At 60.0% G+C, this 230,686-nt stretch carries 207 protein-coding genes, 2 tRNA genes, 8 pseudogenes and 2 riboswitches (2 of these 219 cut by a window edge); of the genes and pseudogenes, 114 read left to right on the forward strand and 103 right to left on the reverse strand.

Translation table 11 applies throughout. The features are described 5' to 3' along the window. Positions 1-414 carry the 3' portion of a rhomboid family intramembrane serine protease gene (locus tag AC1D2R_RS03645; protein ID WP_477964865.1) on the forward strand. It extends 354 nt beyond the left edge of the window, so only the last 414 of its 768 coding nucleotides appear in the window; its start codon lies off the left edge, out of view; the stop codon is at positions 412-414. 102 nt (positions 415-516) lie between these two features. After that, positions 517-951 carry a CBS domain-containing protein gene (locus tag AC1D2R_RS03650; RefSeq protein WP_477964867.1) on the forward strand — a complete coding sequence of 145 codons (435 nt, stop codon included), beginning with the start codon at positions 517-519 and terminating at the stop codon, positions 949-951. 16 nt (positions 952-967) lie between these two features. Here the strand turns inward: AC1D2R_RS03650 and AC1D2R_RS03655 are convergent, their stop codons facing one another. The 3 genes from AC1D2R_RS03655 to folE form a co-directional block, all read right to left on the reverse strand. After that, positions 968-1,936 carry a patatin-like phospholipase family protein gene (locus AC1D2R_RS03655; protein WP_477964869.1) on the reverse strand — a complete coding sequence of 323 codons (969 nt, stop codon included), beginning with the start codon at positions 1,934-1,936 and terminating at the stop codon, positions 968-970. 104 nt (positions 1,937-2,040) lie between these two features. Then, complete coding sequence (gene hisI, locus AC1D2R_RS03660; protein ID WP_477964871.1) at positions 2,041-2,502, reverse strand: phosphoribosyl-AMP cyclohydrolase; 462 nt, start codon at positions 2,500-2,502, stop codon at positions 2,041-2,043. Between the two features lie 28 nt (positions 2,503-2,530). After that, positions 2,531-3,145 (reverse strand): GTP cyclohydrolase I FolE, encoded by a 615-nt coding sequence (folE, locus tag AC1D2R_RS03665; protein WP_113000491.1) that lies wholly within the window; start codon positions 3,143-3,145, stop codon positions 2,531-2,533. 304 nt (positions 3,146-3,449) lie between these two features. Between folE and AC1D2R_RS03670 the strand changes: the two genes are divergently transcribed. The 4 genes from AC1D2R_RS03670 (at position 3,450) to thrS (ending at position 6,953) form a co-directional block, all read left to right on the forward strand. Beyond that, complete coding sequence (locus AC1D2R_RS03670; RefSeq protein ID WP_477964873.1) at positions 3,450-3,896, forward strand: iron-sulfur cluster assembly scaffold protein; 447 nt, start codon at positions 3,450-3,452, stop codon at positions 3,894-3,896. A 12-nt stretch (positions 3,897-3,908) separates the two neighbouring features. After that, on the forward strand, positions 3,909-4,310 hold the full coding sequence (gene yidD, locus AC1D2R_RS03675) for a membrane protein insertion efficiency factor YidD (protein WP_477964875.1): 402 nt from the start codon (positions 3,909-3,911) through the stop codon (positions 4,308-4,310). A gap of 64 nt (positions 4,311-4,374) precedes the next feature. Next, the gene (locus tag AC1D2R_RS03680) at positions 4,375-4,842 is read left to right on the forward strand and encodes a DUF1697 domain-containing protein (protein ID WP_477965387.1); all 468 of its coding nucleotides are present in this window, start codon (positions 4,375-4,377) and stop codon (positions 4,840-4,842) included. Positions 4,843-4,964: 122 nt separating this feature from the next. After that, positions 4,965-6,953: a threonine--tRNA ligase gene (thrS, locus tag AC1D2R_RS03685; protein WP_477964877.1), complete on the forward strand. Its 1,989-nt coding sequence runs from the start codon at positions 4,965-4,967 to the stop codon at positions 6,951-6,953. 132 nt (positions 6,954-7,085) lie between these two features. Here thrS and AC1D2R_RS03690 read toward each other — a convergent pair whose 3' ends face one another. Continuing rightward, complete coding sequence (locus AC1D2R_RS03690; RefSeq protein WP_477964879.1) at positions 7,086-8,186, reverse strand: hypothetical protein; 1,101 nt, start codon at positions 8,184-8,186, stop codon at positions 7,086-7,088. Between the two features lie 112 nt (positions 8,187-8,298). On the opposite strand from AC1D2R_RS03690, the gene AC1D2R_RS03695 reads away from it, so the two are divergent. The 3 genes from AC1D2R_RS03695 (at position 8,299) to AC1D2R_RS03705 (ending at position 10,739) form a co-directional block, all read left to right on the forward strand. Then, a complete protein-coding gene (locus tag AC1D2R_RS03695; RefSeq protein WP_477964881.1) occupies positions 8,299-8,883 on the forward strand; it encodes a nitroreductase family protein in 585 nt (194 codons plus the stop codon). After that, positions 8,883-9,485 (forward strand): flavin reductase family protein, encoded by a 603-nt coding sequence (locus AC1D2R_RS03700; protein ID WP_477964883.1) that lies wholly within the window; start codon positions 8,883-8,885, stop codon positions 9,483-9,485. The genes AC1D2R_RS03695 and AC1D2R_RS03700 overlap by 1 nt, the downstream gene beginning before the upstream one ends. 114 nt (positions 9,486-9,599) lie before the next feature. After that, entirely contained in the window at positions 9,600-10,739 is a 1,140-nt protein-coding gene (locus AC1D2R_RS03705) for a DUF2336 domain-containing protein (protein ID WP_477964885.1), read from the forward strand. On the opposite strand, the gene AC1D2R_RS03710 is transcribed toward AC1D2R_RS03705, so the two are convergent. Beyond that, positions 10,736-11,143 (reverse strand): hypothetical protein, encoded by a 408-nt coding sequence (locus tag AC1D2R_RS03710; protein ID WP_477964887.1) that lies wholly within the window; start codon positions 11,141-11,143, stop codon positions 10,736-10,738. The two genes, AC1D2R_RS03705 and AC1D2R_RS03710, sit on opposite strands and share 4 nt — an antisense overlap. 122 nt (positions 11,144-11,265) lie before the next feature. Between AC1D2R_RS03710 and AC1D2R_RS03715 the strand changes: the two genes are divergently transcribed. Further along, complete coding sequence (locus AC1D2R_RS03715; RefSeq protein WP_477964889.1) at positions 11,266-11,727, forward strand: GNAT family N-acetyltransferase; 462 nt, start codon at positions 11,266-11,268, stop codon at positions 11,725-11,727. On the opposite strand, the gene AC1D2R_RS03720 is transcribed toward AC1D2R_RS03715, so the two are convergent. Next, positions 11,728-12,918 carry an AI-2E family transporter gene (locus AC1D2R_RS03720; RefSeq protein ID WP_477964891.1) on the reverse strand — a complete coding sequence of 397 codons (1,191 nt, stop codon included), beginning with the start codon at positions 12,916-12,918 and terminating at the stop codon, positions 11,728-11,730. It lies immediately after the preceding gene. 193 nt (positions 12,919-13,111) lie between these two features. On the opposite strand from AC1D2R_RS03720, the gene AC1D2R_RS03725 reads away from it, so the two are divergent. Both AC1D2R_RS03725 and AC1D2R_RS03730 read left to right on the forward strand, forming a co-directional pair. Further along, positions 13,112-13,741 (forward strand): GntR family transcriptional regulator, encoded by a 630-nt coding sequence (locus tag AC1D2R_RS03725; protein ID WP_477964893.1) that lies wholly within the window; start codon positions 13,112-13,114, stop codon positions 13,739-13,741. 2 nt (positions 13,742-13,743) lie between these two features. Beyond that, positions 13,744-14,199, forward strand: a complete 456-nt coding sequence (locus AC1D2R_RS03730; protein WP_477964895.1) for an OsmC family protein — start codon at positions 13,744-13,746, stop codon at positions 14,197-14,199. A gap of 3 nt (positions 14,200-14,202) precedes the next feature. Here the strand turns inward: AC1D2R_RS03730 and parE are convergent, their stop codons facing one another. Next, the gene (gene parE, locus AC1D2R_RS03735; RefSeq protein ID WP_477964897.1) at positions 14,203-16,305 is read right to left on the reverse strand and encodes a DNA topoisomerase IV subunit B; all 2,103 of its coding nucleotides are present in this window, start codon (positions 16,303-16,305) and stop codon (positions 14,203-14,205) included. A gap of 218 nt (positions 16,306-16,523) precedes the next feature. On the opposite strand from parE, the gene AC1D2R_RS03740 reads away from it, so the two are divergent. The 6 genes from AC1D2R_RS03740 to AC1D2R_RS03765 all read left to right on the forward strand — a co-directional run bounded on the left by AC1D2R_RS03740 (position 16,524) and on the right by AC1D2R_RS03765 (position 21,326). Further along, positions 16,524-17,408 carry an alpha/beta hydrolase gene (locus tag AC1D2R_RS03740; RefSeq protein ID WP_477964899.1) on the forward strand — a complete coding sequence of 295 codons (885 nt, stop codon included), beginning with the start codon at positions 16,524-16,526 and terminating at the stop codon, positions 17,406-17,408. A 182-nt stretch (positions 17,409-17,590) separates the two neighbouring features. Further along, positions 17,591-18,361, forward strand: a complete 771-nt coding sequence (gene tpiA / locus AC1D2R_RS03745; RefSeq protein ID WP_477964901.1) for a triose-phosphate isomerase — start codon at positions 17,591-17,593, stop codon at positions 18,359-18,361. Positions 18,362-18,466: 105 nt separating this feature from the next. Next, a complete protein-coding gene (secG, locus tag AC1D2R_RS03750) occupies positions 18,467-18,973 on the forward strand; it encodes a preprotein translocase subunit SecG (protein ID WP_477964902.1) in 507 nt (168 codons plus the stop codon). Positions 18,974-19,157: 184 nt separating this feature from the next. Continuing rightward, positions 19,158-20,786, forward strand: coding sequence for a CTP synthase (locus AC1D2R_RS03755; RefSeq protein WP_477964904.1), 1,629 nt, complete (start codon positions 19,158-19,160; stop codon positions 20,784-20,786). Between the two features lie 137 nt (positions 20,787-20,923). Next, positions 20,924-21,175 (forward strand): SRPBCC family protein, encoded by a 252-nt coding sequence (locus AC1D2R_RS03760; RefSeq protein WP_477964906.1) that lies wholly within the window; start codon positions 20,924-20,926, stop codon positions 21,173-21,175. A gap of 1 nt (position 21,176) precedes the next feature. Next, on the forward strand, positions 21,177-21,326 hold the full coding sequence (locus tag AC1D2R_RS03765) for a hypothetical protein (RefSeq protein ID WP_477964908.1): 150 nt from the start codon (positions 21,177-21,179) through the stop codon (positions 21,324-21,326). Between the two features lie 4 nt (positions 21,327-21,330). Here the strand turns inward: AC1D2R_RS03765 and AC1D2R_RS03770 are convergent, their stop codons facing one another. Next, a complete protein-coding gene (locus AC1D2R_RS03770; RefSeq protein ID WP_477964910.1) occupies positions 21,331-22,419 on the reverse strand; it encodes a citrate synthase/methylcitrate synthase in 1,089 nt (362 codons plus the stop codon). A gap of 86 nt (positions 22,420-22,505) precedes the next feature. Here AC1D2R_RS03770 and AC1D2R_RS03775 point away from each other — a divergent pair, with 86 nt between their 5' ends. The 6 genes from AC1D2R_RS03775 (at position 22,506) to AC1D2R_RS03800 (ending at position 29,364) form a co-directional block, all read left to right on the forward strand. Then, positions 22,506-23,639, forward strand: a complete 1,134-nt coding sequence (locus tag AC1D2R_RS03775; protein WP_477964912.1) for a citrate synthase — start codon at positions 22,506-22,508, stop codon at positions 23,637-23,639. Positions 23,640-23,754: 115 nt separating this feature from the next. Further along, complete coding sequence (locus AC1D2R_RS03780) at positions 23,755-24,282, forward strand: FecR domain-containing protein (protein WP_477965389.1); 528 nt, start codon at positions 23,755-23,757, stop codon at positions 24,280-24,282. 6 nt (positions 24,283-24,288) lie between these two features. After that, complete coding sequence (locus tag AC1D2R_RS03785) at positions 24,289-26,148, forward strand: CHASE2 domain-containing protein (protein ID WP_477964914.1); 1,860 nt, start codon at positions 24,289-24,291, stop codon at positions 26,146-26,148. Between the two features lie 98 nt (positions 26,149-26,246). Then, on the forward strand, positions 26,247-28,172 hold the full coding sequence (locus AC1D2R_RS03790; protein ID WP_477964916.1) for a DEAD/DEAH box helicase: 1,926 nt from the start codon (positions 26,247-26,249) through the stop codon (positions 28,170-28,172). Between the two features lie 34 nt (positions 28,173-28,206). Next, positions 28,207-28,638: a GNAT family N-acetyltransferase gene (locus tag AC1D2R_RS03795; protein WP_477964918.1), complete on the forward strand. Its 432-nt coding sequence runs from the start codon at positions 28,207-28,209 to the stop codon at positions 28,636-28,638. 72 nt (positions 28,639-28,710) lie between these two features. Further along, positions 28,711-29,364 carry a class I SAM-dependent methyltransferase gene (locus tag AC1D2R_RS03800; RefSeq protein WP_477965391.1) on the forward strand — a complete coding sequence of 218 codons (654 nt, stop codon included), beginning with the start codon at positions 28,711-28,713 and terminating at the stop codon, positions 29,362-29,364. 5 nt (positions 29,365-29,369) lie between these two features. Here the strand turns inward: AC1D2R_RS03800 and AC1D2R_RS03805 are convergent, their stop codons facing one another. The 6 genes from AC1D2R_RS03805 to AC1D2R_RS03830 all read right to left on the reverse strand — a co-directional run bounded on the left by AC1D2R_RS03805 (position 29,370) and on the right by AC1D2R_RS03830 (position 36,199). Then, entirely contained in the window at positions 29,370-29,789 is a 420-nt protein-coding gene (locus AC1D2R_RS03805) for an ACT domain-containing protein (protein ID WP_477964920.1), read from the reverse strand. An 844-nt stretch (positions 29,790-30,633) separates the two neighbouring features. Continuing rightward, positions 30,634-31,857, reverse strand: a complete 1,224-nt coding sequence (locus AC1D2R_RS03810; RefSeq protein ID WP_477964922.1) for a molybdopterin molybdotransferase MoeA — start codon at positions 31,855-31,857, stop codon at positions 30,634-30,636. Beyond that, on the reverse strand, positions 31,854-32,354 hold the full coding sequence (gene moaC, locus AC1D2R_RS03815) for a cyclic pyranopterin monophosphate synthase MoaC (protein WP_477964924.1): 501 nt from the start codon (positions 32,352-32,354) through the stop codon (positions 31,854-31,856). The genes AC1D2R_RS03810 and moaC overlap by 4 nt, the downstream gene beginning before the upstream one ends. A 1-nt stretch (position 32,355) precedes the next feature. Beyond that, entirely contained in the window at positions 32,356-33,168 is an 813-nt protein-coding gene (gene trpC / locus AC1D2R_RS03820) for an indole-3-glycerol phosphate synthase TrpC (protein WP_477964926.1), read from the reverse strand. A 106-nt stretch (positions 33,169-33,274) separates the two neighbouring features. After that, complete coding sequence (gene trpD, locus AC1D2R_RS03825) at positions 33,275-34,291, reverse strand: anthranilate phosphoribosyltransferase (protein ID WP_477964928.1); 1,017 nt, start codon at positions 34,289-34,291, stop codon at positions 33,275-33,277. 15 nt (positions 34,292-34,306) lie between these two features. Further along, entirely contained in the window at positions 34,307-36,199 is a 1,893-nt protein-coding gene (locus AC1D2R_RS03830) for a peptidylprolyl isomerase (protein ID WP_477964930.1), read from the reverse strand. 220 nt (positions 36,200-36,419) lie between these two features. Between AC1D2R_RS03830 and AC1D2R_RS03835 the strand changes: the two genes are divergently transcribed. Further along, positions 36,420-36,701 (forward strand): hypothetical protein, encoded by a 282-nt coding sequence (locus AC1D2R_RS03835; RefSeq protein ID WP_477964932.1) that lies wholly within the window; start codon positions 36,420-36,422, stop codon positions 36,699-36,701. Positions 36,702-36,767: 66 nt separating this feature from the next. Here AC1D2R_RS03835 and AC1D2R_RS03840 read toward each other — a convergent pair. Beyond that, a pseudogene (locus AC1D2R_RS03840) lies at positions 36,768-37,018 on the reverse strand (GlsB/YeaQ/YmgE family stress response membrane protein). 689 nt (positions 37,019-37,707) lie between these two features. Here AC1D2R_RS03840 and AC1D2R_RS03845 point away from each other — a divergent pair. The 7 genes from AC1D2R_RS03845 (at position 37,708) to AC1D2R_RS03875 (ending at position 43,018) form a co-directional block, all read left to right on the forward strand. Continuing rightward, on the forward strand, positions 37,708-37,914 hold the full coding sequence (locus AC1D2R_RS03845; protein ID WP_477965393.1) for a hypothetical protein: 207 nt from the start codon (positions 37,708-37,710) through the stop codon (positions 37,912-37,914). 208 nt (positions 37,915-38,122) lie between these two features. Beyond that, positions 38,123-38,212: transfer RNA gene (locus AC1D2R_RS03850), tRNA-Ser, on the forward strand. Between the two features lie 169 nt (positions 38,213-38,381). Then, complete coding sequence (locus tag AC1D2R_RS03855) at positions 38,382-38,621, forward strand: hypothetical protein (protein WP_477964934.1); 240 nt, start codon at positions 38,382-38,384, stop codon at positions 38,619-38,621. A gap of 220 nt (positions 38,622-38,841) precedes the next feature. Beyond that, the gene (locus tag AC1D2R_RS03860) at positions 38,842-39,942 is read left to right on the forward strand and encodes a septal ring lytic transglycosylase RlpA family protein (protein ID WP_477964936.1); all 1,101 of its coding nucleotides are present in this window, start codon (positions 38,842-38,844) and stop codon (positions 39,940-39,942) included. Between the two features lie 46 nt (positions 39,943-39,988). Then, positions 39,989-41,185, forward strand: a complete 1,197-nt coding sequence (locus AC1D2R_RS03865) for a D-alanyl-D-alanine carboxypeptidase family protein (protein WP_477964938.1) — start codon at positions 39,989-39,991, stop codon at positions 41,183-41,185. Between the two features lie 131 nt (positions 41,186-41,316). After that, entirely contained in the window at positions 41,317-42,000 is a 684-nt protein-coding gene (tmk, locus tag AC1D2R_RS03870; RefSeq protein WP_477964940.1) for a dTMP kinase, read from the forward strand. Then, complete coding sequence (locus AC1D2R_RS03875) at positions 41,993-43,018, forward strand: DNA polymerase III subunit delta' (protein ID WP_477964942.1); 1,026 nt, start codon at positions 41,993-41,995, stop codon at positions 43,016-43,018. Before tmk ends, AC1D2R_RS03875 begins: the two co-directional genes overlap by 8 nt. On the opposite strand, the gene AC1D2R_RS03880 is transcribed toward AC1D2R_RS03875, so the two are convergent. After that, the gene (locus AC1D2R_RS03880; protein ID WP_477964944.1) at positions 43,019-43,816 is read right to left on the reverse strand and encodes a sulfite exporter TauE/SafE family protein; all 798 of its coding nucleotides are present in this window, start codon (positions 43,814-43,816) and stop codon (positions 43,019-43,021) included. It lies immediately after the preceding gene. Positions 43,817-44,054: 238 nt separating this feature from the next. Between AC1D2R_RS03880 and metG the strand changes: the two genes are divergently transcribed. The 3 genes from metG to AC1D2R_RS03895 are packed head-to-tail and all read left to right on the forward strand — an operon-like array spanning position 44,055 to position 47,230. After that, the gene (gene metG / locus AC1D2R_RS03885) at positions 44,055-45,605 is read left to right on the forward strand and encodes a methionine--tRNA ligase (RefSeq protein ID WP_477964946.1); all 1,551 of its coding nucleotides are present in this window, start codon (positions 44,055-44,057) and stop codon (positions 45,603-45,605) included. A 7-nt stretch (positions 45,606-45,612) separates the two neighbouring features. Continuing rightward, on the forward strand, positions 45,613-46,395 hold the full coding sequence (locus tag AC1D2R_RS03890) for a TatD family hydrolase (protein ID WP_477964948.1): 783 nt from the start codon (positions 45,613-45,615) through the stop codon (positions 46,393-46,395). 4 nt (positions 46,396-46,399) lie between these two features. After that, entirely contained in the window at positions 46,400-47,230 is an 831-nt protein-coding gene (locus AC1D2R_RS03895) for an MBL fold metallo-hydrolase (protein WP_477964950.1), read from the forward strand. Positions 47,231-47,267: 37 nt separating this feature from the next. Here the strand turns inward: AC1D2R_RS03895 and atzF are convergent, their stop codons facing one another. The 8 genes from atzF to AC1D2R_RS03935 form a co-directional block, all read right to left on the reverse strand. Further along, complete coding sequence (atzF, locus tag AC1D2R_RS03900) at positions 47,268-49,094, reverse strand: allophanate hydrolase (RefSeq protein ID WP_477964952.1); 1,827 nt, start codon at positions 49,092-49,094, stop codon at positions 47,268-47,270. Next, complete coding sequence (locus AC1D2R_RS03905; RefSeq protein ID WP_477964954.1) at positions 49,091-49,444, reverse strand: cupin domain-containing protein; 354 nt, start codon at positions 49,442-49,444, stop codon at positions 49,091-49,093. The genes atzF and AC1D2R_RS03905 overlap by 4 nt, the downstream gene beginning before the upstream one ends. After that, a complete protein-coding gene (locus AC1D2R_RS03910) occupies positions 49,437-50,105 on the reverse strand; it encodes a cysteine hydrolase family protein (RefSeq protein WP_477964956.1) in 669 nt (222 codons plus the stop codon). Before AC1D2R_RS03910 ends, AC1D2R_RS03905 begins: the two co-directional genes overlap by 8 nt. Next, on the reverse strand, positions 50,105-51,655 hold the full coding sequence (locus AC1D2R_RS03915; RefSeq protein ID WP_477964958.1) for an ABC transporter ATP-binding protein: 1,551 nt from the start codon (positions 51,653-51,655) through the stop codon (positions 50,105-50,107). Before AC1D2R_RS03915 ends, AC1D2R_RS03910 begins: the two co-directional genes overlap by 1 nt. A gap of 86 nt (positions 51,656-51,741) precedes the next feature. Further along, positions 51,742-52,443, reverse strand: coding sequence for a biuret amidohydrolase (gene biuH, locus AC1D2R_RS03920; RefSeq protein ID WP_477964960.1), 702 nt, complete (start codon positions 52,441-52,443; stop codon positions 51,742-51,744). Positions 52,444-52,546: 103 nt separating this feature from the next. Beyond that, positions 52,547-53,473: an ABC transporter permease gene (locus tag AC1D2R_RS03925; RefSeq protein WP_477964962.1), complete on the reverse strand. Its 927-nt coding sequence runs from the start codon at positions 53,471-53,473 to the stop codon at positions 52,547-52,549. Beyond that, positions 53,473-54,600 (reverse strand): ABC transporter permease, encoded by a 1,128-nt coding sequence (locus tag AC1D2R_RS03930; protein WP_477964964.1) that lies wholly within the window; start codon positions 54,598-54,600, stop codon positions 53,473-53,475. The genes AC1D2R_RS03925 and AC1D2R_RS03930 overlap by 1 nt, the downstream gene beginning before the upstream one ends. 19 nt (positions 54,601-54,619) lie before the next feature. After that, positions 54,620-55,744 carry a BMP family ABC transporter substrate-binding protein gene (locus AC1D2R_RS03935; RefSeq protein ID WP_477964966.1) on the reverse strand — a complete coding sequence of 375 codons (1,125 nt, stop codon included), beginning with the start codon at positions 55,742-55,744 and terminating at the stop codon, positions 54,620-54,622. Between the two features lie 314 nt (positions 55,745-56,058). On the opposite strand from AC1D2R_RS03935, the gene AC1D2R_RS03940 reads away from it, so the two are divergent. Beyond that, complete coding sequence (locus tag AC1D2R_RS03940) at positions 56,059-56,736, forward strand: GntR family transcriptional regulator (RefSeq protein ID WP_477964968.1); 678 nt, start codon at positions 56,059-56,061, stop codon at positions 56,734-56,736. 148 nt (positions 56,737-56,884) lie between these two features. Here the strand turns inward: AC1D2R_RS03940 and AC1D2R_RS03945 are convergent, their stop codons facing one another. Then, the gene (locus AC1D2R_RS03945) at positions 56,885-57,262 is read right to left on the reverse strand and encodes a creatininase family protein (RefSeq protein ID WP_477964970.1); all 378 of its coding nucleotides are present in this window, start codon (positions 57,260-57,262) and stop codon (positions 56,885-56,887) included. Positions 57,263-57,517: 255 nt separating this feature from the next. On the opposite strand from AC1D2R_RS03945, the pseudogene AC1D2R_RS03950 reads away from it, so the two are divergent. Continuing rightward, positions 57,518-57,988: pseudogene (locus tag AC1D2R_RS03950) on the forward strand (helix-turn-helix domain-containing protein); the annotation flags it as partial. Between the two features lie 68 nt (positions 57,989-58,056). On the opposite strand, the gene AC1D2R_RS03955 reads toward AC1D2R_RS03950, so the two are convergent. Then, positions 58,057-60,498: a PAS domain-containing protein gene (locus AC1D2R_RS03955; RefSeq protein WP_477964972.1), complete on the reverse strand. Its 2,442-nt coding sequence runs from the start codon at positions 60,496-60,498 to the stop codon at positions 58,057-58,059. 373 nt (positions 60,499-60,871) lie between these two features. Here AC1D2R_RS03955 and AC1D2R_RS03960 point away from each other — a divergent pair, with 373 nt between their 5' ends. Then, complete coding sequence (locus tag AC1D2R_RS03960; protein ID WP_477964974.1) at positions 60,872-61,651, forward strand: ABC transporter ATP-binding protein; 780 nt, start codon at positions 60,872-60,874, stop codon at positions 61,649-61,651. Between the two features lie 37 nt (positions 61,652-61,688). Here the strand turns inward: AC1D2R_RS03960 and AC1D2R_RS03965 are convergent, their stop codons facing one another. Continuing rightward, complete coding sequence (locus AC1D2R_RS03965; RefSeq protein ID WP_477964976.1) at positions 61,689-63,428, reverse strand: ABC transporter ATP-binding protein; 1,740 nt, start codon at positions 63,426-63,428, stop codon at positions 61,689-61,691. Between the two features lie 406 nt (positions 63,429-63,834). On the opposite strand from AC1D2R_RS03965, the pseudogene AC1D2R_RS03970 reads away from it, so the two are divergent. Both AC1D2R_RS03970 and AC1D2R_RS03975 read left to right on the forward strand, forming a co-directional pair. Next, a pseudogene (locus AC1D2R_RS03970) lies at positions 63,835-64,134 on the forward strand (hypothetical protein). Positions 64,135-64,195: 61 nt separating this feature from the next. Then, positions 64,196-64,624 (forward strand): DUF4864 domain-containing protein, encoded by a 429-nt coding sequence (locus AC1D2R_RS03975; protein ID WP_477964978.1) that lies wholly within the window; start codon positions 64,196-64,198, stop codon positions 64,622-64,624. Between the two features lie 30 nt (positions 64,625-64,654). On the opposite strand, the gene tgt is transcribed toward AC1D2R_RS03975, so the two are convergent. The 5 genes from tgt to coaD all read right to left on the reverse strand — a co-directional run bounded on the left by tgt (position 64,655) and on the right by coaD (position 68,573). Beyond that, the gene (gene tgt, locus AC1D2R_RS03980; RefSeq protein WP_477964980.1) at positions 64,655-65,785 is read right to left on the reverse strand and encodes a tRNA guanosine(34) transglycosylase Tgt; all 1,131 of its coding nucleotides are present in this window, start codon (positions 65,783-65,785) and stop codon (positions 64,655-64,657) included. After that, complete coding sequence (gene queA, locus AC1D2R_RS03985; RefSeq protein WP_477964982.1) at positions 65,782-66,867, reverse strand: tRNA preQ1(34) S-adenosylmethionine ribosyltransferase-isomerase QueA; 1,086 nt, start codon at positions 66,865-66,867, stop codon at positions 65,782-65,784. Before queA ends, tgt begins: the two co-directional genes overlap by 4 nt. Before the next feature lie 72 nt (positions 66,868-66,939). Continuing rightward, complete coding sequence (locus AC1D2R_RS03990) at positions 66,940-67,449, reverse strand: peptidylprolyl isomerase (RefSeq protein ID WP_477964984.1); 510 nt, start codon at positions 67,447-67,449, stop codon at positions 66,940-66,942. 26 nt (positions 67,450-67,475) lie between these two features. Then, a complete protein-coding gene (locus tag AC1D2R_RS03995) occupies positions 67,476-68,048 on the reverse strand; it encodes a peptidylprolyl isomerase (protein ID WP_477964986.1) in 573 nt (190 codons plus the stop codon). Between the two features lie 30 nt (positions 68,049-68,078). Beyond that, a complete protein-coding gene (gene coaD, locus AC1D2R_RS04000) occupies positions 68,079-68,573 on the reverse strand; it encodes a pantetheine-phosphate adenylyltransferase (protein WP_477964988.1) in 495 nt (164 codons plus the stop codon). Between the two features lie 177 nt (positions 68,574-68,750). Between coaD and AC1D2R_RS04005 the strand changes: the two genes are divergently transcribed. Both AC1D2R_RS04005 and AC1D2R_RS04010 read left to right on the forward strand, forming a co-directional pair. Beyond that, positions 68,751-68,972, forward strand: coding sequence for a hypothetical protein (locus AC1D2R_RS04005; RefSeq protein ID WP_477964990.1), 222 nt, complete (start codon positions 68,751-68,753; stop codon positions 68,970-68,972). 90 nt (positions 68,973-69,062) lie between these two features. Further along, positions 69,063-69,218, forward strand: a complete 156-nt coding sequence (locus AC1D2R_RS04010) for a hypothetical protein (protein ID WP_200959461.1) — start codon at positions 69,063-69,065, stop codon at positions 69,216-69,218. Between the two features lie 607 nt (positions 69,219-69,825). Here the strand turns inward: AC1D2R_RS04010 and AC1D2R_RS04015 are convergent. The 4 genes from AC1D2R_RS04015 to AC1D2R_RS04030 are packed head-to-tail and all read right to left on the reverse strand — an operon-like array spanning position 69,826 to position 73,879. Continuing rightward, positions 69,826-70,440: an ABC-type transport auxiliary lipoprotein family protein gene (locus AC1D2R_RS04015; protein ID WP_477964993.1), complete on the reverse strand. Its 615-nt coding sequence runs from the start codon at positions 70,438-70,440 to the stop codon at positions 69,826-69,828. Between the two features lie 16 nt (positions 70,441-70,456). Continuing rightward, complete coding sequence (locus AC1D2R_RS04020) at positions 70,457-71,827, reverse strand: MlaD family protein (protein WP_477964995.1); 1,371 nt, start codon at positions 71,825-71,827, stop codon at positions 70,457-70,459. A gap of 9 nt (positions 71,828-71,836) precedes the next feature. Further along, positions 71,837-72,685 (reverse strand): ABC transporter ATP-binding protein, encoded by an 849-nt coding sequence (locus tag AC1D2R_RS04025; RefSeq protein WP_477964997.1) that lies wholly within the window; start codon positions 72,683-72,685, stop codon positions 71,837-71,839. Positions 72,686-72,694: 9 nt separating this feature from the next. Continuing rightward, positions 72,695-73,879 (reverse strand): MlaE family lipid ABC transporter permease subunit, encoded by a 1,185-nt coding sequence (locus AC1D2R_RS04030; protein ID WP_477964999.1) that lies wholly within the window; start codon positions 73,877-73,879, stop codon positions 72,695-72,697. Positions 73,880-73,962: 83 nt separating this feature from the next. On the opposite strand from AC1D2R_RS04030, the gene dgcA reads away from it, so the two are divergent. Further along, positions 73,963-74,946: an N-acetyl-D-Glu racemase DgcA gene (dgcA, locus tag AC1D2R_RS04035; protein ID WP_477965001.1), complete on the forward strand. Its 984-nt coding sequence runs from the start codon at positions 73,963-73,965 to the stop codon at positions 74,944-74,946. Here dgcA and AC1D2R_RS04040 read toward each other — a convergent pair. Together AC1D2R_RS04040 and AC1D2R_RS04045 are read right to left on the reverse strand one after the other, a co-directional pair. Next, complete coding sequence (locus AC1D2R_RS04040) at positions 74,898-76,118, reverse strand: MFS transporter (protein WP_477965003.1); 1,221 nt, start codon at positions 76,116-76,118, stop codon at positions 74,898-74,900. The genes dgcA and AC1D2R_RS04040 overlap by 49 nt on opposite strands. Positions 76,119-76,280: 162 nt before the next feature. Beyond that, positions 76,281-77,090, reverse strand: a complete 810-nt coding sequence (locus AC1D2R_RS04045) for a UDP-2,3-diacylglucosamine diphosphatase (RefSeq protein WP_477965395.1) — start codon at positions 77,088-77,090, stop codon at positions 76,281-76,283. A gap of 246 nt (positions 77,091-77,336) precedes the next feature. Here AC1D2R_RS04045 and AC1D2R_RS04050 point away from each other — a divergent pair, with 246 nt between their 5' ends. Beyond that, positions 77,337-79,649 (forward strand): NADP-dependent malic enzyme, encoded by a 2,313-nt coding sequence (locus AC1D2R_RS04050; RefSeq protein WP_477965005.1) that lies wholly within the window; start codon positions 77,337-77,339, stop codon positions 79,647-79,649. A gap of 127 nt (positions 79,650-79,776) precedes the next feature. Further along, on the forward strand, positions 79,777-80,859 hold the full coding sequence (locus AC1D2R_RS04055) for a DUF2865 domain-containing protein (protein WP_477965397.1): 1,083 nt from the start codon (positions 79,777-79,779) through the stop codon (positions 80,857-80,859). Between the two features lie 3 nt (positions 80,860-80,862). Here the strand turns inward: AC1D2R_RS04055 and bluB are convergent, their stop codons facing one another. After that, positions 80,863-81,558, reverse strand: coding sequence for a 5,6-dimethylbenzimidazole synthase (gene bluB, locus AC1D2R_RS04060; RefSeq protein WP_477965007.1), 696 nt, complete (start codon positions 81,556-81,558; stop codon positions 80,863-80,865). 40 nt (positions 81,559-81,598) lie between these two features. Continuing rightward, positions 81,599-81,782: riboswitch (cobalamin riboswitch) on the reverse strand. Positions 81,783-81,807: 25 nt separating this feature from the next. Then, positions 81,808-82,641, reverse strand: coding sequence for a TolB family protein (locus AC1D2R_RS04065; RefSeq protein ID WP_477965009.1), 834 nt, complete (start codon positions 82,639-82,641; stop codon positions 81,808-81,810). Positions 82,642-82,896: 255 nt separating this feature from the next. On the opposite strand from AC1D2R_RS04065, the gene AC1D2R_RS04070 reads away from it, so the two are divergent. From AC1D2R_RS04070 to AC1D2R_RS04080, 3 genes are all read left to right on the forward strand, one after another. Then, positions 82,897-84,825 carry an LTA synthase family protein gene (locus AC1D2R_RS04070; RefSeq protein ID WP_477965011.1) on the forward strand — a complete coding sequence of 643 codons (1,929 nt, stop codon included), beginning with the start codon at positions 82,897-82,899 and terminating at the stop codon, positions 84,823-84,825. Positions 84,826-84,911: 86 nt separating this feature from the next. Beyond that, positions 84,912-85,436: a DUF1003 domain-containing protein gene (locus tag AC1D2R_RS04075; protein WP_477965013.1), complete on the forward strand. Its 525-nt coding sequence runs from the start codon at positions 84,912-84,914 to the stop codon at positions 85,434-85,436. Positions 85,437-85,617: 181 nt separating this feature from the next. After that, positions 85,618-86,517 carry a hypothetical protein gene (locus AC1D2R_RS04080; RefSeq protein WP_477965015.1) on the forward strand — a complete coding sequence of 300 codons (900 nt, stop codon included), beginning with the start codon at positions 85,618-85,620 and terminating at the stop codon, positions 86,515-86,517. A 123-nt stretch (positions 86,518-86,640) separates the two neighbouring features. On the opposite strand, the gene AC1D2R_RS04085 is transcribed toward AC1D2R_RS04080, so the two are convergent. The 4 genes from AC1D2R_RS04085 to rpiA all read right to left on the reverse strand — a co-directional run bounded on the left by AC1D2R_RS04085 (position 86,641) and on the right by rpiA (position 91,292). After that, a complete protein-coding gene (locus AC1D2R_RS04085) occupies positions 86,641-88,014 on the reverse strand; it encodes a class II 3-deoxy-7-phosphoheptulonate synthase (protein WP_477965017.1) in 1,374 nt (457 codons plus the stop codon). Between the two features lie 503 nt (positions 88,015-88,517). Next, positions 88,518-89,903, reverse strand: coding sequence for a glutathione-disulfide reductase (gor, locus tag AC1D2R_RS04090; RefSeq protein WP_477965019.1), 1,386 nt, complete (start codon positions 89,901-89,903; stop codon positions 88,518-88,520). A 112-nt stretch (positions 89,904-90,015) separates the two neighbouring features. Next, positions 90,016-90,576 (reverse strand): DUF2059 domain-containing protein, encoded by a 561-nt coding sequence (locus AC1D2R_RS04095; RefSeq protein WP_477965021.1) that lies wholly within the window; start codon positions 90,574-90,576, stop codon positions 90,016-90,018. A 17-nt stretch (positions 90,577-90,593) separates the two neighbouring features. After that, the gene (rpiA, locus tag AC1D2R_RS04100) at positions 90,594-91,292 is read right to left on the reverse strand and encodes a ribose-5-phosphate isomerase RpiA (RefSeq protein ID WP_477965023.1); all 699 of its coding nucleotides are present in this window, start codon (positions 91,290-91,292) and stop codon (positions 90,594-90,596) included. Positions 91,293-91,490: 198 nt separating this feature from the next. On the opposite strand from rpiA, the gene AC1D2R_RS04105 reads away from it, so the two are divergent. Together AC1D2R_RS04105 and AC1D2R_RS04110 are read left to right on the forward strand one after the other, a co-directional pair. Further along, on the forward strand, positions 91,491-92,189 hold the full coding sequence (locus tag AC1D2R_RS04105; RefSeq protein ID WP_477965399.1) for an HAD family hydrolase: 699 nt from the start codon (positions 91,491-91,493) through the stop codon (positions 92,187-92,189). 270 nt (positions 92,190-92,459) lie between these two features. Beyond that, the gene (locus AC1D2R_RS04110) at positions 92,460-92,825 is read left to right on the forward strand and encodes a hypothetical protein (RefSeq protein WP_477965025.1); all 366 of its coding nucleotides are present in this window, start codon (positions 92,460-92,462) and stop codon (positions 92,823-92,825) included. Positions 92,826-92,898: 73 nt separating this feature from the next. On the opposite strand, the gene lipB is transcribed toward AC1D2R_RS04110, so the two are convergent. Then, positions 92,899-93,618, reverse strand: a complete 720-nt coding sequence (gene lipB, locus AC1D2R_RS04115; RefSeq protein WP_477965027.1) for a lipoyl(octanoyl) transferase LipB — start codon at positions 93,616-93,618, stop codon at positions 92,899-92,901. A 176-nt stretch (positions 93,619-93,794) separates the two neighbouring features. Here lipB and AC1D2R_RS04120 point away from each other — a divergent pair. The 9 genes from AC1D2R_RS04120 (at position 93,795) to sugE (ending at position 102,255) form a co-directional block, all read left to right on the forward strand. Beyond that, a tRNA-Leu gene (locus AC1D2R_RS04120) sits at positions 93,795-93,879 on the forward strand. A 149-nt stretch (positions 93,880-94,028) separates the two neighbouring features. Further along, complete coding sequence (locus AC1D2R_RS04125; protein WP_477965029.1) at positions 94,029-94,949, forward strand: DMT family transporter; 921 nt, start codon at positions 94,029-94,031, stop codon at positions 94,947-94,949. Between the two features lie 97 nt (positions 94,950-95,046). Further along, positions 95,047-95,754, forward strand: coding sequence for a hypothetical protein (locus AC1D2R_RS04130; protein ID WP_477965031.1), 708 nt, complete (start codon positions 95,047-95,049; stop codon positions 95,752-95,754). A gap of 88 nt (positions 95,755-95,842) precedes the next feature. Next, the gene (locus AC1D2R_RS04135) at positions 95,843-97,852 is read left to right on the forward strand and encodes an acetyl-CoA carboxylase biotin carboxylase subunit (protein ID WP_477965033.1); all 2,010 of its coding nucleotides are present in this window, start codon (positions 95,843-95,845) and stop codon (positions 97,850-97,852) included. Positions 97,853-97,953: 101 nt separating this feature from the next. Next, complete coding sequence (locus tag AC1D2R_RS04140) at positions 97,954-99,222, forward strand: zinc metalloprotease (protein ID WP_477965035.1); 1,269 nt, start codon at positions 97,954-97,956, stop codon at positions 99,220-99,222. Positions 99,223-99,357: 135 nt separating this feature from the next. After that, entirely contained in the window at positions 99,358-100,485 is a 1,128-nt protein-coding gene (locus AC1D2R_RS04145) for an S-(hydroxymethyl)glutathione dehydrogenase/class III alcohol dehydrogenase (protein ID WP_477965037.1), read from the forward strand. A gap of 52 nt (positions 100,486-100,537) precedes the next feature. Then, complete coding sequence (locus AC1D2R_RS04150) at positions 100,538-100,999, forward strand: YaiI/YqxD family protein (RefSeq protein WP_477965039.1); 462 nt, start codon at positions 100,538-100,540, stop codon at positions 100,997-100,999. Between the two features lies 1 nt (position 101,000). After that, the gene (gene fghA, locus AC1D2R_RS04155) at positions 101,001-101,834 is read left to right on the forward strand and encodes an S-formylglutathione hydrolase (protein ID WP_477965041.1); all 834 of its coding nucleotides are present in this window, start codon (positions 101,001-101,003) and stop codon (positions 101,832-101,834) included. Positions 101,835-101,940: 106 nt separating this feature from the next. Beyond that, positions 101,941-102,255, forward strand: coding sequence for a quaternary ammonium compound efflux SMR transporter SugE (sugE, locus tag AC1D2R_RS04160; protein ID WP_477965043.1), 315 nt, complete (start codon positions 101,941-101,943; stop codon positions 102,253-102,255). Positions 102,256-102,295: 40 nt separating this feature from the next. Here the strand turns inward: sugE and AC1D2R_RS04165 are convergent, their stop codons facing one another. The 7 genes from AC1D2R_RS04165 to crcB form a co-directional block, all read right to left on the reverse strand. Next, a complete protein-coding gene (locus tag AC1D2R_RS04165; RefSeq protein WP_477965045.1) occupies positions 102,296-102,688 on the reverse strand; it encodes a DoxX family protein in 393 nt (130 codons plus the stop codon). Between the two features lie 125 nt (positions 102,689-102,813). Next, entirely contained in the window at positions 102,814-104,346 is a 1,533-nt protein-coding gene (locus AC1D2R_RS04170; RefSeq protein ID WP_477965047.1) for an acyl-CoA carboxylase subunit beta, read from the reverse strand. A gap of 32 nt (positions 104,347-104,378) precedes the next feature. After that, positions 104,379-104,837 carry a hypothetical protein gene (locus tag AC1D2R_RS04175; RefSeq protein ID WP_477965049.1) on the reverse strand — a complete coding sequence of 153 codons (459 nt, stop codon included), beginning with the start codon at positions 104,835-104,837 and terminating at the stop codon, positions 104,379-104,381. 70 nt (positions 104,838-104,907) lie between these two features. Further along, a complete protein-coding gene (locus AC1D2R_RS04180) occupies positions 104,908-105,693 on the reverse strand; it encodes an ATP12 family chaperone protein (RefSeq protein WP_477965051.1) in 786 nt (261 codons plus the stop codon). Between the two features lie 9 nt (positions 105,694-105,702). Continuing rightward, complete coding sequence (locus AC1D2R_RS04185) at positions 105,703-106,356, reverse strand: HAD-IA family hydrolase (RefSeq protein WP_477965053.1); 654 nt, start codon at positions 106,354-106,356, stop codon at positions 105,703-105,705. Next, positions 106,353-107,348, reverse strand: coding sequence for an RluA family pseudouridine synthase (locus AC1D2R_RS04190; protein WP_477965055.1), 996 nt, complete (start codon positions 107,346-107,348; stop codon positions 106,353-106,355). The genes AC1D2R_RS04185 and AC1D2R_RS04190 overlap by 4 nt, the downstream gene beginning before the upstream one ends. Before the next feature lie 90 nt (positions 107,349-107,438). Further along, positions 107,439-107,816, reverse strand: a complete 378-nt coding sequence (gene crcB / locus AC1D2R_RS04195) for a fluoride efflux transporter CrcB (RefSeq protein ID WP_477965057.1) — start codon at positions 107,814-107,816, stop codon at positions 107,439-107,441. A gap of 132 nt (positions 107,817-107,948) precedes the next feature. On the opposite strand from crcB, the gene AC1D2R_RS04200 reads away from it, so the two are divergent. The 6 genes and pseudogenes from AC1D2R_RS04200 (at position 107,949) to AC1D2R_RS04225 (ending at position 113,811) form a co-directional block, all read left to right on the forward strand. Continuing rightward, on the forward strand, positions 107,949-108,218 hold the full coding sequence (locus tag AC1D2R_RS04200; protein WP_477965059.1) for a hypothetical protein: 270 nt from the start codon (positions 107,949-107,951) through the stop codon (positions 108,216-108,218). A 110-nt stretch (positions 108,219-108,328) separates the two neighbouring features. Next, positions 108,329-108,421: riboswitch (glycine riboswitch) on the forward strand. Positions 108,422-108,575: 154 nt separating this feature from the next. After that, positions 108,576-109,712: a glycine cleavage system aminomethyltransferase GcvT gene (gene gcvT / locus AC1D2R_RS04205; protein ID WP_477965061.1), complete on the forward strand. Its 1,137-nt coding sequence runs from the start codon at positions 108,576-108,578 to the stop codon at positions 109,710-109,712. Positions 109,713-109,735: 23 nt separating this feature from the next. Next, a complete protein-coding gene (gene gcvH, locus AC1D2R_RS04210; protein ID WP_477965063.1) occupies positions 109,736-110,098 on the forward strand; it encodes a glycine cleavage system protein GcvH in 363 nt (120 codons plus the stop codon). Further along, complete coding sequence (gene gcvP, locus AC1D2R_RS04215; RefSeq protein ID WP_477965065.1) at positions 110,098-112,968, forward strand: aminomethyl-transferring glycine dehydrogenase; 2,871 nt, start codon at positions 110,098-110,100, stop codon at positions 112,966-112,968. The genes gcvH and gcvP overlap by 1 nt, the downstream gene beginning before the upstream one ends. Before the next feature lie 96 nt (positions 112,969-113,064). Then, positions 113,065-113,334, forward strand: a complete 270-nt coding sequence (locus tag AC1D2R_RS04220) for a DUF982 domain-containing protein (protein ID WP_477965067.1) — start codon at positions 113,065-113,067, stop codon at positions 113,332-113,334. A gap of 254 nt (positions 113,335-113,588) precedes the next feature. Next, a pseudogene (locus AC1D2R_RS04225) lies at positions 113,589-113,811 on the forward strand (flagellar basal body rod protein). Positions 113,812-113,845: 34 nt separating this feature from the next. Here AC1D2R_RS04225 and AC1D2R_RS04230 read toward each other — a convergent pair. The 8 genes from AC1D2R_RS04230 to AC1D2R_RS04265 form a co-directional block, all read right to left on the reverse strand. After that, positions 113,846-114,466 (reverse strand): LysE family translocator, encoded by a 621-nt coding sequence (locus AC1D2R_RS04230; RefSeq protein WP_477965069.1) that lies wholly within the window; start codon positions 114,464-114,466, stop codon positions 113,846-113,848. A gap of 136 nt (positions 114,467-114,602) precedes the next feature. Beyond that, on the reverse strand, positions 114,603-114,995 hold the full coding sequence (gene sufA, locus AC1D2R_RS04235; protein WP_477965071.1) for a Fe-S cluster assembly scaffold SufA: 393 nt from the start codon (positions 114,993-114,995) through the stop codon (positions 114,603-114,605). Positions 114,996-115,071: 76 nt separating this feature from the next. Beyond that, positions 115,072-115,452: an SUF system Fe-S cluster assembly protein gene (locus AC1D2R_RS04240; protein WP_057468586.1), complete on the reverse strand. Its 381-nt coding sequence runs from the start codon at positions 115,450-115,452 to the stop codon at positions 115,072-115,074. 11 nt (positions 115,453-115,463) lie between these two features. After that, positions 115,464-116,705 (reverse strand): cysteine desulfurase, encoded by a 1,242-nt coding sequence (locus AC1D2R_RS04245; protein ID WP_477965073.1) that lies wholly within the window; start codon positions 116,703-116,705, stop codon positions 115,464-115,466. 12 nt (positions 116,706-116,717) lie between these two features. Further along, positions 116,718-117,992, reverse strand: a complete 1,275-nt coding sequence (gene sufD / locus AC1D2R_RS04250) for a Fe-S cluster assembly protein SufD (RefSeq protein WP_477965075.1) — start codon at positions 117,990-117,992, stop codon at positions 116,718-116,720. Positions 117,993-118,015: 23 nt separating this feature from the next. Next, entirely contained in the window at positions 118,016-118,771 is a 756-nt protein-coding gene (gene sufC, locus AC1D2R_RS04255; RefSeq protein WP_477965077.1) for a Fe-S cluster assembly ATPase SufC, read from the reverse strand. 477 nt (positions 118,772-119,248) lie between these two features. Continuing rightward, positions 119,249-120,718 carry a Fe-S cluster assembly protein SufB gene (sufB, locus tag AC1D2R_RS04260; RefSeq protein ID WP_477965079.1) on the reverse strand — a complete coding sequence of 490 codons (1,470 nt, stop codon included), beginning with the start codon at positions 120,716-120,718 and terminating at the stop codon, positions 119,249-119,251. Between the two features lie 142 nt (positions 120,719-120,860). Continuing rightward, positions 120,861-122,024, reverse strand: coding sequence for a cysteine desulfurase family protein (locus tag AC1D2R_RS04265; RefSeq protein WP_477965081.1), 1,164 nt, complete (start codon positions 122,022-122,024; stop codon positions 120,861-120,863). A 203-nt stretch (positions 122,025-122,227) separates the two neighbouring features. Between AC1D2R_RS04265 and AC1D2R_RS04270 the strand changes: the two genes are divergently transcribed. Further along, positions 122,228-122,905, forward strand: coding sequence for an alpha/beta hydrolase (locus AC1D2R_RS04270; RefSeq protein ID WP_018902229.1), 678 nt, complete (start codon positions 122,228-122,230; stop codon positions 122,903-122,905). On the opposite strand, the gene AC1D2R_RS04275 is transcribed toward AC1D2R_RS04270, so the two are convergent. Both AC1D2R_RS04275 and AC1D2R_RS04280 read right to left on the reverse strand, forming a co-directional pair. Further along, on the reverse strand, positions 122,902-123,405 hold the full coding sequence (locus AC1D2R_RS04275) for a GNAT family N-acetyltransferase (protein WP_477965083.1): 504 nt from the start codon (positions 123,403-123,405) through the stop codon (positions 122,902-122,904). The genes AC1D2R_RS04270 and AC1D2R_RS04275 overlap by 4 nt on opposite strands. Beyond that, complete coding sequence (locus AC1D2R_RS04280; protein ID WP_477965085.1) at positions 123,405-124,523, reverse strand: anhydro-N-acetylmuramic acid kinase; 1,119 nt, start codon at positions 124,521-124,523, stop codon at positions 123,405-123,407. Before AC1D2R_RS04280 ends, AC1D2R_RS04275 begins: the two co-directional genes overlap by 1 nt. Before the next feature lie 116 nt (positions 124,524-124,639). On the opposite strand from AC1D2R_RS04280, the gene tyrS reads away from it, so the two are divergent. After that, positions 124,640-125,896 carry a tyrosine--tRNA ligase gene (tyrS, locus tag AC1D2R_RS04285; RefSeq protein ID WP_477965087.1) on the forward strand — a complete coding sequence of 419 codons (1,257 nt, stop codon included), beginning with the start codon at positions 124,640-124,642 and terminating at the stop codon, positions 125,894-125,896. Between the two features lie 49 nt (positions 125,897-125,945). Here the strand turns inward: tyrS and AC1D2R_RS04290 are convergent, their stop codons facing one another. After that, the gene (locus AC1D2R_RS04290) at positions 125,946-129,341 is read right to left on the reverse strand and encodes a YhdP family protein (protein ID WP_477965089.1); all 3,396 of its coding nucleotides are present in this window, start codon (positions 129,339-129,341) and stop codon (positions 125,946-125,948) included. A gap of 118 nt (positions 129,342-129,459) precedes the next feature. Between AC1D2R_RS04290 and AC1D2R_RS04295 the strand changes: the two genes are divergently transcribed. The 7 genes and pseudogenes from AC1D2R_RS04295 (at position 129,460) to AC1D2R_RS04325 (ending at position 135,868) form a co-directional block, all read left to right on the forward strand. Further along, positions 129,460-129,933 (forward strand): peroxiredoxin, encoded by a 474-nt coding sequence (locus AC1D2R_RS04295; RefSeq protein WP_477965091.1) that lies wholly within the window; start codon positions 129,460-129,462, stop codon positions 129,931-129,933. Beyond that, a pseudogene (locus AC1D2R_RS04300) lies at positions 129,930-130,713 on the forward strand (ferritin-like domain-containing protein). Before AC1D2R_RS04295 ends, AC1D2R_RS04300 begins: the two are co-directional and overlap by 4 nt. Positions 130,714-130,836: 123 nt before the next feature. After that, positions 130,837-132,144: a M23 family metallopeptidase gene (locus AC1D2R_RS04305; protein ID WP_477965093.1), complete on the forward strand. Its 1,308-nt coding sequence runs from the start codon at positions 130,837-130,839 to the stop codon at positions 132,142-132,144. A gap of 113 nt (positions 132,145-132,257) precedes the next feature. Further along, positions 132,258-132,737 (forward strand): hypothetical protein, encoded by a 480-nt coding sequence (locus AC1D2R_RS04310; RefSeq protein WP_477965095.1) that lies wholly within the window; start codon positions 132,258-132,260, stop codon positions 132,735-132,737. Positions 132,738-132,779: 42 nt separating this feature from the next. Further along, entirely contained in the window at positions 132,780-133,202 is a 423-nt protein-coding gene (locus tag AC1D2R_RS04315) for a GFA family protein (RefSeq protein ID WP_477965097.1), read from the forward strand. 737 nt (positions 133,203-133,939) lie between these two features. Then, entirely contained in the window at positions 133,940-135,439 is a 1,500-nt protein-coding gene (locus AC1D2R_RS04320; RefSeq protein WP_477965099.1) for a DEAD/DEAH box helicase, read from the forward strand. A 6-nt stretch (positions 135,440-135,445) separates the two neighbouring features. Continuing rightward, positions 135,446-135,868: an NUDIX domain-containing protein gene (locus AC1D2R_RS04325; protein WP_477965101.1), complete on the forward strand. Its 423-nt coding sequence runs from the start codon at positions 135,446-135,448 to the stop codon at positions 135,866-135,868. Positions 135,869-135,875: 7 nt separating this feature from the next. Here AC1D2R_RS04325 and AC1D2R_RS04330 read toward each other — a convergent pair whose 3' ends face one another. The 7 genes from AC1D2R_RS04330 to AC1D2R_RS04360 are packed head-to-tail and all read right to left on the reverse strand — an operon-like array spanning position 135,876 to position 141,571. Then, positions 135,876-136,193: a TfoX/Sxy family protein gene (locus AC1D2R_RS04330; protein WP_477965103.1), complete on the reverse strand. Its 318-nt coding sequence runs from the start codon at positions 136,191-136,193 to the stop codon at positions 135,876-135,878. A 3-nt stretch (positions 136,194-136,196) separates the two neighbouring features. Continuing rightward, a complete protein-coding gene (locus AC1D2R_RS04335; protein ID WP_477965105.1) occupies positions 136,197-137,831 on the reverse strand; it encodes an NTP transferase domain-containing protein in 1,635 nt (544 codons plus the stop codon). Then, a complete protein-coding gene (locus tag AC1D2R_RS04340) occupies positions 137,831-138,535 on the reverse strand; it encodes an XdhC family protein (RefSeq protein WP_477965107.1) in 705 nt (234 codons plus the stop codon). The genes AC1D2R_RS04335 and AC1D2R_RS04340 overlap by 1 nt, the downstream gene beginning before the upstream one ends. Then, a complete protein-coding gene (locus AC1D2R_RS04345; RefSeq protein WP_477965109.1) occupies positions 138,535-138,864 on the reverse strand; it encodes an XdhC family protein in 330 nt (109 codons plus the stop codon). Before AC1D2R_RS04345 ends, AC1D2R_RS04340 begins: the two co-directional genes overlap by 1 nt. Then, positions 138,861-140,123: a vWA domain-containing protein gene (locus AC1D2R_RS04350; RefSeq protein ID WP_477965111.1), complete on the reverse strand. Its 1,263-nt coding sequence runs from the start codon at positions 140,121-140,123 to the stop codon at positions 138,861-138,863. The genes AC1D2R_RS04345 and AC1D2R_RS04350 overlap by 4 nt, the downstream gene beginning before the upstream one ends. A 2-nt stretch (positions 140,124-140,125) precedes the next feature. Further along, a complete protein-coding gene (locus tag AC1D2R_RS04355; protein WP_477965113.1) occupies positions 140,126-141,055 on the reverse strand; it encodes an AAA family ATPase in 930 nt (309 codons plus the stop codon). A 21-nt stretch (positions 141,056-141,076) separates the two neighbouring features. Then, a complete protein-coding gene (locus AC1D2R_RS04360; RefSeq protein WP_477965115.1) occupies positions 141,077-141,571 on the reverse strand; it encodes a flavin reductase in 495 nt (164 codons plus the stop codon). A 170-nt stretch (positions 141,572-141,741) separates the two neighbouring features. Between AC1D2R_RS04360 and AC1D2R_RS04365 the strand changes: the two genes are divergently transcribed. The 4 genes from AC1D2R_RS04365 (at position 141,742) to purB (ending at position 145,422) form a co-directional block, all read left to right on the forward strand. Beyond that, positions 141,742-142,824, forward strand: coding sequence for an ABC transporter substrate-binding protein (locus AC1D2R_RS04365; protein WP_477965117.1), 1,083 nt, complete (start codon positions 141,742-141,744; stop codon positions 142,822-142,824). Positions 142,825-142,861: 37 nt separating this feature from the next. Next, positions 142,862-143,539 carry a ribulose-phosphate 3-epimerase gene (gene rpe, locus AC1D2R_RS04370; protein ID WP_477965119.1) on the forward strand — a complete coding sequence of 226 codons (678 nt, stop codon included), beginning with the start codon at positions 142,862-142,864 and terminating at the stop codon, positions 143,537-143,539. A gap of 19 nt (positions 143,540-143,558) precedes the next feature. Next, a complete protein-coding gene (locus tag AC1D2R_RS04375; protein WP_477965121.1) occupies positions 143,559-144,050 on the forward strand; it encodes a hypothetical protein in 492 nt (163 codons plus the stop codon). A gap of 64 nt (positions 144,051-144,114) precedes the next feature. Next, positions 144,115-145,422, forward strand: a complete 1,308-nt coding sequence (purB, locus tag AC1D2R_RS04380) for an adenylosuccinate lyase (protein ID WP_477965123.1) — start codon at positions 144,115-144,117, stop codon at positions 145,420-145,422. Between the two features lie 23 nt (positions 145,423-145,445). On the opposite strand, the gene AC1D2R_RS04385 is transcribed toward purB, so the two are convergent. The 3 genes from AC1D2R_RS04385 to AC1D2R_RS04395 form a co-directional block, all read right to left on the reverse strand. Beyond that, positions 145,446-145,682, reverse strand: coding sequence for a hypothetical protein (locus AC1D2R_RS04385; protein WP_477965125.1), 237 nt, complete (start codon positions 145,680-145,682; stop codon positions 145,446-145,448). A 2-nt stretch (positions 145,683-145,684) separates the two neighbouring features. Then, on the reverse strand, positions 145,685-145,897 hold the full coding sequence (locus AC1D2R_RS04390) for a low affinity iron permease family protein (protein WP_477965127.1): 213 nt from the start codon (positions 145,895-145,897) through the stop codon (positions 145,685-145,687). 108 nt (positions 145,898-146,005) lie between these two features. Then, positions 146,006-146,809, reverse strand: coding sequence for a DUF2189 domain-containing protein (locus AC1D2R_RS04395; protein WP_477965129.1), 804 nt, complete (start codon positions 146,807-146,809; stop codon positions 146,006-146,008). Between the two features lie 158 nt (positions 146,810-146,967). On the opposite strand from AC1D2R_RS04395, the gene AC1D2R_RS04400 reads away from it, so the two are divergent. Further along, positions 146,968-147,522, forward strand: a complete 555-nt coding sequence (locus AC1D2R_RS04400; RefSeq protein WP_477965131.1) for an RBBP9/YdeN family alpha/beta hydrolase — start codon at positions 146,968-146,970, stop codon at positions 147,520-147,522. Positions 147,523-148,069: 547 nt separating this feature from the next. On the opposite strand, the pseudogene AC1D2R_RS04405 reads toward AC1D2R_RS04400, so the two are convergent. Next, positions 148,070-148,270 (reverse strand): annotated as a pseudogene (locus tag AC1D2R_RS04405) (CsbD family protein). 302 nt (positions 148,271-148,572) lie between these two features. Between AC1D2R_RS04405 and AC1D2R_RS04410 the strand changes: the two are divergent. The 7 genes from AC1D2R_RS04410 (at position 148,573) to AC1D2R_RS04440 (ending at position 157,373) form a co-directional block, all read left to right on the forward strand. Then, positions 148,573-149,553: an SDR family oxidoreductase gene (locus AC1D2R_RS04410; protein ID WP_477965133.1), complete on the forward strand. Its 981-nt coding sequence runs from the start codon at positions 148,573-148,575 to the stop codon at positions 149,551-149,553. Between the two features lie 335 nt (positions 149,554-149,888). Further along, positions 149,889-151,322, forward strand: coding sequence for an FAD-binding oxidoreductase (locus AC1D2R_RS04415; RefSeq protein ID WP_477965135.1), 1,434 nt, complete (start codon positions 149,889-149,891; stop codon positions 151,320-151,322). 1,171 nt (positions 151,323-152,493) lie between these two features. Then, complete coding sequence (locus AC1D2R_RS04420) at positions 152,494-154,731, forward strand: putative bifunctional diguanylate cyclase/phosphodiesterase (RefSeq protein ID WP_477965401.1); 2,238 nt, start codon at positions 152,494-152,496, stop codon at positions 154,729-154,731. Between the two features lie 227 nt (positions 154,732-154,958). Beyond that, positions 154,959-155,723, forward strand: coding sequence for a phosphoribosylaminoimidazolesuccinocarboxamide synthase (gene purC, locus AC1D2R_RS04425; RefSeq protein ID WP_037061342.1), 765 nt, complete (start codon positions 154,959-154,961; stop codon positions 155,721-155,723). 32 nt (positions 155,724-155,755) lie between these two features. After that, positions 155,756-155,998, forward strand: coding sequence for a phosphoribosylformylglycinamidine synthase subunit PurS (gene purS / locus AC1D2R_RS04430; RefSeq protein WP_477965137.1), 243 nt, complete (start codon positions 155,756-155,758; stop codon positions 155,996-155,998). 256 nt (positions 155,999-156,254) lie between these two features. After that, positions 156,255-156,926: a phosphoribosylformylglycinamidine synthase subunit PurQ gene (purQ, locus tag AC1D2R_RS04435; protein ID WP_477965139.1), complete on the forward strand. Its 672-nt coding sequence runs from the start codon at positions 156,255-156,257 to the stop codon at positions 156,924-156,926. Positions 156,927-156,974: 48 nt separating this feature from the next. After that, complete coding sequence (locus AC1D2R_RS04440) at positions 156,975-157,373, forward strand: hypothetical protein (protein ID WP_477965141.1); 399 nt, start codon at positions 156,975-156,977, stop codon at positions 157,371-157,373. On the opposite strand, the gene AC1D2R_RS04445 is transcribed toward AC1D2R_RS04440, so the two are convergent. Then, entirely contained in the window at positions 157,374-157,631 is a 258-nt protein-coding gene (locus tag AC1D2R_RS04445; protein WP_477965143.1) for a DUF1127 domain-containing protein, read from the reverse strand. A gap of 79 nt (positions 157,632-157,710) precedes the next feature. On the opposite strand from AC1D2R_RS04445, the gene AC1D2R_RS04450 reads away from it, so the two are divergent. From AC1D2R_RS04450 to AC1D2R_RS04475, 6 genes are all read left to right on the forward strand, one after another. Further along, on the forward strand, positions 157,711-159,129 hold the full coding sequence (locus AC1D2R_RS04450; protein ID WP_477965145.1) for an aminotransferase-like domain-containing protein: 1,419 nt from the start codon (positions 157,711-157,713) through the stop codon (positions 159,127-159,129). 415 nt (positions 159,130-159,544) lie between these two features. Continuing rightward, positions 159,545-161,779, forward strand: a complete 2,235-nt coding sequence (gene purL / locus AC1D2R_RS04455) for a phosphoribosylformylglycinamidine synthase subunit PurL (protein WP_477965147.1) — start codon at positions 159,545-159,547, stop codon at positions 161,777-161,779. A 19-nt stretch (positions 161,780-161,798) separates the two neighbouring features. Further along, positions 161,799-162,032 (forward strand): BolA/IbaG family iron-sulfur metabolism protein, encoded by a 234-nt coding sequence (locus AC1D2R_RS04460; RefSeq protein ID WP_037061327.1) that lies wholly within the window; start codon positions 161,799-161,801, stop codon positions 162,030-162,032. A gap of 323 nt (positions 162,033-162,355) precedes the next feature. Further along, positions 162,356-162,691: a Grx4 family monothiol glutaredoxin gene (grxD, locus tag AC1D2R_RS04465; RefSeq protein WP_477965149.1), complete on the forward strand. Its 336-nt coding sequence runs from the start codon at positions 162,356-162,358 to the stop codon at positions 162,689-162,691. A gap of 142 nt (positions 162,692-162,833) precedes the next feature. Continuing rightward, positions 162,834-164,039, forward strand: a complete 1,206-nt coding sequence (locus AC1D2R_RS04470) for a multidrug effflux MFS transporter (RefSeq protein WP_477965151.1) — start codon at positions 162,834-162,836, stop codon at positions 164,037-164,039. Between the two features lie 35 nt (positions 164,040-164,074). Beyond that, positions 164,075-165,355 (forward strand): multidrug effflux MFS transporter, encoded by a 1,281-nt coding sequence (locus AC1D2R_RS04475; RefSeq protein WP_477965153.1) that lies wholly within the window; start codon positions 164,075-164,077, stop codon positions 165,353-165,355. A 180-nt stretch (positions 165,356-165,535) separates the two neighbouring features. On the opposite strand, the gene AC1D2R_RS04480 is transcribed toward AC1D2R_RS04475, so the two are convergent. The 11 genes from AC1D2R_RS04480 to AC1D2R_RS04530 form a co-directional block, all read right to left on the reverse strand. Continuing rightward, positions 165,536-166,360, reverse strand: a complete 825-nt coding sequence (locus AC1D2R_RS04480) for an inositol monophosphatase family protein (RefSeq protein ID WP_477965155.1) — start codon at positions 166,358-166,360, stop codon at positions 165,536-165,538. A 30-nt stretch (positions 166,361-166,390) separates the two neighbouring features. Beyond that, positions 166,391-167,275: a tRNA 2-thiocytidine(32) synthetase TtcA gene (gene ttcA / locus AC1D2R_RS04485; RefSeq protein WP_477965157.1), complete on the reverse strand. Its 885-nt coding sequence runs from the start codon at positions 167,273-167,275 to the stop codon at positions 166,391-166,393. Positions 167,276-167,333: 58 nt separating this feature from the next. Beyond that, the gene (locus AC1D2R_RS04490) at positions 167,334-168,263 is read right to left on the reverse strand and encodes a glutaminase (RefSeq protein ID WP_477965159.1); all 930 of its coding nucleotides are present in this window, start codon (positions 168,261-168,263) and stop codon (positions 167,334-167,336) included. 166 nt (positions 168,264-168,429) lie between these two features. Then, positions 168,430-169,047 (reverse strand): 30S ribosomal protein S4, encoded by a 618-nt coding sequence (rpsD, locus tag AC1D2R_RS04495; protein WP_037061313.1) that lies wholly within the window; start codon positions 169,045-169,047, stop codon positions 168,430-168,432. 254 nt (positions 169,048-169,301) lie between these two features. Continuing rightward, a complete protein-coding gene (phoA, locus tag AC1D2R_RS04500; RefSeq protein ID WP_477965161.1) occupies positions 169,302-170,759 on the reverse strand; it encodes an alkaline phosphatase in 1,458 nt (485 codons plus the stop codon). Positions 170,760-170,930: 171 nt separating this feature from the next. Further along, positions 170,931-172,445 (reverse strand): helicase HerA domain-containing protein, encoded by a 1,515-nt coding sequence (locus AC1D2R_RS04505; protein WP_477965163.1) that lies wholly within the window; start codon positions 172,443-172,445, stop codon positions 170,931-170,933. A gap of 105 nt (positions 172,446-172,550) precedes the next feature. Continuing rightward, the gene (locus AC1D2R_RS04510; protein WP_477965165.1) at positions 172,551-173,729 is read right to left on the reverse strand and encodes an MFS transporter; all 1,179 of its coding nucleotides are present in this window, start codon (positions 173,727-173,729) and stop codon (positions 172,551-172,553) included. A 147-nt stretch (positions 173,730-173,876) separates the two neighbouring features. After that, positions 173,877-174,680, reverse strand: coding sequence for a glutamate racemase (murI, locus tag AC1D2R_RS04515; RefSeq protein ID WP_477965167.1), 804 nt, complete (start codon positions 174,678-174,680; stop codon positions 173,877-173,879). Continuing rightward, positions 174,661-175,491: an RNA methyltransferase gene (locus AC1D2R_RS04520; RefSeq protein ID WP_477965169.1), complete on the reverse strand. Its 831-nt coding sequence runs from the start codon at positions 175,489-175,491 to the stop codon at positions 174,661-174,663. The genes murI and AC1D2R_RS04520 overlap by 20 nt, the downstream gene beginning before the upstream one ends. A 59-nt stretch (positions 175,492-175,550) precedes the next feature. Beyond that, positions 175,551-177,518 (reverse strand): FUSC family protein, encoded by a 1,968-nt coding sequence (locus tag AC1D2R_RS04525; protein ID WP_477965171.1) that lies wholly within the window; start codon positions 177,516-177,518, stop codon positions 175,551-175,553. 86 nt (positions 177,519-177,604) lie between these two features. Beyond that, a complete protein-coding gene (locus tag AC1D2R_RS04530; protein ID WP_477965173.1) occupies positions 177,605-178,135 on the reverse strand; it encodes a hypothetical protein in 531 nt (176 codons plus the stop codon). Positions 178,136-178,322: 187 nt separating this feature from the next. Here AC1D2R_RS04530 and AC1D2R_RS04535 point away from each other — a divergent pair, with 187 nt between their 5' ends. From AC1D2R_RS04535 to AC1D2R_RS04545, 3 genes are all read left to right on the forward strand, one after another. Further along, a complete protein-coding gene (locus AC1D2R_RS04535; RefSeq protein WP_477965175.1) occupies positions 178,323-179,534 on the forward strand; it encodes an NADP-dependent isocitrate dehydrogenase in 1,212 nt (403 codons plus the stop codon). A gap of 79 nt (positions 179,535-179,613) precedes the next feature. Then, on the forward strand, positions 179,614-180,060 hold the full coding sequence (locus tag AC1D2R_RS04540; RefSeq protein ID WP_477965177.1) for an N-acetyltransferase family protein: 447 nt from the start codon (positions 179,614-179,616) through the stop codon (positions 180,058-180,060). Between the two features lie 107 nt (positions 180,061-180,167). Beyond that, positions 180,168-180,797 carry a glutathione S-transferase family protein gene (locus AC1D2R_RS04545; RefSeq protein WP_477965179.1) on the forward strand — a complete coding sequence of 210 codons (630 nt, stop codon included), beginning with the start codon at positions 180,168-180,170 and terminating at the stop codon, positions 180,795-180,797. A gap of 3 nt (positions 180,798-180,800) precedes the next feature. Here AC1D2R_RS04545 and AC1D2R_RS04550 read toward each other — a convergent pair. From AC1D2R_RS04550 to recA, 3 genes and pseudogenes are all read right to left on the reverse strand, one after another. After that, positions 180,801-181,650, reverse strand: a pseudogene (locus AC1D2R_RS04550) (AraC family transcriptional regulator). A gap of 131 nt (positions 181,651-181,781) precedes the next feature. Next, complete coding sequence (gene alaS, locus AC1D2R_RS04555) at positions 181,782-184,442, reverse strand: alanine--tRNA ligase (RefSeq protein WP_477965181.1); 2,661 nt, start codon at positions 184,440-184,442, stop codon at positions 181,782-181,784. Positions 184,443-184,596: 154 nt separating this feature from the next. Then, positions 184,597-185,676 (reverse strand): recombinase RecA, encoded by a 1,080-nt coding sequence (recA, locus tag AC1D2R_RS04560; protein ID WP_477965183.1) that lies wholly within the window; start codon positions 185,674-185,676, stop codon positions 184,597-184,599. A gap of 240 nt (positions 185,677-185,916) precedes the next feature. Between recA and AC1D2R_RS04565 the strand changes: the two genes are divergently transcribed. Together AC1D2R_RS04565 and AC1D2R_RS04570 are read left to right on the forward strand one after the other, a co-directional pair. Then, complete coding sequence (locus AC1D2R_RS04565; RefSeq protein ID WP_477965185.1) at positions 185,917-186,861, forward strand: carbohydrate kinase family protein; 945 nt, start codon at positions 185,917-185,919, stop codon at positions 186,859-186,861. A gap of 29 nt (positions 186,862-186,890) precedes the next feature. Further along, positions 186,891-187,817, forward strand: a complete 927-nt coding sequence (locus tag AC1D2R_RS04570) for a pseudouridine-5'-phosphate glycosidase (RefSeq protein WP_477965187.1) — start codon at positions 186,891-186,893, stop codon at positions 187,815-187,817. Positions 187,818-187,846: 29 nt separating this feature from the next. Here AC1D2R_RS04570 and cckA read toward each other — a convergent pair whose 3' ends face one another. Further along, positions 187,847-190,444 (reverse strand): cell cycle histidine kinase CckA, encoded by a 2,598-nt coding sequence (gene cckA / locus AC1D2R_RS04575; protein ID WP_477965189.1) that lies wholly within the window; start codon positions 190,442-190,444, stop codon positions 187,847-187,849. 286 nt (positions 190,445-190,730) lie between these two features. On the opposite strand from cckA, the gene AC1D2R_RS04580 reads away from it, so the two are divergent. Then, a complete protein-coding gene (locus AC1D2R_RS04580; protein WP_477965191.1) occupies positions 190,731-191,693 on the forward strand; it encodes a flagellar biosynthetic protein FliO in 963 nt (320 codons plus the stop codon). A 91-nt stretch (positions 191,694-191,784) separates the two neighbouring features. On the opposite strand, the gene dksA is transcribed toward AC1D2R_RS04580, so the two are convergent. Continuing rightward, positions 191,785-192,204, reverse strand: coding sequence for an RNA polymerase-binding protein DksA (gene dksA / locus AC1D2R_RS04585; protein WP_057468524.1), 420 nt, complete (start codon positions 192,202-192,204; stop codon positions 191,785-191,787). A 274-nt stretch (positions 192,205-192,478) separates the two neighbouring features. On the opposite strand from dksA, the gene AC1D2R_RS04590 reads away from it, so the two are divergent. The 4 genes from AC1D2R_RS04590 (at position 192,479) to AC1D2R_RS04605 (ending at position 196,366) form a co-directional block, all read left to right on the forward strand. After that, entirely contained in the window at positions 192,479-192,976 is a 498-nt protein-coding gene (locus AC1D2R_RS04590) for a SixA phosphatase family protein (protein WP_477965193.1), read from the forward strand. Between the two features lie 76 nt (positions 192,977-193,052). Next, entirely contained in the window at positions 193,053-194,528 is a 1,476-nt protein-coding gene (locus AC1D2R_RS04595) for a YcjX family GTP-binding protein (RefSeq protein ID WP_477965195.1), read from the forward strand. Further along, complete coding sequence (locus tag AC1D2R_RS04600; protein WP_477965197.1) at positions 194,525-195,610, forward strand: YcjF family protein; 1,086 nt, start codon at positions 194,525-194,527, stop codon at positions 195,608-195,610. The genes AC1D2R_RS04595 and AC1D2R_RS04600 overlap by 4 nt, the downstream gene beginning before the upstream one ends. A gap of 204 nt (positions 195,611-195,814) precedes the next feature. Then, complete coding sequence (locus tag AC1D2R_RS04605) at positions 195,815-196,366, forward strand: hypothetical protein (protein ID WP_477965199.1); 552 nt, start codon at positions 195,815-195,817, stop codon at positions 196,364-196,366. 53 nt (positions 196,367-196,419) lie between these two features. Here the strand turns inward: AC1D2R_RS04605 and folK are convergent, their stop codons facing one another. Genes folK through folP form a run of 3 tightly spaced genes read right to left on the reverse strand, consistent with a single transcriptional unit; the run spans position 196,420 to position 198,165 of the window. Then, positions 196,420-196,935 (reverse strand): 2-amino-4-hydroxy-6-hydroxymethyldihydropteridine diphosphokinase, encoded by a 516-nt coding sequence (gene folK, locus AC1D2R_RS04610; protein WP_477965201.1) that lies wholly within the window; start codon positions 196,933-196,935, stop codon positions 196,420-196,422. Next, positions 196,928-197,296 carry a dihydroneopterin aldolase gene (gene folB, locus AC1D2R_RS04615; protein ID WP_477965203.1) on the reverse strand — a complete coding sequence of 123 codons (369 nt, stop codon included), beginning with the start codon at positions 197,294-197,296 and terminating at the stop codon, positions 196,928-196,930. The genes folK and folB overlap by 8 nt, the downstream gene beginning before the upstream one ends. Further along, complete coding sequence (gene folP / locus AC1D2R_RS04620) at positions 197,293-198,165, reverse strand: dihydropteroate synthase (protein WP_477965205.1); 873 nt, start codon at positions 198,163-198,165, stop codon at positions 197,293-197,295. Before folP ends, folB begins: the two co-directional genes overlap by 4 nt. Before the next feature lie 92 nt (positions 198,166-198,257). Here folP and AC1D2R_RS04625 point away from each other — a divergent pair, with 92 nt between their 5' ends. Further along, a complete protein-coding gene (locus tag AC1D2R_RS04625) occupies positions 198,258-198,884 on the forward strand; it encodes a DUF922 domain-containing Zn-dependent protease (RefSeq protein WP_477965207.1) in 627 nt (208 codons plus the stop codon). Positions 198,885-199,169: 285 nt separating this feature from the next. Here AC1D2R_RS04625 and AC1D2R_RS04630 read toward each other — a convergent pair whose 3' ends face one another. Then, positions 199,170-199,490 (reverse strand): 2Fe-2S iron-sulfur cluster-binding protein, encoded by a 321-nt coding sequence (locus AC1D2R_RS04630; protein WP_037128298.1) that lies wholly within the window; start codon positions 199,488-199,490, stop codon positions 199,170-199,172. A gap of 206 nt (positions 199,491-199,696) precedes the next feature. Next, positions 199,697-200,065 carry an Hpt domain-containing protein gene (locus AC1D2R_RS04635; protein WP_477965209.1) on the reverse strand — a complete coding sequence of 123 codons (369 nt, stop codon included), beginning with the start codon at positions 200,063-200,065 and terminating at the stop codon, positions 199,697-199,699. A gap of 461 nt (positions 200,066-200,526) precedes the next feature. Here AC1D2R_RS04635 and AC1D2R_RS04640 point away from each other — a divergent pair, with 461 nt between their 5' ends. Continuing rightward, positions 200,527-206,910, forward strand: a complete 6,384-nt coding sequence (locus tag AC1D2R_RS04640; RefSeq protein WP_477965211.1) for an apolipoprotein A-IV repeat region-like domain-containing protein — start codon at positions 200,527-200,529, stop codon at positions 206,908-206,910. Positions 206,911-207,408: 498 nt separating this feature from the next. Here AC1D2R_RS04640 and gyrA read toward each other — a convergent pair whose 3' ends face one another. Next, positions 207,409-210,216 carry a DNA gyrase subunit A gene (gyrA, locus tag AC1D2R_RS04645; RefSeq protein ID WP_477965212.1) on the reverse strand — a complete coding sequence of 936 codons (2,808 nt, stop codon included), beginning with the start codon at positions 210,214-210,216 and terminating at the stop codon, positions 207,409-207,411. 225 nt (positions 210,217-210,441) lie between these two features. On the opposite strand from gyrA, the gene AC1D2R_RS04650 reads away from it, so the two are divergent. Continuing rightward, entirely contained in the window at positions 210,442-211,083 is a 642-nt protein-coding gene (locus AC1D2R_RS04650) for a MarC family protein (protein ID WP_477965213.1), read from the forward strand. Between the two features lie 64 nt (positions 211,084-211,147). On the opposite strand, the gene AC1D2R_RS04655 is transcribed toward AC1D2R_RS04650, so the two are convergent. Next, positions 211,148-211,684 carry a single-stranded DNA-binding protein gene (locus AC1D2R_RS04655; RefSeq protein ID WP_477965214.1) on the reverse strand — a complete coding sequence of 179 codons (537 nt, stop codon included), beginning with the start codon at positions 211,682-211,684 and terminating at the stop codon, positions 211,148-211,150. A gap of 252 nt (positions 211,685-211,936) precedes the next feature. Between AC1D2R_RS04655 and uvrA the strand changes: the two genes are divergently transcribed. Both uvrA and AC1D2R_RS04665 read left to right on the forward strand, forming a co-directional pair. Further along, positions 211,937-214,861: an excinuclease ABC subunit UvrA gene (uvrA, locus tag AC1D2R_RS04660; protein WP_477965217.1), complete on the forward strand. Its 2,925-nt coding sequence runs from the start codon at positions 211,937-211,939 to the stop codon at positions 214,859-214,861. A gap of 265 nt (positions 214,862-215,126) precedes the next feature. After that, entirely contained in the window at positions 215,127-215,951 is an 825-nt protein-coding gene (locus AC1D2R_RS04665) for a DUF72 domain-containing protein (RefSeq protein ID WP_477965219.1), read from the forward strand. Here AC1D2R_RS04665 and AC1D2R_RS04670 read toward each other — a convergent pair. Continuing rightward, positions 215,940-217,415 (reverse strand): NAD(P)H-hydrate dehydratase, encoded by a 1,476-nt coding sequence (locus AC1D2R_RS04670; protein WP_477965221.1) that lies wholly within the window; start codon positions 217,413-217,415, stop codon positions 215,940-215,942. The genes AC1D2R_RS04665 and AC1D2R_RS04670 overlap by 12 nt on opposite strands. A 342-nt stretch (positions 217,416-217,757) precedes the next feature. Between AC1D2R_RS04670 and AC1D2R_RS04675 the strand changes: the two genes are divergently transcribed. From AC1D2R_RS04675 to hspQ, 3 genes are all read left to right on the forward strand, one after another. Continuing rightward, a complete protein-coding gene (locus AC1D2R_RS04675; RefSeq protein ID WP_018900556.1) occupies positions 217,758-218,096 on the forward strand; it encodes a P-II family nitrogen regulator in 339 nt (112 codons plus the stop codon). Positions 218,097-218,133: 37 nt separating this feature from the next. Next, the gene (gene glnA / locus AC1D2R_RS04680; RefSeq protein ID WP_477965223.1) at positions 218,134-219,543 is read left to right on the forward strand and encodes a type I glutamate--ammonia ligase; all 1,410 of its coding nucleotides are present in this window, start codon (positions 218,134-218,136) and stop codon (positions 219,541-219,543) included. A gap of 161 nt (positions 219,544-219,704) precedes the next feature. Next, the gene (gene hspQ / locus AC1D2R_RS04685) at positions 219,705-220,034 is read left to right on the forward strand and encodes a heat shock protein HspQ (protein ID WP_037061240.1); all 330 of its coding nucleotides are present in this window, start codon (positions 219,705-219,707) and stop codon (positions 220,032-220,034) included. Between the two features lie 120 nt (positions 220,035-220,154). On the opposite strand, the gene AC1D2R_RS04690 is transcribed toward hspQ, so the two are convergent. Continuing rightward, positions 220,155-220,802 (reverse strand): invasion associated locus B family protein, encoded by a 648-nt coding sequence (locus tag AC1D2R_RS04690; RefSeq protein WP_477965225.1) that lies wholly within the window; start codon positions 220,800-220,802, stop codon positions 220,155-220,157. Between the two features lie 269 nt (positions 220,803-221,071). On the opposite strand from AC1D2R_RS04690, the gene AC1D2R_RS04695 reads away from it, so the two are divergent. Both AC1D2R_RS04695 and AC1D2R_RS04700 read left to right on the forward strand, forming a co-directional pair. Then, positions 221,072-222,877 carry an extracellular solute-binding protein gene (locus AC1D2R_RS04695; RefSeq protein WP_477965227.1) on the forward strand — a complete coding sequence of 602 codons (1,806 nt, stop codon included), beginning with the start codon at positions 221,072-221,074 and terminating at the stop codon, positions 222,875-222,877. Between the two features lie 85 nt (positions 222,878-222,962). Then, entirely contained in the window at positions 222,963-223,634 is a 672-nt protein-coding gene (locus AC1D2R_RS04700; protein WP_477965229.1) for a DsbA family oxidoreductase, read from the forward strand. Positions 223,635-223,640: 6 nt separating this feature from the next. Here AC1D2R_RS04700 and mfd read toward each other — a convergent pair whose 3' ends face one another. Together mfd and AC1D2R_RS04710 are read right to left on the reverse strand one after the other, a co-directional pair. Further along, complete coding sequence (gene mfd, locus AC1D2R_RS04705) at positions 223,641-227,147, reverse strand: transcription-repair coupling factor (RefSeq protein WP_477965231.1); 3,507 nt, start codon at positions 227,145-227,147, stop codon at positions 223,641-223,643. Continuing rightward, positions 227,144-227,461: an FAD assembly factor SdhE gene (locus AC1D2R_RS04710; protein WP_477965233.1), complete on the reverse strand. Its 318-nt coding sequence runs from the start codon at positions 227,459-227,461 to the stop codon at positions 227,144-227,146. Before AC1D2R_RS04710 ends, mfd begins: the two co-directional genes overlap by 4 nt. 92 nt (positions 227,462-227,553) lie before the next feature. Here AC1D2R_RS04710 and recG point away from each other — a divergent pair, with 92 nt between their 5' ends. Then, on the forward strand, positions 227,554-229,659 hold the full coding sequence (recG, locus tag AC1D2R_RS04715) for an ATP-dependent DNA helicase RecG (RefSeq protein ID WP_477965235.1): 2,106 nt from the start codon (positions 227,554-227,556) through the stop codon (positions 229,657-229,659). 28 nt (positions 229,660-229,687) lie between these two features. On the opposite strand, the pseudogene AC1D2R_RS04720 reads toward recG, so the two are convergent. Beyond that, positions 229,688-230,180, reverse strand: a pseudogene (locus AC1D2R_RS04720) (esterase-like activity of phytase family protein); the annotation flags it as partial. A gap of 421 nt (positions 230,181-230,601) precedes the next feature. Between AC1D2R_RS04720 and napE the strand changes: the two are divergent. Beyond that, positions 230,602-230,686, forward strand: the 5' end (the start) of a protein-coding gene (gene napE, locus AC1D2R_RS04725; protein WP_477965237.1) for a periplasmic nitrate reductase, NapE protein. 107 nt of this gene lie beyond the right edge of the window; the window shows 85 of its 192 coding nt (coding positions 1-85); the start codon lies at positions 230,602-230,604; its stop codon lies off the right edge, out of view.

Genomic DNA, 230,686 nt, shown 5'->3' on the forward strand with positions numbered 1-230,686 from the left:
CTGTTCTGGGTGTTGTCGGCGATCACCTCCGCGGCGCTTCATGCCGGCTTGAATTGGGGCGATACGACGGTGCTGATCGGAGCCTCGGGCGTTATTTCGGGCCTAATGGGGGCCGCCTGCCGCTTTGCGTTCCCGTCGGAACGGCGCGTGCCAAGGCCCGCTCACCTCAATCCGAGGCTTTCGATCCCGCAGGCGTTTCACAGCCGCACGGTCGTGATGTTCATGCTGTTCTGGTTCGTCGGCAATATTCTGATTGCAGTTGGCGTTCCGCTGATGGGCAACGGCTCCCAGCCGATCGCCTGGGATGCGCATATAGGCGGCTTCGTTTTCGGCTTTTTCCTCTTCGATCTTTTCGACCGGCACCCGCCCGAGAGACCGGAGACGCCGCAGGAATCGGATATGTTGCAATCCTGATGATTGAAGTGCACCATTCGAACTGATCCGCGTTGGGAGGAGAGACCGTCGTGGATGCCTGTGATCAGCTGAAGTATTTCGCTTTCGACATAGGAGGTTAAAATGTCCAATACAGTCAAAGCCATACTCGATGGAAAAGGAAGGGATGTCGTCACTGCCGGACCGCACACAACTGTTTCCGAAGCGGCTGTGATTCTCAGCAAGAAGAAGATCGGCGCCATCGTCATCGTCGGGATGGAGAACAAGATCTCGGGAATTTTTACGGAGCGTGACGTCGTCCATGCCGTCGCCAAGGCGGGCGCAGCGTGTCTGGATCAGCCGGTTGCCTCGCTGATGACCTCGAAGGTCTATCGCTGCAACGAAGGCACGACGGTCAACGAGCTGATGGAACTGATGACCAGCCGTCGCTTCCGCCACGTGCCTGTCGAAGCAAACGGCAAGCTGGGCGGCATCATCTCGATCGGTGACGTCGTCAAGACGCGCATCGCTGAGGTCGAACGCGAGGCCGAGGAAATCAAGGCTTACATCGCAGGTTGAAAATAACGCCGGCTCGTTAGCCGGAGCCGGCGAACAACTCCTGCATCCGCTTCAGTTCCGGAAGCCTCATCTTGGCTTCCTCGTAGCCGCGCTCAATGGCTTCGCCGGCGCGGTGAAATTCCGAAAGACCGATGTCGCCGAGGCGTGGCTGGAGCGAAACATCCGGCGGATCGCCGGCAAGTCGCGCCCGCGCAATCCTGTCCTGGATGATGTTGAACGCCTGCACCATTACGCCTGTCATTCCGAGCTTTGCGTAAGGCGCGTGTTCCTGTTTCTGGACCTCCGAAGGCGTCAGGCTGGCGTTGTGCCGGACGACGGCGGAACGGCCGTAGATATCATAGTTGAGATTGACGGCGACGACGAGCGGTTGCTCGTAGGCGCGGCAGACCGAGACCGGAACCGGGTTGACGAGCGCCCCATCGACCAGCGTACGGTGGTTGCTGCGGATCGGCTCGAAGATGCCAGGCAGCGCATAGGATGCGCGCAGCGCCGTGATTAGGGAGCCGTTTGCGATCCACACCTCATGCCCGGTGTTCACCTCAGCTGCAACGGCGACGAATGGACGGTCGAGATCCTCGACGTTTAAGCCTTCCAGATGCTCCTGCATGCGCTTCGTCAGCCGCATGCCGCCGAACAGGCCGCTGCCGCCGATCGTCAGGTCGAGGAGGCTGGCGATACGGCGCATCGTCAGCGAACGGGCAAAGCTCTCAAGTTCGTCAAGCTTGCCGGCGAGATAGCAGCCGCCGACCAGCGCGCCGATCGACGTGCCGGCCACCATGCCGATCTCGATCCCCGCCTCATCCAGCGCGCGTAGCACGCCGATATGTGCCCAACCGCGCGCTGCGCCACCGCCGAGGGCAAGCGCAAGCTTTGGAAATTTGGGTGCGGGGGGAGGAGGTAGAGGTTTCATGTCAGGGGATGAAGGGGTACCAGAGTCTGAAATGCCCGTCTCGGAGCTTTGACGGTTCAAACTCCAGGTCAACATGGCTTTCTCCCTCCTGGCGGAACACTCAGGTGCCGATATTAGTGTCCCGTTTCCCTTTCAAATTGGTATATGGCCGTTGTTGCCGGTTCAAAAAGACACAAGTTTCAGCTTTTTGGATCTTTTCCGTAAACTTCATGCGGATCGAACTGCATTTCGTCATCCGCGATCTCCAGCATCGGCTTCCCCTCTTCGAGATTGATGGTTCGGTAGAAGCAGGAGCGACGGCCGGTGTGACAGGTGGCGTCGTGTCCGGCGACCTCAACCTTGAGCCAGATCGCATCCTGGTCGCAGTCCGTGCGGATTTCCTTGACTGTCTGAATGTTTCCAGACGTTTCACCCTTGATCCAGAGCTTGCCACGCGAGCGACTGAAATAGTGGGCCTTCTTGGTCTGGATTGTCAGCGCCAGCGCTTGTGCGTTCATGTGCGCCACCATCAGCAACTCGCCGTCATGCACATCCGTCACGATCGCGGTGATAAGGCCGCGATCGTCAAAGCGAGGCGTGAAATCGCCGGCATCCTCGAGTTCGGATTTGTCGTCGGAGGGTGCATTGAATGCAAAGGGCATATCGCGGCTTTCTTAAGCGAAGCCGGGATCAGCGGCTCCGCACCATGGTCATGAAACGGGCTTGGTCAGCCGGCTCAGTTTTAAACGTTCCAGTAAAGGTTGTCGTCAATGTGGTCGAACCTTGCTTTTGCACGCCGCGCATTGCCATGCACATATGTTCGGCCTCGATCAGCACCGCAACGCCGCGTGGCGCCAGCGTGTCGTCGATCGCTCTCGCGATCTGAGCGGTCATGGTTTCCTGTGTCTGCAGGCGGCGACCGTAGATTTCGACGACGCGGGCAATCTTGGAAAGCCCGAGCACCTTGCCGTCCGGCATGTAGGCGACATGCGCCTTGCCGATGATCGGCACCATGTGGTGCTCACAATGAGAGAAGAAGGGAATATCCCTGACGAGGACCATGTCGTCATAGCCGGCGACCTCTTCGAAGGTGCGGCCGAGAACATCCTCCGCGTCCATGTCGTAGCCGGCGAAGAGTTCGCGATACGACTTGGCAACGCGTGCCGGCGTGTCGAGAAGACCTTCGCGTGACGGGTCGTCGCCTGCCCAGCGAAGCAGGGTGCGAACGGCGTCTTCCGCTTCCTTCTGGCTCGGGCGGCCGGAATCGAGCGCGGTTTGCGGAAAATTCTTTACGATGGCGTCCATATGCAACTGTCTCCTGATCCGCACCGCGGATCGTATCTCGGACTGGCCGCTGGCAATCCCATTTACGGGAATTGTGCACCTTTGGCAGGCTCCGGGGCTTTCAGGCCTTGATTTGCGGCCCTTCCGGCACGGTTTCCCAATCAAACTTACACGAGGCCATTGCATTTTTATGGCCTGCGAACGACATACATATAGGATAACGGCCTCTCTATGTAAGTCTCCCAGCACGACACGCTGTGTTTTTGTTTGTGCTACAATGGCCGCTGAGACGCCAATCCGCATATATTCTGGAGCGGAATCTACGATGGACGATATCTATAACAGCAAAATCCTCGAATTTGCCGGCAATATTCCGCTTATCGGCACTTTGCAGGATGCAGACGCAAGCGCGCAGGCGCACTCCAAGCTCTGCGGCTCCAAAGTAAGGATCTGGCTCAAGATGGATTGCGATACGGTCACCGCCTTCGCCCAGGACGTAAAGGCCTGCGCGCTCGGGCAGGCGTCCTCCTCGATCATGGCGCGTAATGTCATCGGCGCCACCTCGGACGAATTGCGCAAAGCGCGTGAAGATATGCTCGCAATGCTCAAGGCGGACGGCGAGGGGCCGCAGGGGCGGTTCGAAGACATGCGCTATTTGCGCCCTGTCAAGGATTATAAGGCGCGCCACGCCTCCACAATGCTGACCTTCGACGCCGTCGTCGATGCCATCGGGCAGATCGAAGCCAGGCGTACCGAAACCGTCGAGGCTTGAGCGGCGCGAGCGATGTGCGAATTCTGTTCCATACACTACGACGACGAACACGACGAGGGCGGTGCTGCCGAGTCGCCCCGGCACAATCCTCTCCGGCGGTCGCGCAACTACTCCGGACCTTTTCGCAAGACGCCGGATCGACTGCTGGGCATGGGCATCATTAGAACCTATCAGCTGATACTTTCGGGCTTTGTCGGCAATTCCTGCCGGCACATTCCAACCTGCTCCGAATACGGATATGAAGCCATCGCGCGTCACGGTCTCTGGGGCGGAGGATGGATGACGCTGTTCCGCGTCGGCCGCTGCGGACCGGGCGGCACCAGCGGGCTCGATCCTGTGCCCGAGCACCTCGGCGAGCGCTTTCACTGGTGGACGCCATGGCGCTACCTTGCGCTTGGGCGCAAGGTAGGTTGACGGCGTGCCAATCTACGTAGCGCTCCTGCACAGCATCGTTCTGGCGCCCGGTCGCCGCGTGGTCATGGCCGACTTTCGCGACATGGCGGAGCGGATTGGATACCGCAATCCCCGAACACTGGTCTCGACGGGCAACCTAATCTTCGAGGCGCACTATGCGCCGGTCGGGAAAATAGAGGCGAAACTCGAAGCCGCTTTCAAGGCAAAATTCGGCAAGCCAGTGGATATCATCGTTCGCAGGGGCGCAGAGTGGCTTGATCTTGCCCGGGCCAACCCGTTTCCGGACGGCGAGGGCAGCCAGGTCATCGTGCGCGTGATGCGAAATCCGCTCGGCAGCGCGGCGCTCGATGCGCTTCGGAAATACGCCGATCCGAATCAGCGACTGGCGATAATCCGGGGCGATCTCTGGGTCGATTTTGCCGGCAAGCCGAGCGAATGGAAGCTGCTCTCCGCGCTGACGACCAAACGCATGGGCGTTGGCACGTTGCGCAACTGGAACACGGTTCGCGGGCTTGCAGAAATGCTCGGCTGAGCCGTCTTTTTCTTTACTAGAGCACCAAATCTGGCTATCAGGCGGCGGCGCATTCGTACGGACGAAGCGCTTCAATGCAACCACCCGCATTCGTTGGCGGGACTGGACAAGGAGAATTCGAAATGTCCCAATCCGTTTCCCTGACATTTCCCGATGGTTCCCAGCGCAGCTACGATGCCGGCGCAACGGGCAGGGATGTCGCTGAGTCCATTTCCAAGTCGCTCGCCAAGAAGGCCGTCGCCATTGCGATCGACGGCACCGTGCGCGACCTTGCCGACCCTGTCACATCAGGAAAGATAGAGATCATCACTCGCACGGACAGCCGCGCGCTGGAGCTTATCCGGCATGACGCAGCCCACGTGATGGCCGAAGCCGTGCAGGAACTTTGGCCGGGCACGCAGGTCACGATCGGCCCGGTGATCGAGAACGGATTCTATTACGACTTCGCCAAAAACGAGCCCTTCACTCCCGACGATCTTCCCAAGATCGAAAAGAAGATGAAGGAAATCATCGCCCGCAACACGCCGTTCACCAAGCAGGTATGGTCGCGCGAGAAAGCGAAGGAAGTCTTTGCAGCCAAGGGCGAGCAGTACAAGGTCGAGCTCGTCGATGCGATCCCGGATGGCCAGGATCTGAAGATCTACTATCAGGGCGACTGGTTCGACCTTTGCCGCGGTCCGCACATGGCCTCGACTGGCCAGATCGGCACGGCCTTCAAGCTGATGAAGGTTGCCGGTGCCTACTGGCGTGGCGACAGCAACAACCCGATGCTGACCCGTATCTACGGCACCGCTTTCGCCGAACAGGCAGACCTCGACAGCTACCTGCACATCCTCGCCGAAGCCGAGAAGCGCGACCACCGCCGACTCGGCCGCGAAATGGACCTGTTCCATTTCCAGGAAGAGGGCCCAGGCGTCGTCTTCTGGCACGGAAAGGGTTGGCGCATGTTCCAGACGCTGACATCCTACATGCGTCGCCGCCTCGCCGGCGACTACCAGGAAGTCAACGCGCCGCAGGTGCTCGACAAGTCGCTCTGGGAGACCTCCGGCCACTGGGGCTGGTACCGCGACAACATGTTCAAGGTCACGGTCGCCGGCGACGACACCGATGACGACCGGGTCTTCGCGCTGAAGCCGATGAACTGCCCCGGTCACGTGCAGATCTTCAAGCACGGCCTGAAGTCCTATCGCGAGCTGCCGATTCGCCTTGCCGAATTCGGCACAGTCCACCGCTATGAGCCGTCGGGGGCTCTGCACGGACTGATGCGCGTGCGCGGCTTCACGCAGGACGACGCGCATATCTTCTGCACCGACGAGCAGATGGCCGCCGAATGCCTGAAGATCAACGACCTCATCCTCTCGGTCTACGAAGATTTCGGTTTCAAGGAGATTGTCGTCAAGCTTTCGACCCGTCCCGACAAGCGCGTCGGCTCCGACGTCCTCTGGGATCGCGCCGAAAGCGTGATGATGGACGTGTTGACGCAGATCGAGGCGCAGTCCGGCGGACGCATCAAGACCGGCATCCTTCCGGGCGAAGGCGCGTTCTATGGGCCGAAGTTCGAATATACGCTGAAGGATGCGATCGGCCGCGACTGGCAGTGCGGCACCACGCAGGTCGATTTCAACCTGCCGGAACGCTTCGGTGCCTTCTACATCGACAGCAATTCCGAAAAGACGCAGCCTGTCATGATCCACCGTGCCATCTGCGGCTCGATGGAACGATTCCTCGGCATCCTGATCGAGAACTTCGCCGGGCATTTGCCGCTCTGGGTTTCCCCGCAGCAGATCGTCGTCGCAACGATCACCTCGGAAGCCGACGGCTATGGCGCCGAAGTTGCTGAAGTGCTGCGCGACGCCGGCCTCAACGTCGAGACCGACTTCCGAAACGAGAAGATCAACTACAAGGTCCGCGAACATTCGGTCACGAAGGTTCCGGTGATCATCGTCTGCGGCAAGAAGGAAGCTGAGGAGCGCACGGTCAATATCCGTCGTCTTGGCAGCCAGGAACAGACCTCGATGTCGCTCGACGAGGCGATTGCGAGCATGTCGCTCGAAGCAACGCCGCCGGACTTGCGCCGCAAGGCCGAGGCGCGCAGGGCGAAGGCTGCCTGAGGCAGCACGTCATATGCCAGAAACAAAAGCGCCCGGTCCTAGCGGCCGGGCGTTTCCTATTGATGACCACGACTGCAAGGCTGATGCTGAGGGGTTGGGACAGCACGGGCGGCCTGGCCGCGCGTCCCTTCCTCAGTCGGAGTCTTCGCTGTTCGGCGTACCGCCTTGGAGTTGATCATAGGAGGGAAGGGGTGCCTGCTGCTGCGGTTGGCCAGCCTGGGCTTGGCCCTGCTGCTCTGGCGGAATCTGCTGTATCGTCGCCGCCGCGGCCGTTGGCTGCTCCGGCTGCGCGTCCTTCATCAGAACCTCGACGTCGGTATTCTTGCCTGCCTCGACCTTGAAGTCGCGCTGGTAGATCTTGTCCTTGTTGCGGGCGACCGCGGAGTATTCGCCTTCGGCAAGCACCATCGTCGGGAATGCGCTCACGCTTTCGCCGACACTGTCGCCCGCCGCCGTCAGGATCGACCACGCCGTATCGGCAATCGCTTCGCCGCCTTGTTCGGAAACGAGCTTGAAGGTGATCTGCGCAGCCTTATGCTGGATCGTCGCTTCGGTCAGCTTCCCGGCCTCGACCTGAATATCGGCCCGGACGGAGGCATTGGTTTCGCCGTACTCCGACACGACGTGGTAGGTGCCCGCGTTCAACCGGACCACCGTGTTGGGCGGCACGTCGGCCATCACCAGTCCGCGCTCGCCATCGTCGCGCACGTCGGCCGAGTAGATGGAGAAGCTGAGCTGGTCGGGGCGAATTCGGACGTCGGAGCCTGAGACGGCGTTGAGCAGGAGGCCGCCGGCTTCCAACACCATCGTCTGCTTGTCGACCTGACCGCTCTCGGGAACTGTCAGCTTGCGGGTAACGCCTGCGCGGCCGAAGGAAACGTTGACGAAATAGTCGCCGGCGGCGAGCTGGAAGTCAGCCGAGCCGCCCTGAGAACTGGCAATCAGCGGCAGCTTGCCGTCGTTTCCTGCAATCGGGCTGAACACGTACCAGGACAGCCCGTCCTGAACGGCGTCGCCATTTGCGGTGAGCTTCGCCTCCAGCGAGACCGCGTGCAGCTTCGAGCCTTCAGGCGCGGTTCCCGGCGCGATGAAGGCGTTGAGTTTCGGCATCTTTGCCGTGGTGTCGAGCTGGTTGAAATCGTTGAAGGCGTCCTGTGCTCCGGCGCCCAGGGGCATCACGGTGACCAACACCACGGCAAGACTCAAGCGCGCGAAAGGCAAAATGCCGGGCATGTATTTGTGAACCAATTGACATCTGAAATCACAGAGGCCACTTCAAGACCAACGCGATGGCAAATTCAAGACCCATCCCCCACACTGCGGCGAAAATGAAAGATTCTTCCCTATGAGATCCGATATCAAGCTGATCGACTACCTCGGCGTGCGCCGCTCCATCCCCGCCTTTCAGATGTCCGAGCCGGGTCCCGAAAAGGTTGAAATTGAAGAAATTCTGCGCCTTGCCTCCCGCGTGCCCGACCACGGGAAACTTGCGCCCTGGCGCTTCATCGTCTATCGAGGAGAAGAACGCGCCCGTATCAGCGAGGAGCTTTTGAAACTCGCGCTCGCGGCAAAGCCGGAGCTCTCCGATGACATGGTTCAGGTGGAGCGCACCCGCTTCACGCGTGCGCCCGTCGTTGTCGCCGTTGTCAGCAAGGCCGGACCGCACATCAAGATCCCCGAGTGGGAGCAGCTCATGTCCGCCGGTGCTGTCTGCCTCAACATCATCTTCGCGGCGAATGCCCATGGCTGGGTCGCCAATTGGCTCACGGAGTGGTTCGCCTACGACGAGCGCGCCTATCCAGTACTCGGTGTCCAGCCGGAGGAAAAAGTTGCCGGGTTCATTCACATCGGCTCGACTGCCGTGCCTGCCGTCGAGCGTCCACGTCCGGAGCTGACTCAGACCGTCAGCTGGGTCGGTGGAGACGACTGATGTTCTACACCACCGATACAAACCGGCATGGCCTGGCGCACGACCCCTTCAAGGCGATTGTCTCGCCACGCCCGATCGGCTGGATCGGCAGCAGGGGAAGCGACGGTTCGCTTAACCTTGCGCCGTACTCGTTCTTCAACGCCGTCTCCGATCGGCCCAAGCTGGTGATGTTTTCCTCCAGCGGGCGCAAGCACAGCCAGCGCAATGCGGCCGAAACCGGCGAGTTCACCTGCAATTTCGTCAGCCGGAACCTTGTGGAGCAGATGAATATCTCTTCGGCGGCTGTGCCCTACGGCGTTGACGAATTCGCGTTGTCCGGCCTGACGGCGAAGAGTGGGGAGCTCGTGGCCGCGCCCTACGTCGCTGAAGCCTTCGCCGTGCTGGAATGCAAGGTCACCGATATTCTGGAGCCGAAATCGCTCTCTGGAGAGCCCTCCGAGAATGTTATGGTTTTCGGCGAGGTCGTCGGCATCCATATCGACGAGGCGATCGTTCACAACGGTCGTCTGGACATGGCGCTTGCGCGGCCCGTGGCACGCCTGGGCTACATGGACTACAGCGACAGCAGCGCGGTCTTCGAAGTGTTCAGGCCGCAGGTTTGATTTCCCGCCTCGGGAGTTAATGAACATGGTGAACCAATCATAAACTTTTTGCCGCTACCGTAATCTTCAACGATTGGAGTGCGATGGAGTCGCGCTCGAGCATTGGGGTTGGCGGTGATCGTAGAAGCATTTCTTCGTTGGGTGGAGACCGCCAAGGCCGGGGATCGGGCGCGGGCGGCAAATGCCCTCGGCCGAGCCTATCTGCAGTCGGAAATGTCTCTCGACGAACGCAAGGCCGCCGAGATGGCGATGACCTTTCTGCTCGATGATCCGTCGCCAAAAGTTCGTCTGGCTCTTGCCGAGGCAATCGCCTGGTCTCCGGATGCGCCGCGCGCCATCATGCTCTCGTTGGCTGGAGACCAGCCTGAAATTGCCTGCCACGCCGTGACCTGTTCACCGCTTCTGTCGGACGCCGATCTGGTCGATCTGGCCGCCCGCGGTAGCTCGCTGACGCGCATGCTGATTGCTGCGCGCGCTGCAATCTCGCGCCCTGTCTCGGCTGCGTTGGCGGAAATAGGCGAGGAAGAAGAAGTTCTTTGCCTTCTGGAAAACGAGGGAGCGGCCATCGCTCCATGCTCGCTAAAGCGCGTTGCGGAACGGCTCGGCTGCTGCTGCGATATTCGCAACCTGTTGCTCGACCGTCACGATCTGCCTGCCGACGCGCGCCAGCTGCTGACACAGCACGTGAGCAACGCCCTGATCAATCTGCCTCTGGCGCAAGCTGCGATCGGCACAGGTCGCCTGCAGCGCATTGCACGCGAAGCGACTGAGGCTGCGATCGTCTCGATTGCGGGAGAGATTGCGCCGAGGGAGGTTTCCGACTTGGTAGAGCATCTCCGCATCAGTGGCCGGCTGACACCATCGTTCCTGATGCATACGCTTTGCTCCGGCAAGGTGGAGTTCTTCGCCGGTGCCGTCGTCAATCTCACCGGTTGCGACGAACGTCGTGTCCGCTCGATCTTGGCGACAGGACGCACGCACGCCGTGCGCGCGCTCTACGAATCCGCCGGCCTTGCCCGCGAGATCAGCGTTGTCTTCGTCGAGGCGACGCTCCTCTGGCGCGAGGCGTCGAGAAAGACATCCGGGACGGTGCTCGCCAATGTCTGCGGCCGTCTTCTCGACACTTTCCGCCACCGCGATAGCGCCCATGCTGCGGTTCAGGAGCTTCTCGAGATGGTCGAGAAGCTCCATGTCGCCGAACAGCGCCAGTCCGCGCGGGGCTATGCGCAGACGACCTCGCTCGCTGCGGCCTAGTGGCCGAGACGCTTGACGACCCAGGAGTAGCTTCCGGATACGAAATGGACCGGCGTTGCGAGCGCCGACTTCATTGCGTTTCCTGATGGCAGATGTTCACGCACCCGTGCGGCCATCCGATCGGCAACACCCGAAACGCCACCCTCCGCTTCCGTTTGAACGGGAGTCGCCGGAACGGACGCTGCGATTTTCGGCTGCTCCGGAGCAGAGGCGAGCTTTGGCGGCTCGCAGACGGCGATCACCGTCGGGTAGCTGATGCTCGTATAGGGCCTCAGTTGTTTTTCGGACTCGGCGTTGCACATCGCGACACTGTCCCAGTGCTTGTCGACTGTGGCGACGTAGTTGCACTGCGTGACCGAGTCGTTGCATCCGAGAATGGTCATGGCGATAAGCACCGCTTGCATATTCTTGCCTTTGCAATATTGAATTGCCCTCTTAGAGAACGCAATTTCAACCGAAAGAAGGCTGTCTGCATGAACTTGGCTCATGCGGGCGTGGGTTTTTTCGAACGCTGCAGGAAAACGCCTTGTCTGTCTCAATTGCGCTGGAAACGCCGCGCCAGGAAGGCGTCATTCGCCTGCTCGACTTGTCTGATGCCTATGCGCAGTCGCTCTATCCGCCAGAAAGTAACCACCTCGTCGATCTTTCGACCCTTGAGAAACCCGGCGTGAGCTTCTTCGTCGCGCGAAATGATGGCGAAGTTATTGTCGGCTGCTGCGCGCTGGTTGAGGCAGGAGACGGCACGGCCGAGATCAAACGGATGTTCGTCGATCCGCAGGCACGGGGCCTGAACGTCGCGAGCAAGCTGATGACTGCGCTTGAAGCGCGCGCGTTGGACAAGAAGCTGGTTGCCGTCCAGTTGGAGACCGGCATCTACCAGCCCGAGGCAATCGGCCTCTATCGCAAGTATGGCTATGTCGAAATCGAGCCGTTCGGCAGCTATCTGCCCGATCCGCTCAGCATGTTTATGGAAAAGCGGATGAGTTGATCAGCCTTCCGCCGCGCGCTGGGTTGGCGGAGCCTGCTCGTCGATCATGACTTGCGGGCCGATCTCGCCTTTCTCCGCGTGGCGCACCTCGTGCATCCACTCGCGCCAGATGGCGACAAGCAGGGCCATGAGCACCGGGCCGATGAACAGCCCGAGGAAACCCATGGTTTTAACGCCGCCGATCAGACCGAAGAACGTGGGCAGGAAGGGGAGCTTGATCGGACCGCCGACAAGTTTCGGACGCAGCGTCTTGTCGACGATGAACAGCTCGACCGTTCCCCATATGAACAGACTGATACCTGCCACGTGGGAGCCGCTGGCAAGCAGGTAGACGGAGACGAGCGTGAACGACAGCGGCGCGCCGCCCGGTATCAGCGCCATGATGCCCGTCAGCACGCCAAGCGTTACGGGCGAAGGCACGCCCGCGATCCAGTAGGCGACGCCAAGTACGATACCCTCGCCGATCGCGATCAACGTCATGCCCATAACCGTCGAGCTGATCGTTGCCGGCACGACTCGAGAAATCCGCTCCCAGCGGTTGGGCAGAATGCGCTCGCCGAGCATGTCGATCTGGCCGGAGAAGGACGCACCGTCGCGATAGACGAAGAAAAGTGCGATCAGCATGAACAGCAGCGTCAGCAGCAGATGGAAGGCTCCCCCGCCCGCCGCCAGAAGAGCACGATAGATGCTGCCGATATTGGCGCCGCTGATCGCTTGAATGAACTCGCCCATTGTGCCGGGGCTGCCGATATACTTGCTCCAGAGTTCGTCGAGGTACGGACCGGCCAAGGGCAAGGCGACGATCCATTGCGGCGTCGGCGCGCCGAATCGGTTGGCGTGGATGAGCCAGGCGACCCAATCGCGCACTTCTCCCGTGGTGTAGCTCACCGCGAGCACAATCGGGATGATGAGAAACGTGACGATCAGCACGATCGCGATCGTCGCCGCGATCGTCGTATTGCCGCCGACGCGATTGAGGAGCTGCCGGTAGAGCGGCCAGCTGGCGAAGCCGATCACGAGTGCCGCAAGCACCGGTACGGCGAAGCCGTAGAAGAAATAGACGCCGGCCGCGACGACAAGGATCAGGAGCCACCGTGCAGCCGAGATCGACGGGATCAAGGGCGTGCGCGCAGGAGTGGATGGACCGAGCCATCGCGACTCTCTCTGGGCGTTGTTGTGCGGAAGGCTCACGTCGTTTTTTTCCCCTTTTTATTGTCTAAGGATATGGGCCATGCATCTCGCGGGTGCAAGCGTCTAGGCTGATTTATACTAGGACCTGCCGGCTGCGAGACACTACGCTCGATAACCCCGCTTTCCGCAATCAATATGACAAAAACCCTTCTACATTGTTGCTTAATCAGATTTTTGCGACTAGTTTGGATCCATGGATACAAATGACATCGCTTTTGTGCTTCGGCATGAAATCGAGGGCGGGACGCTGCCGCCGGGTGCCGTTCTCAAGCAGGAACTGCTTGCGGAGCGCTTCGGCGTCAGCCGCCAACCTGTACGCCAGGCGCTAGACAGGTTGCTGGCCTCTGGGCTGCTTGATCGGCGTCCCGACCGAAGCCTTGCCGTCGCGGGGTTGAGCGAGGGACAGGCGCGCGAACTTGCGGAGATACGAGCATCGCTCGAGCGGACAGCGCTGCGCGCGTCGCTGGCAGCATTGACGGACAGCGATTTGCGCAAGGCGCGACGCTTGAACGAGGATCTTGTCGAGGAAGACGATCCACTGACACTGGAAGAGCTCGATATCGGCTTTCACCGCGTACTCTACGGACGATGCGGCAATGCCCGGCTTCTAGGCATGATAGAGGACCTGCGCCGCGAGTCGCGCCGCGCCTATGCGCGACAGCCGAAAGGCTCCGACGAGCGGGTCATCCTTCATGCCGAGCACGGCGCCATCATCGATGCCTGCGCGCGACGCGATACGGAGGCGGCTCTACGCGCACTGTCGCACCATCTTCAGCTGACCACGGCGCGCCTGACGCGCCATGAAATGACCTACGGAGAATGACAATGACGACGTTTTCCGCACAGGTCGCATGGGAGCGCGCTGAGGGCAGCTTCACCGACGGGCGCTACAGCCGCGGCCATAGCTGGACGTTCGACGGCGGACTGACCATTCCGGCCTCCGCCTCGCCGCATAACGTGGCGCTACCTTTTGCGGTGGCCGAAAACGTCGACCCGGAGGAAGCCTACGTTGCCGCGCTGTCGAGCTGCCACATGCTGTTCTATCTCTGGATCGCGTCGAAGAAGCGTATCGGTATCGAAAGTTACGTCGACGACGCGATGGGCGTCATGGAGACGGTCGATGGCAAGACCCTGGTAAGCCGCGTCGAGCTGAAGCCCCGTGTTGTCTATTCAGGCGAGGCACCCACCAGGAAGGCCGAGGAGCAGATGCACAATCAGGCGCACGAACTCTGCTTCCTCGCCAATTCTGTGAAAACCGTAATCGAAGTTCGGCTCGGCTGATCGTCAGATATCGAGATTCTCGGCAAAGGCGGCGCGATCCTGGATGAACCGGAAGCGGGCTTCAGGCTTCGTACCCATGAGGTCGTCGACCGCCGTGCGCGTGCCCTCGAAATCCACCTCGTCGATCAGCACGCGCAGGAGTGTGCGCTTGCGCGGATCCATCGTGGTTTCCTTGAGCTGCGCGGGCAGCATTTCACCGAGGCCTTTGAAGCGGCTGATCTCGACCTTGGTTTTGCTCTTGAATTCCGTCTCCATCAGCTCTTGCCGATGAACGTCGTCACGCGCGTAGGCGGATTTGGCGCCCTGCGTGATCTTGTAGAGCGGCGGCACGGCAAGGAATAGGTGCCCCCCGCGCACGAGCTCGGGCATCTCCTGGTAGAAGAAGGTGATGAGTAGCGAGGCGATGTGGGCGCCGTCGACGTCGGCATCGGTCATGACGATGACACGCTCGTAGCGAAGGTCTTCCTCACGATACTTCGAACGTGTGCCGCAGCCGAGTGCCTGGATGAGATCGGCAAGCTGCTGATTGGCGCCGAGCTTTTCGCGGCCGGCGCTGGCGACGTTGAGGATCTTGCCGCGCAGCGGAAGAATGGCCTGGTTGGCACGATTGCGCGCCTGCTTGGCCGATCCGCCTGCCGAGTCGCCTTCGACGATGAAGAGTTCGGCGCCTTGTGCAGTGTTCTGCGAGCAGTCGGCAAGCTTGCCCGGCAGGCGCAGCTTGCGCACAGCGGTCTTGCGGTTGACTTCCTTTTCCTTGCGGCGGCGCAAGCGCTCTTCGGCGCGCTCGATAACCCAGTCGAGTAGCTTCGCCGCTTCGTTGGGATTGTCCGCAAGGTAGTGGTCGAAAGGGTCGCGCAACGCGTTTTCGACGATGCGCTGGGCTTCAACCGTTGCCAGTCTGTCCTTGGTCTGGCCGACGAACTCGGGCTCGCGGATGAAGACCGAGAGCATGCCGACGGCGGAGATCATCACATCGTCGGTACTGATCTGAGCCGCGCGTTTGTTCTGCGTCAGCTCGGCGTAGTTTTTGAGGCCCTTGGTCAGCGCGATGCGCAGGCCCGCTTCGTGGGTGCCACCTTCGGGCGTCGGAATGGTGTTGCAATAGGAATGGACCTGCGGATCGCCGCCATACCAGGTGATCGCCCATTCGAGCGAACCGTGGCCACTGGTCTTTTCCGTCTTGCCTGCGAAGATTTCGCGGGTGACGGTGAATTCCTTGCCCATCGTCGCCTGCAGATAATCCTTCAGGCCGCCCGGAAAGTGGAAGACGGCCTTGTCGGGAATGTCGGAGCCGGGGGGGAGAACGCCTTCCTCGCAGCTCCAGCGGATCTCGACGCCGCCGAAGAGGTAAGCCTTCGAGCGCGCCATGCGGAACACGCGGCCCGCATCGAACTTGGCATGGTCGCCGAAGATCTGCGGATCGGGGTGGAAGCGGGTGCGCGTGCCGCGCCGGTTATGGACGTCGCCCAGTTCTTCCAGTCCGCCCAGCGGCAGGCCGCGGGAGAAGCGCTGCCGATAGAGCTTGCGGTTGCGCGCAACCTCGACTTCCAGCACGTCAGAGAGCGCATTGACGACCGAGATGCCCACGCCGTGCAGGCCGCCGGAAGTTTCGTAGGCTTTGCCGTCAAACTTGCCGCCGGCATGCAGCTTGGTCATGATGACTTCGAGCGTCGACTTTCCGGGAACCTGCGGATGGTTCTCGACCGGGATGCCGCGGCCGTTGTCGCTGACCGTCAGGTAGCCTTCGAGATCGAGATAGACCTCGATAAAATTGGCGTGGCCGGCGACCGCTTCGTCCATCGAGTTGTCGATGACTTCGGCAAACAGGTGGTGCAGTGCCTTCTCGTCGGTGCCGCCGATATACATGCCGGGACGCATGCGCACCGGCTCGAGGCCTTCCAGAACGCGAATGGAGGAGGCTCCGTAGTCCTCGGAAGTCGAACTCGCCGGTGCCGGGCGTGACATCGCCGCGGGAGCAGAACCATGGGCGGGATCCGGCGGCGGTGCCTCCGATGCCGGCTTTGCAGCCGGCTCCGTCGCCTTCGGGGCATCCTCCTGCTTTGCTGTCAGGGGTAATCCGGAAAAGAGGTCGTTGCTATCGTCCATGGGGCCGTTCAGATCTTTATCCTGTCATGGGCAAGCTGCTTACGCCTGGGCCTGACCCAAAATCACCGCATTTGATGTCACGTTTGCGAATCAGGCAGATTGTGCCAGAAAGTACCTCGATACGCGACGCCGCCTCATTCGGCGGACTTTCTCAGGAAATGGTTTGCGTTGAAGGGGGCGGAATGGCAAGCGGCCATAGGCCCCAGGGAACCACGCACATGCGAATGTCCACAAGTCATTGCACCACTATCGCCGCAATTGCGGCCTTTTTCATGGTGGCGACCGCCGAAGGCCGGACGGCCGACCTTCTGCCGCCCTACAAGGACGATCTGTTTTCCACACAGAAGGTTCTTCAGACCGGTGACGACGGCGCTCTCGATGTCATCGAATACGACGAGATGCGCGATATCAACGGCCGCGACCAGATCCCCGAAAAACGCGCCCAGCAGAAATTCGTGTCGCTCGGCGTGCGCAAAGTCCAGGCGGACGAAACCCTCTCGCTCGACGGCTACAGGCTCGATGTCACCAGGGTGGGACAGGCTGCGGGAGCGGCTTTCACGGTTATCTTCATCCACGGGCGAAACGGCGACCGGCGCCTCGGCGCCAACGACTACACCTTCGGCGGTAATTTCAACCGGCTGAAGAACCTGGTTGCCGGCAATGGCGGGGTCTACTACTCGCCGACAGTCAAGACGTTCGACAGCGAAGGTGTCGCTGCGATCGCCGGTCTGATCCGCTACTCCAGCCAGCAATCCCCCGGCAAGCCGGTGATACTGGCATGCGCCTCGATGGGCAGTCAGGTCTGCTGGGGCGTCAGCCGCGACCGACGCAGTGTCGAGCGACTGAAGGGCATGGTGATCATGAGCGGCGTCAGCGATCCAGATTTCATCCTGAGCGCCTTCTACAAGGCGAGGTTGCCGCTGTGGTTCGTCCACGGCAGCCGTGACCCAGTCTATGCGGCGGCCGCCCAGCTGACGATGTACGAGAAGCTTCACAAGACCGGCTATCCTGCACGTTTCACTCTTTACCAGGCCGGCAATCACGGAACCCCGATCCGCATGATCGACTGGCGTCGGGCTCTGAACTGGCTGGTTGCGTCCTGAACCAGACGGGGGCAGGGGTGTTTTTTTCCCCGGGCGACCAGACTTTAGGCAATGCCGCACCGCAATTTTAAGCATTTGCGCGGCAAATCGCCCTTATTTCCCTTACGTAAGGGTCCAAAACCTTTTCATTCCCGTGGGCTTTTGCTAAGGCCGCTGAATACGGAGAAATTGGGAAGGCTGGCATGACCCCTGACGTGCGCCCGCTTGTGGCGGGAAACTGGAAAATGAATGGCACGCGTGCCTCCCTCGACCAGATCAAAGCGATTGCCGAGGGCGTCCACGGCCCCCTTTCCGCTAAGGTTGAGGCGTTGATTTGCCCGCCGGCAACGCTGCTCTATGTCGCCACAGCGCTCTGCACGGATAGCCCGCTTGCCATCGGCGCGCAGGATTGCCACCAGAACCCGTCGGGTGCGCACACTGGTGATATTTCCGCAGAGATGATCGCTGATTGCTTCGGCACCCACGTCATCGTCGGCCATTCCGAGCGCCGCACCGACCACGCCGAAACCGACCATCTCGTCCGCGCCAAGGCGGAAGCCGCGTTTGCGGCAGAGCTAACCGCCATCATCTGCCTCGGCGAGACTGCGGATGAACGCAAGGCGGGTCAGACCCTCGATGTCATCAAGCGCCAGCTGTCCGCCTCAGTTCCCGAAAGCGCCACACCTGAAAACACAGTTATCGCCTACGAACCCGTCTGGGCGATCGGGACCGGCGTCACACCGACCGTGCAAGACGTCGAGAAGGCTCACGCCTTCATGCGTTCGGAACTGCTTGCCCGCTTCGGCGAGAATGGCAAGAAGATCCGCATTCTCTACGGCGGCTCCGTTAAGCCGAGCAACGCCAAGGAGCTTATGGGCGTCGCGAATGTCGACGGCGCATTGATCGGCGGCGCGAGCTTGAAAGCCGCGGATTTCCTCGCCATCTACGGCGCATACGAAGCGCTGCTTGCTTAGAGCCGTGTATATTCCGCGCCGAAGGGCTTGGAATAGCGGATTACCTCATGTAAAGAGCGCCAGAATTTTACTTTATGCCTGCTTTGCGCGGGCAGGACTGGACCCATGCAGACCGTATTGATTGTCATTCATCTCATGATCGTGCTGGCGCTTGTCGGCGTCGTGCTCATTCAGCGCTCGGAAGGGGGCGGTCTCGGTGTGGGCGGCGGTTCGGGCTTCATGTCGGCCCGCGGCACGGCCAATGCGCTGACCCGCACGACCGCGATCCTTGCGACGCTTTTCTTCATCACCTCGCTCGGTCTCGGCATTCTCAACCGTTACGAGGCGCGTCCGACCGATATTTTGAACCGCATTCCGGCAACGGGCGGTGCTGGTAACGGTATTCTTGATTCGCTCGGCGGCCAGAACGGCGCCGCTGCTCCGGCACAGGCGCCCGCCCAGCGGGGCAACGGCGTTCCGACCGGCGGCGACGCGCCTGCGGCTCCCGCAGCAAGCGCTCCCGCTGTGACGGCTCCGGCAGCACCCGCCACCCAGACTGCTCCGGCGGTACCGCAGGCGATGTCGCCGGCGGCTCCGGCCCAGGCACCCGCGACCGTCCCCAGCGGGCAGTAAGCGGCAGAAAACATAAACCGCCGGCAGGCCTTCGGGTCTGCCGGTTTTCTTTTGTTCAGATTTCGCCACACAGCACGCGCGTCGACGATGCAAGAAGAATGCTGTGAAAACTAAAGCCCTAAAATTCAGGAAATGAATTTTAGGGCTGGTGGAATCGTTTTTGAAAAGGTATCCGGTGGCTCCCATGGCGCGATACGTATTCATCACTGGCGGCGTGGTTTCCTCTCTCGGTAAAGGAATTGCGGCCGCGGCTCTCGGAGCGTTGCTGCAGTCCCGTGGTTACCGGGTTCGGCTTCGCAAACTCGACCCCTATCTGAACGTGGATCCGGGCACTATGAGCCCGACCCAGCACGGCGAAGTCTTCGTCACCGACGACGGTGCCGAAACCGATCTTGATCTTGGCCACTACGAGCGCTTTACCGGACGCTCGGCGACCAAGACCGACAACATCACCACCGGCCGCATCTACAAGAACATCATCGACAAAGAACGCCGCGGCGACTACCTCGGCGCAACGGTCCAGGTCATTCCGCACGTCACTAACGAGATCAAGGATTTCGTGGTCGAAGGCAATGACGACTATGATTTTGTCATCTGCGAGATCGGCGGCACGGTCGGCGACATCGAGGCGATGCCGTTTATGGAAGCGATCCGCCAGCTCGGCAACGATTTGCCGCGCGGCGCCGCGATCTACGTTCATCTGACGCTGATGCCCTACATTCCGGCAGCCGGTGAACTGAAGACCAAGCCGACGCAGCACTCGGTCAAGGAACTGCAGGCGCTGGGCATCCACCCGGACATCCTGCTCGTTCGCGCCGATCGCGAAATTCCGGAAGCCGAGCGCCGCAAGCTTTCGCTCTTTTGCAACGTACGCCCGTCCGCCGTCATCCAGGCGCTTGACGTCGCCAACATCTACGACGTGCCGATCGCCTACCACAAGGAAGGGCTCGACAACGAAGTTCTGGCCGCCTTCGGCATCGAGCCGGCGCCGAAGCCCCGTCTCGACCAGTGGGAAGAGGTGTGCAACCGCATCCGCACGCCGGAAGGCGAGGTCACGATCGCGATCGTCGGCAAGTACACCGGACTCAAGGATGCCTACAAGTCGCTGATCGAAGCGCTGCACCACGGCGGAATCGCCAACCGTGTCAAGGTCAACCTCGAGTGGATCGAATCGGAAGTCTTCGAAAAGGAAGACCCAGCGCCGTACCTTGAGAAGGTGCACGGCATCCTGGTTCCGGGCGGCTTTGGCGAGCGCGGATCGGAAGGGAAGATCCATGCGGCGCGCTTCGCGCGTGAACGCAAGGTACCGTATTTCGGTATCTGTTTCGGCATGCAGATGGCGGTTATCGAGGCCGCCCGCAACTTGGCCGGCGTCGAGACCGCGTCATCGACGGAGTTCGGCTCGACCAAGGAACCGGTTGTTGGCCTGATGACGGAATGGATCAAGGGCAACGCGCTCGAGAAGCGCAATGCGTCCGGCGACCTCGGCGGCACGATGCGCCTCGGCGCCTACAAGGCGGCCTTGAAGAAGGGCACCAAGATTTCCGAGATCTACGGCTCGACCGATATCTCCGAGCGCCATCGCCACCGCTACGAAGTCAACGTCGACTACAAGGATCGGCTGGAAAACTGCGGCCTCGTCTTCTCCGGCATGTCTCCGGACGGTGTGCTGCCGGAAACCGTCGAATATCCGGACCATCCGTGGTTCATCGGCGTCCAGTACCACCCGGAACTGAAGAGCCGTCCGCTCGATCCGCATCCGCTGTTCGCCAGCTTCATCGAAGCTGCAACCGAGCAGAGCCGGCTGGTCTGAGCAGGTAGGAGTTCGATCTGGCAACAATTCGCCCCGCAGCAACGCGCTGCGGGGGGCTTTTTCGGATCGTTTGGCGCCCGACTGCAACTCGGTTGCCGCAGGCTTGATAATCCGCGCCCTTGGGCTAGGTTGGTGGCATGGACCATGCTCGCTGCTGCAGGACGGTTCCGAAGACGCTCCGCTCCGCGCGAGACGATCAACGCAGCGTTCCTCGATCCGCAGGCCGTCGCAACCTTGTCAAGGCGTTCGAGCCTCACGTAGGCGGCCGTTTCAGCATGTCGCCCGTCTATCCGGCGGGCGACCACGAGCAGGGCAAAACAACAGACGGCACCGTTACTTTCAAGGGACGAATTGCAATGCTGGTGGCGGATGAACTAGTCGCCTGGTGAAATGACGGTCCCCACCAGACTCTCGCCAGTCGCCGGCGGCACCGATGTCACCCCGGCCTGCGACAACTTTCCGCCCGACATTCGGCTCGAAGACAACGAAGCCGGATGTCGCTTGACGCTGGAACAGCTCGCCGCCTTCGTGAATGGCTGAGAGACTATGCCGCCTCGGGCAGTGGCCCGACATAGACCGATCGTGGCCGGATAAGCCGGCCATTGAGCGCCTGTTCCCGGGCATGTGCAATCCAGCCGACGGTTCGGCCGATCGCAAATACCCCGGTGAAGGCTTCGCGCGGAAAGCCCAGCGCATCCAGCAGCAGCGCCGTGTAGAACTCGACATTGACATCGAGCGGCCTGTCCGGCTTTCGCTCCCTGAGGATCGCGATGGCGGCGCGCTCCACGGTTTCTGCGAGCGCAATGCGGCCGCTGTCGACCTGGCCGGTGGCGATCAGCGGCTGTAGCGCGCCCTTCAGCGCATCGGCGCGCGGATCGCGCACTCGGTAGATTCGATGGCCGAAGCCCATCAGCCGCTCGCCGCGGTCGAGCGCACTCGCGAGCCAGGCACGCGCATTCGCCTCGCAGCCGATTTCGTCGAACATGTCGAGCACCGGGCCAGGCGCGCCGCCATGCAGCGGCCCCTTGAGCGCGCTGATCGCCGCGACGACAGACGAGGTGAGGCCGGCCCGCGTCGAGGCAATGACGCGCGAAGCGAAAGTCGAGGCGTTGAGGCCGTGGTCCGAAATCGTCACCAGGTAGGCGTCGAGCGTCGCCGTCTGCTCTGCGCTCGGTACTCGCCCGGTCAGCATGCGAAGGATGTCGGCAGCCTGGGTCAGGGACGGATCGGGCTCCAGGGCTTGGCTGCCCGCCTGCAGCCGCAGGATAGCGGGCAGAAAGACCGCCGGCGCTGCCAGCAGCCGCAGCGCCGTCTCGAAATCCTCGCCGTCCGCCAACCGGGCGATCAGCGCCCGCACCGCATCGACCGGCGGCAGCGCCAGCAAGGCCGCATCGGCGGCAGCGACATGAGCGAAAACATGGCGTCGCGTGTGGCCCAGCCTTGATCTCAACTGGTCGCCGTCGAAATGCTTTTCGGTCAGTCCGTCGAGCAGGAGTGCTGCAACGCTCTCGTAGGTCTCCGTCAAGACCAAATGATCGAGCGATACGCCGCGGATGATCAGCCGCCCCGCTTCCCCGTCCACATCAGAGAGCTGTGTTTCCGCCGCAATGACATCTTCCAATCCGTTCTTCATCGTTGTTTCTCCTTTACACCATAAAGGATCGGACCTAGTTTGATTGACGTCAATCTTGATGAAATCGATCAATGTATGAGGGGCAGATGTCCTGGCTGACGGCTGAGAAGGCGCTTGAGAAACTTGGAACAAAGCCGCAGACGCTCTACGCCAATGTCAGCCGGGGCCGCATTCGCGCCAAGGCCGACCCGACCGATCCGCGCCGCAGCCTCTACAATGCCGCCGACGTCACCCGTCTGGCCGACCGGCATGCTGGGCGGCGAAAGGCAGAATCGGTGGCCGCCGAAACGATCCAGTGGGGCGACCCCGTGCTGCCTTCGGCGATCTCCACGATCGTAGAGGGTCGACTGTATTACCGGGGCCGCGATGCCGCCGCCTGGGCGGAGCATGCCACGCTGGAGGAGACGGCTGCGCTGCTGTGGGATTCGGCACCGATTGCGGTCAGTCCCACGGCGGCATCCGACATTCGGCCGTCGGTCGCGCGTGCATTCATCCTGCTTGCCGAGCGCGTGAGCAGCGATCTGCCGACGGTTGGACGCTCGCAAAACGCCTTGAAGATCGAGGCACAGAGCGTGCTGTCGACGGTTGCAGCGGCACTCGCTCCGCCGTCGGCGGACCTGTTGCTGCACGAACGCCTGGCGGCAGGCTGGGGCAGGGCAAAGGAGGCGGACTGCATCCGCCGCGCCCTCGTGCTACTTGCCGATCATGAGCTCAACGCATCCACCTTTGCCACCCGCGTCACTGCCTCCTCGGGCGCAACACTGTCCGCATCCGTGCTGTCGGGCGTCGCAACGCTGACCGGCCCGCTGCACGGCGGCGCATGGCAGAGCGTCGTCTCGCTTGTCGATAACGCCCGCACGCATGGCCCGGCCGCGGCAATCAGGCGAGCACTGGCGCAGGGAACGCCGCTGGGCGCGTTCGGCCATCCGCTTTATCCGGACGGAGATATCCGCGCAAAGGCGCTCCTGGCGCAATTCCCATTGCCCGCCCCGTATGCCGATTTGGCCACTCTCGGGGAGGAGATGGTTGGAGATAAGCCAAATATTGACTTCGCCCTCAGCGCCATGGCCTGCTGCTGCGGCCTTCCGGACGATGCACCGCTTGTGATGTTCGCCCTGGCGCGTTCGATCGGCTGGCTTGCGCACGCAATGGAGCAGGTCGAAAGCGGGCACCTGATCCGTCCAAGGGCGCGCTACACCGGGTTGCCGATCCAAGCGTAGGACACCTTGATCCTAGCGCACAGCAATGCATGATTTTAGCATGCGCTGCGATTCAATCCGAGTATTATGGCCAGCGCCGGCCAGCGCCGGTGTCGTGACGGGGGCGTTGATGCGGATCGATACGTGGTTTCCTTTTGCTTTTTCAGCAGCGCTTGCTGCAGCGATGCTGTTTTCGCCAGGCGCCGCGTCCGCGCAGTCGGGCGGATGCACGATGGAGCCCGTGGGGGGCACGTCGCGCCAGATCATGCGCTGTGCCGATGGCGTTACCATCACGGCCGAGGGCGGCGCGCGTTTCAATCTCATTGACCGCAATCGCGATGGCCGCCCGGATGCCGTGTCGCTGCGCAACAAGGCCGTGCTGGTCGATGTTGACGGGGCAAGGCGTACTGAGGGCTTTCAGGTGCTGACACCGCAGGCGATCGCCGCCGTTCGTGGAACCCGCTGGGCCGTCGACGTGAAGAATGGCACAACGGCCGTCTTTGTCGTTCGCGGCCGTGTTGCCGTTGGCCGGCTCGCGTCGCGACAGACGGTGATCCTGACGGTGGGTGAGGGCGTTGACGTAACGGCAGGCAGCGGGCAGCTGACGGTCCGCCGTTGGTCGCCGGCGCGGGCGGCAGCCCTGCTCGCCCGGCTCGGCCAGTAGTCGCCCATGCAGGCCAGGAGGCTTCTGATTACGACAGCGCTGATTGTCGCCGCCGTCTGGGGCGGCTCGCTCGGCTACATGCATCTTGGAGGCACGGCCGGCTTCCTCGACCGCATTGAGGCGTCGCTGACCGACCTCCGAAGCCTGGCTCTCGGTACAAGGACGCCGCCGCCGATTGTCAGCATCGTCGCTATCGACAACCGCACTGCTGCGGCCAGCGGCTATCCGCTGAGCCGCGCAACGCTTGCCCGCCTGATCGACTCGATCTCCACGTTGAAGCCAAAGGTCGTGGCGCTCGATCTGCTTTTGGTCGATCCGGGGCCGGAGGATGGGGATGCCGCACTTGCCGCTGCGCTGAGACAGGTTCCATCGGTCATCGCCGCCGCTGGAGTCTTTCCAGAAAGTACTCAGTCGGTGACACGCGACGACAACGATCCGTTGGCGGCGATCCCGCTTGCAAGCCAGATGCTGCTGCCGCTTGCCCGCTTCGCCGATGCCGCCGCAACCGGTGTCGTCAACGTGTCCACCGATCAGACAGGAACGCCGCGCTATGTTCCGCTCATCTCCCGCGGTGCGCATCGCGTCGATCAGTCCTTTCCGCTGCGCGCCGCATCGCTTGCTCTGGGGATCAATCCGGCTTTCTCACCCGCCGGGCTGTCGCTTGGCGACCGTCACCTGCCGACCGATGGCGGGCAGCGGCTGCCGCTCACTTTCTACGGTCCGCACGGCACGATCCCGACCTACAGCGCCGCTGATGCGCTTGACGGCAAACTGCCTGCCAAGGCCGTGGAGGGACGGGTCGTCGTCATCGGTTCAACCGTAACCGGCGGCGGGGACGTATTCCCGACGCCGTTCGATCCTGTTTTGCCGGGCGTGGAGGTGATGTCCACAGCGATCACGCAACTGATCGCCGGCGACGGTCTAGTCAGGGACCACGCTGTCCGCTTGCTCGATGCCACTGCTGCCTTTGCCCTGCCGCCGCTGCTGATCAGCCTTCTCGCATGGCGCCGCAGCGCGTTCGGCTACGCCACCATTGCCGCAGTTGCGCTGGTCTGGGTGATGCTCAATCTGCTCGCGTTTGCCCACGGATACTGGTTCAGTGCCGCATTGCCGATTGCCGCGACCTTGCCGCCCGTGCTTCTTTTCGGTGCGATGGAGCTGTGGTTCGACCGCATTCGCGCCACTCGGTATGCAGCGGAAAGCGACCTGCTGCAGCGTATCGAGGCGCCCGGGCTCGGCGAATGGCTGGCGCGCGATCCGAACTTTCTGCGGGAGCCGGTTCGCCAAGACGTAGCCGTCGTCTTCGTCGACCTGTCGGGATTCACGGGGTTGAGCGAAGCGATCGGCGTGACAAATGTCCGCGAGGTTCTGAGCGGCTTCTTCGAATTGTTGGACGACGAGGCGCGCGCCCATGGCGGCGCGATCACGAGCTTCATGGGCGACGGCGCGATGATTCTCTTCGGCCTGCCGCAGGCCTCAGGTGACGATGCAGCACGGGCTGCCGCCTGCGCGGTCGGGCTTTGCAGGCGCATGCGCGGCTGGCTTTCTGTCCATCCGGTGCTCGCGGGCCGGACGATCGGCTTCAAGGTCGGCGCCCATTGCGGACCGGTCGTCGCCTCGCGCCTCGGCACCGGCGCCCGCCAGCAGATTACCGCGACCGGCGATACCGTGAACGTCGCAAGCCGGCTGATGGAGGTGGCGGCGGCGCGCCACGTCGAGTTGGCGCTGAGCGCGGCGCTGATGCTGGCGGCGGGTGCTGACGCCGCGCCCCTTCACTCGGGCCGGCTTGAAGGTCCGGAGCTGGCGGCAATCCGTGGAAGAGCCGAAAGTGTCGATGTCTGGCTGTGGCAAGGACATCCGCTTTGACATTTGCTGCCTGACGAAGTAGGAACAGCGCAACTTTTCAACCGGCAAGCTCCGGCCACGGCGTGCGATACGCCTGAAAATTCCGAAAGACAGACAAGATGACAGATTTCAGCGGCGTCGCTCCGGCGATCGCCAAGGCGTTGGTCAAGCGCGGTTACACCGACCTGACCCCAGTTCAAAAATCCATGCTCGACCCGGCGCTCGCCGCTTCGGATGCGCTCGTTTCGGCCCAGACCGGCTCCGGCAAGACCGTTGCCTTTGGTCTGGCGCTGGCACCGACGCTGCTCGAAGGCCAGGAGCGCTTCGAGCCGGCCGCCGAACCGCTCGCCCTGGTGATTGCTCCCACGCGCGAACTGGCGCTGCAGGTCAAGCGCGAGCTGGAGTGGCTTTATGAAATGACCGGCGCCGTGATCGTCAGCTGCGTCGGCGGCATGGATATCCGCAGCGAGCGCCGTTTGCTCGAGCGTGGCGCCCATATCGTCGTCGGCACGCCGGGCCGTCTCTGCGACCACATCCGCCGCAGGGCGCTCGACATGTCGGGCCTGAAGGCGGTCGTGCTCGATGAGGCCGACGAAATGCTCGACCTAGGTTTCCGCGAAGACCTCGAGTTCATTCTCCAAGCCTCGCCCGATGACCGCCGCACGCTGATGTTCTCCGCAACGGTCCCAGCGGCCATCGCAAAGCTCGCCAAGAGCTACCAGAAGAACGCTGTGCGCGTTGCCACGACGGCTGAAGAAAAGCAGCATGTCGATATCGAATATCGTGCCTTGGCCGTCGCCCCGAGCGACCGCGAGAATGCGATCATCAACGTCCTTCGCTACTACGAAGCGACCAACGCGATCGTCTTCTGCTCGACCCGCGCCGCCGTCAACCACCTGACGGCCCGCTTCCACAACCGCAATTTCAACGTCGTTGCCCTGTCGGGCGAACTGACGCAGAACGAGCGCACCCACGCGCTTCAGGCGATGCGCGACGGTCGTGCACGCGTCTGCATCGCAACCGACGTCGCCGCCCGCGGTATCGACCTTCCGGGCCTCGATCTCGTCATCCATGCCGATCTGCCGACCAATCCCGACACCCTGCTTCACCGCAGCGGCCGTACCGGTCGCGCCGGGCGCAAGGGCATCAGCGCACTGATCGTGCCGCTCAATGCCCGCCGCAAGGCCGAGCGTCTGCTCGACAACGCCGGTATCTCGGCTGCCTGGGCGCGCCCGCCGTCCGCCGAAGAGGTTACCGCGCGTGACGAGGAGCGCCTGTTGGCCGATCCGATTTTCGCGGAAGCACCCCGCGAAGAAGAACAGGATCTGGTCAAGCGCCTTCTCGCCGCCCATGGGGCCGAGAAGCTTGCGACCGCCTTCGTCAACCTCTACCGCTCCAACCAGTCCGCGCCAGAGGACCTGATCGAGGTTTCCGTCCAGGATACCCCGCGCAAGCGTCGCGACAACGCCGACGGCCCGCGCGAGCCGAGCGAGAAGGGACCGCGCGACGACTTCGGTTCGAGCGTCTGGTTCTCCATTTCCGTAGGGCGCAAGCAGAATGCCGAGCCGCGCTGGCTGATCCCGATGCTTTGCCGCAACGGCAACGTCACTAAGCGCGAAATCGGCGCGATCAAGATGCAGCAGGACGAAACTTTCGTTGAGATCGCGGCCGACAGCGCCGAAGCGTTCCTGCAGTCGATCGGCCCGAACAAAGCACTGGAGCGCGGCATCCGCGTCACCCAGCTGAACGGCACGCCTGACTTCAACAAGTCTGCGCCGTCCAAGCCCTACGCCGCCAAGAAGTCCTTCGACGACCGCCGCGGCGATCGCCCGAATGACGGCTTCAAGAAGGGCCAGCGCAGCGATGCGGCTCCGGCCGCTGGCGAGCGCGACGAACGCCGCGAGAGCAAGCCCTGGGCCAAGAAGGCTGGCAAGTTCGAAGGCCAGCCCAAATTTGAGGGCAAGCCTAAGTTCGAGGGTAAGCCCAAGTTCGAGGGTAAGCCCGGCAACGGTCCGAAGCCGAAGTTCGCGAAGAAGAAGGGCTGAGTTTTAGCAAGCCGAAGACGGCAAGGAGGATGCGATGGCAGATGCAGTGGTTCTGACGGTTCCGGTCTTCAGTACCCTTTGCAACGAAGCCTTCAAGCTCCGACGTGCCGTCTTCATCGTCGAGCAGAAGGTGCCGGCCGACGAGGAGTTCGACAGCGATGACATCGCCGCGCACCATGTCGTCGCATTGAGGGATGGCGAGGTTTGCGGCACCCTGCGTGTCATCCATACGAACGAGCACGTGAAGATCGGCCGCGTCGCCGTCGATATGGGCGCGCGTGGCCATGGCATTGCCAGTGCGATGCTTGACCACGCGATGAACACACACCGCGCCGCACGCGACAACCGCTTCTATCTGGCCGCCCAGAGCGACAAGGTGGCACTCTATGAACGCTTCGGGTTCAATGCCTTTGGCGACGAGTTTCTCGATGGCGGAATGCCGCATCTGGCGATGAAGAACTATTGATCGGGGCGGGCCTTGGGCAAGGGGACGACACGTCAGCATCACCACCCGGGCGACGGCCGCGCCGCGAGCAGCCTGTCGTCCATCGCGGATATCAGGGCATTCATCGCCGAAAATCTGCATCTTCGACCCGCACCGACGCTGCCGGACATCGTCACCTACATCGCCCACTCGGCAAGTCGCCTGTCGCGTCTCGGTGCGGGCAATTCCGGCGGGCTGCCACCCTACTGGGCCTATAGTTGGGCCGGCGGTACGGTGCTTGCCCACCACTTGTTCAACAATCCTGGATGCATTCGCGGCCGGCGCGTGGTTGATCTCGGCGCCGGCTCGGGAATCGTTGCGATAGCGGCTGCGAAGTGCGGCGCTGCGAGCGTCCTCGCCGCCGATATCGACCCACGTGCGATCGCGGCAATCGGGCTCAATGCCGAGGCCAACGTCGTCACCGTCGATGCGCGGCACGCCGATCTTCTTTCTTCAGCGCCGCCTGACGTGGACATCATTCTCGCCGGCGACGTCTTCTACGAGCAAAGCCTCGCGGGAAGGATGCTCGGCTATCTCAGCGATTGCCGGACCGCGGGTATCGACGTCCTGATCGGCGATCCCCGCAGAACTCCGTTGCCGCAGGAAAGGCTGCGGCTCCTGGCCGAGTATCCGGTGCCTGATTTCGGCGAAGGCTCGAGCGGCGAGGCAACGCTCGCCGGCATCTTCACCATAGACCGTGCGGACTGAATGCGTCAGGCGCAGGCAGCCATCTGCAACGCCTTCAAGATCTCCATCGCCGGATCGGCCTTGTCCGACGGAACGAAGACATGGTCATGGTGATAGGCAGCGACCATGTTGCAGGCAATGCCCGCCCGGCTCAGAGCCGAAGCCACCGCAGCGGTAAGGCCGACACCCTCCAGCGACGAGAAGACTTCGAGAACGATGTGGCGCATCGGCACGGCGCAGTCGAAGCCGAACGCCTCGGCATCGTTGCGGCAAAGAACCAGCGACACACCTTCAGCCTCGCGGAACCATGCCAGCGCCACCGTATTCGCGCGTGCAGCAAGCTGTATATCGCCAGTAGTGCAGAAGATGAATTCCCCCGCTGCAAGGACAGGCGTCATGCCTGCGAGCATGCCCTTCGTATCGCGAACTGTCTGCTGCGTCGCCATCTCTCGATCTCCATGACACCGGTGCCGAAACCTAGCATGAACTCCGACGGATGAGGCGATTGTCGACGCAACATTGGATGCGGGACGAGAGGAGACGGGGCAGGACAGGACAGGACAGGACAGGACAGGTGTCCTAATATTCCTCCAGCTTCATCTTCCCTCCTTTGCTTGTCACAGGAAACCATTCAGGACAAGTCCGCGCCGTGACTACGCCTTGGCGTAGTGAAGAGTTTTACGCACCAAAGAAAGAAAAGTCGGCGACTTAGGCGAAATCCTCTGCCCTGTTCTCCGATTGCACGGCCCGCGATTCTCCCCTCATTCCTGAGGAATGGAGGGGTCTCGGAACGAGGGATGATAACGCGGCGGCGAATCTGCAACATCAGCCACTTAGGCGAAATCCCATCCTCAATTGTCCCCGTTCCCCAAACCCGTGCCTACAATCACCGCGTCCCGTCATCGGATACACCGTAAGGCGTTGCGGCGAGGTGGGCTGGCGCTGGGTGCGGGAGACCGACGAATGCTCTCTCATCCGGGTTCTCAGAACATGGTCTCCCTCCGAAGACGGTGGCCAGAGCGAATGCCTTGCCGAGTTGAGCGACGGATGTGCCCGTGCGGCACCCGAGTTCCCCAGGGGAAGCGCAAGCTTCTCCCCCGGCGAAGTTGAGAAGGGAATGCAGGGGGACCGGAGTTGCGCGAAAAAAACGCCGAACGGGCGCTGGGAACTACGCGACAATTTCCAGCGCCCCGTCCGAGCAAGCATGCATGGTCAAACCACGGTGATAGAGCCGCGTGGTTCCTTGGCGTGTCCACTACCGCGGGACGCGACGATCGACGATATACGGTGTCAGCCGATCAGGTCGGGCCGCAGCAGCATGACGGGGCAGGGGCTGCCGGCAGGCAGCTCCGGTACATGCGGCGGCCGCACGATCAGGCAATCGGCCTGTGCGAAGATCTTCATCATCGAGGAATCCTGCTTACCGAAGGGTTCGGCCAGCAGCGTGCCGGAAGAGGACGTCAGCAGCCGTGCCCGCACATAGTCCTGGCGCTGATCGTTGGCCTTGAGGGTGACGGATGTATTCGCGATCGCGTCCCGCTTCACCGGCGGCAGCGAGGCCAGCTTGCGGATCAACGGTTCGAGGAACAGGATGCCACAAACGAGGCTGGATACCGGATTTCCGGGAAGCCCCAGCACATGCGTTTCGTCGAGGCTGCCGACCATCAGCGGCTTGCCGGGGCGCATGGCAATGCGCCAGAAATAGAGCCTCATGCCGGCGGCAAGAAGCGTTGCCTGCACGAGGTCGTGATCACCAACCGACGCCCCGCCGAGCGTGACGATGACATCGGCCCTCGCCTGCCGGGCACGCTGGACAGCCGCGGTGATTGCCGCCGCGTCGTCGGGTACGATGCCGAGATCCAGCACCTCGGCACCGGCTTTGCGGGCAAGCGCTGCAATGCCGAAGGTGCTGGATGCGATGATCTGCGCCGGCGCCGGCGTGCTGCCTGGGGGCAGGAGCTCGTCGCCTGTGGCCACCAGCGCCACCAGCGGCTTCCGCAAAACGATGAGCGCTGCATGGTTCATGCCGGCGGCAACGGTCAGGCGCGAAAAATCGAGGACCGTTCCGGCCGCAAACACGGCTTCCCCCTCGACGAAATCCTGACCTTCCGGCCGGATGTGTTGGCCCTGGCGCACCGGAAACGTGGTGCGGATACCGCCTTCGATTGTCCCCGCGTCTTCCTGAAGCAATACACTGTCGGCACCTGATGGAACGGGGGCGCCGGTAAAAATGCGAACAGTCTCGCCCCTGCCCACCATACCATCGAACGCATGGCCCGCAGCGGAGGTCCCGATGAGTTTCAGCTCTGCTCCAGGCTCCGGAGCATCCTCCCGCCGAAGCGCATACCCGTCCATGGCGGAAGCGTCGAAAGGAGGTTGCGTCAGGCGCGCCGTGAGATCGATGGCGAGAACCCGGCCGTCCGCGTCGGCAAGCGAGACAGTTTCGGAAGAATCGACCGGTTTCGCCTGCGAAAGCAGGCGTTCCTTTGCGTCGGCCACCGGCAGCAGGCTCATCTGGAATGCTCCGGGTGGTGGAAATTACCGGACTTGCCGCCGGATTTCGCGAGCAGCCTTATGCCGCCGATCTCCATGGCCTTGTCGGCCGCCTTGGCCATGTCGTACACGGTGAGGCATGCGACCGAAACGGCGGTCAACGCCTCCATTTCGACACCGGTCTTGCCGGTCAGCTTCGCGGTCGCGGTGATGCGCAGCCCGGGAAGGGCGGGATCCTCGACGATGTCGACGGACACCTTGGTGAGCATCAACGGATGGCAGAGCGGAATGAGGTTGCTGGTCTGCTTGGCTGCCATGATGCCGGCAAGGCGGGCCGTGCCGATGACGTCGCCCTTCTTTGCATTGCCTTTGCGGATCAGCGTTAGCGTCTCGGGCTCCATCTTCACATGGCCTACGGCTGTCGCGATGCGGACCGTATCGGCCTTGTCGCCGACATCGACCATGTGCGCCTCTCCCGACGCGCCGATATGGGTGAGTCCGGCCTTGCCGCCGCTCATGTCACTCGGCCGCCAGTGCGGCGTCGCCGAAGAGCAGTGCTCGTGTCGCCGCCGCTACATCGTCCTTGCGCATCAGGCTTTCGCCGACGAGGAACGTGTTGATGCCGAAGGCTTCGAGGCGCTTGCAATCGTCATGGGTGAAGACACCGCTTTCGCCGACCAGCAGCCGGTCGTCGGGGACCATGGCAGAGAGCTGCTCGCTGACCGTGAGGCTGACCTCGAAGGTGCGCAGATTGCGGTTGTTGATGCCGATGAGTGGCGACGAGAGCTTCAGTGCCCGTTCCATCTCCTCCGCGTCGTGCACTTCGACAAGCACGTCCATGCCGAGGCCGAAGGCCTCGTCCTGCAGGCGCTCGGCATCGCTGTCGGATAGCGATGCCATGATTAGAAGAATGCAATCGGCACCCCAGGCGCGGGCTTCGTGCACCTGATAGGTCTCAAACATGAAATCCTTGCGTAGTGCCGGCAATGTGCACGCTGCGCGCGCTGCAGTCAGAAACTCCGGCGCACCCTGGAAGCTCGGCGTATCGGTCAGTACCGAGAGGCAGGCTGCGCCACCGAGCTCATAGGCCTTTGCCAGCGACGGCGGTTCGAAATCCGGACGAATCAGTCCCTTCGACGGACTTGCCTTCTTGATCTCGGCGATCAGGCCGTACTGGCCGGCATCACGCTTGGCGACCAGCGACCTGTAGAAACCACGTGGCGAAGATTGATCGGCCTGCATGGCCTTGAGATCGGCAAGCAACACTTTTGCCTTCGCCGCAGCGATCTCTTCGCGCTTGTAGAGTTCGATCTTCTGCAAAATGTCGGTCATGGCTGTATCCTAGAGCAATTTCAGCAAAAGTGCGTAGCGGTTTTGCTGGAATTGCGCAAAAGCAAAACGATAGAGCGTTTTCGCGTTTCAAAGAAACGGAAATGCTCTAGTCGATATCGTTCGACACGGCGACGAGTTTGTCGAGCGCCGAGGCCGTCGCACCGCTGTCGAGCGATACTGTGGCGAGCCGCATACCGTCGCGGAGCGTCTCGGCCTTGCCGGCAATCACCAGTGAGGCAGCGGCATTGGCAAGAGCGATATCGCGATAGGCATTCTTTGCGCCGCTCAGCACGTCGCGCAATGCTGCCGCGTTGACGACGCCGTCGCCGCCCTTGATAGCGTCGAGCTGGCAGGGTTCGACACCGAAATCGGCCGGAGACAGCTCGAACGTTCTGATCTTGCCGCCTTCGAGCGCCGCAACGCTGGTGCTTCCCGTTGTCGTGATCTCGTCAAGTCCGTTGCCGTGAACGACCCAAACGCTTTCGGAACCGAGATCGCGCATCACTTCGGCGATCGGCACCACCCACTGCGGTGCGAAAACGCCAAGCAACTGGCGGCGTACGCCCGCTGGATTGGACAGTGGGCCGAGCAGATTGAAGATCGTACGCGTGCCGAGCTCGACGCGGGAGGGACCGACGTGGCGCATGGCAGAGTGGTGCTGCTGGGCAAACATGAAGCCGACACCGGCCTCGCGAATGCAGCGCGAGATGATCGCAGGGGTTACGTCAAGCTTAACGCCGAGCGCAGCAAGACTATCTGCCGCGCCGGATTTCGAGCTCAGCGCACGGTTCCCGTGCTTGGCGACCGGAACCCCTACGCCGGCGACGATGAGAGCCGCCAGCGTCGAAATGTTGTAGGTGCCGCTCGCGTCGCCGCCGGTGCCGACGATGTCAATGGCATCCACCGGTGCGTCTACCGTGAGCATCTTCGAGCGCATCGTGGTCACCGCCCCGACGATCTCGTCGACGGTCTCGCCGCGAACGCGTAGCGCCATCAGGAAGCCGCCGATCTGCGAAGGTGTTGCCTGACCGGACATCAGAATGTCGAAGGCCTGACGGGCCTCCTCACGGGTCAGGGGCTCGCGGCTTGCAGCCTTGGCCAGAAGCGGCTTCAGATCGGTCATACGGTTTCGCTCTCCTTAGCGGACGGCTGCCTGTTCGGCGAGCGGCTGGTTGATCGACGCGCCATACTGCGTCTGCAGCAGGTTCACCATCTGGTCGAGGATATCATCACCTGCAGCGTTCGCCATCGCAGTGATCTGCTGGTCCTGGTTGTTCAGCACGTCGCCTGTTGGCTCCGTGTTGACTTCCGTCACCTTGAGCAGGATCTGCGTCGTCGCGTCTGCACCGATGGCATTGGCGACGGTACCGACCGGGCCGGAGAAGGCGGCGGTGACACCGGCGCTGCCGAGAACGGCGTCATCCATTCCGCGCGCAATACCGCTCTTGTTTTCGATGGTCAGGCCGAGCGGGCCGGCAATATCAGCAAGCGACGTGCCCTTCTGCGCCTGCTGCTTCAGCTCCTCGGCTTTCTTGGCGAGTTCCGCCTTCTGCTGTTCAGCCGTCCAGTCCGCAACCGCCTTGTCGTGGACTTCGCTCAGCGGACGGTCGCGCTCCGGCGTCACGTCGCGGACATCGAACCACAGGTAGCCATCTGTGCCGATCGACAGTGAAGGCACGTCGGCGCCGGCTTCGGCCCGGAACGCGGCGGCGAGTACCTGCTGCTTGGCTGAGATGTCCTTTACCTCGTTGCCGCTCTTGTCGAGACCGGTCGCATCCACGGCGTCGATGACGACGGCCCTCAGCTTCAGCTGCGTCGCGATTTGTTCGAGCGTCGAGCCGGAGCTGCGCAGGTCTTCGATCTGATCGTGCACGTTGATCAGTTCCTGCGAGGCATTGGAGACTGCCAGCTGCTTGCGGATCTCTTCTTTGACCTCGTCGAGGGTCTTGGTGCTCTCAGGCTTGATGTTGCTGATACGCAGGATCACCGGCCCGAACGTGCCGTCGACGACGGGCGTCGTCCCGGCATTCTTGCCCACGCCAAAGGCGGCGTCCGCGACGGCTTGGTCGGGGACCTTGTCCTTGGCGAATTCGCCAAGGAATACGTCGCTTGCCGTCTTGCCCTGGTCAGTCACCAGTTGGTCGAACGTGGTGCCGGTCTTCATCGCGTTCGCCGCAGCGTTGGCCAGGTCCTTGTTCTGGAAGGTCAGCTGTTCGATCGTTCGGGTCTCCGGCGTCCGGAAGCTATCCTTGCGCTTCTCGAAATCTTCGCGGATCTGATCGTCCGTGACGGAGGCAACGTCGGCAATATCGTCCGGCTGAAGCTTGAGGTACGCGACCTTGCGATATTCAGGCGCGCGAAAGCGCGGCTTTGCGCCTTCGAACCACTTGGAAAGAACGTCGTCTGCCGGCGCCTTGATCGGCTCGATGTTGGCATTGGTCAGAATGAGGTAGTCGATGCCACGGCTTTCCTGACGGTAGAGCTTCAGCGCATCCACGAGCGTCTTAGGCGCCGCAAAGCCATTCGACACCGCATCGACGATCTGGCTGCGGATGGCGACCTTGCTGCGTTCCTTGATATAATCGTCCTCGCGGATACCGGCATTGCGCAGCCTTGATGTGAAAAGCGCGCGGTCGAACTGGCCATTGACGGCCTTGAATGCGGGATCGTCGCCGATCAGCTGTGCAAGACGATCCTGCGAAAGTCCGAGGTTCATGTCGTCTGCCAACTGGTCCAGCGAAGCGCCGGCAACGAGCTGTGCAAGAACCTGCTGCTCAACGCCGAATGCGCGGGCCTGTTCGGGCGTCAGACGCATGCCGAACTGCTGGCTGAGATTGGCCACCTGGCGCTGATAGGCGAGGCGGAACTCGTTCACATCAACATGTTGATCACCGACTGTCACGACCGTGGTGCTATTGCTGCCGGTCAGCAGGGAATGAGAAACACCCCATATGCCGAAGGAGGCGACCAGGAGCAGCATGAGGAGCTTGGCAACCCAAGTCTGGGCAGCTCTTCGCAGAATATCGAACATGGAAACGCAAACCTCGCATTCTATTCGCCCGTTCGCGGGCTAAGGCATTCGACGTTCCTTAGAGCAAAGCTGTCAGGAAATGAAGGGTTATCGCGCGAAAACATCTGCGCTATACCGGCCTGCGTTTCGCAGCCTTTCCGCGCAACAAAAGATGCCGCACCTCGGAACCTTTCGCGGGGTCATTTCGTTGAACTGCATGCCGAAAAAACAGGAGCAGACTATGGCCGATATGAAAACCGCCTCCGCCCAGTCCACAGCCGCGCGCATGAAGGCGGACGTTGCAGCAGACGATCTTTCCGCACAGGTCGCAGCGTTGCGCGACGACCTTGCACGCTTGTCCGAAAGCGTTGTTGCGCTCGGGCAGGGCGCCAAGAGCGCTGTTGCCGACGAAGCGTCGGTCATGACGGAACGTGTGCGTGACAAGGTACGCGAGGAACCATTGTTCGCACTCGCAGTTACCGCCGGGGTCGCCTATTTATTCGGATTGATGAGCCGCAGGTAAGCGGTGGCATCACCTTGATAAGGGTCGGGCGCCAAGCTGCCTGGCCCTTTCGTTTTTGATCACAGTTCACCTACGTATCACTCGTCCCGCCGCGATGAGAATGCAGGACCCCGCAAAAGCCAGCTATGAGATAGCCGAGCCAGTCGCCGGGGACGACGCCGAACCCTGACAGAACGGTGTTGGCGACGATCGCCCCGACGATACCGAGCAGTATATTCATAAGCAAGCCCATGTCGCTGTTCATGAACTTCTCCGCCATCCAACCGGCAAAGCCGCCGATGATGATGGCCGCAATCCATGACGCCCGCGCTTTCCATGGCTATACTTTTTCGAGGAAACGAATGAACTACGCCGAAGATGAAACGACTGAATTCCGATATGATCAGGGGTCAGACGACGCGTGCAAGGTCGTCCGGCAAAGGCACTCCCCACCCAAAGCAGATCGTCCTTCATCAATTCCCGCACGAAAAATAGATAGGCAACACCGCCGATCCCGCAAGCGTGACGGGTAAGAATATCGGTGCAGGTGGATTAAGCGGTCGCTGCGATAAAACGTCGCAGGCAGGCGACGCGCCAAGCGCCATCAGAACCCGACAAAACACAACCTCTGGAAGATTCCGATGAAAAGACTCGACGCCATGTCGAGTAGGTCCGTCAGCTCGCCAAGCCGCGGGCGAGATGCGACCAATGCCCAGTTGTCGCAATCCAGCACCGAAAGCTCAATGGCTGAATCCAAGCGTATGACATATTATGGTTTGCAAACATCATGGTAGATCGAAAATGGCTCCATCGGGACGACCTTCCGGCGATTGCAGGCGACGATGATTCAACGTGCTGGACCCGCTTCCTTCTCGTAGCATCGGGTGCGAACGAAACGGCGACTGCCTTCCGTGGAGTGTCGTCAAAATACCGCAGCGGCTGCCGAAACCTATCTTTCTTTCAGCAATCGCTTGCTCAACCTCTAATCTATGTCATGCTAGGCTCTTGAAAATGAGGGGTACCAATGATGATCAATCTTCAGTCGGTTCAGGGCGAGGTTGCCCACGATCAACGCTTGCTCGATTGCCGGGCGGATGTGGAACCTGCACTTCTTCAAATCATCCATGAGGCGAAGCAGAAAGGCTGGGCGCCTGCTGAAGTGGCGATGGCAATCGCCGACGCGGCTGACGACTACATTCTGCTTTTGGCGAACCGCAAGACGACGTCGCATTGAGATGGCGTCCTGTCGCTCAGTGGCAGGTCGGACAGGCTTGAGCGTCCATATTTATCCGTCAGAGAACGCGATCGGTGTATGCACCCCGTCGCGCCGGTTGACGATGCGAGCGTAGTGGCTATAAAGCCTCACGAACTAGATCTGCCATTCAATCTGCATGCGGTGCTTCAAGTGGGCGGTGTGCGGAGCGGGATCGGATCGACGTGATGGAAGAGTGTCCGAGTGGTTTAAGGAACCGGTCTTGAAAACCGGCGTGCGGGAGACCGTACCGTGGGTTCGAATCCCACCTCTTCCGCCAAATTCATATAAAACTAGATGCCCGGGTTGAATTTATTGGGTGACGCCATGAACGCGGCTGGCTCTGTGAGCATCAGGCGGCTAGGCTGAATGACCGGCACGGGCAACGACCACCCAGGAGTGCGGGATTGCCGCGATCTTTCATTGCAGTTTACAGCTAAGGGACTCCCGTGAACAGCATTCCTGATCTCGTAGCGTCGGCCACGACAGTTCACGATCGATATCGCGCCGGTCGCATGGAACGCGAAACGGTTCGAGAGTGGGCAACGAGGCTGGGTGCCTATCCTGCTCCGCACGGCGACCGTGTACGGGAGGCGGCCGAGTGGTTCCGTATCAACAACATCGAACCCGTCTCGGATGAGATGAGGCTGGAAGATCTCGAGCGACTTGCGGCAATCTTCTCCATCTGACCGACGAAGGCTGTCGCCCCGGCGGCGGAGGGTCTCGAAAGCTACATTAGTGATCTATTAACCATATTAATTAGAATTGTTGCTATCTCGCCGAAAGTTTTCGCAAAATAGCCACGAAAGCGGCATGATTAAAGTCTCGTTAGGTTGATCGCATTAGGGGTGTTTTGCCCATGGGGGCGGATTTCTTAACCATAATGGTCTTGAGCGCGGCGTGGGATATATGAGACGAGACTTCGGGGCGGCGTCATTCGCAACGGGAATGCGATGGGTGGGGCTATCGCTGGTCTGTGCGACGGTTACGGCTTGCGGCACTGCACCCTCCGCCCCGGCGAAACGAACTCACGGCAAGGAATACTTCTCCGAGAAGGAATACGGCGTCAAGGCGAGCCCTCGCGTTGCGAGCGGGGACAATATTCCGAAGGGTGGAGGTCGCTATCTCGTCGGCAATCCTTATGTGGTCAAGGGTAAGTGGTACTATCCCAAGGAAGACTTCTCTTACAACAAGGTGGGTATGGCTTCCTGGTACGGCTCGGCCTTTCACGGCCGCCTGACGGCCAACGGTGAAGTCTACGATCAGATGCACCTTTCTGCTGCGCACCCCACCTTTCCGCTGCCGAGCTATGCCCGCGTGACTAATGTCGAGACCGGCTCGTCCGTCATCGTTCGCGTCAACGACCGCGGACCGTATCATGAGGGGCGTCTGATCGATCTGTCGAACAAAACGGCTGACATGCTGGATCTGCAACACAGCGGCACCGGCAAGGTGCGAGTCCAGTATGTCGGCCGCGCCCGCATGGACGGACACGACATGCCCTACCTGATGGCCTCCTACGTGCCGAAGGGCAGCCGTATTCCGGGCATCAATCCCGGCGGTGGTCAGATTGCGAGCGGCGTCATGGTCGCATCCAACAGCAAGCGCATTACGGCCGACGAGATCCAGAGCTTCGGTGGCTTTACGCCGCCGCAGCCCGAAAACGTGCCGGTTCCCATGTCTGCGACATCCTATGCCGGCCCGACGCCGAGCGCCCAGTACAATGCAGCGCCGGTCCCGCGGCCAATGCCGTCGCAGTCATCTGGTGCCGTCGTGCAACCGTTCGACCAGATGGTCGTCCTTCCTGAAATTGGCCCGCGCCCCTACGAGCGTCCCTATGGATGGCAGCAGGGAGGTTCGCTCGCCATGGGTTACCAGGAAGACGTCGTGAAGACGGTCACCGTCGATCTTGCCTTTGATGCTGTTATGGTGCGCAACGACGGCCTGACCGAAGAGTCCATCCTCGCTTCGTTCAAGCGTCAGGGACCCACAGAACCCGCGATGAAGTGATATGCTTCGATGATTATTCCAGGGGTCTGGTCGACGAGGGTTTTGGATGTTGAAACGTGTGCTTTGCCTCACTGGCTGTCTGCTGTCGTTCTCGACAGGAGCTATCGGGGCTGTGGCCGAGTCCAATCCCGGTTTTGTGACCAAGGCTGCCCAGGCCTACATGATCGAAGCGTCGACCGGCACGGTGTTGCTGGCGAAGAATGAGAACCAGACTTTCTCACCGGCATCCCTCGCCAAGCTGATGACGGTGGAGCTTGTCTTCGACGCGTTGACGAAGGGCCAGGTTTCGCTCGATACACAGTATCCCGTGTCTGAGTATGCCTGGCGAACAGGCGGCGCCCCGTCGCGCGCGGCAACTATGTTCGCGGCGCTCAAGTCGAGCGTGCGGGTCGAGGATCTTGTCAAGGGCATCGCCATTCAGGGGGCCAACGACAGCTGCATCATCTTGGCAGAGGGGATGAGCGGCGGCGAGCCTGCGTTTGCCGAGGCGATGACGCGCCGTGCAAGAATACTCGGCATGCAACGGTCGATCTTTGGCAATTCAACCGGGCTTCCTGACGGCAAGAGCAAGACGACCGCCTTCGACATGGTGACGCTTGCCGTGCAATTGCAGCAGGCTTATCCTGACTTTTATCCCTACTTCGCTCTGCCCGATTTCGAGTGGAACAAGATTTTCCAGCGCAATCGTAATCCCTTGCTCGGCTTCGGCCTGGGCGTTGACGGCCTGGCGACCGGCTTTGCCGAAGGCGAGGGCTATTCGATCGTGGTTTCCGCCGAGCGCAATGGTCGTCGGCTATTCATGACGCTCGGCGGTATAGCCTCCGACAAGGAGCGCGCCGAGGAGGCAAAGCGGGTCCTCGAATGGGGGCTGGGCGCGTTCGAGATCCGGCAGCTGTTCGCCGACAAAGAGGTGGTCGGCACGGCGAGGGTTTACGGCGGCGCGTCGCGCAGTATCGATCTCATCGCCAAGAGCGCCGTAAGCGTTTACATCCCGGTCAACAATCCCGATCGGCTCGCCGCACGGATCGTCTATCACTGGCCTATGACCGCGCCCGTAGCGGCCGATCGCGAAGCAGGCACGCTGCGCATATATGCGGGCGCACGGCTGCTTCGCGAAGTTCCGCTGTACACCAAGGACGCCGTCGAGGCGGGTTCGTTGAGCAGCCGTGCGGTCGATGCGCTGCTGGAGCTCGGCGAGTCGCTTCTCTTTTCCTGGTTGTGGGACAAGCCCGAGCCCACGTGATCGCCATATTCGCTGTTCACTGTGAGGCGAACCACCACCGAGTTGGCGGCGGGGCGGTTCCGCTCACGTTGATCTTCCGCTAGATATACGACAGTGGCGCAGCGCGGGCGTCGAAATGCAGGAACTTGTCATTGTCATCCGGTACTGGATTGCTTGTTACATTTGAGGGCGGTGAAGGCGCGGGAAAATCGACCCAGATTCGTCGCCTCGCGGAAGCTCTGCGTTCGGGAGGCTATGACGTGCTTCTGACGCGTGAGCCTGGTGGATCGCCCGGTGCGGAAGCGGTGCGTCACGTGCTTCTGTCGGGTGCTGCAGAGTCTTTCGGCACGAGGATGGAAGCGATCCTCTTTGCTGCGGCCCGTAACGATCACGTTGAGGAAGTCATTCGGCCGGCACTCAATGACGGCAAAGTGGTGCTTTGCGACCGTTTCATGGATTCTTCCCGTGTCTATCAAGGCGTGACGGGAAACCTGCAGGCGGAATTCATCGAGACGCTGCAACGTGTAGCAGTCGATGGCGTCGTTCCGGACTGCACGCTCATTCTCGATCTGCCGGCGCGGGCCGGGTTGGCGCGTGCACAAAAGCGTGGAGCCGCGGGCGACGTGCTCCCGGATCGGTTCGAGAAGGAGGAGTTGGATACGCACGAGAAGCGCCGCGAAGCTTTTCTCGACATCGCAGCCAGAGAGCCCGAGCGTTGCCATGTCGTCGATGCGTTGCAGACGGAAGAGGCCATCGCCGGCGAGATCCTCGCGATTGTAGAACAGCGGCTGGCGGTACGAAACACGCGGAATATGGCGGAAGCAGCCCATGAGTGACGAACGGCCTGGTCTCCTCGACGGCGCCATCTGGCCGCCGGAAAACCTGAAACTCTTTGGACATGAGGATGCGGAAGCGTTTCTGGCGCAATCGTACCGCTCGGGTAGGGGGCATCATGCTGTATTGATCGAGGGTCCGCCGGGGATCGGGAAAGCGACGCTCGCTTTCCGCTTCGCGAACCATGTGCTCTCCCACTCGGATCCAGAAGCTGCGCCCGAGGCGATCGCTGATCCCGATCCGAACTCGCCTGTGAGCCGTCAGATTGCCTCGGGTGCCTCGCATAATTTGCTCTATCTCGCACGCCCGGTCGATGAGAGGACCGGGAAGGTCAAATCGGCTATTACAGTCGACGAAGTCCGGCGTGCAGGCCGCTTTTTTTCGCAGACATCGGGCACCGGAAACTGGCGTATCGTCATCATCGATCCCGCCGACGATATGAACCGCAGCGCGGCGAATGCCATTCTGAAGATTCTGGAAGAGCCGCCGAAGCGAGCGCTGTTTCTTCTGATCTCGCATGCCCCGGGCAAGCTGTTGCCGACGATCCGCTCTCGTTGCCTGCCGCTGAAGCTCGCGCCTCTGGGCGATGAAGCCCTCTGTAATGCATTGGCGAACCTCGGCATCGACGCCGGTGATGGAGACCTGCTCGCAACCGCCAACGGCAGTGTCGGCGAGGCATTGAAGCTCGTGAACTACGGCGGCGTGGAGATCATTGCCGCCTACAACGACGTCCTGACGTCGCAGGGACCGTCAGCACGCAAGGCGATGCACCGGCTGGCTGACGCGATCTCCGGCAAGGATAGCGAAACGATCTTCGAGTTCTTCACCAACCATGTAGGTGATGATCTGATTCAGAAGGCTCGCGCGGCGGCCATGGCGGGGCAGGTGGCGGCGGCCGAGAGGCTCTCACGCCTCCATTCGGACATTGTAGAACGGCTGACGGTGTCCGACGCGTACAATCTCGATCGTAAGCAGACAGTTCTGAGTATACTCGGCGAGATCAAGGAGCCGGGTCCCTGATCATCCGGCCAGTAGTTTCCAGGCAACGACGGCAAGCGTGGCGGCGAGCACGAGGCGGATCGTCCGCTCGTGCAGCTTCGGCGCCAGCAGGCTGCCGGCAATGATTCCGGGGATCGATCCGACGAGTAGGGCCAACAGGATTCCCCAGTCGATTTCTCCGATCATCCAATAACCCATGCCGCCGATCAGCGTGAGCGGGACCGCGTGCACAATATCGGAGCCGACGATTTCACGAACGTCAAGGCGTGGGTAAAGGATCAAGAGAACAGTCACCCCGAGAGCGCCGGCGCCGACCGACGTGAGGGTTACCAGAACGCCGAGCGCCAAGCCAAGCAGCGTCGTCAGGATGGCGATCGCTGCGGGCCGCATCGGGCGGCGGTCGCCCATCCTGCGCTGGACCAGCGCGAGCACCTGCCGGCGAAACACCAGCATGAAAGCTGTCATGACCAAAAGCCAGGCAAGAGCTGTCGTAATCGTGTGGGCAACTTCGACGCCTTTGCGGTCTACCCCTGCAATCAGCCAGAGCATAAGCAGAGCGGCCGGAACACTGCCGGCGGCAAGGCAGCCGACGATGCGCCAGTTGATCCGGCCATGCATGCCGTGAACCGCGGTTCCGGCAGACTTGGTTACCGCGGCGTAAAGCAGGTCGGTGCCGACTGCCGTCGCAGGGTGAATTCCGAACAGGAGAACCAGCAATGGCGTCATAAGTGAGCCGCCCCCGACCCCGGTGATGCCGACGAGCGCGCCGACAAGTAGTCCCGAAAGCGAGTAGAGGGGACTAAAGCTGGATAGGGTCAAGCCGACGGCCTCGGGCTTTGGCGTGAAACGCCGCTGCGGGGTGCTTGAAATGTCACGTTGCTGTCGCCCTGTCTTGTCGTCTTCCTGCCTAGAGCGCGGCAAAAAGGGAGTCAAGCTCACGCCGGTGGCCGTCTCGGAATCCCCGATGGTTTCCAAACTTAGTGTTTCGCTTCGCCGTCACATGCGTTAAGGAGCGGCAGTTGAATTCTATAGAGTAAGCCGGACAAGAATGGCCGCCATGACAGACAAGACACCGTACTATATCACCACCGCGATTTCCTACCCGAACGGCAAGCCACATATCGGCCATGCCTACGAATTGATCGCGACGGATGCGATGGCGCGCTATCAGCGCCTCGACGGCAAGGATGTCTTCTTTCTGACGGGAACCGATGAACACGGCCAGAAGATGCAGCAGACGGCGCGTGCCGAAGGCATTCACCCGCAGGAGCTTGCCGATCGCAACTCGGGCGAATTCCAGGCGATGGCCAAGTTGCTGAACGCCTCGAACGACGACTTTATCCGCACGACGCAGGAGCGACACCACGAGACCTCGCGGGACATCTGGAACCTGATGGCCGAGAACGGCGACATCTACAAGGATTCCTACGCCGGCTGGTACTCGGTTCGCGACGAAGCATATTATCAGGAAAACGAGACGGAGCTGCGCGCCGACGGTGTGCGCCACGGACCGCAGGGTACGCCGGTTGAGTGGGTGGAAGAGGCGAGCTACTTCTTCAAGCTTTCCGAATACCAGGACAAGCTGCTTGCGCTCTATGAAGCCAACCCCGATTTCATCGGTCCGGCCGAGCGCCGCAACGAGGTGATCTCCTTCGTCAAGTCAGGGCTCAAGGATCTCTCGATTTCGCGCACGACCTTCGATTGGGGCATCAAGGTTCCGAACGACCCCTCGCATGTCATGTATGTGTGGGTCGATGCGCTGACCAACTACATCACCGCAACCGGCTATATCGAGGACAAGAACGGCCCCAGGGCAAAGTACTGGCCGGCGGACGTTCACATCATCGGCAAGGACATCATCCGCTTCCACGCCGTCTATTGGCCCGCCTTCCTGATGTCGGCGAAGCTGCCTCTGCCCAAGCGCGTCTTCGCGCATGGCTTCCTGCTCAACAAGGGCGAGAAGATGTCGAAGTCTCTCGGCAACGTCGTTGACCCGGTCAATTTGGTGAACCACTTTGGACTCGACCAGGTCCGCTACTTCTTCTTGCGCGAAGTCTCATTCGGCCAGGACGGCAGCTACAGCGAAGAGGCGATCGGCACCCGCATCAATTCCGACCTTGCCAATGGCATCGGCAACCTCGCCAGCCGCTCGCTGTCGATGATCGTCAAGAACTGCGACGGCAAGATCCCCGAATGCGGCCCGCTGGCAGACGAGGACAAGGCCATGCTGGCGCAGGCCGACGCACTTCTTGCCTCGACCCGGGACGACATGAAGAAGCAGCTGATCCATCGCGCCCTCGCGTCGATCATCGCACTCGTGTCCGAGACCGACCGCTACTTTGCCGGCCAGGAGCCGTGGGCATTGAAGAAGACCGATCCGGCGCGGATGGGCACCGTGCTCTATGTGACGGCGGAAGTCGTACGCCAGCTCGCGATCCTGCTTCAGCCCTTCGTGCCTGGATCGGCAGACAAGCTGCTCGATCTCGTCGCGGCCCCGGCAGACAAGCGCGACTTCGCCGCACTCGGAGAGGCTGGTCGCCTTGTGCCGGGTACGCCGCTCGAAGCGCCGAAGCCGGTCTTCCCGCGTTACGTTGCGCCGGAAGCGTGAGGCTGTCATGCTGATCGACACACATTGCCATCTGGATTTCGCCGATTTCGAGGAGGAGCGCGACGAGATCGTCAAGCGCGCCCACGATTCAGGTGTGAAGCAGATGGTGACGATCTCGACCCGTGTCCGCAAGCTCGACGGATTGCTCGCGATCACTGAGAAGTACCCGTCTGTCTTTTGTTCGGTCGGCACTCATCCGAACAGCGCCAATGAAGAGCTGGATATTCAGACAGACGATCTCGTTCGTCTCGCAAGCGCCCATGAGAAGATCGTCGCGATCGGCGAAGCGGGCCTCGACTATTTCTACGACACGCAGACGCCGGAGGACCAAAAGACCGGGTTCCGGCGTCATATCGCAGCCGCCCGCCAAACCCAGCTTCCTCTGGTCATTCACAGCCGCAGCGCCGACGAGGACATGGCTGCGATCCTGACCGAGGAGACGGGGAAGGGCGCCTTTCCCTTCATTCTGCATTGCTTCTCTGCAGGGCCGGAACTTGCAAGGACCGGAGTCGAACTCGGTGGCTATATTTCCTTTTCCGGAATCGTGACCTTCCCGAAGTCGGAGGAATTGCGCGACATCGCAAAGACGGTCCCGCACGACCGGCTGCTGGTCGAGACGGACGCGCCGTATCTTGCGCCGAAACGCTGGCGCGGCAAGCGCAACGAGCCGTCATATGTCGTCAACACCGCCGAGGTGTTGGCCGAGACGATCGGCCTCAGCTATGCCGAAACTGCGCGCATAACGACGGACAACGCATTCCGCATTTTTTCAAAGATGCCAAGGATCTGAGGGCGTGGGCTACCGGCGGCGTTTCACCATCCTCGGTTGCTCGTCCTCGCCCGGCGTGCCGCGCATCACAGGTGATTGGGGTGCCTGCAATCCGGCAAACCCGAAGAACCGCCGGACCCGCGCATCCTTCATGGTGCAGCAGTATGACGACAACGGCGGCGTCACTACCGTCGTCATCGACACCGGCCCGGATTTCCGCGAGCAGATGATCGCCGGCCGCGTCAAGTACGTCGATGCGGTCCTCTATACCCACGCGCATGCCGACCACATTCACGGACTGGACGACCTGCGCGGATATTACTTCGGCTCTGAGCAGCGCGTTCCGATTTACGCCACTGAGATCACGATGGACCGTATCCGGCAGGGATTTTCCTATTGCATGGAAACGCCGCCCGGCAGCAACTATCCGCCGATCGTAGAAGCCAAGATCATCGAGAGCATTGACGTGCCGTTGCATATCAGCGGTGCCGGCGGCGCTATTTCATTTTGCCCGCACGCTCAACAGCATGGCGACATCATCTCGCTTGGATTCCGCATCGGCGATGTCGCTTATTGCAGTGATATCAGTGACTTTCCGCCGGAGACCGTCGCAAAGCTTGAGGGGCTTGATGTCCTCATCATCGATGCCCTGCAGTACCGCTATCACCCGAGCCATCTGTCGCTGGAGCAATCATTGGACTGGATCGAGCGCCTGAAACCGAAACGGGCGATCCTGACGCACATGCATACGCCCCTGGACTACGACACCGTCATGGCCGAGACGCCGGAACATGTCGTCCCGGCTTACGACCAGATGAGTTTCGACGTCGAACTGGCCGAACTCGAGTGCGCATAGGATTCACCCAGCGCGCTTTCGTGCTCAGGGCGTTTGCTCACCCGGCGCTTCGCCGGCGCAGTTCCCGTTCGGCGGCGACATAATTGCGCCAGCCGCCGTATCCGGTGATGTCGGTTGCACCCGCGATGGCCGCCGCTTCGACCAGAAAACCCTTTGCGGATGTCCCGTCGGATAAGGAGATCGTGCCGATTCCGAGCGGCGAGGGGATTGCCGCGACAAACGCCCCAAAGGCCGCAGGAGTCAACCGCCAGACCTCGATATCGATTTCAGAGCCCTTGCCAGCATCGACGCGAATGAGACCCGGCTTGGCCGGGATCTGTCCGGCGAGTGCATAGAGACGATAGGCATCCGATGTGCGGGCTTCTCGTGAAAACCGGGCATCAAGATCGCGCAGCTGTCCGTTCAATTGCATCCCCGAAAGGTGAGCGCCGACCACTACGAGGTCGATCAGGCCTTCGTTGCCTGCGACGACCGCTTTTGCCGCCGGCGGCAGCGGCCAGCCGGTGGCGCCGAGCGTGACGCCGGCCGTTTGGTGGATGTCGCGGGCGACCGCCGCCGTCAGGCCGTCTCGACCTGATACCGCGAGGAAGGTGATACTGGCCGGCAGGCCGTCGGCGCGCCTTCCTGTCGGAACCGCAATGCCGCACATGTCGAGCAAGTTGACGAAGTTCGTGTAGGTGCCGAGCCGCGAATTCTCTCGGATCGGCTCTGCCGCGAGATTGTCGAGCGTATAGTGTGTCGGCGCGGTTGGCACGCAGAACAGATCGACGGAGGCGATCAGCGGTTCCAGCTTTCGCTTGAGCGCTTGCAGGGCATAGAACCCCTTGAACGCCTCAACCGCGGAAAGCGTCCTGGCAGAGCCATAGATCTTCCGCGTAACGGGGTGGAAGATCTCCTCTTTCTCATCGAAGAAATCCTTCACTGCGGCATAGCGCTCCGCCACCCAGGCGCCCTCATAGAGCAGATTGGCAACCTCGTAGAAATCGCCGAACGGCACCTCCACCAGCCGATGGCCAAGGCGCGTGAGTGTCGCCAGCGCATCGTTGTAGGCGGCCTCCATGATCGTGTCGCCGAAGAACTGGCGATCCTCTTTGGCAGGTATGCCGATAGCAAGCATCGGCGGCAATGGATTGTAGCCGGTTGCAGGGATGGCTTTCGAGTAGGGATCGTCGCGATCGTGTCTGGCCGCGACGCCGAAGACCCGCCAGACGTCGTCAACCGTGGTTGCGAAGACGGAGACGCAATCGAGCGTCCGGCAGGCAGGCACGACGCCGGTGGTCGAAAATGCGCCGACGCTCGGCTTTAGGCCGACGATGTTGTTGAGCCCGGCCGGTATGCGGCCGGAGCCGGCGGTGTCTGTTCCGAGCGCGAAGCTGACGATGCCTTGCGCCGTCGCAACGGCAGAGCCGGAACTCGAGCCACCGGGGACCAGCGTCGGATCGATCGCATTGCGCGGGATCGGATAGGGTGAGCGGACGCCAACCAGTCCTGTCGCAAACTGGTCGAGATTGGTCTTGCCGATGACCATCGCGCCGGCTTGCCTCAGCAGCCGGACCACGGTCGCATCGCTGGTAGGAAGATAGGCATATTCCGGGCAGGCGGCCGTCGTCGGCATGCCCGCGACATCAATGTTGTCTTTCACGGCGAAGGGAATGCCCCAGAGCGGCTTTGCGGCAGGATCGAACGCGCCCAGCGCCTCGGACTGGGCGGCCAATGCCTGGCGGTCGGCGATGTGCAGAAAGATCCCCGGGTCGCTAACCTCGGCGATACGCGCGAAGATGTGGTCGATGATCTCCACGGTCGTGCCGCCGTTTCCGTAGAATGCGTGCAGCGATGCGATATCGAAAGCCGGTCCGCCGGTCATGCTCTTTCCTCTTCGAGAAGTCTTACGGGTCGATCCCACTGGATCAGCACCACACAGCCGGTGTCGCTCCAGACGGAGTGCTCGGTTCCGGCTGCGTTGACGACATAGGTGCCCTTGCCGTAGTTGCCGGCCTCGTCCGACTGCGTGCCTTCCAGGACAAGGATCGTTTCGAGCCCCTCGTGGCGATGGCGCGGCACGGCTGCGCCCGCCTCGTACTTCAACAGGGCAACCCCCGGCTGGTCGCCTTCGAACGGCTGGATCCAGTGGATGGTGACATCCTCCCGGAACGGTCCGAACGGCACCTCCTTCCAGCCGCCCGATGTGAGCAGTTCGCGCGTCGTCTCAGGCATGGCCGATGACCTCCAGAATATCGTCGACATGCGCCGTCCAGCCGACGATCCCGCCCTGGGCACGGATCATGGCGATGGCGGCGTCCTTGAACTCAGGAAAGTAGCTCTCTGTCGCCTCCTCGGCGAGCAGGCATTCGTAGCCGCGATCGTTCGCCTCGCGCATCGTCGTCTGCACGCAGACTTCGGTTGTGACGCCGGCAAACACCAGCTGGCTTATGCCCTTCTGCTTGAGGACGTCGCCTAGCTCTGTCGCGTAGAACGCGCCCTTGCCTGGCTTTTCGATGACGATTTCGCCGTCGATAGGCGCAACCTCAGGTAAAATCGCCGTGCCCGGCTCGCCGGCGATCAGGATGCGCCCCATCGGCCCCTCGTCACCGATCCGCAGGCTTGGTTTGCCGCGATTGCGCTTTGCCGGTGGCAGGTCCGAGAGGTCGGGCCGGTGGCACTCCATCGTGTGGATCACAGGCAGCCCGGCATCGCGAAATCCCTTGATCAGCCGTTTGACGACAGGCACGATCTTCGTGATCCGGTCGACATCGTTGCCGAGGCTGGCGCCGAAGCCGCCCGGCTCCGCAAAATCGCGCTGCATGTCGATGACCACGAGCCCCAGCTGGTCGCATTTTACCGGGAAGGCGAAAGGTCGGGCTTTGATTTCAGCCATCAGTGGTGTCCTGCCATATGCGCGCCGATGATCGAAATGTCGGCTGCCAGCGCCGGCGTTTCATAGACGAGCTTGCCATCGGATATGACCACGATGGGGTCGGACATCTCCAGCAGTTCGTCAAGGTCTTCCGAAAGCAGCAGTACGGCGGCACCTGAATTGCGCGCTCTCATAATGCGGGCCCGGATTTCCGCCACCGCCGAGAAGTCGAGGCCGAAGCAAGGATTGGATACAATCAGCAGATCGACTTCACCGGTCAGTTCGCGCGCCAGAACGGCCCGCTGCACGTTACCGCCGGAAAGGGCGGCGATCGGTGAGGACGAGGAGGCGGCTTTCACCTTGAAATCGGCAATCAGGTCCGTTGCCCGCTTCTTCATCTTACTCGTGCTCAGCCAGATCGCATCCTTGCCGTTCGCAGTGAGGTCGAAGGTGCGGAAGGCGAGGTTTTCGCTAACCGTCATGCGCGGCGCACAGGCGTTTTGCAGCGGCTCTTCAGGGATGAAGCGGACGTGGTTCTTGCGGGTCTCGTGACGCGTCGCGCCATACGCTCCGCCGTTGACCGTCACGGTGCCGGCATGCTTCGGGCGTTGGCCAGCGAGGATCTCGGTGAGTTCCTTCTGACCGTTGCCGGATATGCCTGCGATGCCGACGATCTCGCCGGACCGGACGGTAAGGTTCTCGATCTCGATCGTTTTCAGTCCGGAGCGATCTGCCGCCTTCACCCGTTCCACTCTGAGCACGGGCTTGGCGGCCTGGGAGACCGGCACGCGAGTATCGAGTTCGGCAAGTTTCACGTCGCCGATCATCATGGAGGCCATCTCGGAGGTCGATAGTTCGCCCACGTTCCCGCCGCCCACCAGCTTGCCGCGCCGCAAGATCGAGACAGCATCGGCGAATTTGGTAACCTCATGGAATTTGTGCGAGATCATCAGCACGGTCAGCTCGCCGCGCTCGGTCATGCTGCGCACCAGCCCCAGCATTTCATCCGCCTCGGCGGGTGTCAGCACCGATGTTGGCTCGTCCAGCACAAGGAAGCTGCGGCCGAGATAGAGCTGCTTGACGATCTCAAGCTTCTGCTTCTCGCCTGCGGCGAGCTCGCTCACCGGGCGGTCGAGCGGGATCTTGAAGGGCATGCGCTCCATGAAGGCGGCAAGATCCTTGCGCTCCCTAGCCCAGTTGATGACGACCGGCACCGCGGGACGGCTGATGACGAGGTTTTCCGCACCCGTCAACGACGGCACCAGCGTGAAATGCTGGTAGACCATGCCGAGCCCATAGGCGGCGGCGTCTTTTGGCGAGGAAACCGCCACCTCGCGACCGTCCACTGACAGCGAGCCGGAGGTCTGGTGATAGAAACCCATGATGCATTTCACCAGCGTTGACTTGCCGGCCCCGTTCTCGCCAAGCAGCGCATGGAAGGTGCCGGCAGGTATATCGACCGAGACACGGTCGAGCGCGGTGAAGCTACCAAACCGCATGGTCATGTCGAGCGTCTGGATTCCCACGGCCCTTCCGGCCTGGGGAAGGGGCGTGTCGCGTACGATGCTCACTTCACTTTTCCTTTCCAACAATGATGGCGACTGAAGCGCAGGGGGTAGGCGCTGGTTCCAGGCAGCGCGGTCGCGCAACGAGGGCATCAGGGAAGCGCCTCGATGAGAGCCGTGGAATCGGAAACGGAGCCGAAGACGCCTCCCTGCATCTTGACCATCTTGATGGCCGCGAGGTGATTGCCGTAGTCGGTCGCGCCACAGCAGTCTTCGAGAAGCAGGCATTCGAAGCCACGGTCGTTCGCTTCGCGCATCGTGGTCGAGACGCAGACATCGGTGGTGATGCCGGTCAGGATGATATTCTCGATGCGCTTTTGGTTCAGGATCAGCTCCAGGTCGGTGGCGCAAAAGGATCCCTTGGCGGGCTTGTCGATGATCACTTCACCCTCGAGCGGATAGAGTTCTGGAATGATGTCCCAGCCCGGCTCGCCGCGAACCAGAATGCGGCCACAAGGACCGGCATCGCCTATGCCTGCGCCGATGCGTTGCGAGCGCCAGCGCTTGTTGGCAGGCAGGTCGGCGAGGTCGGGGCGGTGTCCCTCGCGGGTGTGGATGACGTGGTACCCCTTGGCGCGCATCGCCGCGAGTACAGTCTTGATCGGTTCGATCGGCGCTTGCACCAGGGTAAGGTCATAGCCCATGTGATCGACATAGCCGCCCTTGCCGCAGAAATCCGTCTGCATGTCAATGATGATGAGCGCCGTGTTCTCCGGCCGCAAGGCGCCGTTGTAGGGCCAGGGGTAGGGGTCGGCGTTGACATAGTGCCCTTTAGTTTCGACCATCGCGTCCATCGTCAGTCTCCTATTCTGCCGCAAGTTTGAATGCTTCGCCATGGCGCTGGCCGGCGTGTTGGATCGGGCCGGAGTAGTCAAGATCACTCATGAGCGGATCTCTCTATTTCGTAAGTGACAATGCGCCCGGCGCGCCAGCCAGCGCGCGGGTGGGCGAGGAGGTGGCGATGAGAATGGCAAGCGTCAGCACGTAGGGCGCCGCGTAGAAGAGGTAGTATCCCTGCGTGACGTCGACGGATTGGAGCGCCGGGCCAAGCGCGCCGGTGCCGCCGAACAGCAGGGCGGCGAGGAAGCAGCCGATGGGATTCCATCGGGCAAAGATCACCAGTGCTACGGCCATCAGACCCTGGCCGGATGAGATACCTTCGTTCCAGGAGCCCGGATAGTAGAGCGAGAGATAAGCCCCGCCCACGGCGGCCAGCGAGCCGCCGACGGCGGTGGCAAGCAGGCGAACGCGATCCGGATTGATGCCCATGGCGCGTGCCGCATCGGTGCTGTCGCCCACGACGCGCAGCACGAGGCCGATCCGGGTGTTCTTGAAGGCCCACCACAGCGCAAAAGCGAGGAGGGCACCCAGGATGAAGAGCACGTTGATGTTGAGCGCTGCCTGGATTTGCGGCAGGCCGGACCATGAGCCGAGCGGAATCGACGGCAGATGCGGCGCCACCGGCTTGATGAAGGGTTTGCCGAGGAAGAAGGCGAGGCCGAGCCCGAACTGCATCATGGCGATACCGATCGCGATATCGTTGACCTTTGGCCATTTGCATATCCAGCCGTGGAGCAAGCCGAAGATTGCGCCGGTTCCCATTGCCGCCAGCACGCCGAGCCAGGCCGACCCGCTCATGACGGCAACGGCGTATGCCGTCATCGCGCCAAAGACGAGCGTGCCTTCGAGGCCGAGATTGATGCGGCCGGAACGCTCGGTAATGGTCTCACCGAGGCTGACGAAGATGAAGGGGGTGGAGACGCGGATCGCGCCTGCGAAAATGGCGAGTGGAACGCCCCAGATGCCGATGCCGGTTTCTTCCATCATGCGCTCCTTTTCCAAAGGTCGGGATTGAAGATCTTGAAGCGACCGTAGAAGGTCTCGCAGAAGAGGATGACGATGAAGAGCGTGCCCTGCAGCACCAGAACGGTTGCGTCAGGCAGGGCCATGCGGCGCTGGATAAGCCCACCGGAGGCATCGATGCCGCCGAGAAGGATCGAAACGGGAATGATCGCCAGCGGGTTGTGCCGCGCCAGGAATGCAACGAGGATGCCCGTATAGCCGTAGCCTGCGGCGAGCGACGCATTGGCGCTGCCCTGAACTGCGGCGACCTCGATCATCCCCGCCAGCCCCGCGAAGCTGCCTGCAATCGCCGTGAAGCCAACGATCAGGCGGCCGACCGGCAGACCCTGGATCTGTGCGGCGCGAACATTGCCGCCGGAGATGCGGGCGGCAAAGCCGTAGCTCGTCACCTCGATCAGGATCCAGGAGAGGATGCAGGCGACGACGCCGATGGCGAGCCCCCAGTGCACGTCCATTCCGGGCATCTTGCCCAGCATGTACTCGGCTGGCAGCGGCGTCGTCGACGGCTTGTTCAAGCTGGCCGGATCGCGAAGCGGTCCCTCGACGAACTGGTTCATCAGCGCGATCGCGATATAGGCGAGCAGAAGCGAAGAGATGGTTTCGTTGACGCCGCGATAGTGGCGGAGGAATCCGGAAAGCCCGATCCAGATGCCGCCGACGACCATGGCGGCTGCCGCCATCAGGATCAGGACGAGAAGGGCGGGAAGCGTTCCGACGAAGGGCAGGGCGATGGCAGCGGCCGCGACGCCGCCGAGCACCACGGCACCTTCGCCGCCGATGATGACGAGCCCGAGACGGGCCGGCAGCGCAACGCAAAGGGCAGTGAGGAGGAGCGGCGCAGAGCGGCTGAGGCTGTTCTGGACGGAGAACCAGCTGCCGAAGCCGCCCGTGTACATCAGTTGGAAGAGGACGGTCGGCGCCTTGCCGACCGTCATGATGAAGAGGGAGAATAGCGCCAGCCCGATCAAGATCGCGCCGAAACTGATAGCAATGGGTTCCGCTCGTCGCGCCAGCCACTCCAGCATCGGCCGGACCAGCGACCGCTCTGGAGCGATGGAAATTGCGGGGTTGTTCGCCTCGACTGTCATGACGCATCTCCCTTGTGGCTTAAGCCGTGGATCCGACGACGCCTTCTACAAGGTAGTCCATGCTCTCGAGCTCGATCGCGTCTTCCGCATAAGCCTTGCCGGCAGCGACGATGACGTTGCCCTTGCTGTCCTTCATTGGTCCCTTGAAGACCGAGAACTTGCCGGTCATCATCTCGGATTGGGTCGCCTCGAACTTGGTCCGGGATTCGGCCGAGACGCCGGGACCGAGCGCGCTCATCTTGACGAAGCCATCCTTTAGTCCGCCGCGCACGAAGTTCCCGAGTTTTTCGCCCGCCTGTGCCTTCTTGACGAAGTCGGAGTAGACGTTGCCCCAGGCCCATTCCGCGCCTGTGAGGTATTTCTCAGGTGCCAGCGGGCTCTGGTTGGCGTGATAGCCGCAAACGAAGGCGCCACGGCCGGCGGCCGTCTCGACAACCACCTTGGGGCTGTCGACGTGGCAGGTGATGACATCGGCGCCCTGATCGATCAGCGCGTTGGTGGCTTCTGCTTCCTTGACCGCCAGCGACCACTCTCCAGTGAAGATCACCTGGCAGGTGATCGAGGGGTCGATTGAGCGTGCGCCGAGGAGGAAGGAGTTGATGTTCTGCAGAACCTGAGGGATCGGTTTGGCCGCGACAAAACCGATCTTTTTGCTCTTCGACGCATAGCCGGCCGCAATCCCGTTCAGATACTGGCCCTGGCCGATGTAACCGAAGTAGGAGCCGGTGTTCATCGGGTTCTTGCCCTCCTGCCAGAGGCCGCCGCAATGGCGGAACCGGATGTCGGGATACTTCGCTGCCATTGCCAGCATATGCGGGTCAAAATAGCCGAACGACGTCGGGAAGATCAGTGTCGCGCCGTCAAGATTGATCATCGACTCCATGGTCTTCTGGACATCGACCGTTTCCGGCACGTTTTCTTCCTCCACGACGGTGACGCCTGATATCGCCTTGAGGGTGGCAGCACCTTCGGCATGTGCCTGGTTATAGCCATAGTCGTCCTTCGGGCCGACGTAGATAAAACCGACCGTCAGCGCAGTTTGCGCGAAAACACGGCTCGGCAGAAGTCCGGCTGTCATGGCGAGCGCACCGAAAGCGGAAGCTTGGAGGAAGTTGCGACGGTTCATGGAAAGGAGTTTGGTCATTGGGATGCTCCTTGCGGCGAAGGCCGATTTGAAAAGATGTTGCAAAAAAGTGTATGCAATGGACATGCCAGATTCTAAGTAATTGACTTGTTTATTAAAAAATAATTGGCATCGCGGCTCTGTGTAAACTGCATGCAGTTATATGTGCTGTTTGATTAAAAAATAATCGATGATTAAATAAAGAACATCACTGTCGATGATGAGGTGCGATGGCAGGTGTACAAGCAGTCATAAACCATTATCGAAGCCAAATTATTTGACTTCGGGCGTACGTGCATGCATCTGTATGCAGTCGAGAAGAGCAGATTGTACACGTGAAGCAGATCAGACGCAGGCAAGTGATCAGGGCCGGGACCACCGTCGAGCAGATGGTGCGAGCCATAGCGGACATGATCGTGACTGGCATTCTTTTGCCGGGTGAGAAGCTGGACGAGATTTCTCTCGCCACACGCTTCGATGTGTCGCGAACGCCGGTCCGCGAAGCTCTTCGCGAGCTTGGCGCCATGGGGTTGGTTGAGCGCGAACCGAACCGTAGTGCCGTCGTTGCTAACGTGACCGAGGCCTACCTTCATTCGATGTTCGAAGCGATGTCGGAGCTGGAAGCCATATGTGCGCGCCTTTCGGCGGAACGTATGACGGTCGACGAAAGGCGAGCGCTGGAGCTTGATCACCGGGCATCGGCGAAGCTTGTACACGCCGGCGCGGATGAGGACTATGCCGCACACAACACTGACTTCCATACGCGGATTTATCGCGGCGCCCACAACGACCACATCTATGAACTGGTGACGCAAACCCGGGCTCGCCTGGCGCCCTTCCGTCGTGCGCAATTCAGGCTGCCCGGACGTCTGGCAAAGTCCTATGACGAACACGACGGGATAGTCACCGCCATCATGCGCGGTGATACCGCAGCGGCCAGCCAGGCTGCTTACTCGCACGTTACAATCGTCAGTGATGCAAGTATCGTCTTTGCGTCGCCTAAGGACGATTGATGTTGCCACTATAACTTAGAAAAATCTCGCATCATATTGCAATATATAAGTATTATAGTCGAATTACATTCGATCCGCCGACTGTCCGCAGGCCGTTTCGAAATTACAGTCCTGGTTTGGTCGTGCCATCTGGCCGCATCGCTGCTTGTCACGTCAGGACAACTCGGTATCGGCTCTGGTAGCGTACACGCAATTCTCGCTCGACGATGCCGGCCTCCGCGACCTTTGCGCCGATCGCCGTCCAGACAGGGATCAGCAGCTCCGCGCCGAGCGAAAGTGTTCCAGCACCGTAGACATGCTCGTTGGCCTTGCCGATTTCCTGCGTCGGCCGCACGAGGATGTCAAGTCCTGCCGCTGATGGCGGAGCTCCGCCAGCATGCCATTGATCGCCACCGTCGGTTGCGAAAGGCAGATGCGGTCCATGCTGCTCGGTGGGACGCAATCGGCGAACTCGCGATCGTCGTGTCGGCCGCCAGTCCGGCAAAATCCTGGGTATTGAGCTCGTTCCAGAAAAGGGCGTCAGCAATAGCCGTGTTCCTCGTCATACGGTATTTTCACCCTGACAAAGGAATATCGCGACATCCGAAAAGCCCTAGTTTTTGTCCGTGCCGCTGCCTTTCTGAGGCCGGTGATCTATGGTTTCGGCCGATTAGCATGAGGTTTTTGTTCCATAATCTATCTTATGCGATCTTCTGGTGTAGCCGCAAAGTTAGAATGTCCTGTTTCTGCAAAGTTGGAATGTCACACTCCCCGGGTCTGAAGGATGCCTGGGAGATTGCGGATGGGATTGATTGCGATGAGCGAGCGCGATCTGCAGCGGATCGAGATTTTATCGAAGGTGGTCGGCGGTCGCATGACGACAGTGTCGGCGGCGCATGTGCTTGACCTGAGTACGCGTCAGGTGCGCCGGCTGTTGGAGCGGATCCGCTGTGGCGGTGCGGCGTCGATCCGGCACCAGGCGATCGGCCGGCCGTCGAACAACCGGATCAGCGATGGTGTTCGCGATTACGCGGTGACGCTGGTTCGCGAACGCTATGCGGATTTCGGGCCAACCTTGGCAGCCGAGAAGCTTGCCGAGCGCGATGGGCTGACGGTGTCGCGCGAGACGTTGCGGCAATGGATGTCGGAGGCCGGCCTTTGGTTGTCGCGCAAGCAGCGCCGGACGTTTCATCAACCGCGATTGCGGCGTGAGGCCTATGGCGAGCTGCTACAGATAGACGGCTCCGAGCATCGCTGGTTCGAAGGTCGCGGCGATCGGATAGCAACGGGGCGTCACGTGCCCGCCTTTTGCCCCGGCACCGAGTCCGAACGCGGTTCATACTATTGCGGGCCGTCCAGCACTGTTCTGACTTTCCTTGCGAGCTGATCGAGGCTGAATGGCTTCTGCAACAGGTTCGTTCCTGGATCAAGGATGCCATTGTGGACGACGGCGTTTCGGGTATATCCGGTCGCATAGATCACCCGTATTCCCGGTATATGCCGCCGCGCGAGTTCGGCGAGTTTTCGACCGTTCATCTCGGGCATGACGATATCGGTCAGCAGCAGATCGAACGTCCTTCCGTTCTCCAACAGTTTTAGTGCCTCCTGACCGCCTGCGGCACTCGTGACTTCATACCCCAGGTCAATCAACGCCTCCTCCGTGAATTTTCGGACGCGTTCTTCGTCCTCGACGAGGAGAATGGTCTCAGCGCCGCCTCGCGGCATTTCGTGTTGGATACTCCTGGCGTGATCGACGGCCGCGGCATCGCCGTAGAGACGCGGCAGGTAGATTTTGATGGTCGTGCCGACGCCCAATTCCGAATAGATCTTGATGTGTCCGCCCGTCTGGCGCACAAAGCCGAACACTTGGCTCAGTCCAAGACCGGTTCCCTTCCCGACCCCCTTCGTCGTAAAAAACGGATCAAAGGCTTTCGCCGCGATCTCACTGCTCATGCCGGTGCCGGTGTCGCTGATGGCGATCATCACGTATTGCCCCGTCGTAAGGTCATATTCGCGGCCATAAGCCTCATCAACGTGCGTGTTTGCGGTTTCAATCGTGAGTTTACCGCCGTCTGGCATGGCGTCGCGCGCATTCACAGCCAGGTTGAGCATTGCGTTCTCGAGCTGCGCAACGTCCGCCTGCGCCTTCCAAAGGCCCGCCGCGAGGACGGTTTCAACGCGGATATGTTCTCCAAGTGTGCGGGTCAGAAGCTCGCTCATTCCCACAAGCATCCTGTTGCCGTCGACAGCCTCCGGCGATAGCGGCTGCTGACGGGAGAAAGCAAGCAGGCGCTGCGTGAGCGAAGCCGCCCGCTGCGCGCCTTCCATCGCTCCCGACACGAAGCGCTCGAGATCGGTTTCACCGCGTTCCAGCCTTCGTTTAAGAAGGTTGAGGCCGCCCATGATGACCGCCAGATTGTTGTTGAAATCATGAGCAATCCCGCCGGTCAGCTGACCGATTGCTTCCATCTTCTGCGACTGGCGAAGCTGCGCCTCGGCTTTCATGAGATCAGCCGTTCGGTCATCGACCTGCCGCTCGAGTGAAACCGTCAACTGTCTGAGCTCTGTCTCGGCGCGCCGCCGCTCCACCGCCTGGCGCGTTCGCTCGGCCACTTCCCGGATGAAACGAAGCTCCTCGGGCAACCATTCGCGTGCCGTCGCATTGTTGATGAACAGCATTGCGACGAGTCCGTTGCGCTCTCTGATCGGAATATTGACGATCGACAGCGCGCTGACCTCGCGCAGAGCCTGAATGTTGCCTTGTGTCCGACTGTCCCTTTCCGCATCTGCAAACACGACGGTCTCACCCTGCTTGAGGTCATCGATAAACGTTCCATAATCGCGCAGGCGGACGGTCCCGCGCAACGACTTTACGCCGTCTGCAGTCCAATCCTTGGCTATTGTGACCGTCTCGGTATCAAGGTCGATCGTACCGTAACCTGCCCGGCTGGCCTCCAGCAGCATGCCGAGCATACGGGCGGCCGCGAAAGCGATCTCGTCAGGGTTGTCGAGTTGCCTGATTTGCTCCTGCAGTTCGATAACGGCAGATTGCTGGATCTCGGCGGTTTTCATTTCGTGAATATCGGTACAGCTTCCATACCACCTTGTAATCTCGCCCTCAGCGTCGACAACAGCGTGCGCCCTGCCGATGACCCACCGGTAGTTTCCCGATCGGTGCCTTAGACGATATTCGACCTGATACGGCTCTCCGGTCGCAAGGCTGAATTTCCAGCTGTCCCATGCCCTCCCCTGATCGTCCGGATGAAACATCCCGTTCCATGCCTCGCCGTCAGTGGAGCCATCGGGAACGCCCGTGTATTCATACCATCGATCGTTGTAGTAATCGTGATAACCGTCCGGACGCGTCGACCAGATCATCTGGTCGATGGAGTTGGTAATAGCCTTCAACCGCTCTTCGCTTTCGCGCAGACGCCGCTCGTAGCTGGTCCGATCCGTGGTCTCTTCGACGATGCAGATGACGCCAGCGACCGCGCCGTCGTCCTCATGAACTGCTGAATACGAAATATTGAAGGTGACAGTTTCCGGATGGCCGTGGCGCGTGATGGAAAATGGCCGATCCTTCGCCAGGACCGGTTCTCCCTGCTCGCGAACCTGATCGAGCAGCGGCTTCAGATCGTCCCAAAGCTCAGCCCAATTCTCTTCTGCCGGACGTCCGAATGCGCGGGGATGCTTATCGCCGATTGTCGGCATGTAGGTATCGTTGTAGAGAGCGACGTACCCCTCGCCCCAGAACATGACGATCTGAACCGGGGCGTTGATCATCAGGTCGAACGCTGCACGAAGCGTGGGGCTCCATCCTGCAGGATCCCCGAGTGGGGATCGAGTCCAGTCGGCCGTATGGAGGAGAGTCCGGATGGCACTTGAGGGAGGCGTTTGGCTAAGCGGCATCGGCTCGACTTGAATGATTGTGACTGAATGGTTGACCCATCAGCAAGGGACAGGGCGACAACGCGACTATGTGGGGCAATGCTCCGAGAAGGAAAGAGGCCCCGCCGTTCATCGAACCTTATTCCCGCCAGCCACAGGGAGCGACTGCCGCATCCCATATAAGTTGACAAAACAGGTAAACTTTTGCAGGACCATTTGGCAATCCATTTTCCGAAAATTGACCCAGATGCCAACCGGAGATGCCCAGATGTTCCCACCATTCCTGACGATGTCACAGATACACTACGGTGCCGGAAAGAAACCCATTCTCTCCGGCATCGATCTGACGCTGGACACAGGGCGAATCTATGGGCTCATCGGCCAGAATGGTTCCGGCAAGAGCACTCTCCTGAAGATCATCGCGCGCCAGATCGAACCGACAGCGGGAATCGTTGTTGTGCAGGGAGAAGCCGCCTCCAAGTGGGGCGGGAGAGCGTTTGCGCGCCAGGTGGCCTATATGCCCCAATTCACGCCGGCGACGGATGGCATGACCGTGCGCGAGCTTGTTGCGCTCGGCCGTTTTCCCTGGCACGGCACACTCGGACGCTTTACGCAGGCGGATCGTGACATGGTTGACGAAGCCATCCGGCGAACCGACCTTGAAAAGTTCGCTGACCGCCTTGTCGCAAATATGTCGGGCGGCGAGCGACAGCGGGCTTGGATCGCGATGATGCTGGCGCAGAATGCGCGCTGCCTGCTGCTGGACGAGCCGACCTCAGCACTGGACCTCGCGCATCAGGCGGGGGTACTCTCGCTCCTGCGGGAGCTTGGCCATGAGCGAGGCCTGACTATCGTGGTCGTCCTTCACGATATCAACCTGGCATCGCGATACTGCGATGAAATCGTTGCGCTGGAAGGTGGCTTGATTTCAGCCCGCGGGAGGCCGAAAGATATCGTACAGGCCGATGTGCTGCAGTCTGTCTTCGGCGTCGCGATGGGTGTGTTCCCGCACCCGGTCAGCCAAGAACCGGTCAGTTATCTGCTATAGGCTCCGGTGGCCCTGCCTCTTATCGTCGTCCATTGCTCTATGCGGACGCTTTGGTATGCTGCGCAAGGTGCAGCCGTCTATAGGGTCCCGCCTGGCGCACCAGCTCGCCATGGCTGCCCTGCTCCACGACGTTGCCACCGTCGATGACGCAGATCCGGTCCGCGTCGGTAATCGTTGCGAGGCGGTGAGCAATGACCAATGTCGTACGGCCTTGCGAGAGCTCGGCAAGTGACTGCTGGATTGCACGCTCGGTCTCGGTGTCAAGTGCCGACGTCGCCTCGTCGAGAATCAAGATCGGCGGGTCCTTCAAGAAAATCCGGGCGATCGCAAGACGCTGCTTCTGGCCGCCCGACAGCTTGACGCCGCGCTCACCGACGATCGTGTCCATGCCGTCAGGCAGCGCTGCAATCACATCTTCCAGACGGGCGCGACGCGCCGCTTCGATAATATCCGCCTCGGTGGCCTCAAGCCTGCCGTAAGCGATGTTTTCGCGCATCGTGCCGGCAAACAGGAAGACGTCTTGCTGCACGATGCCGATCCCGGATCGTAGCGATGCGAGCGTCATGTCGCGGACATCGACACCATCAATGGAAATGCTGCCGCCCGTGACGTCGTAGAAACGTGGAAGAAGCGAGCACACGGTGGTCTTCCCGGCGCCGGAAGGCCCGACAAAGGCGATGGTCTCGCCAGGCGCGATGATCAGGTTTAGGCCCTGCAGGATCGGCTTGCCGGGCTGATACTCGAAGGAAACGTCACGGTAGGTGATTTCGCCCCTTAACCGCGGCATCACCCGGGCACCCGGCCCGTCTGCGATGTCAGCGCTTGTATCAAGGAAAGCGCTGTAGCGTTGGAAGCCGGCGACGCCTTTGGGGTAGGTCTCGATGACCGAGTTGATCTTGTCGATCGGTCGGAAGAAGACGCCGACAAGCAGCAGAAAGCCGACGAAGCCACCGGCAGACAGCTCGCCCTTGGTGACGTACCAGGCGCCCGCCAGCATGACGACGACCTGCACGAAGCGCATGGAAAGATACGACAGCGATGTCGAGGCCGCCATTGCCCAGTAAGCCTGCAGCTTGGTTGCCAGATAGCTCGCATTATTGGCGGCAAACAGTCTGCGTTCGTGGTCCTCGTTGGCAAATGCCTGAACGACGCGGATGCCGCCGACCGTCTCTTCGATTCGGGCGTTGAAATCGGCGACCCGGCCATAGAGCGAATGCCAGGTCGTTGTCATCCGCCGCCCGTAACGTGTTGTCACCCAAGCGGTAACAGGCACGATCAGGGCGGTCAGAATGGCGAGAGGCGGATGCACCCAGAACATCAGGAGGAAGGCGCCGATCAGTGTCATGATGGCGATGAATACGTCTTCGGGACCATGATGGGCGATTTCACCGATCTCCTCGAGATCTTTCGTCAGCCGCGCCACGAGATGGCCGGTCTTCTGGTTGTCGAAATAGGAAAATGACAGCTTCTGCAGATGGTCGAACGCCTTGGCCCGCATCTCCGTTTCGATCTTCAGCCCCAGCATATGACCCCAGTAGGTGACGATCACCTGCAGGCAGGCGTTGACGACGTAGATCGCGAGGAGCCCAAAGGCAGCCAGCGTGATCAGAGCGAGCTGCCCCGTCGGCAGCAACCGGTCGATAAACAGGGTGACCGCGACCGGAAACGCCAGTTCCAGCAGGCCGGCGGTGACCGCACTGCCGAAGTCGAGAACGAACAATCCCCTGTGCGGGCGATAATAGCCAGCGAAACGCTTCAGCAGCGATGAGCTACTCATCCTCGATCCTTTCAGGAATCCATATCGCCGATATGATCCGATCTATCCGGGCCGCTCGTGCATGGACGATAGAAAATTCGGCAGGCGATTGAAAAACACCGGGTCGAGTTTCATTCGCATCAAAGGTTTGAACCGATATCCAAATCTTGGGCGCTAAAGTCAAGTTACATTCTCGTGGACTTTCCACGCGAGGTGCGAGGGGATCAACCTCGGACGAGCGGCCTCATGATATCCTCATTTGCGACATCGTTGCCATCCAGAGAGAACGAAGGCAGCCGTGATCTACTTCGAACGCCAGTACCGTAACGTTTAGATTGCTTCCCTTTTGGGAACAACAGTTTGCAGAAATGCTTTCATCGCACAGGATCTGGATTCTGACGTAGCGTAATGCCATCTCGCATCCAAAATCTCTAGGATTGCTTATATTGTCCATTTTGCCGCCGCGTTCCTGACGAACGGCATGCCTCGTTTCGTCGGCGTCTGCGTCTGCTCTTTCCCTCGCCGCTCGCCGTTTCGACCGCGGCAAAGCTGACTTCACAAGGTCAACGTTGTATGGGGATGGATCAACTTCCTTATCGCGTTCTTGCTCTTTGCCAATATTTGCCCGCTCTATATCGGCACACCGGGAGATACGATCTTTGTCGCAGCCGGAGTCCTCGTGACCGGGTTGCTGCTGGCTCGGATGTTTGGACGAGCCGGCGTCTGATCCGAAGTCTTTCCTTGCGCGTAAAAAGCCCTACACTCCTTGATGAATTGGAGCTACGCCCATGCGCGCTTTACTCGCAGTTCTTATCCTGTGTACTGCTTGCCTTGTGTCCATGTCGATCGCCCGTGCCGAAGATCCGATCGACACCACGCGCACGATGATCGATGAGCAGATCCAGGCATTCCTGCATGACGATGCGGGCGCCGCTTATGCCTACGCTGCGCCAGGACTTAAGGCGCTCTATCCCGACAAGGATGTCTTCTTTGCAATGGTCAAGAAGAGTTATCAGCCGGTCTATCATCCCGGAAACTATGCGTTTGGACGCAGCCGGTCGATCGACAACGGTGCGATGATCTATCATGAGGTACTGATCAGCGGACGCGACGGCAAGGACTGGACCGCGATTTACCAGATTACGCGCCAACCCGACAGCAGCTACAAGATCAGCGGTGTCCAGATCGTACCGAACACTGACAGCAAGGGGATCTGAGCGGACTCCTGAGGTCGGACGCGCCCCGGCTCAGACCGGCTCGAGGTCTCCCCTCGCCCATTCCTCTTGCGTTTCCGCCATGAAATCGGCGAAGCGGTCTTCCGAGATCGCCTTGCGGATTCCCTGCATCAGTTCCTGGTAGTAGGCCAGGTTGTTCCAGGAGAGCAGCATGCCGCCGAGCGCTTCGTTGGAACGGACGAGATGGTGCAGATAGGCGCGCGAATAGTCTCGGGACGCCACGCAGCTCGACTGCTCATCGAGCGGGCGCATGTCTTCCGCGTGGCGGGCATTGCGGATGTTGACCTTGCCGCGGCGTGTAAACGCCAAACCATGCCGGCCGGAACGGGTCGGCATCACGCAGTCGAACATGTCGACGCCGCGGGCGACCGACTTCAGAATATCATCCGGCGTACCCACGCCCATGAGATAGCGCGGTTTCTCTGTTGGCAGGACAGGAAGCGTCTCTTCGAGCATCTTCAGCATCACCGCCTGCGGCTCGCCGACTGCCAGTCCGCCAACCGCGTAGCCCTTGAGGTCGAGCTCGGTCAACGCCTCGGCGGAGCGGACGCGGAGTGCCGGAATATCGCCACCCTGAACGATGCCAAACATCGCCTTGCCCGGCTGCTTGCCGAAGGCGACCTTGCAGCGCTCGGCCCAGCGCAAGGACATCTCCATCGCGCGTTCGATCTCTCGCGGTTCGGCCGGAAGCGCCACGCACTCGTCGAGCTGCATCTGAATGTCGGAATCGAGAAGACCTTGGATCTCAATCGAGCGTTCCGGCGACATATGGTGCAGGCTGCCGTCGACATGCGACTTGAACGTCACGCCCTGCTCGTCGAGCTTGCGCAGGCCGGACAGCGACATGACCTGAAAGCCGCCGGAATCGGTCAAGATCGGGTGGTCCCAACGGATCAGCTTGTGCAACCCGCCAAGCCTGGCAACGCGCTCGGCCGTCGGGCGCAGCATCAGGTGGTAGGTGTTGCCCAGGATGATGTCGGCACCGCTTTCGCGGACTTGGTCGAGGTACATCGCCTTGACCGTACCGACCGTCCCGACCGGCATAAAGGCAGGCGTGCGGATCTTCCCGCGCGGCATGGAAACTTCGCCGAGACGCGCCCCGGCGTCAGTCGTCTTGAGGGTGAACTGGAAGTTCTCGGTCATTTGTCTTTCCGGAATAGAAGGCTTGCGTCCCCGTAGGAATAGAAGCGGTAGCCCGTGGAAATGGCATGGCTATAAGCCGCGTGCATGGTCTCGAAGCCGGCAAAGGCCGAAACCAGCATGAACAGCGTGGAACGTGGTAGGTGGAAATTCGTCATCAACATATCGACCGCCTTGAAGCGGTAGCCGGGCGTGATGAAGATACCCGTTGCGCCGGCCCACCCTTGGATTTCGCCGGTGTCCAGCGCCGCGCTCTCGATCAGCCTGAGCGAGGTCGTGCCAACGCAGATGATCCTCCCGCCTCTCGCTTTCACGGCATTCAGCTTCGCCGCGATCTCGCCGCTGACATAGCCGCTTTCCAGGTGCATCTTGTGATCGTCGGTATCGTCGGTCTTGACAGGCAGAAAGGTTCCGGCACCGACATGCAGAGTCACGAAGTGCTTTTCTATGCCGGCTTTGTCCAGCGCCTCGAACAGCTGCGGCGTGAAATGCAGCCCGGCTGTGGGGGCGGCGACGGCGCCCTCTTCGCGCGCGTAGATAGTCTGGTAGTCCGCCCGATCGCGCTCGTCTTCGGCGCGCTTCGCCGCGATATACGGCGGTAGAGGGATGTGCCCGACCGAATGGATGGCTTCGTCGAGTGCAGGACCCGAAAGGTCGAAGGCGAGCGTCACCTCGCCGCCATCGCCCTTCTCCTCGACTGTGCATTCCAGCTTACCGAGAATGCAGCTCGAGCCGTCGTGACCGAAGGATATACGGTCACCGATCTTGATGCGCTTGCCGGGCCTGGCAAAAGCTTTCCAGCGGCTGGCACCGACACGCATATGCAGCGTCGCAGAGACTTGCTGTCCGCCAGCGCCTCCGCGATGGCGGATACCTTCGAGTTGCGCGGGAATGACCTTAGTATCGTTGAAAACAAGCGCGTCCCCTGCTCGTAGAAACAACGGAAGATCGCCCACGTGGTGGTCGGTCAGAACCGTTTCCGACGCAGGGTTGACGGAGAGCAGGCGCGCGCTGTCGCGCGGCTCGGCAGGCCGCAGCGCAATCCGTTCATCCGGTAGATCGAAATCAAAAAGGTCAACGCGCATAAGGGCAGTTCCAGGAAAGCGAAACCCGCCCCGCGCCATTGGCGCAAGGGCGGGTTCCAGCAGAAATCACAATCACACGTCGGCGGCAACCCGCATCGAGACGATCGAATCCGGATCCGTGACCGGCTCGCCCTTCTTGATCTTGTCGACGTTGTCCATGCCTTCGATGACCTGGCCCCAAACGGAGTACTGCTTGTTCAGCCACGGAGAATCGGTGAAGCAAATGAAGAACTGCGAGTTGGCCGAGTTCGGGTTCTGCGAACGCGCCATCGAGCACGTACCTCTCACGTGGCTGATCGCCGAGAATTCGGCCTTGAGGTCAGGCTTTTCAGAACCACCCATGCCCGCACGGCCCGGATTGAAACTTTCGCCACCCTTCTTGCCGAACTTAACGTCGCCGGTCTGCGCCATGAAGTCGTTGATGACGCGATGGAAGACGACGCCATCATAGGCCTTCTCGCGAGCGAGTTCCTTGATGCGGGCGACGTGTTCCGGTGCCACTTCCGGCAGCAGCTGGATGACAACCTTGCCCTTGGTGGTTTCCAGGATGATGGTGTTTTCGGGATCCTTGATCTCGGCCATTCTTCTTCTCCTACTTGTCTTGAAACTTACTTTTTACCGACGGTGACCTTGACCATCCGGTCGGGATCGGTGACTTCGCCGTTCTGGCCCTCGCCGCGCTTGATCTTGTCGACATTCTCCATGCCGGATACGACCTTGCCGACAACCGTGTACTGGCCGTTCAGGAAGGCGCCGTCAGCGAACATGATGAAGAACTGCGAATTGGCGGAGTTCGGATCCTGCGAGCGGGCCATGCCGACCGTGCCGCGCACGAACGGCGTCTTGGAGAACTCAGCCGGAATATTCGGCATATCGGAGCCGCCGGTGCCGGCCAGGCTCGGATCGAAGCCCTTTTCCATGTTGCCGTACTGGACGTCGCCGGTCTGCGCCATAAAGCCCTCGATCACGCGGTGGAATGAGACGTTGTCATACGCGCCCCTCTTTGCGAGCGCTTCGATCTGGGCAACGTGCTTCGGCGCAACGTCAGGGGCCAATTGGATAACAACCGGACCATTCTTCAGCTGGATGGTCAGCGTGTGATCGCCCGACTGCGCAAATGCGTCGCCGGCAAACGAGGCTAGGTAAAGCACACCTGCAAATGCGAGATAGAAGAGTTTCATGTGAGGCTCCGTTGCGGCGAAATCAGACGCCTAGGATTTGCGCTTGGATTGAAGGGCTTTCAAGACGGCGGCCGGCACAAAAGCACTGACATCGCCTCCCATCGCCGCGATTTGGCGGACCAATGTGGCGGTTATGGGCCGCGAGGCAGTGCCAGCCGGCAGAAAGACGGTCTGGATATCCGGGGCCATCTGCCGATTCATACCCGCCATCTGCATTTCGTAGTCGAGATCGGTGCCGTCGCGAAGACCGCGGATCAACAGGATCGCCCCATGCCCGCGCGCCGCATCGACGACGAGATTGTCGAAGGAAACGACCGAGATATCCCCTGCCCTTGCAGGCAGCGTTTCAGTAAGCGACTTTCGGATCAGGTCGGCTTTTTCCTCAAAAGAGAAAAGCGGCATCTTTCCCGGGTGGATGCCGATAGCGACAATCACCTTGGACGCGACGTTCAGCGCCTGGACGAGCACGTCCACATGTCCGTTCGTGATTGGGTCGAAGGACCCGGGATAAAAAGCTGTCGTCATAACCCGGCCGTTTGTTTCGACGCCTTTTGTCACGGATAAAGGCTTCCCGCAAGTCATTTGCCCACGACTGAACGGCGGATGAATGGAGCATTCAAGGGCGCTTCAGCCGCCATGGATATATCTGCGAAGCGTCAACCCCGCCGATGCCTTCTGGTTTCGGTTCCTCGCGGAACTCCCATGCTGATCATTCTTGTCGCCTCTGCCGTTGCTGTTTCGCTGGCCGCCGAGTTTTTCTATGCCTGCGTGCAGGAAATCCGTGAAGCGTCCTGGGTGCGTTCGGACATTAGGGAGCACTATGCCATCGTCCGCGCAACCGGCAGGGTGGCATTTAAACCGATTAAAGAGTCTGAACGCCAGATGAACGGGGCATTCAAAGATGCTTCAGATCGGCGTTGGTAAACGACATTGCACTGTCAAACGGAACCATTTCCAAACGGATGCGTTCTCTCAACCGAAGCGTAATGCGATACGCGCCACAAGGAAGATATTATGCCAAACAAGATTACCATGATTAATGCAGTCTGGATGGTAATGATGACCGGTATGCTTGCAGCCACTGTCGCGCTTTACGATCAGAAAGTTGATGCGTCCAAGGTATATGGTCCTTATGCGTCGGCTCGCGCCGCTGTCATGAGCCAATACTAAGGGGCGTGAACGCAAAATCCTGGAGGATTGCTCATGTTCACGATCTTGACTCTGCTTACTGCCCTTATCAGCATCATGTTTATCGTATCTGTGGCATCCACTATCGCAGCTCTTCGCCGCGAAAATGAAGATATTAAGAAATTCAACGGGAAGCACAGTCTGTTTTAGGCCTACGGCGTTTTCGACCGGCGACGCGCTGCTCCTATTTGAGACACCTCGTGGGACGAGACCGCGCGCTTAATCGCAATTCGTCGTACAATAGTCACGTCGACGGTTCCAATTGCCATATGCCGTTGCCAATCGCATATTGGGACAAGGTGCTGGGACAAAGGATCGGTTCCCCGCATTGTTTTTCAAACACAGACCATGATGATCGTCGCGCGGTGCACCGGCTGCCTTAGCAGGCAGATGATGGCGACTGGTTCGTCTTCCTCAACTACGACGAACACCGGGTCTTCGAATAACCGCCGCGCCATTCCTCATCGGAAAGATCCTGGTCTTGGGCTCGTGCGCAGGGCGGGCGGCTCGAGCCGCATACCCCGAAACACGTCCACGTCGTCAGGGCCAAGGACCTGGATGTTCCACATTTATCGATGTCGTCCCTCAGTCAGATCGACTTCAGTGTCCAGTCAACGATCTGGCTGCTGACGGTCGCGAAGGCGCGGTCGAGCGCCTTGATGAAACCGTCGTTCGATCCGCCGGCGGCCGGCACGGCCTGCCTGAACACCTTCTGCGCACGGACGGAACCGTTCCGGTCGTTTAGGATTTTCGCGGAAATCTCCACCACCGCCTGACTACCTTTGCCGGTGTCGATTTCGAAGGCGCGGATATCGGTCACGACTTGATAGTCGATCGCAAGTCCTTGTCCCGGAATACCCACGCCGCCGAGCTTGCCGGAATTCTCGTATGCCTCGACAAGCTTGGCCTGCACCATGCGCGGAAGCTTGTCGCTCCACTGGGCCTTGGAGAGATACTGGATTTCCGACGACGACACACGAATGACGATCTGTTCGCTGTCGAGAGCCTTCAGCGCCGTGGGCTGCTGCACGAGGATCTGCCGGCTCTTCGCGGAAGGTCCATCGCCGCTGACGGATGCCGACAGGTCGAAGGTATCGTTCTTGGCTGATGTCCCGCATCCCGCCAGTGCAACCGCCAGCAGAGGCAGCACGATCGCGGTTTTGGACAGCCACGAACGACGCACCAACAAATCCGATACAGCCATATGCCGAGTTCCCATGTTAACGCCGCGTCCGGCCGTCGAATTGCTTTACGGTGTCGCCGCCGAAGATCAGCCGCTGTGGATCACGATCGAAATTGCTGATCGCGTCGTTGAGATTCTGCACGGTCGACCGTGTGTCGTTGATCAACGACTGCACATCGCGCAGACCGCCGCTGGAGAATTTCTGCAGATTGTCAGCGATCGGTCCAATGCGCGCGTTGAGATTGTCGGCGACCTTCTTGAACGAATCGAGGGTGCTTCGCGCCTGGGTGAAGAGCGACTGGGTGCTGTCGGACCCCAGCAAGGTATCCAGCTTGGCAAGGATGCCGTCGACACGCGTCGAAGCGGCGTTGAGTTTGTTCGCCATTTGAGTCACGTTCTGGATCGTCTGGTCGATCTCTTTCTGATGGGCGGATACGGTATTGGCTACATCCTTGATCGAGGCGACAGCAACGCGCGCATCCTTGGTAGCCTGCGCGATGTCGTCCACTGAGCCCTTGACCTTTGCCGGGTCGATCTGCGCGACGAGGGTATCGACCTTGTCGAGCGTTGCCTGTGCTTTCTTGCCGAAGTCGTTGTAGGTCGTCGCCGTTTCCTGGATTTTCTGGACGGCGCCCTTCAGGTCGCCCGAAGCGGCGGCAACGTTGTTGCTGATGGTCTCCGCGTTCGCCAGGATGTGGTCGATCTTCTTGGCGTCGACGGCCTTGACGAGTGCCTCGACCGCCTCAAGCGTCGAGTCCACACGACCTGACACCTTGCGCACGGTCTCGGAAAGCTGGCCGACGCTCTGCAGGAAGGAGTCGATGTTGTCGGAATTCTTCGCCAACGCATCGGAGAAGGTCTCGGCATTCTGCAATGTCTTCGTGAGCGGACCGCGCGCGTCCTTCACAAAACCCTGGATCTGCCCAACGGCGTCGTTTGCGCGGTCGAGGATCTTGTCGGCTGTTGCAAGCAGATTGGTGACGCTCGACTGATCGGCGACAATTACCGCACGTTTACCGCTATCTATCGCCTCCTGCAGGATATTCTTCTCGCCCACCTTGCCACCGGAAAGCTCGATGTAGGCTGCGCCGGTGAGACCTTGAATCTCCAGAATCGCTTTCGTCGACGGGTAAATCGGGGCATCCACCCTGACTTCCGTGAATGCCAGCGAGAACTGGGGGTCGTCGGCATCGATGGACAGCGATTGCACGGAGCCCACCTGAATGCCGTTGAATCGGACGGGCGAGCCGACGCTCAGCCCGTTGGCCGAGCCGGGGATCCGCACGATCAGCTCCGCCATCGGCCCGCCGCGCCCGTATTCGGCCATCCAGTAGACGAAGCCGAACGCGGCTGCGATGACGAGCACCGTGAAAAAGCCGACAATCGTGTAGTTCGCTTTGGTTTCCATCTTATCCGCTCACTTCCCGCGGCTATCTTGCGCCGGCCTGTCGTGGGCGGCGGCATGGCTGTTCTGCGGCACGATCGAACGCGCCCGCTTGCCCTTGAAATACGCCTGAACCCACGGATCGTCGTAGGCCAGCATGTTTTCGATCGTCCCCTCCACCATGACGCGCTTCTTTCCGAGTACCGCAATTCGGTCGCACACGGAAAACAGGCTGTCTAGATCGTGTGTCACCATGTAGACGGTGAGGCCGAGTGTATCGCGAAGCCTTGCGATCAATTCGTCAAATTCGGCGGCACCGATGGGATCGAGACCGGACGTCGGTTCGTCGAGGAACACCAGCTCGGGATCCAATGCCAGAGCACGGGCAAGTGCGGCGCGCTTGATCATGCCGCCCGAAAGCTCCGACGGATACTTGTCGGCCGCATCCGCAGCAAGGCCGACAAGCCGTATCTTCAGGTGGGCGAGCTCGTCCATCAGGGATACCGGCAGATCGAGATATTCGCGCATCGGTACCTGAATGTTCTCCTTCACAGTCAGCGAAGAAAACAGCGCGCCCTGCTGGAAAAGAACCCCGAGACGCATGTCGAGCGCATTGCGTTGCGGCTCGTCCAGTTCGTCGAAATCCTGGCCGAGAATCTTGATGTGGCCGGACCGACGGGGCAGCAATCGAAGCACGGTGCGCATCAGAACCGATTTGCCGGTGCCGGATGCACCGACGAAACCAAGGATCTCGCCGCGATAGATATCTAGGTTCAGATTGTCGAGCACGATCTTTGACCCGAAGCCGACGGTGACGTCGCGCGCGGATAGCACGATATCCCGCCCTCCTTCACCTCTGGTCTCGGTCTGTTGTCCGTCCACGTACAATCCTTAGAAATTGATAGCCGCATAGAACATGGCAAAAAGCCCGTCCATGAGGATGACGACGAAGATCGCCTTCACAACCGCCGACGTCACATGTTGGCCGAGCGACTCGGCACTGCCACCCACCTTTAAGCCCTCCACGGCCGCAACGATACCAATAACCAGCGCCATGAAAGGCGCCTTTATCATTCCGGACAGCACCGTCGAGAGCGTGATCGCCTCATGAAGCCGTGAAATGAAGTTCGCAAAGGTGATGCCGGAATAGCCCCAGGCCACGACCGCGGCACCAAACAGCGAGGCGAAATTGGCAAGAACCGTTAGAAGCGGAAGCGCGACGGTCAGCGCGACAAGGCGCGGAAAGATCAGCACACCCACCGGGTTGAGCCCCATGACCTTCAGCGCGTCGACTTCCTCGCGCATCTTCATGGAGCCGATCTCGGCTGTGATGGCGCTTCCCGAACGGCCAGCGATCATGATAGCGGTCAACAGCACGCCGATTTCGCGCAGCTGGAGAATTCCGACGAGATCGACGACGAAGACCTCGGCGCCGAAATAGCGCAGCTGGAATGCCCCCTGCTGCGCGATAATGGCGCCGATCAGAAACGACATCAAAAGGATGATCGGAACGGCGCGAACGCCCATGTGATCGATCTGATTCACGATAGATGCGGGCGAAACACCGCTGCCGCGCCCGAATTTCATCTGTGCGCCACGCACCGCCGAGCCAAGGATGTACATCGCCGCAGCGAGATTGTCCCACAGATCGTACATAATTTTGCCGATGGGGCCGAAGATCCGCTCGCGCACAGACAATTCCGGCTTTTGGTCAGGCTCCGGCGTCTCCTGTTCCTCGGAAAAAGCGGCTAGCATCTCGTCGATGTGCGGATTGCTTCCCTCGAATCGCACGGTTCCGCCGGCATCTTCGACTTGCTTCCTCAGCCGACACAGCAACCAGACGCCGGCGGTATCGATGGCAGAAATGCGCGACAGATCCAGCGTAAGCTCGCCCGTGGTGCGAGCCGAGAGTTGATCGAATTCCCGCAGAATAAAATGAATGTTGGCGCTGCGCCAGCTTCCTTCAAGATGAACACGCGCATCCGAACCATTTGCTTGGTCGTCCACATGCAGTGAGGCGGCGTTGCGGTTCTCTGACTTCAAAATGCTTGTGTCTTTCAAGGCATACGGCGACATTGCCGACTCGCGAACTGCGGTTCGCCGCTCGCAGCCAATATACGCAAGCCACATCAAATTTCCATGCGCGCAGGATTGCAAATATGCCACGGTCACTCGAAATTCTAACCGACTCCTTCCCGATCGCCGGCGCGTTTACGATCGCCCGTGGCACAAAAACCTCGGCGGAGGTGATCGTCTGCGTTATCAGCGAGCGAGACGCTGTCGGCAGGGGGGAGTGCGTCCCATACGGTCGCTACGGCGAAACCATAGAAAGCGTCGCCAATCAGATCGAAGCCGCAAGGCCGCTGGTCGAGGGCGGTCTCACTCGCGCTGAGCTTCAGCGGGCGATGCCGCCAGGAGCCGCGCGAAATGCGGTCGACTGCGCACTCTGGGATCTGGGGGCCAAGCTGACGGGAACGCCGGTCGCAGCGCGGCTTGGTCTGCATGCGCCGCAGCCGCTGACGACCGCCTTCACCATTTCGCTCGGGGAGTCGGGCGAAATGGCCGCGCAGGCGCGGGCGAACGCGACGCGCGCACTGCTCAAGGTCAAGGTCGGCACAGGCGACGACGAGACCCGGATTCGCGCCGTGCGGGCAGCTGCCCCCGACGCGGCTATCATCCTGGACGCCAACGAAGGCTGGACCGAAAACACGTTGGTTCATCACCTACGCGTCGCGGCAGAAACGGGCATCGCCCTCGTCGAACAACCTCTGCCGGCGGGCAAGGATGAGCTGCTCGCCGATATCGAGCGACCGATCCTCGTCTGCGCCGACGAGAGCGTCCATCATGCGGGCGATCTCGCCAGCCTTCGGGATCGTTACGATGCAATCAATATCAAGCTCGACAAGACGGGCGGGCTCACCGAAGCACTGGCGATGAAATTCGAGGCCCAACGTCTCGGATTCCGGATCATGTTGGGCTGCATGGTGGGCACCTCGCTTGCCATGGCACCGGCGGTCTTGCTTGCTCAAGGCGTGGACTTCGTGGACCTCGACGGTCCGTTGCTTCTCGCGCGCGACCGTGAGCCTGGACTGCGCTACGCCGCTTCTCTTGTCTGGCCTCCCGAACCGGCCCTCTGGGGCTGAAGATAGTAGGCGACGATGACGAGTCCGAGGCCCAATAGAGCAACGAGCGCCATCACGTAGTAGCTCGCAAGTCCCAGCGAAGCGTAGATATAGCCGGACGCGATGGTCATCAGTGCGAGGAAGATGCCGTTGTAGAAGAAATACGCGCCCTGGGCCGAGGATTCCTGCGTTTCCTGCACCGAGGCGACGATCCGCCGCTGCACGCCGGTATGAACGAAGGCGTAGCTGAACGCGTGGAGGCATTGCAGCACGAAAAAGCCCAGGAACCCCCAATGCATGGGAAACAGGATCCAACGGCAGACGCTCACGCCAGCCCCCAAGCGGATCAGCGTCCAGGCATCGAATCTGCGGCTCAATCGCTTCGACAGAAAGAAGACAGTAACTTCGGCGGCAACGCCGGCGCTCCACAGTACGGCGATCTCAGCTCCCGAAAAGCCCAGATCGCGCCAATAAATCGAGCCGAACGTATAGACCACGGCGTGACTTGCCTGCTGGATGGCAACGCCGATCAGAAGGACGAGCAGATGTGGCTGCCGCAGCGAACTGCCCGTAGCCGAAGGAATGTCGACGGGCGTGCCACGCCGCCGAGTCGGGCCGATGCGGGGACAATACACGGCCATGACCATCGTCATGACAAATCCGAATATCATCACCGGCAGGACCATCTGCCCGCCCCAGCGACCGATCAGTTGCCCGCCGGCCAGAGTCGAGACGATGAATGCCACCGACCCCCAGACGCGCATCGAGCCATAGTCGAGGCCCCAACGCCGGACGCCCGAGATGACGATGGACTCGACCACAGGGACATAGGGGGAGAATGTTGCCCCCTGGACGGTATAGACAATCATGACAGGCCAGAACGTGCTCGTCCAGTAAAGCGCGATTGCGGTCAGCAGCGAAAGGCCGCCCGAAAACAGAAGAACGTCCGCCCTCTCCTTCATACGGTCCGCGTACATGGCGACGATGGGCGCGACCAGCACGCGCACGACCATCGGGACCGCCAGGATGATGCCGATTTCATGGTCGTCGAATTTGTGAAGCACGAGCCAGACCGGAAAGAACGGCAGGGCAACGCCGTTCACAAGTAGCGGCGCACAGTACGATAGTGCACTCAGCAATCGGAAGTGCGCAGGCGCGCCCTCGGCTGCAGGGGCTTTTTGGGCGGGAATCATCGGTCGAACCTGAGGGAAACTAGACGCTGCCTAACACGTCAACCCAAGGGCGACCATGCCGAGAAATGGCCTTCCCAAACCGTTTTCAAAAATAAACCTGGCCTGTCGCGATAAGGCAACGGCATAGTGGCCGCGAACACCCAAACGCGACAGACAAACCCATCACGCGGCCTGCTGGTCCAGCTCCCGTTTCTCGTGATGTTCGATTGCCAAAGGAGTTGGTTCCACGTCACCGATCTTGCTCCATTCGATCAGTTCGAAGGTGCCGTCCTCGTGTTCGACAATCGCCGTGCAGCTCTCCACCCAATCGCCGGTGTTGATGTAGCGGATGCCGTCCATATCTTCCATGACGGCGTGATGGATGTGCCCGCAGATTACGCCATCGGCGCCATGCTTGCGTGCTTCATCGGCAACGACCCGCTGGAATTCGCCGATGAAGTTCACGGCGTGTTTCACTTGAAGCTTCGCCCATGCCGAGAATGACCAGTAGGGCATGCCGAGGCGGCGGCGCACCGCGGCGAGCCCGACATTGATCATGATCGCCATGTCGTAGGCCCAGTCGCCCAGGTAGGCGAGCAGGCGCGCATTGCGGACGACGACGTCGAATTCGTCGCCATGCAGAACAAGGTATTTCTTGCCGTCGGCCGCGTCATGAATCATGCGTTCGGCGACTTCGATTCCGCCGAAATGCATGCCGGGGAAGTCACGGAGGAATTCGTCGTGATTGCCGGGTATATAGACGACGCGAGTTCCCTTGCGCGCCTTGCGCAGCAGCTTCTGAATCACGTCGTTGCATTCTTGTGGCCAGTACCAGCTGCGTTTAAGGCGCCAACCGTCGACGATGTCGCCGACGAGGAAGATCGTATCGGCGTCGTGATGCTTGAGAAAATCCAGAAGGAAGTCAGCCTTCGCGGCCTTTGAGCCGAGATGCACGTCGGAGATAAAGAGCGTACGGAAGTGGCGGGTATCCATATTGTCCTTCACAAGCATCCTGCCCGTGTCCCATTGTTCATCTAGCCCCTGAAAACCAGACTCGTGTTTCAGGATGATGACATTGGCGCGTTTGGCTGGATTTCGGCCGCAATGCCCGGCGTTCACAGCTTGGGTCCACAATAGCGCTGTTTTCGCGAGAGAACCGAAATTCTGACTGTTCCCGCGTTTTTATTGATGTATTGAAGGCGCACCAACGACAGCATATGCGGCAGCCCGGAGGCGATGATGGATCATCACGACAAGTCCAAGACGGAAAACAACATGGCAGGTGGAAGCCTCGACGAGCAGGCGCTCTTTTTTCACCGCTATCCCCGTCCGGGCAAGCTCGAGATCCAGGCCACCAAGCCGCTCGGCAACCAGCGCGACCTCGCTCTCGCCTATTCGCCGGGCGTGGCCGCACCCTGTCTCGCCATCCGCGACAATCCGGAGACGGCTGCCGACTATACTTCGCGCGCCAACCTCGTTGCCGTAATTTCCAACGGCACCGCGGTTCTGGGCCTTGGCAATATCGGCCCGCTTGCCTCCAAGCCTGTCATGGAAGGCAAGGCCGTCCTGTTCAAGAAATTTGCCAATATCGATGTGTTCGACATCGAGGTGGACGCCACGACAGTCGAACAGATGGTGTCGACGGTCGCTTCCCTGGAGCCGACCTTCGGGGGCATCAACCTGGAAGACATCAAGGCGCCGGAATGCTTCGAGATTGAGCGCCGCCTTCGCGAAAAGATGAAGATCCCGGTCTTCCACGACGACCAGCACGGCACGGCCATCATCGTTGCGGCTGCAATCCTGAATGGCCTCGAGCTCGCCAACAAGAAGATCGAGGAGGTTAAGATCGTCGCCTCGGGCGCCGGGGCGGCCGCCCTCGCCTGCCTCAATCTTCTCGTCACGCTCGGTGCCAAACGCGAACACATCTGGGTCCATGATATCGAGGGCCTCGTTTATGAGGGCCGCGTCGAACTGATGGACGAATGGAAGTGCGTCTACGCACAGAAGAGCGACACACGCACGCTGGCAGAAAACATCGGTGGCGCGGACGTCTTCCTCGGCCTCTCGGCCGCCGGCGTGCTGAAGCCGGAACTGCTGGCGCAGATGGCCGAAAAACCACTGATCATGGCGCTTGCCAACCCGACGCCTGAAATCATGCCGGACCTCGCCCGCGCAGCGCGCCCGGATGCGATGATCTGCACCGGCCGGTCGGATTTCCCCAACCAGGTCAACAATGTCCTCTGCTTCCCCTATATCTTCCGCGGCGCACTGGATTGCGGCGCTGTGACGATCAACGAGGAAATGAAGATGGCGGCCGTTCGCGCCATCGCGGCACTCGCCCGCGAGGAGCCGTCCGACGTCGCTGCTCGCGCCTATTCCGGCGAAACGCCGGTCTTCGGGTCGAACTATCTCATCCCCTCGCCGTTCGATCCGCGCCTCATCCTGCGTATCGCACCGGCCGTCGCCAAGGCAGCGGCCGAAAGCGGCGTTGCGGTGCGACCCATCACCGATTTCGATTCCTATCTCGATCAGCTGAACCGCTTTGTCTTCCGTTCCGGCTTCGTCATGAAGCCTATCTTCGCCGCAGCGAAAAATGCCGAGCGCAAGCGCGTGATCTTCTCCGAAGGAGAAGACGAACGTGTGCTGCGCGCGGCACAGGTCCTACTGGAAGAAGGGATTGCCGAACCGATCCTCATCGGCCGCCCACAAGTTATCGAAACCCGCCTGCAGCGCTACGGACTTCGCATCCGGCCGCTGTTGGATTTCGATGTCATCAACCCGGAAGACGATCCGCGCTTCCGCGAATATGTCGACCTTTACTTCTCGTTGGTCGGCCGCCGTGGCGTCATCCCCGAGGCCGCGCGCACGATCGTTCGTACCAATACGACGGTCATCGGCGCGTTGGCCCTCAAGCGCGGCGAAGCCGACGCGCTGATATGCGGTCTGGAAGGCCGGTACGAGAAGCACCTGCGCGACGTTCGCCAGATCATCGGCAAACGGAAGGACGTCCGTGACTTTTCGGCCCTTAGCCTGCTGATCTCGCAGCGTGGGGCCACCTTCTTCACCGACACCTACGTGACCTTCAACCCCACCACCGAGGAGATTGCCGAGTCCGCGATCCTGGCGGCAGAGGAAATCAGACGGTTCGGGATTACGCCGCGCGCCGCGCTCGTCTCGCATTCGAATTTCGGCTCGCGGGAATCCGAAAGCGCGACGAAGATGCGTGCCGCGTTGCAGCTGGTTCGCGATAGCGCGCCCGAGCTGGAAGTCGATGGCGAAATGCACGGCGAAAGCGCGATCTCCGAGGCGTTGCGCAAGCGTGTTATGCCTGACACGACCCTGCACGACGAAGCCAACCTGCTGGTATTTCCAAACCTCGATGCCGCCAACATCACGTTGGGCGTCGTCAAGTCTATGACCGATGGTCTGCATGTCGGTCCGATCCTGCTCGGCGCGGCGATGCCGGCCCATATCCTGGCGCCCTCGGTCACCTCCCGAGGAGTGGTGAATATGGCAGCGCTCGCCGTCGTGGAGGCTTCTCAGCCGGCTTGAGTTGGCAGAAATCGGGAAGTGCGTTAGGATTTCAACGGCAGCTTGTTAAGATAGACAGGTTATTGGGAATAAGATGGCGGACAACCGCCACGATCCACTGGTATTTGCTCATCCACGGGACGATGCCTTGACGCGCTGGAATTTGCCTTTTGCGTTCCTGATTGCCCTTTCGACACCGGCTTATGCGCAAGTCGCGCCGATCTGTGGTGAGCTGCGGGCGCGTCTTGCTGACCTGCCGCTGGTGATAGGAACCACGCCGGAGGTCCGCAAGTATGCCAGCGCCATCGCCGAGCAGAACCTCGAGCTTCGAAAAGTTAGAAGCGATCTGCGGCGCAATGGATGCAGCGCCGGCAGTATGGTGACAATCGGCGGCGACAACGCCGAATATTGTAGCGAGCTTGAGCAGGCGGAAGCCAAGATGGTCGATAACATCAGCGACCTGCAGCAGCGCCGCGACGAGCTGCGGGCGCAGAGCGAAGATACCCGCACCCGCAACGAACTGATCGCGGCCCTCGACGCCAACAGTTGCAATGCGGAGCCGTCGTTCTCCGACGATCCCGAATATGCACCGGCCCCGAGTATCGACGATCAGGCGATGCGTAGCGACACGTTCATACCGCTCGGCGGCGGCCAGGGCCGGAGGTCTTACGCGGCGCCCGGGATGCAACCCCTCTCGCATCTCAACACGGTTTGCGTGCGCACCTGCGATGGAGGCTTCTTCCCGCTTAGCTCCAACGCGACCTCCATGGACTTCGCTCGCGACGCCGACACTTGCGCGAAAATGTGTCCGGGAGTCGATACGGAGCTTTTCTATCACGATGTCTCCGTTGGGGAGACGTCGGACATGATCTCCACGGCGACGGGCACGCCCTATAGCGCGATGCCGAACGCCTTTGCCTACAAGAACCGCAAGCCTGGAGAAAAATCGTCCTGTAGTTGCGACCTCCCCGCTTACTATGAACGAATGCGAAAGAACCAGAACGCGGCCACCGAAGTGCCCCGGAAGGGTTCGATCACCACTATAGAGACCAGGAAGCAGGAGGCGCCTGCAATAGTGGCGCCTGCCCCGCAATCGCAGGTGCCCGACCGACCCTATGATCCGCAAAGCGGCAAGGTGCGCCAGATCGGACCGCAATTCCTGGCCGGCGATCGGGGGGAAATCGACCTCAAGAACCCGGCGACCCCAGGCGCTCAACCGCAGCAGCGGTAGCGGCTATTTGAATTCCTCGCCATTGCCCCACCGATCGGCAAAGATCAACTCCGCGACTGGCGTTCGCTGTCGCCACCCTTTGACGGCGAGTTCAGGCTCCTCGTAGAGCTGGTCAACATAGCCGACACAGAGCCACGCAACGATCTCGACCCGCTCGGGCACGCCGAGAATCTGCTTGAGGTCGGCTTCGTGGAAGATGCTCACCCAGCCGACGCCGATCCCTTCCGCTCGCGCGGCCAGCCAGAGATTTTGTACCGCGCAGACCGTCGAATAGGAATCCATCCGCGGATTGTGCGTCCGTCCAAGCACGACGTCGCCGCAGCGATCTGGATCGCAGGTGATGCAGATTCCAAGCGGAGCGCTGCGGATGCCTTCCAGCTTCAGCGATCGATAGGCCTGTTGCCGTTCGCCGGCAAACATCTCGGCGGCCTCCAGATTGGCGCGGTTGAAGGCATCCCACACGGCAGACTTTACGTCCCGGTCGCGCACGAGTATGAAGTTCCACGGTTGCATGAAGCCGACGGACGGTGCGTGGTGCGCCGCTCGCAGAAGGCGCTTGATGACTTCGTCCGGAATAATGTCAGGCAAAAACTCCGAGCGAACGTCCCTTCGCGTCTCAATTGCCTTGTAGACCGCCATGCGTTCGTCCGCAGAGAAGGCCGCAGCTCTCGGTAGAGAGCCAGAATGGTCTGGTCGCATCGTCAATCCCCAACAACACAACCGCCCGCCGTCCACGCGGTCAGTCTATGATTGTCGGGCCGGTCTTCTGACTTGGCGTCATCCGTGTGCCGCGCCTTCCCGGCACGGAGCCAGTGGCATTTGAGCGGCAAACGTCAGCCTTACAGCGTTGGGCACGTTCCGGCCTTGCACCGAATTCCCGATTCTCCCGCGATCACGCGGGCACCTGACGAGTAACCTATGTCGCGAAACGTCGCCGAACGCAATCGATCAGGCGGATACCGGGAAATATCTGACATAAGCGAACTCGTAACCGTTTGGTGACCAGTTGGGCACATTGATCGTTCCCTGCCCGCCAAAGAGTTCGAACAGTGTCGTCAGATTGCCACCATCCATATCCATGAGCCGCAGCCTGACATTCAGGTCGCGCGGATGGTCGAAAACGTGAGGATCATAGGAAAGGATCAGCACCTTGTCATTGCCGGGCGACGGATGGGCGAACCAGTTGCCGTAGTCGTCTTGCGTGATCTGCTCGAGCCCCGTCCCATCCGGATGAATGCGCCAGATCTGCATGATACCGGTGCGGCTGGAATTGAAGTAGATCCACTTGCCGTCAAAGGAATAGTCCGGCCCGTCGTTACGGCCCTCTCCATGGGTGAGACGCTTCTCTGCGCCCCCGCTGAACGGGATCGTGTAAATGTCGAAGATGTCGTCGCGGATGCCGCAATAGGCCAGTTCCTGACCGTCAGGTGACCAGCCATGCCAATAGGACGGAAGGTTCGTTGTAACCAGGCGGGGAATACCGCCGCCCACAGGCAGAACGTAGATCGCCGACTTTCCGAATTCAGTCTTGTCGGAAATGACGATCTGTGACCCATCTGGAGAGATGCCGTGATCGTTGTTGCATGCGATGGCAAAGCCGGTATCGACCTTCTCGACGCTGCCTGAACCGTCGAGTGGGAGACGGTGAAGAAGCCCGTCCCCGTTCAGCAGGAGGTAGGTGCCGTCGGGTGAAAAATTCGGAGCTTCGACAAGTTGATCGGTTTGCCAGACGATCCGGGGCAGGCCAGTCCGAACATTAAAGATCTCCACGGAACTGCGCACGCAACGCCTCCTCAAACTCAAATCAAACTCAGGCTTGAACTACTCCACCGCCTGCCCTCGCGCAAGGACATGTCTCGGCGGATATTTCTGCCTCCGCCCGATTCGGCCCGTCGAAAGCAGCGTCAACGATGCAAAAATTTCGAGCACAATTTGATCAGAAAAGTCATATATGCCGGAAACCTAATCGGTTCATCTAGCGTTCATGACCCAGATGTGACAGTTCGGTGAAGGTTTGATGACACTGGAGTTTCACCGTTGATCGCGCAAGTCCTGAGGTCCGAAGCGGCAATGCGCGTCGCGTCGTTTTACACTCGTGTCGGCGCAAGCGGTCGCCCGACCGCCTTGCGCGGTGGGATCAGCATTGCGATTTCGGCATTGATAGCCCTTGCGGCTACCATCGCAGTCGAATCAATCGCACGTGGCGGTGTTGCCGACGTCCGCGAGTTCGTGACGTCAACGGCTCGTCCCGGTATCACGACTGTGGTGATGCTGACGGTGCTGATGCTGTCGCTGGACGCGGTGTTCAGTCGGCGGTTTCTTTCCGTGCTGATCGTTCTACCGGGGGTGCTCGTACCAGCCTTCGTGTCCAATCAGAAGCAGCATTATCTCTCGGATCCACTCTATCCCTCGGATGTGCTTTTCGGGCGGCAAATCATGGAATTACTGCCCGTCATGGTCCGAGACCGTCCGTTTTCGGCCGTGGCGCTTGCCGTCGGTATCCTGCTTTCGGTCACCGGGATCGTGCTGGCCTGGCGTTTTGCGTGGCGCCACTTCCCGAAGTTGTCGAGCAAGAGCCGCACGAGAAGCCTTTGCCTTGGCCTGCCGATTATCGCGGCCTTCGCCTCTCTGATGGATTACTCCCAGTATTCGTGGATCCGCGATCGTCTGCAGGTCGTACCGATGATGTGGGACCAGAAGGAAAACTATCGTAGCAACGGCTTTATCCTCGCCTTCATCTTCAACATTCCGATGGCCGACGTTGCTGTTCCCGCCGGCTTCGGTGCGCAAGCTCTCGACGCTATTCCCGCCCGCAATTACGGCTATCTGAGTGGCCCGCGTGAAAAGCCCGACGTCATCATGCTGATGAGCGAATCCTTCTGGGATCCGACGCGGCTGAAGACGCTGAAGCTGTCGGAAGATCCGCTGCCGAATATCCGCGCAGCCCAATCCGGCTATGTCTTTTCGCCGGAGTTCGGTGGCATGACGGCCAATGTCGAATTCGAGGCACTGACTGGCTTCTCGAATGCGTTTCTTCCGTACGGCAGCATTCCCTATCAGCAGTACGTCCGCACCGATCTACCATCGCTTGCGACCTTCTTTCGGGGCGAAGGCTATGCGGCGCGTGCGCTGCATCCTTTCAGCGGGTGGTTCTGGAACCGAAACGAGGTCTACAAGGATTTCGGCTTCGAGGAGTTTCGTAGCGAAGAGACTATGCCGGCGATGGAAAAGCGCGGCATCTTCGCCTCCGACGATTCCCTGATGAAGGAGATCATGCAGGAGGCGGATGGGATGGATCGCCCCTTCTTCTTCTTCGCGGTCACCTTGCAGGGACACGGTCCGTACGAAGCCAACCGCTATAGCAAGAACACGATCGATATTCTGGGTAATCTGACGGATGCCGACCGCGCCACGCTGGCCACCTATACCCAGGGGGTCAAGGAGGCCGACGATAGCTTCAAGATGCTTGTGGATTGGGCAGAGAAGCGCGAGCGTGAGACCATCATCGTGCTTTGGGGCGATCATCTTCCGCCGCTTGGCAATGTTTACATGGATACAGGTTACATGCCCGACCAGGTGGCCACCCGCAAGGCATCAGTCAGCGTCATGAAGCAGGAACACGAGACACCGCTGGTCATCTGGTCCAACAAGAAGGGATCAAAGGCTGACATCGGCACTATCAGCCCGTCTCTGCTTCCTTATCATTTGCTTAAATTCGCGGGCTACGAGCACCCATACTACACCGGCTTCCTCGGACGAGTTCAGAGGAAATATGCGGTCGTGGACCGCTATCAGCTTATCGCGCGCGACAATACGCCCTCGCCAGACTGGGTTCTCGATTCCAAAACTCTCGATCCGCTCGTGCGCGATTATCATTATATCCAGCACGACATCATGTTCGGTAAAGCTCACACGCTCGACCGTTTTTTCCCGCAGCACGCATTGATCCGCAATCCGGGCTCCTGAATCACTGCGCTGCATGCCGCATTGCAATTTCATTGCATAACGGAATACTCGCCCCGAACTAGGAATAGAGTATCGGGAGTCGATCCATGCACAACCTGCCCAACTTCGTACACCTTCATTTTGACAAGTCCGCCGACGAGCTTGGCGATATCGAGAAGCGCGTTCTAGCCAAGGCGCACGAACGTAAGATCATATCGACCGATATCAACGCGGCACTGCAGGCGGAGGCTTCGCTCGGCGAGCGATTGTCTGATTCGATTGCGCGCATCGGCGGTTCCTGGGGTTTCATTTCCGCCTTCCTGGTCTTTCTGGTCTTCTGGTCCGTCGTGAACACGATTGTCCTCACGACCCAGCCATTCGACCCCTACCCGTTCATTTTTCTCAATCTCATTCTCTCAATGATCGCCGCCATCCAGGCTCCGATCATCATGATGTCGCAGAACCGACAAGCCGAGCGCGACCGTTTCGAGGCGGCAAAGGACTACGAAGTGAACCTGAAGGCGGAATTGGAGGTTCTTTCTCTTCACCAGAAGATCGACCTGCAGGTTTTGACGGAGATCGCCGCCATGCGCGAGGATATCGCGCGCCTATCGCAGCGTTTGACGAGTTGAGAACCTCACCCGCAAACGCTCGATTTAACTATATCGAGGAATTGCAGCGGTACGGGATGCGTGGCAAGTTGCAACAACGTTGCAACTATAAGAGGAGCAAATCGACCTAAATCGAAGGACGACGGAAATCGCCCGATTGCATTTATGACCTTGATTACACTGGTGAGACGACAAAACAGAAATGGATGACGTTATTGGTTCCTCACGCCGCCAAATACTGACGGGCAAGCTTCATACGCGGATTCTCCATCATCCCTCATTCCTCTCTATAGAGCGCAGGATAGCGTCGCACCTGATTGGCATTCATAGACGCGCTCCTCGCCTTGCGCGCCTGGCCGCCTCGCATCGGAAATGGCTGCTGACGCAGACGCTGTTTGCCATGCATGCCGGCCGCGACCCGAGTGATCCCCTTTCAGGCCTGACGGCGAGCCGGCTCATGCAGGTGGCAAGCGATCTGAAGGTGGCTAGCAAGAACACGGCCGCATCGTTCCTGGCGGAACTCGTTGCCTACAAATTCCTGCGTGATGTGCCTGACGAAACGCCGGACCGCCGGGTGCGTCGGCTGGAAACTACAGAGGTCAGCGAGGAGGCAATGCACTCATGGTTCGTCGGTCATATATCCTGTCTCGACTGGCTCGACGGCGGCAACCGCGCCGCGATCACCACCCTGGTTCCTAACCTTTTCAGAATTGCCCAGCCACGCGCTGCGAGTGCGCTCTGCCTGGAACCGGTCTGGAGAGACCCGCGCGACAGTGTAGGTCACTTTCTCTTCTCTGATGTCGGTGGTCTCGTTCTTCACGATCTCATCAGCCGTCTGCCCGACGACGCCCGAGAGCGTGATCGCAATGTCCTCGAAGGTGTAAATCTTGTCGAGACGTCCAACGAGTTCGGCATTTCGCTGACGAACCTCAAGCGGATGTTCAAGAAGGCGGAAGCGGAGGCTCTTCTAGGATGGGAAGCCCCACGCAATCGTGGCAAGCTCTGGCTCTCCCGCACGTTCATCGAAGACTATTTCCATTGGCAATCGGCGAAATTTGCCGAGCTCGACAAGGCTGTGCACTGGGCAGCGGCCCATATCTGATAGCGCTGCTGGCGGCTAGTCTAGGCCGACCTCCGCTGCATCGATGCCCGCAATCCGCGCCACTTCAATGAACAAGCCCGGCGATTGGCCGGGCTTGTTCGCAGTTCGAATAGTCGATATCGATCAACCGTTGACCGCCAAACGCTTTTCGTCGCGGCCGCCCTTCATCCGCTCGGCAAGCAGGAAGGCAAGCTCGAGCGCTTGGTCGGCGTTGAGGCGCGGGTCGCAATGGGTGTGATAACGATCATGCAGATCGTCCGCCGTCACTGCGCGAGCGCCGCCAGTACACTCTGTCACGTCCTTGCCGGTCATCTCGATATGGATGCCGCCCGGATGGGTGCCTTCTGCGCGGTGGATCTGGAAGAAGCTCTCCACTTCCGACAGGATCCGCTCGAACGGACGGGTCTTATAGCTGTTGAGCGTGATCGTATTGCCGTGCATCGGATCGCAGGACCAGACGACCTTGCGACCCTCACGCTCGACAGCGCGGATCAGGCGCGGCAGATGCTCGGCAACCTTGTCGTGGCCGAAACGGCAGATCAAGGTCAGACGGCCGGATTCGTTGGTCGGATTCAGGATGTCGATCAGATCCAAAAGATCGTCTGCCTGCAGAGACGGGCCGCACTTCAGGCCAATCGGATTCTTGATGCCCCGGCAATACTCGACATGCGCATGATCGGCCTGTCGCGTACGGTCGCCGATCCAGATCATGTGGCCGGAGGTTGCATACCAGTCGCCCGAAGTGGAATCGACACGGGTCAGCGCTTCTTCGTAGCCGAGTAGCAGCGCTTCATGGCTGGTGAAGAAATCGGTCTCGCGCAGGCTAGGATTGTTTTCCGAGCTGATACCGATCGCCTTCATGAAATCCATGGTTTCACTGATACGGTCCGCGAGCTTGCGGTAACGCTCGCCCTGCGGGCTGTCTTTGACGAAGCCGAGCATCCACTGGTGCACGTTCTCGAGATTGGCATAGCCACCCATCGCGAAAGCGCGCAACAGATTCAACGTCGCGGCCGACTGGCGGTAAGCCATGGCCTGACGTTCAGGATTGGGGATGCGGGCCTCTTCCGTGAATTCGATCCCGTTGATGATATCGCCGCGGTAGCTCGGCAGCGAGATACCATCGAGCGTTTCAATGCCAGAAGAGCGCGGTTTGGCGAACTGGCCGGCAATGCGGCCGACCTTCACGACAGGCAGCTGAGCGCCGAAAGTCAGGACAACGGCCATCTGAAGAAACGCGCGGAAGAAGTCGCGGATGTTGTCTGCGCCATGTTCGGCGAAGCTTTCAGCACAATCGCCGCCCTGAAGCAGGAAGCCGTTGCCTTCCGCTACATTCGCGAGATGCTTTTTCAGGCGGCGCGCTTCGCCTGCAAAGACGAGCGGTGGATAAGATGCAAGCTGGGCTTCCGTTGCTGCCACTGCCGCCTGATCGGGATAATCCGGAACCTGCTGGATCGGTTTTTGCCGCCAACTGCTCGGAGTCCAGTTCTGTGCCATCTCACTCACCTGTTTCAGCATCCAGCTCGTGCCGGATGTCTCGTCATAAAAATGTTGGGCGGCTTATAAACCTTTAGCGCCATTTTGCATAGCAGCGTTTCCGTTGTTTGGGACGCCTATGAAGTCGCCGAATGACACCCAATAAAAGGGCACTCTCCGTCGCGACTTCAAGCAGTACAGGCAGGATTAACGGTCAATATACCAAGACGATTTGTATCCAATTTAAGGTTTCCGCATAGAAATCATCCCTGCACTTAAAGGGTGCGGTCATGAAGACCCGCTTCACACACCTATGCCAGGGAGAAAGTGGGATTACTTCGTAGGCAGATTAAACCGCTTCCTCGCCGACCGCTCCGGCAATGTCGGCGTCATGACCACCAGGAGTGCACAACACCGGGGCTCTACTTCGAGGTCACACCGACCCAAGGCATCGCCGAGGCGCAGTGAAGGCCCTGTTCCTGAAGGTTATACGGATGCTGCGCATCACCAGCTGACCGGCGGCGTCAGACCCGCACGCCGTCACGGAGGCGATAGCTCGGCGCATACATTGTGACGAGTTCTTCCGCAGCGGTCGGATGCACGGCCATGGTGCGGTCGAAATCATCCTTGGTGCAGCCGGCTTTCAGCGTAATGCCAAGCAACTGCGCCATCTCGCCTGCGTCGTGACCAAGAATATGCGCTCCGACGACCTTGCGGCTGGCTGCGTCGACGATCAACTTCATGACCATCTTTTCTGCGCGGCCGGAAAGCGTTGCCTTCATCGGCCGGAATTGGGCACGATAGACTTCAAGGTCCTGATATCGCTTGCCCGCCTCCTCCTCACTTAGGCCGACCGTGCCGATCTCCGGTTGCGAAAACACGGCCGTGGCGATCGTCTCGTGATCCGGTTTCGTCGGATTGTTCTTGTATTCTGTCTCGATGAAGCACATCGCCTCATGGATCGCGACCGGCGTCAACTGTACCCTGTCGGTGACGTCACCCAGTGCATAGATATTCTCGACGCTGGTGCGCGAATACTCGTCAACGACGATTGCACCGCGCTCATCGGTCTTGACGCCGGCAGCTTCAAGGCCAAGCCCCTGCGCGTTCGGCACGCGGCCAAGCGCCAGCATCACCACGTCTGCATTCAGTGCGCCATTGTTCAATGTCTCGACAAGCAGGCCGTCGCCGCTCTTCGCGACACTCTGCAACATGTCGTGGCATAGGATGCGAATACCCTTGGCGACCATCGCTTCGTGCAATCCGCGACGCAAGTCATGGTCGAAGCGGGAGAGGATTTCCGCGCCCCTGTAGATCAGCGTCGTCTCGACCCCGAGCCCGTGGAAGATATTGGCGAACTCGACGGCGATGTAGCCACCGCCTGCAATGACGATCGAGCGGGGGAGCTCCTCGAGATGAAACGCCTCATTGGAAGAAATGCATAGCTCGTGCCCCGGAAGCGCCGCATGCGGGTTTGGCCGGCCGCCGGTGGCGATGACGATGGTCTTGGCGGTGACGGTCTGGCCGGTCTTCACCAGACGCACTGTATGTGCGTCGATCAGTTCGGCACGCGTCTCTAAAATTTCCGCATTCGCTCCGGAAAGGCCTTTCTTGTAGAGACCTTCGAGCCGCGTGATCTCCGCGTCCTTGGCGGCAATCAGCTTCTTCCAGTCGAAAGAGCTTTCGCCGACGGTCCAGCCGAAGCCGGCGGCGTCCTCGAAATGCTCACGATACTGCGCGGCATAGACGAAAAGCTTCTTCGGAACGCATCCGCGAATGACGCACGTGCCGCCGAAGCGATACTCCTCGGCGATTGCAACCTTCTTGCCGAGTGACGCGACGACGCGGGCGCTGCGCACGCCGCCTGAACCACCGCCAATGACGAAGAGGTCATAATCATAGGATGTCATGGGGAAGCTCCGGATGGAATCGGCTGGGAGGACGCGACTGATATAGTATCGATCGCCAGAAATGCAAAAGCCCGGACAAAGCCGGGCTTTCGACGCAATGGCGATAACCGTGTTACGGCTTTGCAGCAGGCTTCGGTGCAGCCGCCGGGTCTGCTACAGCAGCAGGCGCGGCCTTGATCACCTTCCTGAGCTCGGCACTTGTCTGCTTCTGCAGGTCGCGTGAAATGCCCTGCGCCCAGATATCGGCAGCCTTGACCGTCTCGCGCGATGCGATCGGGCCATCCTTGAGCAGCTTCTGCCCGACCGGCGAGCTGTAGAATGCGGCAATGGCGTTCAGCTCCTCCACCGAAAATGCCTTTGCGTAAGTCAGCGCAGCTTCCTTCTCGAGGTCGGCGCGGCGCGGCGCCAGTGCAAGAGCCTGCTTGTCAACCTCCGCGGTGATCGCGTCCTGATAGTTCGGCGAATCCTGGATCAGGTCTGCCTTGAGCCGTTCGGCGAGGCCCGGCAGGATGTTGTCGAACTGCGTCGTTGCGCCGATTGCATTGATCGCTGCCCGTGCCGCCTTCAACTGCTCCGGAGATGCTTCCTGAGCCTGGACGGCAGAGCTGAACGCAACACCCGAAAGGATGACGGTCGCAGCGGCAAAACGGCCAAGACCTGCAAATTTAATCATGAGTTTCATAGCTCCTGTTACCTGTTTGCCCGCAGCTCGCGCGCGCCACCTGGGCCGGCGATAATCGCAAGCGCGGCCATATTGAGAAAGAGTCCGTGTTCCACGACGCCGGGTATCGAGTTCAACTCGTTTGAAAGCGCCTCTGCATCAGGAATACGGCCAAAAGATGCATCGATAATATAGTGTCCGCCGTCTGTCGTGAAAACGCCGTCGCCGGATTGGCGAAGCGTCAGGCCGCCGACGAGCCCGAGTTCAGACGCTGTCTTTTCGATCGCGATCCGCGTCGACACGAGGCCGAAGATGTTGACTTCGATCGGCAGCGGAAACGCACCGAGGGTCTGCACCAGCTTCGTTTCATCGGCGATGACAATCACACGGTTGGAAGCGGCGGCGACGATCTTTTCGCGCAGCAACGCACCGCCACCGCCTTTGACCAACCGGAGACTGGCGTCGATCTCGTCTGCGCCGTCGATGGTAAGGTCGAGTTCCGGCAGCTCGTCCAGAGACTTCAGCGGCACGCCGAGTTCAACGCAAAGCCGGGCAGTCCGCTCGGACGTCGGTACACCCTCCACCCTGAAGCCGTCGGCAACCTTTTCCGCGAGGAGCCGTACGAACTCCTCCGCGGTGCTGCCCGTTCCTATTCCGAGGCGCATCCCGCTCTCCACGTGGGCGAGCGCAGCCTCGGCGGCTTTGATCTTCATTTCGCGGGCATCCATGCGCCGCCTACTCCAAAAGTTACGTTGGTTGAGCTGTTTACACGGCTCGCCTGCCAAACGAAAGCCAAAATAGCACCGCGCATTTCGAAATCCCGGATAGACATGCGATCCTGCAACCGCGACCGGGAAAGCGTTGCTTTTGCGGCCTTCATCGCTTACCTCAGCAAGCATATTCCAATAGCGAACAGGCTTACTCCCTTGACCCCTGCCCTTGTCGTCTTCGATCTCGACGGAACGCTTCTCGACACGCATGTCGATCTGGTCGAAAGCCTGAACCATACGATTGCAGCGCTCAATCTCGCCGCGGTGAGCTACGATGATCTCACGCACCTGGTCGGCCACGGCGCCAAGGTCATGATCGAGCGTGCTTGCAAACTGCAGGGCCATCCGCTTGAACCGGAAGCGTTGCCACCGCTGCTCGACCGGTTCATCGCCCATTATACCGCGAACATGCCAGGCCGCACCGAGCCCTATCCTGGGCTCGTCAGCGCGATGGACCAGCTGAAGTCCAGGGGATACAGGCTTGCCGTCTGCACCAACAAGCTTGAAGCACTGGCGCGCACGCTGCTCGACCGCCTGAAGCTGACCGCTTATTTCGATGCGATCACGGGCGGAGATACCTTCGCCGTCCACAAGCCGGACGCAGCTCATTTGCTAGGTACTATTAAAATGGCCGGCAGCAATGCCGGTCGTGCCGTGATGATCGGCGACAGCGCAAACGACATCCTCGTCGCACGCAATGCCGGCGTTCCCTCGATCGCGGTTCCGTTCGGCTATTCCGACGTTCCGATCGAAACGCTCCGGCCGACACGGATCATCTCGCACTTCAGTGAGCTCACGCCCGAACTGGTGGCATCGCTCATTGGCGATGTCGCGCCGGCGGTCGCGGTGCAATAATAAGCAATATGCACAGCTGCTAATCAGTTGTTTGCCAATGGAAACGCATCTTTTGATTGCTGTTAATCCACGGTCTCAGCCTGCAGTTTAGAGGGCGACGGCGCATCAAGCGTCAATGAAATCCCATCGCGGGGCCGTGATTTCATTTGATAAAATGTGAGGTTTGCTGGCACGCCCTCGCTCACATTCCCGCCTCAATTCGAGCGCGAATTCGATTTCGCCGAGGGTTTGACACCACGTTGTTGCAACGATGGATTGAGGAGATATACAATGCATATTCATTTTGCTGCCGCTGCTGCGTTTTTTACCCTCGGTATGGCGGGCGCGGCCTTCGCTCAACCTCAGTATTCGAACGACTATTCAAACGACACGGATGGATTCGCTCCCGTCACGATGGCGCCGCCCAAGCCTGTTCACTACACGCAACACAGGGCGCCTGAATATTCGAACGACTACAGTAATGATGGCGATGGATTCGCGCCGGTTCGCATTGCACCGAAGGTCGACAAGACAGCGACGGCAAGCATCAGGCCACTTCCGGACTGCAGCTATATGTCTAAGGACACAGTGCATACGAAAGGCGGCGATGGCGGCGCTTCGCATTCCGACGCATGCCGGGATATCGGCAACAAGTAGCGGTCTGCGCAACAGAGGGGTCGGCAACTAGAACTCCGGCCCCTTCTGCAGATGTTTGATGTTGGTCTGGGGCTTAGTCGACGCGCACTGTCTCGCCGAAAATCGATTCGAACGCTTCGCGAAGCCTAACGTCAACATCTGCCATCATGAGGGGCAAGCCCAAATCGACCAGGCTGGTGACCCCATAGGCCGAGATCCCGCAGGGGACGATTCCCCCGAAATGATCGAGATCCGGCTCCACGTTCAACGACAGGCCATGAAAGGTCACCCACTTCCTGAGGCGAATGCCGAGCGCCGCGATCTTGTCTTCGGCCACCGTTCCATCGGGTAGCAACGGCTTGTCGGGCCGCCGAACCCATACGCCAACGCGGTCCTCGCGACGTTCGCCGCGGATGTTCATCGAATCGAGCGTGCGAATGATCGTTTCCTCAAGGGCAGCAACGAATGCGCGGACGTCCTGGCGCCGGCGCTTGAGGTCGAGCATTACATACGCCACCCGCTGACCGGGGCCATGATAGGTGTATTCGCCCCCACGACCGGTGGCAAAGACGGGAAACCGATCCGGCTGTACGAGATCCCTGGCATTCGCACTGGTGCCGGCCGTATAAAGGGGCGGATGCTCCACCAGCCAGACCAGCTCATCGCCGCCCTCCGCGATCGCCGCCGCTTCCCGCTCCATGATATCCACAGCCTCGACGTAAGGCACAAGCCCATCGGCGATACGCCACCGGACCGGACGAGTATCGGCAATCGGAAGCATGGAAAACTCGAGATCTGTACGTAGCATGGCCAATCCTTGTCGCTGCCCCTCTTTGCAGGCAGGCCGCTGAGAGCATCTATATGGCCCCGTTTCGCCGGCGATTCAAACACTGTCACTTCTCTTGAAAAAATCTGTCACATCGCACTTGTGTCCCCGGAATCCTTTTGCTACATGCTGCGTCGCCGGCACAAACCGGCACCTACCACGATGCGGTCGTGGCGGAATTGGTAGACGCGCAGCGTTGAGGTCGCTGTGGGGCAACCCGTGGAAGTTCGAGTCTTCTCGACCGCACCATTCTCTCTCCAGAGGAGCGAGAAAAGCCGGATATCATTTGGCTTTCAACGATGCAGCTGTTTTCGCGCGCTTCATCTCTTTCAAAGAGTCTTTCGAGAGGTTTTATCGTCTTTAAACGGCTGGCTCCAGCCCAATGAGATTTCTCGTCGATGCCTGATCAATCCGACCAGCATAACCCCCTGCAAGGCATGGCCCTTATGGCCGGCGCCATGATCGTCCTGCCGGCCATGGATGCGATCGCCAAGTACATGGCGACGTTCGAGGGGATGTCGCCCGGCCAGGTCACCTTCTACCGATTCTTTTTTCAGGTCGTCTGCACCCTGCCGATTCTCCTCGCCTTTTTTGGGTGGACGGCTCTGCACGCAAAGCGGCCGTGGATGAATCTGCTTCGCGGCGCCCTTCACGGGGCGGCCAGCCTGCTGTTTTTCGTTGCCGTCAAATACATGCCATTGGCGGATGTATTCGCGATCTATTTCGTCGAGCCCTTCATGCTTGCCGGCCTTTCTGCGCTGTTCCTCGGCGACAAGGTCGGCTGGCGGCGCTGGACGGCGATCGTCGTCGGCTTCGGCGGCGCGATGATCGTCATTCAGCCGAGTTACGAGATCTTCGGCCTGAAAGCTCTCCTGCCGGTGTTCTGCGCGTTTCTGTTTTCGCTCTATCTCTTTATGAACAGGGCTATCGGCATGGCGGATTCGCCGTTGACGATGCAGACGATGGCGGGCATTGGCGGTACGGCGTTCATGACGGCTGCATTGTTCGTTGGAAACCGCCTGGGAGTGAGCGATTTCGAACTATCGCTGCCCTCGTCAGTTCTCGGGCTCGTTCTGCTCGTCATTCTGGGTTCGCTCTCCGGCTATGTCCATATGATCGTGGTTAGGGCTTTCCGAATGGCGCCGCTTTCGCTCCTGGCGCCCTTCCAGTATTTCGAGATCATTTCGGCCACCGTGCTCGGCTACGCACTCTTCGGCGACTTTCCGAGCTTCTCGAAGTGGATCGGCATCCTCATCATTGTTGCGTCCGGCCTTTTCATCATATGGCGCGAGCGCGTGCGGTCGCTAAAAGCCGTGTGATTGAGCCAATTCTTCGTTAACCTCGCATATTGATGGATCGTCAATTTGCTGTCGCTAGAACACTCCTTGGCTTCATGATGAGGCCTGGAGATAAAAGATGAGCGAATTTCGACTCGCTTTTCCGGCATGCGTCATCGCCGGGAAGCATCGCTTGGCCGTCGAAGACATCGGCCTGCTGCGTAAGCACAGCTTTCCGGATGGGATCCGGACGGCCGATGACGTCGTTGTGATGCTGGCCCTCAACAATTCATGCCCTGAGAAATGTCCCGAGTGGAATGCGTTCTTCGTCGAGCAACTCGCCGCGTTCATCGTCAATTACAGCTATCCGCAGGGAACCCTCGACGAGATCAACGTCGCCTGGCTTATGCGCATGGTTGCGACCGGCGGTGTCGTGAACTCTGCGTTGGAGCTGGAGCTCGTGCTTCACGTGATCGAGGTTGCCGCGCATGTCCCTGACGAGTTGCGCGCTTTTGCGCTTGATCAACTTCGCCTTGCCATTTCGCAGCATGTAGGCGGCTATCACCTCTGCCGTTCCGTTGATCGCAAGGGCATCACACGACAGGATGTCGACTACGCCATGCGCATTCTTCGTGGCATCTGCGATGGCGGCGACATTAACGTGCAGCCGCAGACCTGGGGTGTGCTCATGCGGATCGGTGAGGAAACCCTGCCTACGGCGAATCACCCGCGCTGGGCGAACATTCTGGCGGCCCTGCGTCTCGTCGAGTATGCAGAACCGGCTCGACGCAGCCGCTGGCTGCGCATCGTCGATGACTCTCTCGGCGGCGAGACGGCCGTCGCGTGACCTCGACCGCATGTTCGTATTTCGCCTGATTGTGCGCTCCGGTCTTTCTGCGTAAGACTCCGGAACACATGTCACGGGTGGAGCCTTCATGTTCGAGAAAATTCTGATCGCGAATCGCGGCGAGATCGCTTGCCGTGTCATCAAGACTGCGCGCCGCATGGGAATTGCGACCGTCGTGGTCTATTCGGACGCCGATCGGGATGCGCTGCACGTCGAAATGGCCGATGAGGCCGTGCACATCGGCCCTGCCGCGGCCACCGAAAGCTATCTCGTAGCGGAAAAGATAATCGCTGCCTGCAAGCAGACCGGCGCGCAGGCGGTGCATCCGGGCTATGGGTTCCTGTCCGAGCGTGCCTCCTTCTGCGAAGCGCTTGAGAAGGAAGGCATCGTTTTCATTGGTCCGAAGCCCAAGGCGATAAAGGCCATGGGCGACAAGATCGAATCGAAGAAATTCGCTAACGCTGCCAAGGTGTCGACCGTTCCCGGTTACCTCGGGGTCATCGAGGACGCCGTGCACGCCGAAAGGATCGCCGCCGAAATCGGTTACCCCGTCATGATCAAGGCCTCTGCAGGCGGTGGCGGCAAGGGAATGCGGATTGCCTGGAGCGAAATCGAGGTGCGCGATGGCTTCGATCGCGCGCGTTCCGAGGCGAAGAGCTCCTTCGGCGATGATCGCGTCTTCATCGAGAAATACGTCGTCGATCCGCGTCACATCGAGATCCAGGTCCTGGCGGACGCGCATGGCAATGTCGTTTATCTCGGAGAGCGTGAGTGCTCCATCCAGCGCCGAAACCAGAAGGTCGCCGAAGAGGCGCCCTCGCCTTTCCTTGACGAGGCGACGCGTGCAGCCATGGGCGAGCAGTCCTTGGCGCTCGCCAAAGCAGTGGATTACCAGAGTGCCGGCACTGTGGAGTTCATCGTTGACCGCGATCGCAATTTCTACTTCCTCGAAATGAATACACGCCTGCAGGTCGAACATCCCGTGACCGAACTCGTGACCGGTATCGATCTCGTGGAGCAGATGATCCGCGTCGCAGCAGGCGAAAAGCTTCCGTTTGCGCAAGGCGACATCAAGCTCAACGGCTGGGCGATCGAAAGCCGGCTGTATGCCGAAGATCCCTATCGCAATTTCATGCCCTCCATCGGCCGCCTGACACGCTATCAGCCGCCGGCGGAAGGCCAGTTCGGCAATGCCGTCGTTCGCAACGATACAGGCGTCTTCGAAGGTGCCGAGATCTCCGTGTACTACGACCCGATGATCGCCAAGCTCTGCACCTGGGCACCGACGCGTCTCGAAGCAATCGAGGCGATGAGCCAAGCCCTCGACGGCTTCGTGGTCGATGGCATCGAACACAATGTGCCCTTCCTATCCGCGCTGATGAAACATCCGCGCTGGCGCGAGGGGCGCCTGTCGACCGGCTTTATCGCCGAAGAATATCCGGATGGCTTCGCTCCGATGATGCCCGACGAGGGGCAGCAGGCAAGCCTCGCCGCAATCGCCATGTCAGCCGCGCTGATCGAGACAAACCGGCGCGAGCGCTTCGGCGACAGGCTGCGCTCTGCCTCCGGCGCGCTCCGCGAGGAATGGACTGTGAAGCTCAATGAGCAATACGTCGACATCCGGCTGGTCGACGGCCCAGTCACCATCCCCTTCGACATGGACATGGCTGTCGGCGACAAGGTTGTGAACATCGTCACCGATTGGAGACCGGGCGATCCGGTCTGGCGTGGAGACGTCGGGAAAGTCAGCGTCACGGCGCAGCTGAGGCCGATCCTCAACGGCATCAGGCTCGATTGGCAGGGCCTATCGGTAAAGGCCAAAGTCTTCACGCCGCGCCATGCAGAGTTGGACAAGCTGATGCCGGTCAAGTTGCCTCCGGACACGTCTAAGCTTTTACTGTGCCCAATGCCAGGGCTCGTCGTCTCGGTTGCCGTGACTGAGGGTCAGGAGGTCAAGGCGGGCGAGACGCTTGCCGTGGTCGAAGCAATGAAGATGGAAAACGTCCTGCGTGCCGAGCGCGACCTGACTGTTGGAAAGATCAACGCCAAGGCCGGTGAAAGCCTGGCGGTCGACGCGGTGATCATGGAGTTTGCCTGAGCCGTTTTGGCACATTGCGGCATCACAAAACGATTCGCTTTTGTTAACGGGTCGGGACCTAAAATGGCGCCGTCCAGCAACCTGCCGGATGGAGTGCGCAAATGACTGTGCTGCAATCGGCGATCCTGCTGCTGTTCATCAATCTCGGCTTGCTTGGGCTGTTGATGCGCCTACCGCTCGGGATCAGGACGCTGCATATGAGCCGTACCTTCCAATGTTCGCCCGAGACGCTCTGGAATGCCATGCATCCGGCAGGCGCCTCTGGGAACTGGCACCACTCGGTGATCACGAGCAAGCCCCTTGCAAGCCGCCACGGCGTTGTCGAGCAGACTTACACCCACTCGGACAAAAATGGCGCGCCTCTGCGCAGGCTGCTCGCTCTTGAACCTTTGCTCGTGGTATCCGGCAATGCCCACGGCTTTCAATCGTCCGTCATCGACGACAGCACACTGGATCCATCGTTCTGGAAAGACTTTCGCGAGCGCCGCATTGTCCGCCCGGCACCCGACGGTGCCATGCTGGAGATCGATCAGACTGATCGCTATCGTGGTCTCGCCTTTCTGGTTTTCCGCTACGTTGCTCTGAGGCGGGAAATGCAGGCGCTGGAGGGTTGGCTGAAGACCGGTGAATCGCATCCGCAGGGCCACTTCGAGCACCCGCTCGTGCAGTTTGGCCTTGCAATCCTCTCCACCCTCCTTCTGTGGCCCTTCCTCGGCCTCACGATGCAGGGTCTGATGATCTCGACATTTCTCACCCTGGTGATCGCCTTGCACGAGCTGGGGCATATGGCAGCGTACCGGATGTTCGGCCACGTCTCCGTCAGAATGATCTTCGTGCCGCTTCTGGGCGGACTGGCAATCGGCGGCAGGCCCTACCGTTCCCTGTTCGAAGTCGCGACCTGTGCGCTGATGGGGGCGGGAATGTCCGCATTCCTCGTTCCAATTCTCATCGTTGCCCACCAGCTCGCCGGCACGGGAATCCTACCTGCGGTTTCAAGCTCCCCACTGCTGGTCTTCCTGTTGATTTTGGGTGCATTCAACCTGCTCAACCTCCTCCCGATGCACCGCTTCGACGGCGGGCAGGTCCTGCGGCAGATTTTCCGCACCAGGTGGTCGCAGATTACCGCCAGTTTCGTCGTTACCCTTTGCATCCTCTTGATCGGCTTTGAGATCGGCCTCTCTGCGAATATGTTGACGGTCGGGCTGCTGGTTTTTACCGTCGTCAGCCTGATCGGAGTGCGATCGGTCAAACCGCGCCAGAAGCTCGATGAGATGACGGACCCGGAGCGCATGCTGGTTGGGTTTGGCCTCTATGCTGCCATCGCCATGCATGGATATGCGATCGTATTTTCCATCGGCAACCTCTTCTGACGCAGGCTGCACAGAAACCGGCGCAACCTTCTCATCGGACAAGGAAATTAGCACCGTTAGCGGGTTTTCCCTTGAGCCGCCCTTGCCCCGCGTGCAAAAGTCCGCGCGATCAAATCAGTATTGGAGACCCCGAAGATGGACGTTCGCGCCGCCGTTGCCGTACAGGCTGGAAAACCGCTCGAAGTCATGACCGTACAGCTCGAAGGACCGCGAGCCGGCGAGGTGCTGGTCGAGGTGAAGGCGACGGGCATTTGCCATACGGATGATTTCACTCTCTCCGGTGCCGATCCGGAAGGCCTCTTCCCGGCGATTCTCGGCCATGAGGGTGCGGGCATCGTTGTCGATGTCGGGCCGGGCGTGACTTCGGTCAAGAAAGGCGACCACGTCATTCCGCTTTACACGCCAGAGTGCCGGGAGTGCTATTCCTGCCTGTCGCGCAAGACCAATCTGTGCACCTCGATCCGTGCAACGCAGGGCCAGGGACTGATGCCGGACGGCACGTCGCGCTTCTCGATCGGCAAGGACAAGATCCATCACTATATGGGCTGCTCGACCTTCGCCAACTTCACCGTCTTGCCTGAGATTGCGCTTGCCAAGGTCAATCCGGACGCACCGTTCGACAAGATCTGCTACATCGGCTGCGGCGTCACTACTGGCATCGGCGCAGTCATCAACACCGCCAAGGTGGAAATCGGTTCGACCGCCATCGTCTTCGGTCTAGGCGGCATCGGCCTGAACGTGCTGCAGGGCCTTCGCCTCGCCGGTGCCGACATGATCATAGGCGTCGACATCAACAATGACCGCAAGGCCTGGGGCGAAAAGTTCGGCATGACGCACTTTGTCAATCCGAAGGAAGTCGGCGACGACATCGTGCCACACCTCGCCAACATGACGAAGCGCAACGGCGACTTGATCGGCGGCGCAGACTATACGTTCGACTGCACCGGCAACACCAAGGTCATGCGCCAGGCGCTGGAATCCTCGCATCGCGGCTGGGGCAAGTCGATCATAATAGGCGTCGCCGGTGCCGGCCAGGAAATATCCACCCGTCCCTTCCAGCTCGTCACGGGCCGTAACTGGATGGGCACCGCATTCGGCGGTGCCCGTGGACGCACCGACGTGCCGAAGATCGTCGACTGGTACATGGAGGGCAAGATCCAGATCGATCCGATGATCACCCACACAATGTCGCTGGAAGACATCAACAGGGGCTTTGAACTGATGCATTCCGGCGAAAGCATCCGTGGCGTGGTGGTCTATTGAGGCCTGCCAATGGAAGGCGGCGATTGCGCCGTCCTCCGACGAGGTTCCTAGCATGATTTATGTCGACGCCGACGCATGTCCCGTGAAGCCGGAAATATTGAAGGTTGCCGAACGCCATGCCATCGAGGTGACATTCGTCGCCAACTCCGGCCTGCGCCCATCGCGCGATCCGATGATCCGCAACGTCATCGTCTCAAATGCCTTCGACGCTGCCGACAACTGGATTGCCGAGCACGCAGGACCGGGTGACCTGGTCGTGACCGCGGATGTGCCTCTGGCCGTTCGTTGTGTCGCAACAGGTGCGTTCGTCAGCGGCCCGACCGGCCGCGTGTTCGACGATACCAATATCGGCATGGCTAGTGCCATGCGGGATCTTGGAGCCCATCTCAGGGAAACCGGCGAAAGCAAGGGTTATAACGCCGCCTTCAGCCCGAAGGATCGATCTCGCTTCCTCGAAACATTCGATCGGCTGTGCCGTCGCGCCAAGGCCGCTGTCCCAAAGACCGGAGAATAGAATGAACGTCCTTTCCCAGGCGACCGCTTTCGGCGGCATGCAAGGCGTATTCACGCACACCTCCGAAACCTGCAAATGCGACATGACATTTGCGGTCTTCGTACCACCACAAGCCACCAAGGAGCCCTGCCCTGTTCTCTGGTACCTTTCGGGCCTGACCTGCACGCACGCCAACGTCGTGGAAAAGGGTGAATACCGGCGCATGGCCGCCGAACTCGGTCTCATCGTCGTCTGCCCGGACACGAGCCCGCGCGGCAATGACGTGCCCGACGAACTTACCAACTGGCAGATGGGCAAAGGCGCCGGATTCTACCTCGATGCGACAGAGGAGCCTTGGTCCGAGAATTACCAGATGTACAGCTACATCACCGAGGAACTTCCCGCTTATGTCAGCCAGCACTTTCGCATCGACATGAGCCGGCAGGGCATCTTCGGTCACTCCATGGGTGGCCATGGCGCGATGACCATAGCCCTCAGGAACCCGGAACGTTTCAGGAGCTGCTCGGCCTTTGCGCCAATCGTCGAGCCTTCGACGGCCAACTGGTCCGCGCCCGCGCTGCAAAAATATCTGGGCGCGGATCGCGCCGCGTGGCGCCGGTACGACGCCTGCGCTCTGGTAAGCGACGGTGCACGCTTCCCGGACTTCCTGATCGACCAGGGCAACGCCGACGGCTTTCTCGAAAACGGCCTCCGGCCTTGGCTCTTCGAAGAGGCTGTCGCCAAGACGGACATCAAGCTTACGCTGCGCATGCACGAGCGCTACGATCACTCCTATTATTTCATTTCGACCTTCATGGACGACCATCTGCGATGGCACGCGGAAAGACTGGTCTAGGCGCGCAAGAAACGGGTGGTATGGCGGCGATGCGCCTTCTTACCTTGTGTGGAGACGCACGCAAGCAGTCGCGGGGAGCGGTCTTGCTCTTGATAAGGAAATACGAATGGCATGGTTTTTACTGTTTCTCGCCGGACTTTTTGAATGCGGATGGGCGATAGGTCTGAAATACACCGATGGATTCATGCGCCCTGTTCCGACCGTCCTGACTGCAATTTCGATGGTGGTAAGCGTCATCCTGTTGGGCCTTGCGGTCAAGACCCTGCCGATCGGCACCGCCTACGCCGTGTGGACCGGCATCGGCACGGTTGGAACCGTCTTGCTTGGCATTTGGCTGCTTGGCGACCAAGCGACCGCTTTACGCCTGCTTTGCATCGGGTTGATCGTCGCCGGCATCGCTGGCCTGAAATTGACGGGATGAGACGATGCTGTGGCCAAGTCGTCGGCCACAGCTCTTTCTCTCAGGCAGTTTTACTCTGATCGACCGAAATGGCCCCGGCGCCAGAAAAGACGAAGAACAGGAAGATGAAGCAGAACAGGACCGCGCCATCGCCACCATTCAGAGCGGGATAGAAGCTCTTCGGGTAGTGCGCCATGAAATAGGCGAAGGCCATCTGGCCGGAGAGGATAAAGGCAACGGGTCGCGTCAAGAAGCCGATCAAAATAAGGATACCGCCGACTACTTCAAGAAGAGCGGCAAAAAGCATCAGAGGCGGCAGCGAGCCCTCCATCTGCGTGGCGGGGAAAGCAAAAAGCTTCATCGTGCCATGCTCGATAAACAACAAGGCGGCAATGATCCTGAGAGCGGCAAGCGCATAGGGCTGATATGCGCTCAGACGTTCAAAACTCGACATGAAAACTCTCCTTTTGTGTAATGACAGCAGAGCGTTAGCTGCTTCACAGAAAGGAATGAAGACACGGATCGCTGACGCGCGATCACTTCCTCTTGATGTTGTTTTGTTTTCCCCATTTTTACTCTTTAGAGTGGAATGTTGTCGTGTTTCTTCCACGGATTGGCCAGATCTTTGTTACGAAGCATCTTGAGACCGCGCGCAAGCCGCCTGCGTGTCGAATGCGGCATAATAACCTCGTCGATATAGCCGCGCTCGGCAGCGACGAAAGGTGATAGGAAACGGTCCTCGTACATCTTCGTATGCGCAGCGATCTTTTCCGGATCGGCGATGTCCTTGCGGAAGATGATCTCGACCGCGCCCTTGGCACCCATGACCGCGATCTGCGCTGTCGGCCAGGCATAGTTGAGGTCGCCGCGAAGGTGTTTGGACGCCATGACGTCATAGGCGCCGCCGAACGCCTTGCGTGTAATGATGGTGAGTTTCGGAACGGTCGCCTCGGCATAGGCAAAGAGCAGCTTGGCGCCGTGCTTGATCAGGCCGCCATACTCCTGCGCCGTACCCGGCAGGAAGCCAGGCACGTCGACGAACGTCACGATCGGAATGTTGAAACAGTCGCAGAAGCGCACGAAGCGCGCCGCTTTGCGCGATGCATCGCTGTCGAGCACACCGGCGAGCACCATCGGCTGGTTAGCGATAAAGCCGACGGTCGATCCCTCGATCCGCCCGAAGCCACAGACGATGTTTCTGGCGAAGCTCGCCTGGATTTCGAAGAAGTCCGCCTCGTCCACGGTCTTCAGGATTAGTTCTTTGATGTCATAGGGCTTGTTGGCGTTCGCAGGCACCAATGTATCCAGCGAGGCATCCGCTTCTGTCACCGACTGATAGCAATCGATTTCCGGAACGGCGGAAGTGTTCGATTGCGGCAACAGATCGATCAGCCTGCGCACCTGCAGCAACGCCTCGACATCGTTGTCATATGCCCCATCGGCAATCGAAGACCGTGTCGTATGCACCGACGCGCCGCCAAGCTCCTCCGCCGTCACCGTCTCGTTCGTGACCGTCTTCACCACGTCGGGGCCGGTCACGAACATGTAGGAACTGTCGCGAACCATGAAGATGAAGTCGGTCATGGCAGGCGAATAGACATCCCCGCCGGCGCACGGCCCCATGATGACGGAAATCTGGGGGATGACGCCAGATGCCAGCACGTTGCGCTGGAAAACCTCGGCATAGCCACCTAGTGCTGCCACACCTTCCTGGATCCGCGCACCCCCGGCATCATAAATTCCAACGATCGGCGCGCGGTTCTTCAACGCCATATCCTGGACTTTCATGATCTTTTCGGCATGCGCCTGCGAAAGCGAGCCTCCGAACACCGTGAAGTCCTTGGCGAACACGAAAACGGTTCGGCCGCTGACTGTTCCCCAGCCTGTCACGACGCCATCACCGGCGATTCGACTCTTGTCCATGCCAAAATCGGTCGACCGATGTTCGACGAACATGTCGAACTCCTCGAACGACCCTTCGTCGAGGAACAGGTCGATACGCTCGCGCGCCGTCAACTTGCCGCGCTTGTGCTGCGCATCGATGCGCTGCTGCCCTCCGCCCAACCTCGCGACACCGCGGCGACGCTCGAGTTCTACGAGAATTTCCTTCATGGATACTCCTCGCCGCACATGCGGCTCATGTTTTATGCGCGTCCGGCCCTAAGGGAAAATATGGAACGTATCCGGGCAGCGATGTCCTCAGCCAGAATTTCGTCGGCTGCCGTTGCGCTGTTCGATAGACTGCTCACCTCGAACGAGCTGACTGCAATAACCGTACCGTCATCCACCGATGCGGCATCAACAGCAACCTTGGCGACGCTGTGCTTTTTGTCGTAGCCCTGTCCCTTCTCAACCGAAAGGACGCGAATCGTCAGAACGACGCGCGGGTAGACCTCGGTTCGCACTGTCGTATTGATTGCCTTGTTGACGCGATCGCCGACTCCGGCAAGCACCGCCGCCGGAATATTGGGGCCGGCCAGTACCACGACATTGCGGACATCGTACACAGGCGCAGGCTGCCCCCTCGAGAAGAAGGTAGCGCAGGATGTCAGCGCGACGCAGACAAACGCGACCCGAAAAAAACACGACCTAAGCCAATCCATGTGGAAAACCCGCGCCCGCCCCCGATAGAATCGCAGATTCTCGCCATAACAGGCACCAAGGCAACCTGTTTCAGTCTCTCAACGCCAAAAAAACATTCACTGCCGCTTTGAACTCTTCGAAACGCAGTGCCCGCCGCTGTTCCGCCTCTTCATCACTACCCCAATGCTCGATTGTCCAGTCTTCATCCAAATGAGCAAGCGACCAGACCTCTTCCATCGGCAGAAAGCCTTCGGCAAAGGCAGTCGCCAGCAACGCGGAGCCGGTCAGGGTCGTAATCGTATGAACGGCAGCGAGCGCCATTGCGTCGCTGTGTCGACGCAATGCAGTCGAGAAGGCTGCAATTGCCTCGGGCGGCTGATCGTGATGCATCACGCCTTCGATCAGCATGAAGCGGGCGCCAAGGTCATTTGCCCACCAGTCGAGCACCGGATCCCAGCGTTCAGCCTGCCGTCGCACCAGCGCATCGGGACTGTCGGCCCGATAGCAGAGGAGATCGCTGGTCGAAAAGCGCACTATGTCGTCGAAGACGGCCTGCGTATCCGTGGCCACGCCATCGATAGCCGTATTGACGAGCCGCGTCACCGGCATCTTTGCCGGATCGATGACATCGACCTGTGCCTGCCATTCGGCGGCGACCAGCTCCGCGAGCGCCGGCGTCGAGACAGCCAGAGTCTGGCGTGCGGGTGTCCGTACCGCCTTGCCGTCGAGCTCGACTGCAAATCTCTCGTCGCGGGCGGCAATGGATACAGTCTTGTAGAAACGCTTCGGCAGTGGCTTCTTCATCAGGATCTGCGCGCGGCGGATCGGGTCGGGGTTGCTCAGTCCTTCGGACATGTCGTTCAGCAGATCGCGCATGGCGTCACCTCAGGAAAAATGCTTCAAAACGTCGCCGGGGCGGTAGGCGATGCTGTCGGCACCTGCGGCTACCAGGTCTTCGACGCTGGCATAGCCCCAGGATACCCCGACCGCCGTCGTGCCCGCCGCCTTTGCCATCTGCATATCGTAGACGGCATCGCCGACGACAATGGTATCGGCAGGATTCACGCCCGTTTCGCTGCAGCACTCCATCACCATGGCCGGATGCGGCTTCGACGGGCAGTCGTCCGCCGTACGCGAAACGATGAAATGCGGCGCAAAGCCGTGTGTCTCAAGGATATGGACGAGACCGCGTCGAGACTTTCCGGTTACGGCACCAATCAAGATCTCGTCCTTGCTGGAAAGAGTCTGGATGAGTGGCCTGATGCCGTCAAACAGCATCACGTCCATGGCCGGCTCATCGCGCACGTCAACGTAGATCGCCTTGTAGTGCGCGGTCATCGCCACTGCCTCGTCGTCGACATGCGGCTTTCCCTGCATGCGCGCGATCGCGATGTCCAGTGTCAGGCCGATGATAGACTTTGTCAGCGACACGTCGGGCCTGTCGTAGCCGAAATGCGTAAACGTCCGCGCCATGACCTCATGAATGAGTGCTGCGCTGTCGACCAGCGTTCCGTCGCAATCGAAGAGCGCCAGTTTCATTCCTGGTCTTCCCGTTCCGCCGATGCGAGATCAAGCCCGAGCAGGTTCCAAGTCTGCACCATATGCGGCGGCAAGGGGGCGGTGATCCGCAGCCGTCCGCCCGACGGATGCGGAATATCAATCTTGCGCGCATGCAGATGCAGCTTCTTCTGGACGCCGCCGGGGAAGTCCCAGTTCGGATCCTCGATGAAATACTTTGGGTCGCCGATGATGGGATGGCCGATATGCAGCGCATGGACGCGCAGCTGGTGCGTCCGTCCCGTATAGGGTTCCATCTCAAGCCAAGCGAGGTTCTGTGCAGCCGTTTCAAGGACGCGATAGTAGGAAATCGCGTGATCGGCTCCGTCTTCACCGTGCTTTGCAACCCGCATACGGTCGCCGTCGGCAGTTGCCTCCTTCACCAGCCAGGTGGAGATCTTGTCCTCGTGCTTGCGCGGCACGCCCCTGACCAGCGACCAGTAGGTCTTCTTGGTGTCACGCTCGCGAAAGGCGGCCGTCAGCTTCTGCGCGGCACCTCGGGTGCGGGCGATCACGAGGACACCTGACGTATCGCGGTCGAGGCGATGGACCAGCCTCGGCTTCTCGCCCTTCGGGCTGGTCCAGGCTTCCAGCATTTTGTCGATATTCCGCGTCACGCCGGATCCGCCCTGAACGGCAAGCCCGGCTGGCTTGTTCAACACGATCACCTTGTCGTCTTCATGCAACACCATGCGCTGCAGCAGCTCGTAGTCGCCCGAGTGCTTCAGATCGTGACCAGCGATCGGCGTGTTCTTCAACTTTGCATCGACGTCAAGCGGCGGTACGCGCACCATTTGTCCAGGCTGCACGCGCGCATCGGTTTTGACGCGTCCACCATCGACGCGCACCTGACCCGAGCGTATGAGTTTCTGAAGCGGACCGAAGCCGAGCCCGGGGAAATGGATCTTAAACCAGCGATCGAGCCGCATGCCCGCTTCGTCCGGTTCCACCTTTATGTGTTCAATGCCAGCCATCAATACTCTTTCGGAAAACTGTCGCTCGCGCCCAGCGCGGCCTTTGTCGCAGGCTTTAGAGCATTTTCCCTGAAAACGGAAACCGTAATCTCAGAAGACTGCACGCATGATCGCGAGACCGGCGATGACGGCAGCCATGGAAAGGCCGACGCTCGCTACTATGTAGACCGCGCCGGCCAACGCAGCGCCGCGTTCGAAGAGCGAGATAGCATCGAGCGAGAAGGCGGAGAACGTCGTGAAACCGCCGAGGAATCCTGTGATAAGAAACAATCGCAGTTCCGGCGAAGCGTCGAACCTGCGCGCGATCATTTCGGCGAAGGCGCCGATCAGGAAACAGCCGACGACATTGACGGTCAGCGTCCCCCAAGGAAACGCAGGCCCCATCGCCCGGAGCGCCCACTGACCGACATAGTATCTGAGAACGGAACCGATTGCGCCGCCAAATGCGACAAGGAGAGCTTGAGTCATGCGCTTGGTTTATCGCGCCCGAGGGCAAAATCCAATTCTCCGCTGGACAGTATCAAGCCGGAATTGGGACTGCATAAAATGCTATGGTTTTTCTTAGCCTGTCGCGAACCGGCTGTCCGGTAGAGTTATGAAATGACAGTTCTAGTCGGCAGCATATCCGCAAGCACAGCTGCCGCAGCGTTCGAAACGCTGCGGATCCCTCCTCGCGTGTCAGCGAGTACGACCGCAAAAGAAGCGCGTCGCGCCGCCGACCGAAAGACCAAACGCGACAATGGCCACGACATCGATGAAACTCCCAACGTCATACAATCCACGGAAGTGGCCCTCGACCTCATGACCATGGGACAGAAGCAGCCGCAATCGGGATTGAAGCAGGCGCTGCAGTTCTACAAGGACGTCTGACCGCGCCCAGGACTCGGTGCTCTTCATCCGTATTCCGGGTGACGCGACAAAAATTTGTTCGACGGCGACATTCCCCCTTGCCAAGTACCGTCATGGCCAGATAATTGCGCTCAACCTTGTTGGGAGAAGCCGGTCTGCTTGCGATCGGTGCCGAAGGAGCAACCGCCCCGGAAACTCTCAGGCCAAAGGACCAGCAAGGGGCAGACGGAACTCTGGAGAGAAGCGTTCTCGAAACGCTCGCCGAAGGGATAACAATCTCAGGCGAAGGGACAGAGGGGGCTCGAAAGACAAGGCGTAGCTGCGCCTGAAAGTTTGAGCCCGCGCATGGAATTCCACGCGCAAACCCCGGAGGCGTCGTTGGACGATACTGCTGCCCTCAAGAAAACCCCGCTGCATCAACTGCATGTGTCGCTCGGCGCCCGTATGGTGCCCTTCGCCGGTTATGACATGCCCGTGCAATATCCCGCCGGCGTCATGAAGGAACATTTGCAGACGCGTGCGGCTGCCGGCCTTTTCGATGTCTCTCACATGGGCCAGGTCGTCATCAAGGCGAAGTCGGGCAAGTATGAGGATGCGGCACTTGCACTCGAGAGCCTCGTTCCCGTCGATATTCTTGGCCTCGCAGAAGGTCGCCAGCGCTACGGTTTTTTCACCGACGACAATGGCGGCATCCTCGACGATCTGATGATCACGCATGTAGACGAGCACCTCTTCGTCGTCGTCAATGGGGCCCGCAAGGAGGCTGACCTCGGGCATCTAGAGAAGCATATTGGCGCTCACTGCGATATCACGCTGCTTGACCGGGGGTTGATCGCGCTTCAGGGGCCGCGGGCGGTCGATGTTCTTGCCGAACTCTGGGCGGATGTCGCCTCGATGAAATTCATGGACGTGCTCCACTGCCGTCTCCACGACGTTTCCTGTCTCGTGTCGCGCTCCGGCTATAGTGGCGAGGACGGCTACGAAATCTCAGTGCCGAACGAAATGGCTGAAGACATCGCCAAGCGCCTCCTCGAGCATCCTGACGCGCAGCCGATCGGCCTTGGAGCCCGCGATTCGCTGCGCTTGGAAGCCGGCCTCTGCCTATATGGCAACGACATCGACACCACGACGACGCCCGTTGAAGCTGCCCTTGAATGGAGTATGCAGAAGGCCCGCAAGACCGGCGGAGCCCGCGCCGGCGGATTCCCCGGTGCCGACCGCATTCTTTCCCAAATCGACCACGGCGCCACGCGGCGCCGCGTCGGCCTAAAGCCGCAAGGCAAGGCGCCGGTGCGCAGCAAGGCCAAGCTCTATGCCGATCCCGAGGGAAAAACCGAGATTGGCGAAGTCACTTCGGGCGGCTTCGGCCCGAGCGTCGAAGGCCCTGTCGCCATGGGCTACGTCCCCGTCTCACACGCTGCCGCGGGAACTGAAATCTACGCCGAGGTGCGCGGCAAGTATCTGCCCATCGCCGTCAGCCTGCTGCCCTTCATCACGCCGACCTACAAACGCTGAACCTTTTCCAGAGAGGACGAACAATGCTGAAATTTACCGAAGAACACGAATGGCTGAAGATCGAAGGCGGCGTTGCGACGGTCGGGATCACCAATTACGCCGTCGAGCAGCTCGGCGATCTGGTTTTCGTCGAGCTGCCTGAAGTCGGCGCGACCTTCTCCAAGAACGACAATGCCGCGACCGTCGAATCCGTGAAGGCTGCTTCCGACGTCTATTGTCCGCTTGATGGCGAGATCACCGAAGTGAACCCGGCCATTGTCGCCGATCCGTCGCTGGTGAATTCCGATCCGCAGGGCGCAGGCTGGTTCTTCAAGCTGAAGCTTGCCAACGCTGCCGATGCCGATGGCCTGCTCGACGAGGCAGCCTACAAGGAGCTCACCGCGTAATGACGACGCCGACAGAATTCCAGTTTACCGACTACCAGCCCTACGACTTTGCCAACCGTCGCCACATCGGCCCGTCCCCGGCCGAAATGACGGACATGCTTGGCGTCATCGGCTACAGCAGCCTCGACGGACTGATCGACGCCACCGTGCCGCCCTCCATCCGCCAGAAGGCGCCCCTCGTCTGGGGCGCGCCGATGACGGAACGCGAGGCGCTCGACAAGCTGCGCGAGACCGCCAATAAGAACAAGGTTCTCGTCTCGCTGATTGGCCAGGGCTATTACGGCACGATCACGCCGCCGGTCATCCAGCGCAACATCCTTGAAAATCCTGCCTGGTATACGGCCTACACGCCCTACCAACCCGAGATCAGCCAGGGCCGCCTGGAAGCACTGCTGAACTACCAGACGATGATCTGCGACCTCACCGGCCTCGACGTCGCCAACGCCTCGCTGCTCGACGAAGCAACGGCTGCCGCCGAAGGCATGGCCATGGCCGAGCGCGTCTCCAAGTCGAAGGCCAAGGCCAAGGCCTTCTTCGTCGACGCCGCCTGCCATCCGCAAACGATCGAGCTGATCAGGACCCGCGCCGAGCCGCTCGGCTGGAGCGTCATAACAGGTAACCCCTTCACCGATCTCGACCCGGTCGACGTCTTCGGCGCCATCTTCCAGTATCCGGGCACGCATGGCCATGTGCATGATTTCACCGGCCTGATCTCGCGCCTCCACCAGACCGGCGCCATCGCCATCGTCGCTGCCGACATCCTGGCGCTGACGCTGCTGAAATCGCCCGGGGAAATGGGCGCCGACATTGCTATCGGCAATTCGCAGCGCTTCGGCGTTCCGGTCGGCTACGGCGGCCCGCATGCAGCCTACATGTCGGTCAAGGACGCGCATAAGCGCTCGATGCCCGGCCGCCTCGTCGGTGTCTCGGTCGATGCTCGCGGCAACCGCGCCTATCGCTTGTCGCTGCAGACTCGCGAACAGCACATCCGTCGCGAAAAGGCGACGTCGAATATCTGCACCGCGCAGGTCCTGCTCGCTGTCATGGCTTCCATGTACGCCGTATTCCACGGTCCAAAGGGCATAAAGGCGATCGCCCAGCAGGTCCACCAGAAGGCAGTCCTGATGGCCAAGGGCCTTGAAAAGCTCGGCTACACCATCGAGCCGGAAGCCTTTTTCGACACCATCACCGTCGATGTCGGCCACATGCAGGGCGTCATCCTGCGCGCAGCCGTCGCCGAGGGTGTGAACCTGCGCAAGGTCGGTGCCACGAAAATCGGCATGAGCCTTGACGAGCGCACCCGGCCGGCAACGCTGGAAGCTGTCTGGCGCGCCTTCGGCGGCAACTTCGCCGTCGCAGATTTCGAGCCGAGCTATCGGCTGCCGAAGGGCCTCGCGCGCACCAGCGAATACCTGACGCATCCGATCTTCCATATGAACCGTGCCGAAAGCGAGATGACCCGCTACATCCGCAGGCTCTCCGACCGCGATCTGGCGCTCGACCGCTCGATGATCCCGCTCGGTTCCTGCACGATGAAGCTCAACGCGACAGCCGAAATGCTGCCGATTACATGGCCGGAATTCTCGGATATCCACCCCTTCGTTCCTTCCGATCAGGCGCTCGGCTATCGCGAGATGATAGATGACCTGATCGAGAAGCTCTGTGCCGTGACCGGCTACGACACTTTCTCCATGCAGCCGAATTCCGGCGCGCAGGGCGAATATGCAGGCCTGCTGACGATCCGCAACTACCACATCGCCCACGGTAACGGCCACCGCGACGTCTGCCTGATCCCGACCTCGGCCCACGGCACGAACCCCGCCTCGGCCCAGATGGTCGGCATGAAGGTTGTCGTCGTGAAGGTGCGCGAAAACGGCGACATCGACCTTGATGATTTCCGCGCCAAGGCCGAGCAGCATGCAGACAATCTATCCTGCTGCATGATCACCTACCCCTCCACGCATGGCGTCTTCGAAGAAACAGTCAAGGAAATCTGCGACCTCGTGCACAAGAATGGCGGCCAGGTCTATCTCGACGGCGCCAACATGAACGCCATGGTCGGCCTGTCCCGCCCCGGCGACATCGGCTCCGACGTTTCCCACCTCAACCTGCACAAGACCTTCTGCATTCCGCATGGCGGCGGCGGCCCGGGCATGGGCCCGATCGGCGTCAAAGCGCATCTGGCACCCTACCTTCCCGGTCACCCGGAAACCGACGGCCGCTCCGGCGCGGTTTCTGCGGCTGCCTTCGGCTCGGCGTCGATCCTGCCGATCTCCTGGAGCTACTGCCTGATGATGGGCGGCGAAGGGCTGACGCAGGCGACCAAGGTCGCGATCCTCAACGCCAACTACATCGCAGCACGGCTGAAAGGCGCCTACGACGTGCTCTATAAGTCCGAGGCGGGCCGGGTCGCGCATGAGTGCATCATCGACACCCGCCCGCTGGTCGACAGCTGCGGCGTGTCGGTGGACGATGTCGCCAAGCGCCTCATCGACTGCGGCTTCCACGCCCCCACCATGAGCTGGCCAGTATCAGGCACGCTGATGATCGAGCCGACGGAGAGCGAGACCAAGGCCGAACTCGACCGCTTCTGCGAAGCAATGCTGGCGATCCGCCAGGAGGCCCGCGACATCGAGGAAGGCCGCGCCGACAAGGCCAACAACCCGCTGAAGAACGCCCCGCATACCGTCGAAGACCTCGTTGGAGAATGGGATCGTCCGTACTCCAGAGAACAGGCCTGCTTCCCGCCCGGCGCCTTCCGCGTCGACAAATACTGGTCGCCGGTCAACCGCGTCGACAACGTCTTCGGCGACCGCAACCTGATCTGCACCTGCCCGCCGCTGGAAGACTACGCCGAAGCGGCTGAATAAGCACGCCTCATGCCCCTCCCCCTTGTGGGGAGGGGTTGGGGAGGGGTATGCATCCCAACGCAAACCCCGCAACGTAGAAACAGGCGACCCGTCACCATGGCAACATCCGACAACGATCTCACCCAGGCGCTCTGGCCGGAGCCCGTGCTGCTTGCGCTGGAGGAACCCGGCCAGTACGTGATCATAGCGACCACCCAGGCCGCCTCCTGGGCGATGATCGAGGAATGGCCGACGGAAGACGGCCCCGCGCTCGACAAAGCCTTGCTGGTCTGCGCCGACGTCATCAGGGGTAAGCGCACCAACGAGGACGCACGAAAAGCCTTCGTAGCAGCCGCTGTCGAAGCCGGCATAGACATCAAGGCGTGAGCCGCCGGGCTTTCCCTTAGCCCCGCATAACATCTTGGTCTTGTGCCCCGGCATCCGAGCTGGCGTCCCAACTTGGGAACCGACCCATTCGGCAATGCTCGCGTGACATGGCGTGCATTTCTTGTCCCAATACGGAACATCTGTCGTGCCAGACGTCATCGGCCATCGGTTGATGATTGGGTAGTACAACGCCTTCAGCATTCCCTAAATCCTTGCGTATACAAGGTTTTTATTCGATGTGAGAGGGATTGCGAGTGAACATATCGAGCGTCATGAACACGGCACTTTCGGGAATGTTGACACAGTCGAAGAGGATCGGCTCGATTGCCGGAAACGTCTCCGACAGTGGCACGCCGGGGTACGGCGCGTGGAAAGGGCCGACCTTGTCGAGGTGGCGCGGAGATACAAGGCGAACGCCACGGTCTTCGAGCCGGCGCCGATCTATGGGACATGCTCATGAGTATCAAGCGTGATTAAGCCCCTGCGGCCAGTCTGCGGATGGCTACACAGCTCATTCGAGTATTGAACTCGCCGCGGAGCCGAGCGCGACGAAGCCGAAAACGATCAGCAGATAGCTCGTTCCTCGGACGACCTTTGTCGTGAAGTCACGGGGCAATCGGTCCCTTGCAAGGCTGACGGCACCGCTGAGACAGAACCACCAAGCAAGAGATCCGCAAAATACGCCACCGACGATCACGGCAGAGCTGAAACGACGCGTCTCCTCAGTCAAGCCGAAACCGGCAAACAACGCGCCGAAAGACAGAATCGTGGCCGGATTGGAAATCGTTAGCAGAAAGGTCGCGAGTGTCGTGCCCATAAGCCCGCCGGCGCCGATCTCCGCAGCCTTGCCCGGGTCATGCGTCAAACCGCGATAGCCGAGCCAAAGCAGAAGCATTCCTCCGCCCATGGCCAGAGGAAGCGTGGCGGTTGACATGGTCTCGGCGAAGACGGCAATACCGGTCACCGCAATAAGCGCATAGCTGGCATCGCCGATCGCCGTTCCGAGCCCGCAAGAAAATCCGGCCCCAAAGCCCCGTTCCAGCGTCCGGTTGACGCAGAGCATTCCGATCGGTCCCAGCGGCGCGGTGATGATGACACCCAGTAGAGCGCCTTTCACGAACAGCAACAGCATTTTCTTGAGTCAGCTCCCTTTCTGCGGGCATCGGCGCGCGGCCATTGCATGCTCTTTAGCGGGGCGTGGGAAAGGATCACAACAAAAAAGCCGCCCGAAACGGCGGCCTTCGATAGAACCCAAGAAAATGTGACAATCAGTGGACCGGCACCACGGCATCGCCGCGCGCAGCGAGCGCCGCCAGATCGGCAGGCTTCAATTCGACGGATTCTCCGCAACCGCAGGCCGAGGTCTGGTTGGGGTTGGTGAAAGTGAAGCCGGAGCGCAGCGTCGTCGATTCGAAGCCCATTTCGGTGCCGAGCAGATAGAGAACCGCTGATGGCTCAATCCACACTTTCGCGCCGTCGCGCTCGATCAGGTCGTCCTTGACATTGGGTTCGGTCACCATGTCGATGGTATATTCCATCCCGGCGCAACCGCCCTTCTTGATGCCGACGCGGATGCCCATAGCCTCCGAACCGGAATTTTCGACGATTGTCTTAACACGCGCCGCGGCGGTCTCAGTCATGCTCATCACTGCAAAGCCCATCGGCTCATTCTCCTTCCACGACCGGGGTCAAGATCCGGCGCTTCGAGTCTCAATCTAAACCGTGCGGCTTAAGGCTTCAATACCAGCCGACAGCAACCTGCGCCTCTTCCGACATGCGGTCGGGCGTCCACGGCGGATCGAAGGTCATCGCGACGTCCACGCCAGATACGCCTTCGACGGCACCGACGGCGTTCTCGACCCATCCGGGCATCTCGCCGGCGACAGGGCAACCGGGTGCCGTCAGCGTCATCATGATCTTCACCATGCGGTCGTCTTCGATGTCGATCTTGTAGATCAGGCCAAGTTCGAAGATGTCGGCTGGGATTTCCGGGTCGTAGACCGTCTTCAGCGCCGAAATGACGTCGTCGCTAAGTCGAGCCAGCTCGTCTGCCGGAATGCTGGAATGCACGATACCTTCGCGCACGTCGATCTTCTGTTCGCTTTCGTCCAGGCTCATACGGACACTCCTTAAGCAAAGAACTTGCGCGCATATTCCAGCGCTTCGGCCAAGGCATCGACCTCGGCACGGCTATTGTACATTCCGAAGGACGCACGGCATGTGGAGGTGACGCCGAAGCGTTTCAAGAGCGGCATCGCGCAATGAGTACCGGCGCGCACCGCAACACCCTGCCGGTCGATCACCATCGAGACGTCGTGGGCGTGGATGCCCGCAAGCTCGAAGGAGAATATACCACCTTTGCCCGGCGCCGTCCCGAAAACACGCAGTGAATTGACCGATTGCAGCCGCTCGGCCGCATAGGCAGCCAGATCGGCTTCATGGCGCGCGATCGCCTCGCGGCCGATCTTGTCCATGTAGTCAAGCGCGTAGCCGAGCCCGATCGCCTGAACGATCGGCGGCGTGCCTGCTTCGAAGCGATGCGGAGGTTCGTTGTAGGTAACGTTGTCCTCCGTCACCTCGAAGATCATCTCTCCGCCACCCTGGAAGGGGCGCATCTCGCGCAACCGGTCTTTCTTGCCGTAAAGCACGCCGATACCCGACGGGCCGTAAAGCTTGTGGCCGGTCATCACGTACCAATCGCAATCAATATCCTGGACATTGACGGGCACGTGCACGGCTCCCTGCGAGCCATCGACGAGCACGGGAATGCCCCGCTCATGCGCAATTCGGCAGATTTCCTTCACCGGCACGACAGTGCCGAGTGCATTCGACATATGGGTGATCGCAACGAGCTTGGTACGCTCCGTCAGGCGCTTCTCGAAATCCTCGATATGGAATGCGCCTTCGTCATCGACCGGCACCCAGATGAGCTTGGCACCCTGCCGTTCCCGGATGAAATGCCAGGGCACGATGTTGGAGTGGTGCTCCATGATCGAGAGGACGATCTCGTCGCCCTCGCCGATAGCAGGCATGCCCCAGCCGTAGGCCACCGTATTGATCGCTTCAGTCGATGACTTGGTGAATACGATGTCGTTGACGTCAGGTGCATTCAGGAAGCGACGAACTTTTTCGCGCGCCCCCTCATAAGCGTCGGTGGCGGCATTGGAGAGGAAGTGCAAGCCGCGATGCACGTTCGCATATTCGTTGGAATAGGTGTGCGACACGGCGTCGATGACGACCTGCGGCTTCTGTGCGGAGGCGCCGTTGTCCAGATAGACCAGCGGCTTGCCATAGACTTCCCTCGCAAGGATAGGGAAATCCTTGCGAATGGCTTCGACATCGTAAGCGGTGGCTGGCACTATCTTATCCATGATGCGATCCGATCAGGCGTGCTTTTCAAGCCAGGCCGAGATCACGCCTTCCAGCGCCTCGACCAGTGCTTCGTCGTCCAGTTCCTCGATGATCTCGACAACGAACGCGTTAACGAGCATGGCCCGCGCCTTGTTCTCCGGAATGCCGCGCGCCATGAGGTAGTAGAGGTGGTTATGGTCGATATCTGCAACCGTCGCACCGTGGCCGCACTGAACGTCGTCGGCGAAGATCTCGAGTTCCGGCTTCACCGAGAATTCCGCGTCGTCAGACATCAGCAGCGTATTGCACGCCATCTTCGCGTCGGTTTTTTGCGCGTCAGGGGCAACCCTGATCATGCCTTGGAACACGCCCTTGGCGCGATCGAAGACCACGTTGCGAATCACTTCCGTCGAGCCCGTATGCGGTACGTTATGGCCGAGAACCATCGTCACGTCGGTGTGGGTTTCGGCGCCAAGTAGATTGATGCCGCGAAGAGTCAGATCGGCGCCCTCGCCTGTGACCCTGATATGCAGCTCCTGACGCACCAGCTTGCCGCCGGCATTGATGACGAACAGCTTCAGCTTGGCATCGGCCCCGAGCTCGACACGGATCTGGCCCAGATGCGTATCATCCACGCCCTGCTGCTGCAGGATGATCCAGGTCAGCTCTGTGCCCTGGCCAACGGTGATGTCACTGACGTGAGACACGAGGGCCGAGTCCGGTGCCACCGACAGGTGACGCTCGATCACCGTGGCCTTAACGGCGGAACCAAAATTCACCGGAAGTCGCGTATGTGCCTGGCCGCCAGCGTGAACGAACTGGATTTCCAGCGGCTCTGTCAGCTCGGTCTCGGCAGGCACGTCAATGACATAGCCGTCACGCACGAAGCTGCCGTTGATCCGGCCGACTGCGTCGTCCTTGTCGAGCGCACCAAGGCTGACTGCGGCAGAGCCATCAGACAGTTGCGCCGAATAAGCCGAGATATCGAGACCGTCTGCCTGACCGTGGCGATCGGCCGTACCCTGGATCACGGCGAGCACCGAAGAACCTTCGACAAGTGGATCCCGCGCCTCCGATCCAGCATCGCCGGCCTGCGCCGGAATGGCGCGCAGGAGGTTCTTGAGGTCAGTGTAGTGCCAGGACTCGATACGGCGCGTCGGCAGGCCCGACTTTTTCAGGTCGTCCAGAAGTCGGTCGCGGATGGCGATGACCGCGCCGTCGCCGGGCAGTTCGCCAATTTGATCGTTGAAAGCCTCGATGAGCGCCGCTTCCGCGGCGGTCAGGCGGCTCGTCGTCTGCATGTTCATGAGACTCGTCCTTTCCGCCTGTATCAGGCTGCCGCTCCGATAATGTCGGCGTAGCCATTGGCTTCCAGTTCATGGGCCAGCGTCTTGTCGCCCGACTTGATCACCTGGCCCTTGTAGAGAACGTGGACGGTATCAGGCACGATGTAGTCCAGCAGGCGCTGGTAGTGGGTGATGACGATGACGGCACGATCCGGCGATCGCAAGGCGTTCACACCGTCAGCCACGATTTTCAGCGCGTCGATATCGAGACCGCTATCGGTCTCGTCGAGCACGCAAAGCTGTGGCTGCAGCAGCGCCATCTGCAGGATTTCGGCGCGCTTCTTTTCGCCGCCGGAGAAGCCGACGTTCAGCGGACGCTTCAGCATCTCTGTGTTGATCTGCAACTTCGCCGCAGCATCCTTGACGAGGCGCATGAAATCGGGCGTCTTCAGTTCTTCTTCACCACGTGCCTTGCGCTGCTCGTTCATCGCAACCTTCAGGAACTGCATGGTGGCAACGCCCGGGATTTCGACCGGATACTGGAAGGCAAGGAAGATGCCCTTGGAGGCGCGCTCGGCAGCGTCGAGCTCGAGGATGCTCTCGCCGTTGTAAAGAATGTCGCCTTCGGTCACTTCGTAGTCTTGGCGCCCCGACAGGATGTAGGAAAGCGTCGACTTGCCGGAGCCGTTCGGGCCCATGATGGCGGCCACCTCGCCGGCCTTTACCGTCAGGTTCAGGCCACGGATGATCTCGGTGCCGTCTTCGGCGATGCGGGCATGTAGATTCTTGATTTCAAGCATTTCTAGTTTCCTGTTCGTAGCGGCCCAGGTCCGCCTTATTGACCGTCTGACACCGGTCTCGATCCGTCATCCTCGAGCTTGTCCCGAGGATCTAAACCTTCAATTATAGTCACTCCACTGCCGCGTATTTTCATGCGGCCGGTAGACATTCTCGATTTCATCGATGCGCTCGTGGAGAACCAAGTCGAATTAAAGCCCTCGATGACCTCAAGTTTCCATTCGCGTACATAGCGTTTCAGAGGTTTCTCGCGCTGTATTGCAAACGCGATGTTCCGATGGCTCTCAAACCGAACAAGGTTCTTGGCTCTCTCTGTGAAAAACTTTTGCACTTCGTTGCGATGCTCCCAATGCGCTTGTGCAAATCACTGGTGACACCGGTGTAAATCACACCCCGCGGTCTGTCAGACGAAGCTACTCATCCAATATCCACGAAGGCAGATCCTCGGGACAAGCCCGAGGATGACGATGAAAGGTTCCCTAACCTACCGATCCTTCGAGCGAGATGCTGATCAGCTTCTGTGCCTCGATGGCGAATTCCATCGGCAGCTCCTGCAGGACTTCCTTGACGAAGCCGTTGACGATCAGGGCGATCGCAGCTTCGGTCGGAATGCCCCGCTGCAGGCAGTAGAACAACTGGTCCTCGGAAATTTTCGAGGTCGTCGCTTCGTGCTCGAACTGCGCCGTCGAATTCTTCGCCTCGATGTACGGCACCGTGTGCGCACCGCACTTGTCGCCGATGAGCAGCGAATCGCACTGCGTGAAGTTGCGCGCGTTCGACGCCTTGCGGTGGGCCGAGACCTGGCCGCGATAGGTGTTCTGCGAAACGCCGGCTGCAATGCCCTTAGAGACGATGCGGCTCGAGGTATTCTTGCCAAGGTGGATCATCTTGGTGCCGCTGTCGATCTGCTGATGGCCGTTGGAAACGGCAATCGAGTAGAACTCGCCGCGGCTGTCGTCACCGCGCAGGATGCAGGATGGGTACTTCCAGGTGATCGCCGAACCGGTTTCGACCTGCGTCCACGAAATCTTCGACCGATCGCCACGGCAATCGCCGCGCTTGGTGACGAAGTTGTAGATGCCGCCCTTACCCTGGGCATCGCCCGGATACCAGTTCTGGACCGTCGAATACTTGATCTCGGCGTCATCGAGCGCAACGAGCTCTACAACGGCAGCATGGAGCTGGTTTTCGTCGCGCTGCGGCGCCGTGCAGCCTTCGAGATAGGAGACGTAGGCTCCTTCCTCCGCGATGATCAGCGTGCGTTCGAACTGGCCGGTGCCCTTCTCGTTGATACGGAAGTAGGTGGACAATTCCATCGGGCAGCGAACACCCTTCGGCACGAACACAAACGAGCCGTCCGTGAAGACCGCCGAGTTCAGAGTCGCGTAGTAGTTGTCGCTCGTCGGCACGACGGTGCCGAGATATTTCCTCACTAGGTCAGGATGTTCGCGGATGGCTTCGGAGATCGACATGAAGATCACGCCGGCCTTTTTCAGTTCGTCCTTGAATGTGGTCACGACCGAGACGGAATCGAAGACCGCATCGACGGCAATCCTCGGCCTCTCGACGCCGGCGAGGATTTCCTGCTCCATGAGCGGAATGCCCAGCTTTTCGTAGACCTTCAGAAGTTCCGGATCGACCTCGTCGAGCGACTTCGGACCCGGCGTGCTTTTCGGTGCGGCGTAGTAGTAAATGTCGTTGAAATCGATCTTCGGGTAGTCGACGCGTGCCCAGGTCGGCTCTTCGAGAGTCAGCCAGCGCTTGTAGGCTTCCAGGCGCCATTCCAGCATCCACTCCGGCTCCTGCTTCTTGGCGGAGATGAAGCGGATAATGTCCTCGGAAAGGCCCTTGGGTGCCTTATCCATTTCGATAATGGTCTCGAAACCGTATTTGTACTGGTCAACGTCGATTTCGCGGACGCGATCAACGGTTTCCTGGACGGCTGGCATGTCGTTCTCCAATCTTGCCGGATAAAAGGTCCGGCAGCTTGTCGTCGGGCAATTTGACTTGCCCTCTATGTAAGTGGCCAAAAGGGACTTTTCAGCCCGAATGGCAAGTGGAAATTTGCGTTTCGGCAAATTTATGAAACGGTCATGCCGCCTCACCGGCCGGCTTGCGCCGGGCGGCGATTTTCGTGAAGGCGGCAACCGCCTTGGCAATGTCCGCATCCGTTGTTGCAAAGCCGAGCGAGATGCGAAGCGCGCCAAGCTTCGGATCGTGGCCCATGGCGGTCAGAACGTGGCTTTCGCCGACCTTCCCGGAGGAGCAGGCAGAGCCTGCAGAAAGCGCCACTCCTTCAAGATCGAAAGCGATCTGTCCCGTCTCGGACTTTAGGCCCGGAAGCGTGAAAAAAATGGTGTTCGAAACACGCACCCCATCCGCGCCGTAAATGATCACATCAGGTGCCGCGAAGCGCATTCCGGCCTCCAGACGGTCGCGCAACAGCGACACGGTCTGGTTTCGCTCCTCGAACTCATCGGCAGCGGCCTGCGCGGCAGCGCCAAAGCCGATCACCGCCAGCGAATTCTCCGTCCCCGACCGGTGACCCTTCTCCTGGCCACCACCATGGATCAGTGGACAAGGCATCAAAACCTCACCGCGTGTGACGAGCGCGCCGGCACCCTTGGGACCGCCGATCTTGTGCGACGACACGATCATGAAGTCGGCGCCGAGATCGCTGTCGAGCTTCAGCCGGCCGGCGGCCTGAACGGCATCCACCACGAGTAGACCGCCATGTGCGTGCACGATCTCGGCCGCTTCTTTAATCGGCTGAACGATGCCGGTTTCATTGTTGACCAGCATGATGGCGACCATCGGCAGACCGGTCGACGTATCGTGCGCGGCAAGCAGCAGGCGCAGCGCATCGAGATCGACTACACCAGACGACGTCACCAAGACCTCCGTCATGCTGGCCTTCGAAAAACGGCCCCCCTCGCGGATCGCGGGATGCTCGATTGCCGAATAGTATAGATGGCCGACGACAAGCGGTGTGCGACCCATTCGGAAATCCGGAGTCAGCACCATATTGGCTGCCTCAGTGGCGCCGCTGGTAAAGATCACATGTGCTGGATCGGCGCCGGTCAAAGCCGCCACCTGCCGGCGTGCGCCTTCAATAGCGGCACGTACGACACGACCTTCGCCATGTACGGAGTTCGGGTTACCGAAGAGATCGAGCGCGCGCAGGACAGTCTCGCGGGCTGCTGGATGCAGCGGCGATGTCGCGTTCCAATCGAGATAAAGGCGTGACGACGCCATGATCTTTCGTCCTGCGCTAGGTCCTTGCGAGGCGCCTCGGCTCATTTTCCTTGAAAAGTCGGCCGGGCTTGCCTTATGACACATCCACAATGCGTGGATCGCCATGCAAGTTTCGAATTGTTCTAAACTGCGTTTTAGAAAAGCTGACAACATCCGTCAAGTCTGCGCAGAGTGAACGGGAAGAAATAAAAGCCGGAGTACCGATGCCCGAAGTCATTTTCAACGGCCCTGCAGGCCGCCTTGAAGGCCGCTACCAGCCCTCCAAGGAAAAAAGCGCGCCGATTGCCCTCATTCTGCACCCGCACCCGCAGTTCGGCGGCACGATGAACAACCAGATCGTCTACCAGCTCTTCTACATGTTCCAGAAGCGCGGGTTCACGACATTGCGCTTCAACTTCCGGGGAATCGGCCGCAGCCAAGGCGAATTTGACCATGGCGCCGGCGAACTCTCGGATGCCGCGTCCGCGCTCGACTGGGTTCAGAGCCTGCACCCTGATTCGAAAACCTGCTGGGTCGCCGGTTATTCCTTCGGCTCCTGGATCGGCATGCAGCTTCTGATGCGTCGCCCGGAAATCGAAGGCTTCATGTCGATAGCGCCGCAGCCGAACACCTACGACTTCTCGTTCCTGGCACCCTGCCCGTCTTCCGGCCTGATCATCAATGGCGACGCCGACAAGGTGGCACCGGAGAAGGACGTGAACGGCCTCGTCGAGAAGCTGAAAACCCAGAAGGGCATCCTGATCACGCACCGCACGGTGCCGGGCGCCAATCACTTCTTCAACGGTCAGGTCGAGACCCTGATGGGCGAATGCGAGGACTATCTCGATCGCCGCCTGAATGGCGAACTGGTGCCAGAACCGGCCGCCAAGCGCATCCGCTAGGCCGACCGAATCCCGGCGGTCAATTCGAACGTCGGACAAGCCAATCCGTCAATGATCATTGGCATGCGGGCTCCGCATGCCGATTCGTCAGGACATGCTGGGATGCTGTATGGGCCCGGATGGGTGAAGGCGATGAACTGTTGCGCGAATTTCCGTCTGAAGAACCAGTCCGCCAGTCCGTTGGCAATATCGGTCGCATAGCCCTTGCAACCGTCCTGCTGCCGAAGCGAATAGCCGAGTTCGAAATCCTGCCGCTCACCGCCAAATTGCGATAACCCGCGCGGCCAATGAAACGGCCGTTCGCGAATGAGGATCTTGTATTTCGTGGTTCCGTCCGGCGCGCCTGCTCGCCGAACCAGCCGCGCAACGTTCTCACGCGACCACGGAAAAGGTATCGGGTCGTCTCGATCGTTGAATGAAGCCTCCTGGATCAGGCCCGCATCGTCAGGTTCCCACATGACCGCGGCCAGGCGCGGTGTCTCCAGAATGGCCGGCTGCATCACGGCTTCACCACAACTCCGCCGCTCGTCGGCGCGCGCACGCCCGTTGTCCCGGGAAACGTCAATGGCAATCCGTCAAGCGACCGAACGGCGAGATAGGCCCAGGCCTCCGCCTCGATCGCGTCGCCGTCGAAGCCAGCCTGCTCGGCAGACATCACATCCGCGCCTTGTCCGCGGGCAAGATCCGCCAGGTCGTTCATCAGGATCCGGTTCAGGCGACCACCGCCACAAACGACGTAGAGCGCTGGCGTCACCGGCAGGTGACCCGCCGATTTGATGATCGATGCCGCCGCCACGTAGGCAAGCGTCCTTGCCCCATCTGCGAGCTCCGCATCGAAGCCAGAGGGCGGCGGAAAGTCGTTGCGGTCCAGCGATCGGCGTCGCTCGGCCGTGAAAAACGGGTTGCTCAGGTAACGATCCGCTAGGTCGTCGATGACCTTGCCTTCCGACGCAATCATGCCGCCCTGATCGAACGGGATGCCGGCGTGGGTTTCGACCCACTGGTCGATTAGCGTATTGCCCGGCCCGCTATCGTAGCCGAGAATAAGGTTATCGGCACCGATGTAGGTGAGGTTCGAGATCCCGCCGATGTTGACGAAACAGACGGGCAGCCTTGCGTCCTTGAGATTGCGCGCCAGCGCGGCGTGGTAGATTGGAACCAGCGGCGCGCCCTGGCCCCCATGCACCATATCATTGGCCCTGATGTCATGGACGACGGTGATGCCGGTCTCGCGCGCCAGCAAGACACCATCACCGATCTGCACTGTCAGTGCCTGATCCGGCCTGTGCAGAACCGTCTGACCATGAAATCCGACAACGTCGATCGCCGCGGCGTCCAGGTTGTTCAGTACGAGAAACTCCCTAACGGCAGATGCATGACGTAAGGTTAGTACGCCTTCGATCTCCGCAAGCTCGCCCGGTCGCTGTTCACGCCGCGTGATGGCCTTGGCTTGCTCAAGCGCCTGCTTCAGCCGGTCCCGGAACGCCACATCATAAGGGACTCCGAGGAACGGGCCACGCTCGACAATTGCCTGTCCGTCCGTCCGTAGCAGTGCCACGTCGATCCCGTCCATCGACGTTCCGCTCATCAGGCCAATTGCAGTGCGTATGTTCCCCATTGTACCTCGCTGGAAGATTTCCGCCAAATGGTGACTGATCGGCAAAACAGTGCTAAACGCGCCGCGACGCTTCAACAATAGCCAATCCGAAAATCCTGATCCGAGAGCAAAAGGTCATGTCCGAGTTCAAATCCGATTTCCTCCGCACGCTGAAAGAGCGCGGCTTCATTCATCAGATTTCCGATGAGTCTGGCCTCGACGACCTCTTCGCCAAGGAAACCGTGACGGCCTATATCGGCTTTGACCCGACGGCGCCCAGTCTTCATGCTGGCTCCCTGATCCAAATCATGATGCTGCACTGGCTGCAGGCTACCGGCCATCGCGCCATCTCGCTGATGGGTGGCGGCACTGGCATGGTCGGTGATCCCTCGTTCAAGGACGAAGCGCGCCAGCTGATGACTGTCGATACGATCGAGAGCAACATCGCCTCGATCAAGCAGGTCTTCTCGAATTATCTGGCCTATGGCGAAGGCGCGAAGGACGCACTGATGATCAACAACGCCGAATGGCTGCGTTCGATCAATTACCTCGAATTCCTGCGCGATGTCGGCCGCCACTTTTCGGTCAACCGCATGCTGGCCTTCGACAGTGTGAAAACGCGTCTCGATCGCGAGCAGTCGCTGTCGTTCCTCGAATTCAACTACATGATCCTCCAGGCCTACGATTTCGTCGAACTGGCAAAACGCTATGGATGCCGTCTGCAGATGGGCGGATCGGACCAGTGGGGCAACATCGTCAACGGTATCGACCTTGGTCACCGCATGGGGACTGGACAGCTTTACGCACTCACCTCGCCGCTGCTGACGACTGCTTCCGGCGGCAAGATGGGAAAGTCGGCGACCGGTGCGGTTTGGCTCAACGCGGACATGCTGTCCGTCTATGATTTCTGGCAGTACTGGCGCAACACCGAAGACGCGGACGTCTCCCGCTTCCTGAAGCTGTACACGACGTTGCCGATGGATGAAGTCTCGCGCCTGTCGGCTCTCGCCGGCTCCGAGCTCAACGAGGTCAAGAAGATCCTGGCGACCGAGGTGACTGCGATCTTGCACGGCCGCCCAGCAGCAGAGCTGGCTGCGGAGACCGCCCGCAAGACATTCGAAGAAGGCGGACTTGCCGAGAACCTGCCTTCAGTTGAGGTTCCGGCCTCGGAGCTTGACGCTGGCATCGGCCTGCTTTCGCTCATCGTTCGTGCCGGGCTTGCCGCCTCGAATGGCGAAGCGCGCCGTCACGTCCAGGGCGGCGCGGTTCGCGTCAACGATCAGGCTGTCAGCGATGAGCGCAAGCTGATCGGCAGCGGCGAGATCACCGCCGATGGGGTAATCAAGCTCTCGCTCGGCAAGAAGAAGCATATCCTCATCCGCCGCGCGGCCTGAAGAACGATAGAAATCACAAAAAGCCGGACGCTGTGCCGGCTTTTTGTGTCTACTGAAATTCGAAGATATTTCGGAAAACGCCTGGCGCGATGATCGACAACGGATTGACGATCAGATTTGGCGCATCCAGCTTGCCCGTCAGCTTGAAGGTAATACCGATCAGTCCGCGGTCCGTACCATTGCCGAGGATAATGCCGATGATAGGCAACTCGGCAAACAGACGGTTGAGACCATAGGCCGGCATGAACGTTCCCGTCATGTCCATGTTGCCGCGCGGGTCTCTCAGGACTCCCTGGAAGACTGCGCCGACCTGATCGCCGCGTGCGACGCCGTTTTCGACACTGACCACGCCGCCCTGCGAGACGATACGGGCAAATCCTCGCTGGAAACGTTGCGCGGATGTATCGATGGTCCGCTTCACCGCCGAGTTGAGGCTCCGCTGCTCCTGGCCGACCGGCGTCGATACGATCGAATGCAGACGCTGCTCGTTGACGAGCGAGAAGCGCCGGACATCGATCGAACCGGTCCAGTCGTCGCCTTCGCCGAGGCGGATGGCCATGTTGAGGAGACCACCCCTCATATGCTGGTAGAGATCGGCGAACCGCGAAACCGCGCCGGCGTCGCCGCTGGTCACATTGATCACGCCGCCGGCCTGGGTCTGTGCGACAACGGCTTCACCCCCGTCGGTCACACCGGACAGATTGAGCGATCGGACACGGCTGCCTTGAGCAGAATAGGCAGCCTCGACATTTCGCAGCTTCTCGTCGTTGAAGCCGATGACGCGGTCGAGTTTTGCACGAACGGAAAAGCCTGCGTCGCTCTTGCCGTCGCCGTCGTCTTGCCGGCTGCCGGACTTCATTCTCGCAATGATCGGCCGCACATCAGCGCTGCTGCCGGAAATGGAAATATCGAGGCTCCCCTTGTTGCGCCTGAGAGAAACGGCAAAGTCATCGAGTGACGACAGTTTCACGCTGTCGAAATCCGCCTTGAGGAGGTTCCCCTTGCTCAGCGAGAGCACGCCATTGGCACCAAATCCATCACCCTTCAGGACAAAGCTCCTGATCTGCTGATTATCTTCCGGTCCGGTAATCTCGAACGTCGCGTTGGCACCAATGCCGCTTCCCTTGGACCAACCGATCCAGGGCAGATCAAGCCGCGCTTTCGCAAGGTCGAGCGAAACGGCTTGCCGGTCCTTGTCGAGGCGATTGAGTTCCACGCTGATCGGGCCATCGATAATGCTGGACAGGCCGGGAAGAAGCTTCTCCCGCTGGTCGTTGCTCAGCGTCGCCGTAATCTTCTGCTGCGGCTGCACGTCCGACGACTTGTCCGTCGGCTGAGTAAGCTCGATACTCGCAGGAATGCCATCGATATTGCCTTTGCCGCTAAGGGTGACTTGTTTCGGATCTGCTGTAAGGATGCCGTCGAGGCTTGTAATCTTCCTGCCAGAAATAGGCTTTGCGACATCCACATCGTGCAACTGCAGGGACGCGTTCCATTCGGCCGGAGGCGGATTTTGAGAGGAAACCAAGCCGATGCGCGCCTGGACATTTGCAGATATCTTGCCCTTCAGGTCCTCAGGCACGAAACCGGCTCGCTGCAGAACCTGGATTGGCTTGTAGGTCAGGAGCTCCCCGATGGCGTCCGCAGCACCTGAAATCGGCAGATTGATCTCGGCCATGAGCGGCTTGGCATAGGTCGAGGGCAGAACGAAGGTTCCCTCCCCTATATCCACCGAGCGTCCCGAGGGGAAGAACGACTTGCCGCTATTGATCGAGATCGTCGCCTTGGGGCCAGCAAGATCAAAATGCGCGTTAGTGTCGCGGATCGGCGGTATGTCGCCGCTGACATTCATGCGCGCGCCAGCAATATCGAAAGCAATCTGGATCTGTTTCTCATCCAGTTTCAGCCCCTTGCCAATGGCCTTGTCCAGCAGTCCGGACGGAATGAAAACGGAAATCGAAGCGTCTGCCACCGTTCCGCCAAACAGATTGCGCTCTACCCAGTCCCGCGCCTTGGTCGCCATCCAGAACGGCCAAAGCTGCTTTATGGCTGTAGTCTGCAATTGCTGCGACTGACCGACAAAGCTGATTTCTGGCGAAACCTCACCGAAACGGACATGCAGCGAACCGTATAGCGAACCCGCTGGGCTCGACACCGTCAAGTTGGCAAATTGAAGTTCTCGGGACGCGACAAAATACCTGCCGGTGGACTGTATATCGAAGGCAAGCGGCTGCTCGCCCGACCCGGACGGCGCCGCTGTGCCGCCGCTGATCAGAAGGTCGATGCCGAAACCTTTACCGGCCGAGGCGTCGATCTTATCCAGATCGATTATGGCGCCGTTGATTGGAATGGTGGTAGCGCCAAACTGAACCTGCGAGCGAGCAATCTCGAGCGTTTCCTTGGAAAAGTCGTATGCGAGATTGATCCGGCCACCGCTCAGATCCTGCGCATCGCCATCCATGTAAAGTTTGCCCGGCTTGAGATCGATCGCAGCGGCAAGCGAGGGTTTCGAAGTCTCTCCTTTACGAACTGCCGAAATCATGAGGCTGGCGAAACCGTCGATACCCTGCCGCACCTGTCCGAGCGTGTTGCGTTTGATCGTGAACGGCGCCATATCAGCGTTGGTCAACTGACCCGTCAGCTTGGAGGTGCGTCCACCCGACGTGTCTGTGATGACGCTTAAGGTTGCCCTTTTGCCATTAATGGCGATCTCGCCGTCGAGTTGCAGCGCGTTTTGCTCGCTCCTGGAAAACGTCAGGCTATCAACCAGGATGGACAACGGTCCGTTGGGCGTATCGGCAAGCTTGATATCGATACCTTCCAGTTTGACTGAGCGCGTTCCGCCGCGATCGACGAAACTGTCGATCATGTCAAGCTGATCGAACGCTGATTCCATCGCCGCTGGAATTGCGTCGATGCGCATATTCTCCAGCCTCAGTGGCTTCCCCGACGGCAGAAGCGCGGCGTCGAGCGCGATATCCCCAGCCTCGACCTGCGCGATCGCGATTCGCCCGCGCAACAGTTGCAGCGGGTCGAGAGCCATCCGCATCGCACCGGTCGTCGACAGGTGCTGGCCGCTTTTCTCGTCGATCATGTTGACGTTGCGGGCTTCGAGCGCGAGCCGCAGGTTGGAGGTGAAGCGGATAACCGTGGAGCCGACTTCGGCTCGGTAGCGTGGGCCAATAGCCGAGTTCAGGGCGGCCTGAGCCTGCCTTGAGAGCGGCTCATCGAAGATGCCGCTTTCGACGGTGAAGATGATGGCAGCAAAGATAAAAATCAGAATACCGATGCAGCCGCCGGCAAAGTTTGCCGTTCGTCGGGCGTGAGAACGCGCCGGCGGGCAATGCACGATCATCGGCTCTTCTGCCTGCGCGGAGGGAAGCTCGTGCAGGGCGACCATATCTTTTTTGCGAAATGTAATCTTCTCGCCGCGGATCGCCGACATGCGCCTCGCCTGACTCCGTATCTTGTGGTTGGACCAGACTGGCTGGACGCATATTGGTCCGATATATATCTGGCAAATCACCTGTTATCCATAAACCCGGCAAAAGAAAGGTTTCACCATGGCGGATATCGGCATCGGTTCCAGCGCGCCTGACTTCGATCTTCCCCGTGACGGCGGAGGCCGCGTGAAACTGGCAGATTTCCACGGTAGGCCACTTGTGCTGTTCTTCTACCCAAAAGACGACACATCAGGCTGCACAGCCGAATCGCTGGCCTTCACGGCACTTTCCGATGAGTTCGGAAAGACTGGTACGACAGTCATCGGCATGTCGCCCGATTCCGTTCAATGCCATGATCGCTTCATCAAAAAGCACAGCCTGTCGGTCGTGCTTGCCTCGGATGAGGAAAAGACCACGCTCGAAGCCTACGGCGTTTGGAAGCAGAAGAGCATGTACGGCCGCAGCTTCATGGGTGTCGAACGTACGACGTTCCTGATCCGCGCTGACGGCACGATTGGCACGATCTGGAAAAAGGTGAAGGTGCCAGGGCACGCAGAGGTTGTTCTTACTGCTGTTCAGAACCTCGCAAAATGAGCTCCGCTTCACCGATTCCGTCCCTTAGAGCCGGAGCGATCAACGCCGTAGGTTCGATTGATCTCGACCAGAAGACAGCGCATTGCGCAGGAAACGGCAATCCGCTGGTTTGCCCGCAAGCTCTCGTTGCGTTCGCCGCTCGACGCAGCATTGCCGGAGCGACCCGGCCGGCCCGCGAAGCCGGAGCTCACTCCGCCCATGCAAATGTAGAAGCGCTCATACGCTCAAGGGTAGAAGTGCTCTCCTCCACGCGATCGCTCATATAGAATTGAACGCTGTCGATATTGTCGCCAGATTTGCGACAGAACCCGTGCCGAATTCATTTTTTCGACGGGTGGATGCAGGTTGCCTATGAGGAAGCCAAGCACTTCAAGATGGTCCGCAGCCGCCTCAACGCCCTAGGAGCCGACTACGGAGACCTACCGGCCCATGACGGCCTGTGGCAGGCGGCGTATGCGACCCGAAACGACCTGACGGCTCGGCTAGCCGTCGTGCCGCTTATCCTCGAAGCGCGCGGCCTCGACGTAACCCCGTCGCTCCAGGCGAAGATGCGCGAGACCTGAGACCTTGAGAGCGCTGCGGTGCTGGACGTGATCTACAATGACGAAACGGAAACGTCGCGATTGGCGCCAAATGGTTTCGCTTCCTCTGCGCCCGCGAAAAGCGCGATCGCGCCAGGACTTTTCATAAACTGTGCGCGCCAATTTCCGCGGTCCGCTGAAGCCACCATTCAACGACATCGCTCGTGCGGAAGCGGGGCTAACACCCTCATTCTATTGATCGCTCACCTCCACCAGCCAGGCGTGAGCCGAGCGCTTCCGCAGAGCCAATCTAAGTATTTATTAACCTTAACCGTGTGTAATCAAGGCAATTGAGGCAAGGCCGTCAATTGGGAGATTCTCCGTGACGCACGCACAGCAGAGCCGCGTATTCGGCAAGCAAAAACAGGAACATATCCTGATCCTCGCAAGCGGCGACCGAGTCCGTCATATTACCATCAAGCCATGGATTGCTGCTCTCGCCTTTTGTTTCGTCGGCGTATTGGCGATCGGCTATCTGCTCGCGACGTCCTATCTCGTTCTGCGCGACGACCTCATCGGCGCGACGATGGCTCGCCAAGCCCGCATGCAACACGATTACGAGGACCGGATTGCGGCGTTGCGAGCGCAGGTCGATCGCGTAACGTCGCGTCAGCTTCTCGACCAGCAGGTTGTCGAGGATAAGGTCGACAAGCTGATGGAGCAACAGATGGCGCTGACGTCGCGCCACGGAAAGCTGGGCTCCCTGCTGGATCGAGCCGAGAACTCCGGCCTGAACGAGAAGACAGACCTGCCCGCTCAGTCCTATGCACCGGATGCGAAAGACAAACGAGCCGCACTTTCCGGCGCCATGCAGGCCATAGAGAGCCAGCTTGCAAAGAGCGCCGACCCTGCTGACGCGTCGCCTGACAATACGACGCTTGCCTATGTTCCCGCGCGTGAAACGATTGGCGACAGGGCCGATCGCGTTTTTTCAAAGGTCACGTTGTCGCTAAAGGGTGTCGAGCAGAGACAGCGCGATCAGGTAGCCCAGCTGACCAATGATGCAAGCGACACCGCCGAGGCAATCACGCGCATACTGACGCGCTTTCGCATTGCGGTGCCGGCGGAGGCAGTCGGCGTCAAAGCCGGTGATGAAAATGCGGTCGGCGGTCCATACGTCGAACCAGAGAGCGATGACGATTTCGACACGTCGCTAACGCAACTTGACAGCGCCCTCACCCGTCTCGAAGCGATCCGTAGTACCGCATCCTCGCTTCCGTTTCAGAGCCCGGGGGTCGGAAAGGAAATCACCAGTCCCTTCGGAAACCGGCGCGACCCCTTCCTCGGGCGTCTTGCCCTGCACTCCGGTATCGACTTTCGGTTTTCGCCGGGAGAGAAAGTGCGCCCTACAGCCCCCGGAAAAGTCACTGCTGCCGGCTGGACCGGCGGCTACGGCAACATGGTCGAGATTGACCACGGCAACGGGATCTCGACGCGCTACGGCCACATGTCCCAGATGCTGGTTAAGGTCGGCGACACCGTCGGCCGCCTTAGCATCATCGGGCTCGCCGGCAGCACCGGGCGCTCCACCGGTACACATCTGCACTACGAAGTGCGGCAGGATGGACGCGCTGTGGATCCCATCTACTTCATGAGTGCCGGCACGAAACTCGCAAGCTACGTTAAGTGACCGCCTTGGCCGAAAATGCCATCGGCCCTTCCTTGCGGAACTTCAGGTAGCCATAAAAAACTCGGGAATTGACGGTTTTATCCTGGGTGGGGCGGACTACCTGGGAGTCGAATATGAATCTTGGCGAGACTTTACGCAAAGCGGTCTGTGTTTCCGCTGGTTTTTTCGCGATGTCGCTGGCTCCCGCTTGGGCAAATTGCAAGTCCGCGACCGAAAGCCCGGAGTGGCCCGGTATTGCGCGCGCAATGGCTTCTGCCCAATTGTGTGAGCAACTCCCGATGGGGCCAAATCATACACGTAGCTTCAAGGTATTGTCAGCAGATGTTTGCTCGAATGGAGACGGCGTCTCGTCAATCAGGGCAACGGCTCTGGTGAGCTGCGTGACCGGCCCGGATGCACTCTTTCAAACGCCATCCATAGAGAGCGAAGTTTTCGCCACCGCATCTGTCGATATCGGGGCATGCAGGATTGCTGACGCTGATATTGAAATCGGCGGCGAGTTAGGTAGCCTGTTGTCGGGGCTTTCGGATACCCGGGCCCTGGCGCGCGATTGGGCACAATCGCAACTATCGCGCCTGTGTCGACTGCGGTAGCGACAACGTCAGCTAACCGGTGCGGGATGGAGAGCCGTCCGTATGAAGCAAAGTGCAATCAACACAACCCGTGGCTCCTGCCACTGCGGGGCGGTGCACTGGGAGTTTCAAGGGTCCATTCCGGATGCGACGATCTGCAACTGCACGGTTTGCCGCCGCTATGGCGTGCTCTGGGCATACGGATACGACGGCCATGATGTCCGCGTCGAGGATCAGCGCGGTGTCCTGACCGCCTACATCTGTGGCTCGCAGAAGATTTCCTTCAATTTCTGCAGGCTCTGCGGCAATCTCGTGAGCTGGCGCGGATTGATACCAAACGACGGCGGCCGAACGCGGATAGCGGTGAACCTTCGCCTTGCCGAACCGACAGAGGTGGCTGAAATTCGACTGCAACGCTTCGACGGCCTCCACAGCTTTGAAGACCTCCCGCCGGATGCGCGAGTGGTCGCCGATGTTTGGTTTTAGGCATGGTTAGATTTGCGGGACGGTGGCCATCACTTACTAGTCAACAGGAGTTGGACCCATGCCGATTGAGGTGCCTGCAGTGCCTTGCTGGGGACCGATATGGCAAACCCACGGGTTCCCTGAACTCGCGGAGGACCGCCTCTCCCGTTCCATCATACACAGGACGAGTGGTTCAACCTACTGGAGGGCGAATTCGAAATCAGGATAGGGGAAACCAGTCGCTGCCTGAGTCCAGGCGACACGGTCGCTTGGTCCGCTCCTGATACCAAATGCCCTGTCAATATTAGCGAAACCGGACGCCTGATGATCATGTTTTCGCCGGCTGGCAGCATGCAGGCATTCTTCGACGAGGGCAGCCGCGGAGCCCCGATGACACCATTGGAGTTCGTCTCTCTCTCTCTCTCTCTCTCTCTCTCTCTCTCTCTCTCTCTCTCTCCGAGGAACATGGGATGACGGTAATAGGGCCGAAACTGAGTTCAAAGGGTGGGACCCAGAGTGTGAGGCTCGATGAAAGCGCTGGCGGTCTTCTTGACGTGCGAGCAGTTGCTGATGTCATTTGCTGCGTGACCCTTAAATATAATTAATTGTACTAACCACGCCTTTACCTCTACATCACCCGCAATCCGCCTATTCCTTGACTTCACGGCCATTTGGGCATATGTCGCGCTGCATTGCGGCATGCAATCACGCCGACTCAACCTGAGTACGGCCGAACCGGAACGGAAACAGTTTTCCCTTTGACGACATTTGCTGATCTTGGCCTGAGCCAAAAAGTGCTTTCCGCTGTCACCGACGCGGGCTACACGGTGCCAACCCCTATCCAGGCTGGTGCGATTCCGTTTGCGCTTCAGCGCCGCGACATATGCGGCATCGCACAGACGGGAACGGGCAAAACCGCTTCGTTTGTGCTTCCGATGCTATCGCTTCTGGAAAAAGGCCGAGCCCGTGCTCGCATGCCACGCACACTGATCCTGGAGCCGACGCGCGAACTCGCCGCACAGGTCGCTGAGAACTTCGAGAAATACGGAAAGAACCACCGTCTCAATGTTGCGCTGCTGATCGGCGGCGTGTCGTTTGAAGATCAGGATCGCAAGCTTGAGCGCGGTGCCGATGTTCTGATCTGCACGCCAGGCCGCCTGCTTGATCATTTCGAACGCGGCAAGCTTCTGATGAGCGGTGTCGAAATTCTCGTCATCGACGAAGCCGACCGTATGCTTGACATGGGTTTCATTCCCGATATCGAGCGCATCGCAAAGATGATCCCGTTCACGCGCCAAACGCTGTTCTTCTCGGCAACGATGCCGCCTGAAATCCAGAAGCTGGCCGATCGATTCCTGCAGAACCCCGAACGCATCGAAGTCGCCAAGCCGGCTTCTGCGGCCACGAATATTACCCAGCGTTTTATTGCCTCCCACGGCAAGGACTATGAGAAGCGCGCCGTCCTGCGCGATCTCGTTCGCGCCCAGGAAGAACTGAAGAACGCTATCATCTTCTGCAACCGCAAGAAGGACGTTGCCGACCTGTTCAGGTCTCTGGAACGCCACGGCTTCTCCGTCGGGGCTCTGCATGGCGACATGGATCAGCGTTCGCGCACGACGATGCTTCAGAGTTTTCGCGACGGTCAGCTGCAACTCCTGGTGGCGTCCGACGTTGCGGCCCGTGGTCTTGACATTCCTGATGTGAGCCACGTCTTCAACTTCGATGTGCCGATTCACGCCGAGGATTATGTGCATCGCATCGGCCGTACAGGCCGCGCAGGCCGTTCCGGCGCTGCATTCACCATCGTCACCCGCCACGACCAGAAACATGTCGACGCGATTGAAAAGCTGATCGGCGAGAAGGTCGAATGGCATAGTGGCGATCTTTCCGCGTTGCCGCCAGCTGAACCCAGCCGCGATGACGATCGCTCCCGCCGCAAGGGTCGTGAGCGGGATAAGGACCGTGGCCGGGGCAAGAGCCGCTCGGGTCATAAATCTGATATCGCCGTCGAGCATAATGACGTCGAGACGATCGAAGTAGCCGCAGCAGCACCAGTAAAGGCCGAAAGCGTGAAGCAAGAGCGCAAAGCAGACCACAATAAGCCGCACAACAACGCGCGCAACAATCGTCCGTACCCGGCAAACGATGACAACCGCGAGCGCCGCCGTTACCGCGATCACGACGATGGCCCGACCCCGGTTGGTTTCGGCGACGAAATCCCCGCCTTCATGCTGATCACGGCAAACGCCAAGATCTGATCTGCTATGGGTCAGCCAGGAACTGATTTTCCGGGCCTCGGCGTAGGCCTGGTTATTTTGCGTGATCAGAAGATCCTGCTCTACAAGCGGATGCGTGCGCCTGAAATCGGCCACTGGAGCATCGTGGGCGGCAAGGTGGATCACATGGAGCCGGCCGAACAGGCCGCCCGGCGCGAGGCCGAGGAAGAAACCGGCCTTGAAATCGTTCGTGTCGAACTGCTCGGTCCGATCGAACTCATCAGCGAAGCGGACGGGCATCACTGGATTTCGCTGCTGTTCATTGCCAAAGACTTTGAGGGCGAGCCGCAGCTTACCGAACCCGACAAGCTTTCCAGCTTCGGCTGGTTCACGCGCAGAGACCTGCCCCAGCCACTCTCGGCTTTCGCGCAGGCCGCGATTGCGCATCTCGATGCCGAAAAGTTCGCCTGAGAAACCGCTATTCGGCTCTTAGCGCCGCTTCGTAGGCAAGACGTACCCATTTCGCCATGACGTCAGGATCGTCATAGGCATCCTCTGGTATCGACCAATAGGGCATCTTCACGGGATTGCCCTTCTTTCCGTCATAGGACCACTGGGATGCACCGGCGCCCGAAAACTCCGGCGCGCTTTTCTCGTCCGCCTTCAGCAACATTTCGCCACGGACTTCCAGCGCGACAATACGGCCAAGATGATAGATCCCCTTGCCTCCGAACATGCGCTTGATCGTTACCGGCCCCAGCCCTTGAAACATCTCTTCTATTGCTGCCGCGTCCATAGTCTATTCCTTCAATATGCCGCCCGCTGCCATCACCGCCTCCGGCGTGTCGACATCCAGATGCGCGCTGTCCCCAATGTCAACATCCACAACCGGCCATCCCGCTGTTTCGACGATATGGCGTGCACCGACATCGCCCTCCAGCCGCATCACTGCGTCGTATAGCTGCCGTGGCAGAATGACCGGATTGCCGCGCTTGCCGCGCGAAACGGCACGCACGATGGCTTGGCCATGAGCCTGCCGGAAGGCGCCCATCAGGGCGTTGAGATCGGCAGTGGACACGCCCGGCATGTCTGCCAGCATCACCAGTATCCCGTCCGCCCGTCTGGCCACCTCCGACGAGAACCCGGCCGCCAGCGATGATGCGATGCCGGACGCGAAATCCGGGTTGTGAACGGCAGCCAGTTCCAATCCGGACAGAGCGGCTTCTATCTCCAAATGCCGATGCCCTGTGACGACACTCACCGTCGAAGCGCCGCTGTCGATCGCGGCAAGCGCGCAGCGCCGGACAAGCGGCACGCCATCGAACTCAGCAAGCAGCTTGTGCGCACCGCCCTCGCCCATCCGGCTCGCTCTGCCCGCAGCAAGGATTAGCGCAGCAATCTTTACCGGCGCGCCCGTATGGTCTTCCGCATCGCGCAGGCGCGGGCGCGATTGTATTTCCATGAGCAGGCCACCGACGCCCATACCGCTGATATCGAGCGCGTCGGGCTGCTCGCCAGCCAAAATGCGATCCAGCACCCAATCGAAACCATTTTCCTTGGGACTGCGGGCGCAGCCTGGCGCGCCGATCACGGGAATATCGCCAACATGACCGAGAACGAGCAGGTTTCCGGGATCGACCGGCATGCCGACCTTTATCACCTCGCCGCCCGCCCGCCGAATGGCGGCGGGGATAACATCCTCCTTATCGATCACCGCAGACGCACCGAAGACGACAACCATTTTCAGGTCTGCCCCTGGTGCATCGGCCGCATTGCGGATGGCCGCGGCGACCGGCTCCACGCGATGCGCAACCCGTGCCTCCCTCGCAAGACTGCTGCCCGACGCCGCAAGCCGCCGCGCGAGGAGACGCGCAGTCTTGTCCATCACCGCGGCCTTGAGCGAGGGGAGTTCGGTTGCGATCAACCAGACCGAATGCGCCGCAAACGGCTTGACCTGAAAAACGCTCTCGGCTTGCAACGCCTCGCAGGCGATCTCGATCTTGTCGCCGGCCACGGCGAGCGGAATGATCTTGACTGTCGCGACCATGTCGCCCTTCTTCACCGGCACATGGTCGGCAAGACAGGCAAGCGTAATGCCGCTATCAACCCTGTTCAACCGGTCGACGGCACGCCGATTGGCGACGAAAAGCCCTTCGGTCGTGGAATAGACGTTGACGCGCCCAGTCGCGGCCTCGGAGAAGCGCATATGATCGCGGACAATGGCATTCGCCAGCCTCCGCGCAGCTTCGTCCTCGCCGATGTCGCCGGGGTCGAGACGAGCTGCGATCACGTTGGACACAGCGGCGGCCCGCAATCTGGCGATATCCGCACGCCGTAGACGATGCCCCTTCGAAAGCGTCCCATCGGGCAGTTTCACGGCGTGGGCAAGCACGAAATCCTCTGCATCCTCGACAGGAAACTCGCCGAACTTCATCACAAGTCCCCTTTCGGTGACGAGAGATCACGCGATCTCAGGGATTGTACGATTTCCGCAAGGATGGCGACAGCGATCTCCGCCGGGTTCGCCGCGCCTATGGCAAGGCCAATTGGGGCATGTATCTTCTCGAGTATACCCTCCTCGGCGCCTCGGCTGAGGAGGCGCTCGAGCCGTGCCGCATGTGTCTTGCGGCTGCCGAGTGCACCGACGTAAAAGCAGCCGACCCGTAACGCCTCGAGGACGGGAAAATCGTCAATCTTCGGATCGTGGGTGACAGCGACAAGCGCCGTATAGGGGTCGAGTGGCAGATCCTTAAGTGCATCGACAGGCCAATCGGCCGTAAGGTCCACGCCTTCGAAACGTTCCGGCGTCGCAAAAGCCGTTCGCGGATCGATGACCCGTACGTCAAAGCCCGCAAGCGCTGCCATCTTGGCGAGAATCTGGCTGATATGAACGGCGCCAATAATCACAATATGGGCGGGCGGCAAATGGACATTGATGAAATATGTCCGCCCTGCCGCCTCAACGAGATTAGATCTACCGGAGCGAAAGGCGGCCTCAACAGCGGGTCTGAGGCCGATGCCCTGATCGTCCCCCTCCAGCGCGATCGTAGCGCCGCCGCTGTCGAGATCGGTAATCAAAGCCACAGCTCTGCGGTCCCTGCGTGCTTCATTGAGGCGTGCAAGGTTGGCCACATCCATCAGTCAAGCCTTTCAACATACACACGGATCCGTCCCCCGCAGGAAAGACCGGCGCGCCATGCAGTCTCATCCGCGACGCCGAACTCGAGCATCCTGCCCTTGCCATCTGCAATGACGTCCAGCGCTTCCGTGATGACCGCACTTTCGACGCATCCGCCCGAAACAGACCCTTCGAAGTTGCCGTATCGGTCGATAGCCAGATGGCTTCCGACGGGACGTGGCGCCGAACCCCAGGTCGCGATGACAGTAGCGATCGCTACATCACGCCCGCTTTTTTTCCATGCCTCCGCCACCATCAGCGGATCGAGAGCAGACAGATCTTCTGTCATGGGCCACCTTTCAGCTTTTCAAGATACCGCCGTGGATCATGCGCGCTGGATCGCTTTGCGCCGAGCGCCGCTGCGAGATCGCTGAGTGACGACAGATTGTGAACCGGACGAAATTCGTCGACATGGGGTAGCATGGCACGAACTCCGCGTGCCCGGGGCTCGAACCCATCGAAGCGAAGCAGAGGGTTGAGCCAGATGAGCCGTCGACACGATCGGTGCAGCCGGTCCATCTCTATGGCAAGCAAATCCGTTCCTTCGCGCTCCAGCCCGTCAGTGATCAAAAGCACTACGGCACCCTGCCCCAGCACCCGGCGTGCCCACAAGTGATTGAATTCCTTAAGTGTCTCGCCGATTCGCGTGCCGCCGGACCAATCTTTGACAGCGGCTGCGCATTCGTCCATCGCCTCGTCCGGGTCCTTGTGGCGCATCTGACGACTGACGTTGGTCAGCCTCGTCCCGAAAAGGAAGGTATGGACATGGCGCCTCCTCTCGGTGAGCACATGCAGGAAATGCAGGAAAATTCGCGTGTACTGGCTCATGGAGCCCGAGATGTCGGCGAGCACGACCAACGGCGGCTGGATCTCCCGGACCTCGCGATAGCGAGGCAGGATCAGCGAGCCGCCATTGCGCATTGCAGCCCGCATCGTCGCGCGGGGATCGATGTCGGCATGCCTATGCGACAGCTTGAAGCGGCGGGTGCGAACCCTGTCGAGCGGCAGCTGCAATCCAGCGAGCGCCTTCTTGGCCGCGGCAATCTCGAGCGCCGACATTTGCGCAAAGTCCATTCGGCGGAAGACTTCGCTGCCCGACATGGTGAAGCTTGCGTCGATTTCCACGTCCGGTTCATCGCGCTGCGGCTGGCTGTCCTGCCGTTCGCCGAGAAGCGCATCGCTCGCCCTGCTTTCACCGGGTCTTGGCTTCTCCTTCTCACGCGTATCCGGCGCACGGGGCGACATCATCGCAATCATCTTTTCAACGAGATTGCGCGAGCGCCAGAACAGCCGGAACGCTTCATCGAAAACAGCCTTGTCCTCGTGGCGTTTCACAAATACGGCAAGGAGCGCGGCGTGAAATTCCTCTCGCGACCCGACGCCGATCATCCCGACTGCGGCGATCGCGTCGGCAATGGCACCGGGGCCAATCTTCAGCCCGGCCCTTCTAAGCGTTCGCCCAAAGAACACGATATTGTCGGCAAAGCGTCCGTCGCCCTGCGGCTGAGGCGTAATGACGATGCCATCGTGATCGCTTGCCGCTTGCATGACTAACCTGCCGCCCGCAATTCGTCCTTCACGTCGTCGAGCACCTTCGCTCCTTCGCCGCCCTGAATTCTGGCAATGTCGTCTTGATATTTAAGAAGCGTCCCGATCGTATCCGAGATCGTTTCCGGATCGAGCGCCAGCCGGTCGAGTTCAGTCAGGGCCGTTGCCCAGTCGATGGTTTCCGCGACACCCGGATTTTTAAACAAGTCGAGCGTGCGAAGTCTCTGAACGTAGGCAACGATCTGGGCAGAGAGCGCCTCACTGCAGTCCGGCACCTTCCGCCGGATGATCTCGAGCTCCTGAGCTGCGTCTGGATAATCCACCCAGTGGTAGAGACAACGCCGCTTCAACGCGTCGTGCACTTCACGCGTTCTATTCGTCGTAATGATGACGATCGGCGGCTCGGCTGCCCTGATCGTGCCGAGCTCGGGGATCGTCACTTGGAAGTCGGAAAGGACCTCCAGCAAATAGGCTTCGAATGCCTCGTCCGTCCGGTCCAGTTCATCGATCAGAAAGACCGGTGACTTTCCCTGCGTAGAGGACAGCGCCTGAAGGACGGGCCGTCGAATGAGATAGCGCTCGGAGAAGATGTCGGATTCTATCCGGTCTCGATCCGTAAGGCCAGACGCTTCGGCCAGCCGGATCTCGAGCATCTGCGCCGGATAATTCCACTCATAGACTGCCGAGGCAATGTCGAGCCCTTCGTAACACTGCAGGCGGATCAAAGGCCGGTCCAGTGCCTTTGCGAGGACTTTTGCGATTTCAGTCTTCCCGACACCGGCCTCACCCTCGAGAAAGAGTGGACGCTTCATTTTCAATGCGAGAAAGATCACCGTAGCCAGCGCCCGCCCCGCGAGATAATCCTGATCGCCGAGCATACTGATCGTCTGATCGATCGACGACGGCAGCGACGGATGAAATTGCTCCGGCATACTTCCTCCCTTTTCAGGAGGTTATAGCGCGTGATAGTCGCGGTTCATATAGAGAAGCGCCGGCTTTGCCTCATCAAAACGCACGGCCACCACTTCGCCGAAAATGATGTGATGGGTCGTCATTTCCTTGATTTCCGTCACACGGCAATCGAAGGAGGCAAGCGCGTCGTGGAGAACGGGTGCCCCGGTCACGAGCTTGTCGAATTTGCCCGTCGCAAAGCGGTCTTCGTTGCTGAGCTGGGTGCGGCCGGAAAAGGCGTCAGCCAAGGCCTGGTGGTGGGCGCCTAAGGTATTCAGCGCGAAAATCCCGCTTCGAAAAAAGATATCGTTCTTCGGGTTGCTGTTGTTGAGGCAAACGAGCACCGTCGCCGGATCGTCCGATACCGAGCATGCGGCGGTGATGGTAACGCCACGCAACTGGTCACCGATTGCCGTCGTGACGAGCTGAACGTGCCCGCCAAAGCGGCTCATCGCATTTCGGTAAAGGCTCGGGTCGATCGGTTGTCTGTTTAGCAAAAGCATTCTCCCCCGGGCGTCGCCGGCTCGTATCTCCTCTCTATATGACGGTGATCGATTACCTTTTCTACAAACACCACGCGAAAACCCACCAATTCATGTGTTTTTCTTTGACGATCGACACCGTACGGATAAAAGAGCAGAACAAACTGCAGGGGCGTGCATCGTTTATGAATATCTCGCTTGGCTTAGGACTTCTGCCGATGCTGCTTCTGGCAGCCGGTGAATGCCATGCGGCCGGCATGACGATCGGCGTCGTTTCCCCGCAAGATGGCAATTTCGCGCCTCTTGGCGCACAGGTCGCCGCGGGTGCCGGGGCGAGGATTGCCCAGGACGGCAATACGACCGTCACGATCAAAGAAACCTGCGACGAAAACAGCGGTGCAGCGATCGCGGATGCTCTCATAGCCGCGAAGGTGCAAGTCGCCATTGGTTTCCTCTGCAGCGAAACGCTCGAAGGCGCGCTTCCGAAGCTGAAGGACGCCAACATTCCAGCCATCACTGTATCTGTGCGGTCCCACATTCTCATGGAGGATGCGGTGAAGAACGGATGGCCACTTTTCCAGATGGCACCAGCTGACGGCGCGGAAGCTGACAGGATCAGTGAGGTCATTCTGAGCGAATGGACATCTGCGCCGATTGCCTTGGTAGAGGACGGCACCATCCACGGTCGCGAATTGACTGAGGCAATCCGCAACGCGCTTGAGGAAAACGGGCTGAAGCCTGTCTTCACCGATACGTACCGTCCCGGTCAGGAACAGCAGGTCGCACTTGTCAGGCGCCTTAAAAAAGCCGGCGCAGCGAAAGTCTTCGTCGGCGGCGACAGAAGCGATGTCGCGATCATAGTACGCGACGCCAAAGCCGAAAAGATCCAACTCGATCTGCTTGGCGGAGACGCCATGCGTGCGGCCGACCAACCTCTCGCCCTTGCCGACGGTACCCTTGCCGTGACGTTGCCCGAATACGCCGAACTCGCCGAAGCGGCGTCGGCTGTGGCAGCCCTTCGCGCTGCCGGTGTCGAACCGGAGGGCTATGTGCTCCCGGCATATGCTGCCGTCGAAATTGCCACCAAGGCCGCGCAGGATGCTGCGGCTGACGATAGACCCGTCGCCCAGCACCTCGGCGGCATGCCCTTCGACACCGTGATCGGCCGGATCGCATTCGATGCCGGCCATGAACTCGCCACCAACCCTTACCAACTGTTGCAATGGCGCGCCGGGGCATTCGTTGCGCCGGATGGACCGATGCAGTAGCGCTTGCCGGCCAAGGCGACATTAACGGAGACCCACTATGACCAAGCCCATACGTATAGCGCCATCCGTGCTAGCCGCAGACTTCGCCAAGCTTGGCCAGGAAGTTCGCGACGTCACGGCGGCCGGCGCCGACTGGATCCACCTTGACGTCATGGACGGTCATTTCGTTCCGAACATCTCCTTCGGTCCCGATGTGATCAAGTCGCTGCGCACTTACACAAACGCCACGTTCGATTGCCATCTGATGATAGCCCCTGTCGATCCCTATCTTGAAGCTTTCGCCAAGGCGGGCTGCGACCGGATTACCGTTCATGCGGAGGCCGGCCCGCATCTTCACCGTTCGCTCCAGACCATCCGCAATCTTGGCAAAAAGGGAGGAGTGACGCTCAACCCGGCAACGCCGCTCTCCGTCATCGAGAACGTGCTTGACGACATCGACCTCATCCTCATCATGTCGGTAAATCCCGGCTTTGGCGGCCAGAAGTTCATCCCAGCGATGGCGGACAAGATCGCCGCCGCGAGGTCACTCATCGGCGACAGGCCGATCGACCTCGAAGTCGACGGAGGCGTGACAGTCGAGACCGCGCCGCTGATTGGCAAGGCCGGCGCCAACGTCCTGGTCGCCGGATCGGCAATTTTCAAGGGCGGTTCCGCAGAAGCCTACAAGTCGGCTATCGACGCCTTGCGCAGCGCCGCTGAAGGCCAGTCCAGTTGATGACGAAAGCGGCCTGCCGTTGATCTCGGAGCGGCTCAAGGCAGCGCGGCCGCCCTACCCAGACTTGATTGCGGGCGCCGCACTTTGGGGCGCCCAGATGCTGATATCGGCATTGGTTGCTCTCTACCTGCGCAACAGAATGGCGACGGGTCATGTCGATCATCTCGCGATCCTTTATTTTGCGGGCGGCCTGCTCGCTTGGCCTCTCGTGCTACCGGTGGGCCGATTCCTTGCCTACAGAAGACCAATCGAAACGCGCTTCGCAGCCTTCTTTGTCTCGCTCGCTGCCGGAACAATCCTGATGACGGCGTTTCTGTTCGCCATGGACTATCGTCTTTTCTATGCCCGATGGCACGCGCCTGCCGGTACGATCACGTGGGTGTTTCAGTTTCTCGTCACCAGCGTCAGCGCTGTCTATCAGTTCTCGGTGCTGGGCTTGCGGCTGTTCCTGCCCGTCGGACTGGTCTGTCTTTTGACGACGAGTTTTGCGCTTGCGAAACGCATGCGTTGAGATTGCCGTCCGTCTTTGCTACAGGGGCGCCAGAAATCCATTTTTTGAACGAAAGCAGGAAGCCATGATCCCGCGCTACTCCCGACCAGAAATGGTCGCCATCTGGTCGCCCGAAACCAAGTTTCGCATCTGGTTCGAGATTGAGGCTCACGCTTGTGATGCGCTTGCCGAACTGGGCGTCATTCCTAAGGCTGCCGCCAAGACGATCTGGGAAAAAGGTGGTGCCGCGACCTTCGACGTTGCCCGTATCGACGAGATCGAAGCCGTCACCAAGCATGACGTGATCGCTTTCCTGACCCATCTCGCGGAGATCGTCGGCCCCGACGCACGCTTCGTCCACCAGGGTATGACATCGTCAGACGTGCTTGACACTTGCTTCAACGTACAGCTGGTTCGCGCGACCGACATCCTGATCGCCGATATCGACAAGCTGCTGGAGGCCCTGAAGCGCCGCGCCTTCGAGCACAAGGACACGGTCACGATCGGCCGCTCGCACGGTATCCACGCAGAGCCCATCACCTTCGGCGTCAAGATGGCGCTCGCCTATGCCGAATTCGGACGTTGCCGGCAGCGCCTTGTGGCCGCTCGCGAAGAGGTCGCTACCTGCGCCATATCAGGCGCCGTCGGTACCTTCGCCAACATCGATCCGCGCGTTGAGGAGCACGTCGCAGCAGCCCTCGGGCTGATGCCGGAGCCTGTCTCCACCCAGGTCATCCCGCGTGATCGCCATGCGATGTATTTCGCGACGCTTGGCGTAGTTGCATCCTCGATCGAACGTCTCTCGACCGAAATCCGTCACCTCCAGCGCACCGAAGTGCTCGAAGCCGAGGAATATTTCTCGCCCGGCCAGAAAGGCTCCTCGGCCATGCCGCACAAGCGCAATCCGGTGCTGACGGAAAACCTGACCGGTCTTGCCCGCATGGTGCGCTCGTATGCTTTGCCGGCTATGGAAAACGTCGCGCTCTGGCACGAGCGCGATATTTCCCATTCGTCGGTCGAGCGCATGATCGGCCCGGACGGCACCATTACGCTTGATTTCGCGCTTGCCCGCCTGACTGGTGTTATCGATAAGTTGCTTGTCTACCCCGAGAACATGATGAACAATCTGAATAAGTTCCGTGGCCTTGTTCATTCGCAGCGCGTTCTCCTTGCCCTTACGCAAGCGGGTGTGTCTCGCGAGGATTCCTACCGCCTCGTGCAGCGCAACGCGATGAAGGTATGGGAACAAGGTAAGGACTTCCTTGAAGAATTGCTAGGCGACGCCGAAGTGCGCGCAGCACTTTCCGAAGAGGCGATCCGAGAGAAATTCGATCTCGGCTATCACACCAAGCATGTCGACACGATTTTCAAGCGCGTGTTCGGCAAGGCTTGACGCCTGGCATCATGCGAAAGCTTTCAGACGGCGCCCCTTTGTTGCGCCGTCTTTCGTTTCACCTTGGGTGCTTTCGCCGAAGCTGCTTTCTTGCGCGTGTCCGAAACTGTATTCTTGGCGGCGATGGTTGCCGAATCCTCCTGAGGCTCGTGCCCGCGTCGGCCTTTCGCCGCCTTAGCGACCAACCGGTCAAGGCTCTTCAGATCCTCTTGCTCCAGATTTTCGATCCCCAAGAATCGATTTTCGGCATGGCTCGTCAAAATTAGCTCGTCAAGCTTGGCCTGAATGGCGCGGGTGTTGTCGGCTTGAGCGTTCTGGCCATGAGAACCGTGATGATCGTCGTGCCGGTATTGATAACAAGCTGCCATGTCTCCGAAAAGTCGAAGATCGGGCCGGTTACCGCACAAACGGGACCAGAGCGACCGCAAGCATAAATGTAACCGTCTTGTCCGCCAATTCCGATGCCCCGGTGCAAAATGAGTGAACAAGTGGACTGCCGCGGCCATGGATGCCTCCCTCAAAGCTGCACAAGTAGTGAAGCTCCAAGGGAGGCGCTAGGCTCCCGGGGCTGACGCTAGGGACATCAAACCACCGGTGGAGCAATCAGCTTCCGGTAAAGGTGCCAAGTGGAGTGACCAAGGATTGGGATGACGAGCGCGAGACCGATAAACACCGGTATCGTTCCGACAACCAGCGACACAGCAACGATAAGACCCCAGCAGAAGACCGGTATCGGGTTGGTAATTGTGGCGCGAACCGACGCTTCCATAGCCGCAACAAGGCCGACATCCCGATCAAGCAGGATCGGAAACGTTACCACCGTGGTCGCAAGAACGATGATCGCAAAGCCGAGACCGAGCAGATTGCCCCAAAAGATCAGCTGCATGCCCTGCGGCGTGCCGAACACCTGGGAAGAAAACGCCGAAATCGACCTCGGAAAGACATCGCCGAAGACATTCGCATAGAGTGTCTGGGCTGCGACCAGCCAAACAACGAAGAACGCGAAGAGCAACAGGCCACCTGTGACGATCGACGGAAATGCCGGCGATCGGGTCACCTCCAATGCATGCGTCCACGAGGTGTCCATTCCGGTTTCCCGACGGCGGCTAATCTCGTAAAGGCCGAGGGCCGCAATAGGGCCGATTAAAGCGAAGCCGGCAACCAGAGGAAAGATCATTGGCAGCAAATTGGCGCTGGACGTCGCAAGCGCGAGAAACACGCCCGCGATCGGATACATCAGGCATAGGAACACATAGTGTGACGGCTTTTCCCGAAAATCATCAAATCCGCGCCGAAGCGCGTCAAAAACATCTGCAACGCCGATCTTGTTGACGACCGGTCGCGCATAAAGGTCGCTCGCCCCGGACATGACATGAAATGCCGTCATCGCTTTCTCCTCCTCAGCCAAGCAGGCCGGCGGCGAAAGGCATCGGCGAAAGCCGACACTAGAACGCAACCGGCACTGGAGGAACCATAACAAAAATCGGCGCGCTTGTCCCGCTTTCCCTTGACATTGCGATCAAGCTTTCTCACATCGGCGGCACTATGAAAGCTTCAGACGCCGATATCCTCATCATTCCCGGTTACACCAATTCCGGTCCCGATCACTGGCAGAGCCGCTGGCAGGCGAAGCTCAGCACAGCCCGCCGCGTCGAACAGGCTGCGTGGTCGAAGCCCGTCCGTGACGATTGGGTCGCTAGGATTGCCGAAGAAGTGAATGCATCGACACGTCCCGTCGTGCTGGTCGCCCATTCGCTCGGCGTGCCATCCGTCATTCATGCCATCCCGCAGTTTCGCAACAAGATCGCCGGCGCCTTCTTCGTGGCGCCGCCCGACGTTGCCAATCCCGACATCCGCCCCAAGCATCTGATGACATTCGGCCCCTATCCGCGGGAGCCATTGCCCTTCCCCACCATCACGGTCGCCAGCCGCAACGATCCTTTCGGAACCTACGAACATGCCGACGATATCGCCGCAAAGTGGGGTTCGCTTCTGATCGATGCAGGAGAATCGGGCCACATCAACGCGGAGTCTGGCCATGGGCCATGGCCCGAAGGCACGATGGTGTTCGCGCAATTTCTCAGCCGCCTGAAACCGTAGGGCGGCGCTACGCCTTCGTTGTAGAGGCGTATCCCGCCTAATCGCCTTCGCCGCGAATACAGAATACGCCCGCCAGACCTATCAGCACAATGCACTGCATGATGAACATGGGCCAATCCTGAGCCATAGCTCTTCCTCCCTGCCGTATATATAGGGCAGAAAGCCGCCAAGTGTGACCTGTCAGGCATACGAATAAAGACTTATGGCCGCGGTTGCAGGACCCCGTACAAATGACAGCAAAGCAACAACGCTGCAGCATGATGTCTAAGCAACAGTCGACGCGCGACTATGTCCGGCCGCAATAAGATTCCACGCAATACTAATGGCGATTTAAACGTAATTGAAACAATTGCGTTATCGATTGGGGTGCGAGATCTATCAATTATCAGGTTCTTTGGCCACGGTCGGCAATGGGTGCAGGCGTTTCGATTTGCATGCGAGTTTGACATGGGCCCATCTGCATTCTCAGCGCTTGCTTCGTTCCTTGTTCCTTCGCATGAGGTGACACAAAATAGGGCGGCAACGAGCCGCCCTATTTCGTCAGCTATCAAGTCTGGTTCCCGTACCAGTCATTAATGTCGCGTTTCGCACGATCCTTTTCGAGCCCATAGCTCTCTTGAATTTTGCCTTCGAGCTGCTCGCGCTGATCATTGATCTTGTCCAGGTCATCGTCAGTGAGTTTGCCTCACTGTTCCTTGAACTTGCCCTTAACCTGCTTCCAATTACCTTCAACGCGATTCCAATCCATTGTGTTACCACCTCAGTGGGGTTGTGAGATAACCGGCGCCGCGGATCAACCGTTTCGACGCCGCCTACAACACTCCATTGAGCGAGGTGAAATCAATCTGGCCGCCAGGTGTTCTTAGATGGCATACGCATGCCCCAAACGAACGCTGCGCGCGGGCTGCAGTAGCCCACAAGGCCAATGCAGGCGAACACTCCACGCTTGGGCGCGATCATCGGTTCACGATTTTTGGCGGGAGACGCTCAGCTTCTTTCGAGCTATGAAGACTGATCGTAGATACCGTCCGTCAAGAACTGAGGTCACCCATGGGTTTGAAAGTTCTTTTCATTGGCGGCACCGGCCAAATCTCTTATCCATGCGTCCAGCGTGCAGCTGCCCAGGGTTATCATGTCAGCGTCTACAACCGCGGCTTGAGTAACGAACCCGTGCCTGCGGGGGTGACCTCGATCGTCGGCGAACTTAGTTCGACGGCCTACGCGGATCTCGCCAAGGCCAATTTTGACGTCGTATGCCAGTTCATCGCGTTCACGCCCGATCAGGTCGCGTGCGACATCGGGGTGTTTGCGGGCAATTGTGGTCAGTACATTTTCATCTCTTCGGCTTCGGTCTATGAGAAGCCGGCGCGCCACTATGTAATTACTGAGAAGACACCGGCGATTAATCCCTACTGGACCTACAGCCAAGCTAAGATTGCCTGCGAGGAGTTGCTCAAGAAGTCAAAGAACCTGGACTGGACGATCGTCCGCCCGAGCCACACCGTTCGCACAGGCCTGCCGATCATGATCGGCGACAGCGACGTTATGGCTAGACGCATGCTGGACGGCGAGCCCACCATCGTGGCGGGCGATGGCCACACGCCCTGGACACTGACCCGCTCTGTCGATTTCGCGGTGCCTTTCGTCGGACTTTTCGGCAACCGGGCGGCGCTAAGTGAGATTTTCCACATCACCTCCGATCGCGCGCACATCTGGGACAGTATTCAAAATGCGATCGCCAGGCTGCTCGGCGTAGAGGCCAAGATCGTCCACGTACCGACCGACACCCTCATCAAATACAATCCGGATTGGGTTGGCCCGCTGATCGGCGACAAGGTCTGGACTGCGATCTTCGACAATTCGAAGGTCAAGCGTGTGGCGGGTGACTTCACCTGCGCCGATAGCCTGGATGAAATCCTGGCTGAGCCGATCATGCACATCAAGCAACGCCTGGCCAAAAGCCGTCCGCCAAGGGGTGAACTCGATGCTCTGGTCGACAGGATTTGCGCTGCGCAAAGCGCTCTCCCTTAGGCATACTTTGGGACGTTCCGAATTCGATGTTGATGCTGTGGACGGCTCCTCCGCCGGCATCGCGATGTGCCATGATTGCGGTGTCGTTAGGAACCGCACGGGATTTTGTCGGGATCACTACAGATTCAACGCTTGCCCGCTGATCGACTTTGCGGGAAACTCATTGATGTCGTAACCCACGATCCAAGCGATGGCGGGGGTCTTTGCACATCCGTTCAGGACTGGGCCTCGGTGCAACTATAGAAACGCGCAACACAACGCAGAACGTTTCTATACATTTCGAGATAGCAACGCTTTTCAACCGGCGCACTCATCGGGCTGCGAGGGAGGATGAAATGACAGATGTTCAATTTAGCGGGCTTCAGGGCGGAACGGTCACCCTTTCAAACGACCTTCTGGCGACGTTGCAAACACGGTGTCGCGGGAACGTGTGTTTGTCCGACCAACCTGGCTACGACGAGGCAAGGAAAATCTGGAACGCCATGATCGATCGGCGGCCAGGAGCCGTTGTGCGCTGCCATGGCGCAAGCGATGTCGTTCAGGCGGTGCGGTTTGCTCGCGAGAACAGGTTGCTGATGTCTGTTCGGGGTGGTGGTCACAACATATCCGGCAATGCAGTCTGCGACGGTGGACTCCTGATCGACCTCTCGCCCATGCGTTCCGTACGCGTCGATCCCAAGGCACGCACCGCGAGGGTCGAGCCCGGCGTAACGCTCGGAGAGTTCGACAAGGAGGCGCAAGCGTTCGGCCTTGCTACCCCGCTCGGTATCAACTCAACCACCGGGGTGGCCGGTCTCGCGCTTGGAGGTGGTTTCGGCTGGCTCAGCCGCAAATACGGATTCACGGTGGACAATCTAATTTCGGCCGATTTGGTCACCGCCGACGGCGAGCTCGTCCAAGCAAGCGCGACGGAAAGTCCGGACTTATTTTGGGCTGTTCGCGGCGGCGGTGGAAATTTCGGCGTCGTCACGTCGTTCGAATTCAAGCTGCACCCGGTAGGTCCCGATCTTGTGTCAGGCTTGATTGTTCATCCGTTTACCCATGCCCGGGAGCTCCTTGCAGGTTACCGAGACGCGGCGGCGGCCGCTCCCGACGAACTTACCATTTGGGCGGTCTTGCGTAAGGCCCCGCCACTGCCATTCCTGCCCAAGGAGGTGCACGGCACGGAAATACTCGTCTTCGCCGTCTGCTACGTCGGCGACACAAGCAGGGCCGATGAGGCGCTTGCCCCACTGCGCGCACTTGGCGAACCTATCGCTGACGTCATCGGCGTGCAACCGTATGCCGCCTGGCAGACGGCATTCGATCCGCTCCTCACGCCGGGGGCGTTCAACTACTGGAAATCGCACAATTTCACCGCTCTCAGCGACGGATTGTTCGACATCCTGACTGAATACGTCGGCACATTGCCGACGGAGGAATGTGAAATCTTCATCGGTCAGCTTGGTGGTGCTAGCAGCCGCGTGCCGGCCGATGCAACCGCCTTTCCACATCGCGAGGCGAAGTTCGTCATGAACGTTCACACCCGGTGGCGCGACCATGCCGACGAGCAAGCTGCCATCAGTTGGGCGCGGGCACTCTTTGCGGCGGCGGCTCCCCATGCGACCGGCGGCGTCTATGTCAACTTTATGCCGGACGATGAAACGGAAAGGGTCGTTCAAGCCTATGGTGGAAACCATGCGCGGCTGGCTGCTCTCAAAGCCAAGTACGACCCCGACAATCTATTCCGGATGAACCAGAACGTCCGACCAGAACGAAAGGCAAGCTAACTCGCCAAAAACCCTACACGCAGCGAGGTACCCGCAAAGAGATAATGTCGGAGGTCAGGGCCACGCGACCTTGGCCTCCAAGAGAACCACGCGACCTCCTTTGGCAGCGCAGCCCAGACTTGCGCCGCCGTTCTGTCGATGTACTCCGGAAACACGCCGCCCATCGCTCTCCCCATAGACGGATCGACCATCCTGATTGCTTCGTGTTTTGCCTCTTCGACGCTCGACGAGCGGCGGCCAACATGGCCCGAGCCGTTCTGAAGGCTGCTTTCTCGTTCGGTCTGATGCGCCGGTCGAGTGGAGCGGCGGATCTGCTATTTCGTTCTGCGAGAAACCCAAAAGAAGCTGCCCAAGCCTCGATCACGAACCGCAAGTGTCACGGCTGATGAAGTGACCACGTTGTGGGCAGACGCGCATGCCAACGTGCGTCCATCGCGCGCCTCGCTTATGCCGTGGCGTTTGAGACAACGCTCTGCTTTTGGGACGTCATGGGCCATGGTGGCCGCTCGACATGGCGGGGTGGCCGATATCATCGATGCAGATCAAAAGATGAAGTGGTCCGGCCTTCGAAGGGAAGACCTCGTGTTGTCCCACACACCGTCGAAAACGAATGACACTACTGAGAAGAAGATCTCCTTCCGGCTGGCAGATGCGCCTATGGTGGTCGAAGAGCTTGAACATTGGCCGGCCGATAAGCGAACCGGTCCACTCGTCATCCTTGAGGCGACCTGCCTTCCATCCCCCCGGCGACCATGACAGCGGCGCGGAAGGTCGATAAGAATGTAGCGGGCATTAAAACCAATGTTTGGGCACGAGTCCTTCGTGCCTCCGGAGTCACCGAGGCGGTCCGCCACGGATGATGTCGCTGAATTGCTGGCGACAGCAGCAAGCAGATGACTAACGACGTGCACGATTGGACCACGATCGACGCCGCCGAACACTTTGTCAAAGGTCACAAAGAGCGAAGGGAAACAAAGCGATAACCCCTCGGGGTAACGCACGGTAACGCGCGTTACCCATCTACATGAAAAGGTTTAGCTATTTTCATTATCGAAATTAATGGCAATTTAATTCAACAAAAGCACACTGACACACGCTAGCCGAGCGAGTGTACAAATTGAAGCAGACGAAGCAGGACCATCAGGCAATTTCAAGAGACAGCGCCGGGGATATCGAATCCCGCAATGCGGCTTTGGGACCGACCGGCGAACTTGTGCAACAAGAGAGCCGCTGGAACTACGCGCTCGTCGGATCCGGACTCGGCGTATGGGATCATAACCTTCGTCTTGGTACGCGGTACTACTCGGATACGTGGAAAGCCATGCGTGGCATGGCTCCGGACGAGGAAGCTGACGGCGACTACCAGGCGTGGATCGCGCTGATCCATCCGGACGATCGGGACTTCGTCATCGAGGCAATCGAACGCCAGAATGCCGGCGATCCGAACTTTCAGATCTTCGAATACCGGGAGCGCCACAAGGACGGCCATTGGGTCTGGATCGAATGCCGCGGCGCCTGCGTCGAATGGGACGATCAAGGTGCCCCCGCGCGCCTTGTCGGCACCGATACGGATATCACAGCACGCAAGGCGGCCGAAGAGCGGCTGGCTCACATGTCCCGACGACTTGATCTTGCCCTGGATATCTCGAATATTGGTGTGTTCGAAGCTGATATCGACGCTGGGACCGTTGAGTGGGATGCTCGCCTGATTGCAATTTACGGCATAGAGCAGCCATCGCGGAAGACCGCTGGCGACGCCTGGGCCAAAGCACTCCATCCCGACGACCGGGACCGCGTATTTGCGACAATCGCCGAAAACGTCGAACGAAACAGCGGCTTCCAGCATGAGTTTCGCATCATCCGCGGCGACGGCGCCGAACGTGTCATCCGTGCGAAGAGCGCGTTTTTCATCGACGGCGATGGCCGCCGCAAGCTGATCGGCGCGAATTGGGATGTGACGGAAGAAGCTCTTCTGAACGCCGAACTACAACGCGCAAAAGACCTTGCCGAAGCCCGCAACCTCGATCTTGAGGCTGCCAAAGAGAATATTGAGCATCTTGCACTCCACGATTACCTGACTGCATTGCCAAACCGCCGCTATCTCGACCGTATGCTCGACGAGTATTCTGCAAGATGCCGCCGCGACAACCTGACGTTGGCGGTGCTTCATATCGATCTGGACCGGTTCAAGCAGATCAACGACACGCTCGGCCACCGCGCAGGGGACGCGATGCTGCAACATGCGGCCACGGTTCTCAAGGCAAACGTGCGCTCGAACGATTTCGTCGCCCGCATCGGTGGAGATGAGTTCGTCGTCCTTTGCACGATCGACGTCACACCGAAGAAGATATCCAACCTCGCCGAGCGCATCATCCACGAACTCTGCCGCCCGATTCGCTACGAAAACCACGATTGCCGCTTCGGCGCGAGCATCGGTATCGCAACGGGCGGCGGTTCGGCGCTCGACGGAAAGCAACTTCTATTGAATGCGGATATCGCGCTCTATCGCGCAAAGAGCGGCGGGAGGAACCGGCACGAGTTTTTTTCCACTGACGCCCGTCGCCGCATCATCGCCAGCAAGCGCCTTGCAGACGATATTCTCCTCGGGCTGGAACGCCGGGAGTTCGTTCCGTTCTACCAGCCGCAGTTTCATGCCCGCACGCTTGATATTGCCGGCGTCGAGACCCTGGCCCGCTGGCAGCATCGCGAGCGCGGATTGATGACTCCCGATAAATTCCTGGCAATTGCCGAGGACATCAATGTCGTCGCGACAATCGACGGCCTCATTCTCGAACAGGCATTGGCCGATCGGGAGCATTGGGCAAGCGAAGGCATTGTCGTTCCGAAGATCGCGGTCAACGTCTCGTCCCGTCGCCTCGATGATCCCAATCTAGGAAAGAAGCTTCGCGCGCTGAAGATCGCGCCTGGAACGGTCGCATTCGAGTTGCTTGAGTCGATATCACTCGACGATTGCGACGAAGCCGTCATCGCGAATCTGCGGCAGCTGCGCAGGCTGGGGATCGACATCGAAATCGACGATTTCGGCACTGGACATGCGTCGATCGTCAGCCTTTTGAAACTCAGCCCCAAGACACTGAAGATCGACAGGGAACTCGTGCGGATGGTGCCGCATTCGTCGGGGCAGCGAAAACTGGTCCGTTCCATCATCGATATAGGGCGGTCGCTGAACATCCTCGTCACCGCAGAAGGCGTGGAAACGATGGATCACGTCCGCATTCTCGCCGATCTGGGTTGCGATATGCTACAGGGCTACGCACTCGCCCGCCCGATGCCAGCGTTGCAGATCCCGGCGTTCGTGCGTGCCGCCGGTTGGCGGCAGATCGACGCTGAGGCTTGCGGCCCGCAGACCGAACTGCGCAAGCCGCTCAAAGGATACGTCTCCAAATAAATACTTGCAAAACAGAGCCGGGCACTGCCTGTCGTTCCGTTATTACGCAAAACCCTGTAAAATAGGTTCCTGAAGCTTTCGATTCTCTTGGCGGCACTCCGGATAATCCGGAATCCGGGGAAGGAGTGACAGGCGGATTGTGAAACCCTCGCTTTTCCTTTAAGGGGACGCCACGAGATCGATCCACTCGCGCTATCCCAGCGCGCCAACGACAGAGAACAATCGCAATGAACCGTCGCCGCCGTATTTACGAGGGCAAGGCCAAGATTCTGTATGAGGGACCCGAGCCGGGCACGCTGATCCAGTTCTTCAAGGATGATGCCACCGCCTTCAACAAGAAAAAGCACGAAGTCATCGATGGCAAGGGCGTTCTGAACAACCGCATTTGCGAATTCATTTTCAATCATCTGAACAAGATCGGCATTCCGACGCACTTCATCCGCCGGCTTAACATGCGCGAGCAGTTGATCCGCGAAGTGGAGATGATCCCGCTTGAGATCGTTGTCCGCAACGTCGCCGCCGGCTCGCTGGCCAAGCGCCTCGGAATCGAGGAAGGGGTGGTCCTGCCGCGTTCGATCATCGAGTTCTACTACAAGTCGGACGCGCTCGAGGATCCTATGGTCTCCGAAGAGCACATCACGGCTTTCGGTTGGGCTAACCCCGCCGAGCTGGACGACATCATGGCGCTGGCCATTCGCGTCAACGACTTCATGACCGGTCTGTTCCTCGGCGTCGGTATCCAGCTCGTCGACTTCAAGATCGAATGCGGGCGCCTTTACGAAGGCGACATGATGCGAATCATCCTCGCAGACGAAATCTCACCGGACTCCTGCCGACTCTGGGATATCGACACCCAAGAAAAGATGGACAAGGACCGCTTTCGTCGCGATCTGGGCGGGCTTCTCGAAGCCTATTCGGAAGTGGCGCGCCGCCTCGGCATCATCAATGAGAACGAGCCAGTGCGCGGCACAGGCCCTGTCCTCGTGAAGTAACACATTCGGTCAAAGAAGACAGGGAAGACAAAGTGATCAAGGCTCGTGTAACCGTCACGCTGAAGAACGGCGTTCTCGATCCGCAGGGCAAGGCAATCGAGGGCGCTCTCGGCGCGCTCGGCTTCGAGGGTGTCGGCCATGTCCGCCAGGGCAAGGTATTCGACGTCGAACTCGAAGGCGCCGACAAGGCGATGGCCGAAAGCAACCTCAAGGCAATGTGCGAGAAACTCCTCGCCAACACCGTTATCGAGAATTATGCTATCCATTTCGACTAAAGGTTGTGGAGACGGCGCGATGCCCGAAGTGACGCAAGACTTGATGTATAGGCTGCTGAAGCGCATGCACTCCGACATTTCAGGCCCGAAGCAAGGCCGAGCTGAATGCGATGCGAAGCACGATGATCTCGATGCAACAAGGACATTTACAATATCTACAGCGTCCTGGGTCGGTATGCCGACCGGCTGGAACGCATAGAAAACCGTCTCGACTTCGAGAACTGGCAGAAGCACAAGCAAGGTTTGAACCGCACCCATGAAATCAGCCGTCGTTCAACTCCCGGGCCTCAATCGCGATCGTGACATGATCGCTGCGCTTACGAAAATCTCAGGCAAGGCACCTGTGACGATCTGGCAGACGGAAACGCAGATTCCGGATGTCGACCTGATCGTCATTCCAGGCGGCTTCTCCTATGGCGATTACCTTCGCTGCGGAGCAATTGCGGCGCGGATGCCTGTCATGCAGGCGATCATCGAGAAGGCAAACAAGGGCGTAAAGGTACTTGGCGTCTGCAATGGCTTCCAGATCCTGGTCGAGGCTGGCCTCCTGCCCGGCGCCCTCATGCGCAACGCATCGCTCAAGTTCGTCTGCCGCGAGATCAAGCTGGAAGTGGTGAACGCTGAAACGGACTTCACTCGCGCCTACGGCAAAGGTCAGGTCATTCGCTGCCCGGTTGCCCACCATGACGGGAACTATTTCGCTGACGCTGAAACGCTGGCAAAGATCGAAGGCAAAGGCCAGGTGGTGTTCCGCTACGCCGAAGGCACCAATCCAAATGGCTCGATCAATGATATTGCCGCCGTCATGAACGAAGAGGGCAATGTCCTCGGGATGATGCCTCACCCCGAAAACCTTATCGAGGCCGCGCACGGCGGCTCAGACGGTCGCGGTCTCTTCGCTTCTGCGCTTGACGTAATCGCTGCTTAACCTTCCACGCATAAGAGGCCATTCATCCGGTCCCCTGGAGTAAGATCGATGCGCCCTCGCTTCGCTGCACTACATATTATCGCTATCGCCACCACGACGGCACTGGTCGCCTCTTGTCAGTCGAAGCCGGTGGTTCGCAGTCCCGATCGAAGCGCGCTGTCCACGATGGAGCGCGTTGCGGTGGCTGCGAATAGCTGCTGGTTCAAATCGGGTGATGCGGCCTTTGCGGCTTACAAGTTGGCGCCGGAGCTCAATTCATTCTCCGGCCGGCCGCGTATTCTCGTCGTCCACGAAGGCAACCCGGAAAGCAGACCGCTGCTTGTAGTCCAGGCGGAAGGCAATCCCTCCAAGCTCGACGCCTTCGGGCCGATGATGCAATCGCCGCTCGGAACGCGCATCGCGCATGATGTCACGCGTTGGGCGTCCGGCAGCAAGAGCTGCAGCTGATCAATTCCAGAAGAATGACTTGCTCGCTTCCTTGCGCGCCTCGGCGCGCGTGAGGCCGATGTCGAGCAATTGCGCGTCCGTCAAATCTCTCAAGGCTCTGCGTGTCTCGCGTTTCTGATGCGACAGCATCAGACGGCGCCAGAGAATTCCGGGAAGTCGCGAAACCTCAGACCGAACGCATCGAGTGATCATCTCACGCGCTTGTTCCTGCGTCGGGATACATAAGTTTGCGTTTCTGACATCAGGTGCGGCAGACATTTCAACTCCGATCTCTCATTGTGTGCATTTCCCTGATAATCTTGACACACAGACAGTGACAATCTAGGAAATTGTCATCATGACAAATTGGCTTCCCGATGTTACCCGAGGTTCCGGTCCTGTCTATCTCAGGCTGGCGGACAGTATCGAGTCTGCGATCGCGAGCGGCACGCTGCCTGCCGGCAGCAAGCTCCCGCCACAACGCAACCTGGCTTACGATATTGGGGTGACAATCGGCACAATCGGACGCGCCTACGCGCTAGTGCACGAACGTGGACTGGTCGCCGGCGAAGTTGGGCGGGGCACCTACGTCCTCGACAGGACCGAAACCGCACCGGGCAATCAGGCGGATACCTTGACGATCGCCTTGGGCGGCACCAGGACCATCGATGCCCCGCCGGACAAGGTTCGCTTCGACACGACAGCGGCGCCCGATCTCGGCCAGGGCAAGATCATCGGACGTATTCTTGCGGAGATCGGCGAGCAGCATCTGTCGGAGATTTCCTCCTACTCGCGCATTTTCCCGAAAAATTGGTACGAGGCCGGTCGTCGCTGGCTCGCCCGCAACGACTGGATGCCGGAGGCGGGAAACATCGTTCCGACCCTCGGGGCACATGCTGCCGCCATCGCCGTCATCTCCGCGGTGTCATCGCCTGGAGACAAGATCGTTTTCGAAAACCTGAGCTACACCCAAGTGAGCCGCAGTGCCCGCATTCTCGGTCGCCGAACGATCACCGTCGATTCAGACGAGAATGGTATCATTCCGGATGATTTTGAGCGGCTGTGCCTTCAGCAGCATCCGAAGCTGGCTTTTCTGATGCCGACCGCCCACAACCCTACGCTCGCAACCATGCCGCATGAGCGTCGGGCGAAAGTCGCGGAGATCGCGCGGCGCCATGGCGTCTGGTTGATAGAAGATGACCTCTACGGTGGCATGACCGGCGACGAGAATCCCCTCCTCTCCTCCCTGGCGCCGGATCGGACCTTTTTGATCAGCGGCCTGTCGAAAGCCGTCGCCGCAGGCGTTCGCGGCGGTTGGGTCGCCTGCCCGCCGCATTTTGCCCAACGGATCAAGGTGACGCACAAGATGATCACCGGCGGGCTGCCCTTCATCCTCGCCGAGGCGTGCGCGCGCCTGGTGTTAAGTGGTCAAGCGCACGAAATCCGCAAGGCATGCATCAGCGAATTGAGCATTCGAGAGCAGATCTCCCTGGAAAAGCTCAACGGATTCGATTTCGTGTCGCATCCGCACGTGCCGTTCCTGTGGTTGAAACTGCCCGACCCATGGCTTTCGGGAACCTTCAAGAACGCAGCATTCAGGGACGGTGTCCTGATCGACGATGAAGACGAGTTCAAGGCCGCGCGCACCGACAAGGTGTATCACCGCGTGCGTATCAGCTTCTCCTCTCCGAAGAGCAGAGAGGAACTGGTTGCCGGTATAATGACGCTCCGACGTCTGCTCGAAAGTGGCGGCTCCGGATACGACGGCGAGGTCTGAAACTGTTGCCGACCGAAAGCATCCAGAATTTCTAGACTTCCCAACGAGAGGTTTCTTTGCCGACTCAATATCCATGCCACCGATACGCCCCAATGATTTGCGCTAGGACGAGGGCAAAGCATTGGCGCGGTATAGTCGCAGATTGGGTGCCGGCCGTCGGCGCAAGCTACAGGTTGGACGCACACTGGAATGATGTTGCACAGGTTGCTCATTTCTCGTACGCCCACCCGTGCGATGGCCCGAACAAAAGTATGACCCGTGCTGGCATTCCGGTCGGCTACAACCTCGAGGCCGCAACGAAATTGCCCCTTCCTGACCTCGGTCAGTTAACAGCAGCCATTTTTCCTGTCGCGCGTTTCATCGACTTAGGCTAAAGACACCGAAATCGCGCAACGGCAGGGACTTCCGAGAGCTCATGACCATTTCCAATACCCGCCCGATCACCCCCGAACTGATCGCCGCCCACGGCCTGAAGCCGGATGAATACCAGCGGATACTTGATCTGATCGGACGCGAGCCGACCTTTACCGAACTCGGCATCTTCTCGGCGATGTGGAATGAGCATTGTTCCTACAAATCCTCCAAGAAGTGGCTTCGCACGCTGCCGACCAAGGGCCCCCGCGTCATCCAGGGTCCTGGGGAAAACGCCGGAGTGGTCGATATCGATGACGGCGATTGCGTCGTCTTCAAGATGGAAAGCCACAACCACCCCTCTTACATCGAGCCCTATCAGGGTGCCGCAACAGGCGTCGGCGGCATTCTGCGCGATGTCTTCACCATGGGCGCCCGCCCCATCGCGGCCATGAACGCGCTTCGCTTCGGCGAGCCGGATCATCCGAAGACCCGCCACCTGGTTTCCGGCGTTGTTTCCGGCGTTGGCGGTTACGGCAATTCCTTCGGCGTTCCGACGGTCGGCGGCGAAGTCGAGTTCGACGCGCGCTACAACGGCAACATCCTCGTCAATGCTTTCGCCGCGGGGCTTGCCAAGTCGAATGCGATCTTCCTCTCTGAGGCCAAGGGCGTCGGTCTTCCGGTCGTTTATCTCGGCGCCAAGACCGGCCGCGACGGCGTCGGCGGCGCGACCATGGCCTCGGCAGAATTCGACGAATCTATCGAAGAAAAACGCCCGACCGTGCAGGTCGGCGACCCCTTCACAGAAAAATGCCTGCTTGAGGCATGCCTTGAACTGATGCAGACTGGCGCCGTAATCGCCATCCAGGACATGGGTGCGGCCGGTCTCACATGCTCCGCCGTGGAAATGGGCGCCAAGGGCGATCTCGGCATCCTGCTGGATCTCGACAAGGTCCCCGTCCGCGAAGACCAGATGACGGCCTATGAAATGATGCTGTCCGAAAGCCAGGAGCGAATGCTCATGGTTCTGGAACCGGAAAAGGAAGCCGTCGCAAAGGCAATTTTCGTCAAGTGGGGACTCGATTTCGCCATCGTCGGCAAAACCACCGATGACCTGCGCTTCCGCATCGTGCACCGGGGAGACGAAGTCGCGAACCTGCCCATCAAGGACCTCGGCGACCAGGCTCCGGAATATGACCGGCCGTGGCGCGAACCAGACAAGCGTGCGGCACTCCCCGCCCACCTCGTTGCGGAACCTGCCGACTACGGCCAGGCGCTGCTGCAGCTCGTCGGGTCTCCGAACCAGTCGAGCCGTCGGTGGGTCTATGAACAGTATGACACGCTGATTCAGGGCAACTCGCTGCAGCTGCCTGGTGGCGACGCGGGCGTGGTCCGCGTCGAAACCCACCCGACCAAAGCACTGGCTTTCTCGTCCGACGTAACCCCGCGCTACGTCGAAGCCGACCCTTTCGAGGGCGGCAAGCAGGCAGTGGCAGAATGCTGGCGCAACATCACCGCGACCGGCGCAGAGCCTCTCGCGGCAACCGACAACCTCAATTTCGGCAACCCCGAAAAACCGGAAATCATGGGCCAGTTCGTCCATGCCGTGAAGGGCATCGGCGAGGCCTGCCGCGCGCTGGATTTCCCCATTGTTTCCGGCAACGTCTCGCTCTACAACGAGACCAACGGCGTCGCGATCCTTCCGACGCCGACGATTGCCGGCGTCGGTCTTCTGGGCGACTGGAAGAAGATGGCTCGCATCGGCACCGCCGCGAATGGCGACAGGGTGATCATGATCGGCGCCGACGGCAGCCATCTTGGCTGCTCGATCTACGTCCGCGACATCCTTGGGAGCACGGACGGTCCGGCGCCTGAGGTCGACCTCTTCGCTGAACGCCGAAACGGCGACTTCGTGCGCTCGGTCATCCGCAACGGTCAGGCAACCGCCTGCCATGATATCTCGTCCGGCGGGCTTGCCCTCGCCCTCGCCGAGATGGCCATGGCTTCAGGCAAGGGGCTCAAAATCTCCCTCAGCGAAGGTAAAGGTGCGCCCCACGCACTTCTCTTCGGCGAAGACCAGGCCCGCTACGTGCTTACCCTGCCCGTCGACGTCGCCGACTTTGTATGCGCCAATGCGGAGGGTGCGGGCGTTCCCTTCCGCCGTCTCGGCACGGTCGAAGGCGAAAACCTCGTCGTCGACGATCTGCTCTCGCTGCCGATTCAGCAATTGCGCAACGCCCATGAATCATGGTTCCCTGATTACATGGAAGGCCGCGGCACACTCGCTGCCGCGGTATGATGCGCAAGGAGTACCGATCATGCCTATGAAACCCGGTGACATCGAAGACATGATCAAAGCCGGAATTCCCGGTGCCAAGGTGACGATTCGGGATCTTGCAGGCGACGGCGATCACTATGCTGCCGAAGTCGTTGCTGAGGCATTCCGCGGCAAAAGCCGCGTGCAACAGCACCAGATGGTTTACGAGGCGCTGAAGGGAAATATGGGCGGAATACTGCATGCCCTGGCTTTGCAGACATCCGCACCCGAGTGATGGCGAGATAGAAGTATGCCCGGTGAAACGCCGGGCATCCTGATTTCGGCTGCCACTTGATTAGCGTCAGCAATTTAACGGTCGCTCGGCTCGTATGTTCAGCCTGGCCGCGCCCTCGTTTAGCGCCGCGTGCTGATCATTTATTCCGGCAACAGATGCCGATCCGGGGCGCCCGTCACGGATAGGCAACAGCCCGCCACATCGCGTTGGGTGCCGGGCGTTTTTTTGATTGCACCGGCTGGATTTCCGCCCATCACATGCTATCTAAGCTTAACGATTGAAACGGTGGGCCTTTAACCCGCCTGTTGAAAGGATTAGGTCCCATGAGCGGTATCAACGAATTCATCGACAACGAAATCAAGGCCAACGACGTCGTCCTCTTCATGAAGGGCACGCCTCAGTTTCCCCAGTGTGGGTTCTCCGGCCAGGTCGTCCAGATCCTTGATTATATCGGGGTCGACTACAAGGGCATCAATGTGCTCGCTGATTCGGAAATCCGCCAGGGCATCAAGGACTACTCGAACTGGCCGACGATCCCGCAGCTCTACGTGAAGGGCGAGTTCGTCGGCGGCTGTGACATCGTCCGGGAAATGTTCCAGGCCGGCGAATTGCAGCAGCACCTGCAGGAAAACGGCGTCACCGTTCGCGGCGCCGCCTGACCTGACCGGTCACCGGGCGTCCGTCCGGTTTCCAAATCGGTATTTCGAGTCCGAGGCGCTGTGCTGAACAGCGCCTTGGCCTGTTTATGGGAATTTCATTGTGACAGATTCATCACAAGCCGTGCACGCGGGCAGATTGCCCATGGGCAAAGGTGAGTTCATTGCCCTCGCCGCTTTCCTGATGGCGGTTAATTCGCTTGCTATCGACATCATGCTCCCCGCCCTTCAGCAAATCGGCGCAAGCTTGGGCGTCGAAAGCGAAAACCACCGTCAGTTCGTCGTCTCGACCTACCTCCTCGGCTTTGGCTCGGCGCAGCTTTTCTACGGCCCGCTCTCGGATCGCTTCGGCCGCCGCATTCCACTTCTGATCGGCCTCGCCATCTATATCGGTTCCGCCCTTGGTATTGCCTTGGTCCCGTCCTTCGCGGGTCTGCTTGCTCTGCGCTTCATTCAGGGCATCGGTTCAGCCGCGACGCGCGTGATCACCATCTCCATTGTCCGTGACGTCTACGGCGGCAGGCAAATGGCGGAGGTCATGTCTCTGATCATGATGGTGTTCATGATCGTTCCGGTTATCGCGCCAGGAAGCGGCCAGATCATCATGTTCTTCGGCAGCTGGCATTTGATCTTTGTGTTTATTGCAGCCATGGCCGCACTGATCGCGATCTGGGCTTACGTCCGTTTGCCTGAAACACTCCACGCCGCCAACGTCCGCCCCTTCACCCCCCGTGCAGTGATCGGCGGCTTCAAGCTGGTTCTGACCAATCGCATCGCACTCTGCTATACGATCGCCACCACCTTCATATTCGGTTCCTTGTTCGGATTCATCAATTCCGCGCAGCAGATTTACGTCGGGATCTACGACCTGGGCGTCTATTTCCCGTTCGCATTCGCCGGCGTGGCGATCTTCATGTCGCTGGCGTCCTTCCTGAATTCGCGCCTTGTCGGCAAGTTCGGAATGCGGCGCCTCTCGCATGGGGCATTGCTCGGCTTCATCACCATCAACACCATCTGGCTGCTGGCTCTACTGGTCGGCCCGCACCCGATGCCGTTCCCTTTCTTTATCGGATTCTTCGGCCTCGCGATGTTCCAGTTCGGCTGGATCGGCTCGAATTTCAACTCGCTGGCAATGGAGCCGCTTGGCCACGTGGCTGGCACCGCCTCCTCTGTGCTCGGCTTCATGAGCACAGTAGGCGGCGCCCTGATCGGCGCCGGTATCGGCCAGGCATTCAACGGAACGGCGCTACCAATGGTTGCAGGTTATTTCACCGTATCGATCATTGGTCTCGTCTTCGTCTTGATAGCCGAAAAAGGCCGTCTCTTTCAGCCGCACAACCCGGCTGTTTGAACGATTGACGCCATTTCATATTCAGGATTTGCATAATGACGCCGCCACATAAGCCTCACACTGAAAATCAGGGTTCGCGCCGCATCGGCATGGGCTTCATCGAATTCGTCATAACGATCGCGATCATGACGGCGAGCGTCGCAATGGCAATCGACAGCATGTTGCCGTCGCTCCCGGCCATCGGCCATTCCCTCGGCGTCGCGAACGCCAATGACACCCAGCTCGTCATCGGCGTCTTCTTCCTTGGATTCGGCGTTTCCCAGATCATCTTCGGCAGTCTGTCCGATACGTTCGGCCGCCGAAACATCTTGCTCGGTGGCCTTGCGGTCTATGTTCTTGCCATGTTCGCCGCAGCGGCGACGGGAAGCTTCGAAATGCTCCTCATCATGCGTTTCGTTCAGGGCCTCGGCGGCGCCGCCGTGCGCATCACCACCATGGCAATCGTGCGCGACTGCTTCGGCGGGCGCGAAATGGCCCGCGTGATGTCCTACGTCATGATCGTGTTCATGATCGTGCCGATTGTTGCCCCCTCTGTCGGCCAGCTCATCATCACCTATGCCAATTGGCATTGGATATTCATCCTGCTGGGTATTGTCGGCGCCATTCTCTTCGTCTGGGCGCTGCTTCGCCTCAAGGAATCCCTGCCGAAGGAAGAGCGGATACCGCTCTCGGTCGCCTCCGTGGTTGATGGCTTCAAGACGGTCCTGACCAACAAGATCACCTGCGGCTACATGATCGGACTGACGATGTTTACGGCCGTCATCAGTGCCTACGTCATCTCCGTCCAGCAGGTGTTCGGCGAAGTCTATGGGCTCGGCGAATGGCTTCCGATCGCCTTCGCGGCAACAGCGGGCGGTATCGCCGTAGCGAACTTCGCGAATGGCTTTTTCGTGCGCAGGTTTGGTATGCGCCGCATATCGCACGTCGCGATGATCCTATTCACGATCGTTTCCGCTATCGGCTATGTCAAAGCGCTGGGCGGCAAGCCTGACTTCACTTTCGCCTACGCTCTGTTCACCGTCCTGCTGATGATGTTCGCTGTCATCGCCACCAACTTCACGGCCATCAGCCTTGAACCGATGGGCAACCTGGCAGGCACGGCGACCGCGATCACAGGCTTCGTTTCGACCACCTTCGGCGCCATCCTGGGCGGCACCGTCGGCCAGCTCTTCAACGGCACGGTGCAGCCCCTGTTTGGCGGCTTCGCTGTGTTCGGTGCCGTGAGCATCGTTGCCACGCTGTGGGCGGAAGGCGGCAAGCTCTTCACGCATCCCGGCGACGACCCACGGCTGGATCCGGGTGCTGGTCACTTCTAGATCAATTCCAGCAAAAGTCATTTCCAGTGGGATTGTGTCGAAACGTGAGGTCGGAGCATTTCGCGATTCGTAGAAAAACCAAAAATGCTCCAACGCAAAAGCCCTCGACCATTGAACTGACCCCATTAAGTTGGCACCAACCTTCGGGGGTCAGTTCAATCTGGCGGTTTTTTCGATTGGTCAGACGGTAAAGACCTCGCGGCGCAGCAGCTCCCAGCTCTCCTTGTCAGGCGTGATCAACAGCCCGCCGTCAAGATGATGCGGCAGGTAGGCAGACCCGTCGAAGCGAGCGGCATAGCCACCGGCCTCCTGAGCAATCAACGTACCGGCAAGGTGATCCCAAGGCATCAGCTTATTGTACATCAGGTAGTGCACGTGGCCGCCCGCGAACGTCCGATACTCGTGCGCCGCGCAGCGATAATTCGAGAGAAAACGCACCTTGGCCAGATTGGCCAGGATCGCAGCCCGTTTGTCCGCGGATAAAAACCCGGTCGAGGCCATCCCAACCATCTGGCCGAGCGCGACCGGCCGCGCCACCGAAAGCCGCTCCGCATCGCCGTCAGGCCGCCGAAGCCACGCACCGCTGCCCTTTTCGGCAACCACCCAGTCATCGCCCATCGGATCGTAAATGATGCCGGCAAGCGTCTCACCCTTCGCTACGACGGAGGCCATGACGCCAAACGCCGGAATGCCGGACGCGAAGTTGAAAGTGCCGTCGACGGGATCGACCACGATGGCGAGATCCGCACCTCCGAGCGTTCCAAGCAGGGTCGGGACAGCCGCAACCGACTCTTCGCCGATGAATGTCGCGGTTGGCCAGCGCAGAGCGACCTCCGCCTTGATCATTCGCTCGGCTTGCAGGTCGGCCTCCGTTACTAGATCCGTGGCCTCGCTTTTTGCACGGACATCGTCGCTGCCGAGCCGGCGGAACCGTGGCAATATCTCTGCCTTCGCCGCACGCCTCAAAAGATCGGCAAGCGTCACAACATCTATCGTGGGAGCCATGGGATATCCTTCTATGCGCCTAACTGCTGGCTATTCACTCTTAAGCGTCGTTTCTCCGGCCATCAGGCCCGCAAAATCGAAAAGCTTCTGATCGAGTAGGTGCGAGGGGTTCACGTGAGCCAGTGCCCTCAGCATCGTGTCCTTGCGGCCAGGCATACGCCGCTCGATGTCGGCAAGCATTTCCTTCATCGCGTTTCGCTGCAGTCCGTCCTGTGAGCCGCAGAGATCGCAGGGGATAATCGGAAACTGCATGGCAGCCGCAAACTTCGCCATATCGTCCTCGGCGCAATAGGCAAGCGGACGCAGCACCATCAAGTTACCTTCGTCGTTCAGCAGTTTCGCCGGCATGGAAGCGAGACGCCCGCCGTGGAAGAAATTCATGAAGAATGTTTCAAGGATATCCTCCCGATGATGTCCAAGCACAAGCGCATCGCAGCCTTCCTCCCGCGCGATGCGATAGAGGTTGCCACGTCTGAGCCGCGAACAGAGCGAGCAATAGGTCGCACCCGCCGGCACCTTTTCCTTCACGATCGAATAGGTGTCGCGGTATTCGATCCGATGCTTGACGCCGATCCTGGTAAGATAACCAGGCAGCACGTGCTTGGGAAAATTTGGCTGACCCTGGTCGAGATTGCAGGCGATCAGCTCCACGGGCAGCAGGCCGCGCCATTGCAGATCGAGAAGCAATGCCAGCAGTCCATAGGAGTCCTTGCCGCCGGAAACGCCGATCAGCCACCGATTTTGACCCTTGAGCATGGCAAAATCGTCAAACGCTTGGCGAACCTGACGCAGCAGGCGCTTGCGCATCTTGTTGAAGGAGACAGAACTCGGCGCATCGACAAAAAGCGCATGCGCGATCCCGCCTTCACTTTCAGGCGTATCCAGCTCATCGGCAATGTCAGCGGCGATGTTCATCTTCTCATCCAATCAGGGTCCGACCTCCTCTAACAGAAAGCGCTGGCCCAACACAGCGTCAATCGCCGAAAACAGACCAGCCCGTGCGCGCCGCCAACATCTCCAGCGCCACGGCGCCAAGCTGCGAGTTTCCGACCTTGTTAAGGCCCGGAGACCAGACCGCAATCGATGCGATGCCAGGCGCGACAGCAAAAATTCCACCCCCCACACCGCTCTTGCCTGGCAGGCCGACATGATAGGCAAAGTCGCCGGAACCGTCGTAGTGGCCGCAGGTCAGCATCAGGGCATTGATACGCCGCGCCCTCTTGGGCGAGACGACCGAATGCCCCGTCACCGGATTGCTCCCGCGCGCCGCCAGGAACAGCCCCGCCTTCGCCAGCTGCTCACAACTCATCGAGAGTGCACATTGGTGAAAATAGACACCGAGCACATGGTCGACGGGATGATCGAGGTTCCGATAGGCACGCATGAAATTCGCGAGCGCGAAATTGCGAAAACCGGTCTGCGTCTCCGATTTCGCAACCCTGTCGTCAATGGTGACCGACTCATCGTCTGCTAGGTAGCGTACGAACCGCAACAGCTCCCCTATCGCCTCGCGCGGCGCATGCCCAGCGAGCACGACATCGGACACGGCAATAGCGCCGGCGTTGACGAAGGGATTGCGCGGAATGCCTGATTCGTGCTCGAGCTGGACGATCGAATTAAAGGCCGACCCAGACGGTTCCCGGCCGACCCGCTTCCACAGACCCTCGCCGACCTTACCGAGCGCCAACGTCAGCATGAACACCTTGGAAATACTCTGAATCGAGAACGGAATGGAGGCATCGCCGACGGTGTAGACCTTGCCGTCAACAGTGACAACGGCAAGACCGAACTGGCCGGGATCGACCTTGGCAAGCTCCGGAATGTAGTCCGCAACCTTGCCTTCACCGATCCGGGGTGTCAGCTCAGTGTAAATACCGTCGAGGACGGCCTGCAAATCCACCATCGTTTTCCTCCAGATAACGAAAAAGCCGCCCCAAGAGGCGGCTTTTCCGTATGCGAAAACGCCTCGCGCTCTACTACGCCACGTGTCGAAGACGCGTAGGCGCAGTAGCTCTTAGGAGACGCATAGGCCTTTCCAGCAATCGAAATTCGAATGCTCGGGCTATGCGTTAACGCGAATAGAATTCGACCACCAGATGCGGTTCCATGACGACAGCGTACGGAACGTCGCTGAGAGCCGGTACACGAGCGAAGGTCGCAACCATCTTGTTGTGGTCGACTTCGATGTACTCAGGAACGTCACGTTCGGCCAAGCCAACTGATTCGAGAACCGAAACGAGCTGCTTCGACTTCTGACGAACTTCGATGACGTCGCCGGCCTTGCACCGGTAAGAGCCGATGTTGACGCGGACGCCGTTCACAGTCACGTGGCCGTGGTTTACGAACTGGCGGGCAGCAAAAACAGTCGGAACGAACTTGGCGCGGTAGACGATCGCGTCCAGGCGGGATTCCAGAAGACCGATGAGGTTTTCCGAAGTATCGCCCTTGCGGCGGTCGGCTTCAGCGAAGATCGCACGGAACTGCTTCTCGCGCAGGTCACCGTAGTACCCCTTGAGCTTCTGCTTGGCGCGCAGCTGCACACCAAAGTCCGAAAGCTTACCCTTGCGGCGCTGACCGTGCTGGCCCGGGCCGTATTCGCGGCGGTTCACTGGGGACTTAGGACGACCCCAGATGTTCTCGCCCATGCGGCGGTCAATTTTGTACTTGGACGATTCGCGCTTGCTCATCGTATTTCCTTTCAGAATGTTACGGCGATTTGTTGCCAAATCGCTCGAAGGAAACACGCCCTCCTTTGGCCCCTTTAGGAGGCCCGACAGGATTTTCCGGTTACGCGAACTGGAACGATCCACGGGACATGTCAAATGAAACACGGGACATTGCTGCCCCGTGCTGGCGCGGTCTTTATGGGGAAGCGCGTTGAATGTCAATGACAATCAATGCCAACGCCCCCGTCCCGCTCGATTTTTGAATACCGCTTGGCTCACTTCATGCCGACGGTTTCGGTCTTCAGGCCCAGCGCGTCGCTGATCGTAAAGAACAGGTCCGTCTGATCCGTCAGGCCGGTGACATTGGCAGCGCGCGGACCATATGCCGCAATGCGAAGCTGGGAGCCGGTGTGGCCCTGATCACCCACCTCCTCGGAGTTGCCGTAGCTGACCGCCATCACTGCGCCGTCCTTGGTCATCAGCGCTTCGGTCAAGCCAGGCGCCTTGGCATCAGGATAGATGATCTGGCTTGAATGAGCGTGATCCGCGGTAACGATGACAAGCGTGTCGCCTTTCTCCCGGGCGAACTTCAGCGCCTCCTGCACCGCCTCGTCGAGATCGACCGTTTCGCCAATCTGGCCGCACGGATTGGCCGCGTGATCCTGTTTGTCTATGGATGCACCCTCGACTTGCAGGAAGAAGCCTCTCTCGTTGCCGCGCAGAAGCTCAATCGCTTTTGCGGTCATCTGCGGCAGCGTCGGTGTCGCTGTAGCACGCTTGTCGTTCACCTTGCAGACGACCGGCTCATTGTCGATGTTGCCGTGATAGCTGGCTTGCGGCCCCTCCCAGCGCACGGGCATGTTGCCGTCTGCGAAAAGTCCGAGCAACGGCGCGCCGTCGTTTGACTGCTTCACGGCCTGCAGCTCGTCAAGGGTCGATACAATGATATAGCCACGTTCCTCCGCCTGCTGGCGAAGCGTCTTGCCCTTCCAGTCGCCGGCCTTGGCGATTTCATCGAAGCTCTTGGCGCCGCCGCCGAGTGTCACGTCCGCGCGTGCATTGAGCAACTGTTCGGAGATCGAACCGATGCCGCCGTTTTCCAGTGCGTTCGATACGCATTTCTCGGAGGTAGCTACCGGTCCGTAGCACTTCCGATTCGTTACATGTGCCACCTGCACGGCAGGCGTCGCATCCTGGAGTTCTGCGGTCGAGACATTGCCGGTACCTAGCCCGGCCGCCTTGGCCTTCTCTAGCAAGGTTTCGTGAGCCACCTCGTGAATATCGACACCGATCGCGCCGTTGTAGCTCTTTATGCCTGAGGCCCAAGCCGTGCCCGACGCGGCCGAATCTGTCACGTAGTTCGGTTTGCCCGTCTCCTTGTCGAGCGAGTAGTGCGTGTACTGACCGGTTACCGGCAAGGCGTCAATGCCTGGGAAATACTGGCCCGCACCGACGGCATAGTTCCGCGCGATGGTGATTTCCGAGTCGCCCATGCCATCGCCGATCAGCAGGATCACATTCTTCGGCCGGCCATCGACGATCGCTGCGCGATAAGCTTCCGTCACATCGCCAGACAGGCGACGTGCGCCGCCCGCTGCGCTCAGATCTGCGCTTGCGCCTCGTTCAAGAAGCTTTCCGGCGGCATCGTCGGCATAGCTGGGCTGAATGGCGACCGTAGCGAGCAAAGCTACGGCGAGCGCCTGTGACACGTGGCGAGCAACGCTGTTTCGCATGGCTGACATCTCCTTTTACAGACGTGCAGCCCCTGACGGCACGCACGCCTTATCTCGCGGCGAGATGAAACGCTTGTGACAAAAAGCAGCTTTCTCGTATTCTCTCGCTGCGGGCATCGACGGCGCGAACTAACATTGCACTTCGGTCTTCAATGAAGGAATTGGACGGGGCTACTCAGCGGCAGAACGTAGGTCGTCGCTGTCAGGCGCGTTCGCATCGCCAGGTGTCGTTTGGCAGTTCATGTCGGGAAAAGCAACGATGCGCTTTCCCGAAAAGTCAGTATGCACGACGACAGTGCCCTGTTCCTCGAAGTAACCCAGCAGACGTCTTGCCCGCCGGGCCGAATGCGTCCCGTAGGCACGTGCGATCCGCGCGTCTGACGGACATGGCTCACTGCATACCGCAGCCTTTGCCAACATCAAGAAAACCCCCTGGAGATCATCCGTCACACCAGTCGAAAGCGACAGTGCGGCCGCCCACGCGTCGGTCTTCGCGGTCGCGGCATCGACACCCGACCGCGAGATGGCGACCCTGCGCCGAAACTCCTGCAACGACATCGGAGATCCAGGCAAACGACGCATGCGCAGGCGGACAAGGAAGTCCTGATAAAGAACCGCATCCGTGCGGAAGCCGGAGCCAGGATCGTCGAGAATTTCGTTGAGAACGCTCGCAAGCCGGTCCTCGCGATCCTCGGCGGTCATCTCGGGCCGGCTCGTTCGTCCTTCGGCAGGCTGCGGTACAGCCGCCGCCGTCGAGCGGGAAAGTTCAGCGAGGATATCCGTGGTCGGCCGCGGTGCCGGGGCAGCGCGGCGCACGGTCGGCCGCTGGAATTCTTCGGGATCCGGCGTGAAGATCAGGTCCTCGACGTCATCGGGCGAATCCGGCAACGGCATCAGCTTCGGGCTTGACGAGCGTGCCGACGTCTCCACCGTGCCGATCTGGATCGGCAACGGCCGGCGCGACAGAGCCGGACCAAGCGCCACGAAATTGCCGCGCTTCAGATCGCGGAACATTTCCGCCTGCCGCCGGTCCATGCCGAGTAGATCGGCTGCACGCGCCATATCGATATCGAGAAACGTGCGGCCCATCAGGAAGTTCGAGGCTTCAGCCGCAACGTTCTTAGCAAGCTTTGCCAAGCGCTGAGTGGCGATCACACCTGCCAGCCCGCGTTTTCGCCCGCGGCACATCAGGTTGGTCATCGCACCGAGCGACATCTTGCGTGCGTCTTCCGACACGTCACCGCCGACCGAGGGCGCAAACATCTGCGCTTCGTCAACCACGACAAGAACCGGATACCAATATTCGCGGTCGGCATCGAACATGCCATTGAGGAAGGCCGCCGCCGCGCGCATCTGCTGCTCGACATCCAGGCCCTCGAGCGTCAGAACGCAGGAAACTCGGTGCTGGCGAATACGGTTGGCGATGCCGGCAAGCTCCGCTTCCGTGCGCTCTCCATCGACCACGACATGGCCGAACTTATCGCTCAGCGTGACGAAGTCGCCTTCCGGATCAATGACAACCTGCTGGACCCACTGGGCAGATTGCTCAAGCAGGCGACGAAGCAGATGCGATTTGCCCGATCCGGAATTGCCCTGCACCAACAGACGGGTCGCCAGAAGCTCCTCGATATCGAGCGTAGCCGGGTTCCCCCCGGACGCCATTCCCATATCGATACCAACCTGCAAGTCCTATTCCCCTTACGAAAGCATCACTCTCTAGCAGATTCGCCAGGCGATGCTGGTGTCCATCACCGAAACCCACAGCCAATCCCAAAGCCAACCCTCGACGCGTTAGGCGGCCTCATCCGCCAAAACAGGTGCCGCGCAATTGCCTGCTCGCAGCGTCAACATCCTAGTGAACACGAGGCTGATGGTGAGCGGAACGAGCAAAATCGCCAAGCCGGTTCGCAGTCCCCAGAACTCTCCGACAAAACCGATCACCGGCGGCCCGACCAGGAAGCCTAGTAGTGCCATGAACGACAGGATGGCGACGCTCGCGGCAGCGGGCCGGTCCGTCAGCTCTGCAGACGCGGTAACCGCAAGCGGAAAGCCGACGGAAACGCCAATCCCGATCGCACCGAAGCCGACCAGCGCCACCAACGTGGTTGGCGCAAACAGCACAATCAACAGGCCGACCAGCGCGGCACAGCCGCAGCCGCGTGCAATGGCGACAGCGCCAAACCGACCCTTCATATAATCGCCGCCGAAGCGGCCCGTGGCCACAAGGCTAGCAAACACGGAATAGCCGAGGCCCGTGGCGGCCCCGCCGGTCGACAGAACCTCCTTCAAGTACACGGCCGACCAGTCCGCAATTGCACCCTCCGTCATGGTGATACCGAACGTGAAGGCGCATATGCCGAGCAATGCGAGGCTCGGCAGCTTGAAAGGAGCCACCGGTGCGGCGGCCGACGTCGCGGCTATAGCCTTGGCCTCGACCGGCAACTGCGCACTTGTCGCAAGCGCGAGCGGCAGACAAAGGAGTGCGACCACAGGGATCGACCATTGCGCGGACACCTGAAGCGCCATAGCTCCAGCCCCGATCAGGCTACCTGCCATGATCCCCAGGCTCCAGAATCCATGGCAGCGACTCATAATGACAAGGCCCGTCGTCTTCTCGGCGCGATCGGCCTCCACGTTGAGGCCAAGCTCCAGCGTCGACAAGGCGACACCGACGATCATCAGTGCGACGAAGAGCATTTCGATGCTCTCGGCGAAGACTGGCAGGGATACGACCGCCAGGAAGGCAACAAAGCCATAGATGATTGTGGCCCGCCCGCCGACGCGGGATACGAAGCGGCCGGCGAAGGGTAAGGTAATTAAGATCCCCACCGGCATGCCCAGCAGCGCGATTGCAAGATCGGCCGGTCCGAGGCCAAGTTTCACCTGAATGTCGGGAATGCGCGGTAGCCAGCTGCCGAAAGCGATCGGCTGCAGGAAGAAAATTAACATCACAAGTCTTTGAAACGGCATGAACATCCCTTTTGTCGCTCTGGGGCGGCCGAAGCTCGCCAGCGATTCCCCGTCCGCAACATTGCGCGATCGGCTCCGCGAAATAAAGCACCTGCAAAGCACCTACGCGGGAAAAGCCTCCCCGCGGCGGGTTAGACTGCACGCCCTTCATCGGGTGTTGAGACCGAAACCCTGCATCAGCCGTTTCGTCGGAAAATCAGGGTTTCCGGAGGTGAAAACGGCAAAGTCGAAATTGTCCGCATGAACGGCATCCGCCACATGGAGCACGAGGCTACGCGCCCGCCGGGCAATCGCCTCCGCCGGATCGAGCCAGTCGACCGGCCAGGGAGCAAGACGCCTGAACATATTGGCCATGAACGGATAATGGGTACAGGCGAGCACCACGATATCGGTCTTTCGACCATCCATCTCGACGAAACATTGGCCGATTTCCGAAAGCACCGCCTCGTCCGACACCGTATCACCACGAATATAGGCTTCCGCCATCCGGGCGAGGTTTTCCGAGCCGACGAGCCGCACGTGGCACTGCTGTGCAAACGACTGGATCAGATCGCGGGTATAGGCGCGCCTGACTGTCCCCGGCGTTGCCAGAACCGATACCAGCCCGGACCGCGTGCGCTCCGCTGCAGGCTTGATCGCCGGCACAGTGCCAACGAATGTCATCTGCGGAAACGCAGCCCTCAGGTCGGCGCCAACAAGCGTGAAGGCTGTATTGCAGGCAATGATGCAGACTTCGGGGTCGTGGTCCTGCAACAGCTTGGCAAAGAGCTCGATCACCCTTTCCTTCAGCGCCTGCTCCTCCCAGCCGCCATAGGGAAAGCCGGCATCGTCGGCGACATAGATGAAACCTCGCTCGGGCATCAGCACCCGAGCTTCTCGCAACACCGTTAGACCGCCAATCCCGGAATCGAAGACCAGGACCGGTTTCAGCTCATTCGCCAGTGCTGTCATCGTTCTGTGGTTCCTTGGCGTCTGCGGGGAACCGGCCTCCGCGCGGGCTCTTGCGCGAGAAGCGGTCCAGGGAGGAGATAACGCCGCGCAACACGCTGATTTCCTGCTCCGAGAAAGCGCGACGCGAGAGGACAGCTCTCAGATTGTCGATCATCTTTGGTTTTTTCCCGGCGGGATGGAAATATCCGCGCGCATCGAGAGCGTCTTCGAGCTGATCGAACAGACCGAATAGTTGATCCTTCGTGGACTGCGTCTGACCCATCGCCTGAAAAGGCACGGCGCCGAGATCCTCCATGCCGGATTTCATCCACTCGTAGGACATCAGCAGCACCGCCTGCGCGATGTTGAGCGATGCAAAAGCAGGATTGACCGGAAAGGTCACGATCTCGTCCGAAAGTGCAACCTCCTCGTTCGTTAGTCCCCAGCGCTCGCGACCGAAGAGAATGCCCGTTCCCTCCCCTGCGCGGAAACGTTCCCGCAACGTCTCGGCTGCGACCACCGGCGAGCGCACGGGCTTGAAACCGTCGCGTTCGCGCGCCGTGGTCGCATAGACGAAATTGAGGTCGGCCAAAGCCTGCTCGAGTGTATCGTAGACCTTGGTGGCTTCGATGACGTGATCGGCCTTCGACGCGGCGGCCTGCGCCTTCTCGTTCGGCCATCCATCGCGCGGATTTACAAGCCGCAGTTCGGCAAGACCGAAATTCGCCATGGCGCGCGCCACCATGCCGATGTTCTCGCCCATCTGCGGCTCGACCAGAATTATGACGGGGCCTTCCGCCAGAAGTTGCCGCTCGCTGTTCGTGCCTGCCATGAAGTCTCGATCCTTTTGCTATGCGCGGAAATAGCCAAGACTGCCCGAAACGTAAAGGCTTATACGTCGGGGTAAAGCCGAACGAGCGTCGAGCCTATCATTTCGACGCCAAGACGCGAGCCGGCGCTCGACACGGGTAGATGCCGACCGGTCCTGACCGGCGTTTTGCGGTCAACGAAGAAACATTCGGACCCACGCTTCGCGGCCGAGGCGGCCTGCGCAAGGTCCGCGTCAATGAGCTGTTGGGCGTCCGCATCCCTGACGGACGGATCATGGTACTTCGCCATGATCCGTGCCCAATAGGTGGCGGCGAGAAAGATTGCCAGCGTCTGCCGGATATGTCCCGGCCTGGTGACAAGGGACCAGCTCGAGCCCAACGGCCGTGCTGTTGTCGTAAGATCCCGATAGGAAGCATCGAGTTTCTGCGACAGCCCGATCAGCGTATTTTTCTGCTCGCCATCGGAAGCAGCCGCCAACAATTCGTCCAAGGCCGCGAACCATTTGCCAACCGCCACATCGAGTGCGCCCCGCGTGCGCGCCGGGAAGACGACGAAAGCGACGAGCGTACCGACAGCAGCGCCCAGCGCCGTCTCCTCGATACGCAGTAGCAACAGATCGACGGTCAGCGACCCGATCATACCATACACCAGACACAGAGCGATCGATACGAAGAAGGTCATCATCGCATAGGAAGTCTGCAGGAAATAGAACCCCAGGAAGATGGCAAGGCCCGTGACGGCCAGCGCGGCAGCCATTTGATGGCCAAGCAGGGTTGCCAGGACCAGACCAATCGCGATGCCGAACAGTGTTCCCATCGAGCGCTGCAGCGCTTTCATCGCGGTATCGCCACGCGAATTCGTGTTGGTAAACACCAGGAAAGACGCCAGGACCGCCCAGAACCACCGCTCGCGGGAAAGCGCCAGGCCGAGCGTCATCGCGATAGCTGACGCAAGAGTGATCTGAAACGCCGAGCGGATGAGTGGGTTGCGCAACGAGAAGTCGGGCCTTTGCTGCTTTCCGGGCACGTCGGCAACTGCGGCAATCTCGGCAAAACCTGTCTCGTGCCCCTGCACAATCGTGTCTGCGAGTTGGGTCCGCGCCCCGCCCAGACGAACCAGCGCTTGCGAGGTTTCCGCCTGCCGATCATCCTGTGTCGCCCGTGGCGACGGCGCCGGCATTCCCTCGATGATCGCATGCACGAGCTCGAACGACGGTAGGCTCTGGGCGCAGAGTACAATCGCGCTCTCTGCAGCAAGGTGCGCATCGAAGAGCCTGATCGCAAGCTCGCCGGCCGGCTCCGTTCCGGCGTCCAAGACGCCGCTTGGAGGCCGCGGAATAAAGCTCTCCGCCATGAGCACGACTTCCTTCAGCCGTTCCTCGAGTTGATTGAGCTCCTGCCGGTCCGTTTCCGAAACTCGCCTGTCCGCCGCCAGCGCCGCGATCTTGAACAGAATTTGATTGATGCGGCCCCGAACGCTCTCTAGCGAAAGAAGAAGGTCGTGCCGCCAATCGTCCGGAAGCACCACCGAGCGGACCGCATGCCCGACCAAGGCAGACACGACGGGGCCTATCGCGACCAGCGGAAGCTCCGCGATCGGCGGCCTAAAGTAGGCGCCCATGAAATAGGACGTAAAGGCAAACATTCCTACGGCATGCCCTCTCGCGCCGAAGACACGCGCCGAGGCAGCGAGAAAGATGATGAGTAGAAACACGCTGTCGGATACGTACCTGTGACCCTCCAGGCCAGCGGCGATACCGACAACGGCAAGGCTCACGGCGCACCCGAGAAGCCGTGTGATCAGCTGCTGCGTTCCGCCCTTGTCGCGCACCGCCACGCCGCCTTCGATCGACAGCACGATCCCGAGGCCATAGGACGCCGTCGGAAGCGGAAACAGCAGGTAGTGAATCGCCAGGAGTGCCGCAAACGACAAAGCGATGGTCAACGTGACGCGCAAAGCGGTCCGCAAACGTGACAGTGCTGGATCGTTGGCGAGCAGCCAATCTCGGAAGTCAAAACCGGAAAACAAGCAGTCAGGCCCCCAGCAGAGGATTGGCGTCTCACCCTACTGCTCAAATACCGTTGCCGGTTTTAAAATCAAATCAATCTTGTGCGTTACTCGCCCTTGGCGATCTGCACCATGGTGTTCTTCAGCGAATTCGGCGGCTTGCCCGGATCGCCTTCGGTGATGACGTCATCGATGACGGGCTTGCCGCTCTCATCGATCACCTGGAAGCGTACCGTTGTCACGGCCCGCTTGTCCGATCCGTCGTCCATACAGGTCGCCTTCTTGAAGGTCACGACCACTTCGGTTGCGCCATTGGCGCCGGGCCTGGGCGTATAGGCAAGATCCTGCAGCGGGCATGCGTCCTCGCCGTTCACGATAACGTCGTAATCGAAAGGGGAAATTCCGTCTTCGTCGGCTGCCGGATTCTGGACGGCGGCCTGATACTTCGTGATGAAATCCTTACTGTAGAGACGCGTCAGCCGGCTTGCGTCGAAGATGTCGACCCAGTCGCTGTCGGTCCCAGACCAGTTTTTGATCGTGGCATCCATGATCTCCTTGACTGGAGCTGTGGTGTCGCCAGCCAGTACAGGAGCGTTCAAGCCAAGCAGGAAGGCGAAAACGAGCGAGATCTTCTTCATGTTGATATGTCCGAGGCAATGGTTTCGCGCCGGAGACTACCCATTTTCGCCCGCTTGGCAATGCCCGCAAAAAGTGCGGCCCGGCCCGCTTCCGGCTTTGCACTCCCGGCTCACAGTGCTATAGCGCTCGGGATTTTACGCAACCCACCAGGGACGCCAGTCCTTTATAATCTAACGAGGCAGATACATGAAGAAGATCAAGGTCGCTAACCCCGTCGCCGATCTCGACGGCGATGAAATGACGCGCATCATCTGGCAGCTCATCAAGGATAAGCTGATCCATCCGTATCTCGACCTCGACATCGACTATTTCGACCTCTCCGTCGAAAACCGCGACGCCACTAACGACCAGGTGACGATCGACGCTGCCAACGCCATCAAGAAGCACGGCGTCGGCATCAAGTGCGCGACGATCACCCCCGATGAAGACCGCGTCAAGGAATTCAACCTCAAGCAGATGTGGAAGAGCCCGAACGGAACGATCCGCAACATCCTCGGCGGCGTCATCTTCCGCGAGCCGATCATCTGCCAGAACGTGCCGCGCCTCGTTCCCGGCTGGACCAAACCGATCGTCGTCGGCCGTCACGCTTTCGGCGACCAATATCGCGCCACCGATTTCAAATTCCCGGGCAAGGGCAAGCTGACGATCAAGTTCGTCGGCGAAGATGGCCAGGTCATCGAACGGGAAGTGTTCGACGCACCGGGTGCCGGCGTGGCCATGGCCATGTACAACCTCGACGAATCGATCCGCGAATTCGCCCGTGCCTCCATGATGTACGGCCTGATGCGCAAATGGCCGGTTTACCTGTCGACCAAGAACACCATCCTCAAGGCCTACGACGGCCGCTTCAAGGATATCTTCGAAGAGGTCTACCAGACCGAATTCAAGGATCAGTTCAAGGAAGTTGGCATCACCTACGAGCACCGGCTGATCGACGACATGGTCGCTTCCGCTCTGAAGTGGTCCGGCGGCTACGTCTGGGCGTGCAAGAACTACGACGGCGACGTGCAGTCCGACACCGTTGCCCAGGGCTTTGGTTCGCTCGGCCTGATGACCTCGGTCCTCTTGACGCCGGATGGCAAGACGGTTGAAGCCGAAGCGGCGCACGGCACGGTCACCCGCCACTATCGCCAGCACCAGAAGGGCCACGAAACCTCGACGAACTCGATCGCCTCGATCTTCGCCTGGACCCGCGGCCTCGCGCACCGCGCCAAGCTCGACGACAATGCCGAACTCGCAAAGTTCGCTGCAACGCTCGAAAAGGTCTGCGTCGACACAGTGGAGTCCGGTTTCATGACCAAGGATCTGGCGCTGCTCATCGGCCCGGATCAGCCGTGGCTCTCGACCACGGCTTTCCTCGACAAGATCGACGAGAACCTGCAGAAGGCAATGGCATAAACCATCAGCGACATGCGAACGTAGCGGCGGGGATTCCCCCGCCGTTTTCATTTAAGCCACATGATGGGGCAAGACAGAGATGACCACGAAGATCCGCGCGCTGCAGCCGTCCGATCGAGCCGCCTGGGAGCCGCTATGGGCCGGCTACCAGCGCTTCTACGAAGTCGCTATTCCGCCGGAGACGACCGAGCTCACCTGGAACCGCTTCCATGACTCCTCGGAGGAGATGTATGCACTCGGCGCTTTCGATAGCGAGGATCGTCTTGCCGGCATCGTCCACGCCATCTTTCATCGTTCCTGCTGGCTTCCGAAGTGGACCTGCTATCTTCAGGATCTCTATGTCGACGACACCAAGCGCGGCCTCGGAACAGGCGCGGCTCTGATCGACGCAGTGGCCGACCTCGCCCGCGAAAATGGCGCTGGCCGTCTCTATTGGATGACGCACGAAACCAACGCCTCGGCGCGAAAACTCTACGACAGGATCGCCGAGCGCTCCGGCTTCATCCAGTATCGCAAGGCACTGTGAGACAACACAACACATCCCTTTTTAAACGCGAACGGGCGACTATCTTCCTTGGAATGCGACCGCGCCTCGCGAGAGGTGGTGGCAGGGAAAACGACGAGGAGGAACGCGTGGCAGACGAGCTGATATTCTACACCAATCCCATGTCGCGGGGACGTATCGCCCGTTGGATGCTGGAGGAAACGGGCGTTCCCTACACGACGGAGGTGATGACCTTCGGCGGCACTATCAAGACGGCGGAATACTTGGCCGTGAACCCGATGGGTAAGGTGCCGGCCATCCTGCACGGCAAGACGGTCGTCACGGAATGTGCTGCCATCTGCGTCTACCTGGCCGAGACCTTCCCCGAAGCCGAGCTTGCGCCGCGGGCAGAAGAGCGCGGCAGCTACTATCGCTGGATGTTCTTCACCGCGGGCCCGCTGGAAGCCGCCGTCACCAACCATGCACTCGGCTTTCAGACGCCGCCGGAAAAAAGCCGGATGGCGGGATACGGCAGCTACGCCGACGTCATGAACACGCTGGAGAAAGCCGTCAGCGCGTCACCCTATATTACCGGCGATCGCTTCACCGCCGCAGACGTCTATGTCGGCTCCCATATCGGTTGGGGCTTGGGCTTCGGCACCATCGAGAAGCGCCAGGCCTTTGCCGACTATCTCGGCCGAGTCACCGACCGCGCCGGCTACAAACGTGCCGCCGCACTCGATGACGAGGCCATGAAGGCCCTTGAGAAGAGCGCCTGAGGCCTAGACGAGCGGTATGTGAATATCGGTGAGAAGCTCGGTCGGCGGCACCTCGCGCGGATTGTTGAGATACTCCTCAAACATCACGTTGTCGCGCAGTTGCCGGCCGGACTTTGGAAGCCATTCCGCATACAGCCACTGGTAGGCTTTGTGTATTTCGGCATTATTGCCCCGTGTGGCGTAGCACCGTACTCGCCGCCATCAAGCGTTCGCGGTTCCAGGGGCGGCTCCGAAACGATCGCACTATCGATGGTGACACAGGCGATCGAACGCAGTTCCTCCGACGGCACGATATCCGGATCCTCGAGATAGACGCCGATCATCCGCATGTCTGGCTTCGCCAGCGCACGCGAATAGAGCGTGCCGAACAGCGTCTCGAACGCCTAGCTGATCTGCATGTAGGAACCGGTATGGGGAATACCGATCAGTTAGATCGGCTCGATCTTCCGTAAGGTAATATCGGCATGGCTTGTGTCTTTCCGTGAGGTAAGGGTTCGAAGCCTATGTGGCTTCCCTCTTTCCGGTAGCGTGCCGGCGGCATGCCATAGACCGACTTAAAGATACGATTGAAGGACTGGAGATTGGGATAACCGGACCGCTTCGCAATCTCGCCGACAGAATGATCCGTGCGGACGATATCGCCCGCCGCGCGATGCAGCCGGAGCCGCTTGACGGTGGCCGCCAGCGTCTCCCCGTAGATCGCACGATAGATCCTGTGCCAGTGATAGCTCGACATGCAGGCGATCTCGGCGAGACGCTCCATATCCAGCTCCTCGTCGAGGTGGTCGTGGACATAGGCCGAAACCCGCCGCAGGCGGTTCTCGTAAGGCCTCCATGGCGTTTCGCCGTTCATCTCAAACCTCATGCAAAATCGATCGGCTGCAGAGAACCATAGCTTGATTTGAGAAATCCTGCTGACTTGACAAAGCGACAAAAAAAGCGGGGACAAGCCCCGCCTTTCTGATCCTCTCACGTCGCGTGAGTTCAGCTCGCCAGAGCCACCGCCACGGCTTCGATCGCCTCATCGGCCTTCCCGCCATCCGGCCCACCGGCCTGCGCCATATCAGGGCGGCCACCGCCTCCCTTACCTCCGAGCGCAGCAGAGGCAACACGCACGAGATCGACTGCGCTGAAGCGACCGACCAGATCCGGCGTCACGGCAACCACCGCACTGGCCTTGCCGTCTTCGGCAATGCCGATCAACGCGACAACGCCGGAGCCGAGGCTTGCCTTACCGTCATCGGCGAGACCCTTGAGATCCTTGGGATCGACACCCGAGATCGCCTTGCCCAGGAACTTGACGCCAGCAACGTCGCGAACGGCATCCGCCGGGCCACCCTGCCCGCCGCCCATGGCAAGCTTGCGCTTCGCATCGGCCAACTCGCGCTCCAGCTTGCGGCGCTCATCCACCAGCGCCTCGACGCGCGAAAGCACATCGGCCGGCTGGACCTTGAGCGTCGCAGCAAGCGATTTCACGCGCTCGTCCTGCTCGGCCAGGTATTCGCGCGCAGACTCGCCAGTCACCGCTTCGACACGCCGAACACCGGCACCGACGGCACTTTCGCCGAGAACACGGATAAGGCCGATCTGACCGGTGGCAGTGACATGCGTGCCGCCGCAAAGCTCGATCGAGTATGCCTTGCCGGCCTTCGCACCGCGCATGCCCTCTCCCATGGCCACAACACGAACTTCATCGCCGTACTTCTCGCCGAAAAGCGCCATCGCACCTTCAGCGATCGCATCGTCGACGCTCATCAGGCGCGTGGTGACAGGCGAGTTCTGCAGTACGATCTCGTTTGCCATATCCTCGACGACCTTCAGCTCGTCGGCCGACATCGGTTTCGGATGCGACACGTCGAAGCGTAGGCGCTCGGGCGCCACCAGCGAACCCTTCTGGGCAACGTGCGTGCCGAGAACCTCGCGAAGCGCCTCGTGCAACAGGTGAGTGGCGGAATGGTTGGCGCGCAACCTTGACCGGCGGGCATGATCGACCGTCAGCACCGCCTCGTCACCGGACTTCAGCGAGCCTTCGACAACGCTGCCTATATGGACGAAGACGCCTTCGCCCTTCTTCTGCGTATCCGATATATCGATCTTGGCGGTATCCGACGTGATGACGCCCGTGTCTCCCATCTGTCCACCGGATTCGCCATAGAACGGCGTCTGATTGACGATGACTTGCACCTTGTCGCCGGCGGCAGCCGAAGCGACGGAAGCACCATCCTTGACGATTGCCTGAACCACACCTTCGGCACTCTCGGTATCGTAGCCGAGAAATTCAGTCGCGCCGTGCTTCTCCCTGAGTTCGAACCAGATGGTTTCGGTTGCCTTGTCGCCGGAGCCCGTCCAATGCGAGCGGGCCTCCGCCTTCTGGCGTTCCATCGCATCGGTAAAGCTCGAAATGTCGACGCCGATTTCACGGGCGCGCAGCGCGTCCTGCGTCAGGTCGAGCGGGAAGCCGTAAGTGTCGTAAAGCTTGAACGCCGTTTCGCCATCGAGCATGTCGCCCTTGCCGAGCCTGCTCGTGGCGTCGGAAAGCAGCGATAGACCGCGCTCCAGAGTCTTGCGGAAACGGGTTTCTTCGAGCTTCAGCGTTTCGGAAATAAGGGATTCGGCGCGAACCAGTTCCGGATAGGCCCGGCCCATCTGCTGAACGAGCGTGGGCAGCAGCCTCCAGATCAGCGGATCCTTGGAGCCCAGCAACTGCGCATGGCGCATGGCGCGGCGCATGATGCGCCGCAGAACATAGCCGCGGCCTTCGTTCGACGGCAGGACACCGTCGGCGATCAGAAAAGCGGAGGAACGCAGGTGGTCGGCTATGACGCGATGGCTGGCGCGACGCTCGCCCTCGGCCTTGACACCGGTTGCCTCTTCCGAGGCCTGGATCAGGGCGCGAAACAGGTCGATGTCGTAGTTGTCGTGCTTGCCTTGCAAAACAGCGGCCACACGTTCAAGGCCCATGCCGGTATCGATCGACGGCCGCGGCAGGTCGACGCGTTCCTCCTTCGTCAGTTGCTCGTACTGCATGAAGACGAGGTTCCAGATCTCGATGAAACGGTCGCCATCCTCTTCCGGCGAGCCGGGAGGGCCGCCCCAGATGTGATCGCCGTGGTCGTAGAAAATCTCCGAACAGGGACCGCACGGACCGGTGTCGCCCATCGCCCAGAAATTGTCGCTGGTCGGGATGCGAATGATCTTGTCGTCCGACAGCCCGGCAATCTTCTTCCACAAGTTAAAAGCTTCGTCGTCGGTGTGATAGACGGTGACCAACAGGCGCTTGGGGTCAAGGCCGAATTCCTTGGTGATCAGGTTCCAGGCAAGTTCAATCGCCCGTTCCTTGAAATAGTCTCCGAAGGAGAAATTGCCCAGCATCTCGAAGAACGTATGGTGGCGCGCTGTATAACCCACATTGTCTAGATCGTTGTGCTTGCCGCCCGCGCGTACGCACTTCTGCGCAGTGGACGCCGTTTTGTAGGGACGCTGCTCGAGACCGGTAAAGACATTCTTGAACTGTACCATGCCCGCATTGGTGAACATCAATGTCGGGTCGTTGCGCGGCACCAACGGGCTCGACGGAACAATCTCGTGGCCGTTCTTCTTGAAATAGTCGAGGAAGGTCGACCGGATATCATTCACACCGCTCATGCTATGCCCTTCAATGCTGCCAGAGGCAGGTCAAAACGTAAAGTCAGTGGCTTTTATCGTCCGCGTTAACCACTGTCCAGCAGACAAACAAAACCGGCCGAATTCTGATGAAGGAATGCGGCCGGTTTCAAACTATCAGCAAACTGCAGAAGACTTAGCCTTCGCCGTCCCCTTCATTGGCATCGGGCCCACCATTCTGAAGCTGCTCGGCGATCAAGCCGGCATTCTGGCGGATCGACGTCTCGATCTCGCGCATCACCTCAGGATTGTCGCGCAGGAAGATCTTCGCGTTTTCGCGGCCCTGGCCGAGGCGCTGGCTGTTGTAGGAAAACCAAGCACCAGACTTTTCGACGATACCGGCCTTGACGCCGAGGTCGACCAGTTCGCCGGTCTTGGAGACGCCTTCGCCATACATGATGTCGAATTCAACCTGTTTGAAGGGAGGCGCCATCTTGTTCTTGACGACCTTGACGCGCGTCTGGTTGCCGATCACCTCTTCGCGCTCCTTGACCGCTCCGATACGGCGGATGTCGAGGCGGACGGAAGCGTAGAACTTCAGCGCGTTGCCGCCGGTCGTCGTTTCCGGCGAACCGAACATGACGCCGATCTTCATGCGAATCTGGTTGATGAAGATGACCATGGTCTTGGACTTCGAGATAGAAGCCGTCAGCTTGCGCAGCGCCTGGCTCATCAGTCGTGCCTGGAGACCCGGCAGGCTATCGCCCATCTCACCTTCGATTTCAGCACGCGGCGTCAGTGCGGCAACGGAATCGACTACAAGCACGTCGATGGCGCCGGAACGCACCAGTGTATCCGTGATTTCTAGGGCCTGCTCGCCGGTATCCGGCTGCGAGATCAGAAGATTGTGCAGATCGACGCCGAGCTTGCGGGCATAGACCGGATCGAGCGCGTGTTCAGCGTCTACGAAGGCGCAGATGCCACCCTTCTTCTGCGCTTCCGCAATGGTCTGCAGCGCCAACGTCGTCTTGCCCGAGCTTTCCGGTCCGTAAATCTCGATGATGCGCCCCTTGGGTAAGCCGCCGATTCCGAGCGCGATATCCAGCCCGAGAGAGCCCGTCGAAACAGTCTCAATCTCGACGACGCTCTCATTCGAGCCGAGCTTCATGATAGAGCCCTTGCCGAACGACCGCTCGATCTGTGAGAGTGCCGCTTCAAGTGCCTTGCTTTTGTCCACCGATTTGTCCTCTACAAGCCGCAATGTATTCTGTGACATTCGATCCACCTTTAGGTTATTGAAGCCGCTCAATCAATGTCGCCGCCGATATCGATTTTGTACCGCATTTGTTCTTGTGCCGCAAGTGCCGTTCAAGCGATTGAAAGGAAAAGGTAAAACGGCCTGTGTTCTACATTTGTTTTATCCATGGAAAGCAAGGCCTTACGCAAGCGTTTCAGGGCTCTTCGCCCTTCCATTCAACGGGACGATTCGGATCGTCTAGCGACACGAGACGGTGATATGCGGAAGAAGATTCTTGTTTTGGGCGGAGCCCACATCGACAGGCGTGGCCGCATCTCGGGAGAGACGTCGTTGGGTGCCAGCAACCCTGGTTCCTGGTTCGAGGAGCCGGGCGGCGGCGGTTTCAACGCAGCGCGCAATCTCGCCCGACTGGGCTTCGACGTCACGATGATCTCTCCGCGCGGCGGCGACCCGACAGGCGAAATGGTGAGCGAGGCTGCGGACTATGCCGGCATCGACGATCGGCCATTTGTCTTCCTCGATCGCAAGACGCCAAGCTACACCGCAATCATCGAACGCGACGGCAATCTGGTCATCGCGCTAGCGGATATGGATCTCTACCGCATGTTCGTGCCACGGCGCCTGTCCATTCGCGCGGTCCGCGACGCCTTTGCGGCCGCGGATTTCATCCTCTTCGATGCCAACCTGCCGGAAAACACGCTCGCTGCCATCGTTGCCCGTGCAAGCGCGCTCGGCAAACCGGTCGGCGCTATTGCGATCTCGCCGGCCAAGGTGGTGAAGCTGAAACCATGCATGCAAGGCATCGACTACCTCTTCCTCAATGAAGCGGAAGCCACAGCGCTTACCGGCGAACGTCCGAACGACCCGTCGCATTGGCCGTCACTGCTTGGTGACACGGGCCTCAGGGGCGGGGTGGTGACCCGCGGGCAGCGCGAACTGATCGCCTTTGCGAATGGTCGGGTTGTTGCGCTGCAGCCAGCTGATGTCGCCGACGTGGCAGACGTCACCGGCGCAGGAGATTCCCTCGCCGCCGGGGTCATTGACGCACTCATGCGTGGGCTGCCGCTCGCGGACGCCGTCCGGAATGGCGCGGCTGCGGCGGCTCTCACCGTTCAATCGCCGCACGCCGTGAACGAAAAACTCTCCGCTGATCTGCTGAAACAGACACTTGCTCTTGTCCCTGAGCCAAGAATTCTGCATTGAAGCGCTAATAGAATGAAATGGAAGATACAATGACGAAGCCTGTGTCCCCTCTCCTGCCGATCGCTTATTCGAGAGAAGTTGCCAGCGCCAAGCAGCGCGGTGCGCCGATCGTGGCCTTGGAATCCACGATCATCACCCATGGCATGCCCTATCCCGGCAACATCGAAATGGCGCGAAGCGTTGAATCGATCATTCGTGAACAGGGTGCGGTCCCCGCGACCATCGCAGTCATCCACGGCACGCTGCACATCGGCCTGGAAGCCGAGGAACTCGAGCAGCTTGCGCAGGCAAAAGACGTTCTGAAGGTCTCCCGCGCCGACCTCGCCTTCGCGATCGCCGAACGTCGCCACGGCGCGACAACGGTCGCCGCGACGATGATTGCGGCCGAACGCGCAGGTATCAAGGTCTTCGCAACCGGTGGCATCGGCGGTGTCCATCGCGGCGCTGAAGACAGCTTCGACGTATCAGCCGACCTCGAGGAGCTCGGCCGCACCGGCGTCATCGTTGTCTGCGCCGGCGCAAAGGCGATCCTCGACATCCCGAAGACCCTGGAAGTCCTCGAAACGGCGGGCGTCCCGGTCGTCACCTACGAAAGCGAAGAGTTCCCGGCCTTCTGGTCGCGGTCGTCTGGCCTGCGCAGTCCGCTGACGCTGAACAGCCCCGCGGCGATTGCCAACTTCCAGACTGTTCGCGAGCAGCTCGGCATCGACGGTGGCATGCTGATTGCCAATCCGGTGCCGGAAGCGGACGAAATCGCGCGCGAAGAGATGGAAATCTACATCGAGCGAGCGCTTGACAGCGCTGAGCGCGACGAGATCAGCGGCAAGGCGGTCACGCCCTATCTGCTCAGCACCATCTTCGACCTAACCGACGGCCAGAGCCTGAAGACCAACATCGCGCTTGTCGAAAACAACGCGCGCCTGGCAGCGGAAATCGCCGTCGCACTGACGGCCTAATCGATAACGGAGGCGTTCAGGCGCCTCCCTTAGCTGTCCAGCGTCTCCTTGACGACCACAGCGAGCTGCTTCAGGGAGAACGGCTTCGGCAGGAAGCCGAATTTCGATTCCGGCGGCAGGTTACGGGCAAACGCGTCCTCGGCGTATCCCGAGACAAAAATGAACTTCAGGTCCGGATATGTCTTGCGGAGCTCGCGCAAAAGCGTGGGCCCGTCCATTTCGGGCATCACCACGTCGGAGACGACGATATCGACCTTGCCGTCCAGCTCTTCCATGATTTCCAGCGCCTCAACGCCGGAACCGGCTTCGTGAACGGTATAGCCGCGAGTCTCGAGCATTCGCTTGCCGCCGCGGCGCACAGCCTCTTCGTCCTCAACCAGCAGAATTACCGCCGAACCGGTGAGATCTTCGGGCTGCTCGGGCGTCGCTGTCTGTTGGGTGGCCGCGCCGGTGGCGAGCGTTGCCGCTTCCGCCTCTGCGGCAATCGCCGGATCGACAATATGGCGCGGCAGGAAGACGCGGAAGGTCGTTCCCTTGCCAATTTCGGATTCCGGCTGGATGTAGCCACCCGATTGCTTGACGATGCCGTACACCATGGCCAAGCCGAGCCCGGTTCCCTTGCCCACTTCCTTGGTGGTGAAGAAAGGCTCGAAGATCTTGTCCATGATTTCTGGCGCGATCCCCGTTCCGTTGTCCGAAACCTCGACCAGCACCATGTCCTCGTTCGGCATGTAGGAATAATTGAAGGCCGCGACCTCATTCGCCGTTACATTCTTCGTGCGCAGCGTCAGCTTGCCACCCTGCGGCATGGCATCCCGAGCATTGACGCAGAGATTGATTAGCACCTGCTCGAACTGGGAAAGGTCCGTCTTTACCGGCCACAGGTCACGCCCGTACTCCACATCGAGCTTGACGTTCGTTCCGGAAAGAAGCCGGTCGACGAGCATCCGGAGATCACCGACCAAATCCGTCAGGTTGAGCACCGTCGGCCGCATCGTCTGCTTGCGCGAGAAGGCGAGGAGTTGGCGCACAAGAACAGCGGCACGGTTTGCATTGCGCTTGATTTCCATCAGGTCGGCAAAGCCGGGATCCGCCGGTCGCGCCTGCAGTAGCAGGTGGTCGGACGAAAGCAGGATCGCCGTCAGAACGTTGTTGAAATCATGCGCGATTCCTCCCGCAAGCGTACCTACAGCATTCATTTTCTGCGTCTGCGCCATCTGCGCCTCAAGCGCCTTCTGCTCCGTCACCTCGACAGCGTAGACGATGGCAGCCTCTTCCGGGGCCTCGTCGCTTTGATCGATCACAGCGTTTACATAGAAGCGGAAATGACGCGAATCGTCTGCCTGCGTTTTGGAATCGATCGGCGGGATATCGCCTTGACGGTCCTTCGCCGCTGCCAGCGCGTGTTGCAAGCGCGGTTTGTCGATATCCTGCACGATGGTCTCGAAGAACGCACCGTACTCGACGTCGTCACGGGAGACTATGCCGGAGAAGAGCTTCAGGAACGGTGCATTTGTCCGCAGAATGCGGCCGTTGCCATCAACCGAGGCGATCGCCATCGGCGTGTTGTTGAAAAAGCGGGTAAAGCGCATTGATGCGGCAGACGCGGACTGGTCACTTTCGTTGCCTTGCCGACGCGTCAGCACGATCGTCCGGCTTTCGCCCGGCGCACCGTCGCGCATAGACGTGACGCTATGAACGATCTGCACCGGGACGCTCTGCCCGGTGGATCGCTTGAGATCGAGGTCGAGCGTCACCGTCTTCTTGAGGCCTGGATCAGCCTGAACGGATTGAATAAGCGCCAGCCCCTCGCCGGCCACCAGATCGCCGATGGTCATCGAGCCAGGAACGAACTTGGTGAGGTCGATACCCAACCATTCGGCCAAGGTGGCGTTTAGATAGAAGATCTCTCCTTTGCGTCCAGCTGAAAAGAAACCAGCCGGTGCATGATCCAGATAGTCGATCGCATTCTGCAGTTCCTTGAAGAAGCGCTCCTGATCGTCCCGTTCCGAGGTGATGTCGCTGATCTGCCAGATGCGCAGCGGCTTGCCGCCGCTTTCTTCGCCCTGCAGCACGCGCGCCTTCAGGCGATACCAATGCGCTCCGGATCCGTTGACCGACGGTCCGAGAGCCCGCAACAGTCTGAATTCCTCGCGCCCCTCCTTGCCGTCTCTCAAGCCGTTGGAAAGGCGGTAGAGGGCTTCGTTCGATTCACGATGGCGGGACAGGAGCGCCTCAAGCGTCTGCACCTCTGTGGCTTTGCGGGCACCGGTCAACGCCCCGTAAGCAGCGTTGGCATAAACGATACGGCCTTTCTCGTCGGTAATCAGCGAACCGTCAGGATGACTGTTCAGAAACGCACGCGCCAGACTGTCGGATTGATGTTGGGGCATCACCTCGATAAAGCCGATGATCGACGAGACCAGGAAGAAGATGCCGACCATGGCCAGCACGCCAAGGACGCCCAGAACCATTTCGTTGTCCAGCGAACTCTTGAAGACAACAAAACCGGCAGCAGCGCCGATCAGCACCAGCGCAAGCAACAGAATGCGCAATGCCGTCCCCGCGCGCCCTCCTCGCTCAACGAGCGGTTCGCTAAAATTATCGGCCTGACGCGGTTTCGTCATCTAGTCCCTCGCATTGCCTGCCCGTCGTCTCTCGCAACAGAGAGAAGAAGCAGGAATCAGGCGCTTCTTTATTCTTAGCAACTTGCTGCTCAACCAAAAACACCGCGAACCATGAAGAGTGATTGAATTCACAAGCAACAGCGCCACTTTTGCCGTTAAAGTGCACGGTTGGAAGGCCTGCACGATTCCACATCGCCGTTCCACTGACTGGACAATGCGCATAACCCTTGTTTACGAAGCGGAAAAGTCGTCATGTGGTTGAAAGTCGCAAAGGGAGTACGTGAAGATGTTCGATGACCTGGTGGGCGCTTATGGAAGTCGCTTCCTTCTTGCTGCCGGCGGTGTTGGCATCGCGCTGCTGCTCCTCGTCGCGGTGCTCCTGATCATGCGCGGTCGGGCGTCGTCGCCATTCGTCAGGGGTGGGCGGAACCGCCAGCCCCGTCTGCAGGTCCTCGATGCTGCAGCCGTAGACGCTCGACGACGCCTCGTTCTCGTCCGCCGGGACGACGTCGAACATCTGGTGATGATCGGCGGGCCGACCGATATCGTGATCGAAAGCAGAATTCTGCCGATCGCAGAATCCGAACCGGAGCCTGCGCGGGTCCCATCGACGGAACAGCCCGTGATGGTCGCAGAAGCAGAACCCGTCGCGCACGATGTCTCCAGGCCCGTGATGGCAAGCAGCCTGGCGTCCGTTGAGAAGTACGTGCCGGAGCCTGCGCCGATCGACGTGCCACCCAATCCGGTGCCGCGTCAGCCGGCAGCACCGGCTGCAACGGAGGCGGGAACCGTACAGCGTCCCGCTCCACCTATCGAGTCGCACCCGAAGCAACAGACCTTCGTCGCGCCCGAACCGGCCATTATCGAGGCGTCCGCCGCAGCCGATATCCTCGATTCAGCTCGCCAGCGGGTTCTGGCTCCGCAGCGTGTCGAGCCCCAGCTGATCAATCCGGCCGTCAGCTATCCCGCCGCTGTTCAGCTAAGCACGCCACCGACGGGCAACCCCGCCGGCGCGACAGCGCAGCCGAGCGATTTCCAGCGCGTTCTTGAAGAGGAGATGACGAGCACGCTTGCAGCAGAGCGCATCGTTCCTGCTCAGAATGCGCCAATCCGCCCCTTGCCCGGCCAGGCCCCCGGCAATCTTCCGCGGCGTGATCCGGAGATGGCACCCATTACGGGTGCCGACGCCGCGCTTCAGAACGAAGTTGCGCGCATCTTTGGCGAGATGAGCGTTAACCGGGACAAATAGCTGGTTCGGCAACGTCGGCCGCCAGTCCCCGAAATGAAAAAAGGCACTGCGATCGTCGCAGTGCCTTTTGATTTGACAGACTCTTGAAGCCCTATTCGTCTCGATAGACCTTCTCGCGGCGCTCGTGACGCTCCTGCGCTTCGATGGAAAGCGTAGCGATCGGGCGGGCGTCGAGACGCTTCAGACCGATAGGCTCACCGGTTTCCTCGCAGTAGCCGTAGGTGCCGTCCTCGATACGCTGGAGTGCTGCATCAATCTTCGATATTAGCTTTCTCTGGCGGTCGCGGGCACGCAACTCGATGGCCCTGTCTGTTTCGGAAGACGCCCTGTCAGCGAGATCCGGGTGGTTCGCGCTTTCCTCGGCCAGATGGTCGAGTGTTTCGCGCGCCTCTCTGAGGATGTCGTTTCTCCAGGCGACCAGCTTCGACCTGAAATAGGCCCGCTGATTGCCGTTCATAAACTCTTCCTCTTCCGAGGGTACGTAGTTGCTAAGATCGATCTTCTCACTCAACGCGATTCTCCTGAAGAACATCTCATCTGGCGGCTGTATATCCCGAGCACCGCTTCTGATTCAAGCCCAATACGCAAGGTAAACAGATTTTTAAATCTGTTACATTTTTGAGCTAACAGTCTATTTTTGCGTCATTATTTTGCTTGTGGCATATTTCATGTGGCTGGAGCGACTACCTGTTTTGGTGTAACTTGGTTCCCTGATTTGCCGGCATGGTTGACGCGAGACCTACGCAGCAGCTACTGAAAAAGCTTACTCGAGCGTGGATTTTCCTATGACCGCAATCGTGCCTCCGCCGTCCCGGATCTATCTTTTGCGGCATGCGGAAGCTGCCTGGGCGGCTCCCGGGCAGAGCGATTTCGATCGCCCTCTGAACGAGCAAGGCTACGCAGACGCCGAGATCGTTGCCGACAAGGCAGCCGACAAGGGATACCGGCCCGATCTGGTGCTGAGTTCGACCGCGCTGCGCTGCCGTAACACGGCAGATGCTATCCACCGCGCCATGGGATCGACCGTCGAGATGCGATTCGTCGATGCGCTCTATAACGCCTCTCCCGACATTTATCTTGAAATCATCGGCGCTCAGGAATCGGTGAGTTCCGTAATGCTAATCGGCCATAATCCAACGATGGAACAGACGCTGGAGGCGTTGATCGGACATCGGGCGCTGTCTCAAGCGTTGCCGGCCGGCTTTCCCACGGCCGGTCTTGCCGTACTCGACCGTGACAACGGCTCTGCAAATTGGCGCCTTATAGACTTCGTGATCGACTGATCTCCTTGATGGGGCTCCTTTTCGTATCGAATGGCGGTTCCTATATGGCGTTCTACCATCCAATCGGAATTTCGCCTTGCCCCCCAGCCTGACATCCTTCGCCGACGACGCGCGTATCGCTTTGGAGAACCTCTCCGACCGCGCCACCGGTCTCGTCAACCCAACGATGCGGCTGGGCGTGACGGGACTGTCGCGCTCAGGCAAGACGGTATTCATTTCCTCGCTGGTGCATAATCTGCTGCATGGCGGGCGCCTGCCATTGTTCGAACCGGTGCAGTCGGGCCGCGTGTCTTCCGTGCGTCTCGAACAGCAGCCCGATGATGCGGTGCCACGCTTCCAATACGAGGATCACATTCGCTCTCTGGTGAAGAACCGCAGCTGGCCCGATTCGACACGTGCGATTTCCGAGTTGCGCATCACGCTCGACTATCAGAGCGCCAGCGGCTGGAATCGCTTTTTCTCCCCTGGTCGGCTATCGATCGATATCGTCGACTATCCCGGCGAGTGGCTGCTCGATTTGCCGCTGCTCGCGAAGGACTATCGCATTTTCAGCGAAGAGACCGTCGCACTGGCGCGCAATGGTATCCGCAGCCGGCTCGCGAGCGATTGGCTGACGCTGACGAACGGCTGCGACATCACAGCCCCCGCCGACGAGATGCTGGCGCGCGACCTCGCAACTGCGTATGCCAACTACCTGAAAGCCTGCAAGGCGGACGAACGTTCACTTTCGACACTTCCGCCAGGTCGCTTCCTTCTGCCAGGCGATTTGGACGGCTCACCTGCCCTGACCTTCGCGCCGCTGGTGCTCCCACCGGATGGCAGGGCCGAAAAGGGCTCGCTCTGGGCAATGATGGAGCGGCGCTATGAAGCCTATAAGTCAGTCGTCGTGAAACCCTTCTTCCGAGAGCATTTCGCGCGTCTTGACCGTCAGATCGTCCTCATCGACGCACTTCAGGCGATTAATCGCGGCCCGGAGGCCGTGCAGGATCTTGAACGCGCGCTGACGGACGTTCTCGCCTGCTTCCGGCCTGGCACGAACTCCCTGCTGTCATCCCTCCTCGGCCGCCGCATCGATCGGGTACTCGTCGCGGCCACCAAGGCCGATCATCTTCATCACGAAAGCCATCACCGACTGGACGCATTGACCCGGCGCCTTGTCGATCGCGCCATCCACCGTATCGGCATGACAGGAGCCGGCATTGACGTCATGGCGCTCGCCTCCGTCCGAGCAACCCGGGAAGCCACGGTCAAGCGCGATGGCTACGACCTGCCGGTCATCGTGGGAACGCCAATGGATGGAGAGACGATCGCTGGCGAACACTTCGACGGCCTCAAGAAAACGGCAATTTTTCCTGGTGACCTGCCGGAAAATCCCCAAGCTCTCTTCGAGAGCATTGAATCAGGTGGTCGCAGTGTCCAATTGCCGGATGTGAACGTGGTCCGTTTTCGCCCTCCTCACATAGAGGAGACCGATGGCGGCATCACGCTTTCCGTACCGCATATCCGCCTCGATCGGGCCATGCAATTCCTGTTCGGAGACCGCCTCGCATGATCAAGCCGCCCTCGGATCAGCTGCCTCACCCGCGCCGCGTCCCTGCGGCATTCACCTATGAGGACAACACCGAAACGCGCACTGAAACGAAGCGCCCGACCCGCAAGCCGGCCAACTTCCCCGATCGGATTGTCCTGACTGCCGACGAGGACGATCCGTTTCTCAACCCAGAGAAGGACGTTCCTCCCCTCCCCGTCGCCGCGCCCCGCAAGCGCCGAACGTCGTTCGGGAAGATCGCGCTCGGCGCTTTCGGCGTGTTGTTCTCCCTTGCCTTCGGGCTTTGGACGGACAGCCTTGTCCATAATCTCTTCACCCGCGCCGACTGGCTCGGCTACGCAGCTCTCGCGGCGCTGGCGATCGGTATCCTGGCTGTCATCGCCATCGTCATCAGAGAGACTGCCGGCATGATGCGGCTCGCTGCCGTGCAGGCGATCAAGGCGGAAGCCGAGGAGGCGATCATCGAAACGAAACCAGCCAAGGCGCGAGCGCTTGTGAAAAGCCTAGAAACCCTGCTCACCGACAAGGCTGAGACAGCCAGGGGCCGCGCGACGCTGAAGGCGGCTGAAGGCGACATCATCGATGCCCCGCATCTCATCGCGCTGGCAGAGCGCGAGCTGCTGGCGCCGCTGGACCGGCAGGCGCGCGGCCTGATCGTCAATGCCTCGAAGCGCGTCTCGATCGTCACCGCCGTCAGCCCGCGTGCCATCGTCGACCTCCTCTATGTGCTCTATGAGGCCGCCCGTCTCATACGTGCGATGGCAGAGCTCTATGGCGGAAGACCGGGTACGCTCGGGATGGTTCGGCTTATGCGGGACGTCCTCGCCCATCTCGCCGTCACGGGTTCGATCGCGGTCGGCGACAGCCTCGTACAACAGGTCCTCGGCCACGGCCTCGCATCCAGGCTGTCTGCCCGATTGGGCGAAGGCGTGATCAATGGCCTGATGACCGCGCGCATAGGTATTGCAGCCATGGACCTTTGCCGTCCACTGGCGTTTCGCGCTCTGAAGCGTCCGGGAATCGGCGATTTCATCGGTGATCTGACACCGTCGATATCTCAACGTGACCGAAACGACCAAAGTTGAGTGTTCCTGGGAGGATTCCGATTTTCGGACAAGAATGACCGAAGAGTACGTGCCTAATCAAGGCCTTACTGGAGCTTCGCAACAAGCGCTGGCCGCTGCGAAAAGCCCGCGGTTCCGCCCATTTTCGCGCATTGGAAACCGGCTGTTAACCATTTTCGGCAAAGCTTGGTCCAGTCAAGCGATACGGTTCGCCAAGGAAAATCCATGTACTCGCGCAAGTTTCTCTCTCTATTCGGCCTCGCGGCGATTTCCCTTTCGCCTTTCTGCGATACCGCTCCGGTTGCCACGGCCGCAACCCGTGACAGGGCGTTCTTTCAGTCGGTCGCCGGCAGCTGGAAAGGTCCGGGCGAGATCGTAGCCGGCAAGTACAAGGGTACGAAGTTCAATTGCAACCTTGTAGGCGAGCCTGTGAGCGATGGCAGAAACGGCATCAAACTCGATGGCAGCTGCCGGGTCGGCGTTTTCAAGCAACCGATGACCGCGGTGATTTCCCAGTCGGGTGGCAGCTACAAGGGCAGGTTCCTTGATGGCGCTGCCGGCAAGGGCCTCGATGTCGTTTCGGGCACCGTCACCGACGATACCGTTGTGGTGGGGCTCAACCGTGCCAAGCTGAACGGCGCGATGATTGCCCGTATCCGGGACGACAAAACGATGAACGTAACGGTTTCCGTCAAGGTCGAAAGCCAGATGATACCCGTCATCGGCTTGACGCTCACACGTCAGGTCGATGAGATCACAGTAGGCTCAGTCGAGTAATTGCTGCACGGCAGTCAATCCCAACGAAGCGGCGGACTCCGCCGCTTTTCCATTCAGGCGACACGCCACCAGTCTGAACTTTGATCCGCCACTTCGATCCCCACGACATCGGCCCGTTCCAGCCATTCACCAACGGTAGTTCCGTTGACGACCAGACCCGCGGCAAAATCGGCAAGCGGCATCAGCACGAACCCGCGATCCGTCATGCGCGGATGCGGAAGTTCCAACCTCGACCCATCTTGGCTTAACTGCGCATAGGTCAGGATATCGATATCGAGTGTCCGGGGCCCCCAGCGCTCGATACGCTCCCGCTTCATTCCCCTCTCGATGCCCAGACAGACGTCCAGCAGCGCTTCCGGTGCCAGCGACGTGTCTACCTGCGCACAGGAATTGAAGAAATAGGATTGATCTGTCTTCCCCCATGGCGGGGTGCGATAAAGCCTCGACACGGCGCAAACCTGACAGTCCGCGCGCTCGTCGAGCGCCCGCAGCGCAAAGGCCATGGCATGAACCGGATCGCCGACATTACCGCCAAGGCCGAGTGTCGCGTGAAAAACAGTCTCAGACAAAGTGTTCGACGCTCACCTGAACGAAATCCAGAACGCCGGGAACGGGTGCGTTCGGCTTGCGCACAGTGATCTTCGCACGCGTGATCTGCGGGAACCTCTCACAGAGACCCTTGGCGATATCGAGTGCCAACGCCTCGATCAGATAGCGCCGCTTGCCCGTCACGATCTCCTCGATGACAGTGAACGCAATGCCATAGTTCACCGTATCAGCGATCGAGTCGCTTTCAAGCGCACCTCCTGCGATCACATCGAGTTCGGCGTCAACAAAGAAACGCTGGCCGAGGAACTCCTCCTCGTCGTGGACGCCGTGCCGAGCGAAGAAGGCGCAGTTCTGAAGGGTAATCGTATATGCGGTGCTCATGCCATGCCTTTCCGCTCAAGATCGTCGCGTGCCGTTACCATAGCATCGGCGACGGCCAATGCGTCCCTGTTGATTGCGACATCGTGTACCCGAAAAATTGCAGCCTGCTGAAGGCGCAGGATCACGCTTGTTGCCGCCGTGCCTGCATCCCGGTCCGCAGTATCGCGCCCTGTGATCGCGCCGACAAAGCGCTTGCGCGAAGTGCCAGCAAGCAGGGGGCAGCCCAGGCGATGAAGCTCACCGAAACGAGCCATCAGTTCCATATTCTCATCTGTATCCTTGGCAAATCCGAAACCGGGATCGAGCACAATACGCTCCCGCGCAACGCCGGCGCGTGCCGCGATCTCGAGCGATCGCTCCAGGAACAAAAACTGATCGGCGATCACATCGTCAAGCTTGTCCCGATCCCGACCAGTGTGCATCAGGCACAGGCCTGTACCGGTCTCGGCGGCGATATGCGCGATCTCGGGCTCCCGCTGGAGCCCGAAGATGTCATTGACGATGTGGGCGCCGGCACTGACGCCAAGCCGTGCCGTCTTCGCGCGATAGGTATCGATGGAAATCAGCGCATCCGTCTTCCCACGGAGCGCTTCGACGACAGGCAACACCCGCGCCTGCTCCTCGGACATGCTGACGCTGTCTGCGCCCGGACGCGTGGATTCGCCTCCGATATCGATGACGGCAGCACCATCTTCAACTGCCCGAAGCGCATAAGCGACCGCCGAATCGACGCTTTCGTAGCGTCCGCCGTCGGAAAAGGAATCCGGCGTCACGTTGACGATGGCCATGATGACGGCACGCGAACCGACTTCGATCTCGCGGCCATGCCCGACGCGCCAGAACCTGCTCCCAAGCTGTGCCAACGGCATTCATCCTATCAATCGAAAAAATCGCGATCCATATTGCGCTGGTCGTGGCTATGCCCCAAGCTCCCGCAAACTTCAACATGAGTGTTTGCAGAATGCTGTCTGTGCTGCGTTATATGCCCCTCCTCCTTACGTTTTCCATCTTGGTTCCAGTTGCCGGCCCGGCCGCCGCAGGCGTCGCCGCGACAAAGAGCTATTCATACTTTGATATCAAGGGCAAAACGGCAGACGAACTCGACGAGCAACTGAGCACGCGCGGACCGACTGCCAACGGATCTTCTTCCCGTCATCCCGGAGCGACAAAGATCCGCTTTGGCGGTGACGCCACCTACGTGCAGGAAGGCGGACGCTGCCGCGTGCGAAGTGCCCGGGTCACGGTCCATACCAAGATCATCCTGCCGCGCTGGAACAACCGCAAGGGCGCAAGCAACCAGCTCTCGATGATCTGGGACGCGCTGTCGAGCGACATCAAACGGCACGAAGAGCGTCACGCGGAGATTGCCAAGGCCCAGGCGCGAGCCATGGAGCGAGAGATACTCGCATTGCCGCCGCAGCCGAATTGCGATCGAATGCAGCAGCTTGTGACCGAAGTTTCGAATCGCGCGATCGAAGAGCACGACCGCTTGCAAGCGCGATTCGACCAGATCGAGGCGGTGAACTTCCAGCAGCGGATGATCCGCTTACTCAACAACCGGCTCAAAACGTCAGGCGGCGCAAAATAGCTGATTCTCCAACGAAAAACGACCACATATGTTTAGCCGCACAATGAAAACTGTGCGAAACTCAACACGCCCCAGCGATTGAGTGGTTATTTCTCACCCTAGCTAAGTGAAACACAACGCGCTAATATTCAAGCATTCGAAAGTTCAGCTCCGTCAGTCCGAGCTTTCGTTCCTGGGTTCTCCTGGCGCGTTGCGAAGCCGCGGATGGTCCTCCCTCTTCCGTAGGTAATGCGCCTACCTCGCCTCGCTTGTCTCTCGGCCAGCGAGGCTTTTTTTGTCCAGCAATCAGGCCTGGCGCTCGGGAACGTGAACGGTCAGGCCGTCGAGTGCAGCCTTCATGCGGATCTGACAGGAAAGGCGCGATGTAGGACGGACGTCGAACGCGAAATCCAGCATATCCTCTTCCATGGCTTCCGGCGGCCCAACGCGCTCGGTCCATTCCTCATCGATATAGACATGACAGGTCGCGCAAGCACACGCCCCGCCGCATTCCGCTTCGATTCCCGGCACAGAATTGCGCACTGCATTTTCCATAACGGTCGATCCCTGATCGACATCAAGATCGAAGCGCGTGCCGTCGAAAGCGACAATGGTCAGTTTGGGCATGGTGATTTCCGGTAATTTTCAGTGGGAGGGTCTGGATTTTACTTCCAACAAATCGGCGAGGCAGTCAACAACGACCGCCATCCCCCCATTCATTCCAGATTGAGAAGCGACACGCTTGTCAAAATGCGCCACTGGGGCACGCATAAAAAGACCCGATGCTCCGGCACGGACCAGCGAGTACATCAATGTGCCTGCGATGTGGATGATCAGCGGCAGAGTTTCAGAATGAAATTCTCAGCCTCGATGACCGCGACACCGACCGCCGCCATATTAGCGGCGTCACCGCAATTGCCCTCAAGAGCTTCGGCCGCCCGCGACACCCGGAATGCGCCAACAGCGCTGGCGGCACCCTTGAGCCGATGCGCAGCCGACGTCACTGCCTTCACGTCTCCAGAGGACATTTCGTGAAGGCAGGCCCGTGCCTGCCGTGCGAACATCTGCAGGACCTCCAGTTCCAGCGTCTTGTCGCCCATCGTCTGGTTTGCCAGGTGGACAAGATCAACCGGCCGCTGTTGCGAAGGAGCCGGTCCTTTGCAATTATCGGGCGCCGCGAACGCAATACTGACTGCTGCCATGCCATTTCTCCGTCGTGTTCCCGCTGTTGGATTGATGGTGCGGGGGCGCGGTGGCAATCGCGTTAAATTCGGGCGCATTCAGGGCGGATTTCTCCAGTTATGGTTAACATCCGTTAAACATTACTAAGGTCTTGGTTTTTAAGGGCGGCACATCGGCAGGAAGCGTTAATCAACCGTTAATATCCGTCGATTCGACCGAAGCCGTTAATTGTCTAGCAGGCCCGGATGTGTCACTACGATACGACTGGGCGAGCTCTGCGGCAGATACCTTTGCTCGCCAAGTGTATAATGGTAATGTTTTGATACCGTCTGTATGAAAAAGCAGCTATCCACTCTGAAATGATATGCTTATCCGCTCGCAAATAGCTCGCTGGATAGGTTCAGAGGCGAAGGTTTGGTCCGGGCTTGGCGGAGGCCCGGATCAGTGTTGAACCGGCTGAGATGTAACGAGGCGTAACGGAATGGCGAATAACAAGTACAACGAATCGATCGAGGACAAGGCGTTCAAGGCATTGGACGAGGCCCTTCAGATCGACTTCGAGGACGATAATACGCCGTCTCTCAAAGGTAGAAAGCCCGACGCCCCGGAGGCACCAGTGTCCGAAAAGCCAAGCACGCGCAGTCAGCAGAGCCAGGACGAAAAGAAGCGCCAGCGTGGTAGCACTGCTGCACCCCGCCCCCCCGAACAAGGATCGCGCGCACCGGCCTTCGCCGCCAACGATGCAAACCGGGTGACCCCGGCCTCGCTTCTGAAGTCACTCGACGGCGGCTCGACCCGCCCCGCGATCCGCAACGCGACCGTCGTTTCACTTTTATGGATTGTCGGCGGCCTCGGCCTGATGGCTCTGCTCTATTCGCCGCAGATCTGGCAAATTCGCTCGTTCGCCGATCTAGTTGCACTGCCCGGCGTGATCGCCGGTATGGTCGGCATCGTCGTCCCCGTTCTTCTCTTCTACGCTTTCGCGATCATGATGTCGCGCGCTCAGGATATGCGCAACGCTGCGCGCTCCATGGCTGAAGTCGCACTTCGCCTGTCGGAACCGGAGACGATCGCCTCCGAGCGCATTATGACCGTCGGTCAGGCCGTTCGCCGCGAAGTATCGGCGATGAACGAAGGCATCGAGCGCACGATCGCACGCGCCTCCGAACTCGAAACGCTCGTGCACTCTGAGGTCAACGCGCTCGAACGAAGCTACGCCGACAACGAGTTGCGGGTTCGCGGTCTCGTCCACGAGCTGGGCTCGGAACGCGAGGCGATCGTCAATCACGCCGAACGCATTCGCACCTCGATCGTCGGCGTACACGATCAGCTTCGCGAAGACCTGTCTCTTGCCACTGAAGAGATTGCCGTTCGCCTCGCGACCTCAGGCGAAGCTTTCGCCTCGATGATCGACACGCGCGCCGCGACGATCACCGAAAAGTCGGAATCCGCGATCCAGTCTCTGGGGACGCTCCTTGCTGCCAAGACCGACTCGCTGCTGCAGACATTGACCTCTTCCGGCTTCGCATTGACGAATGAATTCGACACACGGCTGGAGTCGCTGACCGCCACCCTGAGCGATCGCGGCGACCACATCCTGAGCCAGTTCGAGACCCGTGCGTCCACCATGGACAGCAACGCCGAAAAACTCAACTCGGCACTGAACGACCGTGCGCGCCAGCTGAACGAAATTCTGATTGCTCGCACGCGCGATATCAACGAGAGCCTGACAGGTGGTGAACGCACCATCAGCACCACGCTGGACGACGTGCTCGCAAAGCTCAATAGTGCCCTCGACGAGCGAGGCACGACATTCCGCCAGAGCCTCCAGTCGACCGTCGACGACACTATTATGGATCTCGATCTTCGCTCGGGCTTCTTCGACGAGAGGCTTCAGACAACCGTCGCGCAGCTTTCCACCTCATTCGACGACCGCGTGGCAGAATTCACCAACGCCTTTGACAAGCGCGCCGGATCGCTCGACAGCAAGCTCATGGAAAGCCTCAACCGGATCAACGATACGTTGACCGGTGGATCGGACTCGCTGAACGGCATCTTGAGCTCGAGCATCGAACGTATAGGCTCTTCGCTGAGCGATCAGTCCTTTGCGCTGACCACCGCTCTGTCTACGGGCCACGAGGTTCTCGAAAGCACTCTCTCCGGCAAAGTCGACGAAGTCGCGGGCGCCATCAGTGCCCGAACGACGGAGATGACCTCCGCCCTCGCCCACGCAACATCAGAAATCTCGCTGGCGCTTGCCTCCGGCACGTCGGACCTGCACAACAATCTGTCGGCCCGCTCTGCTGAATTCCGCGATACGCTACTATCGGCGACCTCGGATTTGAGCACCGCCGTTTCCGCGGGCACTGAGCAGATCACCTCGGCCTTCGGTCGCGCCGACGATCTGAATTCAATGATCTCGAAGCGCGCCGAGGACATCACGCATGCCCTCGATTTTGCACACGAGCGGATCGACGGCGTCATGTCGGCACGCAGCGGCGCCCTTGTCGAAGCGCTGTCGGCCAACCACAGCCGCTTTGAGAGCACCTTGGCAAGCCGGTCGGATGCGATCATCGAAGCCGTAACGGGAAGCCATGAGCGGTTGGCGGATACGCTGGACGACAAGGCATTGGCCTTGGCGGTTTCGCTGAACGAAAGCCAGACCCGCTTCGAAGAAACGCTCGGAACCCGGGTCGAATCGATCACAAATTCCATCGCAACGGGCCACGACCGTCTTGCAGAAACGCTTGACGACAAGGCGATGGCGCTGGCCATTTCGCTCGACGAAAGCCACARCAGGYTCGCCGACACGCTGGGTCACCATACGGAAGCGATGACAGGCTCGCTCGCAAGCGGCCACGAAAAGCTCGCCGACGCGCTCGATGAAAGWGCAATGGCGCTGGCCATTTCGCTCGACGAGAGCCACAGCAGGCTCRCCGACACGCTGGGTCACCATACGGAAGCGATGACAGGCTCGCTYGCAAGCGGCCACGAAAAGCTCGCCGACGCGCTCGATGAAAGAGCAATGGCGCTGGCCATCTCGATCAACGAGGGCCATGCCCGTCTCGAGGACACGCTCGTCCACCACGCCGAGAGCATTTCAAGCTCACTGACCGGCGGACACGATCGTATCGCACTCACGCTCGAACAGCGTTCCGCCGCGCTCGCCGCCTCGCTCAGCGAGGGACACAACCGCATCGATGACACGCTGGCGCATCGCGCGAACTCGATTACCAATTCCATTGCGACGGTTCACGATCGTCTGGCGGACACGCTTGCCGAGAAGGCAATGTCGCTGGCGATCTCGTTCGGCGACAGCCAGAACAGCTTCGATGAAGCGCTCGAAGCACGCACCAATGCACTGCTCGATTCCGTCGCCGGTGCCGAAGCGCGCGTGGCCGGCGCCTTCACTGACAAAGCCCAGGAAATTCGCAACGCCTACACCGACAACCAGGACCGCCTCGATCGCGCTCTGACCGATCACGCCTCCACGCTCGCCGGAACGCTTTCAAGCGGCACAGACCGTATCGACCTTGTGACCGGCGCTGCCGCTCACCGTATCGAGGGTGGCCTTGCCGCCGCGGCAGATCGCTTCGAGGCCCTGACGGGCAATGTCGCTGCACGCATAGAAGACGGGCTCGGCCACGCTCACGATCGCATTCGAGCAACACTCGACGACCGTACGCAGGCGATTGCCACGACGCTCAGCGAGGCACATGCCCAGGTCAGCGATACGCTTGCCGAACAGGCGACGACAATCGGGGCATCGTTCGCGACCAGCGCCAGCATGCTCGAAATGGCGCTAGAGGATCGAGAGGCGTCCCTGCGCCTGACGATCGACACGAGCGCGCGGGCGCTAGAGGAACGCCTTCGCGACAGCACCGGTCAAATTGCCGGCCGCTTCCAGGACGCGGCGAGCGAGATCTCGCGCTCCACCGAGAGCTTCGCCTCCCATCTCGACCATTCGATCGACAGCATGACTGGTCGCTTCGCCGAGACCGGTTCGCGCGTCGAGGCTGGCCTGACGACACTCGAGAACCGCATTCGCGACGGCGTCGGTGGCGTCGCACAGGAAGTCGATGCTGCAGGTGAGAGACTGTCCGCAACGCTCTCCGGCGGCGTTTCCCGTCTCGCCATGCTCGGCGAGGAAGCATCCGGCCGTATCGCAGCAACACTCGACAGCAGTGTTTCGAAATTCGGTGAAACCATCGATGGCCGTACGCGCAATATGGCTTCCGAAATCGACAACCGCGCCGCCAATCTCACGGCTGGGATCGATGCGCGCACGGCGAGCATCGGCGACGCACTGGATCGCGGCACCGCCCATCTCGATGAGCGTCTGTCGACAATGGACCGCGCGCTGACCGTCGGCCTCGACGCCGTCAACCGCACCATCGAGGGTAAGGCTGCAGGTCTTGCGGCATCGCTTCGCAACGCAGTCGCCGACACGACGCAAGGCATGGACGACGAAGCGATGCGCGCCGCCGCCAGCCTTAGCCAGACCGGCCAGCAATTCGCCGAGGGGCTTGATTCACGAAGCAGTGAGTTCGCCCGCACCATGGAGGCGCGGTCCGAGCAGATCGTCAGCCGCGTTTCCGAAGCGCAGAACCGGCTTGCCGGCCAGGCAGCAGCCGTTGCACAAACCTTCTCCGAGGCCGGGAACGCGATCATCAACAAGGTAGCCGAAGCCGAGACGCTCGTCAGTGGCCAGGTCGGCGCCATCTCGCATGCCCTGAGCGACGCGCAAGCGACGTTCGAAAGCCACGGCACGGACATTCGCACCACGATCTCAACCGCCAGCCAGGAAATCGCCTCCACCATGGCTGAGGTTGACCGTGCGCTCGAAGCACGCGGAAACTCGATTCGTGCCTCGCTCGACGATCGCACCCGCGAGCTCAATTCGATGCTGGCCGGGCGCTCCTCGGAACTGTCGCGCATCATCGAAGAAACAGCCCGCCCGCTGATCGACCGCTATGCGGAGACCGGCAGGGAAGCTGCCTCCCAGATCGTTGCCGCAACCCAGCAGAGCACGGAGAGCCTGCGGACGGAGAATACGGCATTGATCGATGCAATCGCGGCCCGCACGGAGCGCGCCGCCACTGCGGTCGGCGCGATGGAGAACAGCCTGTTGTCCAACGTCAACAGGCTGATAGAGCGCCTGTCCGACAACAGCGCCTCGATGGGCCAGATGATGAGCCGCGCCGCCGAAGATCTGACTGCAGTCGATAGCCGTCTCGGCGACACGACATCGCGCTTCACCGAATCCGCGTCAAAGGCCGCGGACATGGTATCCGCCTCAACCCGCCTGCTCGAAGGCAAGGTGGATCGCCTCTCGGATATATCGGGCCAGACGCTCGCTCAGGTCGGCAGCATCATCGGGCGCTTCGACGAACACTCTAAGGTGCTCGGCCAGGCATCGGGCCTGCTCGCCGCCGCGCAGTCGAACCTCGTCTCGACGCTGGAAGACCGCGAGTCAGCACTGCAGAACCTCTCCATCGGTCTGGTTCAGCGCTCGGAGGAAATTGAAAAGACGATGCGCGCTCTTGGCGGCATGGTCGAATCCGCCTTCGATCGCGCCGAGCAGCGCTCGGGCCACATCAGCGGCAATCTGCGACAAGGCATTCAGGCCTCGCTCGCCGATATCGGCAACACCCTCACGGAAGCGGAAAAGCGCGCTACCGAGGCCGCCGAGGCGATGCGCAGCGCCGTCGCAAAGGCAAGCGAAGACGCGAATTCGACCATCGATAGCACCTTCACCAATGCCGAACGCCGCTCTGGCGACCTTGCCGATCGCCTACGCGGCGGCCTGACTGCATCTCTTTCGGATGTCGAGCGCATGTTCGGCGAAGCCGGTCGCGTATCGGATGGCGCAGCACAGCAGCTTCGTGAATCGTTGCGTGAGGCAGTCGACGAAGCAGTGTCGCGCTTCTCCGGCGCTACCGAGGAAATTCGCCGCTCTGCTGGTGATATCCGCAGGGAGCTCGATATGACCCGCAGCGAATTGAAGCGCGGCGCCTTCGATCTTCCAGAAGAGGCAAAGGAAAGTGCTGCCGCGATGCGGCGCGCCGTGTCGGAGCAGATCAAGGCGTTGCAGGATATTTCGCACATCGTCGGTCGCTCCACACAGCAGCTGGAAATCTCCGAGCCCGCACCTCAGATCCAGCCTGCCCCCCGTCCGACCCAAGCCGCTATCGCCCCGCAGGCGCAGCAACCGGCACCGGTCGTGGCCCCGTCGCCACAGCCTGCCTCCACTTCGATCCCCACAGCGGCGATCGAAGGTTTCGGTCTGCGTGGCACACTGACGCCGCCTCCTTCCGTCCCCGCCGCACAGCAGCGCCCGCAGACCGTTGCACCCACTTCGACACAGGCCTCCGGCGGATGGATCAGCGACCTGCTGCGTGGCGCATCGCGTGATGAGACAGCGGAAGAAGAAGCACCATTGCGTCAACCGGCGCCGCGGGCCGAAGCGCCGGTGCAGGCTGCGGCAGCGCAGCGTGGCACCGATAACCGCAATCCGCGCCACGTCGTTGAATCCCTGAACTCTCTCTCCGTCGACATCGCGCGCGCCATCGATCACGACGCATCCGTCGATTTGTGGCGCCGGTATCAGCGCGGCGAACGCGACGTCTTCACACGCAGGCTCTACACGCTGAAGGGCCAGCAGACCTTCGACGAGATCAAGCATAAATACGATCGCGAGCCGGAGTTCCGCACGGCCGTCAGCCGCTACATCGCCGACTTCGAGAAGCTGCTTGCCGACGTTGCCCGTACGGACCGAGATAAGACCATCACCCAATCCTATCTCACGTCAGACACCGGGAAGGTCTACACCATGCTCGCACACGCGGCGGGCCGACTGAACTGACGAGCTTCGGCGGAAGTCCGGTTAGGCCGACAGGAACTGCCAAAATTACGTCAGGAGGCCGTATCGGAAACGATGCGGCCTTTTTGATGCCGATTCTGAGAATACTGAGCATCGTTGTGTCGATCCGCGCGCGATGGGCGCAAAGCTGAAACAGTGCAACGACGGAGCTGCCCCGGTAGGTAGTGAGGATCGTCCCTTCGCGGAAATCACGCCCTCGCAAGCTGAAGCGTCCGCGCCCGTCTGGCTTCCTGCGAACAATCGCACGGCCGTAGGAACCTGCATGCCACTGATGCCGTTCCGAGGCTTCGACGTGGCAATGGATAGCGGCGGCTTCGTTTCGACGCCTGGTCGCCCACCAGCAGTGTACCCTGCACAACGACGGCCACGCACCACACCCAGCATACAAAAAAAGCCTGGATCAATCCATCGGATATGATCCAGGCCTGTTCGTTGTCGTGCTTCAGTCAGGGCTGCGGACGCTACCTGCCCTGAGCGAGATCAGGCCTCCGCTTCCGGAGCCTCGTCGCCGACGGCAGGCGTGATGTGATCGGCATTCGGCGCGGCGTCATCGCCGTTCTCAACCGTGTCTTCTGCCTCTTCCTCCGGCTCGCTGATGCGTTCGACGGAGACGACCTTCTCATCCTTGGCCGTCGAGAAGATGGTGACGCCCTTCGTTGCGCGGCTGGCAATGCGGATGCCGCCCACCGGCACGCGGATGAGCTGGCCACCGTCCGAAACCAGCATGATCTGGTCGCCGTCATCGACCGGGAAGGCCGCAACAAGCGCGCCGATTTCGCTGGTTTTCGACGTATCAGTGGCTCGAATGCCCTTGCCGCCTCGGCCGGAGATCCGGAAGTCGTAGGACGACGAGCGCTTGCCGTAGCCCTTCTCGGAAACGGTCAGCACGAACTGCTCGCGCGCCTTCAGTTCCTCGTAGCGGTCGTCGCTGAGCTGCCCTTCCTCGGTTACTTCCTCGCCAACCAGCGAGATTTCTTCTGCATCGCCGGTCGCCAGCCGGCGTTCGGTGGCCGTCCGTTTCAGGTAGGCCGCACGCTCCCACGGCTCGGCATCGACATGGCCGACGATGGTCATCGAGATGATCCGATCGTTGCCGCCGAGATTGATGCCCCGCACTCCGATCGAATTACGCCCGGCGAAAACGCGCACGTCATCGACGGCGAAGCGGATGCACTGCCCGAGCGCCGTCGTCAGAAGGACGTCGTCATGTTCGGTGCAGGTCTCGACGGAAAGGATTTCATCACCCTCCTCATCGAGCTTCATCGCGATCTTGCCGTTTCGGTTGACCTGGACGAAGTCGGAAAGCTTGTTACGGCGAACCGTGCCGCGCGTCGTCGAGAACATGACGTCGAGCGTATCCCAGCTGTCTTCGTCCTCAGGCAGCGGCAGGATCGTCGTGATTCGTTCGCCGGGTTCCAGTGGCAGCATGTTGATCAGCGCTTTACCACGCGACGTCGGCGTGCCGATCGGAAGCCGGTAGACCTTCTCCTTGTAAACGATACCACGTGACGAGAAGAACAGAACCGGCGTATGCGTGTTCAAGACGAACAGCTGACTAACAAAATCTTCATCTCTCGTCGTCATGCCGGAGCGGCCCTTGCCGCCGCGGCGCTGCGCGCGATAGGTCGTCAGAGGCACGCGCTTGATATAGCCGAGATGGGAAACGGTAACGACCATGTCCTCTCGGGCGATGAGGTCTTCATCGTCCATCTCAAGACCGCCGTCGAGGATCTCTGTCCGACGCGGCGTGCCGAATTCGTCGCGAACCGCCGTCAGTTCGTCCTTCACAATTGTCTGGATGCGCAGCCGCGAAGAAAGAATGTCGAGGTAGTCCTTGATCTCTTCACCGATCTTGTTGAGTTCGTCGCCGATTTCGTCGCGACCGAGCGCCGTCAAGCGAGCGAGGCGCAGTTCGAGGATAGCCCGCGCCTGCTCTTCCGAGAGGTTGTAGGTCATGTCCTCGTTGATGCGATGACGGGGGTCATCAATCAGGCGGATCAAGCTTTCGACGTCGGACGCAGGCCAGCGGCGTGTCATCAGTTGCTCGCGCGCCGTCTGCGGATCCGGTGCCTGCCGGATCACGCGGATGACCTCGTCGATGTTGGCGACGGCAATCGCCAGGCCGACTAACACGTGGGCGCGCTCACGTGCCTTGCGCAGCAGGAATTTTGTTCGGCGGCTAACGACTTCCTCGCGGAAGGAGACGAAAGCATGCAGCATGTCGAGCAACGTCAGCTGCTCCGGCTTGCCGCCGTTCAGCGCCACCATGTTGCAGCCGAAGGATGTCTGCAGCGGCGTGTAGCGGTAGAGCTGGTTGAGGATGACTTCCGCATTGGCATCGCGCTTCAGCTCGACGACGACGCGATAACCCTGCCGGTCGGATTCGTCGCGGAGGTCCGAGATGCCCTCGATGCGCTTGTCGCGCACGAGCTCGGCCATCTTCTCGATCATCGTCGACTTGTTCACCTGAAATGGAATCTCGGTGATGATGATCTGTTCGCGATCGCCGCGCATCGGCTCGATGGTGGCAACGCCGCGCATGATGACCGAACCACGGCCGGTCTCATAGGCCGAACGGATGCCGGCGCGGCCAAGGATCTTGGCGCCAGTCGGGAAGTCGGGCCCCGGAATGATCTGCATGATGTCAGGCAGCTCGATCGCGGGATTTTCGATCAGTGCGATGCAGCCATCGATGACTTCGGACAGATTATGCGGCGGAATGTTCGTCGCCATGCCGACGGCGATACCGCCCGCTCCGTTGACCAGAAGATTCGGGAATTTCGCGGGAACGACGACAGGCTCGGAGAGCGTGCCGTCATAGTTGTCGCGAAAATCGACCGTTTCCTTGTCGAGATCGTCGAGCAGAGAATGCGCGGCCTTTTCGAGACGGCATTCGGTGTAACGTTCAGCCGCGGGCGGATCGCCGTCGACAGAGCCGAAATTGCCCTGACCGTCGATCAGCGGCAGGCGAAGGGACCAATCCTGCGCCATACGTGCCAGGGCATCGTAAATCGCCGAGTTGCCGTGCGGATGGAATTTACCCATCACGTCACCGGTAACGCGGGCGCACTTGACGTATTTTTTGTTCCAGTCGATGCCGAGCTCGGACATGCCGTAGAGAATACGCCGATGCACGGGCTTCAGGCCGTCGCGCACATCAGGAAGCGCGCGACTGACGATGACGCTCATCGCGTAATCGAGATACGACCGCTGCATTTCCTCCATAATGGAGATGGGCTCAATGCCTGGCGGGAGCTTCCCGCCGCCGGGGGGTGTTTGCTCAGTCAAAACGGATCACGATCTCTTCTAGAATCACTTGAAGATTTATAGCGGAAAGGCTGTTAATACGCCAATTTTGGCAAGGGTTTTGAACAGGCTTTTGCAGTCAAAAGAAGGCAAATCAAGCCTTTTGGAGCGGCATTCACGCTATCCGAGCAAAGCTATTTGCCAAACTGATTTCCCGGCATCACAATCGCCCCATACCGAGCCGCTATATGGGCTCATGGAGAGACGATGGCAAGCGCCGACCAACTCATTAACGCCTTCACGACGTTGCTCGTCACCATCGATCCGCCGGGTCTGGCGCCGATATTTCTCGGGCTGACGGTCGGCATGAGCCGCGGCCAGCGAAAGCAGGTCGCCATGCGCGGCACGATCATCGCTTTCATCATTCTTGCCATCTTCGCCCTTTTCGGTGCGAGCGTCCTCGGTGTACTCGGCATCTCGATCGGCGCCTTCCGTATCGCCGGCGGTCTGCTGCTCTTCTGGATCGCCTTCGAGATGGTGTTCGAGAAGCGGCAGGACCGCAAGGAGAAGACGAGCACGACCGCAATCACCGTCGATCACATCCACAATATCTCTGTCTTTCCGCTGGCGATCCCGCTGATATCCGGCCCTGGTGCGATTTCTGCGACCATCCTGATATCGGGCTCGATGCAGGGCTCACTTGAACGCGCGCAACTGATCATCGTCATCGCCGCGAGCCTGCTGCTGCTGTTCCTCGCGCTGCTCATTGCAGACCGGGTCGACCGCTTTCTCGGTGTCACCGGCCGGGCTATCCTGACGCGCCTGCTTGGTGTCATCCTGGCGGCGCTTGCGACCCAGTTCGTGGTCGATGGCGTCAAGTCCGTGATGAACACGGTACCAGCTGGCTGACACCCCCAAATCAAAACGGCGCACCCATGGTGCGCCGCCAAAAAGGTTCCGGTAGATCATTCGATCAGAACGGAATATCGTCGTCGAGATCACGCGAGAAGTTTCCGCCACCACCGCCAGTGCCACTGCCGCCACCGCTGCGCCCGGACGACTGCGACGGAGCGCCATAATCGTCGCCACCACCGAAATCGTTGCCGCCACTACGACCGCCGCCGAAGCCAGAACCGGAGCTTGCACCGCCGCCCTCGCCACGACCATCAAGCATCGTCAGCGTGGAGCCGAAGCCCTGCAGCACGACTTCCGTCGAATAGCGGTCCTGGCCCTGCTGGTCCTGCCACTTGCGGGTCTGCAACGCCCCTTCGATATAAAGCTTGGCGCCCTTCTTCACATACTGCTCGACGACCTTGCAGAGTCCTTCGTTGAAGACGACTACGGTGTGCCACTCGGTCTTTTCGCGACGCTCGCCAGAATTTCGGTCGCGCCAGGTTTCAGACGTCGCAATACGCAGATTGGCGATCGGCCGACCGTCCTGCGTACGACGAATTTCGGGGTCTGCACCCACGTTTCCGATCAAAATGACCTTGTTTACGCTACCCGCCATACTTCTCACCCTACCTGCCGCCCTGCCCGGCGATGCTTGAAACAATCGGTGCACCTTAAACCATTGAGGACGCGCATTGGGCATCCATGCCACGTTCATCCACAAGGAATTTTGTTCTTTCTTTGTTCTAGTTTATCCCTATGATCCTGTCAACCGAATCGAAAACCTTGCACCCATTATGGACATTCAGCCTCGACTCGCCCGCCGGCATCACTAAATAAGGGGCTTGTTCCAGCACAGAAGCAGAAGACGATGAGCGAATTGAAGACGATTTCCATCCGCGGCGCGCGTGAGCACAATCTGAAGGGCATTGACCTAGATCTGCCGCGCAACAAGCTGATCGTCATGACGGGGCTATCCGGTTCGGGCAAGTCCTCGCTTGCTTTCGACACCATCTACGCGGAGGGACAACGCCGCTACGTCGAGAGTCTTTCGGCCTATGCTCGTCAATTCCTGGAGATGATGCAGAAGCCCGACGTCGACCAGATCGACGGGTTGTCGCCGGCAATTTCCATCGAGCAGAAGACGACCTCGCGCAATCCGCGCTCTACGGTCGGCACCGTGACCGAAATCTACGACTACATGCGGCTGCTTTTCGCGCGCGTCGGCGTTCCCTATTCGCCGGCAACCGGCCTGCCGATCGAGAGCCAGACGGTCAGCCAGATGGTAGACCGCATCCTCGATTTCGGCGAAGGCACACGCCTCTACATACTTGCTCCGCTCGTGCGCGGCCGCAAAGGCGAGTACAAGAAGGAACTTGCGGAGCTCATGAAAAAGGGCTTCCAGCGCGTCAAGGTGGACGGCCAGTTCTACGAAATCGCCGATGCCCCAACCCTCGACAAGAAGTACAAGCATGACATCGATGTCGTGGTCGACCGCATCGTCGTGCGTTCCGACGTCTCGGCGCGCCTCGCCGACAGCCTTGAGACGTCGCTGAAGCTCGCCGACGGCCTCGCCGTTGCCGAATTCGCAGACAAGCCGCTGCCACCAGAGGAAACCGCAGCCGGCGGCTCCGCCAACAAGTCGCTGAACGAAACCCACGAGCGCGTGCTGTTCTCGGAAAAGTTCGCCTGCCCGGTCTCAGGCTTCACCATACCTGAAATCGAACCGCGGCTCTTCTCGTTCAACAACCCGGCCGGCGCCTGCCCGACCTGCGACGGTCTTGGCGCGCAGCAAAAGATCGATGCGAACCTGATCGTGCCGGAAACCGAGCGCACGCTCCGCGACGGCGCGATCGCGCCATGGGCCAAATCGTCGTCGCCCTACTACAATCAGACACTCGAAGCCCTCGGCAAGCACTGTGGCTTCAAGCTCGGAGCACGCTGGAGCGATCTTTCCGAGAACGCGCGGGATGTCATTCTCAACGGCACGGACGAGAAGATCGAGTTTCACTACGCCGACGGCGCGCGCTCCTACACGACGCATAAGAACTTCGAAGGCATCATTACCAATCTCGAGCGCCGCTGGAAGGAGACGGACTCCGCCTGGGCTCGCGAGGAGATTGAACGCTACATGTCGGCGGCACCCTGCCCGGCCTGCAATGGCTTCCGCTTGAAGCCCGAAGCCTTGGCTGTGAAGATCAATACGCTGCATATCGGCCAGGTCACTCAGATGTCGATCCGCGTCGCGCGTGACTGGTTCGAAACGCTGCCGCAGAGCTTCACGGCCAAGCAGAACGAAATTGCCGTGCGTATTCTGAAGGAAATCCGTGAACGCTTGCGCTTCCTCAACGACGTCGGCCTGGATTATCTCAGCCTCTCGCGCAATTCGGGCACTCTGTCGGGCGGCGAAAGCCAGCGTATTCGCCTCGCCTCTCAGATTGGATCGGGTCTGACCGGCGTCTTGTACGTCCTCGACGAGCCTTCGATCGGCTTGCACCAGCGGGACAATGCCCGGCTGCTCGACACGCTGAAGCACCTACGCGATATCGGCAACACTGTCATCGTTGTCGAGCATGACGAGGATGCGATCCTGACGGCCGACGACGTGGTCGATATCGGCCCGGCGGCCGGCATCCATGGCGGTCAAGTGATCGCCCACGGTACGCCACAGGACATCATGGCAAATCCGCAGTCGTTGACCGGCAAATATCTCTCGGGCGAGCTCGGCGTTCCGGTTCCCGACGAGCGGCGCAAGCCCAAGAAGAATAAAGAGATCAAGGTGGTCGGAGCCCGAGGCAACAACCTGAAAAACGTCACCGCGTCCATCCCGCTCGGGGTCTTCACTGCCGTGACTGGCGTTTCAGGTGGCGGCAAGTCCACTTTCCTGATCGAGACGCTCTACAAGTCAGCCGCCCGCCGCGTCATGGGTGCCCGCGAAAACCCGGCCGATCACGACCGCATCGACGGTTTCGAACATATCGACAAGGTGATCGATATCGACCAGTCGCCGATCGGCCGTACGCCGCGTTCCAACCCGGCGACCTACACGGGTGCCTTCACGCCGATCCGTGATTGGTTCGCCGGTCTGCCGGAAGCAAAGGCACGCGGCTACCAGCCGGGCCGCTTCTCGTTCAACGTCAAGGGCGGACGCTGCGAGGCATGCCAGGGCGACGGCGTCATCAAGATCGAGATGCATTTCCTGCCGGATGTCTACGTCACCTGTGATGTGTGCCACGGCAAGCGCTACAACCGCGAAACGCTGGATGTAACCTTCAAGCAGAAATCCATCGCCGACGTGCTCGACATGACGGTCGAGGAGGGCGTCGATTTCTTCGCTGCCGTTCCGGCCGTCCGTGACAAGCTGCAGGCCCTGAAGGACGTCGGACTTGGCTACATCAAGGTCGGCCAGCAGGCAAACACCCTCTCGGGCGGTGAGGCGCAGCGCGTCAAGCTCGCCAAGGAGCTGTCGAAGCGCTCGACCGGCCGCACGCTCTATATCCTGGACGAACCGACGACCGGCCTGCATTTCCACGACGTGGCCAAGCTGCTGGAAATGCTTCAGGAACTCGTCAACCAGGGCAACTCAGTGGTGGTAATCGAACACAACCTCGAAGTCATCAAGACAGCCGACTGGATCCTCGACTTCGGTCCGGAAGGGGGTGACGGGGGCGGCGAGATCGTCGCGGTCGGCACGCCGGAGACGATCATCAAGGAGAAGCGCTCCTACACCGGCCAGTTCCTTAAAGAGCTGCTAGAACGGCGTCCGGTACGGAAGGCCGTCGCGGCGGCGGAATGATGCTGAGGCTGACGTGAGGTGTCGAAGGTGGAAGCGCGCTGACGGACAGGTGTCATACAGCTCCTTGGGTGCCGCTCGTATCCGCAGTTAAAGACAATGGCGCAGGGATGGTTGCGACGAAGTGTGGATGGAACGGAGGTCGCGCACTGTCGCGCATTCGGTTTTCAAGAAACGGGTCGCCGCAAGCCTCCTCACGGGCCAGGATGGAATATTGTCGATACGGCGAATGACATCGCGGCGCGGAACCAATCGGAGGAGGAACTCAATGACAAAATCCGGCAACATTCGGGTCGGCATCGGCGGCTGGACCTTCGAGGCGTGGCGGAATCATTTTTATCCCAGCGCCCTGAAGCAGAAGGATGAGCTGCATTATGCGAGCCGCCAGTTGAGGGTCATCGAGATCAACGGGACCTACTACAGTTCGCAGAAGCCGGAGACCTTCGCGAAGTGGGCAGCCGATGTCCCGGAAGGTTTCATTTTTTCGCTGAAGGCAAGCCGCTTCGTGACCAACCGGCGCGTGCTGGCGGAAGCCGGCGAATCGATGGAACGTTTCCTGATGCAGGGGTTGACCGAGCTCGGACCTCATCTTGGTCCGATCCTGTGGCAATTCGCGCCAACCAAGAAATTCGATCCGGATGATTTCGAGGCCTTTCTCAAGCTGTTGCCGGGCAAACAGGACAGTCTTCCTCTGAAGCACGTGGTCGAGGTGCGCCACGACTCCTTCAAGGTCCCCGAGTTCGTGGGCTTGCTTGCGAAATATGGCGTGGCGCCGGTCTGCGCCGAGCATTTCGATTATCCGATGATTGCCGACGTCACCGCGGATTTCGTCTATGCGCGGCTGCAGAAGGGTTCTGACGACATCAGAACCTGCTATCCGCCCGGCGACCTTTCTGCCTGGGCGAAGCGGCTCGAGACCTGGGCCGAGGGCAAGGTGCCTGGAGACCTGCCTTTGATCGACATCGCCAGGAGAGTGAGCGAGGAGCCTCGCGATGTCTTCGCCTTCATGATTCATGAAGGTAAGGTCAACGCACCGTTCGGCGCGATCGCCTTGCAGGAAGAAATCTCGGTGCCACCTTCGTCAGGGCGGTAGCACGCAGGATACGAGGTCCTCCGCCGTAAGCCCCTTGCCCGCGCGCATTCCGGCTTCGCCATGCAGATACACACCGGCCGCCGCCGCCTCGAAGGCCGGAGTTCCCTGTGTAATCAGCGCTCCGATAATGCCGGCAAGTACGTCGCCTGATCCGGCCGTGGCAAGCCAGACCGGCGCATTGGAATTGATGAGCGCGCGCCCGTCCGGGGAAGCGATGACGCTATCTGCGCCCTTGTAGACGATCGCGGCGTTGGCGCGGCGCGCGGCCGCCTGTGCCTTGTCGACCTTGCCCATCGTCTCGTCGTCGGCAATATCGGGAAAGAGACGGCGGAATTCGCCTTCATGCGGCGTAAGGACAAGCCGGGTCTGCCCTTCCGCGAAGAGCGCGAACAACTCTGTCGGATCGTCGCGAAACGACGAGATCCCATCTGCATCCAGAACAAGGTGACGCTGCCGCAGCGCCGCGACGAAACTGCGGACCTTTGCACCGGCTCCAAAGCCCGGCCCAAGAACGAAGGTCTGCAGCCGTTCGTCTTGCAGCCAGCGAAGAAGATCGGCGTCGCTATCGACGACATGCAGCATAACCGCGGTCAGATGGGTCGCATTTTCAGCCATGGCCTCGTTCGGCGCGGCGATCGTCACAAGACCGGCCCCCGCCTTCAGCCCGGCCATCGCCGACATTCGCGCAGCTCCGGTCTTTGTGGCATCTCCGGAAAACACCACCAAATGGCCGCGTTTGTATTTGTGCGTTTCCTCACCCGGCGGCTGCAGCATGTGCGCCCAGTGGAAAGGGCCGTTCTCGGCGATCTCTCTTCGTGCTTTGGAGCGAACCATCCGCTCCGGTATGCCGATATCGAACACCTCCACCTTGCCGCAAAGCTCCCGCCCGGGAAGCAGTAGATGGCCGGGCTTCCGCGCCATGAACGTAATGGTCAGTTCGGCCGAAAAAGCGGCCCCTAGGACCTTCCCCGTACGCCCGTCGATACCGGAAGGCAGATCCACGGCAAGCACCGGTATTCCAGCCTCTGCCACACCCGCTGCAAGGATAGCAACGGCCTGCGGCACCTCACGCGTCAAGCCGGCCCCGAACAGGGCGTCAATTACCACATCTCCGGCCTTCGGGCGATAGTCATCGATCGGCAGGGTCGGTGACATCAAGAGCGCGCGCGCATGCGCCGCGTCTCCTTTCAGCTTCGCGGGATCGCCCAGATGGAAGACGTCAACACGCACGCCACTCTCTGCCAGGCAACGCGCCGCCACATAGCCATCCCCACCATTGTTGCCAGGACCGCAGAGAACAACCACGCGAAAAGCGCCGGGATGGTAGCGAAGAAGCGCGGCAGCCACGCTCGCCCCGGCACGCTGCATCAAGGCAAAACTGCTGATGCCGGATGCGGCTGCAGCCGCATCGACGGCAGCCATTTCGGTAGGCGAAAGAAGAAGGGCGGAAAGGCGTTCGGTCATCCCCTCATTCAATCAGAAACAGCCCAAATAACAACCACTTCCCTGAAAAACAAAGCGGCTAATATTTAGTCGTTTGCATATTTTTTAACCCAGACGGATGTGATGCAACTCTTTTTCAGTCAACGCGAATATTCAAGAATTCAGTCGAAATTTAAGCTTCTCGCGACTTCTTTTAAACATTTCCGGCTGAAAACGCGCGGAAAACTCGCGAAATCACAGACTTTTCCGGATCTTCGGGCCATTTCCGCAAAGATTCCGCTTTCCAACTGGCACGATAACTGCATCATACCGGCGAGCGGGTATAAACCTGCTATAACGGGAGAAGCGGAGAGTCATTTTCTCATGAAAAAGATCGAAGCGATCATAAAGCCCTTCAAGCTCGACGAAGTGAAGGAAGCCCTTCAGGAAGTTGGCCTGCAGGGTATTACAGTCACGGAAGCGAAGGGCTTCGGTCGCCAGAAAGGCCACACGGAACTGTACCGGGGTGCGGAATACGTCGTCGATTTCCTCCCCAAGGTGAAGGTGGAAGTCGTCCTCGCCGACGAAAATGCTGAGGCCGTCATCGATGCGATCCGCAAGGCCGCGCAAACCGGCCGCATTGGCGACGGCAAGATTTTTGTATCCAATATCGAAGAGGTTATTCGTATCCGCACCGGCGAAACCGGCGTGGATGCCATCTAGCCCAACGTATCGTCATCTCAAATAAAGGAACTATTTAATGGCGACCGCAAGCGAAATTCTCAAGCAAATCAAAGACAACGATGTCAAGTTCGTCGACCTGCGCTTCACCGACCCCAAGGGTAAGCTGCAGCACGTTACGATGGATGTCGTCTGCGTCGATGAAGACATGTTCGCCGATGGCGTGATGTTCGATGGCTCTTCAATCGGCGGCTGGAAGGCCATCAACGAATCCGACATGGTGCTGATGCCGGACACCGAAACGGTTCATATGGATCCGTTCTTCGCGCAGTCCACCATGGTCATTCTCTGCGATATTCTCGATCCGGTCTCGGGCGAAGCCTACAACCGCGATCCGCGCGGCACCGCGAAGAAGGCGGAAGCCTATCTCAAGGCATCGGGAATCGGCGACACCATCTTCGTTGGTCCCGAAGCCGAGTTCTTCATCTTTGACGACGTTCGCTACAAGGCCGACCCCTACAACACCGGATTCAAGCTCGACTCGACCGAACTGCCGTCAAACGACGACACCGAATACGAGACCGGCAACCTCGGTCACCGTCCGCGCGTCAAAGGCGGCTATTTCCCGGTTCCGCCGATCGACAGCTGCCAGGACATGCGCTCGGAAATGCTGACGGTCCTGTCTGAAATGGGCGTCGTCGTCGAAAAGCACCACCACGAAGTGGCTGCCGCCCAGCACGAACTCGGCATCAAGTTCGACACTCTCGTCCGCAACGCCGACAAGATGCAGATCTACAAATACGTGGTGCACCAGGTCGCCAATGCCTATGGCAAGACGGCAACCTTCATGCCGAAGCCGATCTTCGGCGACAACGGCTCGGGCATGCACGTCCACCAGTCGATCTGGAAGGGTGGAAAGCCGACCTTCGCGGGCGACGAGTACGCCGGCCTGTCCGAATCGTGCCTCTACTACATCGGCGGCATCATCAAGCATGCCAAGGCACTGAACGCATTCACCAACCCGTCGACGAACTCCTACAAGCGTCTCGTGCCGGGCTATGAAGCACCCGTGCTGCTCGCCTATTCGGCTCGTAACCGCTCGGCTTCATGCCGCATCCCCTTCGGCACCAACCCGAAGGCAAAGCGCGTCGAAGTCCGCTTCCCGGATCCGATGGCCAACCCCTACCTCGCCTTCGCAGCGATGCTGATGGCTGGCCTCGACGGCATCAAAAACAAGATCCATCCCGGCAAGGCCATGGACAAGGATCTCTATGATCTGCCGCCGAAGGAACTGAAGAAGATCCCGACGGTCTGCGGCTCGCTGCGCGAGGCACTCGAAAGCCTCGACAAGGATCGAAAATTCCTCACCGCCGGCGGTGTTTTCGATGACGATCAGATCGACTCGTTCATCGAGCTGAAGATGACCGAAGTGATGCGGTTCGACATGACGCCGCACCCAGTCGAGTACGACATGTACTACTCGGCATAACGCAAAATCAAAGAGCCCCGGTCCCAAGGCCGGGGCTTTCTTGCTTGCTCGATGTCACCTATGCCGGCCGGCTGATGTGACATTCATGTGACGAGATCTCGCACAAATCTTGATTCGAGCGAGGCCAATCACCAAATCAGGTGATGAAAGGAAGTCGTACCATGAAAGAAAGACTAGCTAAGTTCAGTATCGGCGAAGTGGTTCGGCACAAGGTATTTCCGTTTCGCGGCGTCATCTTCGATGTCGATCCGGAATTCGCGAACACGGAAGAATGGTGGAACTCCATCCCCGCCGAAGTGCGCCCGAGCAAGGACCAGCCCTTCTATCACCTGCTCGCCGAAAATGACGAGAATGAATACGTTGCCTACGTATCCGAGCAGAACCTTGTAAACGACGAAAGCGGTGTTCCGCTTCGCAACGAGCAGGTTTATCAGATTTTCGATATGGCACCGACGGGGCAGTTCAAACCCAAGATGAACCTCACCCACTAATGGCCGGTCCAGTTTGTTAAGCCCCGCGCGCATGCTTTGCAGGCGGGGCTTTTCTCTGCCTGCAAACCAATAAAAAACCCGACGCAAGGCCGGGTTCCATAAATTCCGTCGAGATCGAAATTACTGAGCCTTGGCAGCCTTCTGGGCGTCCTCAAGCTTCTTGCGAGCTTCGTCAGCCTTCTTCTGCATGCTGTCCTGCAGGCTCTTCTGGCTCTCGGCAAGCTTGGAGGCGGAAACCGCTTCGCCGTCGAACGCGCCGGTAAAGCCTTCAAGGGAAATCTTGATCGGGTTCGGCGCACGGCGGAAGTTGATCGAGGTGAGAACCAGATCGGTGCCCTTCTTGAGGCTTGCGATCATCGCGTCCGTCAGCGGGAGCTGCGCAACACAGCGATCCGGCATGCACATCAGGTAATCGATCTTCTGGCCTTTGCCGCCATCGATCTGCATCATGATGCCCGGAGGGATCAGACGTGCCGGCGGGACCGAAACCTGCAGGCTCTTGTTGTTGATCTTGCCAGAAACGCTGATGAGGCCAACGCCCGTGACAAGCTGGCCGCCACCGGCCAAGACAACGTTCTGAACGACGCAGACATCATTGTCTTCCTGCTTGCTGCAGGTCTTGTACCAACCGAGGCGAGGAGCGCCGGCAGCCTGAGCTGTTGCTTCAGCGTCCTGAGCGAAAGAAGACGCCGGAGCCGCTGCGGCGCCGAGCATCACTGCCAGAACGGACAGGGCTGCCCGGGTTTTCTTTTCAGAGTTGAACATCATAACGAATTCCGTCTCCTGGTATCCCATTGGGACAGCGGGTATGCCATCCTCACCAACAGGGTTGTTTGCACTTCACCTCTTAAAACAATAAGGCAAATGCATGACCCCCCGACTTCGGGTTCCCCTGTTACATCGCGTCGATGCAGATATCCAGCATTTCTTTGGCGTTTTCGGAATCGCTTGAAAGAAATCGCTGCGGATGGTGAATTGGGCCTGCTGCATGCTACTGTTTTGCCGAATCGTGCTGTCTGCCGGAAGGAATTTCAGGGATGCTCCGGATCGTTCTGCCCATCGTCTTCATCCTGTTTTGCGGGGCAGCACTTGCTGAGCCCGTTCACGGTATCGCCATGCACGGCGGGCCGGCCCTGCCCCCGGATTTCAAGCATCTTCCTTACGTCAACCCCGACGTCAAAAAGGGCGGCAAGATCGCGTATGGAGTCGTCGGCACATTCGACAGCCTCAATCCCTTCATTCTGAAAAGCATGCGCACGACAGCACGCGGCATGTGGGATCCGGAATACGGCAACTTCGTCTACGAGACGCTGATGCTGCGCTCACGCGACGAACCCTTTACGCTCTACGGGCTGCTTGCTGAGTCTGTCGAATGGGACGAGGACCGGACCTACATCCAGTTTAACTTGAACCCTGCGGCCAGGTGGTCGGACGGCGAACCGGTAACACCGGATGACGTCATCTTCTCGTTTAACATTCTCAAGGAAAAGGGACGCGTTCCCTTCAGCAACCGCCTCAACGCCGTCGACAAGATGGAAAAGGTGGGCGACCACGGTGTTCGATTTACACTCAATGAAAAGGCAGACCGGGAGTTTCCGCTGATTTTGGCCGGCTCGACGCCTATTCTGCCGAAACATGCGATCGATCCCGAAACGTTCGATCGGTCCACGCTTGTGCCGCCGATCGGCTCCGGCCCCTACAAGATCAAGTCGCTCAAGCCGGGCGAGAGCATCACGTTCGAACGCAATCCGAATTACTGGGCCAAAGATGTTCCCGCCAAAGTAGGATTGGACAACTACGATCAGATCACCGTGCAGTATTTCCTACAGGATACGACGCTGTTCGAGGCCTTCAAGAAGGGCGATGTGGACATTTATCCGGACGGCAGCCCCGGCCATTGGGCGAACGCATACAATTTTCCAGCAGTTTCATCCGGAAACGTCGTCAAGGACACTTTCGAACCGAAGCTGCCGAGCGGCATGTTCGGCTTTGTCTTCAACACGCGCCGACCAGTTTTCGCCAATCAAAAACTGCGCGAAGGCCTGTCGCTGATCTTCGACTTCGAATGGGCGAATAAGAACCTTTTCTCAAGCGCCTATTTACGAACCCAGAGCTTCTGGCAGAATTCCGACCTGTCGAGTTTCGGCGTTCCGGCAGACGACCGCGAGCTGAAGCTGCTCGGCCCGATCAAGGACAGGATCGATCCGGCCATTCTGGACGGGACCTACAAGCTGCCCGTTACGGACGGCTCCGGCAGGGACCGCAATGTCCTGAAGCAGGCGGTCGCGCTCCTCAAGGAGGCCGGATACACGATCAAGAACAGCAAGATGGGCGATGCCAACGGCAAGCCCCTTGCCTTCGAAATCATGACCCAGAACGCAGACCAGGAGAAGCTTGCCGTCTCCTATCAGCGTTCGCTCAACCAGCTTGGCATCACGGCTTCGATCCGTACCGTGGACGATTCGCAATATCAGAGCCGCACCAGCAGCTTCGACTACGACGTGATCGTCAAATCCTACACCTCGTCCCTGTCTCCCGGCATTGAACAGCTTGGCCGCTGGTCGTCCGCATCGAAGGATCGCGAGGGTACCGACAATTTTGCCGGCGTCGCCGATCCCGACGTCGATACGCTGATTCAGCATATCCTGACCGCGCGGTCGGCGGAGGACTTTACCGCAGCCGTACGATCGCACGATCGGATGCTGCTTTCCGGCCACTACGTGCTACCCCTCTATCATGTCGACAAGCAGTGGGTGGCGCGCAGCAAGCACATCGGCCATCCCGATGCCGTGCCGCTCTACGGCTACCAGCTGCCGGCATGGTGGGATCAGAGCGCCCAATAGATAGTTCTCTTTTCCTGCCTGGTTGAAGTCTTCAGCCTGAGGGCCTAGATGGCTCCAAGCAAACGCCCGAGGAAAGGAAACCCCAATGGAACGTATAGTCGTCGATGTCGTATCGGACGTCGTCTGCCCTTGGTGCTACCTCGGCAAGGCCCGGCTGGAGCTGGCGATCGCCGAAGTTCAGGACGAGGTCGGCGTCGATATAAATTGGCGGCCCTATCGCCTCAACCCCGACTATCCCGCCGAAGGCGTCGATCAGAAGAAGGCATTGGAGGAAAAGCTCGGTGGGGCCGAACGCGTCGCCCAGGGCCACAAGATGCTGACCGACCTAGGTAGCGAGGTCGGCATCGCCTTCGATTTCGAGGCCATCAAGATCGGTCCGAACACGCTCGATGCGCATCGGCTGATCCATTGGGCGATGGTCGAGGATCGCGAGAAGCAGGATCGCGTCGTCAACGCGCTGTTCAAGGCGAATTTCGAGGAAGGCCGCAACGTCGGCGATCACGCCGTGCTTCTCGACATCGCGGAGAGGGCCGGGCTGAACCGATCCGTCATCGCCTCGCTGCTCGCATCCGACGCCGACCGAGACCTTGTGATAGCCGAAATCCAGGCCGCCCAACAGATGGGCGTCAACGGTGTGCCGTTCTTCATCTTCGACCAGCAATATGCCGTCAGCGGCGCCCAGACACCTGACGTGCTGGCGAACGCGCTGCGCGACATTGCCAAGGCGAAGGTGGTAGCCCGCTCCGCCATGAACTGATCCGCCTTACGGCTTCGCCATCTCCGCCATTTGCGTCATGATGACGGCTGCACCTTGCAGCCGCTTTTCCGGCGTCGGAAGATCGCGGGTCAGGAACACGCTATGGTCCGGGCGGATCTTGGCCATGGAGCCCTGTTTGGCGATATAGCCCACGAGATTTGCCGGGTTCGGGAATTCCTTGTTGCGGAACGTAATGACGACGCCCTTCGGGCCTGCATCCAGCTTCTCGACATTGGCGATGCGGCAAAGCGACTTCACGTAAACGATCTTGAGGAGATGCTGAACCTCGATCGGCATGGGGCCGAACCGGTCGATCATCTCGGCACCGAAAGCGTCGATCTCCTTCAGTTCGGTAATCTCCCCGAGGCGGCGGTAGAGTGCCATGCGCAGATGCAGGTCGGGAACGTAAGCGTCCGGAATCATAACCGACGCGCCGACCGAAATCTGCGGCGACCAGCCGGTATCGTGGATTTCGTCAATGCCCTTCACCTCGGCAACCGCCTCCTCCAGCATCTGCTGATAGAGTTCGAAACCGACTTCCTTGATGTGCCCGGACTGTTCCTCGCCAAGCAGGTTGCCGGCGCCGCGGATGTCGAGATCGTGGCTTGCCAGCTGGAAGCCGGCGCCGAGCGTATCCAGCGACTGCAGAACCTTGAGCCGGCGTTCGGCCGTCGCCGTCAGCACCTTGTTGACCGGCAGCGTGAAGAGCGCAAAGGCACGCACCTTCGAGCGTCCCACGCGGCCTCGCAACTGGTAGAGCTGCGCCAGCCCGAACATATCGGCGCGGTGTACGATCAGCGTATTGGCGGTCGGCACATCGAGGCCGGATTCGACGATCGTGGTCGATAGCAGAACGTCATAACGGCCCTCATAGAAAGCATTCATGATGTCTTCGAGTTCGCCCGCCGGCATCTGCCCGTGCGCCACCGCGACCTTCAGCTCCGGCACATCGGAGCGAAGGAATGCATGCACATCCTCAAGGTCGGCAAGACGCGGGCAGACATAGAAACTCTGACCGCCGCGATAGTGCTCGCGCATCAGTGTCTCGCGGATGACAAGCGAATCGAACGGCGAAATAAAGGTGCGAACCGCCATACGGTCGACCGGCGGTGTGGTGATCAGCGACAGCTCCCGCACGCCCGTCATGGCCAACTGCAACGTGCGAGGAATGGGCGTTGCCGAAAGCGTCAGAACGTGAACGTCGCTCTTCAGCTCCTTCAGGCGCTCCTTGTGCTTGACGCCGAAATGCTGCTCTTCGTCGATGATCAGAAGCCCGAGATTGGCGAACTGAATACCTGCACCGAGAAGGGCATGCGTTCCGACGACGATGTCAGTCTTCCCTTCGGCGACTTCCTTTTTTGTCAGCGCCAGCTCCTTGGAGCCCACGAGGCGCGAGGCCTGCTGGATTCGGACCGGGAGCCCACGAAAACGCTCGGAGAAGGTCTTGAAATGCTGGCGCGACAGGAGCGTCGTCGGTACGACCACGGCGACCTGAATGCCGTTCATGGCAGCTACGAAGGCCGCGCGAAGCGCTACTTCCGTCTTGCCGAAGCCGACGTCGCCGCAAACGAGGCGATCCATCGGACGCCCTGCGCCAAGATCGCTTCGCACGGCCTCAATGGCGGTATCCTGATCTTCCGTCTCGTCGTAAGGGAAGCGGGCGGCAAACTCGTCGTAGAGCCCTTCCGGAGTCGTCAGGACGGGCGCATGCCGGGTGAGGCGTTCGGCTGCGATGCGGATCAGTGCATCCGCCATATCGAGCAACCGCTTCTTGAGCTTGGCCTTGCGCATCTGCCATGCGCCGCCGCCGAGCTTGTCGAGCGGGGCCTCAGTACCCTCACCGCCGTAGCGCGACAACAGGTCGATGTTTTCGACCGGCAGGAATAGCTTGGCATCGTCGGCATACTGCAATTCAAGGCACGCATGCGCGGCCCCGGCTGCCTCGATGGTTCTGAGACCGATGAAACGCCCGATTCCGTGTTCGGCGTGCACGACGACCGAGCCCTCGTCAAGCCCGGCGACCTCGGAGATGAAATCGGCGGCTCGCTTGCGCCTTTTGGAACGGCGCACCATACGGTCGCCGAGGATGTCTTGCTCGCCAATAACGAGGAGATTGCCGGCTTCGAACCCGGACTCAAGACTATACACAGCCGCTGCCGCCTCGCCCTTTTCAAGGCTGGCAATGTCCTTCAGCGCCGCAATCGGCTTGACGCGCTCGAGTCCATGTTCGTTTAGGACCTGCAACAACCGCTCCAGCGAGCCTTCGGTCCAGGCGGTTATGAGCACCTTCGCACCGCTGGAGCGCCTCTCGGCGATATGTTTGACGACCACGTCGAAGACGTTGACGCGCTCGGCATTGCCTCCACCCTCGGCATTCGATCTCGCCCAGCGCTCGCCCTGGCGCGCATCGAGGTTGACGACGCGCCGCGCTTCGCCCTCATGCTCGTTGAATGGCGAAATGCGCACCGCATTGAACGCATCGAGCGTGCTGGCGAAGGTCTTACCGTCGAGATAGAGCTGGCCGGGCACAACCGGTTTGTAGGGCGTGCCCTGCGACATCTGGCCCTTGCTAGGCTGGCCGGAGTTCAGACGGGCATCGTAGTAGTCGAAAACGAGCTTCGAGCGCTCTTCGCCAGCCTCGCGGACCGTGTGATCGACGACCAGCCGGAAGCCCTTCAGATAGTCGAAGACGGTCTCAAGCTTCTCATAGAAGAGTGGCAGCCAATGCTCCATGCCGGGATAGCGACGGCCTTCGGAGATGGCGAGGTAAAGCGCGTCGTCCCGGGTCGCCGCGCCAAAGGCTGACAGGTAATTCTTGCGGAAGCGGCTGATCGTGTCCGGCGTCAGCGTCACCTCGCTCATCGGATTGAGATCGAGCGAGCGGACCTGTCCTATTGTGCGCTGGTTTGCCGGATCGAAGCTGCGGATGCTCTCCAGCGTGTCGCCGAAGAAGTCGAGCCGTACCGGCTCTTCCGAACCGGGCACGAAGACGTCGAGGATACCGCCGCGAACCGCGTATTCGCCGACTTCGCGAACCGTCGCGACACGATCGAAGCCGTTGCGCTCCAGCCGACCGGCAACATCGTCCATGCGAACTTGATTGCCGGGGCGCGCCGAAAACGCCAGGCTTTCGATCACATCCTGCGGTGCCACCTTCTGCAGCATCGCGTTGACGGTGACGAGCACGATCGCCGCGTGCGGCTTTCTGTGGTGGGCAATAAGACCGCTCAGCGCGGCAAGTCGGCGCGCGGACGTATCGGCGCTCGGCGAGACGCGGTCGTATGGAAGACAGTCCCATGCCGGCAAGGTCAGAACCGGAATATCAGGCGCGACGAAGCCGAGCATCTGCTCAAGATCCCCCATGCGCTGACCGTCGGAGAGCACATAGGCGACCGGCCCGCCGGCGCGCGCAAGCTCCGCAAGCAGTACGGGCTCGAGCCCTGCAGGCACGTTGCCGATCGTCAGCGGCTCGGCAACGGCTGCGAGCTTCTTCGCGTCAAAACCTGGGATCATTCTGCATTCCTGGACAAGGCATCGGCGGGGTGTTCAAAATCAGGCTTGTAGGCTGCAAGGCGCTCGAACATCGGTGTCCGGAAACGCTCTGGCACCAGCCATGTTCCCATGATCCAGCGCATCAGGTCGTTGTCCTCCTCCGCCATGATGGTTTCGAACTCGTCGAGTTCGACATCCGACAACACAGCGATTTCCTTCTCGGCAAACTGGCCGAACACCAGGTCCATCTCCCGGATACCCCGGTGCCAGCAGCGGAACAGAATCCGGCGGCGGCGAGGATCGAGATCGGCGCTCGAGAGTGTCACACCCGTCATGGCATTACCTTCCTGTTGATGCGCCTCTATAGACCCTCGAAAGCGGCTTGTCAGCCTTGCCAAGACCGCATTGTTCATCGCATTTTGCCGCAATGCGTCCTGCCATTCTCGATCCCCTGTTTTCTCCCGTTTCGGCACTCCCCGGCGTCGGATCCAAGATTGCCGACCTGCTGGTGAAGCTGCTCGGACGTGAGACGGTGGAGGATTGCAGGGTTGTCGATATGCTCTTTCATGCGCCGCATTCGCTGATCGACCGGCGAAACAAGCCGGGTATTACCCGCGCACCGCAAGGCGCGATCGTCACGATCACCGGCAGTGTCGACCGGCACCAAGCACCGCCGAACCGGAAGAGCAACGTTCCCTACCGCGTCTTCCTGCACGATGAGACCGGCGAACTCACCCTCGTCTTCTTTCGCGGCCAGTCGACGTGGCTGGAGAAGCAGCTGCCCCTCGACGAAGAGGTTACTGTCAGCGGCAAGATCGACTGGTTCAACGGCCGCGCCTCGATGGTGCACCCGGATTACATCGTAAAGGCAAGCGACGCGCAAAACCTGCCGCTGGTCGAGCCGATCTATCCGCTCACCGCCGGCCTTGCGCCCAAGACGCTCCGGAAGACCATCCAAGCGGCCCTGCAGCGTACGCCCGAAATGCCGGAATGGATCGATCTGACCCTGACCGAGAAGCAAGGCTTTCCCTCGATCCGGGACAGCTTCCATATGCTGCACGAACCGCGGGATCCCTCCGACATCGATCCGCAAGCCCCTGCCCGCCGCCGCCTTGCCTATGACGAGTTTCTGGCCGGACAGCTGTCCCTGGCGCTGGTGCGCCAGCGGCTGCGCAAGGTTGCCGGGAAGCCGGTGCACGCCACCGGCATCCTCAGTAGCCAGATCCTGCAGGCACTGCCGTTCTCGCCAACGCAGAGCCAGGCGACCGCGACCGCCGAGGTCCTGCAGGACATGTCCGGCGACGATCGTATGCTGCGGCTGCTGCAGGGCGACGTCGGCTCCGGCAAGACGCTGGTGGCGCTGATGGCGATGGCCGCGGTGATTGAGAGCGGCGGCCAAGCCGTGCTGATGGCGCCGACTGAAATCCTGGCACGCCAGCACCATGCAACGATCTCGAAATTCGCGGCGTCCGCCGGGCTCCGCACAGAGGTGCTGACCGGCCGTACCAAGGGGCGCGAACGCGAGGAGATCCTGGAGCGGATCGCCTCCGGCCAAGCGCAGATCGTCATCGGCACCCACGCGTTGTTTCAAGACAGCGTCAACTATCAAAACCTGATGCTCGCCGTCGTTGACGAACAGCATCGTTTCGGCGTCCATCAGCGCCTGCGGCTGACCGCCAAGGGTATTACCCCACACATGCTGGTGATGACCGCTACCCCGATCCCCCGCACGTTGGTGCTCGCTGCTTTTGGCGACATGGATGTCTCCAAGCTCACCGAGAAACCAGCAGGCCGCAAACCCATCCTGACGATCACGGTGCCAACGGAACGAACCGGCGACATCGTCGGCCGGCTGAAGAGTGCATTGGCAGAGGGCAAGAAAGCCTATTGGATCTGCCCGCTTGTCGAGGAATCGGAGGAGAGCGACCTGATGTCCGTCGAGGAACGGCATACGACCCTCGTCTCCACGCTCGGTCCGGGCATCGGCCTGATCCATGGCCGTATGAGCGGCCCGGAAAAAGACGCCGTCATGTTGGCATTCAAGAGCGGCGATATCCGCCTACTCGTAGCCACCACGGTCGTCGAAGTCGGCGTCGACGTGCCCGACGCGACGATCATGGTGATCGAACACGCGGAGCGCTTCGGCCTTGCCCAGTTGCACCAGCTCCGCGGTCGCGTCGGGCGCGGCGACGAGGCCTCGACTTGCATCCTGCTTTACAGGGGGCCGCTCAGCGAAACCGGCCATGCCCGGCTGTCGATCATGCGTGAAACGGAGGACGGCTTCAGTATCGCCGAGGAAGACTTGAAGCTGCGGGGCGAAGGCGAGCTGTTGGGCACGCGCCAGTCAGGAACGCCGGGCTTCCGAATAGCCAGCCTTGAGGCGCACGCCGATCTTCTGGAGATTGCCAGGAAGGACGCTGCCTACCTGATCGAACGCGACGCCGAGCTGACCAGCGAACGTGGCAAGGCCGTACGCACGCTGCTCTACCTCTTCCGACGAGACGAGGCAATCCGATTCCTGCACGCAGGCTGAGGAGCGGACGCGACGTGCTCCGCTCGAGGGGGAAATCGCCGCTGGCAGCGCGAAAGCCCGATTCCGGGTCCAGACCTGTCGCGCCGTTTTCGTTGTTATCGCCGAGCAGCATGGAGCCTACCAGCTTCGCTTCACCGCCAGCCTGCTCTTTCCCGGTCACCGGTGCCGCACCGGGTGGGGTCGGCGTCAACTGGATGTCAATGGTGTTGAGACGCGGACGGTGGTCCGTAGTTCCCTCGACATTGTAACCGCGATCGGGAAGCAGCCAGAGCGAGCCTTTGTAGCCCACTCCGTCGCCCGGTGGGGTCGATCGACATACCCGAACCCGACCCAAAGATTTCGCCAAACGTGTCCCGCTGATTGGCAGGGATGCGCCCCACAGCAACGAGCCTCGTATTGGCAAAGACAATGCCGCCGACAGTTGCGGTGTTCTCCGCAAACGCGGCAAAAGGCATAAATGCAACGGATGCGACGAGGGCCGCAGCCAGATGGCGCGGCTTGATGAATGACGAACCTTTCATAGGGCAATGTCCTTTGGAAAATACTCGCATGGCAGACTTGCCTGGGGGACGCCTTCGCTCACCACGCGCCGCGTCGAGCCCGAAGCGGCGGCTACGCCGATTGTGCCCGCAAGCCTTCCGCGCTGCATTTAAGTCGGCAACAAATATTGAAATGACAGTCGCGAGCACCCACACCACCTCCCGGGACACGATCTTGCGACCCTCAAGAGGTCGAGCAGATGTGAGATCGCAATTGACGCCTTCCCGCACATCGCAATTCGCCCCTGGTGGCAGGAGTTAAACTACGCACGAGGAATTCGCTGGAAAAGCAGCTTTTCAACGGTCAACAATGGGAAATAACCTGAGTATAAAAATGTAGTATTTTCGCCCTTTATTTCATTATTTCCATTGATACTATACACCCCAAGATTAAGGGGTGTTGATGTCGGAGCCGTCTCACAAAAGTTTGGCCAACGCACGAGTGCCCTCGCAGCGGCGCGCCGAGCTTTTGAGATTTTTCGTCCTGG

Source organism: Rhizobium sp. P1_C7 (assembly GCF_056406295.1).

Excerpts from the sequence above, each read along its gene's own strand:
- AC1D2R_RS03650 (WP_477964867.1), top strand. The coding sequence starts at position 517 with ATGTCCAATACAGTCAAAGCCATACTCGATGGAAAAGGAAGGGATGTC.
- AC1D2R_RS03655 (WP_477964869.1), bottom strand. The coding sequence starts at position 1,936 with ATGTTGACCTGGAGTTTGAACCGTCAAAGCTCCGAGACGGGCATTTCA.
- hisI (WP_477964871.1), bottom strand. The coding sequence starts at position 2,502 with ATGCCCTTTGCATTCAATGCACCCTCCGACGACAAATCCGAACTCGAG.
- folE (WP_113000491.1), bottom strand. The coding sequence starts at position 3,145 with ATGGACGCCATCGTAAAGAATTTTCCGCAAACCGCGCTCGATTCCGGC.
- AC1D2R_RS03670 (WP_477964873.1), top strand. The coding sequence starts at position 3,450 with ATGGACGATATCTATAACAGCAAAATCCTCGAATTTGCCGGCAATATT.
- yidD (WP_477964875.1), top strand. The coding sequence starts at position 3,909 with ATGTGCGAATTCTGTTCCATACACTACGACGACGAACACGACGAGGGC.
- AC1D2R_RS03680 (WP_477965387.1), top strand. The coding sequence starts at position 4,375 with ATGGCCGACTTTCGCGACATGGCGGAGCGGATTGGATACCGCAATCCC.
- thrS (WP_477964877.1), top strand. The coding sequence starts at position 4,965 with ATGTCCCAATCCGTTTCCCTGACATTTCCCGATGGTTCCCAGCGCAGC.
- AC1D2R_RS03690 (WP_477964879.1), bottom strand. The coding sequence starts at position 8,186 with ATGCCCGGCATTTTGCCTTTCGCGCGCTTGAGTCTTGCCGTGGTGTTG.
- AC1D2R_RS03695 (WP_477964881.1), top strand. The coding sequence starts at position 8,299 with ATGAGATCCGATATCAAGCTGATCGACTACCTCGGCGTGCGCCGCTCC.
- AC1D2R_RS03700 (WP_477964883.1), top strand. The coding sequence starts at position 8,883 with ATGTTCTACACCACCGATACAAACCGGCATGGCCTGGCGCACGACCCC.
- AC1D2R_RS03710 (WP_477964887.1), bottom strand. The coding sequence starts at position 11,143 with ATGCAAGCGGTGCTTATCGCCATGACCATTCTCGGATGCAACGACTCG.
- AC1D2R_RS03725 (WP_477964893.1), top strand. The coding sequence starts at position 13,112 with ATGGATACAAATGACATCGCTTTTGTGCTTCGGCATGAAATCGAGGGC.
- AC1D2R_RS03730 (WP_477964895.1), top strand. The coding sequence starts at position 13,744 with ATGACGACGTTTTCCGCACAGGTCGCATGGGAGCGCGCTGAGGGCAGC.
- parE (WP_477964897.1), bottom strand. The coding sequence starts at position 16,305 with ATGGACGATAGCAACGACCTCTTTTCCGGATTACCCCTGACAGCAAAG.
- AC1D2R_RS03740 (WP_477964899.1), top strand. The coding sequence starts at position 16,524 with ATGCGAATGTCCACAAGTCATTGCACCACTATCGCCGCAATTGCGGCC.
- tpiA (WP_477964901.1), top strand. The coding sequence starts at position 17,591 with ATGACCCCTGACGTGCGCCCGCTTGTGGCGGGAAACTGGAAAATGAAT.
- secG (WP_477964902.1), top strand. The coding sequence starts at position 18,467 with ATGCAGACCGTATTGATTGTCATTCATCTCATGATCGTGCTGGCGCTT.
- AC1D2R_RS03755 (WP_477964904.1), top strand. The coding sequence starts at position 19,158 with ATGGCGCGATACGTATTCATCACTGGCGGCGTGGTTTCCTCTCTCGGT.
- AC1D2R_RS03760 (WP_477964906.1), top strand. The coding sequence starts at position 20,924 with ATGGACCATGCTCGCTGCTGCAGGACGGTTCCGAAGACGCTCCGCTCC.
- AC1D2R_RS03765 (WP_477964908.1), top strand. The coding sequence starts at position 21,177 with ATGACGGTCCCCACCAGACTCTCGCCAGTCGCCGGCGGCACCGATGTC.
- AC1D2R_RS03770 (WP_477964910.1), bottom strand. The coding sequence starts at position 22,419 with ATGAAGAACGGATTGGAAGATGTCATTGCGGCGGAAACACAGCTCTCT.
- AC1D2R_RS03775 (WP_477964912.1), top strand. The coding sequence starts at position 22,506 with ATGTCCTGGCTGACGGCTGAGAAGGCGCTTGAGAAACTTGGAACAAAG.
- AC1D2R_RS03785 (WP_477964914.1), top strand. The coding sequence starts at position 24,289 with ATGCAGGCCAGGAGGCTTCTGATTACGACAGCGCTGATTGTCGCCGCC.
- AC1D2R_RS03790 (WP_477964916.1), top strand. The coding sequence starts at position 26,247 with ATGACAGATTTCAGCGGCGTCGCTCCGGCGATCGCCAAGGCGTTGGTC.
- AC1D2R_RS03795 (WP_477964918.1), top strand. The coding sequence starts at position 28,207 with ATGGCAGATGCAGTGGTTCTGACGGTTCCGGTCTTCAGTACCCTTTGC.
- AC1D2R_RS03805 (WP_477964920.1), bottom strand. The coding sequence starts at position 29,789 with ATGGCGACGCAGCAGACAGTTCGCGATACGAAGGGCATGCTCGCAGGC.
- AC1D2R_RS03810 (WP_477964922.1), bottom strand. The coding sequence starts at position 31,857 with ATGAGCCTGCTGCCGGTGGCCGACGCAAAGGAACGCCTGCTTTCGCAG.
- moaC (WP_477964924.1), bottom strand. The coding sequence starts at position 32,354 with ATGAGCGGCGGCAAGGCCGGACTCACCCATATCGGCGCGTCGGGAGAG.
- trpC (WP_477964926.1), bottom strand. The coding sequence starts at position 33,168 with ATGACCGACATTTTGCAGAAGATCGAACTCTACAAGCGCGAAGAGATC.
- trpD (WP_477964928.1), bottom strand. The coding sequence starts at position 34,291 with ATGACCGATCTGAAGCCGCTTCTGGCCAAGGCTGCAAGCCGCGAGCCC.
- AC1D2R_RS03830 (WP_477964930.1), bottom strand. The coding sequence starts at position 36,199 with ATGTTCGATATTCTGCGAAGAGCTGCCCAGACTTGGGTTGCCAAGCTC.
- AC1D2R_RS03835 (WP_477964932.1), top strand. The coding sequence starts at position 36,420 with ATGGCCGATATGAAAACCGCCTCCGCCCAGTCCACAGCCGCGCGCATG.
- AC1D2R_RS03845 (WP_477965393.1), top strand. The coding sequence starts at position 37,708 with ATGATCAATCTTCAGTCGGTTCAGGGCGAGGTTGCCCACGATCAACGC.
- AC1D2R_RS03860 (WP_477964936.1), top strand. The coding sequence starts at position 38,842 with ATGAGACGAGACTTCGGGGCGGCGTCATTCGCAACGGGAATGCGATGG.
- AC1D2R_RS03865 (WP_477964938.1), top strand. The coding sequence starts at position 39,989 with ATGTTGAAACGTGTGCTTTGCCTCACTGGCTGTCTGCTGTCGTTCTCG.
- AC1D2R_RS03875 (WP_477964942.1), top strand. The coding sequence starts at position 41,993 with ATGAGTGACGAACGGCCTGGTCTCCTCGACGGCGCCATCTGGCCGCCG.
- metG (WP_477964946.1), top strand. The coding sequence starts at position 44,055 with ATGACAGACAAGACACCGTACTATATCACCACCGCGATTTCCTACCCG.
- AC1D2R_RS03890 (WP_477964948.1), top strand. The coding sequence starts at position 45,613 with ATGCTGATCGACACACATTGCCATCTGGATTTCGCCGATTTCGAGGAG.
- atzF (WP_477964952.1), bottom strand. The coding sequence starts at position 49,094 with ATGACCGGCGGACCGGCTTTCGATATCGCATCGCTGCACGCATTCTAC.
- AC1D2R_RS03905 (WP_477964954.1), bottom strand. The coding sequence starts at position 49,444 with ATGCCTGAGACGACGCGCGAACTGCTCACATCGGGCGGCTGGAAGGAG.
- AC1D2R_RS03910 (WP_477964956.1), bottom strand. The coding sequence starts at position 50,105 with ATGGCTGAAATCAAAGCCCGACCTTTCGCCTTCCCGGTAAAATGCGAC.
- biuH (WP_477964960.1), bottom strand. The coding sequence starts at position 52,443 with ATGGACGCGATGGTCGAAACTAAAGGGCACTATGTCAACGCCGACCCC.
- AC1D2R_RS03925 (WP_477964962.1), bottom strand. The coding sequence starts at position 53,473 with ATGGAAGAAACCGGCATCGGCATCTGGGGCGTTCCACTCGCCATTTTC.
- AC1D2R_RS03930 (WP_477964964.1), bottom strand. The coding sequence starts at position 54,600 with ATGACAGTCGAGGCGAACAACCCCGCAATTTCCATCGCTCCAGAGCGG.
- AC1D2R_RS03935 (WP_477964966.1), bottom strand. The coding sequence starts at position 55,744 with ATGACCAAACTCCTTTCCATGAACCGTCGCAACTTCCTCCAAGCTTCC.
- AC1D2R_RS03955 (WP_477964972.1), bottom strand. The coding sequence starts at position 60,498 with ATGATCAACGCCCCGGTTCAGATCGTCATGTTCTGGGGCGAGGGGTAC.
- AC1D2R_RS03960 (WP_477964974.1), top strand. The coding sequence starts at position 60,872 with ATGTTCCCACCATTCCTGACGATGTCACAGATACACTACGGTGCCGGA.
- AC1D2R_RS03965 (WP_477964976.1), bottom strand. The coding sequence starts at position 63,428 with ATGAGTAGCTCATCGCTGCTGAAGCGTTTCGCTGGCTATTATCGCCCG.
- AC1D2R_RS03975 (WP_477964978.1), top strand. The coding sequence starts at position 64,196 with ATGCGCGCTTTACTCGCAGTTCTTATCCTGTGTACTGCTTGCCTTGTG.
- tgt (WP_477964980.1), bottom strand. The coding sequence starts at position 65,785 with ATGACCGAGAACTTCCAGTTCACCCTCAAGACGACTGACGCCGGGGCG.
- queA (WP_477964982.1), bottom strand. The coding sequence starts at position 66,867 with ATGCGCGTTGACCTTTTTGATTTCGATCTACCGGATGAACGGATTGCG.
- AC1D2R_RS03990 (WP_477964984.1), bottom strand. The coding sequence starts at position 67,449 with ATGGCCGAGATCAAGGATCCCGAAAACACCATCATCCTGGAAACCACC.
- AC1D2R_RS03995 (WP_477964986.1), bottom strand. The coding sequence starts at position 68,048 with ATGAAACTCTTCTATCTCGCATTTGCAGGTGTGCTTTACCTAGCCTCG.
- coaD (WP_477964988.1), bottom strand. The coding sequence starts at position 68,573 with ATGACGACAGCTTTTTATCCCGGGTCCTTCGACCCAATCACGAACGGA.
- AC1D2R_RS04005 (WP_477964990.1), top strand. The coding sequence starts at position 68,751 with ATGCTGATCATTCTTGTCGCCTCTGCCGTTGCTGTTTCGCTGGCCGCC.
- AC1D2R_RS04010 (WP_200959461.1), top strand. The coding sequence starts at position 69,063 with ATGCCAAACAAGATTACCATGATTAATGCAGTCTGGATGGTAATGATG.
- AC1D2R_RS04015 (WP_477964993.1), bottom strand. The coding sequence starts at position 70,440 with ATGGCTGTATCGGATTTGTTGGTGCGTCGTTCGTGGCTGTCCAAAACC.
- AC1D2R_RS04020 (WP_477964995.1), bottom strand. The coding sequence starts at position 71,827 with ATGGAAACCAAAGCGAACTACACGATTGTCGGCTTTTTCACGGTGCTC.
- AC1D2R_RS04030 (WP_477964999.1), bottom strand. The coding sequence starts at position 73,879 with ATGTCGCCGTATGCCTTGAAAGACACAAGCATTTTGAAGTCAGAGAAC.
- dgcA (WP_477965001.1), top strand. The coding sequence starts at position 73,963 with ATGCCACGGTCACTCGAAATTCTAACCGACTCCTTCCCGATCGCCGGC.
- AC1D2R_RS04040 (WP_477965003.1), bottom strand. The coding sequence starts at position 76,118 with ATGATTCCCGCCCAAAAAGCCCCTGCAGCCGAGGGCGCGCCTGCGCAC.
- AC1D2R_RS04045 (WP_477965395.1), bottom strand. The coding sequence starts at position 77,090 with ATGGATACCCGCCACTTCCGTACGCTCTTTATCTCCGACGTGCATCTC.
- AC1D2R_RS04050 (WP_477965005.1), top strand. The coding sequence starts at position 77,337 with ATGGATCATCACGACAAGTCCAAGACGGAAAACAACATGGCAGGTGGA.
- bluB (WP_477965007.1), bottom strand. The coding sequence starts at position 81,558 with ATGCGACCAGACCATTCTGGCTCTCTACCGAGAGCTGCGGCCTTCTCT.
- AC1D2R_RS04075 (WP_477965013.1), top strand. The coding sequence starts at position 84,912 with ATGCACAACCTGCCCAACTTCGTACACCTTCATTTTGACAAGTCCGCC.
- AC1D2R_RS04080 (WP_477965015.1), top strand. The coding sequence starts at position 85,618 with ATGGATGACGTTATTGGTTCCTCACGCCGCCAAATACTGACGGGCAAG.
- AC1D2R_RS04085 (WP_477965017.1), bottom strand. The coding sequence starts at position 88,014 with ATGGCACAGAACTGGACTCCGAGCAGTTGGCGGCAAAAACCGATCCAG.
- gor (WP_477965019.1), bottom strand. The coding sequence starts at position 89,903 with ATGACATCCTATGATTATGACCTCTTCGTCATTGGCGGTGGTTCAGGC.
- AC1D2R_RS04095 (WP_477965021.1), bottom strand. The coding sequence starts at position 90,576 with ATGATTAAATTTGCAGGTCTTGGCCGTTTTGCCGCTGCGACCGTCATC.
- rpiA (WP_477965023.1), bottom strand. The coding sequence starts at position 91,292 with ATGGATGCCCGCGAAATGAAGATCAAAGCCGCCGAGGCTGCGCTCGCC.
- AC1D2R_RS04110 (WP_477965025.1), top strand. The coding sequence starts at position 92,460 with ATGCATATTCATTTTGCTGCCGCTGCTGCGTTTTTTACCCTCGGTATG.
- AC1D2R_RS04125 (WP_477965029.1), top strand. The coding sequence starts at position 94,029 with ATGCCTGATCAATCCGACCAGCATAACCCCCTGCAAGGCATGGCCCTT.
- AC1D2R_RS04130 (WP_477965031.1), top strand. The coding sequence starts at position 95,047 with ATGAGCGAATTTCGACTCGCTTTTCCGGCATGCGTCATCGCCGGGAAG.
- AC1D2R_RS04135 (WP_477965033.1), top strand. The coding sequence starts at position 95,843 with ATGTTCGAGAAAATTCTGATCGCGAATCGCGGCGAGATCGCTTGCCGT.
- AC1D2R_RS04140 (WP_477965035.1), top strand. The coding sequence starts at position 97,954 with ATGACTGTGCTGCAATCGGCGATCCTGCTGCTGTTCATCAATCTCGGC.
- AC1D2R_RS04145 (WP_477965037.1), top strand. The coding sequence starts at position 99,358 with ATGGACGTTCGCGCCGCCGTTGCCGTACAGGCTGGAAAACCGCTCGAA.
- AC1D2R_RS04150 (WP_477965039.1), top strand. The coding sequence starts at position 100,538 with ATGATTTATGTCGACGCCGACGCATGTCCCGTGAAGCCGGAAATATTG.
- fghA (WP_477965041.1), top strand. The coding sequence starts at position 101,001 with ATGAACGTCCTTTCCCAGGCGACCGCTTTCGGCGGCATGCAAGGCGTA.
- sugE (WP_477965043.1), top strand. The coding sequence starts at position 101,941 with ATGGCATGGTTTTTACTGTTTCTCGCCGGACTTTTTGAATGCGGATGG.
- AC1D2R_RS04165 (WP_477965045.1), bottom strand. The coding sequence starts at position 102,688 with ATGTCGAGTTTTGAACGTCTGAGCGCATATCAGCCCTATGCGCTTGCC.
- AC1D2R_RS04170 (WP_477965047.1), bottom strand. The coding sequence starts at position 104,346 with ATGAAGGAAATTCTCGTAGAACTCGAGCGTCGCCGCGGTGTCGCGAGG.
- AC1D2R_RS04175 (WP_477965049.1), bottom strand. The coding sequence starts at position 104,837 with ATGGATTGGCTTAGGTCGTGTTTTTTTCGGGTCGCGTTTGTCTGCGTC.
- AC1D2R_RS04180 (WP_477965051.1), bottom strand. The coding sequence starts at position 105,693 with ATGCGCGATCTGCTGAACGACATGTCCGAAGGACTGAGCAACCCCGAC.
- AC1D2R_RS04185 (WP_477965053.1), bottom strand. The coding sequence starts at position 106,356 with ATGAAACTGGCGCTCTTCGATTGCGACGGAACGCTGGTCGACAGCGCA.
- AC1D2R_RS04190 (WP_477965055.1), bottom strand. The coding sequence starts at position 107,348 with ATGGCTGGCATTGAACACATAAAGGTGGAACCGGACGAAGCGGGCATG.
- crcB (WP_477965057.1), bottom strand. The coding sequence starts at position 107,816 with ATGACTCAAGCTCTCCTTGTCGCATTTGGCGGCGCAATCGGTTCCGTT.
- AC1D2R_RS04200 (WP_477965059.1), top strand. The coding sequence starts at position 107,949 with ATGACAGTTCTAGTCGGCAGCATATCCGCAAGCACAGCTGCCGCAGCG.
- gcvH (WP_477965063.1), top strand. The coding sequence starts at position 109,736 with ATGCTGAAATTTACCGAAGAACACGAATGGCTGAAGATCGAAGGCGGC.
- gcvP (WP_477965065.1), top strand. The coding sequence starts at position 110,098 with ATGACGACGCCGACAGAATTCCAGTTTACCGACTACCAGCCCTACGAC.
- AC1D2R_RS04220 (WP_477965067.1), top strand. The coding sequence starts at position 113,065 with ATGGCAACATCCGACAACGATCTCACCCAGGCGCTCTGGCCGGAGCCC.
- AC1D2R_RS04230 (WP_477965069.1), bottom strand. The coding sequence starts at position 114,466 with ATGCTGTTGCTGTTCGTGAAAGGCGCTCTACTGGGTGTCATCATCACC.
- sufA (WP_477965071.1), bottom strand. The coding sequence starts at position 114,995 with ATGGGCTTTGCAGTGATGAGCATGACTGAGACCGCCGCGGCGCGTGTT.
- AC1D2R_RS04240 (WP_057468586.1), bottom strand. The coding sequence starts at position 115,452 with ATGAGCCTGGACGAAAGCGAACAGAAGATCGACGTGCGCGAAGGTATC.
- AC1D2R_RS04245 (WP_477965073.1), bottom strand. The coding sequence starts at position 116,705 with ATGGATAAGATAGTGCCAGCCACCGCTTACGATGTCGAAGCCATTCGC.
- sufD (WP_477965075.1), bottom strand. The coding sequence starts at position 117,992 with ATGAACATGCAGACGACGAGCCGCCTGACCGCCGCGGAAGCGGCGCTC.
- sufC (WP_477965077.1), bottom strand. The coding sequence starts at position 118,771 with ATGCTTGAAATCAAGAATCTACATGCCCGCATCGCCGAAGACGGCACC.
- sufB (WP_477965079.1), bottom strand. The coding sequence starts at position 120,718 with ATGCCAGCCGTCCAGGAAACCGTTGATCGCGTCCGCGAAATCGACGTT.
- AC1D2R_RS04265 (WP_477965081.1), bottom strand. The coding sequence starts at position 122,024 with ATGGCGTCGTCACGCCTTTATCTCGATTGGAACGCGACATCGCCGCTG.
- AC1D2R_RS04270 (WP_018902229.1), top strand. The coding sequence starts at position 122,228 with ATGCCCGAAGTCATTTTCAACGGCCCTGCAGGCCGCCTTGAAGGCCGC.
- AC1D2R_RS04275 (WP_477965083.1), bottom strand. The coding sequence starts at position 123,405 with ATGCAGCCGGCCATTCTGGAGACACCGCGCCTGGCCGCGGTCATGTGG.
- AC1D2R_RS04280 (WP_477965085.1), bottom strand. The coding sequence starts at position 124,523 with ATGGGGAACATACGCACTGCAATTGGCCTGATGAGCGGAACGTCGATG.
- tyrS (WP_477965087.1), top strand. The coding sequence starts at position 124,640 with ATGTCCGAGTTCAAATCCGATTTCCTCCGCACGCTGAAAGAGCGCGGC.
- AC1D2R_RS04290 (WP_477965089.1), bottom strand. The coding sequence starts at position 129,341 with ATGTCGGCGATCCGCGGCGAGAAGATTACATTTCGCAAAAAAGATATG.
- AC1D2R_RS04295 (WP_477965091.1), top strand. The coding sequence starts at position 129,460 with ATGGCGGATATCGGCATCGGTTCCAGCGCGCCTGACTTCGATCTTCCC.
- AC1D2R_RS04310 (WP_477965095.1), top strand. The coding sequence starts at position 132,258 with ATGAATCTTGGCGAGACTTTACGCAAAGCGGTCTGTGTTTCCGCTGGT.
- AC1D2R_RS04315 (WP_477965097.1), top strand. The coding sequence starts at position 132,780 with ATGAAGCAAAGTGCAATCAACACAACCCGTGGCTCCTGCCACTGCGGG.
- AC1D2R_RS04325 (WP_477965101.1), top strand. The coding sequence starts at position 135,446 with ATGGGTCAGCCAGGAACTGATTTTCCGGGCCTCGGCGTAGGCCTGGTT.
- AC1D2R_RS04330 (WP_477965103.1), bottom strand. The coding sequence starts at position 136,193 with ATGGACGCGGCAGCAATAGAAGAGATGTTTCAAGGGCTGGGGCCGGTA.
- AC1D2R_RS04335 (WP_477965105.1), bottom strand. The coding sequence starts at position 137,831 with ATGAAGTTCGGCGAGTTTCCTGTCGAGGATGCAGAGGATTTCGTGCTT.
- AC1D2R_RS04340 (WP_477965107.1), bottom strand. The coding sequence starts at position 138,535 with ATGGATGTGGCCAACCTTGCACGCCTCAATGAAGCACGCAGGGACCGC.
- AC1D2R_RS04345 (WP_477965109.1), bottom strand. The coding sequence starts at position 138,864 with ATGACAGAAGATCTGTCTGCTCTCGATCCGCTGATGGTGGCGGAGGCA.
- AC1D2R_RS04350 (WP_477965111.1), bottom strand. The coding sequence starts at position 140,123 with ATGCAAGCGGCAAGCGATCACGATGGCATCGTCATTACGCCTCAGCCG.
- AC1D2R_RS04355 (WP_477965113.1), bottom strand. The coding sequence starts at position 141,055 with ATGCCGGAGCAATTTCATCCGTCGCTGCCGTCGTCGATCGATCAGACG.
- AC1D2R_RS04365 (WP_477965117.1), top strand. The coding sequence starts at position 141,742 with ATGAATATCTCGCTTGGCTTAGGACTTCTGCCGATGCTGCTTCTGGCA.
- rpe (WP_477965119.1), top strand. The coding sequence starts at position 142,862 with ATGACCAAGCCCATACGTATAGCGCCATCCGTGCTAGCCGCAGACTTC.
- purB (WP_477965123.1), top strand. The coding sequence starts at position 144,115 with ATGATCCCGCGCTACTCCCGACCAGAAATGGTCGCCATCTGGTCGCCC.
- AC1D2R_RS04395 (WP_477965129.1), bottom strand. The coding sequence starts at position 146,809 with ATGACGGCATTTCATGTCATGTCCGGGGCGAGCGACCTTTATGCGCGA.
- AC1D2R_RS04400 (WP_477965131.1), top strand. The coding sequence starts at position 146,968 with ATGAAAGCTTCAGACGCCGATATCCTCATCATTCCCGGTTACACCAAT.
- AC1D2R_RS04410 (WP_477965133.1), top strand. The coding sequence starts at position 148,573 with ATGGGTTTGAAAGTTCTTTTCATTGGCGGCACCGGCCAAATCTCTTAT.
- AC1D2R_RS04415 (WP_477965135.1), top strand. The coding sequence starts at position 149,889 with ATGACAGATGTTCAATTTAGCGGGCTTCAGGGCGGAACGGTCACCCTT.
- purC (WP_037061342.1), top strand. The coding sequence starts at position 154,959 with ATGAACCGTCGCCGCCGTATTTACGAGGGCAAGGCCAAGATTCTGTAT.
- purQ (WP_477965139.1), top strand. The coding sequence starts at position 156,255 with ATGAAATCAGCCGTCGTTCAACTCCCGGGCCTCAATCGCGATCGTGAC.
- AC1D2R_RS04440 (WP_477965141.1), top strand. The coding sequence starts at position 156,975 with ATGCGCCCTCGCTTCGCTGCACTACATATTATCGCTATCGCCACCACG.
- AC1D2R_RS04445 (WP_477965143.1), bottom strand. The coding sequence starts at position 157,631 with ATGTCTGCCGCACCTGATGTCAGAAACGCAAACTTATGTATCCCGACG.
- AC1D2R_RS04450 (WP_477965145.1), top strand. The coding sequence starts at position 157,711 with ATGACAAATTGGCTTCCCGATGTTACCCGAGGTTCCGGTCCTGTCTAT.
- purL (WP_477965147.1), top strand. The coding sequence starts at position 159,545 with ATGACCATTTCCAATACCCGCCCGATCACCCCCGAACTGATCGCCGCC.
- AC1D2R_RS04460 (WP_037061327.1), top strand. The coding sequence starts at position 161,799 with ATGCCTATGAAACCCGGTGACATCGAAGACATGATCAAAGCCGGAATT.
- grxD (WP_477965149.1), top strand. The coding sequence starts at position 162,356 with ATGAGCGGTATCAACGAATTCATCGACAACGAAATCAAGGCCAACGAC.
- AC1D2R_RS04470 (WP_477965151.1), top strand. The coding sequence starts at position 162,834 with ATGGGCAAAGGTGAGTTCATTGCCCTCGCCGCTTTCCTGATGGCGGTT.
- AC1D2R_RS04475 (WP_477965153.1), top strand. The coding sequence starts at position 164,075 with ATGACGCCGCCACATAAGCCTCACACTGAAAATCAGGGTTCGCGCCGC.
- AC1D2R_RS04480 (WP_477965155.1), bottom strand. The coding sequence starts at position 166,360 with ATGGCTCCCACGATAGATGTTGTGACGCTTGCCGATCTTTTGAGGCGT.
- ttcA (WP_477965157.1), bottom strand. The coding sequence starts at position 167,275 with ATGAACATCGCCGCTGACATTGCCGATGAGCTGGATACGCCTGAAAGT.
- AC1D2R_RS04490 (WP_477965159.1), bottom strand. The coding sequence starts at position 168,263 with ATGGTGGATTTGCAGGCCGTCCTCGACGGTATTTACACTGAGCTGACA.
- rpsD (WP_037061313.1), bottom strand. The coding sequence starts at position 169,047 with ATGAGCAAGCGCGAATCGTCCAAGTACAAAATTGACCGCCGCATGGGC.
- phoA (WP_477965161.1), bottom strand. The coding sequence starts at position 170,759 with ATGCGAAACAGCGTTGCTCGCCACGTGTCACAGGCGCTCGCCGTAGCT.
- AC1D2R_RS04510 (WP_477965165.1), bottom strand. The coding sequence starts at position 173,729 with ATGCCGTTTCAAAGACTTGTGATGTTAATTTTCTTCCTGCAGCCGATC.
- murI (WP_477965167.1), bottom strand. The coding sequence starts at position 174,680 with ATGACAGCACTGGCGAATGAGCTGAAACCGGTCCTGGTCTTCGATTCC.
- AC1D2R_RS04520 (WP_477965169.1), bottom strand. The coding sequence starts at position 175,491 with ATGGCAGGCACGAACAGCGAGCGGCAACTTCTGGCGGAAGGCCCCGTC.
- AC1D2R_RS04530 (WP_477965173.1), bottom strand. The coding sequence starts at position 178,135 with ATGAAGAAGATCTCGCTCGTTTTCGCCTTCCTGCTTGGCTTGAACGCT.
- AC1D2R_RS04535 (WP_477965175.1), top strand. The coding sequence starts at position 178,323 with ATGAAGAAGATCAAGGTCGCTAACCCCGTCGCCGATCTCGACGGCGAT.
- AC1D2R_RS04540 (WP_477965177.1), top strand. The coding sequence starts at position 179,614 with ATGACCACGAAGATCCGCGCGCTGCAGCCGTCCGATCGAGCCGCCTGG.
- alaS (WP_477965181.1), bottom strand. The coding sequence starts at position 184,442 with ATGAGCGGTGTGAATGATATCCGGTCGACCTTCCTCGACTATTTCAAG.
- recA (WP_477965183.1), bottom strand. The coding sequence starts at position 185,676 with ATGTCACAGAATACATTGCGGCTTGTAGAGGACAAATCGGTGGACAAA.
- AC1D2R_RS04565 (WP_477965185.1), top strand. The coding sequence starts at position 185,917 with ATGCGGAAGAAGATTCTTGTTTTGGGCGGAGCCCACATCGACAGGCGT.
- AC1D2R_RS04570 (WP_477965187.1), top strand. The coding sequence starts at position 186,891 with ATGACGAAGCCTGTGTCCCCTCTCCTGCCGATCGCTTATTCGAGAGAA.
- cckA (WP_477965189.1), bottom strand. The coding sequence starts at position 190,444 with ATGACGAAACCGCGTCAGGCCGATAATTTTAGCGAACCGCTCGTTGAG.
- AC1D2R_RS04580 (WP_477965191.1), top strand. The coding sequence starts at position 190,731 with ATGTTCGATGACCTGGTGGGCGCTTATGGAAGTCGCTTCCTTCTTGCT.
- AC1D2R_RS04590 (WP_477965193.1), top strand. The coding sequence starts at position 192,479 with ATGACCGCAATCGTGCCTCCGCCGTCCCGGATCTATCTTTTGCGGCAT.
- AC1D2R_RS04600 (WP_477965197.1), top strand. The coding sequence starts at position 194,525 with ATGATCAAGCCGCCCTCGGATCAGCTGCCTCACCCGCGCCGCGTCCCT.
- AC1D2R_RS04605 (WP_477965199.1), top strand. The coding sequence starts at position 195,815 with ATGTACTCGCGCAAGTTTCTCTCTCTATTCGGCCTCGCGGCGATTTCC.
- folB (WP_477965203.1), bottom strand. The coding sequence starts at position 197,296 with ATGAGCACCGCATATACGATTACCCTTCAGAACTGCGCCTTCTTCGCT.
- folP (WP_477965205.1), bottom strand. The coding sequence starts at position 198,165 with ATGCCGTTGGCACAGCTTGGGAGCAGGTTCTGGCGCGTCGGGCATGGC.
- AC1D2R_RS04625 (WP_477965207.1), top strand. The coding sequence starts at position 198,258 with ATGCTGTCTGTGCTGCGTTATATGCCCCTCCTCCTTACGTTTTCCATC.
- AC1D2R_RS04630 (WP_037128298.1), bottom strand. The coding sequence starts at position 199,490 with ATGCCCAAACTGACCATTGTCGCTTTCGACGGCACGCGCTTCGATCTT.
- AC1D2R_RS04635 (WP_477965209.1), bottom strand. The coding sequence starts at position 200,065 with ATGGCAGCAGTCAGTATTGCGTTCGCGGCGCCCGATAATTGCAAAGGA.
- AC1D2R_RS04650 (WP_477965213.1), top strand. The coding sequence starts at position 210,442 with ATGGCAAGCGCCGACCAACTCATTAACGCCTTCACGACGTTGCTCGTC.
- AC1D2R_RS04655 (WP_477965214.1), bottom strand. The coding sequence starts at position 211,684 with ATGGCGGGTAGCGTAAACAAGGTCATTTTGATCGGAAACGTGGGTGCA.
- uvrA (WP_477965217.1), top strand. The coding sequence starts at position 211,937 with ATGAGCGAATTGAAGACGATTTCCATCCGCGGCGCGCGTGAGCACAAT.
- AC1D2R_RS04665 (WP_477965219.1), top strand. The coding sequence starts at position 215,127 with ATGACAAAATCCGGCAACATTCGGGTCGGCATCGGCGGCTGGACCTTC.
- AC1D2R_RS04670 (WP_477965221.1), bottom strand. The coding sequence starts at position 217,415 with ATGACCGAACGCCTTTCCGCCCTTCTTCTTTCGCCTACCGAAATGGCT.
- AC1D2R_RS04675 (WP_018900556.1), top strand. The coding sequence starts at position 217,758 with ATGAAAAAGATCGAAGCGATCATAAAGCCCTTCAAGCTCGACGAAGTG.
- glnA (WP_477965223.1), top strand. The coding sequence starts at position 218,134 with ATGGCGACCGCAAGCGAAATTCTCAAGCAAATCAAAGACAACGATGTC.
- hspQ (WP_037061240.1), top strand. The coding sequence starts at position 219,705 with ATGAAAGAAAGACTAGCTAAGTTCAGTATCGGCGAAGTGGTTCGGCAC.
- AC1D2R_RS04690 (WP_477965225.1), bottom strand. The coding sequence starts at position 220,802 with ATGATGTTCAACTCTGAAAAGAAAACCCGGGCAGCCCTGTCCGTTCTG.
- AC1D2R_RS04695 (WP_477965227.1), top strand. The coding sequence starts at position 221,072 with ATGCTCCGGATCGTTCTGCCCATCGTCTTCATCCTGTTTTGCGGGGCA.
- AC1D2R_RS04700 (WP_477965229.1), top strand. The coding sequence starts at position 222,963 with ATGGAACGTATAGTCGTCGATGTCGTATCGGACGTCGTCTGCCCTTGG.
- mfd (WP_477965231.1), bottom strand. The coding sequence starts at position 227,147 with ATGATCCCAGGTTTTGACGCGAAGAAGCTCGCAGCCGTTGCCGAGCCG.
- AC1D2R_RS04710 (WP_477965233.1), bottom strand. The coding sequence starts at position 227,461 with ATGACGGGTGTGACACTCTCGAGCGCCGATCTCGATCCTCGCCGCCGC.
- recG (WP_477965235.1), top strand. The coding sequence starts at position 227,554 with ATGCGTCCTGCCATTCTCGATCCCCTGTTTTCTCCCGTTTCGGCACTC.